The sequence below is a fragment of the Streptomyces sp. NPDC001068 genome (assembly GCF_042897315.1).
In the GTDB taxonomy this organism is placed as follows: domain Bacteria; phylum Actinomycetota; class Actinomycetes; order Streptomycetales; family Streptomycetaceae; genus Streptomyces.
The window spans coordinates 690,613-917,721 of record NZ_JBIAYD010000002.1 but is presented as its reverse complement, the minus strand read 5'-3'; the positions used below and the strand labels follow the sequence as shown (position 1 = coordinate 917,721).

General features: G+C 72.8%; 197 protein-coding genes, 3 pseudogenes and 1 riboswitch (2 of these 201 cut by a window edge). Of the genes and pseudogenes, 97 read left to right on the top strand and 103 right to left on the bottom strand.

Going from position 1 to position 227,109, the window contains the following annotated elements; translation table 11 throughout:
• From ACFY3I_RS09180 to ACFY3I_RS09170, 3 genes are all read left to right on the top strand, one after another.
• Positions 1–483, top strand: partial view of a tetratricopeptide repeat protein gene (locus ACFY3I_RS09180; protein ID WP_390860047.1) — the 3' portion only. The gene continues 651 nt to the left of window position 1, outside the view; 483 of the gene's 1,134 nt are visible here — the last part of the coding sequence; its start codon lies beyond the left edge, outside the window; the stop codon is at positions 481–483.
• Positions 480–1,022, top strand: a complete 543-nt coding sequence (grpE, locus tag ACFY3I_RS09175) for a nucleotide exchange factor GrpE (RefSeq protein ID WP_390860046.1) — start codon at positions 480–482, stop codon at positions 1,020–1,022. The genes ACFY3I_RS09180 and grpE overlap by 4 nt, the downstream gene beginning before the upstream one ends.
• 117 nt (positions 1,023–1,139) lie before the next feature.
• Complete coding sequence (locus tag ACFY3I_RS09170) at positions 1,140–3,770, top strand: CHAT domain-containing protein (RefSeq protein ID WP_390860045.1); 2,631 nt, start codon at positions 1,140–1,142, stop codon at positions 3,768–3,770.
• Between the two features lie 271 nt (positions 3,771–4,041).
• On the opposite strand, the gene ACFY3I_RS09165 is transcribed toward ACFY3I_RS09170, so the two are convergent.
• The 3 genes from ACFY3I_RS09165 to ACFY3I_RS09155 form a co-directional block, all read right to left on the bottom strand.
• Complete coding sequence (locus ACFY3I_RS09165) at positions 4,042–4,695, bottom strand: DUF6338 family protein (RefSeq protein ID WP_390860044.1); 654 nt, start codon at positions 4,693–4,695, stop codon at positions 4,042–4,044.
• A gap of 935 nt (positions 4,696–5,630) precedes the next feature.
• Entirely contained in the window at positions 5,631–6,026 is a 396-nt protein-coding gene (locus ACFY3I_RS09160; RefSeq protein WP_390860043.1) for a contact-dependent growth inhibition system immunity protein, read from the bottom strand.
• A 131-nt stretch (positions 6,027–6,157) separates the two neighbouring features.
• Positions 6,158–7,123: a pirin family protein gene (locus ACFY3I_RS09155; protein ID WP_390860042.1), complete on the bottom strand. Its 966-nt coding sequence runs from the start codon at positions 7,121–7,123 to the stop codon at positions 6,158–6,160.
• A gap of 199 nt (positions 7,124–7,322) precedes the next feature.
• Between ACFY3I_RS09155 and ACFY3I_RS09150 the strand changes: the two genes are divergently transcribed.
• Positions 7,323–9,635 (top strand): MFS transporter, encoded by a 2,313-nt coding sequence (locus ACFY3I_RS09150; protein ID WP_390860041.1) that lies wholly within the window; start codon positions 7,323–7,325, stop codon positions 9,633–9,635.
• 39 nt (positions 9,636–9,674) lie between these two features.
• Here the strand turns inward: ACFY3I_RS09150 and ACFY3I_RS09145 are convergent, their stop codons facing one another.
• Positions 9,675–10,967, bottom strand: a complete 1,293-nt coding sequence (locus ACFY3I_RS09145) for a VWA domain-containing protein (protein ID WP_390860120.1) — start codon at positions 10,965–10,967, stop codon at positions 9,675–9,677.
• A gap of 74 nt (positions 10,968–11,041) precedes the next feature.
• Positions 11,042–11,899, bottom strand: a complete 858-nt coding sequence (locus ACFY3I_RS09140) for an AAA family ATPase (protein ID WP_390860040.1) — start codon at positions 11,897–11,899, stop codon at positions 11,042–11,044.
• Between the two features lie 224 nt (positions 11,900–12,123).
• Between ACFY3I_RS09140 and ACFY3I_RS09135 the strand changes: the two genes are divergently transcribed.
• The 5 genes from ACFY3I_RS09135 (at position 12,124) to ACFY3I_RS09115 (ending at position 15,817) form a co-directional block, all read left to right on the top strand.
• Positions 12,124–12,702 (top strand): TetR/AcrR family transcriptional regulator, encoded by a 579-nt coding sequence (locus ACFY3I_RS09135; RefSeq protein WP_365286009.1) that lies wholly within the window; start codon positions 12,124–12,126, stop codon positions 12,700–12,702.
• A 189-nt stretch (positions 12,703–12,891) separates the two neighbouring features.
• Positions 12,892–13,572, top strand: a complete 681-nt coding sequence (locus ACFY3I_RS09130) for an ABC transporter permease (protein WP_390860039.1) — start codon at positions 12,892–12,894, stop codon at positions 13,570–13,572.
• Positions 13,569–14,240, top strand: coding sequence for an ABC transporter permease (locus tag ACFY3I_RS09125; protein WP_390860038.1), 672 nt, complete (start codon positions 13,569–13,571; stop codon positions 14,238–14,240). Before ACFY3I_RS09130 ends, ACFY3I_RS09125 begins: the two co-directional genes overlap by 4 nt.
• On the top strand, positions 14,237–15,178 hold the full coding sequence (locus ACFY3I_RS09120) for an ABC transporter substrate-binding protein (RefSeq protein WP_390860037.1): 942 nt from the start codon (positions 14,237–14,239) through the stop codon (positions 15,176–15,178). Before ACFY3I_RS09125 ends, ACFY3I_RS09120 begins: the two co-directional genes overlap by 4 nt.
• Before the next feature lie 42 nt (positions 15,179–15,220).
• The gene (locus ACFY3I_RS09115) at positions 15,221–15,817 is read left to right on the top strand and encodes a hypothetical protein (protein WP_390860036.1); all 597 of its coding nucleotides are present in this window, start codon (positions 15,221–15,223) and stop codon (positions 15,815–15,817) included.
• Positions 15,818–15,849: 32 nt separating this feature from the next.
• Here ACFY3I_RS09115 and ACFY3I_RS09110 read toward each other — a convergent pair whose 3' ends face one another.
• The 7 genes from ACFY3I_RS09110 to rhaI form a co-directional block, all read right to left on the bottom strand.
• Complete coding sequence (locus ACFY3I_RS09110; RefSeq protein ID WP_390860035.1) at positions 15,850–17,004, bottom strand: ABC transporter ATP-binding protein; 1,155 nt, start codon at positions 17,002–17,004, stop codon at positions 15,850–15,852.
• 56 nt (positions 17,005–17,060) lie between these two features.
• Positions 17,061–17,720 (bottom strand): lactate utilization protein C, encoded by a 660-nt coding sequence (locus ACFY3I_RS09105; RefSeq protein ID WP_390860034.1) that lies wholly within the window; start codon positions 17,718–17,720, stop codon positions 17,061–17,063.
• Positions 17,717–19,195: a LutB/LldF family L-lactate oxidation iron-sulfur protein gene (locus ACFY3I_RS09100; protein WP_390860033.1), complete on the bottom strand. Its 1,479-nt coding sequence runs from the start codon at positions 19,193–19,195 to the stop codon at positions 17,717–17,719. Before ACFY3I_RS09100 ends, ACFY3I_RS09105 begins: the two co-directional genes overlap by 4 nt.
• On the bottom strand, positions 19,192–19,944 hold the full coding sequence (locus ACFY3I_RS09095; RefSeq protein WP_390860032.1) for a (Fe-S)-binding protein: 753 nt from the start codon (positions 19,942–19,944) through the stop codon (positions 19,192–19,194). The genes ACFY3I_RS09100 and ACFY3I_RS09095 overlap by 4 nt, the downstream gene beginning before the upstream one ends.
• Before the next feature lie 71 nt (positions 19,945–20,015).
• A complete protein-coding gene (locus tag ACFY3I_RS09090; RefSeq protein ID WP_390860031.1) occupies positions 20,016–21,461 on the bottom strand; it encodes a rhamnulokinase family protein in 1,446 nt (481 codons plus the stop codon).
• Positions 21,458–23,497 carry a bifunctional aldolase/short-chain dehydrogenase gene (locus ACFY3I_RS09085; RefSeq protein WP_390860030.1) on the bottom strand — a complete coding sequence of 680 codons (2,040 nt, stop codon included), beginning with the start codon at positions 23,495–23,497 and terminating at the stop codon, positions 21,458–21,460. Before ACFY3I_RS09085 ends, ACFY3I_RS09090 begins: the two co-directional genes overlap by 4 nt.
• Positions 23,498–23,640: 143 nt before the next feature.
• On the bottom strand, positions 23,641–24,801 hold the full coding sequence (gene rhaI, locus ACFY3I_RS09080) for an L-rhamnose isomerase (RefSeq protein WP_390860029.1): 1,161 nt from the start codon (positions 24,799–24,801) through the stop codon (positions 23,641–23,643).
• 256 nt (positions 24,802–25,057) lie between these two features.
• On the opposite strand from rhaI, the gene ACFY3I_RS09075 reads away from it, so the two are divergent.
• From ACFY3I_RS09075 to sigJ (ACFY3I_RS09030), 10 genes are all read left to right on the top strand, one after another.
• Positions 25,058–26,575: a sugar ABC transporter ATP-binding protein gene (locus tag ACFY3I_RS09075; RefSeq protein ID WP_390860028.1), complete on the top strand. Its 1,518-nt coding sequence runs from the start codon at positions 25,058–25,060 to the stop codon at positions 26,573–26,575.
• Positions 26,576–26,603: 28 nt separating this feature from the next.
• A complete protein-coding gene (locus ACFY3I_RS09070; protein WP_390860027.1) occupies positions 26,604–27,680 on the top strand; it encodes an ABC transporter permease in 1,077 nt (358 codons plus the stop codon).
• The gene (locus ACFY3I_RS09065) at positions 27,673–28,650 is read left to right on the top strand and encodes an ABC transporter permease (protein WP_365289472.1); all 978 of its coding nucleotides are present in this window, start codon (positions 27,673–27,675) and stop codon (positions 28,648–28,650) included. The genes ACFY3I_RS09070 and ACFY3I_RS09065 overlap by 8 nt, the downstream gene beginning before the upstream one ends.
• A 115-nt stretch (positions 28,651–28,765) precedes the next feature.
• Entirely contained in the window at positions 28,766–29,845 is a 1,080-nt protein-coding gene (gene rhaS / locus ACFY3I_RS09060) for a rhamnose ABC transporter substrate-binding protein (protein ID WP_365289473.1), read from the top strand.
• Between the two features lie 56 nt (positions 29,846–29,901).
• On the top strand, positions 29,902–30,222 hold the full coding sequence (locus tag ACFY3I_RS09055; protein ID WP_390860026.1) for an L-rhamnose mutarotase: 321 nt from the start codon (positions 29,902–29,904) through the stop codon (positions 30,220–30,222).
• Between the two features lie 101 nt (positions 30,223–30,323).
• On the top strand, positions 30,324–31,349 hold the full coding sequence (locus ACFY3I_RS09050; RefSeq protein WP_365289475.1) for a LacI family DNA-binding transcriptional regulator: 1,026 nt from the start codon (positions 30,324–30,326) through the stop codon (positions 31,347–31,349).
• Positions 31,350–31,446: 97 nt separating this feature from the next.
• The gene (locus ACFY3I_RS09045) at positions 31,447–32,748 is read left to right on the top strand and encodes an alpha/beta fold hydrolase (RefSeq protein WP_365289476.1); all 1,302 of its coding nucleotides are present in this window, start codon (positions 31,447–31,449) and stop codon (positions 32,746–32,748) included.
• Between the two features lie 98 nt (positions 32,749–32,846).
• Positions 32,847–33,740, top strand: coding sequence for an RNA polymerase sigma factor SigJ (sigJ, locus tag ACFY3I_RS09040; protein WP_390860025.1), 894 nt, complete (start codon positions 32,847–32,849; stop codon positions 33,738–33,740).
• Positions 33,741–33,829: 89 nt separating this feature from the next.
• Complete coding sequence (locus tag ACFY3I_RS09035; protein ID WP_390860024.1) at positions 33,830–34,528, top strand: NAD(P)-dependent oxidoreductase; 699 nt, start codon at positions 33,830–33,832, stop codon at positions 34,526–34,528.
• Positions 34,529–34,596: 68 nt separating this feature from the next.
• Positions 34,597–35,565 carry an RNA polymerase sigma factor SigJ gene (gene sigJ / locus ACFY3I_RS09030; RefSeq protein ID WP_390860119.1) on the top strand — a complete coding sequence of 323 codons (969 nt, stop codon included), beginning with the start codon at positions 34,597–34,599 and terminating at the stop codon, positions 35,563–35,565.
• On the opposite strand, the gene ACFY3I_RS09025 is transcribed toward sigJ (ACFY3I_RS09030), so the two are convergent.
• The gene (locus ACFY3I_RS09025; RefSeq protein WP_390860023.1) at positions 35,559–36,641 is read right to left on the bottom strand and encodes an aldo/keto reductase; all 1,083 of its coding nucleotides are present in this window, start codon (positions 36,639–36,641) and stop codon (positions 35,559–35,561) included. The two genes, sigJ (ACFY3I_RS09030) and ACFY3I_RS09025, sit on opposite strands and share 7 nt — an antisense overlap.
• Positions 36,642–36,802: 161 nt before the next feature.
• On the opposite strand from ACFY3I_RS09025, the gene ACFY3I_RS09020 reads away from it, so the two are divergent.
• Positions 36,803–37,645 (top strand): pentapeptide repeat-containing protein, encoded by an 843-nt coding sequence (locus tag ACFY3I_RS09020; RefSeq protein WP_390860022.1) that lies wholly within the window; start codon positions 36,803–36,805, stop codon positions 37,643–37,645.
• On the opposite strand, the gene ACFY3I_RS09015 is transcribed toward ACFY3I_RS09020, so the two are convergent.
• Positions 37,604–39,145, bottom strand: coding sequence for a cytochrome P450 (locus ACFY3I_RS09015; protein WP_390860021.1), 1,542 nt, complete (start codon positions 39,143–39,145; stop codon positions 37,604–37,606). The genes ACFY3I_RS09020 and ACFY3I_RS09015 overlap by 42 nt on opposite strands.
• 131 nt (positions 39,146–39,276) lie before the next feature.
• Here ACFY3I_RS09015 and ACFY3I_RS09010 point away from each other — a divergent pair, with 131 nt between their 5' ends.
• Entirely contained in the window at positions 39,277–39,882 is a 606-nt protein-coding gene (locus ACFY3I_RS09010) for a TetR/AcrR family transcriptional regulator (RefSeq protein ID WP_390860020.1), read from the top strand.
• A gap of 90 nt (positions 39,883–39,972) precedes the next feature.
• Entirely contained in the window at positions 39,973–40,704 is a 732-nt protein-coding gene (locus ACFY3I_RS09005) for a DUF2470 domain-containing protein (protein ID WP_390860019.1), read from the top strand.
• On the opposite strand, the gene ACFY3I_RS09000 is transcribed toward ACFY3I_RS09005, so the two are convergent.
• The 3 genes from ACFY3I_RS09000 to ACFY3I_RS08990 all read right to left on the bottom strand — a co-directional run bounded on the left by ACFY3I_RS09000 (position 40,672) and on the right by ACFY3I_RS08990 (position 44,302).
• Positions 40,672–41,868, bottom strand: coding sequence for a lactonase family protein (locus ACFY3I_RS09000; RefSeq protein ID WP_390860018.1), 1,197 nt, complete (start codon positions 41,866–41,868; stop codon positions 40,672–40,674). The two genes, ACFY3I_RS09005 and ACFY3I_RS09000, sit on opposite strands and share 33 nt — an antisense overlap.
• A gap of 107 nt (positions 41,869–41,975) precedes the next feature.
• Positions 41,976–43,013, bottom strand: a complete 1,038-nt coding sequence (locus ACFY3I_RS08995; protein WP_390860017.1) for a hypothetical protein — start codon at positions 43,011–43,013, stop codon at positions 41,976–41,978.
• The gene (locus ACFY3I_RS08990) at positions 43,010–44,302 is read right to left on the bottom strand and encodes an aromatic acid exporter family protein (RefSeq protein ID WP_390860016.1); all 1,293 of its coding nucleotides are present in this window, start codon (positions 44,300–44,302) and stop codon (positions 43,010–43,012) included. Before ACFY3I_RS08990 ends, ACFY3I_RS08995 begins: the two co-directional genes overlap by 4 nt.
• Positions 44,303–44,697: 395 nt before the next feature.
• On the opposite strand from ACFY3I_RS08990, the gene ACFY3I_RS08985 reads away from it, so the two are divergent.
• Complete coding sequence (locus ACFY3I_RS08985; RefSeq protein ID WP_390860015.1) at positions 44,698–45,606, top strand: DUF3626 domain-containing protein; 909 nt, start codon at positions 44,698–44,700, stop codon at positions 45,604–45,606.
• On the opposite strand, the gene ACFY3I_RS08980 is transcribed toward ACFY3I_RS08985, so the two are convergent.
• Entirely contained in the window at positions 45,552–46,208 is a 657-nt protein-coding gene (locus ACFY3I_RS08980) for a PAS domain-containing protein (RefSeq protein ID WP_390860014.1), read from the bottom strand. The two genes, ACFY3I_RS08985 and ACFY3I_RS08980, sit on opposite strands and share 55 nt — an antisense overlap.
• 163 nt (positions 46,209–46,371) lie before the next feature.
• Between ACFY3I_RS08980 and ACFY3I_RS08975 the strand changes: the two are divergent.
• The 3 genes and pseudogenes from ACFY3I_RS08975 (at position 46,372) to ACFY3I_RS08965 (ending at position 51,364) form a co-directional block, all read left to right on the top strand.
• A pseudogene (locus ACFY3I_RS08975) lies at positions 46,372–49,552 on the top strand (cytochrome P450).
• 216 nt (positions 49,553–49,768) lie between these two features.
• Positions 49,769–51,058, top strand: coding sequence for an ROK family protein (locus tag ACFY3I_RS08970; protein ID WP_390860013.1), 1,290 nt, complete (start codon positions 49,769–49,771; stop codon positions 51,056–51,058).
• A 78-nt stretch (positions 51,059–51,136) separates the two neighbouring features.
• Positions 51,137–51,364: a hypothetical protein gene (locus ACFY3I_RS08965; protein ID WP_390860012.1), complete on the top strand. Its 228-nt coding sequence runs from the start codon at positions 51,137–51,139 to the stop codon at positions 51,362–51,364.
• Between the two features lie 119 nt (positions 51,365–51,483).
• Here ACFY3I_RS08965 and ACFY3I_RS08960 read toward each other — a convergent pair whose 3' ends face one another.
• Positions 51,484–52,446: an SDR family NAD(P)-dependent oxidoreductase gene (locus tag ACFY3I_RS08960; RefSeq protein WP_390860011.1), complete on the bottom strand. Its 963-nt coding sequence runs from the start codon at positions 52,444–52,446 to the stop codon at positions 51,484–51,486.
• A 670-nt stretch (positions 52,447–53,116) separates the two neighbouring features.
• Between ACFY3I_RS08960 and ACFY3I_RS08955 the strand changes: the two genes are divergently transcribed.
• Positions 53,117–53,365, top strand: coding sequence for a hypothetical protein (locus ACFY3I_RS08955; RefSeq protein ID WP_365289491.1), 249 nt, complete (start codon positions 53,117–53,119; stop codon positions 53,363–53,365).
• A gap of 22 nt (positions 53,366–53,387) precedes the next feature.
• Here the strand turns inward: ACFY3I_RS08955 and ACFY3I_RS08950 are convergent, their stop codons facing one another.
• Both ACFY3I_RS08950 and ACFY3I_RS08945 read right to left on the bottom strand, forming a co-directional pair.
• The gene (locus tag ACFY3I_RS08950) at positions 53,388–54,629 is read right to left on the bottom strand and encodes an RICIN domain-containing protein (protein ID WP_390860010.1); all 1,242 of its coding nucleotides are present in this window, start codon (positions 54,627–54,629) and stop codon (positions 53,388–53,390) included.
• 127 nt (positions 54,630–54,756) lie between these two features.
• Positions 54,757–55,212 carry a VanZ family protein gene (locus ACFY3I_RS08945; protein WP_390860118.1) on the bottom strand — a complete coding sequence of 152 codons (456 nt, stop codon included), beginning with the start codon at positions 55,210–55,212 and terminating at the stop codon, positions 54,757–54,759.
• Positions 55,213–55,699: 487 nt separating this feature from the next.
• Here ACFY3I_RS08945 and ACFY3I_RS08940 point away from each other — a divergent pair.
• A pseudogene (locus ACFY3I_RS08940) lies at positions 55,700–56,867 on the top strand (complex I subunit 5 family protein); the annotation flags it as partial.
• Positions 56,868–56,909: 42 nt separating this feature from the next.
• On the opposite strand, the gene ACFY3I_RS08935 reads toward ACFY3I_RS08940, so the two are convergent.
• The 4 genes from ACFY3I_RS08935 to ACFY3I_RS08920 form a co-directional block, all read right to left on the bottom strand.
• Complete coding sequence (locus tag ACFY3I_RS08935) at positions 56,910–57,542, bottom strand: DUF4230 domain-containing protein (RefSeq protein ID WP_390860117.1); 633 nt, start codon at positions 57,540–57,542, stop codon at positions 56,910–56,912.
• A 388-nt stretch (positions 57,543–57,930) separates the two neighbouring features.
• Positions 57,931–58,818: a GNAT family N-acetyltransferase gene (locus ACFY3I_RS08930; RefSeq protein WP_390860009.1), complete on the bottom strand. Its 888-nt coding sequence runs from the start codon at positions 58,816–58,818 to the stop codon at positions 57,931–57,933.
• Between the two features lie 306 nt (positions 58,819–59,124).
• Positions 59,125–59,271: a hypothetical protein gene (locus ACFY3I_RS08925; protein WP_390860008.1), complete on the bottom strand. Its 147-nt coding sequence runs from the start codon at positions 59,269–59,271 to the stop codon at positions 59,125–59,127.
• Between the two features lie 161 nt (positions 59,272–59,432).
• Complete coding sequence (locus ACFY3I_RS08920; RefSeq protein ID WP_390860007.1) at positions 59,433–60,143, bottom strand: hypothetical protein; 711 nt, start codon at positions 60,141–60,143, stop codon at positions 59,433–59,435.
• A gap of 53 nt (positions 60,144–60,196) precedes the next feature.
• On the opposite strand from ACFY3I_RS08920, the gene ACFY3I_RS08915 reads away from it, so the two are divergent.
• Positions 60,197–60,574 carry a hypothetical protein gene (locus tag ACFY3I_RS08915; protein WP_390860006.1) on the top strand — a complete coding sequence of 126 codons (378 nt, stop codon included), beginning with the start codon at positions 60,197–60,199 and terminating at the stop codon, positions 60,572–60,574.
• Between the two features lie 94 nt (positions 60,575–60,668).
• Here ACFY3I_RS08915 and ACFY3I_RS08910 read toward each other — a convergent pair.
• Both ACFY3I_RS08910 and ACFY3I_RS08905 read right to left on the bottom strand, forming a co-directional pair.
• Positions 60,669–60,836, bottom strand: a pseudogene (locus tag ACFY3I_RS08910) (transposase); the annotation flags it as partial.
• A 37-nt stretch (positions 60,837–60,873) separates the two neighbouring features.
• Positions 60,874–61,704, bottom strand: coding sequence for a helix-turn-helix transcriptional regulator (locus ACFY3I_RS08905; protein WP_390860005.1), 831 nt, complete (start codon positions 61,702–61,704; stop codon positions 60,874–60,876).
• A gap of 73 nt (positions 61,705–61,777) precedes the next feature.
• Between ACFY3I_RS08905 and ACFY3I_RS08900 the strand changes: the two genes are divergently transcribed.
• A complete protein-coding gene (locus ACFY3I_RS08900; protein WP_390860004.1) occupies positions 61,778–62,494 on the top strand; it encodes an SDR family oxidoreductase in 717 nt (238 codons plus the stop codon).
• A gap of 59 nt (positions 62,495–62,553) precedes the next feature.
• The gene (locus ACFY3I_RS08895; RefSeq protein WP_390860003.1) at positions 62,554–63,510 is read left to right on the top strand and encodes a ribose-phosphate diphosphokinase; all 957 of its coding nucleotides are present in this window, start codon (positions 62,554–62,556) and stop codon (positions 63,508–63,510) included.
• A 196-nt stretch (positions 63,511–63,706) separates the two neighbouring features.
• Here the strand turns inward: ACFY3I_RS08895 and ACFY3I_RS08890 are convergent, their stop codons facing one another.
• The 4 genes from ACFY3I_RS08890 to ACFY3I_RS08875 all read right to left on the bottom strand — a co-directional run bounded on the left by ACFY3I_RS08890 (position 63,707) and on the right by ACFY3I_RS08875 (position 66,417).
• Positions 63,707–64,099, bottom strand: coding sequence for an anti-sigma factor antagonist (locus tag ACFY3I_RS08890; RefSeq protein ID WP_365289499.1), 393 nt, complete (start codon positions 64,097–64,099; stop codon positions 63,707–63,709).
• Between the two features lie 329 nt (positions 64,100–64,428).
• Positions 64,429–65,379: an NADP-dependent oxidoreductase gene (locus ACFY3I_RS08885; protein ID WP_390860002.1), complete on the bottom strand. Its 951-nt coding sequence runs from the start codon at positions 65,377–65,379 to the stop codon at positions 64,429–64,431.
• A gap of 103 nt (positions 65,380–65,482) precedes the next feature.
• Positions 65,483–66,058, bottom strand: a complete 576-nt coding sequence (locus ACFY3I_RS08880) for a TetR/AcrR family transcriptional regulator (RefSeq protein ID WP_390860001.1) — start codon at positions 66,056–66,058, stop codon at positions 65,483–65,485.
• Entirely contained in the window at positions 66,055–66,417 is a 363-nt protein-coding gene (locus ACFY3I_RS08875; RefSeq protein ID WP_365289623.1) for a DUF1304 domain-containing protein, read from the bottom strand. The genes ACFY3I_RS08880 and ACFY3I_RS08875 overlap by 4 nt, the downstream gene beginning before the upstream one ends.
• 348 nt (positions 66,418–66,765) lie before the next feature.
• On the opposite strand from ACFY3I_RS08875, the gene ACFY3I_RS08870 reads away from it, so the two are divergent.
• The 5 genes from ACFY3I_RS08870 to ACFY3I_RS08850 are packed head-to-tail and all read left to right on the top strand — an operon-like array spanning position 66,766 to position 71,209.
• On the top strand, positions 66,766–68,514 hold the full coding sequence (locus ACFY3I_RS08870; RefSeq protein WP_390860000.1) for an ATP-binding protein: 1,749 nt from the start codon (positions 66,766–66,768) through the stop codon (positions 68,512–68,514).
• A complete protein-coding gene (locus tag ACFY3I_RS08865; protein WP_365289503.1) occupies positions 68,511–68,921 on the top strand; it encodes a roadblock/LC7 domain-containing protein in 411 nt (136 codons plus the stop codon). Before ACFY3I_RS08870 ends, ACFY3I_RS08865 begins: the two co-directional genes overlap by 4 nt.
• Positions 68,918–69,328, top strand: coding sequence for a DUF742 domain-containing protein (locus ACFY3I_RS08860; protein WP_390859999.1), 411 nt, complete (start codon positions 68,918–68,920; stop codon positions 69,326–69,328). Before ACFY3I_RS08865 ends, ACFY3I_RS08860 begins: the two co-directional genes overlap by 4 nt.
• Positions 69,309–69,914: an ATP/GTP-binding protein gene (locus tag ACFY3I_RS08855; RefSeq protein ID WP_390859998.1), complete on the top strand. Its 606-nt coding sequence runs from the start codon at positions 69,309–69,311 to the stop codon at positions 69,912–69,914. Before ACFY3I_RS08860 ends, ACFY3I_RS08855 begins: the two co-directional genes overlap by 20 nt.
• Positions 69,911–71,209 carry a cytochrome P450 gene (locus ACFY3I_RS08850; RefSeq protein WP_390859997.1) on the top strand — a complete coding sequence of 433 codons (1,299 nt, stop codon included), beginning with the start codon at positions 69,911–69,913 and terminating at the stop codon, positions 71,207–71,209. Before ACFY3I_RS08855 ends, ACFY3I_RS08850 begins: the two co-directional genes overlap by 4 nt.
• Here the strand turns inward: ACFY3I_RS08850 and ACFY3I_RS08845 are convergent.
• Positions 71,167–72,801, bottom strand: a complete 1,635-nt coding sequence (locus ACFY3I_RS08845) for an amidohydrolase (protein WP_390859996.1) — start codon at positions 72,799–72,801, stop codon at positions 71,167–71,169. The genes ACFY3I_RS08850 and ACFY3I_RS08845 overlap by 43 nt on opposite strands.
• 12 nt (positions 72,802–72,813) lie before the next feature.
• Complete coding sequence (locus ACFY3I_RS08840) at positions 72,814–74,307, bottom strand: APC family permease (RefSeq protein ID WP_390859995.1); 1,494 nt, start codon at positions 74,305–74,307, stop codon at positions 72,814–72,816.
• 128 nt (positions 74,308–74,435) lie between these two features.
• Between ACFY3I_RS08840 and ACFY3I_RS08835 the strand changes: the two genes are divergently transcribed.
• Positions 74,436–75,149: a TetR/AcrR family transcriptional regulator gene (locus tag ACFY3I_RS08835; RefSeq protein WP_390859994.1), complete on the top strand. Its 714-nt coding sequence runs from the start codon at positions 74,436–74,438 to the stop codon at positions 75,147–75,149.
• Positions 75,150–75,200: 51 nt separating this feature from the next.
• Positions 75,201–75,593, top strand: coding sequence for a VOC family protein (locus tag ACFY3I_RS08830; protein ID WP_365289510.1), 393 nt, complete (start codon positions 75,201–75,203; stop codon positions 75,591–75,593).
• Between the two features lie 6 nt (positions 75,594–75,599).
• On the opposite strand, the gene ACFY3I_RS08825 is transcribed toward ACFY3I_RS08830, so the two are convergent.
• The gene (locus tag ACFY3I_RS08825; RefSeq protein WP_365289511.1) at positions 75,600–75,905 is read right to left on the bottom strand and encodes a DUF4235 domain-containing protein; all 306 of its coding nucleotides are present in this window, start codon (positions 75,903–75,905) and stop codon (positions 75,600–75,602) included.
• A gap of 16 nt (positions 75,906–75,921) precedes the next feature.
• Complete coding sequence (locus ACFY3I_RS08820) at positions 75,922–76,938, bottom strand: glutathione S-transferase family protein (RefSeq protein ID WP_390859993.1); 1,017 nt, start codon at positions 76,936–76,938, stop codon at positions 75,922–75,924.
• Positions 76,939–77,182: 244 nt separating this feature from the next.
• Between ACFY3I_RS08820 and ACFY3I_RS08815 the strand changes: the two genes are divergently transcribed.
• Complete coding sequence (locus ACFY3I_RS08815; protein WP_390860116.1) at positions 77,183–78,100, top strand: cation diffusion facilitator family transporter; 918 nt, start codon at positions 77,183–77,185, stop codon at positions 78,098–78,100.
• 95 nt (positions 78,101–78,195) lie between these two features.
• On the opposite strand, the gene ACFY3I_RS08810 is transcribed toward ACFY3I_RS08815, so the two are convergent.
• Positions 78,196–78,645 (bottom strand): nitroreductase family deazaflavin-dependent oxidoreductase, encoded by a 450-nt coding sequence (locus ACFY3I_RS08810; RefSeq protein WP_365289513.1) that lies wholly within the window; start codon positions 78,643–78,645, stop codon positions 78,196–78,198.
• 333 nt (positions 78,646–78,978) lie between these two features.
• Positions 78,979–79,611: a LysE family transporter gene (locus ACFY3I_RS08805; RefSeq protein WP_365289514.1), complete on the bottom strand. Its 633-nt coding sequence runs from the start codon at positions 79,609–79,611 to the stop codon at positions 78,979–78,981.
• Between the two features lie 293 nt (positions 79,612–79,904).
• On the opposite strand from ACFY3I_RS08805, the gene ACFY3I_RS08800 reads away from it, so the two are divergent.
• Together ACFY3I_RS08800 and ACFY3I_RS08795 are read left to right on the top strand one after the other, a co-directional pair.
• Positions 79,905–81,146: a cytochrome P450 gene (locus ACFY3I_RS08800; protein ID WP_390859992.1), complete on the top strand. Its 1,242-nt coding sequence runs from the start codon at positions 79,905–79,907 to the stop codon at positions 81,144–81,146.
• 12 nt (positions 81,147–81,158) lie between these two features.
• Entirely contained in the window at positions 81,159–81,359 is a 201-nt protein-coding gene (locus ACFY3I_RS08795) for a ferredoxin (RefSeq protein ID WP_365289516.1), read from the top strand.
• A 77-nt stretch (positions 81,360–81,436) separates the two neighbouring features.
• On the opposite strand, the gene ACFY3I_RS08790 is transcribed toward ACFY3I_RS08795, so the two are convergent.
• Positions 81,437–81,988 carry a TetR/AcrR family transcriptional regulator gene (locus ACFY3I_RS08790; protein ID WP_390859991.1) on the bottom strand — a complete coding sequence of 184 codons (552 nt, stop codon included), beginning with the start codon at positions 81,986–81,988 and terminating at the stop codon, positions 81,437–81,439.
• Between the two features lie 95 nt (positions 81,989–82,083).
• Between ACFY3I_RS08790 and ACFY3I_RS08785 the strand changes: the two genes are divergently transcribed.
• From ACFY3I_RS08785 to ACFY3I_RS08770, 4 genes are all read left to right on the top strand, one after another.
• The gene (locus ACFY3I_RS08785; protein WP_390859990.1) at positions 82,084–82,542 is read left to right on the top strand and encodes a nuclear transport factor 2 family protein; all 459 of its coding nucleotides are present in this window, start codon (positions 82,084–82,086) and stop codon (positions 82,540–82,542) included.
• 20 nt (positions 82,543–82,562) lie between these two features.
• Positions 82,563–83,096 (top strand): flavoprotein, encoded by a 534-nt coding sequence (locus tag ACFY3I_RS08780; RefSeq protein WP_390859989.1) that lies wholly within the window; start codon positions 82,563–82,565, stop codon positions 83,094–83,096.
• A gap of 94 nt (positions 83,097–83,190) precedes the next feature.
• Positions 83,191–84,159 (top strand): aldo/keto reductase, encoded by a 969-nt coding sequence (locus ACFY3I_RS08775; protein WP_390859988.1) that lies wholly within the window; start codon positions 83,191–83,193, stop codon positions 84,157–84,159.
• A 581-nt stretch (positions 84,160–84,740) separates the two neighbouring features.
• Positions 84,741–86,621, top strand: a complete 1,881-nt coding sequence (locus ACFY3I_RS08770; RefSeq protein WP_390859987.1) for a ricin-type beta-trefoil lectin domain protein — start codon at positions 84,741–84,743, stop codon at positions 86,619–86,621.
• Between the two features lie 12 nt (positions 86,622–86,633).
• Here ACFY3I_RS08770 and ACFY3I_RS08765 read toward each other — a convergent pair whose 3' ends face one another.
• From ACFY3I_RS08765 to ACFY3I_RS08745, 5 genes are all read right to left on the bottom strand, one after another.
• Complete coding sequence (locus tag ACFY3I_RS08765; RefSeq protein ID WP_390859986.1) at positions 86,634–87,125, bottom strand: universal stress protein; 492 nt, start codon at positions 87,123–87,125, stop codon at positions 86,634–86,636.
• A gap of 16 nt (positions 87,126–87,141) precedes the next feature.
• Entirely contained in the window at positions 87,142–88,401 is a 1,260-nt protein-coding gene (locus ACFY3I_RS08760) for an arsenic transporter (protein WP_390860115.1), read from the bottom strand.
• Positions 88,402–88,460: 59 nt separating this feature from the next.
• Positions 88,461–89,717 carry a hypothetical protein gene (locus tag ACFY3I_RS08755; protein WP_390860114.1) on the bottom strand — a complete coding sequence of 419 codons (1,257 nt, stop codon included), beginning with the start codon at positions 89,715–89,717 and terminating at the stop codon, positions 88,461–88,463.
• Positions 89,718–89,939: 222 nt separating this feature from the next.
• On the bottom strand, positions 89,940–90,653 hold the full coding sequence (locus ACFY3I_RS08750) for a DUF4232 domain-containing protein (protein ID WP_390859985.1): 714 nt from the start codon (positions 90,651–90,653) through the stop codon (positions 89,940–89,942).
• Positions 90,654–90,779: 126 nt separating this feature from the next.
• Positions 90,780–92,177, bottom strand: a complete 1,398-nt coding sequence (locus ACFY3I_RS08745) for a serine/threonine-protein kinase (RefSeq protein ID WP_390859984.1) — start codon at positions 92,175–92,177, stop codon at positions 90,780–90,782.
• 46 nt (positions 92,178–92,223) lie between these two features.
• Here ACFY3I_RS08745 and ACFY3I_RS08740 point away from each other — a divergent pair, with 46 nt between their 5' ends.
• The 3 genes from ACFY3I_RS08740 to helR all read left to right on the top strand — a co-directional run bounded on the left by ACFY3I_RS08740 (position 92,224) and on the right by helR (position 96,691).
• Positions 92,224–92,772, top strand: a complete 549-nt coding sequence (locus ACFY3I_RS08740; protein WP_365289526.1) for a sigma-70 family RNA polymerase sigma factor — start codon at positions 92,224–92,226, stop codon at positions 92,770–92,772.
• A 189-nt stretch (positions 92,773–92,961) separates the two neighbouring features.
• Complete coding sequence (locus ACFY3I_RS08735) at positions 92,962–94,191, top strand: glycosyltransferase (protein WP_390859983.1); 1,230 nt, start codon at positions 92,962–92,964, stop codon at positions 94,189–94,191.
• Positions 94,192–94,489: 298 nt separating this feature from the next.
• Positions 94,490–96,691: an RNA polymerase recycling motor ATPase HelR gene (gene helR, locus ACFY3I_RS08730; RefSeq protein WP_390859982.1), complete on the top strand. Its 2,202-nt coding sequence runs from the start codon at positions 94,490–94,492 to the stop codon at positions 96,689–96,691.
• Here the strand turns inward: helR and ACFY3I_RS08725 are convergent.
• Positions 96,688–99,066 carry a SpoIIE family protein phosphatase gene (locus tag ACFY3I_RS08725; protein ID WP_390859981.1) on the bottom strand — a complete coding sequence of 793 codons (2,379 nt, stop codon included), beginning with the start codon at positions 99,064–99,066 and terminating at the stop codon, positions 96,688–96,690. The two genes, helR and ACFY3I_RS08725, sit on opposite strands and share 4 nt — an antisense overlap.
• A gap of 272 nt (positions 99,067–99,338) precedes the next feature.
• Here ACFY3I_RS08725 and ACFY3I_RS08720 point away from each other — a divergent pair, with 272 nt between their 5' ends.
• The 4 genes from ACFY3I_RS08720 (at position 99,339) to ACFY3I_RS08705 (ending at position 105,244) form a co-directional block, all read left to right on the top strand.
• Positions 99,339–102,452 (top strand): glycoside hydrolase family 2 TIM barrel-domain containing protein, encoded by a 3,114-nt coding sequence (locus tag ACFY3I_RS08720; RefSeq protein ID WP_390859980.1) that lies wholly within the window; start codon positions 99,339–99,341, stop codon positions 102,450–102,452.
• Positions 102,453–102,529: 77 nt separating this feature from the next.
• Positions 102,530–102,769 (top strand): hypothetical protein, encoded by a 240-nt coding sequence (locus ACFY3I_RS08715; protein WP_365289531.1) that lies wholly within the window; start codon positions 102,530–102,532, stop codon positions 102,767–102,769.
• Positions 102,770–102,772: 3 nt separating this feature from the next.
• Complete coding sequence (locus ACFY3I_RS08710) at positions 102,773–103,150, top strand: toxin Doc (RefSeq protein WP_351327488.1); 378 nt, start codon at positions 102,773–102,775, stop codon at positions 103,148–103,150.
• A gap of 462 nt (positions 103,151–103,612) precedes the next feature.
• Entirely contained in the window at positions 103,613–105,244 is a 1,632-nt protein-coding gene (locus ACFY3I_RS08705) for an RICIN domain-containing protein (protein ID WP_390859979.1), read from the top strand.
• Between the two features lie 24 nt (positions 105,245–105,268).
• On the opposite strand, the gene ACFY3I_RS08700 is transcribed toward ACFY3I_RS08705, so the two are convergent.
• The gene (locus ACFY3I_RS08700; RefSeq protein WP_390859978.1) at positions 105,269–105,799 is read right to left on the bottom strand and encodes a hypothetical protein; all 531 of its coding nucleotides are present in this window, start codon (positions 105,797–105,799) and stop codon (positions 105,269–105,271) included.
• A 323-nt stretch (positions 105,800–106,122) separates the two neighbouring features.
• Between ACFY3I_RS08700 and ACFY3I_RS08695 the strand changes: the two genes are divergently transcribed.
• Positions 106,123–106,545: a subtilase-type protease inhibitor gene (locus ACFY3I_RS08695; RefSeq protein WP_390859977.1), complete on the top strand. Its 423-nt coding sequence runs from the start codon at positions 106,123–106,125 to the stop codon at positions 106,543–106,545.
• A gap of 134 nt (positions 106,546–106,679) precedes the next feature.
• On the opposite strand, the gene ACFY3I_RS08690 is transcribed toward ACFY3I_RS08695, so the two are convergent.
• The 5 genes from ACFY3I_RS08690 to ACFY3I_RS08670 form a co-directional block, all read right to left on the bottom strand.
• A complete protein-coding gene (locus ACFY3I_RS08690; RefSeq protein WP_390859976.1) occupies positions 106,680–107,063 on the bottom strand; it encodes an STAS domain-containing protein in 384 nt (127 codons plus the stop codon).
• Between the two features lie 214 nt (positions 107,064–107,277).
• Positions 107,278–108,783, bottom strand: coding sequence for an MFS transporter (locus ACFY3I_RS08685; RefSeq protein WP_390859975.1), 1,506 nt, complete (start codon positions 108,781–108,783; stop codon positions 107,278–107,280).
• A 241-nt stretch (positions 108,784–109,024) separates the two neighbouring features.
• A complete protein-coding gene (locus ACFY3I_RS08680) occupies positions 109,025–109,633 on the bottom strand; it encodes a flavin reductase family protein (protein WP_390859974.1) in 609 nt (202 codons plus the stop codon).
• Between the two features lie 112 nt (positions 109,634–109,745).
• Positions 109,746–111,275 (bottom strand): glycerol kinase GlpK, encoded by a 1,530-nt coding sequence (glpK, locus tag ACFY3I_RS08675; RefSeq protein WP_390859973.1) that lies wholly within the window; start codon positions 111,273–111,275, stop codon positions 109,746–109,748.
• A 45-nt stretch (positions 111,276–111,320) separates the two neighbouring features.
• Entirely contained in the window at positions 111,321–112,088 is a 768-nt protein-coding gene (locus ACFY3I_RS08670) for an IclR family transcriptional regulator (protein WP_390859972.1), read from the bottom strand.
• Positions 112,089–112,283: 195 nt separating this feature from the next.
• On the opposite strand from ACFY3I_RS08670, the gene ACFY3I_RS08665 reads away from it, so the two are divergent.
• The gene (locus ACFY3I_RS08665) at positions 112,284–112,748 is read left to right on the top strand and encodes an ATP-binding protein (RefSeq protein WP_365289540.1); all 465 of its coding nucleotides are present in this window, start codon (positions 112,284–112,286) and stop codon (positions 112,746–112,748) included.
• Here the strand turns inward: ACFY3I_RS08665 and ACFY3I_RS08660 are convergent.
• Together ACFY3I_RS08660 and ACFY3I_RS08655 are read right to left on the bottom strand one after the other, a co-directional pair.
• Positions 112,745–113,872: a PP2C family protein-serine/threonine phosphatase gene (locus ACFY3I_RS08660; RefSeq protein ID WP_390859971.1), complete on the bottom strand. Its 1,128-nt coding sequence runs from the start codon at positions 113,870–113,872 to the stop codon at positions 112,745–112,747. The two genes, ACFY3I_RS08665 and ACFY3I_RS08660, sit on opposite strands and share 4 nt — an antisense overlap.
• Before the next feature lie 100 nt (positions 113,873–113,972).
• The gene (locus ACFY3I_RS08655) at positions 113,973–114,731 is read right to left on the bottom strand and encodes an IclR family transcriptional regulator (protein ID WP_390859970.1); all 759 of its coding nucleotides are present in this window, start codon (positions 114,729–114,731) and stop codon (positions 113,973–113,975) included.
• Between the two features lie 132 nt (positions 114,732–114,863).
• On the opposite strand from ACFY3I_RS08655, the gene ACFY3I_RS08650 reads away from it, so the two are divergent.
• Positions 114,864–115,391 carry an SRPBCC family protein gene (locus ACFY3I_RS08650; protein ID WP_390859969.1) on the top strand — a complete coding sequence of 176 codons (528 nt, stop codon included), beginning with the start codon at positions 114,864–114,866 and terminating at the stop codon, positions 115,389–115,391.
• Between the two features lie 4 nt (positions 115,392–115,395).
• Here ACFY3I_RS08650 and ACFY3I_RS08645 read toward each other — a convergent pair whose 3' ends face one another.
• From ACFY3I_RS08645 to ACFY3I_RS08625, 5 genes are all read right to left on the bottom strand, one after another.
• Positions 115,396–118,212, bottom strand: a complete 2,817-nt coding sequence (locus tag ACFY3I_RS08645) for an NHLP bacteriocin export ABC transporter permease/ATPase subunit (RefSeq protein ID WP_390859968.1) — start codon at positions 118,210–118,212, stop codon at positions 115,396–115,398.
• A 1-nt stretch (position 118,213) separates the two neighbouring features.
• Positions 118,214–120,379 carry an NHLP family bacteriocin export ABC transporter peptidase/permease/ATPase subunit gene (locus ACFY3I_RS08640; protein ID WP_390860113.1) on the bottom strand — a complete coding sequence of 722 codons (2,166 nt, stop codon included), beginning with the start codon at positions 120,377–120,379 and terminating at the stop codon, positions 118,214–118,216.
• A gap of 62 nt (positions 120,380–120,441) precedes the next feature.
• On the bottom strand, positions 120,442–121,248 hold the full coding sequence (locus ACFY3I_RS08635) for an HlyD family efflux transporter periplasmic adaptor subunit (protein WP_390859967.1): 807 nt from the start codon (positions 121,246–121,248) through the stop codon (positions 120,442–120,444).
• Positions 121,249–121,382: 134 nt separating this feature from the next.
• Positions 121,383–121,598, bottom strand: coding sequence for a type A2 lantipeptide (locus ACFY3I_RS08630; RefSeq protein WP_365289546.1), 216 nt, complete (start codon positions 121,596–121,598; stop codon positions 121,383–121,385).
• A gap of 482 nt (positions 121,599–122,080) precedes the next feature.
• Positions 122,081–122,494 carry a PaaI family thioesterase gene (locus ACFY3I_RS08625; RefSeq protein WP_390859966.1) on the bottom strand — a complete coding sequence of 138 codons (414 nt, stop codon included), beginning with the start codon at positions 122,492–122,494 and terminating at the stop codon, positions 122,081–122,083.
• A gap of 207 nt (positions 122,495–122,701) precedes the next feature.
• On the opposite strand from ACFY3I_RS08625, the gene ACFY3I_RS08620 reads away from it, so the two are divergent.
• Positions 122,702–124,090: a S1 family peptidase gene (locus ACFY3I_RS08620; protein WP_390859965.1), complete on the top strand. Its 1,389-nt coding sequence runs from the start codon at positions 122,702–122,704 to the stop codon at positions 124,088–124,090.
• 123 nt (positions 124,091–124,213) lie between these two features.
• Here ACFY3I_RS08620 and ACFY3I_RS08615 read toward each other — a convergent pair whose 3' ends face one another.
• The gene (locus ACFY3I_RS08615; RefSeq protein ID WP_390860112.1) at positions 124,214–126,373 is read right to left on the bottom strand and encodes a SpoIIE family protein phosphatase; all 2,160 of its coding nucleotides are present in this window, start codon (positions 126,371–126,373) and stop codon (positions 124,214–124,216) included.
• A 480-nt stretch (positions 126,374–126,853) separates the two neighbouring features.
• On the opposite strand from ACFY3I_RS08615, the gene ACFY3I_RS08610 reads away from it, so the two are divergent.
• From ACFY3I_RS08610 to ACFY3I_RS08585, 6 genes are all read left to right on the top strand, one after another.
• Entirely contained in the window at positions 126,854–129,310 is a 2,457-nt protein-coding gene (locus ACFY3I_RS08610) for a SpoIIE family protein phosphatase (RefSeq protein WP_390859964.1), read from the top strand.
• 116 nt (positions 129,311–129,426) lie between these two features.
• Positions 129,427–129,702, top strand: a complete 276-nt coding sequence (locus ACFY3I_RS08605) for a hypothetical protein (RefSeq protein WP_365289549.1) — start codon at positions 129,427–129,429, stop codon at positions 129,700–129,702.
• Positions 129,703–129,816: 114 nt separating this feature from the next.
• Entirely contained in the window at positions 129,817–130,884 is a 1,068-nt protein-coding gene (locus ACFY3I_RS08600; RefSeq protein WP_390859963.1) for a glucose-1-phosphate thymidylyltransferase, read from the top strand.
• Positions 130,881–131,879, top strand: coding sequence for a dTDP-glucose 4,6-dehydratase (gene rfbB / locus ACFY3I_RS08595; RefSeq protein WP_390859962.1), 999 nt, complete (start codon positions 130,881–130,883; stop codon positions 131,877–131,879). Before ACFY3I_RS08600 ends, rfbB begins: the two co-directional genes overlap by 4 nt.
• The gene (gene rfbD / locus ACFY3I_RS08590) at positions 131,879–132,778 is read left to right on the top strand and encodes a dTDP-4-dehydrorhamnose reductase (RefSeq protein ID WP_390859961.1); all 900 of its coding nucleotides are present in this window, start codon (positions 131,879–131,881) and stop codon (positions 132,776–132,778) included. The genes rfbB and rfbD overlap by 1 nt, the downstream gene beginning before the upstream one ends.
• Before the next feature lie 124 nt (positions 132,779–132,902).
• Entirely contained in the window at positions 132,903–133,715 is an 813-nt protein-coding gene (locus ACFY3I_RS08585; protein WP_390859960.1) for a hypothetical protein, read from the top strand.
• Between the two features lie 61 nt (positions 133,716–133,776).
• On the opposite strand, the gene rfbC is transcribed toward ACFY3I_RS08585, so the two are convergent.
• From rfbC to ACFY3I_RS08560, 5 genes are all read right to left on the bottom strand, one after another.
• The gene (gene rfbC, locus ACFY3I_RS08580; RefSeq protein WP_365289554.1) at positions 133,777–134,370 is read right to left on the bottom strand and encodes a dTDP-4-dehydrorhamnose 3,5-epimerase; all 594 of its coding nucleotides are present in this window, start codon (positions 134,368–134,370) and stop codon (positions 133,777–133,779) included.
• Positions 134,371–134,375: 5 nt separating this feature from the next.
• The gene (locus ACFY3I_RS08575; protein WP_390859959.1) at positions 134,376–136,349 is read right to left on the bottom strand and encodes a glycosyltransferase family 2 protein; all 1,974 of its coding nucleotides are present in this window, start codon (positions 136,347–136,349) and stop codon (positions 134,376–134,378) included.
• 149 nt (positions 136,350–136,498) lie between these two features.
• A complete protein-coding gene (locus ACFY3I_RS08570; protein WP_365289556.1) occupies positions 136,499–137,083 on the bottom strand; it encodes an isochorismatase family protein in 585 nt (194 codons plus the stop codon).
• An 8-nt stretch (positions 137,084–137,091) separates the two neighbouring features.
• On the bottom strand, positions 137,092–138,504 hold the full coding sequence (locus tag ACFY3I_RS08565; RefSeq protein ID WP_390859958.1) for an MFS transporter: 1,413 nt from the start codon (positions 138,502–138,504) through the stop codon (positions 137,092–137,094).
• The gene (locus ACFY3I_RS08560) at positions 138,501–138,938 is read right to left on the bottom strand and encodes a MarR family transcriptional regulator (RefSeq protein ID WP_365289558.1); all 438 of its coding nucleotides are present in this window, start codon (positions 138,936–138,938) and stop codon (positions 138,501–138,503) included. The genes ACFY3I_RS08565 and ACFY3I_RS08560 overlap by 4 nt, the downstream gene beginning before the upstream one ends.
• A gap of 91 nt (positions 138,939–139,029) precedes the next feature.
• On the opposite strand from ACFY3I_RS08560, the gene ACFY3I_RS08555 reads away from it, so the two are divergent.
• Positions 139,030–139,530 (top strand): metallophosphoesterase family protein, encoded by a 501-nt coding sequence (locus ACFY3I_RS08555; protein ID WP_390859957.1) that lies wholly within the window; start codon positions 139,030–139,032, stop codon positions 139,528–139,530.
• Between the two features lie 9 nt (positions 139,531–139,539).
• Here the strand turns inward: ACFY3I_RS08555 and ACFY3I_RS08550 are convergent, their stop codons facing one another.
• Complete coding sequence (locus tag ACFY3I_RS08550) at positions 139,540–140,991, bottom strand: hypothetical protein (RefSeq protein ID WP_390859956.1); 1,452 nt, start codon at positions 140,989–140,991, stop codon at positions 139,540–139,542.
• Between the two features lie 199 nt (positions 140,992–141,190).
• Complete coding sequence (locus ACFY3I_RS08545; RefSeq protein WP_390859955.1) at positions 141,191–142,297, bottom strand: XdhC family protein; 1,107 nt, start codon at positions 142,295–142,297, stop codon at positions 141,191–141,193.
• A gap of 349 nt (positions 142,298–142,646) precedes the next feature.
• Between ACFY3I_RS08545 and ACFY3I_RS08540 the strand changes: the two genes are divergently transcribed.
• Positions 142,647–144,503 carry a cellulase family glycosylhydrolase gene (locus tag ACFY3I_RS08540; RefSeq protein ID WP_390859954.1) on the top strand — a complete coding sequence of 619 codons (1,857 nt, stop codon included), beginning with the start codon at positions 142,647–142,649 and terminating at the stop codon, positions 144,501–144,503.
• A 172-nt stretch (positions 144,504–144,675) separates the two neighbouring features.
• Positions 144,676–145,341 carry a TetR/AcrR family transcriptional regulator gene (locus ACFY3I_RS08535; RefSeq protein ID WP_390859953.1) on the top strand — a complete coding sequence of 222 codons (666 nt, stop codon included), beginning with the start codon at positions 144,676–144,678 and terminating at the stop codon, positions 145,339–145,341.
• 80 nt (positions 145,342–145,421) lie between these two features.
• Here ACFY3I_RS08535 and ACFY3I_RS08530 read toward each other — a convergent pair whose 3' ends face one another.
• Together ACFY3I_RS08530 and ctaD are read right to left on the bottom strand one after the other, a co-directional pair.
• On the bottom strand, positions 145,422–145,757 hold the full coding sequence (locus tag ACFY3I_RS08530) for a hypothetical protein (protein ID WP_390859952.1): 336 nt from the start codon (positions 145,755–145,757) through the stop codon (positions 145,422–145,424).
• The gene (gene ctaD, locus ACFY3I_RS08525; protein ID WP_390859951.1) at positions 145,754–147,349 is read right to left on the bottom strand and encodes a cytochrome c oxidase subunit I; all 1,596 of its coding nucleotides are present in this window, start codon (positions 147,347–147,349) and stop codon (positions 145,754–145,756) included. Before ctaD ends, ACFY3I_RS08530 begins: the two co-directional genes overlap by 4 nt.
• Before the next feature lie 105 nt (positions 147,350–147,454).
• On the opposite strand from ctaD, the gene ACFY3I_RS08520 reads away from it, so the two are divergent.
• Together ACFY3I_RS08520 and ACFY3I_RS08515 are read left to right on the top strand one after the other, a co-directional pair.
• A complete protein-coding gene (locus tag ACFY3I_RS08520; protein WP_390859950.1) occupies positions 147,455–147,997 on the top strand; it encodes an RNA polymerase sigma factor in 543 nt (180 codons plus the stop codon).
• Positions 147,990–148,973 carry a CU044_5270 family protein gene (locus tag ACFY3I_RS08515; protein ID WP_390859949.1) on the top strand — a complete coding sequence of 328 codons (984 nt, stop codon included), beginning with the start codon at positions 147,990–147,992 and terminating at the stop codon, positions 148,971–148,973. The genes ACFY3I_RS08520 and ACFY3I_RS08515 overlap by 8 nt, the downstream gene beginning before the upstream one ends.
• 39 nt (positions 148,974–149,012) lie before the next feature.
• On the opposite strand, the gene ACFY3I_RS08510 is transcribed toward ACFY3I_RS08515, so the two are convergent.
• Both ACFY3I_RS08510 and ACFY3I_RS08505 read right to left on the bottom strand, forming a co-directional pair.
• Positions 149,013–149,180 (bottom strand): hypothetical protein, encoded by a 168-nt coding sequence (locus ACFY3I_RS08510; RefSeq protein WP_390859948.1) that lies wholly within the window; start codon positions 149,178–149,180, stop codon positions 149,013–149,015.
• Entirely contained in the window at positions 149,168–149,533 is a 366-nt protein-coding gene (locus ACFY3I_RS08505) for a nuclear transport factor 2 family protein (protein ID WP_365289568.1), read from the bottom strand. Before ACFY3I_RS08505 ends, ACFY3I_RS08510 begins: the two co-directional genes overlap by 13 nt.
• Positions 149,534–149,705: 172 nt before the next feature.
• On the opposite strand from ACFY3I_RS08505, the gene ACFY3I_RS08500 reads away from it, so the two are divergent.
• Complete coding sequence (locus tag ACFY3I_RS08500) at positions 149,706–150,002, top strand: hypothetical protein (RefSeq protein WP_390859947.1); 297 nt, start codon at positions 149,706–149,708, stop codon at positions 150,000–150,002.
• 89 nt (positions 150,003–150,091) lie between these two features.
• On the opposite strand, the gene ACFY3I_RS08495 is transcribed toward ACFY3I_RS08500, so the two are convergent.
• The gene (locus ACFY3I_RS08495; RefSeq protein WP_390859946.1) at positions 150,092–151,870 is read right to left on the bottom strand and encodes an ABC transporter ATP-binding protein; all 1,779 of its coding nucleotides are present in this window, start codon (positions 151,868–151,870) and stop codon (positions 150,092–150,094) included.
• A 203-nt stretch (positions 151,871–152,073) separates the two neighbouring features.
• On the opposite strand from ACFY3I_RS08495, the gene ACFY3I_RS08490 reads away from it, so the two are divergent.
• Positions 152,074–153,162, top strand: coding sequence for an S-(hydroxymethyl)mycothiol dehydrogenase (locus ACFY3I_RS08490; RefSeq protein ID WP_390859945.1), 1,089 nt, complete (start codon positions 152,074–152,076; stop codon positions 153,160–153,162).
• On the top strand, positions 153,162–153,791 hold the full coding sequence (locus ACFY3I_RS08485; RefSeq protein ID WP_390859944.1) for an MBL fold metallo-hydrolase: 630 nt from the start codon (positions 153,162–153,164) through the stop codon (positions 153,789–153,791). Before ACFY3I_RS08490 ends, ACFY3I_RS08485 begins: the two co-directional genes overlap by 1 nt.
• A 27-nt stretch (positions 153,792–153,818) precedes the next feature.
• On the opposite strand, the gene ACFY3I_RS08480 is transcribed toward ACFY3I_RS08485, so the two are convergent.
• A complete protein-coding gene (locus ACFY3I_RS08480; protein WP_365289573.1) occupies positions 153,819–154,346 on the bottom strand; it encodes a hypothetical protein in 528 nt (175 codons plus the stop codon).
• Positions 154,347–154,396: 50 nt separating this feature from the next.
• On the opposite strand from ACFY3I_RS08480, the gene ACFY3I_RS08475 reads away from it, so the two are divergent.
• Positions 154,397–155,215 (top strand): SDR family NAD(P)-dependent oxidoreductase, encoded by an 819-nt coding sequence (locus ACFY3I_RS08475; RefSeq protein ID WP_390859943.1) that lies wholly within the window; start codon positions 154,397–154,399, stop codon positions 155,213–155,215.
• Here ACFY3I_RS08475 and ACFY3I_RS08470 read toward each other — a convergent pair.
• Entirely contained in the window at positions 155,201–156,595 is a 1,395-nt protein-coding gene (locus ACFY3I_RS08470) for a pyridoxal phosphate-dependent decarboxylase family protein (protein ID WP_390859942.1), read from the bottom strand. The two genes, ACFY3I_RS08475 and ACFY3I_RS08470, sit on opposite strands and share 15 nt — an antisense overlap.
• 141 nt (positions 156,596–156,736) lie before the next feature.
• On the opposite strand from ACFY3I_RS08470, the gene ACFY3I_RS08465 reads away from it, so the two are divergent.
• Positions 156,737–157,432 (top strand): L,D-transpeptidase family protein, encoded by a 696-nt coding sequence (locus tag ACFY3I_RS08465; RefSeq protein ID WP_390859941.1) that lies wholly within the window; start codon positions 156,737–156,739, stop codon positions 157,430–157,432.
• A 28-nt stretch (positions 157,433–157,460) separates the two neighbouring features.
• Here the strand turns inward: ACFY3I_RS08465 and ACFY3I_RS08460 are convergent, their stop codons facing one another.
• Positions 157,461–158,663, bottom strand: a complete 1,203-nt coding sequence (locus ACFY3I_RS08460) for a Gfo/Idh/MocA family protein (protein ID WP_390859940.1) — start codon at positions 158,661–158,663, stop codon at positions 157,461–157,463.
• Positions 158,664–158,804: 141 nt separating this feature from the next.
• On the opposite strand from ACFY3I_RS08460, the gene ACFY3I_RS08455 reads away from it, so the two are divergent.
• Together ACFY3I_RS08455 and ACFY3I_RS08450 are read left to right on the top strand one after the other, a co-directional pair.
• The gene (locus tag ACFY3I_RS08455) at positions 158,805–159,953 is read left to right on the top strand and encodes an ROK family protein (RefSeq protein WP_390859939.1); all 1,149 of its coding nucleotides are present in this window, start codon (positions 158,805–158,807) and stop codon (positions 159,951–159,953) included.
• Positions 159,954–160,095: 142 nt separating this feature from the next.
• Complete coding sequence (locus tag ACFY3I_RS08450; RefSeq protein ID WP_365289579.1) at positions 160,096–160,284, top strand: hypothetical protein; 189 nt, start codon at positions 160,096–160,098, stop codon at positions 160,282–160,284.
• 77 nt (positions 160,285–160,361) lie between these two features.
• On the opposite strand, the gene ACFY3I_RS08445 is transcribed toward ACFY3I_RS08450, so the two are convergent.
• Complete coding sequence (locus ACFY3I_RS08445; RefSeq protein ID WP_390859938.1) at positions 160,362–161,735, bottom strand: S1 family peptidase; 1,374 nt, start codon at positions 161,733–161,735, stop codon at positions 160,362–160,364.
• Between the two features lie 191 nt (positions 161,736–161,926).
• Here ACFY3I_RS08445 and ACFY3I_RS08440 point away from each other — a divergent pair, with 191 nt between their 5' ends.
• Both ACFY3I_RS08440 and ACFY3I_RS08435 read left to right on the top strand, forming a co-directional pair.
• Positions 161,927–163,099 carry a MalY/PatB family protein gene (locus tag ACFY3I_RS08440; RefSeq protein ID WP_390859937.1) on the top strand — a complete coding sequence of 391 codons (1,173 nt, stop codon included), beginning with the start codon at positions 161,927–161,929 and terminating at the stop codon, positions 163,097–163,099.
• Positions 163,100–163,134: 35 nt separating this feature from the next.
• Complete coding sequence (locus tag ACFY3I_RS08435) at positions 163,135–163,527, top strand: PPOX class F420-dependent oxidoreductase (RefSeq protein WP_365289582.1); 393 nt, start codon at positions 163,135–163,137, stop codon at positions 163,525–163,527.
• 35 nt (positions 163,528–163,562) lie between these two features.
• Here ACFY3I_RS08435 and ACFY3I_RS08430 read toward each other — a convergent pair whose 3' ends face one another.
• The 4 genes from ACFY3I_RS08430 to ACFY3I_RS08415 all read right to left on the bottom strand — a co-directional run bounded on the left by ACFY3I_RS08430 (position 163,563) and on the right by ACFY3I_RS08415 (position 168,305).
• Positions 163,563–166,328 (bottom strand): hypothetical protein, encoded by a 2,766-nt coding sequence (locus ACFY3I_RS08430; RefSeq protein ID WP_390859936.1) that lies wholly within the window; start codon positions 166,326–166,328, stop codon positions 163,563–163,565.
• Positions 166,329–166,481: 153 nt separating this feature from the next.
• Positions 166,482–166,868 (bottom strand): nuclear transport factor 2 family protein, encoded by a 387-nt coding sequence (locus ACFY3I_RS08425; RefSeq protein ID WP_365289584.1) that lies wholly within the window; start codon positions 166,866–166,868, stop codon positions 166,482–166,484.
• Positions 166,869–166,919: 51 nt separating this feature from the next.
• Positions 166,920–167,354 carry a zinc ribbon domain-containing protein gene (locus tag ACFY3I_RS08420; RefSeq protein ID WP_365289585.1) on the bottom strand — a complete coding sequence of 145 codons (435 nt, stop codon included), beginning with the start codon at positions 167,352–167,354 and terminating at the stop codon, positions 166,920–166,922.
• A 198-nt stretch (positions 167,355–167,552) separates the two neighbouring features.
• Entirely contained in the window at positions 167,553–168,305 is a 753-nt protein-coding gene (locus ACFY3I_RS08415) for a TetR family transcriptional regulator (protein WP_390859935.1), read from the bottom strand.
• Between the two features lie 174 nt (positions 168,306–168,479).
• On the opposite strand from ACFY3I_RS08415, the gene ACFY3I_RS08410 reads away from it, so the two are divergent.
• Positions 168,480–169,391: a peptidoglycan-binding protein gene (locus ACFY3I_RS08410; protein ID WP_390859934.1), complete on the top strand. Its 912-nt coding sequence runs from the start codon at positions 168,480–168,482 to the stop codon at positions 169,389–169,391.
• Here ACFY3I_RS08410 and ACFY3I_RS08405 read toward each other — a convergent pair.
• The 5 genes from ACFY3I_RS08405 to ACFY3I_RS08385 form a co-directional block, all read right to left on the bottom strand.
• Entirely contained in the window at positions 169,376–171,712 is a 2,337-nt protein-coding gene (locus tag ACFY3I_RS08405; protein WP_390860111.1) for a SpoIIE family protein phosphatase, read from the bottom strand. The genes ACFY3I_RS08410 and ACFY3I_RS08405 overlap by 16 nt on opposite strands.
• A gap of 158 nt (positions 171,713–171,870) precedes the next feature.
• Complete coding sequence (locus ACFY3I_RS08400; RefSeq protein WP_390859933.1) at positions 171,871–172,254, bottom strand: hypothetical protein; 384 nt, start codon at positions 172,252–172,254, stop codon at positions 171,871–171,873.
• 463 nt (positions 172,255–172,717) lie between these two features.
• Positions 172,718–173,641 carry a MurR/RpiR family transcriptional regulator gene (locus tag ACFY3I_RS08395; RefSeq protein WP_365289588.1) on the bottom strand — a complete coding sequence of 308 codons (924 nt, stop codon included), beginning with the start codon at positions 173,639–173,641 and terminating at the stop codon, positions 172,718–172,720.
• A 192-nt stretch (positions 173,642–173,833) separates the two neighbouring features.
• Positions 173,834–175,513 (bottom strand): glycosyltransferase family 39 protein, encoded by a 1,680-nt coding sequence (locus ACFY3I_RS08390; RefSeq protein WP_390859932.1) that lies wholly within the window; start codon positions 175,511–175,513, stop codon positions 173,834–173,836.
• A gap of 255 nt (positions 175,514–175,768) precedes the next feature.
• A complete protein-coding gene (locus tag ACFY3I_RS08385; protein ID WP_390859931.1) occupies positions 175,769–176,674 on the bottom strand; it encodes an N-acetylglucosamine kinase in 906 nt (301 codons plus the stop codon).
• 321 nt (positions 176,675–176,995) lie between these two features.
• Between ACFY3I_RS08385 and ACFY3I_RS08380 the strand changes: the two genes are divergently transcribed.
• From ACFY3I_RS08380 to ACFY3I_RS08355, 6 genes are all read left to right on the top strand, one after another.
• The gene (locus ACFY3I_RS08380; RefSeq protein WP_390859930.1) at positions 176,996–178,129 is read left to right on the top strand and encodes an ROK family transcriptional regulator; all 1,134 of its coding nucleotides are present in this window, start codon (positions 176,996–176,998) and stop codon (positions 178,127–178,129) included.
• A 275-nt stretch (positions 178,130–178,404) separates the two neighbouring features.
• The gene (locus ACFY3I_RS08375; RefSeq protein WP_390859929.1) at positions 178,405–179,733 is read left to right on the top strand and encodes an ABC transporter substrate-binding protein; all 1,329 of its coding nucleotides are present in this window, start codon (positions 178,405–178,407) and stop codon (positions 179,731–179,733) included.
• Positions 179,734–179,854: 121 nt separating this feature from the next.
• A complete protein-coding gene (locus ACFY3I_RS08370) occupies positions 179,855–180,766 on the top strand; it encodes a carbohydrate ABC transporter permease (protein WP_390859928.1) in 912 nt (303 codons plus the stop codon).
• The gene (locus ACFY3I_RS08365; RefSeq protein WP_365289594.1) at positions 180,763–181,665 is read left to right on the top strand and encodes a carbohydrate ABC transporter permease; all 903 of its coding nucleotides are present in this window, start codon (positions 180,763–180,765) and stop codon (positions 181,663–181,665) included. The genes ACFY3I_RS08370 and ACFY3I_RS08365 overlap by 4 nt, the downstream gene beginning before the upstream one ends.
• Positions 181,666–181,667: 2 nt before the next feature.
• Positions 181,668–183,431, top strand: coding sequence for a hypothetical protein (locus ACFY3I_RS08360; protein WP_390859927.1), 1,764 nt, complete (start codon positions 181,668–181,670; stop codon positions 183,429–183,431).
• A gap of 9 nt (positions 183,432–183,440) precedes the next feature.
• A complete protein-coding gene (locus ACFY3I_RS08355) occupies positions 183,441–185,258 on the top strand; it encodes a hypothetical protein (protein ID WP_390859926.1) in 1,818 nt (605 codons plus the stop codon).
• A 172-nt stretch (positions 185,259–185,430) separates the two neighbouring features.
• Here ACFY3I_RS08355 and ACFY3I_RS08350 read toward each other — a convergent pair whose 3' ends face one another.
• Positions 185,431–186,072, bottom strand: a complete 642-nt coding sequence (locus tag ACFY3I_RS08350; RefSeq protein WP_390859925.1) for a nucleoside/nucleotide kinase family protein — start codon at positions 186,070–186,072, stop codon at positions 185,431–185,433.
• 76 nt (positions 186,073–186,148) lie between these two features.
• Between ACFY3I_RS08350 and ACFY3I_RS08345 the strand changes: the two genes are divergently transcribed.
• Together ACFY3I_RS08345 and ACFY3I_RS08340 are read left to right on the top strand one after the other, a co-directional pair.
• The gene (locus tag ACFY3I_RS08345; RefSeq protein WP_390859924.1) at positions 186,149–186,883 is read left to right on the top strand and encodes a beta-phosphoglucomutase family hydrolase; all 735 of its coding nucleotides are present in this window, start codon (positions 186,149–186,151) and stop codon (positions 186,881–186,883) included.
• Complete coding sequence (locus tag ACFY3I_RS08340; protein WP_390859923.1) at positions 186,880–189,225, top strand: glycoside hydrolase family 65 protein; 2,346 nt, start codon at positions 186,880–186,882, stop codon at positions 189,223–189,225. The genes ACFY3I_RS08345 and ACFY3I_RS08340 overlap by 4 nt, the downstream gene beginning before the upstream one ends.
• A gap of 119 nt (positions 189,226–189,344) precedes the next feature.
• Here the strand turns inward: ACFY3I_RS08340 and ACFY3I_RS08335 are convergent, their stop codons facing one another.
• Both ACFY3I_RS08335 and ACFY3I_RS08330 read right to left on the bottom strand, forming a co-directional pair.
• Complete coding sequence (locus ACFY3I_RS08335) at positions 189,345–190,238, bottom strand: M56 family metallopeptidase (protein ID WP_390859922.1); 894 nt, start codon at positions 190,236–190,238, stop codon at positions 189,345–189,347.
• Positions 190,235–190,618 carry a BlaI/MecI/CopY family transcriptional regulator gene (locus ACFY3I_RS08330; RefSeq protein ID WP_390859921.1) on the bottom strand — a complete coding sequence of 128 codons (384 nt, stop codon included), beginning with the start codon at positions 190,616–190,618 and terminating at the stop codon, positions 190,235–190,237. The genes ACFY3I_RS08335 and ACFY3I_RS08330 overlap by 4 nt, the downstream gene beginning before the upstream one ends.
• Before the next feature lie 147 nt (positions 190,619–190,765).
• Between ACFY3I_RS08330 and ACFY3I_RS08325 the strand changes: the two genes are divergently transcribed.
• Positions 190,766–191,728: a lysylphosphatidylglycerol synthase domain-containing protein gene (locus ACFY3I_RS08325; protein ID WP_390859920.1), complete on the top strand. Its 963-nt coding sequence runs from the start codon at positions 190,766–190,768 to the stop codon at positions 191,726–191,728.
• A gap of 16 nt (positions 191,729–191,744) precedes the next feature.
• On the opposite strand, the gene ACFY3I_RS08320 is transcribed toward ACFY3I_RS08325, so the two are convergent.
• Positions 191,745–192,458 carry a phosphatase PAP2 family protein gene (locus tag ACFY3I_RS08320; RefSeq protein WP_390859919.1) on the bottom strand — a complete coding sequence of 238 codons (714 nt, stop codon included), beginning with the start codon at positions 192,456–192,458 and terminating at the stop codon, positions 191,745–191,747.
• A gap of 192 nt (positions 192,459–192,650) precedes the next feature.
• On the opposite strand from ACFY3I_RS08320, the gene ACFY3I_RS08315 reads away from it, so the two are divergent.
• On the top strand, positions 192,651–193,811 hold the full coding sequence (locus ACFY3I_RS08315; protein WP_365289604.1) for a HoxN/HupN/NixA family nickel/cobalt transporter: 1,161 nt from the start codon (positions 192,651–192,653) through the stop codon (positions 193,809–193,811).
• 12 nt (positions 193,812–193,823) lie between these two features.
• Here ACFY3I_RS08315 and ACFY3I_RS08310 read toward each other — a convergent pair whose 3' ends face one another.
• The 5 genes from ACFY3I_RS08310 to ACFY3I_RS08290 form a co-directional block, all read right to left on the bottom strand.
• A complete protein-coding gene (locus ACFY3I_RS08310; protein WP_390859918.1) occupies positions 193,824–194,783 on the bottom strand; it encodes a hypothetical protein in 960 nt (319 codons plus the stop codon).
• 12 nt (positions 194,784–194,795) lie between these two features.
• On the bottom strand, positions 194,796–196,268 hold the full coding sequence (locus tag ACFY3I_RS08305) for an APC family permease (protein WP_390859917.1): 1,473 nt from the start codon (positions 196,266–196,268) through the stop codon (positions 194,796–194,798).
• Between the two features lie 294 nt (positions 196,269–196,562).
• On the bottom strand, positions 196,563–197,966 hold the full coding sequence (gene sthA / locus ACFY3I_RS08300) for a Si-specific NAD(P)(+) transhydrogenase (RefSeq protein WP_365289607.1): 1,404 nt from the start codon (positions 197,964–197,966) through the stop codon (positions 196,563–196,565).
• Between the two features lie 188 nt (positions 197,967–198,154).
• On the bottom strand, positions 198,155–198,754 hold the full coding sequence (locus tag ACFY3I_RS08295; RefSeq protein WP_390859916.1) for a nucleoside deaminase: 600 nt from the start codon (positions 198,752–198,754) through the stop codon (positions 198,155–198,157).
• 2 nt (positions 198,755–198,756) lie between these two features.
• Positions 198,757–198,963, bottom strand: a complete 207-nt coding sequence (locus ACFY3I_RS08290; RefSeq protein WP_390859915.1) for a hypothetical protein — start codon at positions 198,961–198,963, stop codon at positions 198,757–198,759.
• 181 nt (positions 198,964–199,144) lie between these two features.
• On the opposite strand from ACFY3I_RS08290, the gene ACFY3I_RS08285 reads away from it, so the two are divergent.
• Positions 199,145–200,980, top strand: a complete 1,836-nt coding sequence (locus ACFY3I_RS08285) for a glycoside hydrolase family 15 protein (protein WP_390860110.1) — start codon at positions 199,145–199,147, stop codon at positions 200,978–200,980.
• 3 nt (positions 200,981–200,983) lie between these two features.
• Here the strand turns inward: ACFY3I_RS08285 and ACFY3I_RS08280 are convergent, their stop codons facing one another.
• The 5 genes from ACFY3I_RS08280 to ACFY3I_RS08260 form a co-directional block, all read right to left on the bottom strand.
• Entirely contained in the window at positions 200,984–203,560 is a 2,577-nt protein-coding gene (locus ACFY3I_RS08280) for a SpoIIE family protein phosphatase (RefSeq protein WP_390860109.1), read from the bottom strand.
• A 242-nt stretch (positions 203,561–203,802) separates the two neighbouring features.
• Entirely contained in the window at positions 203,803–206,307 is a 2,505-nt protein-coding gene (locus ACFY3I_RS08275) for a SpoIIE family protein phosphatase (RefSeq protein WP_390859914.1), read from the bottom strand.
• A 93-nt stretch (positions 206,308–206,400) separates the two neighbouring features.
• Positions 206,401–206,688 (bottom strand): YkvA family protein, encoded by a 288-nt coding sequence (locus ACFY3I_RS08270; protein ID WP_365289611.1) that lies wholly within the window; start codon positions 206,686–206,688, stop codon positions 206,401–206,403.
• 40 nt (positions 206,689–206,728) lie between these two features.
• The gene (locus tag ACFY3I_RS08265) at positions 206,729–207,913 is read right to left on the bottom strand and encodes a hypothetical protein (protein WP_390859913.1); all 1,185 of its coding nucleotides are present in this window, start codon (positions 207,911–207,913) and stop codon (positions 206,729–206,731) included.
• 300 nt (positions 207,914–208,213) lie between these two features.
• Positions 208,214–209,578, bottom strand: coding sequence for an FAD-dependent oxidoreductase (locus tag ACFY3I_RS08260; protein ID WP_390859912.1), 1,365 nt, complete (start codon positions 209,576–209,578; stop codon positions 208,214–208,216).
• Between the two features lie 259 nt (positions 209,579–209,837).
• Between ACFY3I_RS08260 and ACFY3I_RS08255 the strand changes: the two genes are divergently transcribed.
• The gene (locus ACFY3I_RS08255) at positions 209,838–210,896 is read left to right on the top strand and encodes an NAD-dependent epimerase/dehydratase family protein (RefSeq protein ID WP_390859911.1); all 1,059 of its coding nucleotides are present in this window, start codon (positions 209,838–209,840) and stop codon (positions 210,894–210,896) included.
• 67 nt (positions 210,897–210,963) lie between these two features.
• Here ACFY3I_RS08255 and ACFY3I_RS08250 read toward each other — a convergent pair whose 3' ends face one another.
• On the bottom strand, positions 210,964–213,294 hold the full coding sequence (locus ACFY3I_RS08250; protein WP_390859910.1) for an NlpC/P60 family protein: 2,331 nt from the start codon (positions 213,292–213,294) through the stop codon (positions 210,964–210,966).
• An 8-nt stretch (positions 213,295–213,302) separates the two neighbouring features.
• Positions 213,303–213,477, bottom strand: a riboswitch (cyclic di-AMP (ydaO/yuaA leader).
• 345 nt (positions 213,478–213,822) lie between these two features.
• On the opposite strand from ACFY3I_RS08250, the gene ACFY3I_RS08245 reads away from it, so the two are divergent.
• Complete coding sequence (locus tag ACFY3I_RS08245) at positions 213,823–215,754, top strand: DUF1996 domain-containing protein (protein ID WP_390860108.1); 1,932 nt, start codon at positions 213,823–213,825, stop codon at positions 215,752–215,754.
• Between the two features lie 70 nt (positions 215,755–215,824).
• On the opposite strand, the gene ACFY3I_RS08240 is transcribed toward ACFY3I_RS08245, so the two are convergent.
• Positions 215,825–216,466, bottom strand: coding sequence for a lipoprotein (locus ACFY3I_RS08240; protein WP_390859909.1), 642 nt, complete (start codon positions 216,464–216,466; stop codon positions 215,825–215,827).
• Between the two features lie 380 nt (positions 216,467–216,846).
• Here ACFY3I_RS08240 and ACFY3I_RS08235 point away from each other — a divergent pair, with 380 nt between their 5' ends.
• The 3 genes from ACFY3I_RS08235 to ACFY3I_RS08225 all read left to right on the top strand — a co-directional run bounded on the left by ACFY3I_RS08235 (position 216,847) and on the right by ACFY3I_RS08225 (position 219,837).
• Positions 216,847–217,305: a flavodoxin family protein gene (locus ACFY3I_RS08235; protein ID WP_390859908.1), complete on the top strand. Its 459-nt coding sequence runs from the start codon at positions 216,847–216,849 to the stop codon at positions 217,303–217,305.
• Positions 217,306–217,412: 107 nt separating this feature from the next.
• A complete protein-coding gene (locus tag ACFY3I_RS08230) occupies positions 217,413–219,563 on the top strand; it encodes an acetoacetate decarboxylase family protein (protein ID WP_390859907.1) in 2,151 nt (716 codons plus the stop codon).
• Positions 219,564–219,585: 22 nt separating this feature from the next.
• A complete protein-coding gene (locus tag ACFY3I_RS08225; protein ID WP_365286858.1) occupies positions 219,586–219,837 on the top strand; it encodes a hypothetical protein in 252 nt (83 codons plus the stop codon).
• Positions 219,838–220,010: 173 nt separating this feature from the next.
• On the opposite strand, the gene ACFY3I_RS08220 is transcribed toward ACFY3I_RS08225, so the two are convergent.
• Positions 220,011–220,619, bottom strand: coding sequence for an ATP-binding protein (locus ACFY3I_RS08220; protein WP_390859906.1), 609 nt, complete (start codon positions 220,617–220,619; stop codon positions 220,011–220,013).
• A 330-nt stretch (positions 220,620–220,949) separates the two neighbouring features.
• On the opposite strand from ACFY3I_RS08220, the gene ACFY3I_RS08215 reads away from it, so the two are divergent.
• The 3 genes from ACFY3I_RS08215 (at position 220,950) to ACFY3I_RS08205 (ending at position 222,988) form a co-directional block, all read left to right on the top strand.
• Positions 220,950–221,825, top strand: coding sequence for a helix-turn-helix domain-containing protein (locus ACFY3I_RS08215; protein WP_390859905.1), 876 nt, complete (start codon positions 220,950–220,952; stop codon positions 221,823–221,825).
• Position 221,826: 1 nt separating this feature from the next.
• The gene (locus ACFY3I_RS08210) at positions 221,827–222,063 is read left to right on the top strand and encodes a DUF397 domain-containing protein (RefSeq protein ID WP_365286864.1); all 237 of its coding nucleotides are present in this window, start codon (positions 221,827–221,829) and stop codon (positions 222,061–222,063) included.
• Between the two features lie 109 nt (positions 222,064–222,172).
• Positions 222,173–222,988, top strand: coding sequence for an SAM-dependent methyltransferase (locus ACFY3I_RS08205; RefSeq protein WP_390859904.1), 816 nt, complete (start codon positions 222,173–222,175; stop codon positions 222,986–222,988).
• Between the two features lie 56 nt (positions 222,989–223,044).
• Here the strand turns inward: ACFY3I_RS08205 and ACFY3I_RS08200 are convergent, their stop codons facing one another.
• The 3 genes from ACFY3I_RS08200 to ACFY3I_RS08190 form a co-directional block, all read right to left on the bottom strand.
• Positions 223,045–223,830 carry an NPP1 family protein gene (locus ACFY3I_RS08200; RefSeq protein ID WP_365286868.1) on the bottom strand — a complete coding sequence of 262 codons (786 nt, stop codon included), beginning with the start codon at positions 223,828–223,830 and terminating at the stop codon, positions 223,045–223,047.
• Positions 223,831–224,093: 263 nt separating this feature from the next.
• Positions 224,094–225,275 carry a PP2C family protein-serine/threonine phosphatase gene (locus ACFY3I_RS08195; RefSeq protein ID WP_390859903.1) on the bottom strand — a complete coding sequence of 394 codons (1,182 nt, stop codon included), beginning with the start codon at positions 225,273–225,275 and terminating at the stop codon, positions 224,094–224,096.
• Positions 225,276–225,335: 60 nt separating this feature from the next.
• Entirely contained in the window at positions 225,336–226,325 is a 990-nt protein-coding gene (locus tag ACFY3I_RS08190) for an aldo/keto reductase (protein WP_390859902.1), read from the bottom strand.
• Positions 226,326–226,540: 215 nt separating this feature from the next.
• Here ACFY3I_RS08190 and ACFY3I_RS08185 point away from each other — a divergent pair, with 215 nt between their 5' ends.
• A protein-coding gene (locus ACFY3I_RS08185) for a LysR family transcriptional regulator (protein WP_390859901.1) crosses the window boundary here: on the top strand, positions 226,541–227,109 show its 5' portion. It continues 364 nt past the right edge of the window; 569 of the gene's 933 nt are visible here — the first part of the coding sequence; its start codon is at positions 226,541–226,543; its stop codon lies beyond the right edge, outside the window.

Below are 227,109 nucleotides of genomic sequence, written 5' to 3'. Positions count from 1 at the left end.
GGACGTTTCGACGAGGCGTTGAGCTGTTACGAGGAGGTGCTGATACAAAAGCCTGATACTCCGGTGGTCCGGGACCAGATAGGTCGGATCTGGTCGCTGCGCGCCGAGGGCGCCATGGTCTGGCACCCGACAAGGCAGCGCTACGTCATCCCTTCACCGGCCAGCGCCGCGATGGTCACGCACTGCGTGGAGCAGGCGCTGGCCGTGGGCATCTCGGACGCCGGCCTCGTCGACTGCCTGAACCGCTACCGGACCGACGCCGGCAGGGCACTGGCCAGGACCTGGCGCTGGTACAGGAGCATGGCCGCGGTCATGGCCGTCAGCCTCGTGCTCATGGTCACCGGGGGGCCGGTGGAGCTGAGACTGCTGGCTGTAGCCGGTTTCTACTTCGTGCCGGTCGCGATAGGAGTCAAGCCGCGCTGGCGGCACGCCTACAACGACCTGCCTCCCTACCTGAGGTCACAGACCAGGAGACTTTCATGACCACTTCACCGCCCCTGCCGCAACCGGAGGAGCCGGCCGTCCCTCGGCTCACGGAACCGGCCGGGCAGCCGAGCGACCCGTTCGCCGTCGTCGCGGATGCCGTCGACGGCATGCGCCACGAACTGGCCGCGCTCGGCGACCAGTTCCGCCGACGGCTGCTCAACGACCGGGAGGTCCGCCGTAGTGTCGACGGGCTTCTGACCGAGCTCGACCATGCGCGCAGGGCCGCTGAGGGGCGCATCGTGCAGCCCCTGCTCTACGACGTCGTGCTGATCGTCGACCGGCTAGAGCGGCAGGCCGCGCAGGACGACGCACTCACCGGCTCCGTCGTCACGGAGCTGTCGGCCCTCCTGGAGAAGTACGGCATGAGGCGGATTCCCGTCACCCGCGGCCCCTTCAATCCGGAAGCCCAGGAAGCCGTCGGGGCGGCCACCGCACTTTCCCCCGACCAGAGCGGCGAGGTCGCGGAAGTGGTGCGGCACGGATACCGCATGGACGAGCGCATCGTGCGGCCGCAGCAGGTGCGCGTCTACACCTAGCCGTGCGACCCGGACGTCACGGCGCCCCTGGACGGCGCGAGGTCAGGAGGTTGCAGGCCGACGGGCTCGTACGGACATCCATGGTGAACGGTCGTCGAGGGGGCGGGAGTTTGCGCGGTGACGGCTGAGGAATTCGCGGTTCTCAAGGCGAGGGCGCTGCTTCGCGTTCCCACATGGTCTCAACAAGACTACGCGGACGCGCTCGCGGCGCACGACGAGTTGGAGGAGCCTGGCGAGGAGGCGTCCACACGCGAGGCGTGCGACCTGCGCAAGCGATTCCGTTCCCTGCCCGAGTCGATGGCCGGTGCCGACGTCGTCGGCGGCGCGAGGAGGGCGATGTTCACAGCCGGACACCTGGACCGGCCGTCGGGGCCTGCGCGTCGGATGTACAGCTTGACGTACCTTGCCCTGGTCCGCCTCGGCCAGGCTCTGGCAGGCAACCGGCAGTGCCTCGACGCGGCGATCTCCTTGTGGCGTACATGTCGCGAGGTGTGGGAAGCGGCAGGGGAGGCCGAGCGCGCGGCGTTCGGCAGTGAGATCTGCCTGGTCGACTGTTCCCTGGCGGGGGCACTGGGATCTCGCTACAACCTGAACCGTGAGTTTCTGGTGCACCCTGATCCTCCGATGCGCCCGGACGAGGTCAGGGCCGACCTGGAGGAGGCTTTCAGGGTCCTTGACCGGTGTGCCGCGCGCTCGCCGTTCCGCCAGGGCGGCTCGGAGCCGCAACTCCAGCAGCTTCGGGCCGTCAGGGCCTATCTGGTGTCCTTGCAGAACGCCGACGTCCCGGTGGACCGTCCGGGTCCCGAAATTCGGGGCGCTGCGGCCGACTTGGAGTCGATCCCCTACGCCCCACCGGGCGGCGCGACGGGAGCCCGCTCGACCTGGCTCGGCACCCGCATCTTCCTCGCCCAGGCCCTCAGCGGACCTGGAGCATCGATCAGTGATCTGCGCCGTGCCGAGGAGGTGCTACTGGAGCTTCTCGGTGCTCCGGATCTCACCGAGGAGTCGGTGATCGCGGCCGCGTTCTTGAGCCTGGCCACGACACGGATGCTCCTCGCCGACCGCATCAAGGATGAACGGTACAGACCACTCGCACGGCACGCATTCGAGCAGTCCTATCTGACAGGCGCGCGCAGCAATCTGCGCACTGCCTGGGACGCGGCGACCCAGCAGGGCGGATGGGCGCTTCGCGACGGCCACCGTCTGGAGGCCGCCCGGGCCTACGCCGCCGCGTTCCGTGTGCTCCCTGCGCTGACCCATACGCAGATAAGCCGTGCGGACAAGGAGTCGGCTCTCGCGATGGCTGCCGACGCGCTTCCGCTGTGCGCGAGGGAGTTGGCGAACTCGTCCGCCGTCGAGGACAGGATCGAGGCCGTACTCGCCCTGGAGGGAGCACGCGGTGTCCTGCTGGCCGAGGGACTCGGTCGGCGCACGGGTGCCGCCGCAGACCGGGTGACACCGCTGTCCACCACGGCCGGCGGCGACAGCCGGACAGCACAGGCCGTCGAGAACCTCACTCGTGAACTGGACAATCTGCAGCGGCAGGAACTCGCCCATCCAGCTGGTACACCGTGGAAGGGGGCGGCCCGCATGGCCTCGTGCCGACGGCAACTGGCGCTGGTGCACGCCCGGAGCCGGAGCGGCTCCGACTGGGTGGTCGCTCCCGACTGGCAGGAGATCGTCACGCTCGCCGGGGACGCGCCCCTGGTCTATTTCACCGTGGCCAGGGATGGGGGTGCGGCCCTCGTCGTGACCGGGGAAGAATGCCGAGAAGCCGGTCCGACATCGGTGAACCTGCCGACGCTCACAGTGAGCGTCGTACGTGAACTCCTCAGCAGACTACGGGAAGCGGAAGTCCTCCGGGACCGGCAGCGATCCCCGAAGTACGGTATGACGCGTGGTCAGTTGGCCAGGAACGTGGTCAACGCCCTGTGGGATCGGGCGATGCGGTCCGTGGCCGACGTGCTTGGGAACCGCGAACGGGCGGTCCTTCTGCCAGGTGGGCTGTTGGGCATGCTGCCCCTCCACGCGGCTGGTGAGTGTGCCTCACAACAGGTCGGCACATGGCGGTTCCTCCTGGAACGGACCGCTCTCTCGTATGCCCCGCACGCTGCGGCCCTGCGCAGCGCCGCGCGCAGCCGACAGACGGTCACCCGGCTGGCCCTCATCCACCCCGCGCCAGCTCTGGCAGGTGAGACTACCGGCTCCGACCTCGACGCATCGGTGGAGCTGGACGGCGTGAAATCCGTTCGTCACGCTGGTGTCACCGTGACGGAGGTCGAACCCGGGCAGGTCTCCAAAGCAAGCCTGCTCAAGGCGTTGAGGACCACCGACGTCCTGCACTTCACCGGCCACGGTGTCATGGACAGCGGCAGCCCCCTCGGCAGCGGTCTGCACCTGGGCGGGAACTCCCGGCTGGAGGTACGCGACGTTCTGGCGGCACGTGGGGTTCGTGCCGCGTTCGCGGTACTTTCGGCCTGCGGCACCGCCGTGACCGGCGACGCTCTGCCCGACGAGGTGGTAGGCCTGCCCGCCGCACTCGTCCAAGCGGGGCTGAGGGGGATTGTCGCCACACAGTGGATGTGCTTCGACGACTTCACCGCGCCGCTCATGAAGGAGTTCTACCGAAGTTGGCTCAGCGGCTCCCATCCCGCGGTGGCGCTCGCACGGGCACAGGCGGCCGTGCTGCGCCAGGGGCTGCTGGTCAATCCGTTTGCCTGGGCAACCTTCGCTTACACCGGTGCCTGACCTGTGCCGGTGGTACCGTCCAGATCCTCACCAAGATCCGGATCCGTCGTGACGTCGTCCTCCGCGGACGGTACCGGTGCCGGAGGTGTCGCCGTCGCGTCTGGCGGAGGTGGACGCATCTGGTCGGGTGTGAGCATGGCGTGTCCGTGCGAGCGGCCGGAGCCGCCCCCCAGCGTCTCGGTCGGATCGAACTCTTCGTCGGGTGAGTGCACCTGTTCCGGGCCGGCGGACGTGTTGCCGGGCTGTTCGGGTAGCTCGGACTCGTTCATGATCATCCCCACATCACCTCGATGTAAGTGATCTCCTCCCAGGAGATCAGAAGGCCGATGTTGCGCAGTACCGGTCGTCCGTCGGCACCGCTGCGGAAGGTCCCGTCCGGTAGGGCCAAGGCTGTGTCGCAGAGGTACAGGTCGTGCGGTTGCGGGTACGCCGAGGCTCGGGAGTCGAGTCGCCCGTGCGCGTCGCGGGCGAAGACTCCGAGAATCCAGCCGTTGGTCCCGCCACCGGTGTCCCGCAACCGGATCCGGAGCCACAGCGCGGATTCATGGCCGAACAGGGCATCCCAGGCCAGCGGTTCGGGGGTGTGCCCGTTGACGACGCGCGCCCAGCGGCGTCCTCTGCGAAATGCCCTGCCTACGGCGAACCCCGCCAGCAACGGCACGACGGCGTACGGGAGGGGCAACCACCACCAGGCCCACGGCACCGGCGGTCTGGTCAGACGCCCCGACTGCCACACATGGAGATACGCCCACGCCGTCAGTGGGGCGAAGGCCAGGTGGAACAGAGCGGCGGTCGCCGCCACCCGCAGGGCACGATCGGCCAGCCCTGCTCGGACGACGGCCGTCTCGCGTTCCACCGCGAAGAGATAGAGCGCTCCCGGAAGAACCGCGATCGCCGTCACGGCGGCAGCCTCGAACGTGTCCACTAGCACCTCCGGAGGACGAAGGCGTCGCTCCGCCCGCTCGCCGACGATAGTGCCCTGTCCGTAAACCCCTAAGCTTCCTTCGAAGGCGTTCCGTCCGGCTGCGTAGGGAACTTACGCATATCCGCTTTCTTGTGCCGGTAATATCCAAGGATCTCGGGCTACGTGAGACCAGCGATTACGGTCTGCTATGGATGGCTCAGATGCACGCTGTCGCGAAAATCGAGCCCGCCACCTCGCCGATCCGCTGGAATTGGTGCGCTTAGTCGGCGGACCACATCGGCGTATTCGGATCTGGGCCTCGAATGTACGTTCCTAGCTCGTTCACATGTGTGCCCCTGGGCTGCGAGTCGAGACGCCGCGACACCGGATCTTACGGAAGCCCGGCCGGTGACGCGGGCAATGGGCAGTGTCGGATTGTTAGCGTGGACGCCGACGATGGCCGCCCGTTTGACTACGATCACACTTTGCCGGAATCTGAAGGCCGTCGTTGTTCCGGGGAGCCGTTGAAATCGACGCCCGTGCACCGCGAGAGCGCGCCGATGCTCTCCGGATCGAGCCCGGGCGCGTTCGAGCTTCCAGGTGGTAACCGACGGTCCGCCGTGTTGATTACCGGCGCCGCAATGTGTTCTAGAGACATTCCCAGCAGTACAGCGACTGATCATTCGGTCCAGGCGTAGCACCAGGAACAGAACCAGCGTTCCTTCACCGTCCTCTCCCACGGCATCTGCCGTTGAGTAACCGGCATGCTTCGCATCTCATGGCCGCAGACATCACACGTCACACCGCATTGTCCCTGACCAATGGCAGCCTCCCGCGTCTGCGGTCGTCCGCGGTGCCGACGGCGCACCCGTCCGACAAGATCCGGAAGAGGCGCTTAGCCCAGACGCCCCAAGACGACCCGCCGGCCCCTCGCCGCGGTAGCTGCTGTCGGCGGGCTACAGAACAAGAAACCTCTCGACCTCACGTTCCAGAGCGGGTGGCACGTCGGTCAACTCCGAGACGATCAGGCGGACATCCCGCTGGAGCCCGGGGAACCGGCTCCACACCTCCGGACTTCTGGTGAGCACGGCGGCCAGCAGGTCGCCCTCGTACATGTCGCCTTCCGCCAGCGGGTCGGTCCGCAGGGTCTCCACCGCCTGGGGCAGCAGATGGGCGAGGCCGACGTCCTGCCGGATCAACAGCCGCAGGTCCTCGACCGTCAGGCCGCCGATCGGCTTGCGTCGGAGCCGGCGCACGGTCGCCGTCAGCCGGGTCTCACCGCCCGACGGGACCGGCCGGCCGTCGCGATCGAGTTCATCGAGGCAGAGGTCACGGTTGACGAGTCGAGTCACCGGCCGATCGTCCCATGTCAGATATCGAACGTGGCCCGAGTGAAGCTGACCGCGGCAGCAGGTGCCGAGCGGACCGGGCGGGGTGCCTTCCACCGCGCCCGGTGACGTACGTGCCGCGTCGGAATCCGGGCTCAGCGCACCCGTCCCCGCGGCTTCAGCGGAGTCGGCGGCAGTTCGGGGGCGGGGATGGGCGCCCCGTCGTAACCCTTCACTTCCCCGAATCGCGAGCCGCTCATCCAGTCCTCACGGGCCTGCTGGATGTCGTCCTGGGTGCGCCCGACGAAGTTCCACCACATGATGAGCTCCTCCTCGAACGGCTCGCCGCCCAGGAGCATGACCGCCGCGTCCGACTCGGCACGCAGAGGCAGTTCGGTGCGGCCGCAGCCCAGGTAGAGCATCGAGCCCGGGAGCACGGGCACGCCGTCGACGCTCACCTCGCCGGACATCCCGAGCACGCCGTACTCGAAGTCGGGCTCCAGCGGCAGGCGCAGGTCGGCGCCGGCGGTGAGGGCCAGGTCCGCGCCGGCGATGGGGGTGAACGTCGTGCCGGGGGACGTCGTGCCGTCGAGGGAGCCGAGGACGACCGTGGCGGTCAGACCGGGCGCGGTGACCGTCGGCAGGTCGGGATGGTGTTCGAACTTCGGGTCCGTGTGCCGGTGGGAGTCCGGCAGGGCCACCCACAACTGGGCGCCGTGCAGGTACCGCGCGTGGGACCTCGGGCTCTCCTCCGAGTGGCTGATCGCCCGGCCCGACGTCATCAGTCCGAGCTCGCGCGGGCGGATCGTCTGCAGGCTGCCGGTCGAGTCGCGGTGCAGCACCTCGCCCTGGTGCAGCCAGCTGACCGTCTGCAGCCCGATGTGCGGGTGCGGCGGTACCTGCATCCCGGGCTCGTCGGCGATGTCGTCGGGGCCGTAGTGGTCGACGAACGCCCAGGCGCCGATCATGCGGCGGCCGAGGTTCGGCAGCAGTCGGCGCACCTCGGTCGACTCGCCGAGTTGCACGTGGCGTGGGCTCAGCAGCTCGCGGACGGGTTCGGCGACGACGAACCCACGGCCACCGCACACGCTCGGGACGGGCGCACGGTCAAGGTTGCTCATACCGCCCAACCTAGCGGCCGGAGGTCCCGGTTGCCGAGCGGGTACGCGGTCCAGCGGAACCAGTCCCTCATGTTGTCGAGTCCGCGACCGCCGGCGCGGAACCGCGGGTACCGAACCGGACCCTGCTTGCTTGCGTAAATCAAGTGACTTACATTCGGGAGGGTCGTGCAGAGTCGGACGGCCCTACGGAGGCTCGACCATGTCCCACGTACAGCCCCGGCCGGCAGCGGCGGGGGAGTCCGCGGCGCCGCGGAACAACGCGGTCGTCGCGGTGCTGGCCTTCGGCGGGATCGTGGTCTCGCTGATGCAGACCCTCGTGATCCCCATCGTGCCCGAACTGCCGAGACTGCTCGACGCCTCCGCGTCCGACGCGACCTGGGCCGTCACGGCGACCCTGCTCGCCGCCGCCGTCGCCACCCCCGTCATGGGGCGGCTCGGCGACATGTACGGCAAGCGGCTGATCCTGCTGACCAGCCTCGTCATGCTGATCGCCGGCTCGGTCACCGCCGGGCTCAGCGACACCCTCGTGCCGATGATCGTCGGCCGCGCGCTGCAGGGCCTGGCCTCGGGGGTGATCCCGCTCGGCATCAGCATCATGCGCGACGAACTCCCCGCCGAACGGCTCGGCTCCGCCACCGCCCTGATGAGCGCCTCACTCGGTGTCGGCGGCGCCCTCGGCCTGCCCGCCGCCGCCCTGATCGCGGACCACTTCGACTGGCACGTGCTGTTCTGGACCTCGGCCGCGCTCGGCGTCGTCGCCGCCGTGCTGGTGCTGCTGGTGGTGCCCGAGTCGAAGGTGCGTGCCGGCGGCCGGTTCGACCTGCCCGGCGCCCTCGGGATGGCCGCCGGGCTGGTCTGTCTCCTGCTCGGCGTCTCCAAGGGCGCCGACTGGGGATGGGCCAGCGGAACCACGCTCGGTCTGTTCGGTGCCGCCGTGGTGGTCCTGCTCGCCTGGGGACTGTACGAACTGCGCACCCGGCAGCCGCTGGTGGACCTGCGCACCACCGCCCGCCGGCAGGTCCTGGTCACGAACCTCGCCTCGATCGCCTTCGGGTTCTCCATGTTCGCGATGTCCCTGGTGCTTCCACAGCTCCTGCAGTTGCCCCAGGCGACCGGCTACGGGCTGGGCAGGTCGCTCCTCGACGCGGGCCTGGTGATGGCCCCGACCGGCCTGGTGATGATGGCGACGGCGCCCGTGTCGGCGCTCGTCTCACGGAAGTTCGGCCCGAAGACCACCCTGATGTGCGGCGCGGTGATCGTGGCCGCCGGGTACGGACTCAACATCGTGCTGATGGACGCCGTCTGGCAGCTGGTCCTGGTCTCCTGCGTCGTCGGCGCCGGTATCGGCTTCGCCTACGGCGCGATGCCCGCGCTCATCATGGGTGCCGTCGACCCGCACGAGACCGCGGCGGCGAACAGCCTCAACACCCTGATGCGGTCCATCGGCACGTCGACCGCGAGCGCGGTCGCCGGAGTGATCCTGGCCCATCTGACGAACGTCTTCGGCGGGGTCGCCGTGCCCTCCGAGAACGGCTTCAAGGTGGTCATGGCCACCGGCTGCGGCGCCGCGGTCCTCGCACTGCTGGTGGCCGCGTTCATCCCGGGCCGGAAGCCCGCCGCGGCGGGTGGTGCGGCCCCCGCCGTGCCGGGGACCGCGGCGAAGGGGATGGCGAAGGGGGCCGTGCCGGGGACGGCGACCGGCTCGCCGGCGGACGCCGGCCCGGCCCCGGTGACGGTCGACCTGACCGACGACGGTGTCCCGGTGCGCGGGCGGATCCGCGGTGCCGACGGGACCGGAGTGGGCCACGCGGCCGTCACCCTGATCTCGCTCGGCGGCCGTCAGCTCGGCCGCGCGGTCGCGGACGCCGAGGGCCGCTACGCCCTGGCGGCGCCCGGCGAGGGGACGTTCGTCCTCATAGCCTCCGCCGACGGCTGCCGGCCGCAGGCCACCACCCTGGTGGTGGGCACGGCACCGGTCGCCTACGACGTGCTGCTCGGCGGCACCAGCGGCCTGGCCGGAGCGGTACGGGCCGCGGACGGCGGGGCACCGGTCGCCGGGGCGGTGGTGGTCCTCACCGACGTGCGCGGCGACGTGCTCGCCACCCGGCGGAGCGACGGGCTGGGAGAGTTCGCGGTGCCCGACCTGGTGCCGGGCACCGTGACCCTGGCGGTCAGCTCGCCCAAGCACCGGCCGCTCGCCCTGCCCGTCGAGATCGCCGGGACCGGGATCACCCGCGTCGAGGTCGAGCTGCGGGCGGGCGCGCACGTGCGCGGCACGGTACGGGGCGGGGGCGGCCCGCTGGGCGACGCCCGGGTCACCCTGGTGGACGTCGCCGGCAACGTCGTCGCCACGACCACGACCGGGGACGACGGCGCGTACGCGTTCTCCGACCTGGACACCGGCCCCTACACCGTCATCGCGACCGGCTACCCGCCGCACGCGGCCGGGGTGCTGGTCTCGGGCGCCGACGTCCACGACCACGACATCGAACTCGCCCACCCGGGCGCGTAGTCCGGGGTCCGGCCCGCACCGGGAGCCCCGGTGCGGCGTTCAGACCGGCAGCAACCGTCCGACCAGCGAACTCAGTTGGCCTGCCGTGCGGCACTCGTGCATCTCGACCAGTTCGGCGTAGTCGGGTGCCGCCGAGTCCCCGGTGCCCCACAGGGAGCGCGCCTCGGGGTTCAGCCAGTAGACACGGCGGGCCTGTTCGCTGATCCGGCGGACGGCCGCGAGGTTCGGGTCGAGGTTGTTGGTGCGGGCGTCGCCGAGCACGAACACCGTGCTGCGCGGTCCCACGGCGGCGCCGTACCGCTCCGCGAACTCGCCCAGCGACACCCCGTAGTCACTGCTGCCGTGCCAGCCCGTGAGGGTCGCCTCGGCGCGGATCCGGGCACCGAGGCCCTCCGGATCGGCCCGGCCGTGTTCGAGCAGGCCGGTCACCTCGTCGATGCGGTTGACGAAGGCGAACACCCGGACCTTGCTGAACTGGTCGTGGAGCGCCTGCACCAGCAGCATCGTGAAGTCCGAGAACCCCGACACCGACCCCGAGACGTCGCACAGCAGGACCAGCTCGGGGCGGGCCGGACGGCGCCGGCGCAGCACCGGCCGCATCGGCACCCCGCCGGTGGAGAGCGAACCGCGCAGGGTGCGGCGCAGATCGATGGTGCCCCGCGCGGCCCGGCGGCGGCGCGCGGCCAGCCGGGTCGCCAGCTTCCGGGCCAACGGCTGGACGGTCCTGCGCAGTTCGGCGAGCTGGTCGCGGCCGGCGAACAGGAAGTCCACCCGGTCGGAGGTCGGCGGCACCGCGCGCCGGGCGAGCTCGTCCCGCCCGCGCCGCTCGGCCACCCGGCGCCGGGCCTCCGCCGCGACCATGCCCCTGAACGCCTCGATCCGCCGCCGGATCTCGTCGTCCAGCAGCCGGTCCGCGAACCCCGTGTCCCCACCCCGTGCCCGGACGTCGGCCCGCACCTTCGCCAGCAGGGTCTGCGGCCGCAGCCGGTCCAGTGTCTGGTACGACGACCAGCCGTCCGAGCCAGGCGAACTCCCGTATCCGCCCAGGCCGTCCACCGCCTGTGCCGCCAACTGGCGCAGCAGCGCGGTGTCGTCGTCGGCGAGCGCGGCCGCGAGCCGCTCCCGCAGTTCCTCCCGGCCCGCGGACTCGGTCCCCGGCCCGCCCGCACCGCGCGGGAAGTAGAGGTCGAAGACCTGGTCGAACACGGTCCGCTGGCCCGCACCGTGCAGGAGGGTCGCGGCCAGCCCCTCGCGCAGCAGCTCCCGGTCCGCAAGACCCAGCGCCGCCACCGCCCGGCCCGCGTCCACGGTCTCCCCGGTGCCGACCCGCATCCCGTGCGCACGCAGCGCGCCCACCAGCCCGGTGAGCCGGGCGGCGAGGTCGGCCGGCGCGCCGGCCGCCGTGCTCACAGCGCGTCCAGGTCCAGCTTGGCGGCCGCCTTCTGGATGTCGTCCTGGTGCTTGAGGATCACACCCAGGGAATCCTTTACGACCCGCTCGTCCAGCGCGTCGGCGCCCAGCGCCAGCAGGGTGCGCGCCCAGTCGATGGTCTCGGCCACCGACGGCACCTTGCGCAGGTCCATCGCGCGCAGCGCGCCGACCACCCGGACCACGGACTCGGTGAGCGCCTCGGTGAGCCCCGGCACCTTCAGTCGTACGATCCGGCGCTCCAGCTCCTCGTCCGGGAACCCGATGTGCAGGAACAGGCAGCGGCGGCGCAGCGCCTCGGAGAGTTCACGGCTCGCGTTCGAGGTGAGCACGACGAAGGGGCGGCGGGTCGCGGTGACCGTGCCCAGCTCGGGGACGGTCACCTGGAAGTCGCTGAGCACCTCCAGGAGCAGGCCCTCCACCTCGACGTCGGCCTTGTCGGTCTCGTCGATCAGCAGCACCTTCGGGTCGTCGCCCCGGATAGCGGTGAGCAGCGGCCGGGGGAGCAGGAACTCCTCGCTGAAGATGTCGGTGCGGGCCTCGTCCCAGGTCTCGTCCCGGCCGGCGCTGATCCGCAGCAGCTGCTTGGCGTGGTTCCACTCGTACAGCGCGCGGGACTCGTCCACGCCCTCGTAGCACTGCAGGCGTACCAGCCGGGCGCCGGCCACCTCGGCGACGGCCTTGGCCAGCTCGGTCTTGCCGACGCCCGCGGGGCCCTCGACCAGGAGGGGCTTGCCGAGCCGGTCGGCCAGGAAGACGGTGGTGGCGACGGCGGGGGAGGCGAGGTAGCCGGTCTCCGCGAGGCGGGCGGAGACGTCGTCGACGGAAGTGAACAACGGGGCCTCCGGCTGTTCAGAGTCACGGACAGTGACACGTGGACACGGACACGTGGACACATGGACACGTGGATTCGGCGATATGGCGGTATCCCGACATACGGACAGAGGGAGCGTGCGTGGGCAGCGGCCCCCGGTTCCTATCTAAGCGCTTGTTCACCTCTCCTGCCACCCTGTATACCGATCGGTTTCTCGGCGGGCCGTCGCGCGGTAACCTCGGGACCATGGCCACCACCGACAAGGCGTCCCCCCGTGACCGGCTGCTCGAAGCGGCCGCCGAGCTCTTCTACCGCGACGGCGTGTCCGTGGGCGTCGAGGCGCTGTGCAGGTCGGCCGGGGTGTCCAAACGCTCGATGTACCAGCTCTTCGACAGCAAGGACGAGATGCTGGCCGCCAGCCTGGAGCGGCGCAGGCCCTGGTACGAGGCGCAGCTCACGCCCGCCGAGGGCGACGGCGTGCCGGCCACGCCCCGGGAACGGGTCCTGTACGTCTTCGAACGGCTGGAGAAGGGCTCCGCGGCCCCCGGCTATCAGGGCTGCCCCTACCTCGCCGTACTCGTCGAGCTGAAGGACCCCGAGCATCCGGCAAGCCTGGTGGCCCGCTCGGTCAAGGACCGGCTGGAGGGCTTCTTCCGGGAACAGGCCGAGGAGGGCGGGGCGGCGGATCCGGCCGTGCTCGCCCGGCAGCTGATGCTGGTCTTCGACGGTGCCAGTGCCCGGGCCGGCGCCCGGATCGAAAGGCTCGACGACGGGCTGGCCTCGGGAACGGCGGCGGCACTGATGCGAGCGGGCGGAATGGCGTAACACCGACCGCACGAACCCCGGCCCCGCCCGAGCCGAGCCGCTCCCACCACCGGTGGCCACTGGTGCCGCCCGGCCCCGTGGTGACGTCGCGGCGGCCACCGGCGGCGACCCGACGGGCAGTACCGGTCGGCGACCCGGACGGGTCAGTACAAGGTGACTTGGGTGCGGCGCGGTCGGTGGAATGGACGGGTGATCGCGCCGCCGAACGACTGCCTCGCGCGTAACGAGTGGATCTGCGGGGCCTATCTGAGCAGCCGCCGTCAGATCCTCCTCGACGCGGTCGGGCAGCATCTGCGGCTCACCGCGGTCTCCGTGCTCGTCGGCCTCGTCATCGCCGTCCCCCTGGCCGTGCTGGCCCGCCGCTGGCGCTGGTCGGCCGGTCCCGTCCTCGCCGTCACGACGATCCTGTACACCATCCCCTCCCTGGCGATGTTCTCCCTGCTCCTGCCGGTCTACGGCCTCTCGGCCACCCTCGTCGTCGCCGGACTGGTGCTCTACTCGCTCACCCTGCTCGTCCGGAACATCCTCGCGGGCCTGCGCGCCGTCCCGGAGGAGACCCGGCAGGCCGCCCGCGGCATGGGCTACGGCCCGATCCGCGCCCTGCTGACGGTCGAACTCCCGCTCGCCCTGCCCGCGGCCATGGCCGGACTGCGCATCGCCACCGTCTCCGCGGTCTCCCTGGTCACCGTCGGCGCGATCGTCGGTTTCGGGGGCCTCGGCAACCTGATCTACGCCGGCATGAACACCTACTTCAAGGCCCAGGTGCTCACCGCCTCCGTCCTGTGCGTGCTGATCGCCGTCGCCGCCGACCTGCTGCTGCTCGGCCTGCAGCGGCTGCTCACCCCGTGGACGCGGGCGGCCCGCGCATGACCACCCTCGCCGACGCCTGGGACTGGCTCACCGACGCCGCGCACTGGGCGGGCGACGACGGGATCGGGCACCGCCTGCTCCAGCACCTCGCCCTCACCGCCGTCTGCCTCGTCGTCAGCTGCGTCATCGCCCTGCCCGTCGCCCTGGTCCTCGGCCATCTCGGCAAGGGCGGCGCACTCGCCGTGAACATCTCCAACGTCGGCCGCGCCGTCCCCACCTTCGCCGTCCTGGTCCTGCTGCTCCTCACCCCCGTCGGACGCTGGGGCGAGGGCCCCACGGTGGTGGCTCTGGTGCTGTTCGCGGTACCGCCACTGCTCACCAACGCCTACGTGGGCATGCGCGAGGTCGACCGCGGCATCGTGCAGGCGGCCCGGGGCATGGGGATGACCGGGCGGCAGCTGCTGCTCCGCGTCGAACTGCCCCTCGCCCTCCCCCTGGTCCTCAACGGGGTGCGGATCGCGGCCGTCCAGCTCGTGGCCACGGCGACCATCGCCGCCCTGGCCGGCGGGGGAGGCCTCGGGCGGATCATCACCGCCGGATTCAACCTGGCCAGCACGCCCCAGGTGGTGGCCGGCGCGATCCTGGTCGCCGTCTTCGCGCTCGTCGTGGAGGGCGTCTTCGAACTCGTCGAGCGGCTCGCCCCGGCACGGGCACGGGGCGCGCGGTGAGATCCCGTACGGCGGCGGCGGCCGCGCTGCTGCTCGCGCTCACCGCCTGCACCACCGGCCCCTCCCTGGAGAACCGCGGCGCGGTCACCGCGGCACCGGGCGACAGCCGGCACCTGACCATCGGCTCGGCCGGATTCACCGAGAGCGACCTGCTCGCCCAGATGTACGCACAGCTGCTGGACCAGGCGGGCTACCGGACCTCCCTCATCACCGTGGGCAACCGGGAGATCTACGAACCCGCCCTGGAGTCCGGCCAGATCGACGTCGTCCCCGAGTACGCGGCCACCTTCGCCGACTGGCTGAACGCGAAGGCCCACGGCCCCGACGCGCCGCCCGTCGGCTCGCCCGACCTCGCCACCACCATGAAGGCACTGCGCGGCCTCGCCGCACCCCGCGGCCTCACCGTCCTGGACCCGGGTCGCGCGGTGGACCAGAACGCCTTCGCGGTCACCGCCGCCTACGCCCGCGGACATCACCTCGCGACACTGAGCGACCTCGGCGCGTCGGGGCTGAAGGTGCGGCTCGCGGCGGGCGACGAGTGCGTGCAACGGCCGTACTGCGAGCCGGGCCTGAAGAAGGTCTACGGGATCGACATCACCGGCGTCGACCCGAAGGGCGTCGGCACCACCCAGGCCAAGCGGGCCGTGCAGAGCGGACAGGACCAGATGGTGCTGACCACCACCACCGACGCCACCCTCGACCAGTTCGGCCTGGTCCTGCTCGCCGACGACAGGCACCTGCAGAACGCCGACTACGTCGTCCCGGTCGTCAACCGCGCGCGGGCGGGCGCCGAGGGCGTCACGAAGACCCTCGGCAAACTCAACGACGTCCTGACGACGGCGGATCTGGCCGCCATGAACCGGCAGGTCGACAGCTGGCGACGGCTGGCCCAGGACGTGGCCCGGACCTATCTGCGGGACAAGGGACTGGTCAGGTGAGGCTCGGCCCCGTTGTCAGTGGCGGGCGGTACGTTCCGGGGCATGGGGATCTATCTGGTGAGTGTCGCCGCGCGGGAGTGGTTCGACGCGGACGAGGAGGAGGGCGGCATGGGAGCCCTCGCCGCGGCGCTGAACGAGGAGCTGCGGCGGCGCGGGCGCGCGCCCTACACGACGGTGCCCGAGGACGTCCCCCTGGTGCGCGGCTCGGGGCAGTCGTTCGAGGAGAAACTGGTGCCGTCGATGGACGGGTTCGGCGCGCTGTGCCGGGAACACCTGTCGGCGCGGGAGTCGGGGCTGCTGCTGACCTGGTCGGTGCTGGTGCCGCTGTCCCTCGACGAGGAACTCCTGCTGCCCGTCGAGTCCGCCTACGACGACACCACGACGGTCGCCGGAGCGCCCCAGGTGCTCGCGCTCGCCGAACGGCTGGCGACGGCGGTCCGGCTGCCCGTCGACGTGATACCGCGGGCCTGCGACAACCTCGATCTGACGGCGTGGTTCCTGGACGGCCCGGCCGGGAAGACGGCCGCCGCCCGCCCCGGCCCGTGGGGCGAGGACCTGGACGCCGCCTTCTACGTCGCGCTGTACCTGCGGGCCGCCCAGCACTCGATGCGCCGCGGCTGCCCGATGACGTACTGCTGACGGTACCGCCGGCACCGGGTCGGCCGCGGCCGTCAGGCGTCGGAGACCGAGTCGAACGGCACCTCGCCGCGCGGGACGCCACGCGCGTCCGCGTCCACCGAGCGGCGCAGCGCCTCGTGCAGCTTGGCGGGGGTCAGGACGCCCAGGAAGCGCGAGCCGTCCAGGACCGCGACCCATCCGGCGTCGTACTGGAGCATCACCCCGAACGCCTGCTTCAGCGGGGCGCCGACCTGAACCCACGCGGTCATCCGGTGCGCGCGGTCGCCGACGGTGCCGCCCGCCGCCAACTCCTCCCGGCCCACCCAGCCGTGCAGTTCGCCGTCGGTGTCCAGGACCACCGCCCAGCGGGCTCCCTCCGCCCGCAGCCGGCTCGCGGCGCTCGCGGCGGACTCCGCCGGGCGGGCGACCGGCGGCTGCTCCAGGTCGTCCGGTTCGATCGCGGTCACCGACAGCCGCTTCAGCCCGCGGTCCGCGCCCACGAACCCGGCGACGTACGGTGTGGCCGGCGTGCCCAGCACCGCGCCCGGCGTGTCGTACTGCTCGATGCGCCCCTGCCCGTACACCGCGATCCGGTCCCCGAGCCGCACCGCCTCCTCGATGTCGTGGGTGACCAGCAGCACCGTCTTGCGCACGGCGGCCTGCATCCTGAGGAACTCGTCCTGCAACTGCTCCCGCACCACCGGATCGACGGCGCCGAACGGCTCGTCCATCAGCAGCACCGGGGGATCCGCGGCGAGGGCGCGGGCCACGCCCACCCGCTGCCGCTGGCCGCCGGAGAGCTGGTCCGGGTAGCGGCCGCCGAACGTACCGGGGTCCAGGCCCACCAGGTCGAGCAGTTCGGCGGCCCGTTCACGGGCCCTGGCCCGCTTCCAGCCGAGCAGGGCCGGTACGGTCGCGGTGTTGTCGAGGACGGTGCGGTGCGGGAAGAGGCCCACCTGCTGGATGACGTAGCCGATCCGGCGGCGCAGCCGGACGGGGTCGACCCCCGCGACGTCCTCGCCGTCGACCAGGATCCGGCCGGAGGTCGGTTCGACGAGCCGGTTGACCATCATCATCGTGGTGGTCTTGCCGCAGCCGGACGGGCCCACCAGGGTGACGAGTTCACCCTCCGCCACCTCGAAGGAGAGGCCGTCCACGGCGGTCGTGCCGTCCGGATACCGCTTGGTGACCTGCTCGAACCGGATCATCCCCTCACGCTAGCCGCGCCCCCTCGGGGCCGCTCGCCGAAGGGGCGGCGGCCCGCCTACGGGGTGACTTCGACGGCCGGCCCGCCCGTGCTGACGAGCACCACCTCCAGGGTGCGCGGACCGTGCACCCCCTCCACCCGGTCCAGTTCGATGTCGCTGGTGGCGGAGGGGCCGGAGATCCAGGTCAACGGGCGTGTGCGGTCGAGTCGTTCGAGTGCCTGCGGGACGGAGGAGACGACCTGGTCCGGAACCCGGACGACGCAGATGTGGTGGTCGGGGACGAGGGTGATGCGGCGGCGGCCCTGGTCGGGGCCGCCGTCCAGGACGATCGTGCCGGTCTCGGCGATCGCCACCGCGCATCCGGTGACCACGCTGTCCACCGCGTCCAGCTCGCGCGCCGTGCTCGCGGCCCGGTCGTCGACCCGTTCGGGGCCGGCGGTCGGCATCCAGGCCGCCGGCAGCCCGGCGGGCACCAGCACCCGCCGTGACCCGCGTTCGGCGAGCAACCGCGTGATGACGGCGGGGAGTTCGTCCTCGGTGGCACGATGCACGAGGGCCCGGTAGTCGGCCAGGTTCTCCGCCAGCAGGTCGACGGTCTGTGCGGTGGTGCGGTGTCCGTGTTCGCGGAGGTACGCCCGCTCGACCGGGGCCTCCGCGCTGCCCGTGTCGGCAAGTGCGCGGCGTACCCGGCCCAGGATCCGCTCCCTGCTGCTCACTTGTCTCCGTCCGTCGTGCCGCCTGTGCGTTGCCACCAGTCGCGGAACGGCTCGGCCGGGAGGGCCGGCAGGTCCCGCGTGGCGGTCCAGGCCCGGCCGGGGCCGGGGAGGGTGCGGGGGTGCAGGCGGCGGGTGCGGGAGGCGAGGCGCTGGCCGGTGCGCAGGGCGGCCGGGTGGGACAGCGCCCAGCGGGCCGCCCGCATCGCGGCCCTTTCGGCCGCGTGTCCCCTGGCCGGCTTGAGCAGCACCTTGTTTCCCGCCTGGACGGCTTCGCCGCCCTCCACGATGCGTTCGCGTAGGTGGACGAGGACTTCGGGGATGTCGATGGCGACCGGGCACACCTCGTAGCAGGCGCCGCACAGTGACGACGCGTAGGGCAGGGAGGCGTCGATCGCGCTGGCCGTCCCCCGTAGCTGGGGGCTGAGGATCGCGCCGATCGGGCCCGGGTAGACCGAGCCGTAGGCGTGCCCGCCCGCCCGTTCGTAGACCGGGCAGACGTTGAGGCAGGCCGAGCAGCGGATGCAGCGCAGGGCCTGCCGGCCGACCTCGTCGGCGAGGGTGTCGGTGCGGCCGTTGTCCAGGAGGACCAGGTGGAAGGCGCCCGGTCCGTCCCCGTCGGTGGTGCCGGTCCACATCGAGGTGTACGGGTTCATCCGTTCGGCGGTCGAGGAACGGGGCAGGGTCTGCAGGAAGACCTCCAGGTCCCGCCAGGTCGGCACGGTCTTCTCGATGCCGACGACCGAGATCAGCGTCTCGGGCAGGGTCAGGCACATCCGCCCGTTGCCCTCGGACTCGACCACGACCAGGGTGCCGGTCTCGGCGACCATGAAGTTGGCGCCGGAGATTCCGACCTTCGCGCGCAGGAACTTCTCCCGCAGGTGCAGCCGCGCCGCCTCGGCCAGCTCCCCTGGTGTGTCGGTGAGGCCGTCCGGGGCGGGACGCCCCCACTCGCCCATCTCACGCCGGAAGATGTCCCGGATCTCGCCCCGGTTGCGGTGGATCGCCGGTACCAGGATGTGCGAGGGCCGGTCCTTTCCCAACTGGACGATCAGCTCGGCGAGATCGGTCTCGTAGGCCCGGATGCCCTCGGCCTCAAGCGCCTCGTTCAGCCCGATCTCCTGCGTGGCCATCGACTTGACCTTCACGACCTCCGACTCACCGGTCTCCTTGACCAGCGCGGTGACGATCCGGTTCGCCTCCTCGGCATCCGCCGCCCAGTGGACCGTACCGCCCGCCGCCGTCACCGCCTCCTCCAACTCGACCAGGTACCGGTCGAGATGACGCAGCGTGTGGTCCTTGATCCGCGCTCCGGCCTCGCGCAGCTCCGCCCAGTCGGACACCTCCGCCACCGCCCTGGCCCGCTTGGCCCGGATGGTGTGCGTGGCATGACGCAGATTCTGGCGCAGGACGGGATTGTTGACGGCTTCCCGCACGGCCTGCGGAAACGCCGGCATCCCCAGATACGTCCCGCTCACAGCGCCGCCTCCTCCGTGCTCGCCAGGATCTCCGCGATGTGCACCGGCCGCAGACCGCTGCCGAGCCGGGCCATGGTGCCCCCGATGTGCATCAGACAGGAGTTGTCGGCCGCGCACAGCACCCCAGCCCCCGTCGACTCGGCGTTGCGGACCTTGTCGGCGCCCATCGCCGCCGACACGTCCGGGTTCTTCACCGCGAACGTGCCACCGAACCCGCAGCACTCCTCCGCACCCGGCAACTCCACCAACTCCAGACCTCGCACGGCCTGCAGCAGCCGGCGCGGCCGGTCCCCCAGCCCCAGACTCCGCAGCCCATGACAGGTCGGGTGATAGGCCACCCGGTGCGGGTAGCAGGCCCCCACATCGGTCACCCCGAGCACGTCCACCAGGAACTCCGTCAGCTCGTACGTCTTCGGCACCACGGGCGCCAGCACGGCCGCGAGATCCCCGCCCCGCCCCTCCGCCCGCGCCCGCTCACCCATCCTCGGATACAGCTCCCGCACCATCGCCCCGCACGACCCGGACGGCGTCACGACCGCCTCGTACCCGCCGAAGACATCGGAGAAATGCCGGGCCAACGGCTCCGCCTCATGCCGGTACCCGGTGTTGTAGTGGGCCTGCCCGCAACACGTCTGCCCCATCGGGAAGTCGACCTCGACACCCAGCCTGGTCAGGAGTTTCACCACCGCACGACCGGTGTCCGGATACAGCGTGTCGTTGACGCAGGTCAGGAACAGGGCGACACGCATCGCGGCTCCTAGGGATCGATCATCCGATGAGTGCAGGGTAATGGGCCGACGCGATCCGTGGGAGCCCCGCATCACCGGGTGGCGAGTCGTGATGCGGCCGCCGCCCAGCGGGCGGTGTCGCCGCGCGGCGCGTACCGGGCGAGCGGCTGGGTGCGCGCGAGCAGCCGCCGCATGTCGGCGAGGTCGCCCACCCGCCCGTGGGCACGGGCCTGGACCAGCACGTTCCCGAGGGCCGCCGCCTCCGCCGGGCCCGCCACCACCGGCAGCCCGCAGGCGTCGGCGGTGAGCTGGCACAGCAGCGCGTTGCGGGCGCCACCGCCCACCACGTACACCGTGTCCACCGGGTGGCCGGCGAGCCGCTGGGCGTCCGCGACCGCCCGGCGGTGGGCGAGTGCCAGCGAGTCGAGGATGCACCGGGTGGTCTCCGCGGGCGTCCGAGGCACCGGCTGCCCCGACCCCCGGCACGCCTCGGCGATCCGTTCCGGCATCCGGCCGGGCGCCAGGAACGCCGTGTCCTGCGCGTCCACCACCGAGCGCAGCGCCGGCCCGGTGGCCGCGTCCCGCAGCAGCCCGCCCAGATCGGGGTCGCCCCAGGTCCGCAGGCACTCCTGCAGGAGCCACAGCCCCATGATGTTGCGCAGGTACCGGACCGTGCCGTCCAGCCCCAGCTCGTTGGTGAAGTTGGCGGCCCTGCTCTCCTCGGTCAGCACGGGCGCGCTCAGTTCGAGCCCGGCCAGCGACCAGGTGCCGGTGCAGATGTAGGCGAAGCGCTCACCGTCCGCGGGGACGGCGGCCACCGCCGACGCCGTGTCGTGCGAGCCGACGGCGGTCACCGGCACCGGCCCGGCGAGTCCCGTCTCCTCGAGCACCTCGGGACGCAGCAGCCCGGCCGGATCCCCGGGCCGGCGCAGTGGCGCGAACAGCCCGAGGTCGATGCCCGCCCGGTCCGCCACCTCGTACGACCAGTCGCGGGTGCGAGGGTCGATCAGCTGGGTGGTGGAGGCGTTGGTCAGCTCCGTGCCCTGCTCGCCGGTCAGCCAGTACGACAGCAGGTCGGGGATGAGCAACAGCCGCCCGGCGCGGGCGAACTGGGCGTCCGACCGGGCCGCCGCCAGCTGGTAGAGGGTGTTGAAGGGGGCGTACTGGAGCCCCGTGCGGGCGTACAGCTCCGTCGCTGGCAGGGTCGCCCACAGCTTCTCCGCGACCCCCTCCGTGCGGGTGTCCCGGTAGTGCACCGGGTTGCCGAGCAGGGCCCCGTCGGCGTCCAGCAGCCCGTAGTCCACGGCCCAGCTGTCGATGCCCACGGAGTCCACCGGTCCGGCCGCGCCGAGTCCCGTCAACACCCCGGAGTACAGGGCGAGTACGTCCCAGCGCAGGCCCTCGGGCACCCGCACCGGCCGGTTCGCGAACCGGTGCGCCTCGGCCAGCTCCAGCGAGTCCGGCCCCACCCGGCCGACCATGACGCGGCCGCTGGACGCGCCGAGGTCGACCGCGGCGTAGGACCCGGGGCCGGTCATCGCAGGAACGCGGCCGCCACACCCGCGTCGACGGGGACGTGCAGCCCGGTGGTGTGGGTCAGTTCGCCGCCGGTCAGCGCGAACACGGCGTTCGCCACGTGCTCGGGGAGCACCTCGCGCTTGAGGATGGTCCGCTGGGCGTAGAACTCGCCGAGCTTCGCCTCCTCCACCCCGTACACGGCCGCCCGTTGGGCCCCCCAACCACCGGCGAAGATGCCGGACCCGCGCACCACCCCGTCCGGGTTGACCCCGTTGACGCGGATCCCGTGCTCGCCCAACTCCGCGGCCAGCAGCCGCACCTGGTGGGCCTGGTCGGCCTTGGTGGCCGAGTAGGCGATGTTGTTCGGCCCGGCGAACACGGCGTTCTTGGAGGCGATGTAGACGATGTCGCCGCCGAGCCCCTGGGCGGTCATCACCCGCGCCGCCTCCCGTGACACCAGGAAGGAGCCGCGGGCCATGATGGCGTGCTGGAGGTCCCAGTCCCGCGCCGAGGTCTCCAGCAGGGGCTTGGAGATGGAGATCCCGGCGTTGTTCACGACCAGGTCCACCCCGCCGAAGGCCAGCACGGCGGCCCGGAACGCGGCGGCGATCTGCTCCTCGTCCGTCACGTCGACGGTGACGGCGACGGCCCGGTCGGACCCGCCGAGCTCCTCCGCGACTGTGGCGGCACCCTCAGCGTTCAGATCGGCCACGACGACGCAGGCGCCTTCGGCGACGAGCCGGTGCGCGATCGCCCTGCCGATCCCGCTGCCGGCCCCCGTCACCAGGGCCACCCTGGTCGCCAGGGCCTTGGGCGCGGGCATCCGCCGGAGCTTGGCCTCCTCCAGCTCCCAGTACTCGATCCGGAACTTCTCCGACTCCTCGATCGGCGCGTAGGCCGAGACGGCCTCGGCCCCGCGCATCACGTTGATCGCGTTGACGTAGAACTCGCCCGCGACCCGGGCCGTCTGCTTGTCCTTGCCGAAGCTGAACATGCCGACTCCGGGCACCAGCACGATCGCCGGGTCGGCGCCGCGCATGGCGGGGGAGTCGGGCCGGGCGTGCCGCCGGTAGTAGGCGGCGTACTCCTCGCGGTACTCGGCGTGCAGCTCCCTGAGCCGGTCGACGACCTCGTCGAGGGGCGTGGTGGGCGGCAGGTCGAGCACGAGCGGTCGTACCTTGGTCCGCAGGAAGTGGTCCGGACAGGACGTGCCGAGCGCCGCGAGGCGCGGGTGCCCGGCCCGGGAGAGGAAGTCGAGGACCACGTCGGAGTCGGTGAAGTGCCCGACCTGCGCCCGGTCTTCGGACGCGACGGCACGGACGTGGGGTGCGAGGGCGGCGGCCCGCGCCCGCCGCTCGGTCTCCGGCAGGGCGCCGTACCCGTCGACGACGGGCCCGAAGGGTGCCGCCCTGCCGCGCTCGGCGAGGAAGGCCTCGGCGGTGCGGATGATGTGCAGCGAGTTGGCCTCGCACTCCTCGGAGGTGTCACCCCAGGCGGTGATGCCGTGTCCGCCCAGGACACAGCCGACGGCCCGCGGGTTGGCGGCCTTCACCGCCGCGATGTCCAGCCCCAGTTGGAACCCCGGGCGGCGCCACGGCACCCACACCACCGAGTCGCCGAAGCACTCGGCGGTCAGCTTCTCCCCGTCGGCGGCGCAGGCCAGCGCGATCCCGGAGTCCGGGTGCAGGTGATCGACGTGCGGGGCGTCCACCAGTCCGTGCATCGCGGTGTCGATGGAGGGCGCGGCCCCGCCCCTGCCGTGCAGGCAGTAGTCGAAGGCGGCGACCATCTCGTCCTCGCGCCCGACGCCCGGATAGGTCCCGGCGAGCGCCCGCAACCGGTCGAGCCGCAGCACGGCGAGCCCGGAACCGGTGAGGGTGCCGAGGTCGCCGCCGGACCCCTTCACCCACATCAGTTCGACGTCACCACCGGTGACGGGATCGGTGGCGGTGCCCTTGGCGGACGTGTTGCCGCCGGCGTAGTTGGTGTTGCGGGGATCGGCGCCGAGCCGATGGGAGCGGGCGAGGAGAGCGGCGGCTTCGGGGTGAGTGGTCATGAGGGTCCCTGGTTTCTCGCTGTACGGAGGGATCGGTGCCCCTTCGGGGGCTGGGGGTACTCCCGGCCGGGGGCCGGGGGAGGAACTGCGCCGGCGGCCGCACCCGGTCCGCGTCCGGCCACGGAACGGATCCCGGTGGACGCTCAGGCGCCCCACCCCGCCTGCTCGCCTCCGACCCGTTCGGCGACGATCCTGTCGGCCCACCCGGACCGGCGGTACGCCGCGAGCGGCTCCGGGTCCAGGCCCATCTCCGCCCGCACCTCCCGCAGCAGCGGCCGCACGTCCGTGTCGTAGGCGTCCATCAGCACCGCGTTCGCACCGAGCACGTCGCCCGCCGCCTGCGCCGCGGCCAGCGCCTCCCGGTCCACCAGCAGCGCCTTCGCCGTGGCCTCCTGCACGTTCATCACCGAGCGGATGATCGCCGGGATCTTCGCCTCGATGTTGTGGCACTGGTCGAGCATGAAGGCCACCTCGGAGGTGAACCCGCCACCGCGTACGACCTCGCACATGATCCGGAACAGCTGGAACGGATCCGCCGCCCCGACCATGAGGTCGTCGTCCGCGTAGAAGCGCGAGTTGAAGTCGAAGCCCCCGAGCTTCCCCTCCCGCAGCAGTGTGGCCACGATGAACTCGATGTTGGTGCCCGGCGCGTGGTGCCCGGTGTCGACCACGACCTCGGCCCGCGGCCCCAGCTTCAGGCAGTGGGCGTAGGCCGTGCCCCAGTCCGGCACGTCGGTCGTGTAGAAGGACGGTTCGAACAGCTTGTACTCCAGCAGCATCCGCTGCCCCTCGCCGAGCCGCGCGTACACCTGCGCCAGCCCCTCCGCGAGCCGGTCCTGGCGCGCCCGGATGTCGTCCTGCCCGGGGTAGTTGGTGCCGTCCGCGAACCACAGCTTCAGGTCGCGGGACCCGGTCGCGTCCATGATGTCGACGCACTCCAGGAGGTGCCGGAGGGCCTTGCGGCGTACCGCCGCGTCCGGGTGGCAGATGCTGCCCAGCCGGTAGTCGTCGTCCTGGAAGGTGTTGGAGTTGACCGTTCCCAGCCGCAGCCCGCGCTTCTCGGCGTGCGCGGCCAGGTCCGCGTAGTCCCCGACCTCGTCCCAGGGGATGTGCAGCGCGACCGTCGGCGCGATCCCGGTGACCGCGTGGACCTGGGCCGCGTCGTCGAGCTTCTCCTTCGCCGTGCGCGGGACACCCTGCTGGGCGAACACCTTGAAGCGGGTCCCCGAGTTTCCGTACGCCCACGACGGCGTCTCGACGGCCTGGGTCTTCAGCGCGGCCTTCACCGCGGCGAGGTCGGTCACTTGGGAGCTCCTGGAGTATGAGCGATGAAACGATTCAGAACGGCAAGGTAGGAGTCTCTCGAGGGGGTGTCAAGCACTCCGGTCAACCAGGTTTTCCGTGACTCGGCCGTGACCTTAGGGTATCGAAATCTTTTCGATACGGACCCATTGACGCGACATGCCCGTGGTGCCTACGGTCCCGGCAATCCAGTTGAAACCTTTCACGACGCCCGGGGCCGGTGCCGACCGCCCCGCGGGTGTCGTCGAGGAGCCCTCCATGACCCACCCGTCCGACACGGGACCGGCCCCGGTGCTGGCACTGAAGGACGTCTCCAAGTCCTTCGGCGCCGTCCGCGCCCTGCGGGACGTCTCCCTGGAGCTGTTCCCCGGCGAGGTGCACGCCCTCGCCGGGGAGAACGGCGCGGGCAAGTCGACGCTGATCAAGACCCTCGCCGGGGTGCACCGACCGGATGCCGGCCAGGTGCTGCTCGACGGCGGACCCGTCGTCTTCCACGGCCCCGGCGACGCCCGCGACGCCGGAATCGCCGTGATCTACCAGGAGCCCACGCTCTTCCCCGACCTGTCGATCGCCGAGAACATCTTCATGGGCCGTCAGCCCCGGCGGACGCTGGGGCGGATCGACCACAAGGCCACCCGCGCGGCCACCGCCGCCCTGATGAAGCGGCTGGGTGTCGCCCTCGACCCCGACCGCCCCGCCCGCGGCCTGTCGATCGCGGACCAGCAGATCGTGGAGATCGCCAAGGCGCTCTCCTTCGACGCCCGCGTCCTGATCATGGACGAGCCGACGGCGGCCCTCACCGGCAGCGAGGTCGCCCGTCTCTTCGGGGTCGTGCGCACCCTGCGCGACCAGGGCGCGGCCGTGCTGTTCATCTCGCACCGGCTGGAGGAGATCTTCCGGATCTGCGGCCGGGTCACCACCCTGCGGGACGGCGCCCTGATCGCGAGCGAACCCGTCGAGGGCATGACCGAGGACGACCTGGTCCGCCGGATGGTCGGCCGCGACCTGGACGAGCTCTATCCCAAACAGGCGGTGCCCGCCGGTGAAGTCGCCCTCTCCGTAAGGCGACTGACCCGGGAGGGCGTCTTCACCGACATCTCCTTCGAGGTGCGCTCCGGCGAGATCGTCGGCCTCGCCGGACTCGTCGGCGCCGGCCGGACCGAGGTCGCCCGGGCCGTGTTCGGCGTCGACCGCCGGGACGCGGGCGAGGTCGAGGTGCGGGGCCGCAGACTCACCAACGGCGCACCCTCCACGGCGATGGCGGCCGGACTCGCCCTGGTCCCCGAGGACCGGCGCGCCCAGGGCTTGGTGATGGACATGTCCATCCAGCGCAACATCGGCCTGACCGGACTGCGCGACACCGTCAGGGCCGGCCTGATGGACCGGCGCGCCGAACGCAGCCGCTCCCTCGACTGGGCGGTCAGACTCCAGGTCAAGTACGCCCGCATCGCCGACGCGGTCTCGACCCTGTCCGGCGGCAACCAGCAGAAGGTGGTCCTCGCCAAGTGGCTGGCCACCGGACCGAAGGTGCTGATCGTCGACGAGCCCACCCGGGGCATCGACGTCGGAACGAAAGCCGAAGTGCACCGGCTCCTGGGCGAGTTGGCCGCCGACGGGGTCGCCGTCCTGATGATCTCCTCCGACCTGCCCGAGATCCTCGGCATGGCCGACCGCGTGCTGGTGATGCACGAGGGCCGGATCACCGCCGAGATCCCGCGCTCCGACGCCACCGAGGAAACCGTGATGGCCGCAGCGACCGGGAGGGCCGCCGCATGACGACCACCGCCGTGAGGAGGGCCGCCGCATGACGGTGACCACCTCCGAACCGACCTCGCTCACCGAGGCGCCCGGGTCCAGCGGGACCCGGCTCGTCGACCGCGTCTTCAAGATGCGCGAACTCGCCATCCTGGTCGTCTTCCTGGTGATGATCGCCGTCACCCAGGCCGGCAACAGCCAGTTCCTCTCCCAGCAGGGGATCAAGGACCTGCTGCTCAACGCCACCATCCTGGTACTGGTCGCCACCGGCCAGTCCCTGGTGGTGATCACCAGGAACGTCGACCTGTCCGTCGGGTCCACGCTCGGCATCACCGCCTTCGCCGCCGGCGACTACCTGCACGGCGGTGGCGGCACGGTCGTCGCGATCGCGCTGGCCGTGCTGCTCGGCATCGGGTGCGGACTGCTCAACGGCCTTCTGGTCAGCCTCGGCCAGGTACCCGCGCTCGTCGTCACCCTCGGCACGCTGTACATCATCCGCGGCGTCGACTCCATATGGGTCGGCTCCCGGCAGATCACGGCCGCCGATCTCCCCGGCGCCTTCAACGACTTCGGCTCCGGCGGGCTCGCGGCGGTCCCCTGGCTGGCGCTGATCGCCCTCGCCGTCCTGGTCGCCACCGCCTACTACCTCAAGCACTTCGGCAGCGGGCGGGAGCTGTACGCCCTCGGCTCCAACCCGGAGGCCGCACGGCTGGCCGGAATCCCGGTGCGCAGGCGGATCCTGACCGCGTACACCGTCTGCGGCGCCCTCGCCGGACTGGCCGGCGCCATGTACCTGGCCCGTTTCGGCAACGTCGACTCCGGCACCGGCACCGGCTACGAACTCACCGTCGTGAGCGCCGTGGTGGTCGGCGGCGTGGTCTTCACCGGCGGCTCCGGGAGCGTGTACGGCGCCGCCCTGGGCGCGCTGCTGCTGACCTCCGTGAACAGCGTGCTCCCCGCCCTGGGGGTCAGCTCCGTGTGGGTCCTGGCCATCAACGGCCTCCTGCTGCTGCTCGCCATCGCCGTCGACCGGGTCGTGGCCCTGCGGGTGGCGGCCGCGCTGAAGAAGAGGTCGGCCCTCCAGAGGACCACCACGACCAGCAAGGAGAGTGCCGGCCATGCCTGAGTCCTTGATCCGCGCGATTCGCTGGGACACCGTCGTGGGCGCCCTGCTGGTCGTCCTGCTGCTGTTCTCCTTCGGCTTCGTGGACGGCTTCGGCAACTCGCTCAACCTGTCGTTCCTCATCGGCAACACGCTTCCGATCGCCCTGGTCGCGCTGCCGATGACGCTGCTGGTCGTGGCCGGTGAGATCGACCTGTCGGTCGCCTCCACCGCCGGGCTCTCGGGCGCGGTGATGGGCCGGCTGTGGAACGAGGGCATGGCGATCGAGACGATCATCCCGCTGTGCCTGCTCCTCGGCGCGGCCTGCGGGCTGGTCAACGGGTTGCTGGTGACCCGGCTGGGCCTGCCGTCGCTGGCCGTGACCATCGGCACGCTCGCGGCCTACCGGGGGATCGCGCAGATCGTCCTCGGCTCGGACGCCGTCACCGACTTCCCCGCCCAGTACCTCGACTTCGCGGCCGGGCGGCTCGGCGACACGTTCCTGCCGCGGGCCTTCCTGCCCTTCCTGGTCCTCCTCGTGATCGCCGTGGTGGTGCTGCACGCCACGCCGTTCGGGCGGTCGCTGTTCGCGGTCGGGGCCAACGAGGAGGCGGCGAGGTTCGCCGGGATCCGGGTGAAGCGCAACAAGCTGATCCTGTTCGTGGCCACCGGCTTCATGGCGTCGTCGACCGGGATCTTCTGGTCGCTGCACTACGCCAGTGCCCGGTACGACAACGCGACCGGGCTCGAACTGAGCGTGGTGGCCGCGGTGTTGCTCGGCGGCATCGACTTCGACGGGGGCCGCGGGACGCTCGGCGGGGCGATCGCGGGGGTGTTCCTGCTCGGGGCGCTCCAGAACGTGATGAGCCTGCTGAACGTCTCCGCGCAGTCCCAGATCGTCGTGACCGGCGTGCTGCTCGTCGTCTCGGTGCTGGGCCCGAGGGTGGCCAGGCAGATCGCCCTCGCCAGGCACAAGGCCACCGGGGCCGCCTGAACTCCGCGGGTCGTGATTCGTCGATCGCGCAGTCCCACCCCGGCTCGCGGCCGGGGCCCCAGCGCCCCCAGGACAAGGGCGCGTCTCCGTCCCCCTCACCTCCGAAGGAACCGTCATGCGTAAGTCATCCCTCCGGCGCGCCTGCGTCGCCCTCGCCGCCGTCTCCGCGCTCTCCCTCGCCGCCACCGCCTGCGGCGGTACCACCAAGAACAACTCCAAGGGCGACGACAAGGCGGCCACCTCCACCGCCGAGGCCGACCCGAACGCGGCCCTCAAGAAGGGCCTGACCGTCGGCTTCCTGCCCAAGCAGGTCAACAACCCCTACTTCACCTCCGCCGACAAGGGCGGCGAGAAGGCGCTCACCGAACTGGGCGGCAAGTACAAGGAGGTCGGCCCCTCCAGCGCCACCGACACCTCCGGGCAGGTCTCCTACGTCAACACCCTCACCCAGCAGCAGGTCGACGCCATGGCCGTGTCCGCCCAGGACCCCGGAGCCCTGTGCACCGCGCTCAAGCAGGCCATGAGCAACGGGATCAAGGTCGTCACCTACGACTCCGACACCGACGCCGGCTGCCGCAACGCCTTCGTCTCGCAGGCCAGCGCCGAGGACCTCGGCCGTACCGAGGTGCAACTGCTCGCCGAACAGATCGGCTACAAGGGCGACATCGCGATCCTGTCCGCCGCGCAGACGGCGACCAACCAGAACACCTGGATCGGGTACATGAAGGAGGAGCTGAAGGACCCGAAGTACAAGAACGTCAAGCTGGTCAAGGTCGCCTACGGCAACGACGACGCCCAGCAGTCCTTCCAGCAGACCCAGGGCCTGCTGCAGCAGTACCCGGACCTCAAGGGGATCATCTCCCCGACCACCGTCGGCATCAAGGCGGCCGCGCAGTACCTGGCCGGCTCCAAGTACAAGGGCAAGGTCAGGCTGACCGGCCTCGGCACCCCCAACGACATGCGCCAGTACGTCAAGAACGGCACCGTCGACGCCTTCGAGCTGTGGGACCCGTCCAAGCTCGGCGACCTCGCCGCCCGTACCGCCGTCGCCCTGGCCTCGGGACAGATCACCGGCAAGGAGGGCGAGACCTTCAAGGCCGGCTCCACCACGTACACCATCGGCAAGGACGGCGTGATCAACCTCGGCAAGCCGACCGTGTTCGACGCGAAGAACATCGACCGGTTCGACTTCTGAGAGAGCGGTCCGTCTTCCGACGGACCGGTCCACCTTCCGAGAGCGCAGGGGCGTCGATGCAGCGGGTCTGTTTCCTCCTCAAGGTCCGCCAGGACCGGATCGCCGAGTACCGCGAACGCCATGCCGCGGTGTGGCCGCGGATGCTGGAGGCGCTGACCGCCACCGGCTGGCGCAACTACTCGCTGTTCCTGCGCGAGGACGGCCTGCTGGTCGGCTATCTGGAGACGGAGGACTTCGAGGCGGCCCGCGCCGCGATGGAGGCCACCGAGGTCAACGCCCGCTGGCAGGCGGAGATGGGGCCGTTCTTCGAGTCGCCGGACGGCGCGTTGCCCGATCGGGCGATGCGGCCGCTCACCGAGGTGTTCCACCTCGCCTGACCCGGGCCGGTCTGCGTGTCATGTCGTAATGTGAAGCCCTTCCGGACGTGCCCTTCCCCGCTGCGAAGGCGCCGTCCACCGTTCCCTGGAGGTCTCGCCCGATGGCCCAGTCGGTGGGTATCAAGGACGTCGCCCGCGCCGCCGGAGTCTCGGTGGGCACGGTCTCCAACGTCATCAACCGTCCGGACTCCGTCGCCGGCGAGACCCGGGCGCGGGTGCAGTCGGCGATCGACCGGCTCGGCTACGTCCGCAGCGAGTCCGCGCGCCAGCTGCGCGCGGGCCGCAGCCGGATCATGGGCCTGCTCGTCCTCGACATGGGCAACCCCTTCTTCGTGGACGTGGCCCGCGGCGCCGAACGCGCGGCGCGGCAGGCCGGGCTCGGCGTGATGGTCTGCAACAGCGCCCAGAACGCCGGGGAGGAGGCCGACTACCTGGCGCTCTTCGCCGAGCAGCGGGTGCGGGGCGTCCTGCTCACCCCGGCGGACGCCACGGGCCGCAACATCGAGACGTTCCGTCGGCACGGCATCCCGTTCGTGCTGGTCGACCGGGTCGCGGAGGGCACCACCGAGTGTTCGGTCAGCGTCGACGACGTGGCGGGCGGCGCCCTCGCGGTGCGTCATCTCGTCGACGCCGGGCACCGTTCCCTCGCCTACGTCAGCGGGCCTCCCGGCCTCAACCAGGTCCGCGACCGGCGCACCGGCGCCCTGAACGCCCTCGCCGAGGCGGGCCTGGGACCCGACGCGCTGCGCGAGCTGCCGACGGAGCGCCTGGACGTCGCGGCGGGCCGGGACGCGGGGGCCCGGCTGCTGGGCCTCGCCGACCGGCCCACCGCCGTGTTCTGCGCCAACGACCTGCTCGCCCTCGGTGTCCTGCAGGCTCTGTACGCGGCAGGCGTGGTCGTCCCGGACGACCTGGCGATCGTCGGCTACGACGACATCGAGTTCGCCGCCGCGGCCGCAGTACCGCTGACCTCGGTCCGCCAGCCGGCCGTGACCATGGGGGCCATGGCGGCCGAGCTGCTCCTGGAGGAGACCGAGGAGGGGGAGGGACGCCCGGCGCACGAGCACCGCAGGGTGGTGCTCCAGCCGGAACTGGTGGTGCGGCGCTCCAGCCTCGCCGCCCGCTGATCGGTTATTCAGTAACGATTTCATGATCCCGGGGGCGGCCGGGGCCGGGACGTGTGCTGAACTGGGTCGCGACCGTCCGTCCGTCACGGGAGAAACGTTGAGCCTCAGCTATCGCCAGCCCGGCGTCGTCCTCACCGACCGCCACTTCACCGTCCCTGTCGACCACGCCGATCCGGACGGCGAGACCATCGAGCTGTACGCCCGGGAGGCGGTCGCGAGCGACAGGGCGGACGCCGAGCTGCCCTGGCTGCTCTATCTGCAGGGCGGCCCGGGCTTCGGGGCGAATCGTTTCGTCGGACGGCAGGCCTGGCTCGACCGGGCCCTCCAGGACTACCGCGTACTCCTCCTGGACCAGCGCGGCACCGGGCGCTCCACCCCGGTCAACCGGCAGACCCTGCCGCTGCGCGGCGGCCCCGCCGCCCAGGCCGACCACCTGGCCCGCTTCCGCGCCGACTCGATCGTCCGGGACTGCGAGGCGATCCGCCCGCAGGTCACCGGCGGCGCCCCCTGGACCACCCTCGGCCAGAGCTTCGGCGGTTTCTGCACCGTGACCTACCTGTCGTTCTTCCCGGAAGGACTCCGCACCTCCCTGATCACCGGCGGGCTGCCGTCCCTGGACGCGCACGCCGACGACGTCTACCGGGCCGCCTACCCGCGCATCGAACGCAAGGTCGCCGCGCACTACGACCGCTACCCGATGGACGTCGAACGGGCCCGGCGGATCGCCGAACACCTCCTGGACCACCCGGTCGTCCTGCCGGGCGGCTACCGGCTCACCGTCGAGGCCTTCCAGTCCCTCGGCCTGATGCTGGGCATGAGCGACGGCAGCCACCGCCTCCACTTCCTGCTGGAGGACGCGTTCGTCCGCACCGCCGGCGGCCCCGAGCTCTCCGACGCCTTCCAGGAACAGGTCCAGTCCCTGCTGTCGTACGCGGGCAACCCGCTCTACGCCCTCGTCCACGAGCCGGTCTACGGCCAGGACAGCCGTCCCACCGCCTGGGCGGCCGAGCGGGTGCGCGCCGAGTTCCCGCAGTTCGACGCGGCCAAGGCGCTCGCCGACGACGCCCCGGTGCTGTTCACCGGAGAGACCGTCCACCCCTGGATGTTCGAGACCGACCCGTCCCTGCGCCCGCTGCGCGAGACCGCCGAACTGCTCGCCGCCCGCACCGACTGGCAGCCGCTGTACGACCCGGCCCGGCTCGCCGCCAACGAGGTCCCGGTCGCCGCCGCCGTCTACCACGACGACATGTACGTCGACGCCGGGCACTCGCTGCGGACCGCGCGGGCCGTCCGGGGCCTGCGCACCTGGGTCACCGACGAGTTCGAGCACGACGGGGTGCGCACCGGCGCCCCGCGGGTCCTGGACCGGCTCCTCGCGCTCGCCCGCGACGAGGCCTGACCCCCTGTCACCCGCGGTCCGCACCGCCTGGTAAGACGGTGTGCCGGAAGGGCGCCCGGCCACCGCCGGGCGCCCCGGCCGACGAACGGGGAGACAGGATGAACGACACCGAACTGCTGGCCCGCCGCTTCCAGGAGCACCGCGACCGGCTGCGCGCGGTGGCCTACCGGATGCTCGGCTCGGTCGTCGAGGCCGAGGACGCCGTCCAGGAGGCCTGGCTCAGACTCGGCCGTACCGACGCGGAGGAGATCCGCAACCTCGGCGGCTGGCTGACCACGGTGGTCGGCCGGGTCTGCCTCGACATGCTGCGCTCCCGCACGGCCCGCCGGGAGCAGCCGATCGACGAGACGTTCGTCCCGGACCCGGTGGTCAGGCCGCTGTCCGCGACGGACCCCGAACAGGAGGCGGTGGAGGCGGACTCCGTCGGGATAGCCCTGCTGATCGTCCTGGAGACCCTGGAGCCGGACGAACGGCTGGCGTTCGTGCTGCACGACATGTTCGCCGTGCCCTTCGACGACATCGCGCCGATCGTGGAACGCGGCGCGGCGGCGACCCGGCAGCTGGCCAGCCGGGCCCGACGCCGGGTACAGGGGGCCACCCCGTCGGCCGACCCCGACCTCGGGCGGCAGCGCAAGGCCCTGGAGGCCTTTCTCGCCGCCTCCCGGAGCGGCGACTTCGAGGCGCTGGTCGCGGTGCTCCACCCCGATGTGGTGGTGCGCGTGGACTCGGGCGCGCTGGTGCGGGGCGCGGCCGCCTCCAAGGTGCTGCGCGGGGCCCGGGCGGTGGCCGAGGGCTCCTTCGCCTTCCGGCGGTTCTCGGCCTGGTCGCGGCTCGTCCTCGTCAACGGCACGGTCGGCGTGGTCACCGCGCCCGAGGGACGCCCGCTGTCGGTCTCGGCGGTCACCGTCGTGGACGGCCGCATCACCGGGATGTACATCCTCGCCGACCCGGACCGCCTCGAACACCTCGACCTGCCCGTCCAGGAGGCGTGAGGCGCGTCCCGTCCGGCGGCGGCATGTCACACTCGCCGCCGCCGGCCCCTCTCAGGTGCAGGACAGGTCGAACGGAGAGGGACGGACACATGAGGATCGTCGTATTCGGGGCCAACGGGCCGACCGGGCGGCAGGTCACCGCACAGGCGCTCGCCGAAGGGCACACGGTCACCGCGGTCACCCGCCGCCCCGGGGACTTCCCGCTCGCCGACGGGCGCCTGCGGGTGCACGGCGCGGACGTGTTCGACCCGGTCGCGGTGGACCACGCCGTCGCCGGGCAGGACGCGGTGATCTCGACGCTCGGGGTGCCCTACGGCCGGCGGCCCGTCACCGTCTACTCCGAAGGCGTCACCCACATCACGCGGGCCATGACGGAACACGGTGTCCGGCGCCTGGTCTGCGTGAGTTCGACCGTGCTCTTCGGTGTGCCCGCCCCCGGGGAGACGTTCTTCTTCCGCAAGGTGCTCGAACCCTCCATCGCCCGCACGGTCGGGCGCACCGTGTACGAGGACATGCGGCGGATGGAGGGGATCGTGCGCGAGGGGGACCACCGGTGGACGGTGGTGCGTCCGGCCGGCCTCTTCGACGGGGACACGGTGAGCGACTACCGGGTGGCCACCTCGCGGCTGCCCGGCCGGTTCACCTCACGGGCGGATCTCGGCGACGCGCTGCTGCGCGAGGCGGTCGACGACCGTCATGTGCGCGCCTTCGTCGACGTCCGCACCTCCACGGGCGTCCCGGGCATCCTCGACGTCATCCGCAAAGAGGCCTTCGGGGGGCGCGCGTGAGTCCGGACACGACCGGGCCGCCGACGTCCGCCGGCGAGGCGGCGCACACCGCGCAACCGGCCCGGGACCTGCCGCCGGGCAGCGGGGAGCGCTGGGACGGCGGGTCACCGGACACCGCCACCCGGCTCTTCGTCGCCCACCGCGAGCTGCTGTTCTCCGTCGTCTACAACCTGCTCGGGAGCGTCGCCGACACCGAGGACGTGCTCCAGGAGACCTGGCTGTCGTGGTCCGGCCGGAACCGCCGGGCGCCGTCGGACGAGGTCGGCAACCCACGGGCCTACCTGGTACGGATCGCCGTGAACCACGCGCTCGCCCGGCGGGCGACGGTCGCCTCCCGACGGGAGACGTACGTCGGTCCCTGGCTGCCCGAGCCCCTGGTCGCCGGCGCCGGCGACGCCGACGCCGGCCACGCGCCGGACGCCGCCGACCACCTGGTCCGTTCCGACACGGTCTCCATGGCGATGCTGGTGGTCCTGGAGACGCTCACCCCGCTGGAGCGGGCGGTGTTCGTCCTCCACGAGGTGTTCGGCTACCCGCACACCGAGATCGCCGGCATGCTCGACCGCAGCCCCGCCTCGGTCCGCCAGCTCGCCCACCGGGCCCGCGCCCACGTCCGGGCCCGCCGCCCCCGTTACCGCGCCCACCCCCGGGTCCGGCGGGAGGCGACCGAGCGGTTCGTCTCGGCCGCCCTCGGCGGGGACCTCCGGGCGCTCATGGAGATCCTCGCCCCGGACGTCACGGTGTGGATCGACGGCGGCGGCGTACGGCAGGCCGCCGGGCTGCGCCCGGTGCACGGCCGGGAGAAGGCCGCCCGCATGCTGGCCGGCTACGCCACCCGGCGTGCCGGGCACCTGGACGTCCACCACCGTCGCGTCAACGGCGACGAGTCCGCGGTGCTGTTCACGGGCGAGTCCCCGTACGCCGTGATGGTCCTGGACCTCACACCGGACGGCGACCGGGTCCAGGGCGTGTACGTGGTCACCAACCCCGACAAGCTCACCCACGTACGACCGGACGAGGAGGCGGCCGGTCAGTAGCGCGCGGTGCTCCCCAGCAGCGGCGGGTAGACCGCGCTCGGCACTCCGTCGACCGTGGCGCCGGCGTACTTGAGCATCGCGCCGACCTGGCGGTTGAGGTCGTGGGGGAAGCCGAGGACGGGGGCGGACACCTGGTCCAGGCGTGCCGTCTGCTCCGGCGTCAGCCGTACGTCCAGGGCGGCGAGGTTCGCCTCCAGGTGGCCGAGCGTCCGCGGACCGATCAGCGTGGAGGTGACGCCGGGGCGGTTCTGCACCCAGGACAGCGCCACGGCCGCGGGGCTCGCGCCGGCCTCCTCGGCGACGGCGGCGAGCGCCTCGATCACGGTGAACTGGGCCTCGCTGGGCTGCCCGACGGCCGCGGCCCGCCTGGCGTCCGGTGGCGCGTCCTGTCCGCGGCGGTACTTGCCGGACAGATAGCCGCTCTTGAGCGGGCTCCAGGGCAGCATCCCCATCCCCGCGTCCTCGGCGAGCGGCAGCAACTCGCCCTCGATGGTGCGCTCCAGCAGCGAGTACTCCATCTGCAGCGCGGTCACCGGCGTCCAGCCGCGCAGCAGCGCCGTGGTGTGGGCCCTGGCGGTGAACCAGGCCGGGGTGTCGGAGAACCCGACGTACCGGATCTTGCCGGCCGTCACCAGGTCGTCGAGCGTGCGCAGGGTCTCCTCGACGGGGGTGGACCGGTCGTGGTTGTGCAGCCAGTACAGGTCGACGTAGTCGGTGCGCAGCCGGCGCAGCGAGTCCTCCAGCTGTCCGACGATCGCCTTGCGGCCCGCGCCGCCGCCGTTGGGGTCGCCGAGGTGGAGGTTGCCGTAGAACTTGGTGGCCAGCACGAGGCGGTCGCGTCGGCCGGGACGGGCGGCCAGGAAGTCGCCGAGGATCGCCTCCGAATGGCCGTTGGTGTAGAAGTTGGCGGTGTCGACGAAGTTGCCGCCGAGGTCGAGATAGGTCTGGAGGATCTGCTCCGACTCCGCGACCGAGCAGCCGAAGCCGCCGTCCTCGCCGAAGTTCATCGCCCCGAGGCAGAAGGGGCTCACCTTGAGTCCGGACCGGCCGAGGCCGACGTACGAGTCGAGTGTCATGACATGCTCCGTGGAAGCTGGCAGGGGAATCCGACTCCTTGAGCCAACCAGCCTGAGCTGCGTGAACGTTAGAGCGATCGCACCGAAGACTTGCACGATCCTACCTAGTTCCCGGGAAAACCCGGATGCGTCGCGGGTGCCCGGCTCGGTACGGTGGGCGGATGTCAGAACGCGCGTCCGAACCGTCCCTCCCGCAGGCGCTGCGCGGGGACTGCGCCCGCTGCTTCGGTCTGTGCTGCGTCGCGCTGCCGTTCACCGCCTCCGCCGACTTCGCGCTCACCAAGCCCGCCGGCACACCCTGCCGGAACCTCGGCACCGGCCACCGCTGCGGCATCCACACCGACCTGCGGCGGCGGGGATTCGGCGGCTGCACGGTCTACGACTGCTTCGGCGCGGGACAGCGGGTCTCGCAGGTCACCTTCGGCGGCCGGGACTGGCGTACCGGTACCGCGGAGCACGCCCGCCGGATGTTCGACGTCTTCCCGGTCGTACGGCACCTGCACGAACTGCTCCGGTACCTCACCGAGACGCTCGGCCTGCCCGCCGCCCGCCCGGTCCACGGCGACGCGCGGCTGCTGCTGGAGGCCACCGAGGAACTCGCCCTCGGGACACCGGAGGAACTCGCCGTCCTGGACGTGGCCGCCCACCGGCGGCGGGTCGACGCGGTACTGCTGCGCGCCGGGGAGCTGGTTCGCGCGGGTGTGCGGGGCCGGACGAAGGACCGCCGGGGCGCGGATCTGGTGGGTGCCCGGCTCCGGGGCGCCGGCCTGCGGGGCGCGAACCTGCGCGGGGCCTGTCTGATCGCCGCCGACCTGACCGGCGCGGACCTGCGGGACACCGAGCTGATCGGCGCCGACCTGCGCGACGCCGATCTCACCGGCGCGGACCTCACGGGCGCGTTCTTCCTGACCCAGCCGCAGCTGGACTCGGCCCGGGGGAGTGCCGGCACCCGGCTGCCGGCGTCAGTCACCCGCCCCGTGCACTGGGCAGCCGCCGCCCGCTGAGGCGGCCGTGTCGTCCGGCACGGTCAGGGGCGTCGGAGCGGGCCGGCGGCGTTCCAGCCGCAGCCGCAGTCCGTCCGGCATCAGCGTCAGCCGCTCGGTCACCCGCAGCCGGTAGTCCGGGTCGGCCTCGAGGCGGTAGCGGCGCAGCAGCAGCCCGAGGACCAGGGTCGCCTCGTGCAGGGCGAACTGGCGGCCGATGCAGGCGCGGGCGCCGGTCCCGAACGGCTTGAAGGTGTGCGGCGCCCGGCCGCGTGCCGCCTTCGGTTCGAAGCGGTCCGGGTCGAAGCCCTCCGCGTCGGGGCCCCACACCTCGGGATCCCGGTGCAGCATCGGGGTCAGGACCAGGGCCCAGGCACCGCGGCGCATCGGATGGTCCCCGGCGAGCACGGTGTCCGCGCGGGCCTCGCGCGCGAAGGCGGGGGCGGTCGGCCACAGCCGCAGCGACTCGTCGAGGACCCGGCGGACGTAACGGAGCCTGGCGACCTGGTCGTAGTCCGGCGCGGCGGTGTCGCCCCAGACGCGGTCGACCTCGGCGGCGGCCCTGGCGGCGATCTCCGGGTCCAGGGCGAGGTAGTGCAGGGCGAAGGAGAGCGCGCCCGAGGTGGTCTCGTGGCCGGCCACCAGGAAGGTGATCACCTGCCGGCGCACGTTCTCCGCGGACAGCCGCTCCCCGGTCTCCGGGTGGACCGTCTCCAGCATCCGGTCCAGCAGGTCACCGTCCCCCCGTCCGGCCTCGCGCCGCTCCTCGACCAGGTCGTCGACCGTGCGGTTGAGGAAGTCGATGTCCCCCGCGTTGCGCCGGGAGGCCTGCCGCAGCAGCAGCGGGGCCAGCGGCGAGGGCACGCTGTTCAGCCGCTGGGCGTAGGTGAGGGTGCCGATCATCGCGGTCACGAAGGGGTGCGGCCGGTCCCGCTCGAACGAGCCGAAGTCGTGCCCGAACCCGGTGCGGGCGATCGTCTCCAGCGTCAGCTTGGTCATGTCCGCCGGCACGTCGACCCAGCGGCCGGCCGCGAGCTCCCGGTCCCAGTGGCCGGTCAGGCGGCCGGCCACCGACAGCATCATCGCGTGGTAGCCCTCCATGGCCTCCCGGCTGAAACCCGGGGCCAGGACGTCGTGGGCCAGCTGCCAGTTCGGCTCGTGGTTGTACGCCGTGAACAGGCCGTCCCCGGCGATCGGGCGCAGGTTGGCGACCCCGAGGCCCACGTGCTTGGCGAACCGCGACTCGTCGGCCATGTCGGCGGCCTGCCGGGCGCCCCACACGAACACGAACTCGTTGCCGAAGGCCCTGCGCCGGAAGACCGGGCCAAGCTGCCGGGCGAAGCGCATCGAGTCCTGGAGCGGCTTGCGCCGGTCGACGCCGAGGACGTCGCCGAGGAGGGGGAGCCGGTGCGGCGGGTGCGGAATCCGGTGCAGCTCGGGCCAGCCCTGTTCGGCGCCCCTGAACCCCCTGGGCAGCGGGCCGTCCGCACCCTTCGCCGTCTGCGTGGCCGTCTCCGCCATGACGCGATCTCCCTTGATACTGCGGCAGGTCGAGCTGGTCGCCCATCGATCCGCCCGCCAGTTGTACGTGGGTTCAATAGGCGGCCTCAGTCTCGTCCCGTTGTTGAACCCGCGTCAAGTAAGGTGCGGGCATGGTCGCGAACCAGGGTGAGCGCAGCCGCCGCAGACTCAGTACCGCGGAACGACGTGAGCAGCTCCTCTCGGTCGGTTGCCGGCTCTTCTCCGAGAGTCCGTACGACGAGGTGTGGATCGAGCAGGTCGCCGAGATCGCGGGCGTCTCACGGGGCCTGCTGTACCACTATTTTCCGACCAAACGGGACTTCTTCGCCGCGGTGGTGGAGCGGGAGAGTGAGCGCATGCTGCGGATGACGGCGGCCGAGCCCGGCGTCTCCGCCCGGGAGCAGCTCGCCGCCGGCCTGGACGTCTACCTCGACTACGTCCACACGCACGCGCACGGCTTCCGCGCCTTCCATCGCGCCGAGGCCTCCGGCGACCAGGCCGTGCGCCGGGTCTACCGGCGGGCCCAGGCGGCCCAGGAGCGCCAGATCCTGGCCGCCCTCGCCGCCGACCCCGAGTTCGGTCCCGCCCTGGAGGCGCGCCCCGACACCCGGCTGGCGGTGCGCGGCTGGCTCGCCTTCACCACGCACGTCTGTCTGGAGTGGCTGCGCACCGAGGAGCTGAGCCGGGAGCAGGTGCGCGACCTGTGCGCGCGGGCGCTGCTGGGCGTCCTCTCCTGAACCCCTTCTTCCCGCGCGCGGCGCGCTCCGTGCTTGGCGTCCTCCCCGATCTTCGCTAAGTTAGGTGAGGCTTACCTAAGGAGGTTCGGGATGGGTGACGAACAGACGGCCTGGGCGGCCGGCCCCGGCGCGGCCGAGCAGGCCAGGTCGCTGCTGGCCACGGCATGGTCGTGCCGGGTGACCGCGGACGGCGGACGCGAGGAGTTCGTCGGCGCGCACGCCGTCGCCGACGACGGCCGGGTGCTGCTGCACGTGCCCGAGGACAGCGCCCTGCTCGCGGCCGCGATCTGCGCCCCGCGCGGCGAGCCGTCCGCGGTGCTGGAGTTCGCCGACGTCGCGCCCGTCGCGATGCGCAACCGGATCAGGGCCCGGCTGTGGACGGCCGGCTGGTTCACGGCCTGCGGCGAGCACCTCGTCTTCCGGCCCACCCGGGTGGTGCTGCGCCGGCCCTCCGGCGCCGTCGTGGTCGACCTCGACGAGTTCGCCGCCGCGCGCCCCGACCCGCTGGCCGGAGCCGAGGCCCACCTGCTCACCCACCTCGCCGACGCCCACCCGGACGCCGTCGAGCGGCTCACCAGGCTCGTGGAGCCCGAGAGCCTGCACGCCGCGACCCGTGTCCGGCCGCTCGCCGTGGACCGGCACGGCATCACCCTGCGCATCGAACGCACCCGCGCCCACGGCGACGTACGGCTGACCTTCCACGCGCCCGCCGACGACGTCACCCAGCTCACCGAGCGCATGCACGTCCTGCTCACCCAGGCCGGCGCCGCCGCCTCCTGCCCGCGGACGCTACAGCGGCAGCGCGCAGACGGCGACGGGTGACGCGAACGGCTCGCCCGTCAGCCGCAGTCCGCCGCGCGGATCGACGGCGAAGACACTCACGGTGCCGGACCGCTGATTGGCCGCGAACAGCAGCCGCCCGTCCGGCGACAAGGCGATCTGCCGGGGGAAGTCACCGGCCACCGGCACCGTGTCCAGCAGCCGCAGCCGGGCTCCGGCGGCCTCGACCGCGTACCGCGCGATCGTGTTGTCGCCCCGGTTGGCCAGATAGGCGAACGCCCCGTCGGCGGTGACCTGGATCTGGGCCGGGTAGTTGGTGGTGCCCGCCCTGCTGCCGGTGGACTGGGGAGCGCCGATCGTGAGACGGCCGGTGTCCCCGTCGTAACCGCACACCGCGATCGTGTCGTCCACCTCGTTGGCCAGGTACGCGTACCGTCCGCCGGGGTGGAACGTCAGATGGCGCGGACCGGCCCCCGGCCTGGTGTGCGCCTGGGCGACCTCGGAGAGCGTGCCCTTGCCGAGGTCCAGCCGGTAGCTGTAGACCGTGTCGGTACCCAGGTCGACGGCGAGGACATGGCCGCCGTCCGGGCCGGTGACGAACTGGTGGGCGTGCGGGCCCTGTTGACCGGGGCCGGGCGCGGGGTCCGAGTGGGTCACCAGGTCCGTGCGCTCACCGAGGGCACCCGTGGCGTCGATCGGGTGGACGGCCACACTGCCCGAGGCGTAGTTGGCGCTGAGCAGCCAGCGGCCGCCCGGGTGCACCGAGAGATGACAGGGCCCCGCCCCGCCGGTGCTCCGGGTGCCGAGGATCCGGCGGTCCGCCGGACGGACGGCGGTCACCCCGCCGTCCGTGCGCTCGTCCACCGCGTACAGCGTGCGTCCGTCCGGGTGAACGGCCAGGTACGACGGGTCGGCGACGCCGGTGAGCGTGCCGGAGCCGGTGATCCGGCCGGTCTCCGGGTCGTAGACGGCCAGGCCGATGCCCTTGCCGCCGCCGTCCACGGAGGTGTACGTGCCGAGATACAGCGGTCGCGGTGCGGCGGGCGCGGCCACCGGTGACTTGGCCGCCGGACGCGGTGCGGGGTCGCTCCGCCCGGGCGCGGCCGCCGGGGCGGGGAGCGCCGCCACCGCCGCCGTGCCCGCCACCGCACCGACGAACCGACGCCTGCTCCAGCCGCCGCGCGTCGCTTCCGTACCCCTGCCCATGCCCGCACCTCAGGTCGTCGGTCACCTCGTTCGTCACGGCAACCTTGACGCGGACCCACGGTCGAAGGCAAGAAGGGCAACGACGGTTGCGCCACCTGCAACGAGCGCTACCAGTCGCCGTCCGTCACCGGCTTGCCGGGCGGGTCCTTCAGAGGGATCACCTGCCCGTCGGACGGCTGCTGCCAGGGCTCCAGGTCGTCCCCGAGCCAGTCGCCGACCGGCTTGACCCCCTCCAGTGCGTCCGTGGGGTCGAGATCCCGGGCGTCCTGGTCGTAGTAGTCGTACCAGGGCAGGCCGGCGCGCGTGTACGCGGCCCGGTCCACCGGCGACGGCGGGGGCTCCTCGCCCGTGATGCGGCGCCACTCGGGGGGCGTGACCAGGTGCACGAAGACCCGCCCGGCGGGACGGTCGCACCAGTCCCGCGCCGGCCGGTCGTCCTCGTAGACCTCCTGGCGCATCGAGCCGCCCACCCCGAGGCCCATCCCGGCCGAGCGGGAGCGCGGGGCGCCGCCCGGCGCGGGCGCGGCGGGCGCCGCCATCATCGGCAGTGCCGCGCCGTAGCCACCGGGCCCTCCCGGCGCCGGGGGCCGCTCCCGGCGCAGCCGCTCCTCGCGCCGCCACCGGGCGAGCGGCTCCTCCGCGAGCGTGAAGGACTGGAGCTGCACCCCGCCCCACACCTCCTCGCCGGTGACCTGCCCCTCCACGGTGGCGCCCAGACCGAGCGGCACCGCGACGAACTGGCGGACCGTGCCCTTGCCCGAATTGATCCCGTCCAGCCAGGGCTGCCGGGGCAGTACCAGATAGTTCTGCGGATCCTGGGACAGCCGGTCGCTCCACGGCTTTCCGGAGACCGCGCACACCTTGCCGACGCCGACCTGGAGGGCGGCCGGCTCCGCCGTGCCCGCGAAGCTCAGCCACATCGCCTCACGCAGGTACACCGGGAGCATCACCCCGCCCCGCGCCCGCCACTCGGCCGGGACCGTGTCGGGGAAGTCGTCCACCCGCCGGACCGGGAACTCGCCGAGCCCAGGCGGCAGCGGATGCGTGCCCGTCTCCGGCAGGCGCAGGGTGCGCACGAAGCGCACCGCCACCCCGCCGGGCAGCCGCAGCGTGCTCCCGTCGATCCGCACCGTCGTGTCCGTCACCGGCGTGCCCCCTCCTGCGCCCTGTTCTCCGTCCTCGACCGAGAACGCCCGGCACCACCCTCCCGGTTCCGCCGCAGCCGCTCCGGTACGCCGATCCGCTCCCGCAGCCAGGTCAGCCGCGGCCGTGCGGCGCGCTGCTCGCCGGAGACCCGGTCCAGCTCCTCCAGCAGCCGGCGCGTGCGGTGCTCGGTGTCCATCTCGTCGATGAGCCGGTTGACCTCGGTCAGCACGGCACCCAGCAGCTGCCAGTCCCGGTCGTCGCCGCGGATCTCGTCGCGCAGCAGCCCGGCGAGCTTGTCGCGGGTGCCGGCCGCGGTGTGCAGCTCGGCGGAGAGCCGCGCCTCGGCCGACTCGGCGCTCTCGCTGATGCTGGTGGTCACCAGCACCGCGAAGCTCACCACGGCGTCGGCGATCTGGGACAGCAGCTGCTCCACGGCCGCCCCCGTGTCCGGGGCGAACATCCGTTCGGGCTCGCGGGCCTTGGCCAGGTCGGTGAAGGTGCGGGCCAGCACCCGCAGCACGACCGTGCAGATCTCCAGCGTGTCCAGACCCGTGCGCAGCACCACCCGGTGCAGCAGGCCCTCCCGGACCCGCGGATTGAGCCGCAGACTGTCCTCGGCCTGCCGCAGCGCCGCGTCCACGTCGATGATGGCGTGGTCGAGCCGCCGGGCCTCGTGCAGCCGCTCGGCCGCCTGCCGCCAGGGGGTCGGCCCCGACGCCTCCTCGCCCATGCGCAGCATCAGCTGCCGCAGCCGGCGGGCCAGGCCCTCGATCGACTCGCCGGCCTCGTCCACCCACACCGGGGGAGGGAGCAGGAGGTTGCACCCCATCCCGACGGCCGCGCCGATCAGGGTCTCCACGATCCGTGCCCACGCCGTACTGCTGATGGTGGTCACCCCGAGCACCAGCATGGCGCTGATCGCCACCTCGGGGATGTACTCGTCGACACGGACCAGATGCCCCACCCCCAGCGAGGCCACGATCAGCAGGGCCAGGCTCCACCAGGTCAGCCCCACCAACTGGCTGAAGGCGATGGCGACCAGCACACCGGCCACCACCGCGTTGACCCGGCGGAACCCGTTGGTGAGGGTCGCGTACAGGGTCACCTGGACGACCAGGAGCGCGGTCAGCGGAGCGGTGAGCGGAGCGGGTTCCGGACTCAGCCGGAGCGCGACGACGTAGGCGATGGTGGCGGCGGCGGCCGACCGCAGCGTCTGGACGACCACCGGGTCCCGATGGCGCCGCACCAGTTCCGGCAGACCCCTGGCCCACTCTCGTACGTCTTGCATCCCTTGCCCTGTTCCCGCTCACGCGGCACGCCGAACGTGTTTGCTGCGGATCACCCGCGCGCCGGTGGCCGCATGACCAGGGTGGACTACGGAGCGTGCCCGCCGACCGCACCACACGCCCGGCCGGACACCACGCCGTCGGCTCGGCCGGAAACCAAGCGGTCGGCTCGGCCGGAAGCCAGGTGGTCGGCTCGGCCGGCACCACCTCGTCGGCGCGCCCGGACACCACACCACACCGCACACGCACCCGGAAACCGCGCCGCGCCTCCCGCCCCCGGCACGAGGAAACCACCGCGACCGGACCCGCCCTGACCGGATACGCTCGGCCGAAATCGGACGGGTGGAAGGCCGGGGACAGGCCGGGGACAGGCCGAGGGCAGGCCGTGGGGGAGCGGATGGGAAGCGCGGACATCGGGACGCCGCGAGCCGTGGCGGCGCTGCGTCACGTGGCCGCGCTGTCCTCGGGGCCGGCCGTCGATCCCGCTCTGCCCGTCACCCTGAACTTCCACCCCGACCGGCACTCGGCCGGGCTCCCGATCCTGGAGGCGCTGGCCCGGGACGGTGTCTACCACTCCCAGTTCGTCACCGGCACCAGCAACGGCGGACTCACCGCGCACCCCGGCGGCGACCGCTGGCGCTGGGAGAGCCGGATCTTCGGCGGGACCTACGACGACGCCGACCCGGCCGAACGGCCGGTGTACGGAGCGCTGAACTTCCGCCGCCAAGCGGTCGGCGCGGCCCCGCGGTTCGGCTCCTCGCACCTGCGGCTGACCGGAGCCGCACTTCACCGCGCGACCTTCTGCTACCCCGACAGCGCGGCCGAACCGACGGACTTCGGCGTCGCCGCCGGCACGCACCTGCTCGCCCTCGCCGAGGCCGACGAGCGGGACGCCCTCAACGACTACATCGAGACGCAGGTGCACGGCGGCGTACGGCTCGACCGGGACGTGGCCGCGCTGGTGCTGGACGACTGCTACCGCGGGACCCCCGTCGAGACGGCGGCCCTGCGGCTGCCCTTCCCGCTCGAATGGCACCCCGGCTACCGGCTCACCGTCGCCGACCTGCGCCGCCGGGCGGATTACCGGGGCCCAAGGTACGCGGAACTCGGTGCCCTGATCGCCGAGAAGGGCGTCGTAGACCCCCGGATCATCGGTGACGCCGCCCGCGCCGGCCGGTACCCCGTTCAGGATCTCAAGATGGTCTGGCACATTCTCGCGCGGTTCGGTGCCCCGGAGGGGGCCGGTACGGCCTACGGCGTCGGTTCGGGCGGCCAGACGCCCGGGGTCAGTACGCCCAAGGCGTAGGCGCGGGCGACCAGTTCGGTGCGGTTGGCCGCGGACCAGCGGGCCGACAGGCGGCGCAGGTGGTAGGTGACACCGTCCCTGGTGAGGCCCAGGTCGCGGGCGGCCTGGGCCGTGCCGGCACCCCTGGCCAGCAGGGCCAGCACCCGCGCCTCCACGGGGGTGACCCTCGCCGGTTCCGCCGGCGGCACCTCGCGCTCGCCGTCCGGGCGCAGCATCACCAGCAGCGACGGCGTCTCGCCCACGGCCTCGCTGACCGGGTCCGCCGTCAGCTCCCCGTACCGCTCGGCCCCGCCGGGCGCCCGCCACCGCACCGACACCTGGTAGCGCGAGCGGTGCCGCAGCCGCAGCGCCTCGGCGATGCGCTCCACCTGCGCCTCCTCCTGCGGGCGGAACAGATCCAGCACCTCCCGGCCACGCAGCCGTCCCGGCGCCGTACCGCACTCGGCGGCCATCGCAGGGTTGGCCAGCAGCACCAGCCCGTGCACGTCGCACACCGCGACCGGCACCGCCACCCGGTCGAAGAGGGTCAGGGCACGGTTGCGCCACACCACACCGTCGAGCCCGTCCGCCGCCATGCCCGCCTCCGCTCCCTCGCCCTCCATCCAAGGCGACCACGCAGGTCAGAAGCAACCCGACCGGGATCGCGCAAGAGCCGGGCCGCACTTGTCACTGCACGATCGTGTAGTGCGGCGGCACCGCGCCGCGGCCCCGGGGGACCACGCTTGATCGCAGGACTTCCTTATTGCGAAAGGCAGTTGTCGCGCCATGCCCCCCACCGCGCCGCACCCCCACCCCGCGGTCACGCCGTCCGGCGTACCCGTCGTCGACATCACCGCCACCGGCCCCGGCCGCACCCCGATCCAGCAGGTCATGAATCTGATGCGGGAGCACGGGCCGGTCCTCGTGCGGCGGCTGCACGGGCGGGACACCCTGTTCGTCGCCGACGCCGATCTGGTCGCCGACCTCGCCGACGAGCGGCGGTTCGCCAAGCACGTCGGGCCCGCCCTGGAGAACGTCCGGGCCTTCGCCGCCGACGGGCTGTTCACCGCGTACAACCACGAGCCCAACTGGGCGAGGGCACACGACATCCTCATGCCCGCCTTCGCCCTGGGGTCGATGCGCACCTACCACCCGGTGATGCTGCGGGTCGCCCGCCGGCTCATCGGATGCTGGGACCGTGCCGCACGGGACGGCCGGCCCGTCGACGTCCCGGACGACATGACCCGGATGACGCGCGACACCATCGGCCTGGCGGGCTTCGGCCACGACTTCGGCTCCTTCGAGCGCACCGGCCCCCACCCCTTCGTCGAGTCGATGGTCCGCTGCCTGGAGTGGAGCATGACCCGTCCGGCCCGTCGCCCCGGCACCGACCACTCGGCGGCCGACGCGGCCTTCCGGCACGACGCGGACCACCTCGCCCGGGTCGTCGACGACGTCATCGCCTCCCGCGCCGGCACCGACCAGAGCGGGGCCGGGGACCTGCTCGGCCTGATGCTCTCCGCCCGGCACCCTCACGACGGCACCACCCTGGACCCGGCCAACATCCGCAACCAGGTCATCACCTTCCTCATCGCCGGCCACGAGACGACCTCCGGTGCCATGTCCTTCGCCCTGTACCACCTGGTCAAGAACCCGGCCGTGCTCCACCTGGTGCAGCGCGAGGCGGACGCCCTGTGGGGCGACACGCCGGACCCGGAGCCGACCTACGACGAGGTCGGACGCCTCGCCTACACCCGGCAGGTGCTCAACGAGGCACTGCGGCTGTGGCCCACCGCCGCCGCCTTCGGCCGGTACGCCCTCGACGACACCCTGCTCGGCGGCCGGATCCCGCTCAAGGCCGGACAGGCCGTCACCGTGCTCGCCCCGATGCTGCACCGGCAGCCGGTCTGGGGCGACAACCCGGAGCTGTTCGACCCCTCCCGGTTCACCCCGCAGGCCGAGGCGGCGCGCCCGGTGCACGCCTTCAAGCCCTTCGGAACCGGCGAACGCGCCTGCATCGGACGGCAGTTCGCCCTGCACGAGGCGACCATGCTGCTGGCCATGCTGGTCCACCGCTACCGGCCGCACGACCACGCCGACTACCGGCTCACCGTCAAGGAGACCCTCACCCTCAAGCCCGAGGGCTTCACCCTGACCCTCACCCCGCGGACCCCCGCCGACCGGGTCCACCCGCCGCTGCCCGGAGCCGCGCCGGCCGTCGCCCTCGACCCGATCGAGGCCGCGGCTTCGCCGGCCCGGGTCCGCACCGGCACCCGCGCCCTCCTCCTGCACGGCAGCAACTACGGCACCTGCCGTGGTTTCGCCGCCCAACTCGCCGACGAGGCGGCCGACATCGGCTGTGTCACCGAGGTGGCGGCGCTGGACGCCTACGCGGGCGGGCTGCCCACCGGCCGGCCCGTCGTGATCACCGCCGCCTCCTACAACGGCCGCCCCACCGACGACGCCACCGCCTTCGCCGCCTGGCTCGACGGCGCCCCCGACCTCACCGGAGTGACCTACGCCGTCCTCGGCGTCGGCGACCGCAACTGGGCCGCCACCTACCAGCACTTCCCGACCCGGCTCGACGACCGCCTCGCCGAACTCGGCGCCATCCGCCTCACCGGCCGGGCGGCCGCCGACGCCTCCGGCGACCTGGCCGGCACCGTCAGCGAGTTCACCGCCCGAGTGCGTGCCGCCCTGCTCGATCGGTACGGCGACCCGGACGCGACCCCGGCCGGACCCGGGGCCACCGCCGCCTACGAGGTCCGCGCCCTGACCGGCGGCTCCCTCGACGCCCTCGCGGAGCACCATGGACTGGTCCCCATGACGGTGACCGAGACCCGTGACCTGACCGCCCCCGGCCACCCCCGCACCAAGCGGTTCCTGCGGGTCGCCCTGCCCGACGGCGTCACCTACCGCACCGCCGATCACCTGACCGTGCTCCCCGCCAACGCCCCGGCGCTCGTCGCCCGCGCGGCCGCCGCCCTCGGCGTCGGCCTCGACACCGCCCTCGACATCCGCGCCCACCGCCCGCGCCGCGACGGCCTCGCCGTCGACCGACCCGTGACGGTCAGTCAACTCCTGACTCATCATGTCGAGTTGCAGGAGCGCCCGAACGCCCGCCAGTTTGCCCTGCTGGCCGACGCCGACCCGTGCCCGCCGGAGAAGGCCGCCCTCACCGACCTCGCCGCCGGTGCCGCCCGTGCCGTCCCGGGCGACGACCCGCGCACCCTGGTCGAGATCATCGAGGACCACCCGGCGCTGCGCGGGGCCCTGGACTGGCCGCGCCTCCTGGAACTCCTCACCCCGATCCGGCCGCGCCACTACTCGATCTCCTCGTCACCGGCCGCCGGCCCCCGCCACGCCGACCTGATGGTCTCCCTGCTGGAGGCCCCCGCGCGCTCCGGCAGGGGAACCTTCCGCGGCACCGGCTCCGGCCACCTCGCGACCCTGCGGGCGGGCGACACGCTGTACGCCCGGGTCCAGCCCTGCCGGGAGGCCTTCCGTGTCGACGCCGGCGCACCGGCCGTCATGATCGCCGCGGGCACCGGACTCGCCCCCTTCCGGGGCGCCGTCGCCGATCGCAGGGCCGCGCTCGCGGCGGGTGCCGAACTGCCGCCCGCGCTCTGCTACTTCGGCTGCGACGCCGCCGACGCGGACTTCCTGCACGCCGAGGAGCTCCGCGCCGCCGAGACCGCCGGAGCGGTGTCGCTGCGCCCCGGGCTTCAGCACGGAGGGCACCTTCGTCCAGCATCGCGTCGCGGCCGAGTCGGACGAGGTCTGGGCCCTGCTGGCCGCGGGCGCCCGGGTGTACGTCTGCGGGGACGGCGGCAGGATGGCGCCGGGGGTCCGGGAGGCGTTCCAAGAGATGTTCCGCGACCGCGTCCCCGGGGGGAATCCCGACGAATGGCTGAACTCCCTGGTGGCGGAAGGCCGTTTTGTGGAGGATGTGTACGTGTCGAGTTGAGCGGCGCCGCCGCCCGCGGTACCCGGTCGGAGGTGCGGGGAACCGCGCGGGTGACCGGAACGGACCCGCGGCCCGCGTGCGACCCGCACCCCCTCGGTGGCATCCGGCACCGCGCCCTCCTTAGCTCACAGCGTGAACTAAGGGTTGGGAAAATATCGCTTCCGCCCCCTCGAAGGAGTATGTTGCAGGTCGGGAAGGGTTCGTGAAGGGAGCCACATGGCGGGGCGGAACGGGCGCACGGTACGCGACCTCAGGAGGGCCAACCGTACGGCCGTGCTCCAGCGGCTCTATTTCGACGGCCCCCTCAGCCGCTTCGAACTGGGCCCGGCCACCGGCCTGAGCTCCGGCTCGGTGAGCAACGTGGTCGCCGACCTGGTCGCCGACGGCCTGGTCGAGGAGGCCGGCAGCGTCGACTCCGACGGCGGCCGACCCCGCACCCTGCTGCGCGTCGCCCCGAACAGCGGCCACATGATCGGCGTCGACGTCGGCGAGACCCGGGTCCGGGTCGAGCTCTTCGACCTCACGCTCACCGAACTGGCCCGGGTCGAGCGTCCGCTGGAGCAGCAGGGCTACGACGTCGAGGTGATCGTCGGCCACATCAGGGACGGCATCGCGGAGGTCCTCGCGACCGGCGGGGCCTCGCCCGACATGCTGCTCGGTGTCGGCGTCGGCGTCCCCGGCATCGTCGAGCACACCGCGGACCGGGGTGCCGTGGTGCACGGCCAGACCATCGGCTGGGACGCCGTCCCGCTGGAGGAACTGCTCCGCACCGGCTGCCGGCTCCCCGACTCCGTCCGCTACTTCATCGACAACGGAGCCAAGACCCTCGGCCAGGCCGAGATGTGGTTCGGCGCCGGGCGCGGCGCGGACAACGCGGTCGTGGTGCTGTTCGGCTCCGGCGTCGGCGCCTGCCTGGTCACCGCCGAGGTGGAGCACGGCCGTGCCGTCGAGTGGGGCCACCTCACGGTGCGGGTGCGGGGCCGCCGCTGCCGGTGCGGCGCGCTGGGCTGCCTGGAGGCCTACGCGGGCGCCGAGTCGCTGCTGGCCCGGTGGCGCGAGGAGGGCGGCCGTCCGGCCGAGGGCACCGACGAGGAGACCGCGCTGACCGCGATGCTCGCCGCCGCCTACCCGCCCGAGGGCACCGAGCCCGATCCGGTCGCGCTCGCCGTGCTGGAGGAGACCGCCGAGTACCTGGGCGCGGGCCTCTCGGATCTGATCAACCTCTTCCAGCCGGAGCGGATCCTGATCGGCGGCTGGGCCGGGCTCCAGCTCGGCGCCCGCTTCCTGCCCGCCGTACGCCGGTACGCCACCACGTACGCGCTGCGGCACCCCGCCGAGCAGGTCACCATCGACCTCGGCCGGCTCGGGCCGGACGCTGTCACCGTCGGGGCCGCGATCCTGCCCCTGGCCGACTTCTTCAGCCGCGGCGGCCGCCGTGCGGAACCGGCGACCGAGGACCGCCTGCCGGCCTGGCGCACGGCCCTTCAGGAGCGGACCCCGCGCTGAGCCGCCTCCGGTTTCACGGTCCCCGGCCGAGGTACCCGCGTACCGCCCGGACCGATGACAGGCGTGAGGGGAGCAGCCGTGGGTGAACGACAGCAGCAGGGTGGGCCCGTGCCCCGGGACCTGCCGGACCAGCAGGCCACGCCCGACGACCGCGACCCGTGGGACGCGGCGGAGGGCGTTCACCCGGACGCCCGGGACGACGCCGCCCTCCCCGGCACGGACGAGGCCGGGACGGGACTGCGCGGTACGCCGCGGCCGGGGGTGGTGGAACCGGAGGAGCCCCTGCCGGAGGAGCCGTCGGCCTGAACGCGGACCGCGACTCGCCCGGGCTTGAACGGGGACCGCGACTCGCCCCGGCTTGCACGCGGACGACGACCCGCCCGGGCCTGAACGCGGACCGCGACTCGCGGTCGTCCCGCCGTGTGTCAGGCGAAGGCGTTCACGCCCGTCAGCTCCGCCGACAGGTCCCAGAGCCGGGCGGCCTGGTCCGGGTCGACCGCCCAGTCCCTGACGCCGGCCGTCGAGCCCTCCACGGCGGGCTCGGCGATGTCGCAGTCCTCCAGGTACACCCCGCCCATGCCCGCCAGCTGCGGGGAGGTGGCCGCCCAGGTCTGGGTGGCCGCGCCCTGCGGGGGCGTCTTGAAGCCCTGCGGGTTCAGTACCGTGCCCTGCTCGTCGATCCAGCCCCGCTCGACCATCTCCTCGTGGGGGATGTGCCGCTGCAGCGGGGTCATGATGCCGCCCGGATGCAGGGCGAAGGCGCGCACGCCGGAGTCCCGGCCGAGCCGGTCCAGGTGGACGGCGAACAGCACGTTCGCGGTCTTGGCCTGGCCGTAGGCCTGCCACTTGTCGTATCCGTGCCGCCACTGGACGTCGTCCCAGCGCATGCCGGCGAAGTGGTGGGCGCGCGAGGAGACCGAGACGACCCGGGCGCCGCCCGCCGAAAGCGCCGGCCAGAGCCGGTTGACCAGGGCGAAGTGCCCGAGGTGGTTGGTGGCGAACTGGGCCTCCCAGCCGGGACCCACCCGGGTCTCCGGGCAGGCCATGATGCCCGCGTTGTCGATCATGAAGTCCACGGTCCGGCCGGAGGCGAGGAACCGCTCGGCGAAGCCGCGCACGCTGTCCAGGTCGCCGAGGTCCAGTTCGTCCACCTCGACGCCGTCCAGGTCCGCCAGCGCCTCGCGGGCGGCCTCGGCCCGCCTGGCCGGGACGACGACGCGGGCCCCCGCCCCGGTCAGCGCTCTGGTGGTCTCCAGGCCGAGCCCGGAGTAGCCGCCGGTGACGACCGCGAGCCGGCCGTCGAGGTCGAGGCCGGCCAGGACGTCCTCGGCGGTGCTGTCCGCGCCGAATCCGGAACCGATCTTGTGCTGCGGAGTCGTAGTGCTCATGACCTGAACGCTACGAATTGGAGTGCTCTCGAAGTCAAGTCGAGATCGTCCCGGCTTCCCGGACCCCCGAACAGCGCAAAGCCCCGGCCGCGACGGGGGATTCGCGACCGGGGCGGTCAGGTGGTGGGCGCGGACGGCGGTCGCCTCTCGGCGGACGGCTCCACAGGGCTTCAGCCGAACGATCGTCCCTGTGGGCGAAAGATGAGGCCCGGGGACACTGTCCCGTCCACACCCACGTGTCGTTCAACGGGCAACGACCCCGTGCTGTTCCCGGCCCTCCGGGTGACCCACGTCACCCGACCCTGTCCGTGAGGGGGCAGCCGTCGCACTCGCGGACTACCCCGCGGTGCCTCGTGAGAACCTCGTTCATTTGCTCAAGTACGCGCAAATATCGGGGCAAATCTCCGAGGTGATGTTCCCGGACCGTCGGGCGGTTCCGGGGCCCGCGTCCGGACGGCGGTACGAGGTTGCCGTCCCGGCCTCGCACGGCGAGCGCCCCCGCCGGAACCCGTGCGCGGTGCGGAAAACGTGCCCCGGCAGGCCGGTGTCAGGACCGGCCTGCCGGGAGGGGAGGGAGCCCCGGCGTGTCGCCCGGGACTCCACGGAGGCCTCCGCTGTCAGGGTGGCTCGGGCAGGTCACTTCCCGCCGGGGAGATCTACCCTCGATTTCATGACCGAGATAGCGAGCCCGTTCATCTCCCAGCCGCGGATCCTGGTGCTCGGCGTCATGACCGGCAGGCCGGGCACCCCGCCCTTCCGCATCGTGGAGATCGACGGTGAGGTGGTCGGCGAGGCGAGGGACATCACCGAGGTGCTGTCGGTCGCCGCGTTCCACGGGATCACGGTCCACGACCTGGACGACCCGGCCGTGGTCTGCTGGGTGGGCGGGGACAAGTACACCTGGACGCCCCGCCACTGAACAGCTGGACGGCGAGCCTGCCTCAGTCGACGGTCCACTTCTGGTTGGCGCCGCCGGTGCAGGTCCAGATCTGCAGCCGGGTGCCGTTGGCCGAGTTGTTGCCGGTGACGTCCAGGCACTTGTTCGCCTGGGGGTTCACGATGTCGTGCGCCGCGGAGACGGCCCACTTCTGGGCGGCGCTGCCGTTGCAGTCGTAGAGCTGCACCGGAGTGCCGTCAGCGGTGCCGCCGCTGGTGACGTCCAGGCACTTGCCCAGCGCGCGCACGGTGCCGTCGCTGCCCACCGTCCACTTCTGGGCGGCGCTGCCGTTGCAGTCGTAGAGCTGCACGGGCGTGCCGTTGGCGGAGTTCGCCCCGGCCACGTCCACGCACTTGCCGGCCAGCCCCTTGATCGCGGCGCCGGTCGCCGTGTCGCTCGTCGTCACCGACACGGAGTCCACCACCAGCTGCGCCGGGAAGGCCGTGGAGCTGTTGGGGTCGCCCGGCCAGTAGCCGCCGACGGCCAGGTTCAGGATCAGGAAGAACGGCTTGTTGAACGCCCAGGTGTTGCCGCCCACGTCGGCGGGGGTGCGGGTCTCGTAGGGGATCCCGTCGACCGACCAGGTGACCGAGTTGGGCGCCCAGTCGACCGCGAAGGTGTGGAAGCCGTCCGCGAAGGCCTGCCCGTTCGGCAGCGTGTAGCCGGCGCCTATGCCGGCCGAGCCGGAGTAGCCGGGACCGTGGATGGTGCCGTGCACGGTGGAGGGCTCGAAGCCGACGTTCTCCATCACGTCGATCTCACCGGAGTTCGGCCAGCCGACCTGCCCGATGTCGGTGCCCAGCATCCAGAACGCGGGCCACATGCCCTGCCCGCGCGGGATCTTCATCCGGGCCTCGACGTGCCCGTACTGGGCGCTGAACTTGCCCGAGGTGTTCAGCCGCGCCGAGGTGTACTGGCAGGTGCCGTACCAGCACTGGTAGTTGGCGGGGTTCTCCTTCTTGGCCGTGATGACCAGGTGGCCCTGGCCGTCGAGGGCCGCGTTGTTGGTGCCGGAGGTGTAGTACTCCCGCTCGTGGTTGTTGACGTTGTCGCCGGTCTCCAGGGTCCACTTCGAGGAATTGACCGCCGAACCGGCGGCACCGTCGAAGGTGTCGGAGAAGGTCGCGGCGGCCGCGCCGGCGCCGGCGGCCTCGGCCCGGTGCGCGGGTCCGACCGCGACGGAGCCGAGGAGCACGGCGGACAGGGCGGCGAGCAGGCATCTGCGGAGCGTTCGTGGGGAGGCCACGGCTCTTCCTTCCGTACGGCGGCCGGACGCGGGGAGACGTCCGGCCGGGGTGGGGGGGGTGAAGGCGTCGCCTCTTGATTTAAGAGATGAGATAAGTGGTGCGTCAATACTCTGGTACGGACCAGTGTCACGCCCGCTGCTTCTTGGGCTTGCGCGCGTGCACCGCCCGGCCGAGCCGCCGGCCCACCAGCAGCCAGCCGATCAGCGCCCCCGAGGTGTTGAGGATGACGTCGTCCACGTCGAAGGCGCGGCCCTCGACCAGCAGACCCTGCGCCGTCTCGACCATCAGCATCACGAACGCGGTGAGCAGCAGCACCCCGAAGAAGCCCCGGGCGCGCGGCACGAGAACCGGCACGAGGATCCCGAACGGCACGCCGAGCAGGATGTTCCCGCCGATCTGCTTGACCGCGTCCCGCAGGGCGGGCTGGTCGAGGTAGATCTTGAGGGACTCGCCGGGATGCAGGTTGGTGTGCGCGATCGACACCGACGCCGGGGACGGGTCCAGCGTCAGCCGGGCCAGTACGACCGCGAACCCCACCATCGCCGCGAACGCGAACAGCATGGCCAGGATCCGCAACGGCAGCGGGAGCGGCCGGCGTTCGGCGCCGGTGGTCCTGGCCGCGCGGCCCGTCCCGCCGGTGCGCCCCGCCTTTCCGGTGCGCGCCTTCTTCCCGACGGCGGCCTTCGCGGCGCCGGCCTTCGTGGTGCCGGTCCTGGTGGTGTCCGGTCCGGTGCGGCGGACGCCGACGGCACGGCCTACCTTCGCCAGCACCCCGGGCCGCTTGCCGACCTCCTTGTCCACTTTCGTCCCCTCGTTCTTCTCGGCCCTGGTCGTGCGCAGGCGCGAGACGGCACTGGCCATTGAATCCTCCACTGGTGAACAGTCCGGCGTGGTAGCCCAGTTACCCCGGAACCGCCCGGAGATGCGCGCACCCGCGATGGCGGCCGACGCACACTCCGGGTTTCCGACCGCGCTCCCCGGGCACTCCGGACCCGTTCCCGCGTGCCGCCGCTCCCCCCGGCGGGGGCGGTGCTTGGATGCCGGCAGCGGCGAAACTGGCACAGCACCCGGCGAACCGGGCATCGCGCAGATCGGCCACGGCCTGGACGCGCACGGACGCCCCGACGCGCTCGTCCTGGCGGCCTTCGTGCTGGTGCTCACCGCGCTGCTGGTCAAGGCGGCAGCCGTGCCCTTGCACTTCTGGCTCCCGGACGCCCACGCCGTCGTCCCCCCCGGTCTACGTGCTCCTGTCCGGGGTCATGGTCGAGCTCGGCGCCTACGGCGTCTGGCGGGTGTACGGCACGGTCTTCGCCGGACCCGGCGGCATCCCGGCCGCCGGCCTGGAACGGGCACTGGTCATCCTCGGCACGCTCACGGCCGTGCTGGGCGCCTTCATGTGCTGGCACCAGCGGCACATCAAGCGGCTGCCGGCCGACTCCACGATCGCCCACACCGGACTGTTCCTCATCGGCCTGGGTGTCCTGACCCCGGCGGGGGGCTCCGGGACCGCCCTGTACCTGCTCGGCCACGCCGGGGTGAAGGCCGCCCTGTTCGCCTGCGCGGGGATCCTCCTGGACCGCTACGGCAACGTCGGCGAACGCGCCCTGCACGGCCGGGCCCGGGAACTGCGCACGGTGGGCGTCCTGTTCACCGTCGGGGGACTGGCCCTGGCCGGGCTGCCGCCGTTCGGCACCGGGCTCGGCAAGTCGGTCGCCGAGGAGGCGGTGGGGGTGCCGCTGACCGTGCTGTACGTCGGCGGTGACGCGGGGGCGGTGCTGCGGGTCGCCGCCCGGGTCTTCCTCGGCGCCGGGGACCGGCCGCCCAGCGGCGACGCGTACGAGACCACCGGCTCCGGCGAGGAGCCCGAGACCGAGGGCCGGCTCGACCGGGTCCCGGGCACCATGACCGCCGTACCCGCCGTGCTGCTGGCCGGCGCCCTCGCCGCGGGCCTCGCGCCCGGTCTGCCCGCGGTGCTCGCCCACGCCGTGGACAGGGGCAGGACCCCGGCGGACGTCCACTGGACGTGCGCCGGGGTCCTGCTGGGCTGCCTCTCCACCCTCCTGGCCGTCGGACTGGCCGCTCTCGCGGTCGTCCGGCCCGGCCCGCTGGTGGCCCGGGGCCGGGCGCTGCCGCTGCGCCGCCCGCAGTCCGGGCACGTCGGGGACCACGTGGCCTGGCTGCTGGTCGGTGCCGCGGCGCTCGGGGCGCCGGCCCTCCCGGGGGTGCTGGGCGGCTGATCGGACGCTCGTGACCGGCCGGTCGCCCGTCACCGCGGCGGGTCAGGCCGTGCCGTAGGACACGTGCACCTCCGTGAAGCCGAGGGAGTGCAGCAGGCCCTCCAGCATGTCGGTGGTGTTGGACTCCGCCCGCTTGGTCAGACCGCTGGTCTTGGCCGCGTCCGAGATGTGCCTCACGGCCAGCTTCTGCACCGCCTGTTCGCTGTTGGGGTTGTCCGAGAACAGGTCGCCGAGCCGGTCCAGCAGACCGCGCTGCTTGGAGACGGCGTAGGAGTGGTCGGCGTCCAGGGCGGCCTTGCCCAGCTGGGCGTGCGGCAGCCGCAGAGTGGCCTCGGTACGGTCGTCGTTGACCGTGACGTCCTTGGAGTCGATCTTCCCGAGGTCGACGAACGAGTCGACGGTGCCCGCCCCGACGTACAGGGTGCGGGTGCCGCGGATCGCACTCGGCAGGTACTTGGCGTCCTTCTCCAGGTCCACGACGACCTGGAAGTTGCCGGACGCCGCGTCGTAACGGCTCATGTCCTGGATCGACTTCAGCAGCGTGGGACCCGTGTTGTCCCGGGTCTCCGTGCCGAACAGGTCCTTGATACCCGGTAGCACCGCCAGCTTGATCCCGGCGAACAGCACCACGAGCACCACTACGAACGCGGTGAGAAGTTTCGCCCACCCGGGCATGCGCCGGGGCCGGGCCTTGACAGGAGCCTCCTTCGCGGAGGTCTCCTTGCTCTCCTTGGTGGAACTCGCCATGTGACGGTCCTCCTTTCCAAGGACACGAATGCCCGCCGAACGCCTTGCCAGACCGCGTTGTCGGCTGATTGAGACAGCTGAGGCCGGACTGAGACACGCTTTAGCGCGGCGTGACCTTGAGCGGGCGCGCCGGGCGTCCCGGATGACCGCAGACAGCACCTCACGGGCCCTTTGTCCGGCGCGCCGGGCGATGTTCCCAGCCCAGCCCGGCCCGGCCCAGCGCAGCCCGGCCCGGCCCCGGCCCTGCCGTCGCGCGGCGCCGACCCCGGACCCCGCGTCGACGTGCCGCCCCGGACGCCACGTCCCGCCCCGCGTACTAACCGGCCTCCGGGGCACCGGAGGAGAACCGGTGTCCGACGAAGTCGGCGAGACGGGCGTAACCGATGCGCTGGTAGAGGGCGTTGCTGGTGCGGTTGGCCGGGTCGGTGAACAGCACGACGTCCGTCGCGCCCGCGGCCAGCGCCGCACGGCTCGCCTCGGCCGTCACGGCGCCCGCGTAGCCGTGGCCACGGAGGCGGGCCGGTGTGTAGACGGGGTCCACCCGGATCATGCCGCCGACGAGCGAGGTCGCGGCAGCCATGGAGACGGGAGTCCCGTCCGGGGCCTCCCAGAACGTGAAGTGCCTGTCGCCGAAGCGGGACTCGGCCCAGCGCCCCGCGTCGATCAGGTCGATGGAGGGCTGTTCCCCGACGTCGACGCAGAACTCACGGCACCAGCGCACGAGTCGCTCGTGATCCCGTCCGCCCGCGAGGCGCCCGCGCCCCTCCGGACACGGCCGTGGAGGGGTGAGCGTGCCGAGACGGTAGAGATGAGTTCGCCAGAAGGGCGTGTACGTCGCGCCCGTGTGCCGCTGCCACGCCCCGGCGAACGCGGTGGCGGTGTCGTGGTCGCCGAAGACGCCGGAGGGGGAGTGGCCCAGGCCGGCCAGGCGGCCGGCGAGGCCGCCGGCCTGCTCGGCGGTGAGAGGCGTGATCCACAGGTGTCCGTGCGGCCTGCGGTAGAAGACGGCGCGGACCTCGCCCGCGGACTCCAGGACACCGAAGAGGAGGGCCGCGGCGCCGTGTGCGACGGCCCCGTGTCCCCGCAGCTTCTCGATGTCGGTAAGCGGCGTGTTGTGCAGGGCCGGTCGCGAACGCATGAAGCCGCCCGCGCGGGAGAGGAAGTCGTCCAGATCGTCGGTTAGTTGCCAGTCGTCCGAAAGCACGTTTCATGATCTCGGATGCACTCGGCGCCGGGAAGTACCCATCGCGACCCGGGCCGGGGGCAACGCCGCGAACGAGCCGACAGGGGGAACGGCTGAGGCTGCCGAAGTACCAGGGGCCTCGCGCTCAGGTATTCGACCGCGGCGACCCGATTTGAACGACTCGGCGCCGACGGTGAAGTTCCATGGGCCCCGGCGGCGCTCTGGATCCGCGAGTGCCCACGTCTTCCACGGTACGGCTCCCGCGGCCGCGATCCGGTTGTGGCTCCACCCCTGAGCGAAGCCAGGGCCCTCCGGATTCGCCGTGACTCACCGCAGGACTGGGCGGTTGGCGGATGTGTACTCGTCCGCGCTGTCGAAGACGCTGCCACAGCCCGGGCATTCAGCTCTACCGAAGAGGTAGGCGATCCCGTTGGCGAGCACCTCCTGCCCGTCGCGGACAGTGATCCGATGCATCCACCGGCCGGTGCCGGTCAGTTCCTCCGTACACGCAGGCCGCAGCTCCCGCCGGATCTCCACACCCCCCTCCCACACCTGCGAGTAGCACCCGAAGTCGCAGTCCGCCGGCAGACCATCTCAGCCGTGCCGCCCGGCCGCGCGCTACTGAGGTCGACGCTTCAGGGTGACCAGGTCGCCACGAAGCAGCTGACGCTGTCCACGGTCTCGGCGTACAGGAGATGGTGAGTGGTCAGGTCCCAATCGGCCCCGTCCAGCGTCTGCCAGGGCGAGCGACCCGACACCCCCAGCTCACGAGCGAGGCCCACGTCCATGGTCGGGAAGAATCCGTCCACGTCACCGCTGGCCAGCGCGGCAGCGATGCCCGCGTCGATCTCCTCGGCCCGCGGGTCGGGGCGCCGGGCTCCGTCCGCGCCGGCGCGGGTCGGACCGTTCCCCATCACCAGCAGCCCTACACGGTCCGCCCGTCCCGCCAGGTGGACGCCGTCCTCGCCGTTCATGGGCCAACTCCGGGCGTCGTCGAGCTCGTAGGCGCACACCGGACCGGTCCAGCCCGCCTGTTGGAGCAGCCGCACACCGACGCCGAGCGCCATCGGAAGCCTGCTCGCCGGTGCCTGCGCTGCCCGGCGGTGCCCAAGCCGTATGCCCGCGGGGGGCCCGTGCTCCCGAGAGGCCCGCAGGGCTCCCTCCTCGTGGAGAAAGGATCGCGAACCGGGGCCGACCACGGCCACGATCTCGGGATCCTCGGCCAGTACAACTGCCACCGCCTCCGCGCACGCCGCGCGCAGCCGCTCCGGCGCGGCAGGTGCGTCCAGTTCCGTCGCGAACGTGAGCGATGGCAGGCAGGGACAGATGGCGGCGGCTACGAGCATGCTCGACAGCCTAGGAACTGTCTCTCGGATCCGTCCGTGAGATCGTCGTGCTCGTGATCGAGTCTTGGGTGATCAATGACGACAGGCCTGTCCCTGCGTCGTCGGCGGTGGTGCTGGAGGCTCTTCAGTCGAGGATCGACAGCGGGCAGCTTGAGACGTGGCTGACCAGTTCGTCCGGACGGTCGCTGGCCTTCGTGACGAACGCCGAGCGAGCGATGGTGATGCTGCTCGATGACGAGGGTGATCCCGGCGAGCATGCGGTGGACCCCGGAGCTGAGGGGCTGAGCTTCGGATTCGTCCTCTCCGACGGGCAGGGCGACGAGTATCCGGATGAGGACACCGTCCCCATCCGTGAGGCACTGAGGCTCGTGGAGCACATCGTGAGCACGGGCTCTTGGCCTGCGGACGCGCGTTGGGTGGTCGATCGCTGAGCGGGCTGTCGCCGTGTCCGGATGAGGATCGCGGCGAGGTGGAGTGCGGCCCGGTAGGCGATGGCGGGCTTGTCGGACCGCTGGGCCAGACCACGGTCTGGAACGAGCCGAGCTCGTCCGGCAGGTCCGGCCAGGGCGAACAGGTGCGGTATTTCCACACGATCGCCTCCAGGGTCCGGCGGTGACCGGCCCACCGCCGGCCGCGGACCGGATCGGCCGGCATCAGCGGTTCGATCCGGTCCCACGTCGCATAAGTGATCACTGACCGGACGAATACATTCGATCAACCGACCAGCCGATTAAAGAGGCGCGCTCTGGACCCGCCCCGCGAGTTCCGTGATCCGGCGGCCTGACGGTGAGCCGGGATCGGCCGTCACCAGGACGACCTCCTGGTCGTCCTCCGGCACCAGCAGGACGTCGCAGTTCAGCCGTAGCCGTCCCAGCTCCGGATGGTCGAGGTCCTTGGTGCGATGTCCCGGGGCATGCACCGGGCGGGTCGCCCAGATCCGCCGGAACTCCTCGCTTCCGGCGTGCAACTCGTCCAGGAGAACGGCCAGTTGCGCGTCGTGCGGATAGCGTTCGGCGGCCCGGCGCAGCCGGGCCACCACGACGTGGCCGAACTCCGCGGCACCGGAGCTCGTGTGCATCCGGCCCTGGCCGAGGAACCGCCGCCGCGCCAGGTTGGTCGTGTCGCGCCCCAGGTCCGCGCCGAGCAGCAGCCGGGCCAGGGGGTTCCAGGCCACCAGGCCGTAGGAGGCGTCCGTGACGATCGCCGCCGTGTCGGGCAGCCGCTCCAGCAGCGCGGCCACGTGCGGACGCACCCGCCGCGGCGCGCTGGGTGCGGGCGGCGCCGCGGGCGAGCCGGCCAGCCCGAACAGATGGCTGCGCTCGGCGGACGTCAGCCGCAGCGCCCCGGCCAGGGCGTCCAGGACACGCGGGGAGGGCCGCGGGCCGCGGGCCTGTTCCAGGCGTGTGTAGTAGTCGACGGACATGTGGGCCAGCTCCGCGACCTCCTCGCGGCGCAGGCCGGGCGTACGGCGCGGGGTGGTGCCCGCCGCGAGCCCCACCGCCTGCGGACGCAGACCCGCCCGGCGCTCCCGCAGGAAGCGGGCCAGTTCCTGCCTCGGCATGGCGCAGCCTTCCGGTCCGCCTGGTACAGACGGTCCCTGGCAGGACGGACGCGGCCGGGGAACCGTTGCTGTCATGAACGATCGCACAGCACTCGTCACCGGTGCCAACAAGGGCATCGGCTTCCACACCGCCCGGCTCCTCGCGGAGGCCGGCTTCAGCGTCCTCGTGGGCTCCCGGGACATCGAGAACGGCGAGCGGGCCGTCGCGGAGATCGGCGGCGACGCGCGCCTGCTGGTCCTCGACGTCACCGAGCCGGGCAGCATCGAGCGGGCCGCCGACCGCGTCGGCCGCCTGGACGTACTGGTCAACAACGCGGGCGTCCAGCCGGTCACCGGCCCGCCCACCGAGACCGGTGTCGAGGACCTGCGGCGGACCTACGAGACGAACGTCTTCGGCGTCGTCGCGGTCACCAACGCCTTCCTGCCCGCCCTGCGCGGCGCGCCCCACCCGCGCGTCGTGAACGTCTCCAGCGGTACCGCGTCCCTCACCTGGAGCACCCACCCCAATCCGCAGTTCGCGCACGGCAGCCCCCGGTCCGCCGCCTACCGCTCCTCGAAGGCCGCGCTCAACGCGCTGACCGTGTTCTACGCCCAGGAGCTGGCCGGGGACGGCATCAAGGTGAACGCCCTCGCCCCCGGGCGGCGGGCCACCGACCTGGTCCCGGGTGCGGTCGTCGGGGGCGGCGATCCGGCCGAGGCCGCCCGTGCGGTCGTACGGCTGGCGCTGCTGCCCGACGACGGGCCGACCGGCGGGTTCTTCTCCTGGGACGGCACGGCCGTGCCGTGGTGAGAGCGCCACGGTCCGTAGCATGAACATACAGCCCGTGTGGATCATGCGAGGAGCGGATCGTGCGAGACATCGCCGTATTCAGCGGCAGTGCCCATCCCGAGCTGGCCGGGGAGGTCTGCGCGCACCTGGGGGTGGAGCTCAGCCCGACACGGGTCAGCCGGTTCGCCAACGACTGTCTGGAGGTGCAGCTCCAGGCGAACTGCCGGGAGCGGGACGTCTTCCTGATCCAGCCACTGGTCCGGCCGGTGCAGGAGCACCTGGTGGAGCTGTTGCTGATGTGCGACGCGGCCCGGGGTGCCTCGGCCGGCCGGATCACCGTCGTCATGCCGCACTACTCCTACGCGCGTTCGGACAAGAAGGACGCCCCGCGCATCTCCCTCGGCGGCCGTCTCGTCGCCGACCTGCTGGTGGCCGCCGGGGCCAGCCGGGTCCTCGCGATGACCCTGCACGCCCCGCAGGTGCACGGCTTCTTCTCGGTGCCGGTGGACCACCTGCACGCCCTGCGGGAGCTGGCCGCGCACTTCCGGCGGTACGACCTGTCGCGCACCACGGTCGTCTCGCCCGACCTCGGCAACGCCAAGGAGGCCGCCGCCTTCGCCCGCCTGATCGGCGCGCAGGTGGCGGCGGGCGCGAAGCAGCGGTTCGCCGACGACCGGGTGACCATCAGCTCGGTCATCGGCGACGTGGCCGACCGGGACGTCATCGTGCTCGACGACGAGATCGCCAAGGGCAGCACGGTGATCGAACTTCTGGAGCGGCTACGGGAGTTGGGTCCCCCTCGGTCGATCCGGATCGCGTGTACGCACGGACTGTTCGCGGCCGGGGCGCTGAAACGGCTGAGCGAGCAGCCCGACGTGCTGGAGATCGTCTGCACCAACACCGTGCCGGTACCCGCCGAGGAGTACACGGACAAGCTGCGGATCCTGTCCATCGCCCCGGCGCTGGCTGAGGCCGTACGCCGCATTCACAACGGTGAGTCCGTGAGCGCCCTGTTCGACGAGCCGCGCAACGTCTAGGCGGAAAGGGGGAGTTGGGGCGCCCGCCGACCCGTACTCGGCCTCGCCGAGGCGGACGGGAGGCCCTCCCATGGCGAGGGCCAGGTCCGCACGGCCGGCGCCGGTCAGGTGACCGGCGTCCTCAGGTGACGGCGGCCGGCGGGCGATTCGGTGCGATCGGCGGTCGCCGGTCCCGCGGCCCGGACCGTCCGGAACGTCACAGCGTCCCGGACGTGGCCTCCGGCCGGCCGAGGGCCGCGTCCAGCGTCGCGAGCGGCGGCAGCAGTTGCGACAGTCCCGTCACCCGCAGCACCCGCAGGGTCAGCGGGTGCGCGCACACCAGCTGGAGCTGGCCGCCGCGCTCCAGGACCCGGCCGCGCGCCCGGTACAGCAGCCGCAGTCCGGAGCAGTCGAAGAAGTCGACGGGCAGCAGGTCGATCACGACCCGGGTGCTCTCCCGCGCGGTCACCCGGTCCAGGTAGGGCGCCATCTCGGCCGCCGCCGCGATGTCGATCTCGCCCCGGAACTCCAGAACCGTGCATCCGCGGTCCTGGCGGACGCGCAGGTGCCGGGTGAGCGCCCCGTTGTCCCGTCGGGGTTCCTGGCGCACGACGGCATCACCTCCCACCCCGGCCGGTCCAATTCCGTTCCCCGCCTTGCAAGTTACCCTCGATGGAGGGAATTTGAGCATGTTCGATTGACATATGTCTGCTGGTTCGCTGCGCCATTTTCTGTGGCGTTCGCGACAGTCGGCGAACGGGCACGTGGGAGCGCTGCCACGGCGCCGGATCCGGCTCCGCCACCGCAGCGGAACGGGACACGGGGACGGGTCCTGGGGGACGGAGACGGGGGCGGCACACGGGTACGGCACATGGGCACGGGGCACGGGTACGGGCCGCCGAGCCCGTACCCGTGCCCCGTGGCGCCGGTACTCCGGGGTCAGTCGACCACCAGGACCAGCTTCCCGGTGGTCCGGCCGGTGCCGCCCACCTCGTGCGCCTTGGCCGCCTCGGCCAGCGGGAAGGTGCCCGCGACCGTGGCGCGCAGCTTCCCCTCCTCGACCAGATCCGCGACCGCCCGCATCCCGGCCCGGTCGGCGTCCACCAGCATCCGCACCGCCCGCACCCCGAGCCGATCGGCCTCCTCGTACAGTTCCGCGGAGCCCACCGGCAGGATGGAGACCAGGATCCCGCCCGGCCGCAGCGTGGCCAGTGACGTCACCGAGGTGTCGCCGCCGACCGTGTCGAGCACGACGTCGACGTCCCGCACCGTCGCGGTGACGTCGGCCGACCGGTAGTCCACCGGCTCGTCCACGCCGATCCCGCGCAGGAAGTCGTGCTTGGCGGCGCTGGCCGTGCCGATCACGTACGCGCCGCGCGCCTTGGCGATCTGCACCGCCACGTGCCCGACCCCGCCGGCCGCCGCGTGGATCAGCACCCGCTGACCGGGCCGCAGATCGGCGTTCTCCACCAGGGCCTGCCACGCGGTGAGCGACACCAGCGGCAGCGCGCCCGCCTGGACGTGGTCGATCCCGGCCGGCTTGGGCACCAGGGCGCGGGCGGGGACGACCGCGTACTCGGCGTGCGTGCCGTGGCCGAACGGGTAGGACACCATGCCGAAGACCTCGTCGCCGGGTGCGAAGGCGGCGACCCCGATCCCGGTCTCCTCGACCGTTCCGGAGACGTCCCAGCCGAGGACGAACGGCGGCTCGCCAAGGAAGCCGCCGTTCTCCCGGTGCTTCCAGTCGGTCGGGTTGAGCCCGGCGGCCCGCACCCTGACCAGTACCTCGTTGGGCCGCGGCCGCGGCCGCGGCAGCTCGATCACCTTCAGGACCTCGGGGCCGCCCAGCACGTCCTGTCCGACCGCACGCATCGTGTTCACATTGCTCATGGTCACCCAGCCTGCCGGGACGCGCTCGCGCAGGAAATGGCACGAAGGCCAACCTTCGATGGAATCGTGCCAGTCCTGGCGGGGTCCGGTCGCGGCCCGAACCTCAGCGGCTCATGTGCAGGGCGACCAGCAGTTGCCAGACCTGGTCGGCCACGTCCTCGGGGCCGGCGTCCAGCAGGCCGTGCAGCCAGTCCGCCAGTACCCCGGCGAAGGTGGCGGCCACCGCCGAGGCCACCAGCGGGGCGTCGGCCGCGCCGGCCAGTTCGCGCTCGGCCAGGCTGCGGGCCCGCAGGTCCCGGTGCAGCACCCTGCCCAGCGGGCCGCCGCCGCCCGGCGCGAGCAGCTCCCGGTACAGGGTCGCGTGCGGTGCCAGTCCCGCGAAGAAGTCGCGCAGCGCCGGTGGCGCGTGCACCGGATCGGGCCGGCCCCGCCACGCGTGCAGCGCGTCCACGGCGTCCCGTACGACGTCCGCGCAGGCGTCGACCGCCAGTGCCTGAAGGTCGTCGTAGTGGACGTAGAAGGTGGCCCGGCCCACTCCGGCCCGGCGCGCCAGCGCGGCCACCCCCAGCTCCGTCAGCGGCCGTTCGGCGCACTCCGCCAGCAGGGCGGTCCGCAGCCGCGCCCGGGTGCGCGCCGCCCGCGGGTCCTCGGTCGCCGGGCGGGGGGCCGGGCCGGTCACCGGGCGGCGAGTACGGCGGCCAGGGCGAGGGCGCCGGGCAGCGCCTGCGCGAACAGGATCCGCCGGTTGGCGGTGACCGCGCCGTACACCCCGGCGACCACCACGCACGACAGGAAGAACACCCGGGCCGCGAAGCCCGTCGGGTCGCCCGCCGCCAGCCCCCACACCAGACCCGCCGCCAGGAAGCCGTTGTACAGGCCCTGGTTGGCGGCCAGCGGCGCGGTCCGCCGGGCCAGTTCGGCGTCGAAGCCGTGGAAGCGCATCCCGGGCCCCTTCTGCCACAGGAACATCTCCATCACCAGGATGTACACGTGCAGCGCGGCTATCAGGCCGACCAGCACGTCGGCCGCTGTCTCCATGATCGTGGACCCTCCCCATGTCGTGGACAGGTGTCCACTATAGCTGGACGAGTGTCCATGAAACCTCACGGTCCGCGGATCCGGGTCGCGCGGCAGCCATCGCCAATTCCCCACCCGCCATGGGAATTTGTCGGCTCGCGGTCCACTGGCGGAGCGTGACGGAATCCTCACTTCCTCTGCCCGCCGAGGTTGATCCTTTCGAGTCGAAACCCGATAAGCTCCGTTCGTCACAGCGAGTTGACGCACTCCGGGCGGGCTCCGTCCCGACGCGCGCCCTCGTGAACGCGGCCGTCGACGCACCGCCCCCCTGTTCGCTGCTGTTCGTTCGTGTTGTCCAGAAGGATGCAGATGGAACTCGCCACTCCGCGGCCGGCGGTACGGGTCCCCGTCGCCTGGTACGGCTGGTGGCTGATGCCGCTCGCTCTGGGCGGAGGGACGGTCGCCGCCACGTACCTGGGTTCCGGACGCGTCACCGCGGCCGTCGCGGGCGCCGCGGCCACCACGGCGAGTTCCGTGTGCGTGGGACTCCTGGTCCGCTCGCAGCGCCGGCTGCGCGGCGCCGAGGTGTCGTACGGCGAGTCGCAGGCCGCCCGGACACAGCAGTGGCAGCACCATGTCGCGGGCCTGGAACGGAAGTTCTCCGCCGAGCGGGCCACCCTGACCGAACAGGCCGCCCACCACGACGCCCGACTCACCGAACAGGCACGGGCGTACGAGGAGCGGCTGGCCGCACAGGCCGGCTCCGCCGAGGCACAGCTCGCCGACCAGGCCGAGGTCTGGCGGGAGCAACTCGCCCACGAGCGGGCCGCGATCGCCCGGCTGGCCGACGAGCAGTTGCCCGAGGCGCTGAAGCGGCTGCGGGACGGCGACGCCGTCGACGACCTGCTGCCGGTGACCGAGCAGTGCGCGAAGGTGGACAAGGAGCTCCAGGCCGGCCTGCGCCGCATCCTGCGCACCTCCCTGATCGCGGTGGAGGACGAGTTCAACCGCTCCACCTCCGCCGAGCAGGCCGTGATCAGTATCGGCAACCGCATCCACGTCCTGACCGGCAAGCTGCGCGGCCGGTTGCACGACATGCAAGGTGAGCACGGCCGGCTGCCCGCCGTGGCCCGCGGCCTCATGGAACTCGACCAGGAGCTCGGGCCCGCCGACTCGCTCGCAGCGAGCATCGGCGTCCTGGGCGGCTCGGACCGGCCGGGCCGCCAGTGGCAGGAGCCCCAGCGGCTGCTCAGCGTGGTGCGCGGCGGCATCGGCCGGATCAAGGACTTCCACCGGGTGGAGGTCCGGCACCTTCCCGAACTCGGCGTGGACGGCGGGCTGGTGGACCACCTCACGCTGATCCTCGCCCACCTCCTGGACAACGCGGCCCGCTACTCGCCGCTCACCGAGCTGGTCGTCGTCTCCGGCAAGGCGGTGACGAACGGTGTCGGCATCGAGATCCAGGACTCCGGCAAGGGCCTGAGCGAGGAGAAGAAGCGGGAGGCCGAGCACGCCCTGGCGGGTACCGAGGCCGGACCCGGCATCGGCGGCCTCTCCGAGGACGCCTCCATCGGCCTGCGGGTCGTCGGCATCCTCGCCCGTCGCTACGGCATCCGGGTCACCTTCGCCGACTCGCCCTGGCTCGGTACCTCGGTGGTCGTCGTGGTTCCGCACAAGTACTTCGGCCCGCCTCCCGCCGTCCAGGCCCCGGCGGCGGCCCCCGGCGCCGAGCCACAGGGACCGGCGCAGGGACCGCCGGACGAACCCGCCGCCGACGGCCGGCCGGAGTCCGGCGAGGAGGTCTCCCGCACCACCCCGGGCGGGCTGCCCCGGCGGCGCCCGCGGCCCCGTCCGGAGGAGGAGCGGTCCGGGGCACGGGCCACCGGCACGGAGGGCATCGCGCTCACCGTGGTCCCGCCGGAGGAGTCCTTCACGGGGCTGGCCGCGTTCGCCGCCGCGAACCGCCCGCCGGCCCCTGCCGGGAAGAGGGACGGCGAGGCCGGGCCGGCCGCGGACCACGACACCGTGGTGGAGTCCGCGACCCCGGCCGGTGCCGACGACACCGGCGGACGCGGGTCCGCCGAGCACCGCACGGAAGAGAGCGACTGGTCCGCATGACGCAACAGGGAACCGACGTGAGCTGGGCGCTCCGCGATCTGGTGGAGAGCATCCCGGAGATCCGCTTCGCCCTCGTGGCCTCCAGCGACGGCAAGGCCATCACCTCCTTCGGCGCCGACGACCCCGACGACGTGGACCGCTTCGCGGCCCTGGTGGCCGGACTGCAGGCGCTGGCCCAGCCGGTGGCCGAGCAGTTCCCGCGGTACGCCGGGGGACTGCGGCTGGCGATGATCGAGGTCGACGGCGGTCATCTCTTCGTCGTACGGGCCGGCGTCGAGACGTATCTCGGGGTCCTCGCCCGCGAAGGCCTCGACCAGGGGCTGCTCGGGCACCAGATGAGGGACGTCTCCCGGCGGATGGGTGAACTGCTCGGCACCTCTCGGCGCCTGGATGAGCACTCTGGATGAGTGTTCCCGGCCGGCCGGCGGATCCTCCGCCGAGCCCTCGGCTCCGCTCCGGCAGGGGGAACCCCGCCGGACTCGAACGCTATTACGTCCTCACGGGCGGACGCAGCGGACCGAGCGGGCCGGCGTCGAGTCTGGACGTGGCGACCCTCGTCGTCTCGCGCACCGCGCCCGCCCCCGGCATGCAGTACGAGCACGAGGAGATACTCCGGCGCTGCCGTCGGCCGCTGTCGGTCGCCGAGCTCGGTGCCCATCTCGGCCTGCCCTTCAACATCGTCGCGGTGTTGCTGTCCGACCTGCTGGAGGCGGACCTGATCGAAGCCCGTGACCCCGTCCCGGCGCACCAGGCCGGACGCGGCCCCGACCTCATGCTCCTCCAGGAGGTACTCAGTGGACTGGAAGGGATTTGAGCGGCCCGGCGGTCCCGGGACCGAGGGGATCCGCTCGGTCAAGGTGATGATCGCCGGCGGGTTCGGCACCGGGAAGACCACCATGGTCGGCTCCGTCAGTGACATCCGGCCGCTCACCACCGAGGAGACCCTCACCCGGGCGAGCGCCGACGTCGACCCCCTGGTCGGCGTCGCGGACAAGGCGGAGACCACCGTCAGCCTCGACTTCGGCAAGATCGGCCTGAGCGAGAGCCTGGTGCTGTACCTGTTCGGCACGCCCGGCCAGGAACGGTTCTGGTTCCTGTGGAACGGCCTGTTCAAGGGCGCGCTCGGCGCGATCGTTCTGGTGGACACGCGCCGGCTGTCCGTGAGCTTCCGGGCGATCGAGGAGATGGAGCGGCGGAACGTGCCCTTCGTCGTCGCACTGAACATGTTCCCGGACGCTGTCGACCACCCCGTCGAGGAGATCCGGGACGCCCTGGACATCGCGTCCGACATCCCGGTCGTGGCCTTCGACGCCCGCGACCGGGCCACCGGCCGTGATGTGCTCGTCGCGCTCGTCGAGTACCTCCGGGACCGGCCGGCCGTCGCCCCGGAGCCCCGATGATCCCGCCGGCCCGCGACCCCGGGGCGACCCGCGGCTGCCCGGTCGGCCACGGCACCGGCGCCGCCGGACTCCACGGACCCGAGGCGGCCGAGGATCCGCACGCCTTCCACGAGCGGCTGCGTGAACGGTACGGCGCAGTCGCCCCGGTCCTGGTGGAGGGCGACGTCCCCGCCTGGCTGGTGCTCGGCTACCGGGAGAACCGGCGGGTCCTGGAGAACCCGCTCCAGTTCGGACGGGACTCCCGCATCTGGCGGGAGTGGCGGGAGGGCAGGGTTCCCGACACCTCCCCACTGATGCAGATGGTGGGCCGCCACCCCGACCGCGTCTCCCAGGACGGGGAAGCGCACCGCAGAGTGCGCGCCGCCGTCACCGACAGCCTGCTGGCGGTGGCCGGGCGGGGGATCCGCCGCCATGTCGCGCACTTCGCCGGCAGGCAGATCGACGCCTTCGCGGACACCGGCCGGGCCGACCTGGTCGCGGACTTCGCCGACCAGCTGCCGATGCTGGTGCTCACCCGGGTCTTCGGACTCGCCGAGTGCGAGGGACGCGCCCTCGCCGAGTCCAGCGCCCGGGTCGTGGGAGGCGGCGCGGACGCCCTCGCCCACAACGAGAGGATCGTGGGCGTCCTCGCCGAACTCGTCGCCCGCAAGCGGGTGGAGCCCGGTGCCGACTTCACCACCGGGCTGATCGCCCACCACGCGCGACTCGAGGAGCAGGAGACCGTCCAGCTTCTGCGGTCGGTCCTGGTCACCGCCCACACCACGACCAGCAACCTGCTGGCCCGGGTGCTGGAGTCGGTCCTCACCGACCCGGATCAGTACTCCGGGCTGGTCGGCGCGGAGCTCGACATCGCCTCGGTGGTGGAAGAGGTCATGTGGAACTCCCCGCCGCTCGCCGTGCTGCCCGGCCGGTTCGCCACCCGCGACCTGGAACTCGGCGAGTGCCTGGTCCGGGAGGGCGACCTGTTGCTGCTCGGCCTCGCGGCCGGCAACCGGGACCCGCTCGTACGGCCGGACACCGGGATCTCCGTGGGCGGCAACCACGCGCATCTGGCGTTCAGCGCCGGACCGCACGAATGCCCGGGACAGAACATCGGCCACGGCATCGTCGAGACGGCCGTGCACGTCCTCCAGCACCGGCTGCCCGGACTGCGCCTGGCCGTCCCGGCCGGGGAACTCACCTCGACGGCCTCCATGTGGGAGTCCCGACTGGACGCCCTGCCGGTCGAGTTCGACGTTCCGGCCGGTGCCGCTCACCCCTCCTGGGACCGGTACACCGGCACACCCCCCACGTAGGTGTGCGTCACGCGCGCCTCCGCGACGGCCGCCGGGTCCCCGGCGAACGGATCGCGGTCCAGGACCACCAGGTCCGCGAGCGCCCCGACGGCCACCCGGCCGGTGTCGTCCAGGTGGTTCACGTATGCCGATCCGGCCGTGTACGCGGTGATCGCGTCCCGCAGCCCGAGCCGCTCGCCGGGCAGGAACACCGGCGCGCCGCCGCCCGGTCCGACCCGGTTCACCGCGACATGGATGCCCTGGACCGGGTCGGGACTGCTCACCGGCCAGTCGCTGCCCGCCGCCAGCCGGGCCCCGGAGCGCAGCAGCGAACCGAACGGGTACTGCCACCCGGACCGTTCCGGGCCCAGGAAGGGGATCGTCAGTTCGTCCATCTGCGGCTCGTGCGCGGCCCACAGCGGCTGGATGTTCGCGGTCGCGCCGAGCCGGGCGAAGCGCGGCACGTCGTCCGGGTGCACGACCTGGAGGTGCGCCAGGTGGGGCCGGGTGTCGCTGGGGCCGTTGGCGGCCCGCGCCGCCGCCACCGCGTCCAGCGCGTCCCGTACGGCCCGGTCGCCCAGCGCGTGGAAGTGGCACTGGAAACCGAGCGCGTCCAGCTCGGTCACGTACCCGGGCAGCCGGTCCGGGTCGATGAAGCTCTTGCCCCGGTTGGCCGTGGCGCAGCCGCACCTGTCCAGGTACGGGTCGAGGAGGGCCGCCGTACCGTTCTCGGCGACCCCGTCCAGCATCAGTTTCACCGTGCCCGCCCGGAACCTGCCGTGACTCAACGCCTCCCGTTTCGCGACGAGTTCAGGTATCTGCTCGGCGCCGCGCTCCCGGTCCCACCACAGCGCGCCCACCACCCGCGCGGTCAGCGATCCGTCCCGGACGGCCGCCAGGTACGCCTGCGCCGGGTCGTCCATGCCGAGGAAGTCCCCGACCAGCGCGTCCTGCCAGGCCGTGATGCCCAGCGCGTGCAGGTGCCGCTGGGCGTGCAGCAGGGCGGCGAGCCGGTCCGCCGCGGTGGCGGGCGGTGCGAGCCGGCCGACCAGTCGCATCGCCCCCTCCTGGAGCGTGCCGCTCGGCACGCCGGACGCGTCCCGTTCGATCCGCCCGTCGGCCGGATCCGGCGTGTCGCGGTCGATCCCGGCCAGCTCCAGGGCCCGGCTGTTGACCCAGGCCCCGTGATGGTCCCGGTTCGGCAGGTACACCGGCCGGTCCGGCACGACGGCGTCCAGCAGTTCCCGGGTCGGCGTACCGCCCTCGAACGCCTCCATGGACCAGCCGCCGCCGAGGATCCACGCCCGCTCCGGGTGCGCCTGGGCATAGGCGCGTACGGCCGCCACCGACTCCGCGGCGGTCCGCGCCCCGGTGAGGTCGCACTGGCTCAGCTCGAGTCCGGCGGGCACCGGATGGACGTGCGCGTCCTGGAAACCCGGCAGCAGCAGCCGTCCGGCGAGATCGACCACCTCGGTGCGCGGGCCGGCCAGCTCCCGCAGCTTCCCGGCGGGGCCGACGGCGGTGACGTGCTCACCGGTGACGGCGACGGCGGAGTCCGCCGGGCCCTCGGGGGTGAGGACGGAACCGCCGGTGAAGAGCAGATCTGCGTACATCGTTCCTGTTCCTTAACGAGGGGTCGTGAGCAGTCGGGGTGCGTCGGCGTCCGTGCCGTCGCCGGTGCGGAAGTAGGCCGAGCGGCGTACGTACTTCGCCCATCCGGCCGCCACGAATCCGGACGCGATCATCACCAGCGGGGTGGCCAGCAGGAACCAGCCGTTGTCCGCGCTCACCTCGAAGTGGTCGGCCGAGGTGTAGAAGGACCAGCCGAGGTATCCACCGAGGCCGAGGAGCGCGCAGGCGCTCAGCGCCGGGAGCACCACGGCCCGGACACCCTGCCAGGGGTCGCGGCGCAGCAGCCCCCGGAAGCGCACGGCCGCGGCCAGCGCGGTGAGCGCGTACGACAGCGCGACGACGATGCCGACCGCGTTCACCGTCGCCATGATCATGTCGGCCAGTCTCGGGATCACCAGGGCGAGCCCGGCGACCGCCGTGGCCAGCGCCCCGATCAGGAGTGTCCCGGCCGCCGGCGTGCCGAACCGGGGGCTGACCCTGGCCCACACCGGCCCGAGGGTGCGGTCCCGGCTCATCGCGAACATGCCCCGCGCCGTCGGGATCACCCCGGCCTGCAGTGAGGCCATGGCCGAGAACATCAACGCCACCAGCGGCAGCGCCGCCCACGGCTGGTCGGCGAGCCGGTCCCCGAAGAACGCCAGTCCCTCGGCGCCGTGTCCCGCCAACTCGCCTTCTGAGAGCACGCGTTGGAACGCCACCGAGCCCAGCAGGAACAGCCCGAGCATGGTCACCAGGGTGATCAGTCCGGCCCGCGAGGCATCCCGTGGTTCGCGGACCTCCTCGTTGACGCTGAACGCGGCCTCGAAACCCCAGTAGCAGAACACCGAAAGGAGCAGGCCCTGGGCGAGAGCGGTGGCGGAGGGGATCGCGAACGGGTCGAACCAGCTCAGGCTGAAGGGGTGCGGGCCGGTGACGATGCCGTAGCCGCAGAACCCGAGCAGCACCACGTACTCGAAGACCAGCAGTCCGCTCTGCAGCCGGGCGGCGGTGCGGATACCGGTCACCGCGGTGAGGGTGACCGCCACCAGGACGACGATGCCGACGGCCGTGGTCTGCGCGGTCGAACCCGGATCCAGGACGAGCCCGCCGACGCGGTGCAGCCCGGCCTCGCCCGCCAGTTGCAGCATCGCCGACCCGGTGACCGCCGTGGTGTACGCGAGGAACGCCACCGTCGCCACGATGTTCACCCACCCGACCATGAAGCCGAGCCACGGATTGAGCGAACGGCCCACCCACACGTAGCCGTTGCCCGCGTTGGGCTCCACGCGGTTCAGCCGCGAGTAGGCGCCCGCGATGCCGAGCACCGGCAGGAACGCCAGCAGCATGATGGCCGGCAGATGCAGCCCCACCACCCCGGCCGTCACGCCCAGGCCGATGCCGATGCTGGTGGTGGCGGCCGTGCTGGACGCGGCCACCGCGACGCCGTCCAGCACGGAGAGGGATCTGCGCAACTCCGGGGGGTCCGCTGTGTAGGGCTGGTCGGTCATGGCCGGCACACTCCGCTCGCACCTGGGGGCCGGCCCGACCGGCCCCGGTGACCGGTCATGAAACTGCCGGTGCGCTTCACAGGTCAACGGTGTTGTCGTAAGGTCGCCCGGCAGGAAGGGAGACCCTCATGAGTGAACGCGTCGTCCCGGCCGCCGACCGGCGGCGCAGGCGCCCCACCAAGCAGGGCGTGGTCCTCTCCGAGGAGCTGATCGTCGAGACCGCGCTGCGGCTGATCGAGGAGCACGGCGCCGAGGCCCTGTCGGTGCGCCGCCTCGGCCGGGCCCTGGGTGCCGACCCCAGCTCCCTCTACCGCTACTTCCGGCACACCGACGACCTGCTGCTCGCGGTCGCCGACGAGCTGATCGGCCGTACCCTGCGGGACTGGCGGCCCACCGGCGACTGGCGCTCGGATCTGCGCGACCTGGGGCTGCGGATGCACGCCGGCGCCCTCGCGCACCCCCGGGCCGCGGTGCTCAGCGCCCACCGGGTGACCGGGCGGACGTACGAGATCCAGGCCGTGGAGACCATCCTCGGGGTGCTGCGCGGTGCCGGTTTCCCGGACGCGGAGGCGGTCCGCGTCTATCACGCCTTCGTCGACCAGGCCCTCGCCCACAGCGCCCTCGACTCCGCCAACACCGCTCTGCCGAAGGCCTCCCGGGAGGCCGAGGCGGACGTGTGGCGGGCGACCTACGCGCGGCTGCCCGCCGCCACCCATCCGCACATCGCGGCCACCGCCCGCCATCTGGTGGCCTCGATGCGGGGCAGCTCCTACCCGGCCGCCCTGGACCTGCTGTTGACCGCGGCCGGGGACCTGCTCGCCCGGACGCGTGACGAGGACTGAATCCGGCGGCCCGGGACATCCGCACACCAAGGACCTGTCCAGGGAGGAAGCATGGCACTGGTGAACGCGGCCGTCGTGGTGCTCGACTGCGCCGAACCCGAGAAACTCGCGATGTTCTACCGGGAGTTGCTGGACGCCGAGGACGGAGAGGCATCGGCCAACCTGGTCGGCATCCAGACCCCCGACGGCTTTCGGATCGCCTTCCGGCGCGACGTCAACGCGACCCCGCCGAGCTGGCCGCGGCCCGAGAACTCGCTCCAGGCCCATCTCGACTTCCTCGTCGAGGACCTCGACGAGGCCGAGCTGCGGGTGGTCGGCCTCGGCGGACGGCCGATCGAGACGAAGGACGCGGCCGGGCCGTACGAGGAGCGGGGGTACGCCGACCCGGCCGGACACTCCTTCACCCTGCGGCTGGTACCGCCCAGGGCACCCAAGCAGGGCTGACCGCGCTCAGTCCCGGCCGCCCTTGCGGGTCACCGGCCAGGCCCCGGTGGAGCGTTCGATGGCGGTGGCGCCGGTGCGGTCCACGGCGCTGCGCACCACCGCGAAGACGGCGCCCTGGAGGGCCGCGGCCAGCAGGACCTCGCCCCAGCCGCGGTCCCGGTCCAGGGCGTCGGGCGCGTCCTCCTCGCCGCGCAGGGCCATCCAGGCCCGGCGGAAGACCAGCGCGCCCAGCGCCCCGCCCGCCCAGCTCATGACGAAGCCGACCGGCGCGTAGACCAGGGGGAGCTTCTGTTTCTTCCTGCGCTTGGCCATGCCTGCCTCCGCGTTGTCAGGGCCGTCCCGGGTCCGGGACCTCCTCGGCCGCCGGCACCGGTCCCGGCGGTGTCCCGTCCCCGAAGGGGCGGCCGCCCAGCTGCTCCCGGTGATGGGGCGTCAGCCACCCGGAGAGATCCGGGCCGAGGGGAACGATACGGGTGGGGTTGATGCCGGTGTGCACCTGGTAGTAGTGCCGCTTGATGTGGTCGAAGTCGACGGTGTCACCGAAGCCCGGCGTCTGGTAGAGGTCCCTCGCGTACGCCCACAGCACCGGGTTCTCCATCACCTTCCAGCGGTTGCACTTGAAGTGGCCGTGGTAGACCGCGTCGAACCGCACCAGTGTGGTGAACAGCCGGATGTCGGCCTCCGTGATCGTGTCGCCGACCAGGTAGCGCTGCCCGGCCAGCCGCTCGGCGAGCAGGCCGAGCCGTCGGAACACGGCCTCGCACGCCTCCTCGTACGCCCGCTGCTCGTGCGCGAACCCGGCCCGGTAGACCCCGTTGTTGACGTCCGCGTACACCTCGGCCATCACCGTGTCGATCTCGTCCCGGCGACCGGCCGGGTACAGGTCGGGCGCGCCGTCCCGGTGCAGCGCCGTCCACTCGGTGGCCAGGTCCAGGGTCAGCCGCTGGTAGTCGTTGGTGACCAGCCGTCCGCTCGGCACGTCCACGAGCGCCGGCACGCTCACCCCGCCCGGGTACCCGGTCTCCCGCCGGTCGTAGGCCTCGCTGAGGTACCGGATGCCGAGCACCGGGTCACGGCCGTCCGGGTCGAGGGTGAAGCGCCAGCTGCGGTCGTCCTGGATCGGATCGGTGACGGCCAGGGACAGGGCGTCCTCCAGGCCGAGCAGCCGTCGGGACACCAGCGCCCTGCTCGCCCACGGACAGGCACGGCTGACCACCAGCCGGTAACGCCCGGGTGTCACCGGCCAGCCGTCCCGGCCGTCCGCCGTGATCCGGTCCGCGAAATGACTGGGGGACCGTGAGAACGCCTTGTGCCCGAGCGAGGTGTTGCCGCCCGCACCGCTCATGGAGCCTCCTTCGCGCGTCTGATGGGCTGTGCCTCCCGATGTTGCCCGATTCGCGGCTCCCGTACGGTGTGATCGGGCCGGGCCGGGGCAGTCGGCCGTGGTGAGTGGGACATCTTCGCGGAACCAGTCGCCCGGACGGCCGGCCGAACGACCGGCGCGACAGCAGCCGGGCAAGCGGCCCGAACAGCAGGCAGGACCGCCCGGGACGCCTTCGGAGCGGTCGAGCGCCGACCGCCGGACCCGGCTGACCGTGTTCGTGGCGCTCGCCGCCAATCTGGTGATCGCCGCGGCCAAGGCCGTCGGCGGGATCCTCGCCGGGTCGCCGGCACTGCTCTCCGAGGCCGCGCACTCCGTCGCCGACAGCCTCAACGAGGTGTTCCTGCTGGCCGCCCTGCGCCGCAGCCGCCGTCCGCCCGACGAACGGCACCCCTTCGGCTACGGCAAGGAGCGCTTCTTCTGGTCGCTGCTCGCGGCCGTGGGGATCTTCGTCATGGGCGGCTGCTTCTCCGTCTTCCAGGGCGTGGAGGCGCTGCGCAACGGCGCGGAGGAGAAGCTCAGCGGCTATGTGGCGGGCCTGATCGTGCTGGGCGTGGCCCTGCTCGCCGAGAGCGCCTCACTGGTCCGGGCGCTGCACCAGGCCCGGGGCGAGGACCGGGGACTGAAGGATCCGGCGCTGCGCACGGTGGTCGCCGAGGACGGCACCGCGGTGCTCGGGGTGCTGCTCGCGATGGCCGGCATGGCGCTGCACATGGTCACCGGACAGGTGGCGTGGGAGGCCTCCGCCTCCCTGGCGATCGGTGTCCTGCTGGTGTTCGTGGCCTACCGGCTGGGCGCCGACGCGCGGGCCCAGCTGATCGGGGAGGCCGCGGACCCGGAGCTGAGCGGCAGGATCCGCGAGCGGCTGGCCGAGGAGCCCGAGATCGACAGCGTGGAGGCGCTGTTCACGATGAAGGTGGGCCTCGACGCGACCCTGGTGGCGGCCCGCGTCGACCTGGTGCCCGGTCTGGACAGCGAGGAGGTCGAGGAGGTCCTGGTGCGGATCAAGCGCTCCCTGGACCGGGAGTTCGGCGAGACGGACCAGATCTTCCTGGACGTGACCGACCGCTCGGCGGAGGAGGCACGGGAAAGCCCCGCCGCGACGGGGGAACGCGGCGGGGCCTGACTTCCGGCTGCCCGGCCGGATGCCGGATCATGCCCCCGGGAAACAGATTTTTCTAAATTCCGACGTTCCCCGGCCGGAAAGGATTCCCGGAACCGTCAGTTCCCCTGGTTCGGCTCCAGCACGAAGACCGGGATCTCGCGGTCGGTCTTCTTCTGGTACTCGGCGTACGGCGGGAACGCGGCGACCGCCCGGTCCCACCACGCGGCCTTCTCCGCTCCGGTGATCTCACGGGCGGTCATGTCCTGCTTGACCGTCCCGTCCTGGAGTTCGACCAGCGGCTGCGACTTCACGTTGTAGTACCAGACCGGGTTCTTCGGCGCGCCGCCCTGCGAGGCGACCACCAGGTACTTCCCGTCGTGCTCCACCCGCATCAGCGGCGTCTTGCGGATCTTGCCGCTCTTCGCCCCCAGGGTGGTCAGCAGGATGACCGGCAGACCGGTGTCCAGCAGGGTCGTGCCCTTCGTCCCGCCCGAGCTCTCGTACAGCTCGACCTGGTCACGCACCCAGGCTTCCGGGCTGGGCTCGTACTCGCCCTCAAGAGGCATGAGGTCCGTCCCCTCGTCGCTTCCGTTCCATGACTGACGCCATGATTCAACACCGGGAGTGCCCCGGATCATCCGTACGACACCGGACCCTCGTCACCTCCCGTGTCCTCGCACCCACCGCACGACGCGGGGCACGGTCGCGGCCCCCCGTCCCACCTGGCAGGCCGCGCGCCGGGCGGGATCCGGCGGACCGCGCGGCCCACGGGCCGCACGAATCACGCCAGGTCCGTCCCGCACCTCGCCGTCCCCTCAGGCCCGGGCCGCAGGGCACCGCGTCCACGGGGACGGCCGGCCCGGCGCCCGCGCCCGCGTGCCCCGGCGGGGCCGGGGGCCTCAGCCGGGCGACAGCATCATCCGGGCCGCCAGCCCGAGCATCACGCAGCTCGACAGCAGTGCCGTGACCAGGCGTCCCCGGTGCCCGGTGAGGCCACGGCCGAGCAGCGCGCCGCCGCCCGCCAGCAACAGCTGCCAGCTCGCGGAGGCGGCGAAGGCCGCGAGGACGAAGACGCCCTGCTCCAGTGGCCGTACCGGATCGGAGGAACGGGAACCGACCACCAGCGCCGCGAAGTAGATCACCGTGGTGGGATTGAGCATGGTGATGCCGAGCAGTCCGAGATACGCCCGTCCGGGACCGGGTACCGGCCGCTCCGCCCGGACCGACAGCCGCCGCTCCCGGTACTGGCGCAGCGCCACCGCCGCACCGCGCACCGCGAGCCCGACCAGGACCAGGGCCGAGACCAGCCGCAGCGGCCCGAGCACCGGCAGCAGCGCGGCCGCCAGCGCGGCACCGCCGACCGCGGCGAGCAGGGCGTAGAGGCCGTCGGCGCTCGCGACGCCGAGCGCGGCGCAGGCGCCGGTCCGCAGCGAAGTGCGGGCCGTGAGGGACACTAGATAGGTGCCGACCGCACCGACCGGGACGGCGATCCCGTACCCGGCGAGCAGGCCGGCGACGAGCGCGGCCGTCACGGGCGTGCGGGCTCGGGCCTCCGGGGACGCCCCGGCTGCTGCTGGACCCGCCGCCGACCGGCGGTCGTGAGGGTCAGCGGCATCATGGCGTCAGGAGTCTTCATGAGCAGATCCTGTGGGCCGCCTCGTCCTGCCGGCAAGCGATTTTCGGCGCGGAATCGTCCCCCGACCAGGTGCGGTTCGGCCAGATCACCCGATTCACCGATCTGGCCGAACTTGCGGTCGCCCCATAGATGCCCCGGGCATCTAATGAAGATCGGCACGACGTACGACATTCGTCTGCGAGGTCTTCCATGAACGAACTGACGGACCTGACGGAACCCACCCCCGACGCCCACCCGGCCGACCCTGTGGCCTGGCCGCAGGACCGCACGTGCCCCTACCACCCGCCCACCGGCTACGACCCGCTGCGGGACGGGACCCCGCTGTCCCGGGTCACCCTCTACGACGGGCGCACCGCGTGGGCGGTCACCGGACACGGCACGGCCCGTTCGCTGCTGTCCGACCCACGGCTCTCCAGCGACCGCCGCCGGGACGACTTCCCGATGCCGAACGCCCGGTTCGCGGCGGCCCGGGACCGCCGCAAGATCGCCCTGCTCGGCCTGGACGACCCCGAGCACCAGACCCAGCGCAGGATGCTGATCCGGGACTTCACCCTCAAACGGGCGACCGGGATGCGGCCCGCCATCCAGCGGATCGTGGACGAACTGCTCGACCGGATGATCGCCCAGGGGCCGCCGGCCGACCTGGTGAGCGCCTTCGCCCTGCCCGTGCCGTCCATGGTCATCTGCGACCTGCTCGGTGTGCCGTACGCCGACCACGAGTTCTTCGAGGCGCAGTCCCGGCGGCTGCTGCGCGGCCCGGCGGCCGCGGACTCGCTGGACGCGCGTGACCGGCTCGAGGCCTATCTGGGTGACCTGGCCGACCGCAAGGGCCGGGACGGGGAGCCCGGTGACGGAGTCCTCGACGACCTCGTGCACGAGCGGCTGCGCGAAGGGGACCTGAGCCGCGACGAGGTCGTGTCACTGGCCCTCATCCTGCTGGTCGCCGGGCACGAGACCACGGCCAACATGATCTCGCTCGGCACCTTCACCCTGCTCCAGCAGCCCGAGCGGCTCGCCGAGCTGCGGGCCGACCCGGCGCTGGTGCCCGCCGCCGTCGAGGAACTGATGCGGATGCTGTCCATCGCCGACGGGCTGCTGCGTGTCGCGCGGGAGGACATCGAGGTGGCCGGCACCACCATCCGCAAGGGCGACGGCGTGCTCTTCGCGACCTCCGTCATCAACCGTGACGGGTCCGTGTACGACGAGCCGGACACCATCGACTGGCACCGTCCGGCCCGCCACCACGTGGCCTTCGGCTTCGGCATCCACCAGTGTCTGGGCCAGAACCTGGCGCGCACCGAGCTGGAGATCGCCCTCGGCACCCTGTGGAAGCGTCTGCCGGACCTGCGCCTCGCCGCGCCGGCCGAGGAGATTCCGTTCAAACCCGGCGACACGATCCAGGGGATGCTGGAACTCCCCGTGACCTGGTAAGAGGCTCCTGCCATGCACATCGACATCGACACGGACGTCTGTATCGGGGCCGGCCAGTGCGCCCTGACGGCGCCGGGCGTCTTCACCCAGGACGACGACGGCTTCAGCACCCTGCTCCCCGGGAAGGAGGACGGCGGCGGCGACCCACTGGTCAAGGAGGCGGCCCGGGCGTGCCCGGTGCACGCCATCACCGTGAAGGAACCGACCGGCTAGCCGGGAGGCGGTTGCGCGGTTGCGGTCGCCCCGCCCACCAGGGCCCGCGACCGCGCTCCCGGAACCGCCGGCCGGTCTCACCGGTCGCGCAGCAGCTCCCGGGCCGCCTCGCGTGCCTCGGCCGCGGGCTCCGCGCTCCCGGTGATGCCGGCGGTCACCATCGCCCCCTCGGCCAGCAGGAACAGCGGCCCGGTGAGCGCGGTGTCCAGCCCGGCGCCCGCCACCAGGCCCGCCAGGTAGTCGCGGAAGGCCTGCTTGTGGCTCCGCACCTGGGCCGCGACCCGCTCGGACACCGCCCCGAGTTCGCCGTAGGCGTTGATCCACGCGCACCCCCGGAAGTCCGCCTCACCGAACCACCCCGCCAGCCAGTCGAAGACGGCGAGCGGCCGCTGCCGGGGGTCCGCCTGCCGCTCGACCTGCGCGGCGAGCCGCTGCCGCCAGCGCACGTCCCGGCGCTCCAGGTAGGCCACCACGAGCTCCTCCTTGGCCGGAAAGAGCTGGTAGAGCCGTTTGAGGGAGACGCCGGAGGCGCCGCGTATGTCGTCCATGCCGACGGACTGCACCCCGCGCCCGTAGAACAGCCGCTCGGCGGCGTCCAGGGCCTGCTCCCGCGCGACCCCGCTGTCCATGACCACTCCCGATGGCTCCTTGACCTGAGAACGTGCGTTCTCCTACGTTAGCAGCTACCCGGAGAACGCACGTTCTCCGCCTGAGGAGGAGAGCCATGACCGATCGTCCGCCCCTGCCGCCGTTCACCCGGGAGACCGCTCTGCAGAAGGTCCAGGCCGCCGAGGACGCCTGGAACACCCGCGACCCCGAGCGGGTGGCGCTCGCGTACTCCGAGGACTCGGTCTGGCGCAACCGGGACACCTTCGTCACCGGCCGCGCCGAGATCGTCGGATTCCTCACCGGCAAGTGGGAACGGGAGCTCGACTACGCCCTCCGCAAGGACCTGTGGGCCTTCGACGGCGACCGCATCGCCGTCCGCTTCCAGTACGAGTGCCACGACGCGGCCGGCCAGTGGTGGCGGAGCTACGGCAACGAGCTCTGGGAGTTCGACGGGCACGGGCTCATGACCCGGCGCGAGGCCAGCATCAACGACGTACGGATCGAGGAGCGCGAACGCCGGATCCACGGCCCGCGCCCGGAGTCCGAGCGGGGCCGGTCGTTCCCGCTGCGCTGACGCCCGCATAGGGTTTCCGGATGACCGACGCGCCCTCGAAGCCCTTCCTGTATCTCGTCGTCTGCGGGGCCGGCATCGCCGCGGGCGTCGGCACGCTGATCACCGCGGCCCGGGAACGCGGCTGGGAGGTCGGCGTCATCGCCACCCCGGTCGCGATGAACGGCTTCTTCGACACCGCCGAGGCCGAGGCACGCACCGGACGCCCCGTCCGGTCGGCGTGGCGCCGGCCCTCCGACCCGCGGCCCTTTCCGGCGCCGGACGCGGTGGCCGTCGCCCCGGCCACCTTCAACACCGTCAACAAGTGGGCGGCCGGGCTCGCCGACACCCTCGCCGTCGGCACCCTGTGCGAGGCCCTGGGTCTCGGCGTCCCGATAGCCGTCCTGCCGTGTGTCGCCGACGCGCTGGCCGCCCACCCCGCCTACCGGGAGAGCGTGACCCGGCTGCGCGGGCTGGGCGTCCGCTTCGCCGACCCGCACACCGGCGGGGCCGAACCCGACGGCCGGCGCCCCGAGTTCGCCTGGGAACGGGCGCTGGACCTGCTGGAGCGGGACTGACGCGTCCGATTACCGCCGCCGTCGCCCCGGACCGGCCGGCCGGCCGACGTACGCTCGGCTCCGTACGACGTGATCTCGACGGTGGGAGACAACGATGGAGTACGTGAAGCTCGGCCGGACCGGTCTGGACGTGTCCCGGATCTGCCTCGGCTGCATGACCTACGGCCTGCCCGACCGCGGTACCCACGAGTGGACCCTCGACGAGGAGGCGTCCCGCCCGCTGATCCGGCAGGCGCTGGAGGCGGGCATCAACTTCTTCGACACCGCCAACGTCTACTCGGACGGCACCAGCGAGGAGATCGTCGGCAAGGCGCTGCGCGACTTCGCCCGGCGCGACGAGATCGTCCTCGCCACCAAGGTGCACGGCCGGATGCGTCCCGGCCCCAACGGCGGAGGCCTGTCCCGCAAGGCGATCCTCGCGGAGATCGACCACAGCCTCGGCCGCCTGGGCACCGACTACGTCGACCTCTACCAGATCCACCGCTTCGACCACGAAACGCCCGTCGAGGAGACGATGGAGGCGCTGCACGACGTCGTCAAGGCGGGCAAGGCCCGCTACATCGGGGCGAGTTCGATGTACGCCTGGGAGTTCTCCAAGGCCCAGTACACGGCGGAGCGGGGCGGCTGGACCAAGTTCGTCTCCATGCAGAACCACTACAACCTCCTCTACCGCGAGGAGGAGCGCGAGATGCTGCCGCTCTGCGCCGACCAGGGTGTGGGCGTACTGCCGTGGAGCCCGCTGGCCCGCGGCCGCCTCACCCGCGACTGGGGCACGGTCACCGAGCGCAGCGCCACCGACAACTTCGGCAACCGCCTGTACCAGGAGGGCGACCGCGCGATCGTCGAGGCGGTCACCCGGATCGCCGGCGACCGGGACGTCCCCCGCGCCCAGGTGGCCCTGTCCTGGCTGCTCCACCAGAGCACGGTGACGGCCCCCATCATCGGCGCGTCGAAGCCGAACCACATCGACGACGCGGTGGCGGCGGTCGGACTCGGCCTGAGCGAGAAGGAGTTGGACGAGCTGGCGGGGCCCTACGGCCCCCACCCGATCTCCGGTCACTGAGGCGCGCCCCTCGGGCCACCCGCCCTGCCGGCCGGCACCGCCGCGGTCCCCGCGGCGGTGCCGCGTGCTCCCGGGCCGTGCGGTAAAGGCGCGGGCCCCGTGTGGCGCCGGCGTTCCGGTGAACGCCCCCAATACCCTCTGCCATTGGTTTCCGGGCGCCGGCGGCCGGGCGGCTCGCGCAGGTCGGGCCGTGGTTCAATGGTTGGTGAGGATTCCGCGGCTGCCGAGCCCGAATCCGTGAGCCAATTGCGATGTCGATACGACGACAAAGCGCGAACCCGCTCATTGACCGTACGTCAATTCAATGCGGCCCGCAGGCAATGCGCAAAAACCCGGGGTCCCTTGTTCTGTCCTGCTGGCCTGTGCAAAAGTGTGCCGTGTCGGCGTGCGGGCATTTGAATTCCCGCATGCGCGAGGCCGCTTCCGTACGCCCCCCACGCTTCAAAAGAGCCGCCGACGGCGGACGTACGAGCGCCGAACCCCCAACAGCCCATCCGGCCACGGTGTCGGCCGGGTCGCATATCGGTCACATACCAATTGGTATGTACCGCATCGCTGGTGCGTCTGGAAGGAATGCCGCCGTGAATGACGCAGGCCTGGGGAATTCCCCTGCCCCCGCCCGGCCGTTCGACGTCACCGACGAGCAGCTCAGCGCCGAGCTCAAACAGTGGACGGGCGCGACACCCGCCCTGCACCCCGTCGGTGAACTCCTCGACCGGCACTGGGAAGCGGCCTTCGCCTACGCCCGGCTGTGCACCGACGGGACCCGGGGTGCGGGAATGCTCACCACCGCCGCATTCACCCGGCTGTTCGGTGAATCCCTGCGCCAGACCGGCCCCTCAGCCGCCTGGCGACCCCAACTCCTCGTCACCGTCCGCCGAATCGCGGCCGAATGGGACAACGACGGCCGGGGCGAACTCCTGCACCCCGAACTGCGTGCGCGCGGGGGGGAGCGGGCCGCTTCCCGGCTGCTCCCGCCCGCCGACCGCCGGCTGCTCTCCCGCGCCTTCCAGCGCCTGACCCAGTCCTCGCGCGCCGTGCTGTGGCACACCGAGGTCGAGTCGGAGCCGCCGGCGACCCCCGGCGCCCTGCTGGGCCTCGACGAGCAGGACACCCAGGTCGAACTGCGCCGGGCCCGCGAGCGGCTGCGCGAGGAGTGCCTCCAGGCACACCGCGAACTCGCCCACGAGGACGAGTGCCAGCGGTACGTCCGGATGATCGACGTGACCTTCCGGCGCGGCGGTGTCGAGATCGACCCGGACCTCCAGCAGCACCTCGCCCGCTGCACCCACTGCCGGAACACCGCCGACCAGCTCCACCAGTTCAACGGCGGCCGCGGTCTCGGCCTCGCCCTGGCCGAGGCCGTGCTGGGCTGGGGCGCCGCCGAGTACCTGCAGTCGCGGGCCGGTCTCGCCGAGCGGTCCGCGCAGGAGACGGCCGTGGGCGAGACCGCCGCCGGCCGGCCGGCGGGCGGCGAGTCCTTCGGGCCGGTGGCCGCCGCCCGGGGCAAGGACGTGGTGGTGCACCCCGCCCTGTCCCGCCGCGCCAAGCAGCGGGCCGCCCGCAGGCTGCGCCGCCGCAACCTCGCCGTGGCCGTGAGCACGGTCAGCGGGCTGGTCGTGCTGCCACTGGTGCTGTGGTCGGTGCTCGGCTCCGGCGGCGGCTCCGGAGCGGCCGCCGGCAAGCCCTCCGCCACGCCCGGCGCGGGCACCGCCGGCTCGGGCCCGTCCTGGGTCGGCACCAGCAAGACCAGCCAGGGCACCCTGCGCGGACGCCTGCACAACATGGCCTCCGGCCTGTGCATCGGCGTGGCCGGCGAGAAGCCCGCGAAGGGCGCGGAGACCGAACTCGCCGAGTGCTCCACGGCGGCCGGCCAGCAGTGGACCTACGAGAACGACGGGCTGCTGCGCAACGGTGCCGACCCCGGCCTGTGCCTCGACTCGCACCTCGGCTACTCCGTCCGCCTCGCTCCCTGCTCGGCCGCCCCGGGAACCGGCGGCCGCAGCATCCGCTACGACTTCACCCTCCAGGGCGCCCTGGTGCCCCGCTGGGACCAGGACCTGGCACTCGCCCCGGCGGCCACCGACGGCGGCGGCGCCCTGGTGCTCAAGACCCGGGCCAACGTCGCCGCCCAGCGCTGGGTGATGGACACCTCGCAGCCCGACCTGCAGATGCAGGTCGTCAACTGGGACGCCGAGGCCACCACGACACCGGCACCTGCCCCCTCCGCACCGGCCACCGCCACGGCCGGGTCGGCGCCGCGCGTCACGCCGACACCCACTCCGACGGCACCGAGGACGACCCCGCTGCCCACACCGTCGAGCAGCCCCTCCGGCTACGACCCGTGCGAGGAGTACCCGGGCTACTGCTACGGAGACGGCCGGTACGGCGGCGGCCGGGGCTATGGCGACGGCTACGGCGACGGTGGCGGCTACGGCGGCGGCGGTCACCACCACCGCTGAGCCGGTCCGCGCTCAGTCGGGCCGGTGCGGGGGCGGCGGCATCGTCGTCAGGTCCGGCGCCCCCTCCGGCCAGACCAGCAGCACCGGGCAGGGCGCGTGGTCGACGGCGAACCGCACCGCCTTGCCCAGGCTGTGCGGCCCCAGCCGGGACCGGTCCCCGTCCCGGGCCGCGATCAGCAGGTCGGCCCCCTCGGCGGCGGCCACCACCTCCCGCTCGACGCGCCCGGTCCGCTCCACCCGGAGGCAGGGCCGCCCCAGGCGTGCCTCGGCCGCGTCCAGCAGTTCCGCCGCCGACGTGTCGCCGAACTCCACCAGCCGCGTTTCCGGGTCCGGTTCCGAACCCGCCCGCCCCAGCAGGCCCGCGAACGCACCGTGCGCCAGCCCGGCCACCCCGGGTTCGGTCACGTGCAGCAGCACCACCTCGGACGCTTCCCGCGCACAGCCGCGCGCCGCGTCCACACAGGCCGGCCAGGTCCCCTCGACCAGCCAGACGATCACCCGCATGTCCAAGGCCTCCCGTCTAGACACCGACCACCTGGAGCGCCCCCCACAGTGCCACCACCGCACCGGCCAGCGCGGTCGGCACGGCGAGCAGCCCCAGCCGGGTGAACTCCCCGAGGTCCACCCCGTGATCGTGCTGGTGCACGATCCTGCGCCACAAGAGGGTCGCCAGGGAACCGGCGTAGGTGAGGTTCGGGCCGATGTTCACCCCGAGCAGCACCGCCAGCACCGCGCCCGGCCCGGTCTGCGCGGCCAGCGGCAGCAGCACCAGTACGGCGGGCAGGTTGTTGACGACGTTCGCCAGCACGGCGGCCAGCGCGGCGACGCCGAGCAGCGCGGGCAGCCCCGTGCCGCCCGGCAGCACCCGTCCGAGCGCGCCGGACAGCCCGTTGTCGACGACCGCGCGCACCACGATCCCGAGAGCGAGCACGAACGCCAGGAAGGCCGGGGCCGCCGCCTTCACCACGGACACCGCGGTCGCCTGCCGCCGGACCAGCGCCCGCCCGGCGAGCACCAGCGCGCCGGCGAACGCGGCCCACGCCGGGTCGACGCCGAACGCGGAGGTGACCACGAAACCGGCGAGGGTGCAGGCCACCGTCACCACCGCGAACAGCGGCAGCCGGGGCGGCTCTCCGGTGTCCCGCGCACCCGGGGCCGCCGAGGACAGGTCCCGGGCGAAGAACCGCCGGAACACCAGGTACTCGGCGCCGATCGCCACCAGCCAGGGCAGCACCATCAGCGCGGCGAACCGGGTGAAGCTCAGCCCGCTCGCCGCGAACGCCAGCAGGTTCGTCAGATTCGACACCGGCAGCAGCAGCGAGGCGGTGTTCGACAGGTGCGTGCACGCGTAGACGTGCGGCTTGGCCCGCACCCCGGACCGCGCCGCGGTCGCGAACACCACGGGCGTCAGCAGCACCACCGTCGCGTCCAGGCTCAGCACGGCGGTGATCACCGAGGCCAGCGCGAACACCGCGGTCAGCAGCCGCACCGGGCGGCCGCCCGACCAGCGGGCCATCCACGCCCCGCAGGCCTGGAACAGCCCCTCCACGTCGCAGAAGTGCGCGAGCACGAGGACGGCGGCCAGGAAGCCGACGACCGGCCCCAGCCGCTCGGCCTCCTCCCGCGCGTGGTCCAGCGAGATCGCCCCGGTGGCGATCACCACCCCCGCCGCGGGCACGGCGAGCACCGCCTCGGGCAGCCCGCGGGGCCGGATCACGGCCCAGGCCAGGACGGCGGCGAGCAGCAGGACGGACAGGGTCTCGGCGAACGGGGTGTTCAGGGCGGGTCCTCGGGGCGTGTGATCAGGTCCGGCCCGCCCATGAAAGCAGACGGACCCGACTACGCGGACGGAGTACCCGCCGGACCGAGGAACTCCGCCCATCCGCCGGTCGGCTCCTGCCCGGGGTTCAGCGTCCGCAGGGTGCGCAGCACCGCCGGGTCCTGCGCCTCCAGCCAGGCCACCAGCTGCTTGAAGGAGACGAAGCGCACGTCGTCGTACTCGGCCATCTTCCCGATCGCCTCCTCGACGGCGTCCATGTAGATGCCGCCGTTCCAGCGCTCGAAGTGGTTGCCGATGAAGAACGGCGCCCGGTTGGTGGAGTACGCCCGCTGGAAGCCCGCCAGGTAGGTGTCGCGGGCCTGGGTGCGCCAGGCGTCGTACTGGGACTTGTCGCCCAGCGGGTTGCCGGCCGACTGGTTGAACATCATGTTGTAGTCCATCGACAGGACCTGGAAGGAGTGCCCGGAGAAGGGTATGGACTGCAGCGGGAAGTCCCAGATGCGGTCGCCCTGCACCTTGCCGGGCCAGATCTGCAGGCCGCCGGGCGAACTGGCGTCGTACTTCCAGCCCAGCGCCGCCGCGGTGGGCAGCAGGTTGGTCTGGCCCTCCAGGCACGGGGTGCGGCCGCCGATCAGCTCCTTGCGGTAGTCGAAGGGCAGCGGCTCCAGGTCGGTGAAGCAGGTGTTCGTCTTCCACCTGGTGACGAAGCCGATCGCCTGGTCGATCTCGCTGCGCCACTCGGCGGGGGACCAGTTGCGCACCCCGTCGCTGCCGCAGAAGTGCCCGTTGAAGTGGGTGCCGATCTCGTGGCCCTCCAGCCAGGCGGCACGCACCTGCTGGAGCGTGTTGTGGATGTGCCGGTCGGAGAGGTAGCCGATGGCGGAGGCGCCCACCTCGTGCTGCGGCGGCCGGTAGAGGTCCTTCTTGGCCTCGGGCAGGGTGTAGATGCCGGACAGGAAGAAGGTCATCTTCGCGCCGTGGTCGGCGGCCACCTTGCGGAACCGGGAGAACAGCTTGTTGCTGAGCTCGCCGGCGCCGTCCCAGGAGAACACCACGAACTGCGGCGGCTTGGCGCCGGCGGCCAGCCGCGTCGCCTTCGGCTGGTGCGGCTGGGCGCCGGTGTCGGCGGTGGAACCGTCCCCGATGAGCTTGAGCGGCTTCGCCGGTACGGCGCTGCTCTTGCCGCCGTCCGCGGTGGCACCGCCGGCGCCCACCGACCACTCGCCGTTCGAGCACCCCGACACCGCTCCCAGCGCACCGAGGGCGCCCGCCGTCGCGCCCGCCGTCAGGATCCGCCTGCGGGAGATGCCGCTCATGTCCGTCCCCGATTCCGTCGTCACGGCCCCTTCCGGGGTCCGCCTCCTGTGTGGTCCGACGGGTTCGATGGGCGGTCCGGCGAAAAAGATCGGAGCCGGCTTCGCGTGTTGCACGCCTGTGACAGTCGTGGCCTGCACATGACGAACCCCGCTGCCCGGGGGAGTGGGCAGCGGGGTTCGGGTCCTGGGAGTCAGACCCAGGGCGAGCGGCGTTCCGGCAGGTCAGGCACCGGTCCCGGCGCTGAGCACGGTCAGTCGTACCGAGGAGGAGTTCCCGGACACCGGGACCGTGCCGCCCTTCCAGGTGACCTTCAGCGCGTCACGCTCGTCCGGGGGCGTGACCTTCAGCGCGGCCGGGGTCGCCGTCTTGGCGCCACTGATCTCCGGGTTGGAGAACGTCAGACCCGCCCAGGCGCTCTGGCCGGGCTTGAGGGTGACCGTCGCGGGGCTGCCGCCGGACTCCCGCTGCGGGTCGGGGCCGAGCTGGGTGCCGGCGGCGTCCACGAAGGCGGCGCCCGGGAAACCGCGGACGGTGCAGGTGCGGCCCGACTTGTTGGTGAACACGATCGGGAAGTTCTCCTGACCGGCCCCCGGGTCGTTCCCGCCCACCGAGGCGGCCAGCTCGGAGGTGTGGCACCGGCTGCCGGACGCGGCACTGGCGGTCTTCGTGCCGCCGCCACCGGTCGCCGAGGTGCCGCCCGTCGACGAGCCGCCGCCCTGGGACTCCGACGAGGACGCCGTCCCGGACGGCGCGGAACCGGAGTCCGACGCGCTCGAACCCGCCGAGTCGCCGGTCGCGGGCGCGGCCGTGCCCGACACCGACTCCGGCGAACTGCCGGGGCTCTCGTTGCCGCAGGCGGTCAGGAGGCCCAGGGCGGCGACCGTGCTCGCGAGCAGGGCCGCCCCACCCCGCAAGGACCGGGACGTGTACGCCATGTCTCTCCACACTCCTGGATGTCCGGGACACGCTGTACGGCGTGCCCGAGGCGCTCCGTGCGCCGTCACTCCCATCCGATGCGATGAACGCCGGAAAAGTTCGGGGGCACGCCGTCATTCGTCGGGTCAGGTGACCCGGATCGACCGAAGTATGCCGTCCGTGGCGGAGTCGTCCGCCGCTCCCTTCTGCCGGACCTGCACGTACACCTGTGGCTGCTCGTCCCCGCCGGCCGGGGCCAGAGCCGCCTCCTGGATCGAGCCGCCCGCGCCGGAACAGCCGCTCCAGGTGCGCACCCGCCCCTTCCAGGTGCCGCTCGTGAAGGCGCGGCCGCCGTCGTAGTGGCACTGGGAGTGGGACAGCGCCTTCACCCTGGCCTCCACGTCGCCGTGCTCGCTCACCCCGACGAAGACGCCGTTCACCGCCGTCGACAGGTCCTGCCACGCGGACACGTCGTCGGCCACCTCCAGGCCGGGTTCGTGCCCGGAGGCAAGCCCGAGGGTGTCGGGGTTCCAGCCCGAGTCGCGCAGTTCGCCGGCCCAGCCGGACGGCACCCGCACAGCGACCCGGCCGGTGGAGTCGGCGACCTGTGTCGCGCCGTCCGCCGAGCCGTTCCCGTCGACCAGCGTGACGGCCAGGGCCGTACCCCCGGCCGCGAGGACCGCGGCGACCGTCAGCGTGACGGCGTTGAGCCGTCGGCGGACACCGTCCAGGCGCCGTGGCCGGCGGGCGGCCGCGGCCGCCGCCAGCCGGTCCAGCTCGTCCGCGAAGGCCGTCGCGGACGGCCAGCGCCGCTGCCGGTCCGGCTCCAGGGCCCGCATCAGCGCCCGCTGGACGTCGTCGCCGAGGTCCGGCCGCAGCCGCTCCGGCCGCACCACCTTGCCGGGCGCCCCCGGCACCGTCCCGGTGACCAGCTCGTATCCGACCGCGCCCAGCGCGTACACGTCGGCCCGCGCGTCGATGCCGTCGCCCGGCTCGGCCTGCTCCGGCGGCTGGTATCCCGCGGAACCGGCGGCCAGCGTCAGCCCCGACGCCTGTGCCAGGCTCTTCGCCAGCCCCAGGTCGGCCAGCAGCACCCGCCGGGTGCCGTCCTGCGCCGTGCGCAGCAGCACGTTCGTCGGCTTGATGTCCCGGTGCACGATCCCGGCGCCGTGCAGGTCCGCCGCGCCGCGTGCCGCCAGCGCGGTCAGCAGCAGCGCGTCGGGGACCGGCAGCGGGCCGTCCGCGAGCAGATCGGCGAGGGTGCCGGCGTCGGCGTACTCCATCACGAAGTACGGCCGCCCGTCCGGGAGTTCGCCGATGTCGTAGACCTGCACGACCCGCTTCGAGTCGGCCCGGCGCAGCAGTCGTGCCTCGGACAGGAAGCGGTCGTGGATGTCGAGACGGTGGGACCAGTTGTCGGCGAGCACCTTGACCGCCACCGAGGCGTCCAGCTGATCGTCGTGGGCGAGCCAGACCGTCCCGAAGGCACCGGTGCCCAGGCGCCGTTCGAGGCGATAGCGGCCGATCCGCTCCAGGGGTTGCATACGACTATCATGCCTGGCCTGAGATCGACTTCGAGGGGGACCTCCCGTGCCGGACGCCGCGCTGACCGAAGACCTCGCCCGTCGGGCCGCCGCGGGCGACCAGCTGGCCCTGAACCAGCTGCTGGGCGAGGTCTGGCCGGACGTCGTACGACGCTGCGGAAGGTTCCTGCCGTGCCGGGAGGACGCCGAGGAGGCGGCCCAGGACGTGCTGCTGCAGATCTCCCGGAAGATCTCCACCTTCGAGGGCCGCAGCCGCTTCAGCACCTGGCTGTACACGGTCGTCGCCAACTGCTCCCGGCAGAAGTACCGCGACCTGAAGCGGCGCTCGGCGGAGCAGCCGGCGACCATCGAACCGGCCGAGCACGTCGACCCCCGCACCACCAGCGTGATCGCCGGCTCCCGGATCGACCTGCTGGAGGCGCTGGACAGGCTGGAGCGGGAGCACCCGCTGCTGGTCGCTCCACTCGTCTACCGGGACATCTGCCAGCTGGACTACGCCGAGGTCGCCGAACGGGTGGGGATCCCGCTCGGAACGCTGAAGTCGCGGCTGCACGAGGCGCGCAAGCAGGTCCGGCCCTGGCTGAGCGCGCCGTGACGGGCGGGAGCCCGCGGTGACCGCCGCGGGCCCGCGATGACGGGCGCGGCAAAAAAATAGGGCAAGGAACTCACGCTCTCCTCGCCACTCTCAACTTATAGCGCACGGGGGGGCTTGCGGCAAGGCCCCCCTCGTCCCGCAAAATCGCAGGCCGAAGCCAGAACCTGCGGTATTTGGGGGATTCACCACGTGCGTGTGTTGTTGATGGGATACGGGTCGCGCGGAGACGTCGAACCGCTGGCGGGACTCGGGCGGGCGCTGCGCGGGCTCGGTGCCGAGGTACGGGTGTGTGCCCCGCCGGACCAGGAGTTCGCGGAGCTGCTCGGCCGGGCGGGCGTCCCGCACGTGCCGTTCGGACCGTCGGTGCGCTCGGTGGTGACCAGGCCCGACCCGCGGCCGTCGGACGCGTTCCGGCTCGCCGCCGACCTGGTCGCCGCACACTTCGACGCGGTCGCCGCGGCCGCCGAGGGGTGCGACACGGTGGTGGCGACCGGCCTGATGCCGGCCGGCGTGCGGTCGGTGGCCGAGAAACTGGGCATCGGGTACGTCTTCGCGTGCCCCCACCCGTTCGGCATGCCGTCCCCGCACTTCGCCCCGGCGGGCCGGCCCGGGCGTCCGGCCCCGCCCGACGCCGACCTGCGGACGCTGTGGAAGGTGGACGCCGAGCGGGTGGACGCGCTGTACGGCGAGGCCCTGAACACCCATCGGGCGGCGATCGGGCTGCCGCCGGTGGACGATGTCCGCGCGCACGTCCTCACCGGCCGGCCGTGGCTGGCCGCGGACCCGGTCCTCGGGCCGTGGCGGGACCTGACGGACCTCGACCCGGTGCAGACGGGGGCGTGGCTGCTGCCGGACCCGCGCCCGCTCCCCGGCGAACTGACGGCCTTCCTGGCGGCCGGCGAGCCGCCGGTCTACGTCGGCTTCGGCAGCATGGCGATGCGCGGCGCGCCGGACGCCGCCCGGGCGGCGGTCGAGGCGGTGCGCGCCCGGGGCCGCCGGGTGCTGGTCGGGCGCGGCTGGGCCGGTCTCGCGCCGATCGACGGCCGGGCCGACTGCCTCGCGGTCGGCGAGGTCAGCCACCAGGCGCTGTTCCGCCGGGTTGCCGCCGTCGTCCACCACGGCGGCGCGGGCACCACGACGACCGCCGCCCTGGCCGGTGTGCCCCAGGTGGTCGTCCCGCAGATCGTCGACCAGCCGCACTGGGCGGCCCAGGTGGCCGAACTGGGCGTCGGCGTGGCCCACGACGGCCCGACCCCGACCGCGGAATCCCTGGCGGCCGCACTCGCTGCCGCCCTCGACCCGGGGACCCGGGACCGTGCGTCCGCCGTGGCCGGCGACATCCGCACGGACGGCGCGCAGGTGGCCGCGAAGCTCCTCCTCGACGGTCCCGGCCCGGAGACGCCGCCCGTCCCGGCATGAAACCCGCCCGGTCCGTCCCGCCCGGCGACAGCAGCCGCCCGCGCACCTCCCGGCGCCGGGCGCCGCGAGGCGGCGGCGGAGCCCACCGGCCCCCTGTGCCTCAGGACCGGGCGCCGTGAGGCTCGGCGGAGCCGACCGGCTCCGGTGCCTCGGGACCGGGCGCCGTGAGGCACGGCGGAGCCCACCGGCCCCGTGCCTCAGGACCGGGCGGGCGCACGCCCCACGACCACGTACGAACCGCGCGGAAGCGGCCCACCCGGCCGCCGCCGCGCCCGGCACCTCCCACGGAGCTGACGCAGTGAACCCCCTGACCACCCGTGCCTTCGACCTTCCCGAACACCTCTCCGCCAAGGCCGGCCCGGCCCTGATCGGCGACGACGAGCAGCACTTCACGGCCGTCGCGCGCTGTCTGGAGGAGACCCTCGCCGACCTCTCCGACAGCCTCGGGACCGCGCTCAAGGCCCCGGGCGGCACCGGCCGGGCCGCGATGGACCGGGACAACGAGGTCCACCGGCTGAGCGCGCGGCTGCGCACCCTGCGCCGCTTCGGCCTGGACCTGTGCCTGGGCCGCATGGTGGCCGCCGACGACCCCGCGCCGGTGTACGTCGGCCGGCTCGGCCTGACCGACGGCGAGGGCCGCCGGCTGCTGGTCGACTGGCGGTCGCCCGCGGCCGAACCGTTCTTCGCGGCGACCCACGCCGATCCGATGGGACTGCGCAGCCGCCGCAGGTACCGCTGGACCGACGGCCGGATCAGCGACTACTGGGACGAGGTGTTCACCGCCGACGGACTCGAGGGACACGCGGCGCTCGACGACCAGTCGGCCTTCATCGCGAGCCTCGGCGCCGACCGGTCGGAGCGGATGCGGGACGTTCTGGCCACCATCCAGGCAGACCAGGACGCCATCATCCGCGCGGGTTCCCGGGGCGCCCTCGTCGTCGACGGCGGCCCCGGCACCGGCAAGACCGTCGTCGCCCTGCACCGCACCGCCCACCTGCTGTACTCCGACCCGCGCCTCGGGCACCGACGGGGCGGTGTGCTGTTCGTCGGACCGCACCGGCCCTACCTGAACTACGTCTCCGACGTGCTCCCCAGCCTCGGTGAGGAGGGCGTGCAGACCTGTGTCCTGGCCGACCTGGTCGACGAGGGCGCCACGGCACCGCCCGAGGCCGACCCGGAGGTCGCCCGTCTGAAGTCGTCCGCGGACCTGGTGCGGGCGATCGAGACGGCCGTCCGCTTCTACGAGGAGCCGCCCGCCACCGGCACGACCGTCGCCACCGACTGGGGCGATCTGTGGCTGAGCGCCGACGACTGGGCCGACGCGTTCCGCGCGCCGGGTCCGGGCACCCCGCACAACGAGGGACGCGAGCACATCTGGGACGAGCTCGCCACCATCCTGCTGGACCGGCACACCGGTGACGACGTCCCCGTCGAGCGGTTTCGCAGGTCGCTCCAGCAGGACCGGGAGCTGACGGAGACCCTGCACGGCGCCTGGCCGCTGCTGGAGGCCACCGACCTGGTCGGCGACCTGTGGTCGGTGCCCGCGTACCTGCGGATGTGCGCCCCCTGGCTCGACCGCGACGCGGTACGGCTGCTCCAGCGCGCCGACGCCCAGGCCTGGACCGTGTCCGACCTGCCCCTGCTGGACGCGGCCCGGCACCGGCTCGGCGACCCGGCCGCGGCCCGGCAGCGGCAGCGGCAGGAGGCCGCGCTCGCCGCCCAGCGCGAGCGCATGGCGCAGGTCGTCGACAACCTGATCGGGGCGGCCGTCGACTCCGGCGCCGACGGGGACGACGGCGAGGGCCTGGTGCGGATGCTGCGTGGCGAGGACGCGAAGACCAGTCTGGTCGACGAGTCCGAGCTGCCGGCCCTGCCCCCTGACCTGCTGGCGGGCCCGTTCGCGCACGTCGTCGTCGACGAGGCCCAGGAACTGACCGACGCCGAGTGGCAGATGCTGCTGCTGCGCTGCCCGTCCCGGAGCTTCACCATCGTCGGGGACCGTGCCCAGGCCAGGCACGGGTTCGCGGAGTCGTGGGAGGAGCGCCTGGAGCGGGTCGGATTCGACCGGGTCGCCCTGGCCTCGCTCGGCGTCAACTACCGCACGCCCGAGGAGATCATGGCGGAGGCGGAGCCGGTGATCCGGGCCGCGCTGCCGGACGCCAACGTGCCGACCTCGATCCGCGGCAGCGGCCTGCCCGTCGTGCACGGAACCGTGGACCGGCTGACCCCGCTCCTGGACGACTGGCTCGCCGCGCACGCGGAGGGCGTCGCCTGCGTGATCGGCGCCCCCGGCTTCACCGCGACCCCCCGGGTCCGCTCGCTCACCCCGGAGCTGTCGAAGGGCCTCGAATTCGACCTGGTGGTCCTCGTGGACCCGGAGAACTTCGGCACGGGCGTGGCGGGCGCCGTCGACCGCTACGTCGCCATGACCCGGGCGACCCGGCAACTGGTCGTGCTGACCGGTACCGGGGGGCCGGAGAGGCCGGAGGGTGCCGCCTAGACGGCGTCCTCCGGGAACAGCGACAGCTCGGCCCAGATCGTCTTGCCCTCGCCGGTGTGGCGGGTGCCCCAGCGTTCGGTCAGCTGCGCCACCAGGAGCAGCCCCCGGCCGCCCTCGTCCCAGGTCTTGGCCCGGCGCAGGTGCGGGGCGGTGTGACTGGTGTCGGAGACCTCGCAGATCAGCCTGGTCGTGTCGTGGATCAGGCGGAGCCGGATCGGGCGGGCGCCGTAGCGGATGGCGTTGGTGACCAGTTCGCTGACCACCAGTTCGGCCGTGAAGGCGGCCATGGTCAGGTCCCACACCTCCAGCCGGTCCACCACCTGCTTGCGGATCGGCGCGACCAGGGCGGGGTCGGCGGGGATGTCCCAGGTCGCCACCCGGGACGGCGGCAGGCCCTGGGTGCGGGCCAGCAGCAGGGCCACGTCGTCGGCCGCGCCGCCCGAGGGCAGCAGGGCGTGCAGGATCCGGTCGCAGGTCTCGTCGAGCGAGTCGCTGTAGGCGGCCAGCGCCTCGTGGAGGAGCCGGCGTCCCGCGTCCGGGTCACCGTTCTGGGAGGTGATCAGCCCGTCCGTGAACATGGCCAGCACGGTGCCCTCGGGCAGCTCGATCTCGGTGGACTCGAACGGCAGCCCGCCCAGGCCCAGGGGCGGACCGGCGGGCAGGTCCACCTCGTGCAGACGGTGACCGGGGCGCAGCACGACGGGAGGCGGATGACCGGCGCGGGCCATCGTGCAGTGCCGGGACACCGGATCGTAGACGGCGTACAGACAGGTCGCGCCGAGCTCGCCGGGACTGCCCTCGCCGCCCAGTTCCTCCGACAGCCGGACCACCAGGTCGTCGAGGTGGGTGAGGAGCTCGTCCGGGGCCAGGTCGATGTCGGCCAGGGTGCGCACCGCGGTGCGCAGCCGGCCCATGGTCGCCGAGGCCTGCACCCCGTGGCCGACGACGTCGCCGACGACCATGGCGACCCGCAGCCCGGACAGCGGGATCACGTCGAACCAGTCGCCGCCGACCCCGGCCCGGGCGGCCGGCAGGTAACGGGAGGCGGCCTGCAGGGCGGCGGTGTGCGGCAGCGTCCGGGGCAGCAGGCTGCGCTGCAGGGCCAGGGCGGTCTCGCGTTCGCGGGAGTAGCGGCGGGCGTTGTCGATGCAGACGGCGGCCCGGGCGGTGATCTCCTCGGCGAGCAGCATGTCGTCCGGGCCGAACGGGTCGGGGCGCCGGTGCCGGGTCAGCACGGCGACCCCGAGGGTGGTCCCGCGGGCCTGGATCGGCACGGCCATCGAGGAGTGCACGCCGAACTCGCGCACCCGCTCGCCGCGCAGCGCGTGCCAGTTCAGCCACGGCGCCATCTCGCCGGCCGCCACCCGGGCGACGATGGTGTGCCCCGCGGTCAGCGAGTCGGCCTGCGGTGACGAGGGCGGGTAGGACTCGCTGTGACCGGGCTTGAGCACCGCCTCGGGAACACCCGGCAGCACGGACTGGTGCGCGATACGGCGCAGTGTGACCGGTGCGGTCAGCCGGGTCGGGAGGTCGGCGCCGTTCTCCGGCGGGTCCAGCAGGTCGACGGTGACGAAGTCGGCGAGGGCCGGCACGCAGACGTCCGCCAGCTCCTGGGCCGTACGGGTCACGTCCAGGGTGGTGCCGATCCGCACGCTCGCCTCGTTGACCAGCTGGAGCCGCTCCCTGGCCAGGTAGTTCTCGGTGATGTCGTGCGCGGCCAGGCTGACCCCCAGCACGCGCCCCGAGGCGTCGGTGACCGGTGCCATCCGGGCCAGCCAGGCGTGCGCCAGCTCCTCGCCGCCGGTGCGCATGTAGGTCTGCACGTCCAGCGGCCGGCCGGTGGCCAGCACCTGGAGCATGTTCCGCTCCAGCTCCTCGCTCTGCGGCTTGCCGCCGATCTCGGTGATCCTGAGCCCGCGGACCCGTTCCTCGGGCAGTCCGATGACCTCGGCCATCGCCTCGTTCACCCGGCGCAGCCGCAGCTCCTCGTCGTAGACGGCGATCGCGCACGGCGACTGGGTCAGCGCGGCCGCTGCCAGCGGGTCGTCCGGGGCGGCCGGGGCGCCGGGTACGGGGGAGAAGACCAGCCAGCGCCCGGCGCGTTCGTCCTCGGCCGCGCGGTGGTGGGCGACCAGCCAGACCGGGAGCGTACGGCCGTCCCGGTGCCGGAGCTCGAGCGTGCCGTCCCAGCGGCTGCCCGCGGGTGCGGACGGCGGGTCCCCGGCCAGCAGGCGCGCCGCGGGCCTGCCCACGACCTCTTCGGCCGGGTGGCCGAGGAGGCGCCGTGCGCCTTCGTTCCACTCGGCCAGTGTGCCGTCCTCGTCGATGACGGCCCGGGCCGTCGCCGCATCGTCGAACGGATAGACCCGGCTCATCTCGCCACTCCCAAGCGCACACTCACAGCCAACAGGTGCACCACAGGTGTTCAGCCTAGTGCGTCCGACCCACCCGTGACCGGCAACCGCCGACGGCCGGTCGGCGGGCCGTCGGCGTTGTGCGGGGGGCCGAACGGGGACCGGGCGGCGGGACGAAATCCTGGACCGACCGCCTCCGGACCCTTGACTGCGGTAAGTGGCACACCGTCAGAATCTGTTTGTCCGCGATCAGTTGTGAGTAGTTCTGGGCCCTGATGAGGGAGAGCCGCACCATGACGGTCACACGCAGATCGGTTCTGGCAGCCGCCACGGCAGCCCCGGCGAGCGCGGCTCTCGCGGCCGCCCCGTCCGCCTGGGCGGTACCGGAGGCGGATACGGCCACGCAGGTCACCGGCCGCCGCACGATCGCCCTGCGGGACGGCTGGCGGTTCGCGCTGGTGGACCCGGGCGGGATCACCGACCCGACCGGCGCCTACGCGGACGCCGCCGACCCCGGATACGACGACTCGCACTGGCGCCGGGTCGCGGTACCGCACGACTGGAGCATCGAGCAGACCCCCACCACCGACCACGGCACCACCAGTGGCACCGGCTTCTTCCCGGGCGGCCTCGGCTGGTACCGGCTCGCCTTCACCCTGCCGCCCGGCTGTGCGGGCAAGCGGATCTCGGTGGAGTTCGACGGCGTCTACATGGACTCGTACGTCTACTGCAACGGCACGCAGGTCGGCCGCCACCCGTACGGCTACACCGGCTTCGCCCTCGACCTCACCGGGCTGGTGCACACCGACGGCGGCACCGAGAACGTCCTCGCCGTCAAGGTGCAGAACCGCCTGCCCAGCAGCCGCTGGTACTCGGGCAGCGGCATCTACCGCGAGGCCCGCCTCGTGGTGACCGACCCCGTGCACGTGGCCCGCTGGGGGACGTACGTCACCACGCCCGACATCACGGCCGAGCGGGCCGTGGTGCGGGTGCGGACCACGGTCGCCGACGAGTCGGGGGAGGCCGCGGACGTCACGGTGGTCTCCCGGATCGTCGACCCCGACGGCCGAACGGTCGCCCGTACGTCCTCCACGGTCGCCGTCACCGGCACCGGATCCGGCGCGGGCGCGGCCGAAGCGACCCATGAACTGACACTCGCGCACCCGAGGTTGTGGTCCATCGAGGCACCGCACCGCTACGCGCTGCACACCGAACTGCGGGTCGGCCGCACCGTCACCGACACCTGTCGCACGGTCTTCGGCGTCCGCCACCACCGCTTCGACCCGGACGAGGGCTTCTCCCTCAACGGCGTGCCCACCAAGATCAGGGGTGTCGACCTCCATCACGACCTGGGTGCCCTCGGCGCGGCGGTCGGCGTCGACGCGGTGCGCCGGCAGATGACCATCATGAAGTCGATGGGCGTCAACGCCTTCCGCACCTCGCACAACCCGCCCTCGCCGCAGATGATCGAGGTCTGCGAGGAACTCGGTATCGTGATGATGGTGGAGGCCTTCGACTGCTGGCGGACCGGCAAGACCACCTACGACTACGGCCGGTTCTTCGACGAGTGGTGCGAGAGCGACGTCACCGAGATGGTCCTCGCCGCCCGCAACTCGCCCGCCGTCGTGCTGTGGTCCATCGGCAACGAGATCCCCGACTCCACCTCCACCGCCGGCCTCGCCATGGCCGACCGGATCATCGCCGCCGTCCGGGCGGCCGACGACACCCGCCCGCTGGTCATCGGCTCCGACAAGTACCGGAGCGTGCCGAGACCGGGCTCCGCCGCCGACCTGATGCTCGCCAAGCTCGACGGGCTGGGCCTCAACTACAACACCGCCAGGTCCGTCGACGCGCTGCACGCGGCCTACCCGCACCTCTTCCTCTTCGAGTCCGAGTCCTCCTCGCAGACCTCGACCCGCGGCACCTACCAGGAGCCGGAGCACCTCAACACCGGTGAGAACCACACCCCCGGCCGGCGCGCGACCTCGTCGTACGACAACAACCTGGCCTCCTGGACGATGAGCGGCGAGTACGGCCTCAAGAAGGACCGGGACCGGAAGTGGTTCGCCGGCCAGTTCCTCTGGTCGGGCATCGACTACCTCGGCGAACCCACGCCGTACGACGTGTTCCCGGTCAAGGCGTCCTTCTTCGGCGCGGTGGACACGGCCGGCTTCCCGAAGGACATGTACCACCTCTTCCGCAGCCAGTGGGTGAGCGAGCCCATGGTGCACCTGCTGCCGATGAGCTGGAACCACGAGGACGGGGACACGGTCGAGGTGTGGGCGTACGCCAACGTGCCCACCGTCGAGCTGTTCCTGAACGGGAAGTCGCTGGGGGTGCGGGAGTTCGACACCAAGACGACGACGGACGGCCGGACCTACCTGGAGACCACCGAGGCCACCGGCGACGACAAGACCTTCACCACCGGCCCCTACCCGGGCAGTTACACCAGCCCGAACGGCAGCGCGGGCAAACTGCACCTGGCCTGGCGGGTGCCGTACCGGCCGGGGGAGCTGAGAGCCGTGGCCCGGCGGGACGGCAGGGTGGTCGCGACCGACGTCCTGCGCACCGCCGGCGCCCCACACGCCGTGCGCCTCACCGCCGACCGCGGCTCCCTCGCCGCGGACGGGCGTGCGCTGGTCTTCGTGACCGCCGAGATCGTCGACGCGCACGGCGTACGGGTGCCCGACGCCGAGCACCTCCTCTCCTTCACCGTCGCCGGGGGCTCGCTCGCCGGGCTCGACAACGGACGGGAGGAGAGCGCGGAGCGCTACCAGGCCAGCACCCGGACCGCCTTCCACGGCAAGGCGCTCGCCATCGTCCGGGCCGGTGCGGAGCCGGGCGTCCTCGCGGTGACCGCGCGGGCGGACGGGCTGCGCGGGGGCACCGTCACCGTCCGCACCACACCCGCCCGCGCGGCCGCCCGCACCCCGGCCCCCCGCTTCGGCCCCGACCTTCCGGTCCCGCCGGCGTATCCGCACCCGGACGCCGGTTACTCGGGCCGTCCGGACACCCTCCCGGCCGCCATGCTCGACGGCGACCCGGCCACCGGCTGGTCCAACGCCTTCACCAAGCCGGCCACCGCCCTGCTGCCGGCGTTCGCGGGCGCCCGCACCGGGGACTGGGTCTCGGTCGACTTCGGCCGCACCCGGGTCTTCGACCGGGTGGAGGTGTCCTTCACCGTGGACGCCCTGCACGCGCTGCCCGCCTCGGTCGGGGTGGCGGTCTGGGACGGCCGGGCCTACCGCGCGGTGGAGGGGACGACGGTGGACTGGGCCACCGCCTCGGACACCCCGACCGTCATCACCTTCCCGCGGACCGCCGGCTCCCGGCTGCGGCTGGACCTGACGAGCGCCCGTCCGGGGGAGACCACCGGGGCGCTGCGGATCAGCAGGCTCGACGTCTGATGCCCTGCGGTACCGCCGGATCCCGCTCTGACCTGCGGGTATTTACGAGCGAGTACCCGAGCGGTACCGTGAAGGGCATGCCAGCTCTCAACGTGGAGTTCAGCGACCGCGAACTAGAGGACCTGCGGCAGATCGCCAAGGAGCGCGGTACGTCCATGAAAGCCCTCGTCCGTGAGGCGGCCGCCGCCGACATCGCGCGGCACCGGGCCCTCCAGGAGGGGGCGGAGGAGTTCCGCCGGTTCTTCACCGCGCACGCCGACGAGTTCGCGGCCGCCTTCCCCGACGACGAGCCGTCCGCCAGGGGCGAGGCCGCCTGAGCCATGCCGCCGGTCATCCACATCGACGTGCCCTGGCTCCTGCAGCGCCATGAGGAGGTGCTGCCGGACCAGCCCACCGTCGACGACTTCTCCGCACTGGTCGCCGCCGTCGCCCGGCACCGCGTGGACCCGCCCCGGCTCGGTGTGGACTCCGACCCGGCCTGGCGGGCCGCCGCCCTGCTGCACACCCTCGCGCTGCTCAAGCCGCTGCCCTCCGCCAACGCCCGGTTCGCCTGCGCGACCGCGGTGGCCTACATGTTCGTGAGCGGCGTGGGTATCGACCCGCCCTACGGCGCCCTCGTCGATCTCGCCCGCGACCTGATCGACGGCAAGGCCGACGTCTACGCCGCGGCGGACCGGCTCCGTTCCTGGCAGCTCTGAACCGCCCGGACCCGCGGGTCAGGCCGCCTCCGGCGCCTCGGGGGTCGCCGGCCGCGGGCGGAAGGAACGGGGCCGGCGACCTGTTCCGCGCAGCCGCCTTCCTGCGCGGGGCCGTACGGGGAGGGCCGGTCACCAGTGGACTACCCGTTCGCGTGGGGCGGGAGCGTGTGCGCGGGACCGGAGGGAGCGCACCGTTCACACGGGGTGTGCGTAAAAGTGAATACGGCCGTGACAGGACAATGGCCAGGGCCGCCTTTTTGACGTTCTGTCAATGCCGTCGATGTTGTACGGGTGCCTTGTTGCTTGTGTGAGACTTGTGCGAGGGTGAAACAGCCCCGCGGGGGGTAATGGCCAGGACTATTTCCGCAGTTGGGGAACGCGACCGACGCCATGCCGGTCAATTCCCGCTCCTCGTAAGCGCACCGAAGAGGTACGCACCACCGCACCAAAGGAACCCGCTCAGTGCCCACCCCCCACCCGCCTCGCCCTCCCTATCCGCCGCCGGGAGGTGGTGTCGGGGAGTCCGACGAGTCCCTCGCCGCGCCGCTGCGCGCCGGATCCGACGTCGAGGCATCCCGCTCCGCCGCGCTGCTCATGGCCCGGCACTGGCGTCCGGTGCAGGAGTACGCGGTCATCTGCCTGGCCGCCTCCGGGCCCGTCGCCCACATGGTCGCGGCCGCCGCCTTCCACCAGGTCCTCGACCGGGTCGCGCTCGGGGAGACCGCCGACGTGCTCCGGCCCCGGCTGCTGGTCTCCGTCCGTGACACGGTCGCCAACTGGTCGGCCGAGGACCGAATATCGGAGGTTCTCCCGGACCTCGGGAAACCGGCCGGTGGCCGCGGTCTGCGCACCGCGAAGTCCATGACGCCGGAAAACCGTACGCTCGCGGAGCGTTCATTCCTCGGCCTTCCGGCGCTCTTCCAGAGTCTGCTGTGGCACATCGAGGTCGAGGCGGAACCGATAACCGTACCGGCTGGTCTGTTGGGCATGGACACGGCAACCGCAGGGGCCGCTCTCGAGGACGCCCGGGAGAAATTCCGGGAGGGCTGTGTCCGCGCCCACCGGGAACTCGCGCCGTCCCAGGAGTGCCGCTACTACAACCGGCTGCTGGACGTGCCGCTGCGGCGCGGCGGCGCACTGCTGCCGGACGTCCAGGAACATCTCGCGGAGTGCCCGTACTGCCATGCCGCCGCCGAACAGCTCGGCCAGGTCGACGGTGGGCTCGGGGCGCTGCTCGTCGAAGCCGTGCTCGGCTGGGGCGCCCGCCGGTACCTCGACTCGCGTCCGGGCCGCATGGGCGGCATCCCGGAGTCCCGGGGCGGGTCCGCCTCCCGGCGCTCCGGTGGCGGGCGCCGTCGTGCGACGGCCCGGACCGGGATCCTGGCCCGGATCACCGTGCCGGTGCGCCGCCCGCCGGGATCCTGGTCGTCGAAGACCCTGCTGACCAGCGTCGGAGTCGCCGGAGCGGGCCTGCTGGCCTCGGTCCTCGCGGTCAGCGCGCTGTCGGGCGGCGGTGACGGCAAGGACGCCGTGGCCTCCGCCGGTCTGGTGCCCGGCGACACCGACCCCGAGACGACGCCCGGCCCCGGTACGGCCGCCGGGCTGCCCGCCGCCGACCACGCCACCCGCCTGCGCAACGTCGCCGCCCAGCTGTGCCTGGACATCAACGGCGCGCCGCAGGCCGGGGCCGGCGTGGTCCTGGCGGTGTGCTCCTCGTCCTCGACCCAGGAATGGGCGTACGAGAGCGACGGCGAGCTGCGCAGCGTGGCCGCCCGCGGGCTGTGCCTGGACTCGCACGCGGACGGCGGAGTGGTCATCCTGGGCGCCTGCGCGGACGTCACGGACGAGCGCGGCGCGGACGTGCGCTACGACCTCACCGCCCAGGGCGAGTTGCTGCCCCGCTGGGACCGGACCCTCGCCCTCGGCACGGCCGGTGTGGACGCGGGCGCCGACGTCGTCGTGAAGGTCCGCGACCGCACCAGCGCCCAGCACTGGCTGACCGATCCGCCGGTCGCGACCCAGAGCTCCGGCTCCTTCTCCGTCGCGGGAACCGGGGGCCCGTCGGCCCGCCCGGCGGAACTGTCCGGCAGCTGATCCCTTCGGGGCTGCCGGGCGGCGTCAGTCCTGATCGGTGTCCGGGCCCTGGGCCCGGACCCGTTCGACGTGCTCCAGCGAGTCGCGGAGTTCGGTCAGCCAGTCGTCGGTGTTCCTGTGGACCAGTCGTACGCACCAGGCCAGTGCCTCGCTGCGGCTGCGTGCCACACCCCCGGCGATCAGGGTGTCCAGCACCTGGCGTTCGGGCTGGCGCAGCCGGGTCATGACCGGCGCGGCCACATGCGTGAACAGGGCCCGCCTCCCGGAGCACTCCACCCCCCAGGACACCTTGTGGCGGAACTGGTGCTCCGCCTCCCGGGCCACCTCGATACGGGTCTCCCGGGTGCGCTCCCGGAACTCCTGGATCCGCCCCTCCACGGCCGCCTCCCGCTCGGCGTCCGAGGCGCCCTCGGCGAGCTCGGGCCCGGGAATGCGCCCGACGACCGTGACCTCCTCGCGGTCCACGGTCACCTCGACCAGTTCCTCGAACAGACCCTCCGGCAGCCGGCCGGAGAACCAGCCGCGCAGCCTGTCTCGTTGGTCTTGAGTAATCATGTAATGACAGTTACTCCGTCGCGGGGCCAAGGCAAGGGCTTGCGGAGAAGTCCGCCGACAGCGGAAGCGGAATGTTTCAGGACGATTAACGAGGCGATGAGAACCGGCCATCCGGCTGTTTCGAGCGATCAAGACCCGCTCCGTTGGGCGGTCGACGCGCGTGTACTCCGTGACTTCACGCCACTGATTCAATACGCAATGTTACTGAAACCTGTGGGTTCGATGTGTGTTTCGACCGCGGACTCGGCAGAGTGGCGCCCGCCGCCCCGGCACCCACCGGGCCGTGGACGGCACCCGTCGAATCAAGCGGAAGGATGCACACAATGCGAACCACCGCGCGCTGGGCAGCGACCCTCGGCCTCACGGCCGCCGCCGTCTGCGGACCCCTGACCGGAGCCGCCGTCGCCGCCCCGAGCTCGCTCTACGCGCCCTCGGCCCTGGTACTCACCACCGGCCACGGCACCGACGCGGCCACCGCCACGCCCGAGCGCGCCGTCACCCTGAACTGCGCCCCCGCCGCCTCCGGCACCCACCCGGCGGCCGCCCAGGCGTGCGCCGAACTGCGCGGTGCCGGCGGCGACCTCGACGCTCTGGCGCCGAGAAACGACGTGTGGTGCACCAAGCTCTACGACCCCGTCGTGGTCACGGTCGCGGGCGTCTGGCAGGGCAAGCGCGTCTCCTACGAGCACACCTTCGGCAACCAGTGCATGAGGGACGCCTACGGGGTCAGCGTCTTCTCCTTCTGAGCCCGGGATCGCACGGTCCTCGTGACTGCCGGAACAGGTCCGCAACTGGGGAGTGCGGCCTCTGGGACGGGGAACCTGCGATCTCGCACCCGGGGGTCGACGGACAGTGTGGGGCTGCCCGCCGACCCCCGGCCTCACCGCCGCTCCCCGGCGCACCCGTCCCGGGGAAGCCCGGGGAGCGGCGGGAACCGCCCCAGCAGGCCCGCGGCCCTCAGCAGCCGCGGGACGCGGGGTCCTTCGCACACCAGTCGCAGCCGGCCGCCCCGCTCCCGGGCGCGGGCCTCGGCCCGGCACAGCACCCGCAGCCCCGAGCAGTCGAGGAAGTCCAGCCGCCGCAGATCTACGAGCACGTCCGGCTCCGGTCCGGCGGTGGCCGCGAGCAGATGCTCGGCGAGCAGCTCCGCGGTGGCGATGTCCACCTCGCCGAAGACCTCGACGACGAGTCGGCCACCGCACCGGCGGCTCCGCGCGCAGGAGTTGGCGGCGGGCATCCCGGGTTCGTCCGCTTCCGGTGTCATCTCTGCTCCCCCTGGCACAGGGCGCGTTCGGGATCGGTTGGTACCCGCCAGGGGCGCCTGCCATCCCTGATGCCGGTGACGCAAGATCAGGTTCACTCGACTCGGTGAATTTCCCGCGAGTGGCTTGACTGAAAGCGCCTGATGAAATGCGAAGGGCCGCCGTCTCCCTGCGGACGGCGACCCCTCGGTCCTCGGCGGCTCTGCGCGGTTCAGGTCACATGTGGACGACAGGTGCCGCGTCGGCGTCCTGCTGCGGCACGCCCTTGCGGAACAGCAGGAAGGCGATCACCGCACCCGCCGCGAACATGCCGGCCGACCACCAGAACGCGGTCGTGTAACTCTCGATCGTCGCCTGGGCCTGCACCAGCTTGCTGCGCGCGTCCCGCCCGGCCAGGTAGTCCGTCGCCGCGCTCGCCGCGAGCGTGTTCAGCAGCGCGGTACCGATCGAACCGCCCACCTGCTGCATGGCGTTGACCGTCGCGGAGGCGACGCCCGCCTCGTCGGCCGTCACTCCGCCGGTGGCCAGCTGCATGGCCGCGGGCATGACCAGGCCGAGGCCGAGGCCGGTGATGATCAGCTGCGGCAGCACCGCGCTCACGTAGCTGGAGCCGACGCCGATGCCGGACAGCCAGGCCATGCCGGCCGCGGAGACCGCGAAGCCCAGCGGGACGACCGCCTTCGGGCCGATCCGCGGCACCAGGACCTGGGTGCCGACCTGCGCGGTCACCATCAGGGCGCCGATCATCGGCAGGAACGCCACGCCGGTCTTCGTCGGGCTGAAGCCGAGGTTCAGCTGCAGGTAGTAGGTGAGGAAGAGGAACACGCCGAACATGCCGCCCGCCGAGATCAGCACGGCGAGGAAGGAGGCGGCCCGGTTGCGTTCCAGCAGGATGCCCAGCGGCAGCAGGGGATACCTGGCCTTGGTCTGCCACCAGGCGAAGGCCGTGAGGAGCACGACACCGGCGAGCAGGAAGCCCCAGGTCAGCGGGGAGTCCCAGTCGTGCGTCTCGGCGTTGGAGAAGCCGTAGACCAGCGAGAACAGACCGGCGGCGACCAGGATCGTGCCGGGCACGTCCAGCTTGGAGTTGCCGGCGTCGCGGTGGTTGTGCAGCAGCGCCATGCCGCCCGCGAAGGCGACGACCGCGATGGCGACGTTCACGTACAGCGTGGAGCGCCAGTCGAAGGTGTCGGTCAGGACACCGCCGAGCAGCAGCCCCACCGCGCCGCCGGCGCCCGCGATGGCACCGTAGACGCTGAACGCCCTGGCCCGCTCGCGGGCGTCGGTGAACGTGGTGTTGAGCAGCGAGAGAGCGGTCGGGGCGAGCAGCGCGCCGAAGGCGCCCTGCAGGGCGCGCGCGGTGACCAGCATGCCGAAGCCGTTGGCGGCACCGCCCAGCGCCGACACGGCGGCGAACCCGACGACGCCCACGAGGAAGGCGGTCTTGCGGCCGAACAGGTCGGCGATGCGGCCGCCGAGCAGCAGCAGGGAGGCGAAGCTCAGGGCGTACGCGGTGACGATCCACTGCCGGTTGCCGTCGGAGAACCCGAGGTCGGCCTGGGCGGAGGGCAGGGCTATGTTCACGATGGTGGCGTCGAGCACCACCATCAACTGGGCGACGGCGATGACCGCGAGGATCCACCACCGCTTCGCGGAGGCGTCGGCCGGCGGCGCCTCGGTGGAACCGACGCGGACGTCGTCGGTCAGGGTCTTCTCAGACATGCGGGAACCACTCCAGGGAAGCCGTTCGGGATTTTCCGGGAAACCGCCGCGACGGGGCGCGGTCTTTCCGACCGCGAACGAAACGGTTTCGTACACATCAGAGCGTAGACGACTTTCAGCGAAACGGCAACGTTTCGTTGGGGGTGGTGCCGGTCACGCTACGGCCCGCGGGACCGCCGCCGGGCCGGCGTGGTCAACCGGTGGCGGGCCGGCGTGGTCAACCGGTGGCGGGCCGGCGTGGTCAACCGGTGGCGGGTTCCTCGTACGGGATGCGGTTCAGGTGCAGGACCGGGCCCAGGGTGCCCCACTCGTCGCCGCCGAGTTTGGTGAGCGGCCGCAGCAGCTCGCTGCCGGGACGTCCGCCGGCCAGGTACGCCTCGTCCACCACGGCATGGACCACCCGGCCGAAGACCAGGGTGCAGTTGCCCATGCGCAGGGTGGTGTGCGACCGGCACTCCAGGGCGACGGGCGCGGCCGCCACCCTGGGCGGGCGCACGTACCTGCTGGCCTCGCGCTCGATGCCCGCGATGTCGAATTCGCTGACGGAGCGGGGGAAGTCGGTGGCGGTGGCGTTGATCAGGGGCAGCAGCGGTTCGGAGGAGAAGTTGACGACGAACTCGCCGGTGTCCTCGACGTTGCGCAGCGAGTCCTTCCGGCCGATCGAGGTGAACTGGACGATCGGGGGATCGGTGCTCGCGATGCTGAAGAAGGAGTGCGGGGCCAGGTTCTCGGTGCCGCCGTCGGGCGTGACGGTGGAGACCCAGGCGATGGGCCGCGGAATGACGACCGAGGTCAGGAACCGGTAGAAGTCGGCGCGGCTCATCGCCTCCGGACTGCATTCCACACGCATGGACCGAGTATCGGACCGACGGGCGCGCGCGGGCCGCAGCGGACCACGCGTGTCGTGGCCGGGCAGACCCGGCGGCGGCCCCCGTCGAGATCTCCCGCGGCGGCCGCGGCGGTCACGGCGGGTCCGAGCCGGCCGGACGCGGCGGGCGGGCCCACCCGAGGGACCGCTCCACGGCCCGCAGCCAGTCGGCGTACTCCGCCTCCCGCCGGGCGGGATCCATGTCGGGCAGCCACTGCGCGGCCCGGTGCCAGTTGCGGCGCAGCACCTCCAGGTCCGGCCAGTAGCCGGCGGCGAGCCCGGCGGCGTAGGCCGCGCCCAGGGAGACCGTCTCGGCGACCATGGGCCTGACCACGGGCACGTCGAGCACGTCGGCCACGAACTGCATGAGCAGGTTGTCCGCGGTCATGCCGCCGTCCACCTTGAGCTGCGGGAGGGCGACGGGGAAGTCGGCGTTCATGGCGTCCACGACCTCCCGTGTCTGCCAGCCCGTGGCCTCCAGGACGGCCCGTGCCAGATGTCCCTTGGTGATGTACGAGGTCAGCCCGACGATGACCCCGCGCGCGTCGCTGCGCCAGCGCGGTGCGAACAGCCCCGAGAAGGCGGGGACGATGTAGCAGCCGCCGTTGTCCTCGACCGTCCGCGCCAGGGTCTCGATCTCCGGCGCGCTGCTGATCAGGCCGAGGCGGTCACGGAACCACTGGACGAGCGCCCCGGTGACGGCGATCGACCCTTCCAGGGCGTAGGCCGGCGGCTGGTCGTCGATCTTGTAGGCGACGGTGGTGAGCAGCCCGTGCCGGGAGCGCACGATGTCGCCGCCCGTGTTGAGCAGCAGGAAGCTGCCCGTACCGTACGTGCACTTCGCCTCACCGGGGGAGAAGCAGGTCTGGCCGAAGAGCGCGGCCTGCTGGTCGCCGAGCATGGCCGTGACGGCGACGCCCGGGAAGAGCGCGCGGGCCTCGCCGTAGGTCTCGGCGGAGGACCTGATCTCCGGCAGCATCGCGCGGGGCACCCCGAAGAAGTCCAGCAGCTCGTCGTCCCAGGCGAGCGTGCGGATGTTCATCAGCATCGTGCGGCTGGCGTTGGTGACGTCGGTGATGTGCAGGCCGCCGTCGGCCCCGCCGGTGAGGTTCCACACCAGCCAGCTCTCCATCGTCCCGAACAGCACCTCGCCGTCCGCGGCGCGCTGCCGGAGCCGCTTGACGTGGTCGAACAGCCAGCGGATGCGCAGCGCGGAGAAGTAGGTCGACGGCGGCAGACCGCACCGTTCCAGGAAGAACTCCTCGCCCGGTCGCCGGCCCAGCTCCTCCACCAGGGACGCGGTACGGGTGTCCTGCCAGACGATCGCCCGGCCGAGCGGGGTGCCGGTCCGCCGGTCCCAGAGCACGGTCGTCTCGCGCTGGTTGGCCACCCCGACGGCGGCGATCTGTCCCGTGTCCACCCCCGCGCCCGACAGCGCCTCCGGCCCGATACGGCGCAGGTTCTGCCAGATCTCGACGGCGTCGTGCTCCACCCAGCCGGGCCGCGGGAAGTGCTGCCGGTGCTCCTTCTGCGCGACCGAGACCAGCCGGCCCCGGTGGTCGAACAGGATGCACCGGGTCGAGTTGGTGCCCTGATCGATGGACATTACGTACCGTTCAGCCATGATCGGGTCTGCCTTCCGACGGGTCCGTGCGGCGGCCGGGCGTGCCTACCAGCGGGCGGCTCCCAGGTCCTTCGAGATCGCCCGGGCGGCCTCGCGGGTCAGGGTCACCAGACTCTGCCGGGGCCGTCCCTGGCTGTCGCAGATCCGCTCCACCGGCCCGGACAGCCCGATGGCCCCCACGACGAGGCCGCCGTGCCCCCGGATCGGCGCGGCCAGGGCCGCCTCACCCATGGTCATCTCCTGGATCTCCGCGGCCCAGCCGAGCTCCCGGACCTCGGCCAGGGCGCGGGTGAGCCGCTCGCGGTCGGCCAGGGTGTGCCGGGTGTAGGTCTCCAGCCCGGGCTGCCCGCCGGGCTCGATCGTCGCGGTCCCGTAGGCCAGCAGCACCTTGCCGAGCGCGGAGGCGTGCAGGGGCAGCAGCGACCCCACGTCCAGGGTCTGGAAGGTGTCGTCCGGCCGGAAAACGTGGTGGACGACGAGCACGCTGCCTTCCAGGGGGGTGCCCAGGCGAACCGTCTCCCCGCTGCGGGCGGCGAGAGCGTCGGCCCAGTTCAGGGAGCGGGAGCGCAGCTCGTTGACGTCCAGGTAGCTGGTGCCGAGGTGCAGCAGCGCCGCTCCCAGCTGGTACTTCCCGGTCGACGCGTCCTGCTCGACGAAGTCCACGTGCTGGAGCGTGCGCAGGATGCCGTGCGCGGTGCCCTTGGCCAGGCCGAGGGAGGCCGCCACCTCGCCGAGCCCCAGCCGACGGGGTCCGCCGGCGAGCAGACGCAGGATCGCCGCCGCCCGCTCGATCGACTGGACCGGTCCGGCCATGATCCGAGCCTATTACCGTCCCGGACCCTTCGCTTGGCGTGCGGGGGACGGCCGGCGGCGCGCCGGGAAGATCAGCGTTCGGTAATGGCGACCGCCGTTCATTGACCGCCCCGGTTTGAGTCCATAACTTGCAATGAGGCCGGAATGCGTGGACATGAGACGCCGTACCGGTAGCACAGACCACCGGGAGAGACCATGGCGGTTCAGCTCAAGACGCCCCTGCGGCCGGTATACGAACACGTGTGTCCGGTACCGCCCGTCGCCGGGGCCGTCTCGACCGTTCGCCGACGTGCGGCGGCCGTACTCGCCGACTGGAACGTGTCCACGGAGATCGTCGAGGACGCGTTGCTAGTGGTGTCGGAGCTGGTGACGAACGCGATCATCCACGCCCGGCCCCCGGCCGTGCTCCGGCTGTCCTGGGTGCCCGGTGACGGCGCCCGGACCCTGCGCGTGGAGGTCTGCGACATGGGGCCCGCGTCCGCCAAGGGCTGGCGCGAGGCCGGGGTCGACCCGGACGAGCACTGCCGGGGCGAGACGATCGTCCACGCCCTGGCGACGCGGTACGGGATGCACGTGCACGCGGGCGGGGTGACCCGCTGGGCCGACATCGCCCCGGGCGGACAACTTCCCGGGCAGCACGTTCCGGGACGGAACCTCTAGAGCACGACCTCCGCCGGACACGGATGGGCCGCCCGCCCGTCCGTGTCCGTCGCGCTTCTGCGGAGCAGGAGCAGGGCGGCGTCGTCGTGCAGCCGGCCGCCGACGTGCGTCAGCAGCTCGTCGTGGAGCTCGGTGAGCGTGCGGGCCGGATCCTCCGACACGTGGCGGGCCACGCCTTCGGCCAGCGGATAGAACTCGCGGGCGTGGTCGCGGGCCTCGGTGACCCCGTCGGTGTACAGCAGCAGCTGCTCTCCCTCCGTGAAGGGCAGGTGCTGCAGGTGGGGCAGCTGGCCCGAAAGGGCGCGCAGCCCGAGCGGCGGCGCGGGGCGGGCGGTCTCCACCGCGGTCACCTCCCCGTCGGCGGATATCAGCAGCGGGGGAGCGTGCCCGCAGTTGACGACCTCCAGGCGCCCGGGCCCCGGACAGCCGGCGACCACGGCGGTGACGAAGTCGTCCGGACCGAGATTGCGGGCCAGACTGCGTTCGATCCTGCTCACCACGGCCAGCAGGTCGGGTTCGTCGTAGGCGGCCTCCCGGAACACCCCGAGCACGAGTGCGGCGGTCTCCACCGCGGGCAGCCCCTTGCCGCGCACGTCGCCGACGATCAGCCTGACGCCGTGCGGGGTGGGCACCAGGGCGTAGAGGTCACCGCCGATGCGGGCCTCCGCCGCGGCGGCGCTGTAGCGCACGGCCACCTGGAACGGGCCGACGGTCTCCGGGACGGGCTGGAGCAGCGCGTGCTGGGCCGCTTCCGCGACCGACCGTACGGCGGCCAGCACCCGCTCCCTGCGCCGGCGCAGCCCTCCGGCCAGCGTGCTCGCCGCGGTCACGGCCAGCAGGGCGGACAGGACGGCCACCAGTTCGCAGGTCGGCACCTGCTGGTCGGTGCCGAGCGCCGCGCCCAGCACCGTGGCGAGGAGTCCGACGCAGAGCACCCCGCGCGGTCCGTTGGTGGTGGCGGCCAGCGCGGGTCCGGCGGCCAGCAGGGGCAGCCAGATGGTCCCCGCCCCTTTGGTGTTGTCGACGAACGCGACGACAGCGACGACCAGCACCGGCAGTACCGCCAGTCCCGCGGGCGGCCCGGTCGACGCGTGGTCGCCGTCGTGATGGGGAGCCTGGCTCATGTCTGTGTCCGCAGTCCTCGCCTGTACGCAGATGTGCACCCGGAATGTCCGTTTCATCAAGCAAACGGGCTGAGTGGGGGACGCCACAAGGAGCGGAATTTCAGATAGTGAGCGAGAGGCTTCGGGTCACCCGGCTGGCGACCGGGAACAGGCGCGCAGGGATCTCCTGCAGTTGGGCCTGCCGTTCGACCGGCAGCGACACCCCGAGCGAGCCCAGCGTCTCCCCGCAGTAGACCGGTACGGCGATGCAGACCGTGCCGAGCGCGTACTCCTCCAGGTCCGTGACGGCGGGTGCCGAGGGGGACGATTCGATCCTGCGCAGGAGCTCCGGAACCCTGGTGATCGTGCGCGGTGTCAGATCGGGGAGATGGTGCCGGGAGAGGTAGTCCCGGCGGGCGTCCGCGTCCAGCTCGCGGAGGACGGACTTGCCCAGGGCGGTGGCGTGCCCGGCGTCCTCGAACCCCACCCACAGATCCACCCGCGGGGTGCGCGGCCCGTCCACGATCTCGGCGACGCGGATCTCGCCGTCCTCGTAGAACGTGAGGTACGCGGCCGCGCCCAGGTCGTCGCGGAGGGCGGCGAGCACCGGACGGACGCGGCTGAGCAGTGTCTGCGTGTGGCCCGCCGAGTACAGGGACTCCACCTTGTCGCCCAGGACGAAGCCGCCGTCGGCCAGTTTCCGCACGTAACCGTCGTGCACCAGCGTGCGCAGCAGGTGGTAGGCGGTGGCCAGGGGCAGCTCGGTCTCGCGTGCCAGCTGCTTGGCCGGCGCGCCGTTCTCGTGCGCGCTCACCGCCTCCAGAAGCCGCAGGGCCCGCTGCACGGACGCGATGAGCGTGGGTCCGTCCTGAGCACCCATGGCACCAGACTGCGCCGGGCGCGTCGCCCGGGCAAGGCAGGGACAGCGGTACCGCCGGGGACGCCGGATGTTACCAGCGGGTCGGAGCGGGAATACGCAACCGACGGCACACTCCTCGAAGGACTGATCCGCATGCCCGCCGAACTCACCGGCAGTTATCTCACCCTCGAAGACGGCCGGGGCGCCGTCCGCTTCACCCGTACCTACGGCCATCCCGCCGAACACGTCTGGCGGTTCGTGACCGACCCGGACACCTCCGCCCACTGGTTCCCGTCGCGCCTCGACATCGAGCCGCGTGACGGCGGCACCGTCCGGTTCAGCGGCGACCCCCGCATGGCCGACGCCACCGGCACCGTGCTCGCCGTCACCGAACCGCGCCACCTCGCCTTCACCTGGGGCGGTGACGAACTGAGCTTCGATCTCGACGCGTCCGGTCCCGGGCACACCCGCTTCACCCTGACCCAGGTGCTGGCCGAGCGGAACACGGCCGCCCGCAACGCGGCCGGCTGGGAGGTGTGCCTGCTCGCCCTCGACGCCCTGGCCCGTGGCGAGGGCTTCGGCGGCCCCCACGGCGGTCACGCGGACTGGCGGGAGTACTACGACGCCTACCTGGCGGCCGGGATCCCCTCCGGCGCCCCCATTCCCGGCCCCGACGCCTGACCGGTCAGGCCAGCTGCCGCCGCACCAGCTCGTGCAGCCGGCCGCCGGTGTCGGCGAGCAGCTCGGCAGGCGGCCCCTGCTGGGCGACCTTGCCGTCCTCCATCACCACCACCCGGTCCGCGTCCATGACCGTCGACAGCCGGTGCGCGATCACGATCCGGGTGGCGTTGAGCTTCCGGGTGGACTCGATGACCGTGCGCTGGGTGTCGTTGTCCAGGGCACTGGTGGCCTCGTCGAAGAAGAGGATGCGGGGCCGCCGGATCAGCGCCTGGGCGATCATCAGCCGCTGCCGCTGGCCACCGGAGACCGCGCCGCTCCCGGCGACGATCGTGTGCAGCCCCATCGGCATCCGCTTGATGTCCTCGGCGAGGCCCGCCAGCTCGGCCGCCGCCATCGCCTCCTCCGCGGTGTACGGCTCGGTGCCGCAGATGACGTCCAGGATCGAACCGGTGAACGGCTGCGCGTGCTGGAGCACCACCCCGCACTGCCGGCGCACGGCCGACTGGTCGAGCGCGCCCAGGTCCTGGCCGTCGTACAGCACGCTCCCCGAGACCGGCTTGTCGAAGCCGATCAGCAGCCGCAGCAGCGTCGACTTGCCGCAGCCGCTCGGGCCGACGACCGCCACGAACTCGCCCGGCCGCACCTCGAAGGAGACGTCGTCCAGGACGAGCGGACCGTCGTCGGAGTAGCGGAAGGAGAGCCGGCGGGCCTCGATGCCGCCCGACAGCGGGCCGGGCCGGGTGCTCGCGGTGCGCACCTCCGGCGCCGCGTCCAGGACCGGCCTGATCTCCTCGAACAGCGGCAGCGCGGCCACCGCCGACACGAAGGAGCCGGTCAGCTGGGTGACCGAGGTGAGCAGCATCGTCACCGAGGTGTTGAAGGTGAGGAAGGCGGCCGCGTCCATGGCGCCCCTGGCCGGGCCGGCGAGCAGCATGAACATCAGCAGGGTGCACACCGGCAGGTAGACCGAGCCCAGCACGGTGGTGAGGTTCTTGATCCGGCCCACCTTCTGCTGGAGCTCCCGGCTGCGCGCGAACTCGCCCGCCCAGGCCGCGTACGCGTAGTTCTCGGCCGCCGCGACCCGCAGCTTGGGCAGGCCCCGCAGGGTCTGGAAGGCCTGGTTGTTCAGCTTGTTGCCGAGCACCACCAGCCGCCGCTGCCAGCGCACCTGCCACAGACCCAGTCCCAGGAACAGGGCGCCGATGACGACGAGCATGCCGACCGCCGCCAGGGCCATCGGCACGCTGAACCAGAACAGCAGGCCCAGGTTCATCGCCCCGACGGTCACCGACTGGGCGACCACCGGGCCGACCCCCGCCAGCAGCCGGCGGATCGCGCTGATGCCCATGGCGGCGCTGGCCAGCTCACCGGTCGAGCGCTGGGTGAAGAACCGCGTGGGCAGCCGCAGCAGCCGGTCCCAGACGGCCGGCTGCAGGGTCGCCTCGATCCGGCCCTCCAGGCGGAGGATGGTGAGGTTCTCCAGGAGCGTGAACGACGCCGACACCACCGCGCTGATCATCACCGCCAGACAGACCTGCACGATCAGGCCGGTCTGGGCCTTCGGCACGTACTCGCCCAGCACCCTGCCGGTCGCGATCGGCACCAGGGAGCCGATCGCCACCGTCACCAGCCCGGCGAGGAGCAGGGCGCCGAGGTCGCCGCGGGTGCCGCGCAGACTGAAACGGAGCAGGCCGAGCGGGGTGAGGGCCCTGTCGGGCAGCGGACGGTAGAACATCACCGCGCGCGGCTCGAACTCCGCCGCGTTCGCCTTCTCGATCGGTGTCTCCCGGCCGGTCGCCGGGTGCACCGCGACGTAGCCGCCGCGCCGCCACAGCAGGGCCACCGGAGCACCGGACAGCGCACGGTGACCGACCAGCGGTCCCACGTTCTCCCGCCACCAGCGGCCGTCCAGGCGGACCGCCCGGATCCGCACCCGGGACGCCAGGGCCACCCGTTCGACCGGGTCGATGCGGTCGCTCTCGGTACCGCTCCGGGCGGGCTCGGCCAGCGTGATCCCGGCCGCCTGGGCGACGAGCCGGCAGGCCGCGTAGGACGCGTCGGCGTCGGCGGCGGTCGTCCGCTTGGCGCCCTTGCCGATGGAGGCCAGAAGCGTCCGGTCGGCCTGCGCCCGGACCGCCTCACCGGCCTTGATACCGGCCGCGGTACGGGTCTCGTGGGTGCGCTCCAGCTGCTCGATCCACCGGTCCAGCGTGGTGAGCAGCCGGTACTGCTGGTCGACCATGCTCTGCCACAGCGCCGGGTCCATCAGCAGGTCGGCGGCGGCCTCCGCGCCGTACAGCGAGCCGTACTGCACGCTGCCCGGCGGCACCTGCATCCAGAAGACGTCGTCGTCGGCGGGGGCCGCCGCCCGCTCGCCGGCGGCCATCGGGGCCTGGAAGAGGATCGACAGACCGCGGCCGACACCGAGTGCCAGCGCGTACTCCAGGGGGCTGGTGGTGGGCGGCACGTACTGGGGGTTGCCGTACTCGTCGTAGGACCACGTCTGGGTGGCGGCGGGCTGGTACAGCTCGCGCAGTCCGACGCGGTGCACCACGCAGTCGCGCAACGGGCGGGCCACCAGGGTGTGCTGCGGACCGGCGACCGGACCCAGCAGCAGGGCGCCCGCCTCCAGGCGGCCCAGATGGTGCCACTGGCCCTGCTCCGCGGCGTCCACCGCGAACAGGTCCAGGGCGCCGGACACCACCAGCCACAGCACCTGTGGGCCTTCGAGGTCAAGCCGGTTGAAACCGGTGCAGTCGATCCGGCCGCCCAGCGCGCCGAGCGCGCCGAGTACGAGGTCGCCGTCGTCCGCGGTCGTCATCTCATCGCTCCCTGACCAGCGCGGCGTACGCCCCGCCGTGTGCCACCAGGGCGTCGTGCCGCCCGCGTTCCACGATCGTGCCGTGCTGGAGCACGACGATCTCGTCGCTGTCGCGGACCGTGCTCAGCCGGTGCGCGATCACCACGCAGGCGCAGCCGCGCCGGCGCAGGTTCTCCATGACGGTCAGCTCGGTCTCGGCGTCCAGCGCGCTGGTCACCTCGTCCAGCACGAGAATGCTCGGCCCGCGCACCAGCGCCCGCGCGATCTCCAGGCGCTGACGCTGGCCGCCGGAGAAGTTGCGGCCGTCCTGCTCGACCCTGCTGTGGATGCCGCCGGGCCGGCGCGCCACCACGTCGTACAGGGCCGCGTCCCGCAGCGCCTCCACCACCGCCTCGTCCGGGATCGAGGGGTCCCACAGCGCCACGTTGTCGCGCACCGAGCCCTCGAAGAGGAAGACGTCCTGGTCGACGAAGGAGACGGAGGCGGCCAGCGCGCCGCGCGGGATGTCCTCCAGCCGCTGCCCGTCGATGCGGATGACGCCCTCCCAGGGGGCGTACAGGCCCGAGATCAGCCGGGACACCGTCGACTTGCCGCTGCCCGAGCCGCCCACCAGGGCGACCTGCCGGCCGGGACCGACGGTCAGGTCGAACCCGGTGAGCAGCGGCTTGTCGAGCGGGCTGTAGCCGAAGGTGATGTTCTCCAGCTCGACGTGGCCGTGCAGCCGCCGGGTGGAGTCGCCGGCGCCGGGGCGCGCGTAGACCGGGTCGGCCTGGAAGTTCTCCACGTCCTTCAGCCGGGCCACGTCGGCCGCGAAGTCCTGGATCCGGCCCGCCACTCCGTTCAGCCGGGTCAGCGGGGCGGTGAAGCGGGTGACCAGGGACTGGAAGGCGACCAGCAGGCCGACCGAGATGCCGCCCTCGACGGCCCGCATCCCGCCGATCCACAGGATCAGCGCGCTGTTGAGCGTCGCGAGGGTGGGGGCCACCATCCCGAGCCAGGCGCTCGGCACCCCGAGCCGCTGCTGTTCCTCCAGCGTGCTCGCGTGCTGTCCGGCCCACTTGCGGAAGTAGCCGTCCTCACCGCCGGTCGCCTTCATCGTCTCGATCAACTGGAGGCCGGTGTAGGAGGTGTTGGTGAGCCGCGCGGTGTCCGCGCGCAGCTTGGCCGTCCGGGTCGCACGCAGCCGTACGACGAACCGCATGGCCACGATGTTCAGCAGGGCCACGCCGATGCCGAGGAAGGTGAGCTGCGCGTCGTAGGTGTAGAGGAGCACCGCGTACAGCACCACGACCACGGCGTCCACGCCCGCCGCCGCCAGGTCGCGGGCCAGGGTCTCGGCGACCTGGTCGTTGGACTGCAGGCGCTGGACCAGGTCGGCCGGGCTGCGCTGGGAGAAGAAGGTCACCGGCAGCCGCAGCAGATGGCGCAGGAAGCGGGCGCTGGACAGGGTGGAGGAGACGATCCGGCCGTGCAGCAGGTTCGCCTGTTGCAGCCAGGTCAGCGCGAGGGTGAGCAGCACGCAGGTGGCCATCGCGGCGAACAGCACGGTGAGCAGCGAGGTCTGGCCGCCGATGAGGAACATGTCGATGTACTGCCGGCTCAGCGCGGGCACCGCCGCGCCGACGACCACCAGCAGCAGACTGGCCAGCACCGCCGCCGGCATGGTGCCCGCGGTGCCGCGCAGCCGGGCCGGCATCGCGCCGAGGACACCGGGCCTGCGGCCGCCCCGCTCGAAGCCGTCGCCCGGCTCCAGGATCAGCACGACACCGGTGAAGCCGCCGTCGAACTCCTCCATCGGCACGAACCGGCGGCCCTTGGCGGGGTCGTTGATGTACACGCCGCGGCGGCCCAGGCGGCGGCCCATGCCGTCGAAGACGACGTAGTGGTTGAACTCCCAGAACAGGATGGCCGGTCCCTGTACGTCGGCGAGGGCGGCCAGGTCCATCTGCATGCCCTTGGCCGTCAGACCGTAACCGCGCGCCGCCTTCAGCAGGTTGCTGGCGCGCGAGCCGTCGCGGGAGACACCGCAGGCGATCCGCAGCTCCTCCAGCGGGACATGGCGGCCGAAGTGGCCCAACACCATGGCCAGGGAGGCGGCGCCGCACTCGACGGCCTCCATCTGGAGCACGCTGGGGGTGCGGACGGTGCGGCCACGGCCCTTGGGCACCGGCCGCTTGGGCGGCGCGGCGCGTCTGCGGCCGCGGGTCTCCTGGGTGTCCTGGGCGGTGGTCACGGGAGCAGCCAATCGACGGGGTGCTGGTCGGCCAGCCGGATGGAACCCGAGGCCGGGGTCATGGAGTCGAGCGCGAACGGCGGTCCGTCCGCCGAGGACCACTTGTAGCCGCTCTTCGTGCTGTGCGACGGATCCAGCCTCACCAGGACCGCGACCGGGCGGCCCTTCCTGGTGAACTGCTCGCCGAGCTGGTCGTCCCCGAGGAACGCGGAGATCGACTGGGCCGACTGGGCGGCGCGGTCCACCGCCTTCACATGGCCGCGCAGCACTCCGTACTCCTGGGTCGACACCGAGGACACGGTGAGGTCGACCGGGGCGTCCGCGGGGATGGCCGAGGCGTTCTCGGCGGGGACGTAGACCGTCGCGTACAGCGGGTCCGAGGCGTGCGCGATCTTCTCCACGGCGGCGACGTTCGCACCGGTCCGGATGATCTGCCCGATGGTGGCGGCGAGCGCGCTGATCCGGCCCGCGGCGACGGTGCGCACGATCGAGTCGCCCTGGCTCGTGTGCACCTTCAGGACGGGGGCGCCGGCCGGCAGCCGGTCGCCCTGCCCGGCGAGGACGGCCGTGACCTGTCCGGCGACCGGGCTCTGCAGGATGTAGCTGCCCTGGCCGTGGGTGAGGATGGCCTCGGCGCTCACCGTGGAGGCGACCGAACCGGTCACCGCCCACACCGACGCCGCCGCCATCACGACGACGGAGACGGAGAGCGCGAGCCAGCCCTGCGGACGGGCGAAGCGCACCGGGAGGTCGAGCTCCTCCGGTGACTGGAGCTTGGCGAGGGCCTGTTGGCGGAACTGCACGGAACTTCCCTCACCTGTGGGAGAGACGCTGGTGAAAGGGGGTGGCTTCAGGGGGCGTTTCAGGGGTGCCTCAAAACGCCCGAGAGCCCCGGGGCCGCGGTACGGCTCCGGGACTCAGCGGCAACGTGGTGCGCTCAGATACCGGCGACCAGGTTGGTGACCGGCTGGGTGTTCAGGCCGGTGACACCCTCGACGGTGCCGACAGCGGTGTTGAGCAGGCCGGAAACCGGGGCAACGCCGTCCACCAGGCCGGTGACGGTGCCGAGGGCGTTCACGGCCAGGCCGCCGGAGACGTTGTCGAGCTCGGCGTCGGAGATCTCGACGGTCTCAACCTGGGGGGTGGAGTTCATGATGGAACTTCCCTTCATATGGATATTCACAAGGGGGAGAGCGGCCCCCCAACGGCCCTGAGGGGACGGTACGGATGGCCGCGACCGCAGGCGCCGGACGCCCGTCACCGGGAGATCCTGGCGGCCTTGCGGTGCGATGGATCAAAGCACGCCCCCGGTCCGGGCATCCAATCAATCAACCGTCCCACCTGGGCACTTGCGTCGCAGAGGTGCTGATCCGTGCACGCGCGGGCACGTCTTGTCGGCGACTCCTTCACACACCGCGCGACTTCGTCGCAGTCGCACGGCTTGCCCTGCCGGCACCGAATCCGGCACTCCGCGCCAAAGGCGCGGCACGGGGCGCGCGGTTGTGCAGATCCGCCGCACTCCGTGACCCGCTTGGGTATTGGATGTGCAGATTCCCTGAAGCAAGGATTCCGGTAGGCGATCGCCACCGACCGTGACCGGTCGGCGCCCGACCGTGTCGGTCCGGGCCGCGGCTCTCACCCGAGGAGTGCGTAGACCGTGCTCGCCCGGGCCGCCACCGACCCCGACCGCTCGTCGCGCATCGTGATGTCGGCGAACGCCATGCGGCGGCCGAGCCTGCCGAGCACCGCTTCGATCAGGACATCCGAACCGGTCACCGCGCGCTGGAACGACGTCGACTGCTGGACCGTCGTCATCGGCACGAAACCGCCCCGGGCCACCGACACCGCGATCACCGTCGCCGTGTCGGCCGCCGCCATCAGCGCCTGCCCCGACAGCCCGCCGCCCTCCCGCGACAAGCGGTCCGACCAGGGCAGACGCAGAACGGCCCGGTCCTCGCCGACCGTTTCGACGGACAGCCCGAGATCGAGCACCCAGGGGGCGAAGTTGGCGGAGAGGATCTTGTCGGCCTCGGCACTGCTCATCGTCATATGGGGGATTGTTCCCGGGCCCGCGGCACGGCACGCGCAACCGCACCGGGAGCCGCGCGGCATGGCCGATTCACCGGCGGCCGCAGGAAGTTGGGAACCGGAATTGAACGCACCACGTGACCCGGCCGTACCTAAGGCCATCCAGGCGCCGCTCACGAACGACCGCCCGAACACGGCGGTCACTCCGTCCCTTGGAGGTCGAGAAGTTTGAGTCACAAGCGAATTCCGAAGCGCAAGGCCGCAATCGCCGTGGGCGGAGTCGCGGCGCTCGGAGCTGCGGCCTTTCTGCTGCCCATGGCCAACGCGTCCCAGGACGACGCCTCCGGCGCCGGCGCCGCTCCCAGGACGCTCAAGTCGGCGAGCGACGCCTCGGGCCTCGCCGCACAGCTCCAGGGCCTGCTCGGCCAGGCCTTCGCCGGCTCCTACTACGACAGCGGCAAGCACCAGCTCGTCGTCAACGTCGTCAACGGCGACGACAACACGGTCGTCCAGGCGGAGCAGGCAGGCGCGGTCGTCCGCCAGGTGCGGAACAGCAACTCCGCGCTGGCGGCGGTCGCCGGCACACTGAAGGCGAAGGCGACCATCCCGGGCACGGCGTGGGCCGTCGACCCGAGGACCAACAAGGTGGTCGTCTCCGCCGACTCCACCGTCACCGGCTCCCAGTGGGACACGCTGCAGTCGACGGTGCGGGGCCTCGGCTCGGACATGGCGACCCTCAAGAAATCGTCGGGCACCTTCAAGCCCCTCGTCTCCGGCGGCGACGCGATCTTCTCCCAGGTCGCCGACGGCACCGTCCGCTGCTCCCTCGGCTTCAACGTGACCGCCTCGGACGGCAGCCCCGCCTTCCTGACGGCAGGTCACTGCGGGGTCGCGGCCAAGGACTGGTCCGACTCCGAGACCGGCCAGCCGATCGCCACCGTGGACCAGGCGCAGTTCCCCGGCGAGGGTGACTTCTCGCTCGTCAAGTACAACGACGCCACCACCCAGGCGCCGAGCGAGGTCAACATAGGCAACGGCCAGACCGTCGCCATCAACCAGGCCGTCGACGCCACGGTCGGCGAGACCGTGTTCCGGATGGGCTCCACCACCGGTCTGCACGACGGCCAGGTCACCGGCCTCGACGCCACCGTGAACTTCCAGAGCGAGACCGACCCGAACGGCGTCGACACCGTCACGGGCCTCATCCAGACCGACGTCTGCGCCGAGGCCGGCGACAGCGGCGGCTCGCTGTTCACCCAGGACGGCGGCGCGGTCGGCATGACCTCAGGCGGCAGCGGTGACTGCACCTCCGGCGGCGAGACCTTCTTTCAGCCGGTGACCACCGCGCTCCAGGCGACCGGCGCGACCCTCGGTGACGCGGGCGCCGGTGACGCCGGTGCCACGGCCGACCCGTCCGCCACGGCCGGGGACCAGAACGGCGCCGGCGACCAGGCCGGAGGCGACCAGATCGGCGGCGCCGACCCGTCCGCGACGGCCGGGGACCAGAACGGCGCGGGCGACGGGACGGGCACGGGTGACGGGACGGGCGTCGGCGACCAGTCCGGGACCGGCGACCAGTCCGGGACCGGCGTGAACGACGGTTCGTCGTCCCGCTGACCCACCACCCACCACCCGCCGCCCGGCCGGCCGTTCAAGCCGGCGACGGGCGACCCGGCCGGTGGTGGTGGACGGTCCGGCCCTCCGGCGGGAGGGCCGGACCACGGACCCCTCCCGGGTCCGTCAGCTGTCGGGGCATGCTCTGAGCAGGAGCACCGCGACATCGTCGACACGCTCCTGCGCCGCCGCACTGTGTCGCACGAGCGTGTCGGCGAGCTTGTCCAGCGGCTTGTCGCCGTTCTCCGCGAGCAACTCGCCCAGATCGACCAGCGCGTCCTCGATGTCCACCCCCGGGGACTCGACCAGCCCGTCCGTGTAGAGGGCCAGCACCGAGCCCGGCGCCAGCGACACCTCGGTGGTCGGGTACGTCGCCTCCGCGTCGATGCCGAGCAGCGGGCCGCCGGCCAGGTCCAGCACCCGCACCCGCCCGTCGGGACGCCTCAGCAACGGCGGCGGATGCCCCGCCCTGGCCATCACCGCCCGCCCCCGCGCCGGATCCAGCCGCAGATACAGGCAGCTCGCGAACAGATCGGCGCCGAAGTCGATGAGGAGCCGGTTGGTGCTCCGCATCACCTCCTCCGGAGCCTGCCCGACGGTGGTGAAGGCCCGGACCCCGGTACGGATCTGGCCCATCAGCCCGGCCGCCGTCACGTTGTGCCCCTGCACGTCCCCGATCACCGCGGCCGTCAGCGGGCGGGTCGGCACCAGGTCGTAGAAGTCGCCGCCGATCTCCATGCCGTGCATGGCGGGCAGGTAACGCGCGGCCGCCTCGATACCGGGCGGCGGCGCCAGTGAGTGCGGCAGCAGGGCCGCCTGGAGACCGTGCGCCAGCTGGTTCTTCGCGTCGTAGAGCAGGGCCCGCTCCAGGGCCTGTGCGATGAGTCCGCCGATGCTGGTCAGCACGGCGCGCTCGTCGGCGGGGAAGACGTGCGGTTCGGCGTAGGTGAGGACACAGGTGCCCACCGGCCGGCCCGAGGCGATCAGCGGCAGATACGCCCAGGCGGCGAACCCGTCCGCGGAGCCGTCGAGATCCGGGTACAGCCGCTCCAGCTGCTGCCTCGACTCGAAGAACGCGGGCACACCGGTGTTCAGGACATGGGTGCCCGGCGTCCGTTCGGCCAGCGGCAGGCCGTCGAACCGCTCCACGGTCCGCGGGTCGTCGTACCCGCGCTGCCCGAGGACGTGCAGCCGTCCGGCCCGGGACCCGAGGACCACCAGTGCCTGGCTGCCGACGGCCGGAGCCACCTCGTCGGCCACCAGCTGCACCACGTCCTGCACCCCCACGGCCTCCGTCAGCGCCCCGGCCAGGCTCAGCACCTGGGAGATGGTGACCAGTCGGCAACCGGGAGCCGCGTCGGCGCGCGGCAGCGCCCCCACCATCTCGGCGACCGCACGCGCCCGGCTGATCCGGGTGGTCAGCCCGGTGGTGCTCGGATACATCCGGAACGACAGCCAGTCGCCCGGCGGTTTCAGCGCCACGAACGACGTCACGTGCTGACTGAGCAGCGCCGCCCGGTAACGGTCCTCGTACATCGGGTCGTTCAGCCAGGGCACCGACACCCACGGTGGAACGCCGAGGAGGTCGTCGGTCCGCACGCCGAGCAGCTCGGCCGCCGCCGGGTTGGCGAAGACGACCCGGCCGTGCAGGTCGAGCGAGACCAGCCCGTACGGCAGCCGTCCCACCATCCGGGCCGCCTCCACCGTACCGAGCGTGCCCGCCGTCCCCGACGCCGGTGCCGCCAGCAGATCCGGCTCGGCCCGCGGCGAACGGCGCCGGTGGGCGTCGTGGGCCAGCCGCCTCGCCAGCCGCTCGGCCGCCGCGGTCAGCTCCGCCCGCTCCCGGTCGGAGAGCACGGTGGGATGAGAGCCGGGCCAGGTCACGTACAGCGCCCCGTACACCGCGTCCGCCGTCGCCACGGGCAGCGCGGCCAGGGCGAACGGATAGGGCAGCACCATCGAGATCCGCGGGAACCGGCGGGCCATGTCCTCCTCGCCGCCCACCCACACCAGGCGCCGCTCACGGACCGCCTCCGCCACCGGGATGGGCGTGCTCAGCCCGACCCGCTCCCAGGGCGCCACGAAGGCCCGGGGCAGCCCGGCGGTCACCGCCATCTCCAGGACCGGTTCGTCGGCGGCGAGGAGGTAGACCGCGCCGGAGTGCGCCTGGACCTCGTCCATCAACGAGGCCAGCGCGAGCGACAGCAGCGGCGGCCGACCGGACCGGGGCGCGTCGGCCGCCGACTCCCTCGGGTCCGACGCCGTCGGCGCGGGAGGGGCCCCCATTCCGTCGGACACGCCCGACCACCTCCTCGTCCGGCCGCGCCTCGCGTCCTCGGGGTCAAGACTCCCTCCTGGCGGCGACGGGCGCACGGCGAGAGCGGCAGCGGCACCGGCACCGGCCCGTACGCCGGTCCGGGCCTTGCGCCCGGGTGAGACCAGGTGCCCGGGCACCGTCGTGCAGCCGGGCACGGCCGTGTGCCGGTGCGCCGCCGTGCACCAGGGCGCGCCCGCGTACCCGGCCGCGCCCGCGTACCCGGCCGCGCCCGCGTGCCCGGGCGCGGCCGAGGGGTCGTCGCCGACCGGAGGACCGGTGTTCCGGGCCGGGCCGGAACACCGCGCGGGCCGTGGAGCCGCCCGCCGGGGCCGTCGTCGGAAGACGCGGGGCACGTCATGTTCGGTACCTTTCGAGCACAACGGACCGACGGCCTCCACGGAACGGTCACAGGGGCTGCGCGGACGGCTCATTAGCGCTGTAATGGCGGCGTGGTCAGTGAGGGCGCTGCGGTACGCGGAATCAGAACGGAGCGCGCCGAAATCGCCCTCGAAACGCTCACGGGCGATCCCGGCGCACCCGACTGGCTCCGCCGCGTCCTCGAACAGGCCCTGGTGTTCGCGGGTGCCTCGTTCGCCGGGGTCTACACGCCGTGCGACGACGGCTCCGTACTGCGGCTGGCGGAGTCGGCGGGACTGCCCCGCACCTGCTTCGGGCTGCGCGACGCCTATCCCGCCGTGGGCCAGTCCCCGGCCGCCGAGGCCCACCTCACCGGCCGGACCCGCTGGCTGGGCCCCGAGGAAGTGGCCGACTGCCCGGACGCCCGACGGACCCCGTCCTCGGAGTTCTCGCTCGGGGTCCTGCCGGTCTCGGGCCGCGCCGGACTCCTGGCCGTGATCAGCGAACGGGAGGGCGGGTTCGACCCCGAGGACCGCGCCTGCCTGGAACTGATCGCCGGCGCGATCGCGCTGCCCGCCCCGCTGCCGACCGTCTCCGACACCGGTGAGCTGCCCGCCGACGCGTTCAGCCTTGCCATGGACACCGGCCGGATCGAGATCGGCGACGGCATCCTCGGCCTCTTCGGCATGAGCCGGGACGAGTTCGACGGCAAGGTCGAGACGCTGCTGGGCCGCACGGTGCCCGAGGACGTGCCCGCCCTGATGTCCGTCGTCGAGGCCGACCACATGTCCATCGGCGACCGCGAGCTGGAGTTCCGGATCCTCCAGCCCTCGGGCGCACCGCGTTGGCTCCGGTTGCGCGGCCGCATGGTGCCGGCCGCCGACGGGCGCCCGGCCCGGCTGGCCGGCACCGTCGCCGACGCCTCCACCCTGCGCTCCGACGTCACCGACGTGGCCCGGGTGCAGCGTCTCGCCGCCGCGCTCGCCACCGCCGGCACCGTCAAGGACGTCGGCCAGGCCGTCGTCACCGCCCTGCGCGGACCGCTCAAGGCCGACCGCATCGCCCTGGCCGAACTGGAGAACGAACGCCTCGTCGTCACCGTCCTGGACCCGCCCGACGCGGAGTCCTGGCCGGAGCTGTGGCGCAGTGAATGGCGCACCGAGTGGCCCGACGCGCCGGTGCGCTCGATGCCCACCCTGGCCGCCGTCCTGCGCGAGGGCCGCCCCCGCATCTGGCCCGCGCCGACCACCCTGGAACCCGCCCTCGCCGAGGTCGGCCCCGGCGGGCTGGCCGTCCTCCCGCTGCCCGCCGGCGGCCGGATGGCCGGCGCCTGCCTGATCGGCTGGGACAGCCCGCACGACTTCGGTCCCGACGAACGCGCCCTGCTCACCGCCTCCGCCGGCCTCGCCGGCGAGGCCCTGATGCGCGCGCACGCCTTCGACGCCGAACACGAACTCGTCGGCATGCTCCAGCGTGCCCTGCTGCCCCGCAGGCTTCCCCGGCTGCCCGGCGGCCTCGCGGTCGCCCGCTACCTGCCCACCACCGCGGGCCTGGAGGTCGGCGGCGACTGGTACGACGTGATCCCGCTCATCGACAACCACGTGGCCCTGGTCATCGGGGACGTCCAGGGCCACAGCGCCGCGGCCGCCACCCTGATGGGCCAGATGCGCACCGCGCTGCGTGCCTACGCGACCGAGGGGCACACCCCCGACGTGGTCGTCTCGCTGGCCAACCGCCTCCTCATGGACATGGAGAGCGATCTCTTCGCCACCTGCTGCTATGTCGACGTCGACATGGAGGCCGGCACCGCGTGGTGCGTACGGGCCGGACACCTGCCGCCGGTCCTGCGGCACCCGGACGGCAGCACCGAGGTCTGCCGGACCGACGGCGGACTCCCGCTGGGGGTGCTGGCCCAGGCCGACTTCCCCATGACCGAGCTCAGCCTGCGCCCCGGTGCCCTGCTGGCGCTGACCACCGACGGCCTGGTCGAGTCCCCCGACGCGGACATCGACGAAGGCATGCGGCACTTCGCCCGGAACCTCGGCGCGGCCGACCCCTCCCACCTCGGCCTGGTCGCGGACGCGCTGCTCGCCGACGCCCGCCGCGCCGACGACGTCGCCCTGCTGCTGATGCGGTACGACGGCATGGCCGTGCGCCCGCTGCGGGAGACCTGGACGGTGTGGCGGGTCCCGGAGGCGGCCCGGCACGCGCGTCGCTTCAGCAAGCGCACCCTGCGCTCCTGGGGCATCACCGACGACGCCATGGACGCGGGCCTGCTGGTCGTCTCCGAGCTCGTCACCAACGCCCTGATCCACACCGACGGCCCGGTCCGGCTGGATCTGACCCTGGTCGACCACCGGCTGCGGGTCGCCGTCGCCGACGCCTCGCCGCGCAGCCCGGTGAAGCCCGCGAGCATCGGCTGGGAGGCCACCGGCGGACGCGGGATCGTGCTGGTGGAGGCCATGTCGGACGCCTGGGGGACCGTGCCGGTCAGCGGCGGCAAGCAGGTGTGGGCGGACCTCGTCCTGCAGGACCGGCCACCGGACTGACGGTCGCGGGAGGCGGGCCGCCGGAGGCCGGGCGGGCGGGGCGGCGGGGGCCGGGGGAGCGGGGCGCCGGCGGTCTCGGGAGGCGGTGAGCGGCGACCGTCCCTAATGTCCTTGATGTGGCACACACCTTCGACGAACTCGTGGCGAAGCACCGCGCGGCCGACGCGGCCCACGAGCAGGTCCTGGAACTGCGGGACGCCTACGGACCGCCGGCCCTCCAGCAGCCGGGCGGCGCCCAGTCCGAGACCTACGAGACCGCCCTGCGCGCCTGGCGCGACCTGGCCCGCGACGAACTGACCGCGGTGAACGAGTACGCCCGCGACGAGGGCCGGCCGCGGTCCGAGGTCGAGGCGGAGGTGGAACGGGCGGCGAAGGGGCCGCAGGACTCCTGAACCGCTCGAGGCACCCCGCGGCCGCATGCCGTCCGCGCCGAGGCCATACTGTCGTAACCCATCCGGAAATCAGAAGAACCGCTCAACCGGATGTTCACCTATAGGGTGTAGCGAATGAAGGCTCTGGTGCTATCAGGCGGTGCCGGCACGCGACTTCGGCCGATCACCCACACTTCGGCGAAGCAGCTCGTGCCGGTGGCCAACAAGCCCGTGCTGTTCTACGGGCTCGAATCCCTCGCCGCTGCGGGCGTCACCGAGATCGGGATGATCGTCGGCGACACCGCCGCCGAGATCCAGGAAGCGGTCGGCGACGGCTCGAAGTTCGGCCTCGACGTCACCTACATCCCCCAGGAACGACCGCTCGGCCTGGCCCACGCGGTACTGATCGCGCGGGACTTCCTGGGCGACGACGACTTCGTCATGTACCTCGGCGACAACTTCATCGTCGGCGGGATCAGCGGACTGGTCGACGAGTTCCGCGAGACCCGGCCCGACGCGCAGATCCTGCTCACCCACGTGCCGAACCCGAGAGCCTTCGGTGTCGCCGAACTCGACGCCGAAGGGCAGGTGGTGGGCCTGGAGGAGAAGCCCCAGGAGCCCAAGAGCGATCTCGCGCTGGTCGGCGTCTACCTGTTCACGCCCGCCATCCACGACGCCGTGCGCGCCGTCGAGCCGTCCTGGCGCGGCGAACTGGAGATCACCCACGCCATCCAGCACCTCATCGACCGGCGGGCCGACGTGCGCTCCACGGTGATCGAGGGCTACTGGAAGGACACCGGCAACGTCGTCGACATGCTGGAGGTCAACCGGGCCGTCCTGGAGAGCCTGGAGCCGCGCATCGACGGCGAGGTGGACGAGGCCAGCGAGATCGTCGGCAGGGTGGTCGTCGAGGCGGGCGCCCGCGTCACCAACTCGCGGATCGTCGGCCCGGCCGTGATCGGCGCCGGGACCGTCGTCGGCGACTCCTACGTGGGCCCCTTCACCTCGATCGCCGAGGACTGCCGGATCACCGAGAGTGAGCTGGAGTTCTCCATCGTGCTGCGGGACTCCTCCATCGACGGGGTGGGCAGGATCGAGTCCTCGCTGATCGGCCGGCACGTCGAGGTGACCCCGGCGACCGGTACCCCCAGCGCCCACCGCCTCGTCCTCGGCGACCACAGCAAGGTGCAGATCCGTTCATGAACCTCCTCGTCACCGGCGCGGCCGGCTTCATCGGCTCCACGTACGTCCACGGCCTGCTCGCCGCCGACGGCCCCGACGCGCCGCACATCACCGTGCTGGACAAGCTCACCTACGCGGGCACCCTGACCAACCTGCCCGCGTCGCACCCGCGTCTGACCTTCGTGCGGGGCGACATCTGCGACGCCGAGCTGGTCGACAAGCTCATGTCCGAGGCCGACCAGGTGGTGCACTTCGCCGCCGAGTCGCACGTGGACCGCTCCATCGACGGGGCCGGCGCGTTCGTCCGCACCAACGTGGTCGGCACCCAGACCCTGCTGGACGCGGCCCTGCGGCACGGCGTCGGCCCGTTCGTGCACGTCTCCACCGACGAGGTCTACGGCTCCATCGAGACCGGCTCCTGGCCCGAGAGCCACCCGCTCCGGCCGAACTCGCCGTACTCCGCCTCCAAGGCCTCCTCCGACCTGCTCGCGCTGGCCTTCCACCGCACCCACGGCCTGGACGTGCGCGTCACCCGCTGCTCCAACAACTACGGGCCGCACCAGTTCCCCGAGAAGGTCGTCCCGCTCTTCGTGAGCAACCTCCTCGACGGCGCGAACGTGCCCCTGTACGGCGACGGCAGCAACGTCCGCGACTGGCTGCACGTCGAGGACCACTGCCAGGGCGTCGACCTGGTCCGCACCGGCGGCCGGGCCGGCGAGGTCTACAACATCGGCGGCGGCACCGAACTCAGCAACAAGGAGCTCACCGGCCTGCTCCTGGAGGCCTGCGGCGCGGGCTGGGAGCGGGTGGACCACGTCACCGACCGCAAGGGCCACGACCAGCGCTACTCCGTCGACTGGAGCAAGATCCACGACGAGCTCGGCTACACGCCGAAGCACGACTTCCCCTCCGGCCTCGCCGCCACCGTCGCCTGGTACCGGGACAACCGCGACTGGTGGGAGCCGCTCAAGGAGCGTGCCGCTCGGAAGTCCCGCGAGGAGCAGGAGAAGCACTGATGAAGTGGCTGGTCGCCGGCGCGGACGGCATGCTCGGGCACGACATGGCCGCCGAACTCACCCGCCGGGGCGCGGAGGTGGTGGCCCTCGGGCACGCGGGCCTCGACGTCACCGGTGCCGACTCGGTGGAGTCGGCGTTCGCCGCGCACCGGCCCGACCTGGTGGTCAACTGCGCCGCCTACACGGCCGTCGACGACGCCGAGACCGACGAGGAGCGGGCCCTGCTGATCAACGGCGAGGGCCCGCGCCTGCTGGCCCGCGCCGCCGCCCGGCACGGTGCCCGTCTGGTGCACGTCTCCACGGACTACGTCTTCGACGGCGACGCCCGCACCACGCCGTACCCCGAGGACCACCCCACCGGTCCGCGCACGGCCTACGGCCGGACCAAGCTCGCCGGCGAGCGGGCCGTGCTCACCGAGCTGCCGGGCGCGAGCGCGGTGGTCCGCACGGCCTGGCTGTACGGCACGCACGGCAGGAGCTTCGTGCGCACGATGACCGAGCTGGAGGCCGACAGGGACACCCTCGACGTCGTCGACGACCAGCGTGGCCAGCCGACCTGGAGCGCCGACCTGGCCGCCCGGATCGCCGACCTCGGCCCCCGGATCGGCCGGGACGGCCGCGCGCACGGCGTCTTCCACGGGACCAGTTCGGGCGCGGCCACCTGGTGCGAGCTGGCCCGCGAGGTGTTCCGGCTGCTCGGCGCCGACCCGGGGCGGGTGCGCCCCACCACGAGTGCGGCGTTCGTCCGGCCGGCGCCCCGTCCCGCCTACAGCGTCCTGGGCCACGGCCGGTGGGCCGAGGTCGGTCTGCGGCCGCCGCGGGACTGGCGGGAGGCTCTCGCGGAGGGACTGCCCCACATCCGTGCGGAGATGTCCACGAAAGACGCCCCGGTGTATTGAAATGGCGCCGGCCCGCCGAGCCTTTTCATGAGCCTTCGCGTTCGGCCCTTGTGGATGGCGCCGCTTCACTACGATGATGCTTTGAATGTCTTGTGGGTCGGGTAGGGAAAGGATTTGTCCCGCGATGTCGATGCGAGCGACCGTGAAGTCCGTGCTGGGTGAGAAGAATGTGCGGGTCCTGCGACGACTGAAGCGGCGCCTGTCCGCCCGGCCGGCCGCGCCGGCCAAGCCGACGGGGCTCGACGCGATCTCCGGTGATCTCAACAAACTCGCCCAGCACTTCAAGACGGACAAGTGGGGGGCGCACCGCTACACGCAGCACTACCAGCGCCATCTGGGACACCTGAGGAACGAGTCGTTCAACCTGCTCGAAATCGGCATCGGCGGTTACAACAGGCCAGGTCAGGGCGGTGCGTCCCTGCGCATGTGGAAGCAGTTCTTCCCGAAGGCGCAGATTTTCGGAATGGACATCCAGGACAAGTCATTCGTCGACGAGGACCGCATCACGACGTTCATCGGGGACCAGTCCGACCCGTCGTCCCTGAACTCGATCGCCGACAAGATCGGTGAACTCGACGTCATCATCGACGACGGCAGTCATCGGAGTCCGCATGTGCTCACGACGTTCGCCACGCTCTTCCCGCGGCTCAAGGACGGTGGCATCTATGTCGTGGAGGACACGCAGTCGTCGTACTGGCCCGAATGGCAGGGCAGTGAGGATCTCGACGCGGCCCACACCAGTATGGGAATGCTGAAGCGGCTGACGGACGGACTGAATTACGAGGAATTCGTGACCGAGAACTACCAGCCGACGTACACCGACCTCAATGTGGTCGGCGTGCACTTCTACCACAACCTGGTGATCATCGAAAAGGGCCGGAATGCCGAGGGCAGCAACAAGCGCAGCGCGCTGAAGCAGCGCTACGCCAAGTCCTGACACCGCTCACCCTCGGGGGGCCGGGCCACCGCCCGGCCCCCCGAGGCTTCGGCGGGCGTCGTCAGGCCCGCAGACGTTCGTAGTGGGCCAGGCAGTCCGCGTACGACGGCAGCAGTCCCGACGCCTCCGCCTCGGCCAGGGACGGTGCCTCGGCGTCCTTGTCCGACAGCACCGGCTCGAGACCCTCGGGCCACTCGATGCCCAGCTCCGGATCGAGCGGGTCGATGCCGTGCTCACGGCCCGGCGCGTACCCGGCCGAGCAGAGGTACACCACCGTGGCGTCGTCGGTCAGTGCCATGAACGCGTGCCCGAGACCCTCCGCGAGGAACACGGCGTGCCGGTTCTCCTCGTCCAGCCGGACCGCCTCCCAGCGGCCGAACGTGGGGGAGCCGACGCGGATGTCCACGACGACGTCCAGCACCGCCCCGCGCACGCACTTGACGTACTTCGCCTGGCTCGGCGGCAGGTCGGCGAAGTGCACGCCGCGCAGCACGCCCCGCCGCGAGACCGAGCAGTTGGCCTGCGCGAGGTCGAGGTCGTAGCCGAGGGCCGCACGGAACTCCCCGGCCCTGAACCACTCGTGGAAGCTGCCCCGGTCGTCGGGGAAGACCTTGGGCTCCAGGACCCAGGCGCCTTCGATGTCCAGCGGTCGCACGGTTCCTACTCGCCTTCCAGTAGTGCGGGCCTGCCCTTGCCGAACGCCCTGACCAGGGCGCGGCGCACCGGCAGCGGCAGCCTGCGGACGAAGCGGCGCGCCGCGCCCGGCCTGTCCTCGGCCACCTTCGGTCCCGCGGGGGAGTCGTGGACGACGAGCGGCAGCGCGAAGAAGCGCGGCTCGGGCGCGTCCGCGACCGGGCACAGGGCGAGCCGCCAGCGGCCCTTGCCGAGCGAACGCACCGGCAGCGGGGCGTCCAGCACCGCGCCGCCGCCCTCGGCGGGCGACAGCGTGGCCGGTACCTCCAGCACCTCCGCCGCGGGTGCCGGGCCGGTCAGCCGGACCAACGCCTTGACGTCGTCCACGACGTGGATGGGCAGCACCGCGTGCAGCCGGTCGCCCGGCACGGTGAAGTCCCCGGCCCGCAGCGTGCCGAGGCCCAGCCGCTTGCCCGCCCTGTCGACGTCGAGCGCGAAGCTGTCCTTCACCGTCCAGTACGGCAGCACCCGGTGCCCGCCGATCACACCCGGTGACGGCAGCGCGGGGCGCGGCTCCCCGGACACCGGGAACAGCCGGTGCTCCCGGTTCCACCCGCCGATGCCCAACCGGACGTACGCGTCCCACAGCCCGGCCCCCAGCGGGGTGCCGCCGGCGGCGGTGGCCGGGTCGACGGTGGCCGTGACCCTGACCACGAGCCGGACCCGGCCGGGCGCGTCCTGGACGGGCACCTTCTCGCGGGTGACCGAGACCGGCTGGAAGAACTGCGCGCCGGTCTCGCGCTCGCGCACCATCAGGTCGGCCTTGGCCTTTCCGAAGCGCTCGACGGTACCGGCGTCCAGCCACGCGACGGCGTCGGCGACGGTCGCGGGCGGGCCGTCCGGCGGCACCACGCCGGCGTCGGCCGGATAGGTCCTGGGCGCGCCGTCCGCGCTGTACTCGGCGGAGAAGCCGATCCTCAGGGCGCCGCCGTCCCAGGTGACGCCCTCCACGGCCGTCGAGGGGACGATGGACGCCTCCCACCGAGCGAGGGCGAGCACGTCCTCGTAGCGGCCGGCGCCGGCCAGTTCGGTGACCACCCGGTGGGCCGGGTCCAGCAGGGCGAACACGGCGGGCCCCATGCGTTCGGCGATCACCTTGTGGATCTCGTCGAAGAGCTCCCTGCGGTAGTCGTCGGGCAGCGCGAGGAACCGGTTGCCGCGCAGCCGCTCGCCCATCTCGTTGCGGAGCCAGCGCCGGAACATCCTGTCCCGTCTGGCGCCGGGCTCGGTGTAGCGCTCGACGACGTCGAGGGCCTCGCGCAGGTTGGCGAAGTAGCCGACCGGGTCGAAACGCTGGAAGCCCGCGTTGGAGGCGTCCTCGCGCTTGAGGTGGTAGTAGCAGACGTAGTCGCTGAGCACGGAGATGTTCGACGCGCGCAGGTACGCCTCGGCGACGAAGACGTGGTCCTCCAGCCGCCTCCTGCCCTCGGGGAAGCGCAGTCCGGTGCGGTCCAGGAAGGACCGTCGCAGCATCTTGTGCGGGGTGAGGCTGTCCATCAGCGGGGCGTTCTCGACGGTGGCCCGCGGGTGGTTGCGGCGGAACAGTTCCACCGGCACCGGGCGGCCCTTGCCCGCCATCTTGCCGACGACCAGGTCGGCCTCGTTCGCGACGCCGTAGTCGTACATCCGCTCCAGGGCTTCGTCGCCGAGGAAGTCGTCGTTGTCGACGAACATCACGAACTCGCCGCGGGAGGCCTCGATACCGACGTTGCGCGGTTTGCCGGACCAGCCGGAGGGCTCCTGGTGGATGACGTGGACGTGCGGGTACTCGGCGGCGAGCGCGTCGAGCCGGGCCGGGGTCCCGTCGCTGGAGCCGTCGTCCACGAAGATCACTTCGTATTCGTCGCGCGGCAGTGACTGCCGCAGCACCGAGGCGACGCAGTCCTCGATGTAGGGCCCAGGATTGTATACAGGGACGACAACGCTGACCTTGACCGGCATCCGGCTTCCTAGCCCCCTGGATAAGCCGTCCGTTCCCCTGGACGGCATGTCTACGTGGCCGAATGCTAACCCGGTCCTGCCCTCGGGTGTCTGCCACACCTTGGTCAAGACCGGGTCGCGAAGGGTCAGTTAACCGTCAAGAGGCCTGCTCAGCCGTGCGTCTTGGCGAGCAGCTCCAGGACCTCGGCCGTGCTGCCCGACTCGCCCAGCCGCGGGAAGATCCGCTCCACACTGCCGCGGTGCGCCTCGGGGTCGGCGTCGGCCATGGCGTCGGTCGCGAGGGTCACGTGGTAGCCGTGCGCGTAGGCGTCACGGGCGGTGGACTCCACACCGATGCTGGTGGCGATGCCGGTGAGGACGATCTGGGTGACCCCCCGGCGGCGCAGCTGGTCGTCCAGGGCGGTGCCGTGGAAGGCGCTCCAGTTGTGCTTGGTGACGAGGATGTCGCCGTCGTGGCCGGAGAGTTCGTCGACGACGACGTCCCAGCCCTCCGGGAAGGCGAGACCGCGCGGCTGGCGCTCGGTACGGCCGGGGACGGCGTCGGCGCCGTCGCCGGCGAAGGACACCCGGACCAGGACCACGGGCAGGTTCTGGGCGCGGAAGGCGTCGGCGAGCTCGACGCTGCGGGCCACGACCTCGGCACCGGTGTACGGCTGGGTGGGCATGCCCACGATGCCCTGCTGGAGGTCGATGACGACGAGGGCGGTACGCGGGTCGAGCGTGCTCAAAGACATGGGGTGGATCAGGCCTTTCGGGGGGCTTGACGGGGTTGGGGGGTGAGCCGGGCCAGGGAGCGGTCCGGCAGGGTGATCGCCAGCAGCAGTGCGGAGCCGGCGAGCATGAACAGGGCGAGGCCGTGCAGGCCGCCCGTGTCGGCGCGGTGCGGGTAGAACGCCGCGGTGGCGGCGGAGGCGCCCAGCGCGCCGAGGTACATGAAGGTGCGCAGCAGCCCGGCGGCCGAGCCGATGCGCTCCGGGTCGGCCTGCCGGTACAGCGCGGTCTGCGCGGCGAGCCCGAGCAGCCCCTGAGGGACGCCGAGCAGCGCGCCGACCGCCAGCAGGAGCCACACCGGACTGCCGGCGCCGACCAGCAGCAGGGCCGCGCAGCCCGCGATCTGCAGTACGGAACCGAGGAGCAGTTTGGCGCGGACGGCCTCCCGGCGGCCGGTGAGCGTGGCGGTGACGAGCGCGGCGGCCGACAGCGGCAGCAGCGCGAGCCCGGCGGTGGAGGCGCTGAGGCCGCGGCCCTGCTCCAGCCACTGCGTGTAGCCGTACAGGAAGGCGTAGGAGGTGGTGTAGGCGAGGAACTGGCGCACGTAGGTGACGATGAGCGGCACGTTGCCGCCGAGGACCCGCAGGTCGACGAACGGGTCCGTGACCCGCAGCTCCCGGGCCGCGAAGGCGGCGGCCGCCAGGAGGGTCAGGACGGGCAGGTACCAGCGGTCGGCCCTCGGGCCCATCAGGAACAGCATCAGCGAGATCAGCAGGACCGCGAAGAGGGCCATGCCGGGCAGGTCCGTGCTCCGGCGGCCGGCCGTGGTCCGCGGACGCGGCAGCCACTTGACCCCGAGGACCAGACACGCGGCGGAGAGCGGGACGTTCACGGTGAACACCAGGTGCCAGCCGCCGGCTCCGATCAGCAGACCGCCGAGCGTCGGGCCGATCACCGCCACGGTCTGCGCGGACACCGCGAGCGCGGTCAGCACCCCGGCCGGACTGTCCTTCCCGGTCCGCTCGGCCTCGCTGCGAGTCAGCCGCATCGCCGCCGGGTACGCGGCCGACGTACCGAACCCGAGCAGCACACGCGCCGCGATCAGCACGCCCAGCGAGGGCGCCAGCGCGCCCATCAGCCCGGCGACCCCGACCAGACCCGTCCCGGCGAGATACAGCCGCCGCGGTCCGTACATGTCCACCAGCCGCCCGATCACCGGCTGTCCCACGGCGGTCGCGAGGTAGAGCGCGGTGACGAGCCACACCGTCTCGGCGGGCGGCGCGCCGAAGGCGATGCCGATCGGCACCAGCGCCACGGCGATCATCGACGAGTTGATCGGGTTCAGCACGGAACCGAGGACCATCGGCGCGATCAGTCGCCGGTCGAAGCCGTCGGGGGCGGGGCGGGTGTCCTGCGGGGTGCGTCCCGCGAGCCTCGGTATCACGGTCGCGAGAGCCGTTCCAGCAGGTCGAACGCGGTGCGCAGGGTCTGGCGTTCCTCCTCGGTGTAGCGCTCCTCGAAGGCACGGGCCAGCCACTCGTCGCGCACCTGCCGGTTGCCCTCGACGCGGGCCTGCCCGGCCTCGGTGAGGGTGACCAGCTGGCGGCGGCCGTCGGTGGGGTCGGGGCTGCGGCGGATCAGACCCTGCTGGTCGAGGGCGGTCAGCGTGGTCGCCATCGACTGCGGCCGCACCCCCTCGGCGGAGGCCAGCGCGCTGGCCGTGGCGGCGCCGTGCTTGGCGACCAGGGTCAGGGCCGACTCCTGGGACGGGGTGAGGTCCGCGTCCTGCGCGACCTCCCGGATACGGCGGCGCAGTCTGCTGAACGCCACGCGCAGGTCGCGCGCCGTACGGGTCGCGGAGTCCGAGATCTGAACCATGCGGCCACCCTAGGACCGACAGCGGCGACTGTCCAGTCGCAACTGTTAAGTTGAAACTGAAGATCTGGACCAGGCCCGCTACGCTTCTCCCGTGCGCCTGCTCCTCACCTCCGACACACACCTCCCGGTGCGCGCCAAGCGGCTCCCGGACCGTCTGCTGGCCGAACTGCCGCGCGCCGACGTCGTCATCCACGCCGGCGACTGGGTCGACGAGGCCACCCTCGACCTGCTGACGAGCCGCAGCCGCCGGTTGATCGCGGTGTACGGCAACAACGACGGTCCGGGTCTGCGCGCCCGGCTCCCCGAGGTCGCCCACGCCGACCTCGGCGGCCTGCGCTTCGGCGTGATCCACGAGACCGGCGCCGCCCAGGGCCGCGAGACCCGCTGCGCCGCCCGTTTCCCGGACCTGGACGTCCTGGTCTTCGGGCACAGCCACATCCCGTGGGACACCACCGCGCCGGGCGGTCTGCGGCTGCTCAACCCCGGCTCGCCCACCGACCGCCGCCGGCAGCCGCACTGCACCTACCTCACCGCGACCGTGGCCGACGGCGCGCTCACCGAGGTGACCCTGCACCGGCTGCCGCCGCGCTGAGGCGAACCGTCAGGGCGCGATCCCGACCCCGCCGATCCGGCTCCACCGCTTCTCCTGCGCCGCGGACATGGCGGGCCAGCGCAGTCCGCCCGGCCGGGGGCGGACCCGGGAGGCGTACGAGGCGGGACGGAAGGCCGGGTCGTAGAAGCAGCCGGTGGCGTAGACCCGGTCGAACGCGGCGCACGCGGCCGCGATCGACCCGGGCGTCGGCTTCCTGCCCGTGCGCACCCAGCCGTCCAGCGCGGCGATCGAGTCGGCGTACTCCGCGTCGCTCAGCGCGCTGTGCTCGGACTCGTGACTGAACGTCTGCACCAGATGCCGGTCCCGGTGCGCGCCGCGCAGGGTGTCGCGGTAGGCCGCCTCGTGCTCCACGAACGCCGTCGGATCGTCGATCGCGTGCAGCGTGAGCACCGGGATCGACACCTGGCCGGTGAGGTCGCCGTCGTAGGACAGGTCGCGAGCGGCCGTCGGATCGGCGGCGAACCGCTCGACCCCGGCGTTGAGTGCCTTGTCGTCGTGCGAACCCGAGTACCGCACGCCCCGGTCCGAGAACGGATTGCGGCCGCCCAGCCGGTCGCGCACGATGTCCCGGAACGTGAACACCGCGAACCGCAGATGCGACTCCAGGGTCCGCTCGGGCACCCCGGTGACGGCGAGGATGTCGTCCAGGTTGCGCTGCTGGAGGGCGGTGCGCTCCTGCGGGGCCGACGCGTAGCCGGTGCACTCCTGGAGCCGGGCACGCAGTCCGGCCGTCGTCAGCGTGGAGTCCGCGCGCAGCCCCTGCCACAGGGGGTACTGCGGCTCGGTCCGCCGCGGCATGTTGCGGCAGTAGTACTGGTAGACCACGCGCAGGTCGACGCGGTACTCGTAGCCCCGGGACCCGCCGCCGAGGACCCCGCTGGTGAGCAGCGCCCCGTCGTACGGTCCGCCCCGACCGCCGTACACCTCGACGACCTTGGCGGCGACGTCACCGCCCCAGGACTGGCCGTGCACGTACGTCCGCCGCGGCTTCGCGAAGTTCTCGACGAACAGCCGGCGCACGGTCTCGGTGTCCTCCGCGGCCATCCGGGTGCCGTAGCCGCCCCTGCGGTAGGACGAACCCGCCCAGGCGTAGCCCTCCTTCACCATCACCGACCAGCGGGCCAGGTCGTCGACGCTGCGTGCCGGGTCCGAGCCGGTGCCGAGGTCCGGGCCGCCGTGGGCGTGCACGACCAGGGAACCGTTCCAGTGCTCGGGGACGGCGAGGGCGTAGTAGGCGCCGTGCGCGTCCTGGCCGGTGTAACAGGCCGCCCTGCCCGCGAGCTCCGCCGGGCACGGGACGGCGGCCGGCGCAGCGGTCCGCGCCTGTGCGGCGGGGGCCCCGGTGAAGGCGGCGGCGAGGGTCGCCGCCAGCGCGGCGAGCAGTCCGGTACGACGGCGGCCCGTACGGCGGATCCGCGCGGGGGTTCTCGACCTGTCCAAGGCTCGGCTCCCTGTCCTTGTCGGCGCTTGTCGGCGCTTGTCGGCGCGGCGTCGCGCCGTCCGCGGCGATGCTAGGGAGCGGGCCGGGACCGGAGCCATGGCCCGGGCGTTGTGTTCATAGTGTTCGACGGGCGGAACGCGTCGGCGGCGTCCGGCGAAGCGCCCGACGGGCGGCCGGGGCGGGGACGGTGAAGCGCGGTCAGCGCGCGGTGGCCGCGTGGATGGCCCCGGCGGTCGACGTCAGGGGCGCGCCGCTGCCGCCCCAGCGCAGGGCGACGATCTCGGCGGCGACGGACACCGCGACCTCCTCGGGCGTACGGGCGCCGAGGTCGAGGCCGAGCGGCGAGCGCAGCCGGGACAGTTCGGCCTCGGTGAGCCCGGCCTCCGACAGGCGGGCGCGCCGCTCCTCGTGGGTCCTGCGGCTGCCCATGGCCCCGATGTAGGCGGCAGGCCGGCGCAACGCCTCCTCCAGCAGCGGTACGTCGAACTTCGGGTCGTGGGTGAGGACGCAGATCACCGTGCGGTCGTCGGTCGCGGTGGCGCGCAGGTACCGGTGCGGCCAGTCCACGATCACCTCGACGGCCGCCGGGAACCGTTCGGCGGTGGCGAAGACCGGCCGGGCGTCGCAGACGGTCACCCGGTATCCGAGGAAGCCGCCGATGCGGGCCACCGCCGCCGCGTAGTCGATCGCGCCGAAGACCAGCATGCGCGGGGGCGGCGCGAACGACTGGAGGAACACGGTCACCGAGTCCTCGCGGCGTTCCCCGCGCGGGCCGTAGTGCCGCGGGAGCGAGGCGCCGAGGGCGAGTTCGCCCCGTGCGTCCGCCGTGACGGCGACGTCCAGGCCGCGCGCGCCGAGGGTGCCGGCCGCCCGGTCCGGCCAGACGGCGAGGGTGGCGCCGCGCGGGGCCGGACCGTCCACCACCGTGGCCATGGTCACCGGCTCGCCCGCGGCGACCGACACGGCGACCGCGCCGAACGCCGGATCGGAGACCGCGGTGACCGGCCGGACCAGCAGGGTGATCTCGCCTCCGCAGGTCAGCCCGACCGCGAACGCGTCCTCGTCGCTGAATCCGAACGCCCGCAGCCGCGGCTCGCCGCTCGCCACGACCTCCCGCGCCAGTTCGTACACGGCGCCCTCCACGCACCCCCCGGAGACACTGCCCACGACCTCTCCGTCCGGGCCCACGGCCATCGCCGCCCCGGGCCCGCGCGGCGCGCTGCGGCTGACCTCGACCACCGTGGCCAGCCCGAACGGGATCCCGGCCGTGTACCAGGCGGCCAGCGTCGGGAGGATCTCACGCACGGTCCGCTCCCTTCCCGGGGCCGGCACCGGCCCGCGCCCCGCGCACCACGGCCGCCGGCGGAGCCTGACCGGGCAGCCCCTCACGGAGACGGCAAAGCCGTGCGAACGCGTCGAAACCGGTGTGAACGCACCAGGAGGACACGCTGCGGACACTCTACGGCCGGGTCCGGGCGGTGGCGAACGCCGCGGCGGCGAGCGCTGTGGCGAGGCGCTCGGCTCGACCGGCGGGAGTGGCCGTTGCGCCGCCGGGACGGACGGGCGCCTGATTCCCAAGTGTCTTACAGGTATTCAACTTACTCGTGGGTCAGAAGTATTGACGGTGTCCGGAAACCGCCAGACTGTAGTGGACATGACTACTATCCGGGCGCGTTCGATCGTTGTCCTGGTTGTCCTCTTCGGACTCCTCGCGGTGGCGGGAGCCCCCTCCGCCACCGCGGCCACCCCGTCCGGCTCCCTCTGGTTCGACGGCACCCCGCTCACTGTGCAGAACGGCCGATTCGTCGACGGCCAGGGGCGCGAGGTGGTGCTGCGCGGCTACAACGTCTCCGGCGAGACCAAACTGGAGGAGAACGCCGGCCTGCCGTTCGCGTCCGTCGCCGACGCCAGGAAGTCGGCCACCGCACTGCGCGCCCTCGGCGGCGGCAACGCCGTACGCCTCCTGCTCTCCTGGGCGCGCGCGGAGCCCGTGCGGGGCCAGGTGGACACCGGCTACCTGGCCGCCGTCACCGCACAGGCGCAGGCCTTCCTGGACGCCGGCATCCGCGTCCTGCCCGACTTCCACCAGGACCTGTACTCCCGCCACCTGTTCAACCAGGGCAGCTGGTACACCGGCGACGGCGCTCCCGGGTGGGCCGTGGCGCTCGGCGGTTACCCGGCCGAGTCGTGCGGCATCTGCCTGTTCTGGGGCCAGAACATCACCCAGAACGCGGCCGTGCAGAAGGGCCAGTACGACTTCTGGCACGACAACCACGGCCTCCAGGACGCCTTCCTGGCCACCGCCCAGACCACCATGGCCTACCTGGCCCAGCACCTGACCTCCGACGAGTTCGACGGCGTCGTCGGCTTCGACCCCTACAACGAGCCGTACGCGGGCTCCTACGACTCCGGCCAGACCTCCCGCACCTGGGAGCAGAACCTGCTGTGGCCCTTCTACCAGAGGTTCCGGGCGCGGATGGACGCGGCCGGCTGGAGCGCCAAGCCCGCCCTGGTCGAGCCCAACCTCTTCTGGAACGCCAACATCTCCACCCAGAAGCAGGAGGGCGGCCTGCTGGACACCGGCGGGCTCGGCTCCCGCTACGTCTTCAACACCCACTTCTACGACCAGAAGGCCATCTCCGGCATCCTGATGTGGGGCAACGCCTCCGACGGCCAGTACAGCACCGACTTCGGGACGGTCCGCGACCGCGCCTCGGCCGCCGGCACCGCCGCGGTCGTCAGCGAGTTCGGGCATCCGCTGTCCGGCACCACCGCGGGCAAGGCGCCGACCGTGGACAAGGCCATGTACCAGGCCCTCGACTCCCGTCTGCCCGGATCCGCCTGGTGGTCGGCGCCGGCGTCCTCCGGTCCGGTGCTCTCCGGCACCCAGTGGCAGTGGGACGTCTACAGCGGCCGCCATCACGAGCTGATGAACGGCAACCCGGCCAAGGTGCTCACCTCGGGCGACGCCTGGAACGACGAGGACCTCTCGGCGGTCCGGACGGACGACTCCGGCACGGTGGCCCTCCGCCAGAACGCCAGGCTCCTGGACCGCGTCTATCCGAGTGCCACGTCCGGCTCCACCCTCGCCTTCACCTACGAGGACCGCTCCCGGGACGGCTCGACGACCCTGACCTGGAACCCGGTGCCCGGCTCGCTGCCGAACGTGGCCGCACTGGTGGGATCCGGCCAGTACGCGGTCCAGGTCTGGCGCTCCGGAAGTGCCGGCGCGCCCACCGAACTCCACCTCCCGGCGTCCTTCCCGACCGCGTCCACCACGGTGGTCTCGGACCTGGGAACCGTCCACGCGCCACCGTCGTACACCTCCTCGACCCCCGTCGGCGTGGCGGACGAACCGGGCGGCACGGGCAGCCGCCGGCTGCTGCTCGGCGACCCCGACTCCGGCGTGCTGCACTTCGCGCTGGTGACCAACGGCGCCGCCTCGCCCGGCTCCGCCCTGCTGACCGCGGCCAGGTCGGAACTGGCCGCCTGGGTGGCGGCGAAGTTCTGAGTCCTGTCATCGGCCGCCCTCCGCCGTCCGCCTGCCGCGCCGCCGGCGGCCCATGCCACAACAACCGGGAGATCAAAGAGGACTTACCGGAAAGTAAGGTAGGGGGTGAGGCACTGGAGAAGACGCGCGGGCGACAAAATCGGTCATCGGGCGGATGACGGAGGGGGCAATCTTGCCGGGCAGGCTCAAGGCACCGACGGGACGCTACGGCGGCCGGTCCGCCGAGGAACGCAAGGCCGAACGGCGTCGGCGCTTCCTCGACGCGGCGCTCCGGCTCTTCGGCGACACGCCGGGATTCCGCGCCACGACCGTCGCGGCGCTCAGCCAGGCGGCCGGCCTGTCGACCCGGCAGTTCTACGAGGAGTTCCACACCCTGGAGGACGTCCTGGCCGCACTGCACCTGGAGGTCAACGGGTGGGCCGAGGAGGCGGTGCGGGACGCCTTCCCGGAAGCGGAACCGCTGTCGCTCGTGGAGCGGGTGACCGTGCTCTTCCGGGCGTACGCACGCGACGTGACCTCGGACCCGCGCCGCATCCGGGTCGCCTTCGTCGAGATCATCGGCGTCAGTCCGCGCCTGGAGGAGCAGCGGCTGGAGCGGCGGGCGCGCTGGGTGGAGCTGATCTGCGGCGAGGCGGACGCGGCGGTGGCACGCGGTGACGCGGCACCGCGGGACTACCGGCTGGCGGCCACGGCCTTCATCGGCAGCGTGAACGGACTGCTGCACGACTGGAGCGCCGGATGGGTGGACGCGACGCTCGACGACGTCGTGGACGAACTGGTGCGGTTGCTGGTGGGCATGTTGCGACCCGAGGACTGGACGTCCGGGGGCGCCCGGTAGCCCGGTGGGCACCGGCGCCTCCCCCCTCTGGAACCGACGGCACGCTCCCGGCCGGCGGACGGTCCGGACCCTTCCCCCGCTCAGGCCCAGCGCGAGACCAGGGTCACCGCGGCCCACAGCGCGCAGGCCAGCACGGAGCCTGCCACCAGCCGGCGGCGCAGGATCCGGTACCGATGCTCGTACTCCTGACGCAGCTCCTGGCCGCGTGCCGCCGTGCGGCGCCAGGAGATGTGGGCCAGGCCGAGGTACTCGGATTCCAGCTGCCGCTCCAGAACCTCGCGCTGGGTGTCCGTCAACCACCCCATCCGGTCCGCAGCGCGCGCCGCCGCCCGCCGGCCCTCCTCCCTGGTCGCGGCCAGCAGCAGATGCCCCTCGATCTGGCCGACCAGCGCCCGCTCCTCCTCCCGTGCGGTCATCGCGTGCTCAGCTCCCGCTCCACGGTGTGGTGCAGGTCGAACGCCGGTGACTCGCTGCGGATCTGGGGGAGCGAGACGAAGTTGTGGCGCGGGGGCGGGCAGGAGGTCGCCCACTCCAGGGAGCGGCCGTAGCCCCACGGGTCGTCGACCTCGACCCGCTCGCCGTACTTGGCCGTCCTCCACACGTTGTAGAGGAATGGGAGCAGCGACGATCCGAGCAGGAAGGAGAAGATCGTCGAGACCGTGTTGAGCGTGGTCAGGCCCTCCACGGCCAGGTAGTCGGGGATCCGGCGCTGCATGCCCTCCGCGCCCAGCCAGTGCTGGACCAGGAACGTGCCGTGGAAGCCGACGAACAGCGTCCAGAAGGTGATCTTGCCGAGCCGCTCGTCGAGCATCTTGCCGGTGAACTTGGGCCACCAGAAGTGGAAGCCGGCGAACATCGCGAAGACGACCGTACCGAAGACCACGTAGTGGAAGTGGGCCACCACGAAGTACGAGTCGGAGACGTGGAAGTCGATCGGGGGCGACGCGAGCATGACGCCGGTCAGACCGCCGAAGACGAACGTGACCAGGAAGCCGAGGGCCCAGAGCATGGGCGTCTCGAACGACAGCGAGCCCTTCCACATGGTGCCGATCCAGTTGAAGAACTTCACGCCCGTCGGTACGGCGATGAGGAACGTCATGAAGGAGAAGAACGGCAGCAGCACTCCGCCGGTGACGTACATGTGGTGCGCCCACACCGTCACGGACAGACCGGCGATCGCGATGGTCGCCGCGATCAGACCCATGTAGCCGAACATCGGCTTGCGGGAGAAGACCGGGATGACCTCGGAGATGATGCCGAAGAACGGCAGCGCGATGATGTACACCTCTGGATGGCCGAAGAACCAGAAGAGGTGTTGCCAGAGCAAGGCTCCGCCGTTGGCCGCGTCGAAGACGTGTGCCCCGAATTTCCGATCCGCCTCCAGCGCGAACAGCGCGGCGGCGAGGACGGGGAAGGCCAGCAGGACCAGGACGGCGGTCAGCAGCACGTTCCACACGAAGATCGGCATGCGGAACATCGTCATGCCCGGGGCCCGCATACAGATGATCGTGGTGATGAAGTTGACCGCGCCGAGGATCGTGCCGAAGCCGGAGAGGGCCAGACCCATGATCCACATGTCGGCTCCCACGCCCGGCGTGCGCACCGCGTCCGACAGCGGGGCGTAGGCGAACCAGCCGAAGTCGGCCGCGCCCTGCGGGGTGAGGAAGCCACCCACCGCGATCGTCGAGCCGAACAGGTAGAGCCAGTAGGCGAACATGTTCAGCCGCGGGAACGCGACGTCCGGCGCGCCGATCTGGAGCGGCATGATCCAGTTCGCGAACCCCGCGAACAGCGGCGTCGCGAACATCAGCAGCATGATCGTGCCGTGCATCGTGAACGCCTGGTTGAACTGCTCGTTCGACATGATCTGCAGACCCGGCCGGGCCAGCTCGGCGCGCATGAACAGGGCCATCACGCCACCGAGGCAGAAGAACGAGAACGCCGTGACCAGGTACAGCGTCCCGATCGTCTTGTGATCCGTGGTGGTGAGCCACTTGAGGTTCCTCATACCCCGCCTGTGTCCGGGCGGTACTCGCAGGTCACACTCGACGGATGCGACGAGCGTCACCGGGAGGGGTGTGACGACCGGGAAGGTGCCGGACAGAAACCGAACATGAGCAACGACGAGACCTTCGCCGCTGCCTATCGCGAGCACTACTGGGCGGTCAGCCGTTATGTCGCGCGGCGACTGGACGGCCGGACCGGCGAGGTGGAGGAAGTGGTGGCAGAGGTGTTCACCGTGGCCTGGCGCCGCCGCGCCGACCTCCCGGCGACCCCGCTGCCCTGGCTGTACGGCGTGGCACGCAACTGCCTCGCCAACGCGGTACGCGGACACGGGCGCCGGCGCCGGCTGGTGGACCGGCTGGGCAACGACGAGACCGCCCACGGACGCCAGACCGTGGCCGGCCCGGACAGCGAAGAGCCCGGCTCCTGGGTGCACGAGGCACTGGCCCGGCTCTCCCCGGCCGACCAGGAGGTGCTGCGGCTGACCGCGTGGGAGGAACTCGCCGTCGACGAGGTCGCCGTCGCCCTGGGCTGCGGCAGCCGGGCGGCCGCGATGCGGCTGCACCGCGCCCGCCGACGGCTCAGAGCCGAGATCGACCGACTGCGACCCCCTGCCGTCGAGGCTCTTACCGAGGAACACCGCCATGGCTGACGAACTCGACCTGCTGCGCGCCGCCGACCCGGTACCCGCGGACGGTCCCCACTTCGGCGACGGCCCCCTCGGCCACGATGCCGAACAGCACCTCGCCCGGTTGCTGCGCGACACCCCGCACCCCCGGCGCCGGACCGGGCCGCGACTGGTGTGGTCGCTCGCGGCCGCGCTCGCCGCCGTCGCCACGACTCTGACCGTGCTGCTGGGCGGTCCCGGCGGCACCCCCGCGGTCGCCGCGCCCCGGCCGCTGGCCGTCCGCGCCCACTCCACGCCCGTGCCGCTCACCGAGGTCGCGGAACTGGCGGCCGTGGCGGCCCGGGACGGGTCACCTGCCCTGCGCCGGGGCACCCACGTGCAGTCCTGGAGCCTCGGCATGAGCGACGACCGGCCGCCGGTCACCCTGCCCGAGGAGCGGGTGGAGCGCTGGGCGGCGGACGGCACCCACACCGAGGTGGTCGTGGCCACCGACCCGTCCCACCCCGGCCGCCCCGTTCTCACCGACGACGGCGACCGGCCGCGGCGGGTCGAGGACGGCCACGTGCTCAGCCGCCGCACCTTCCCGCCGATGTGGGGCGACGGCCCGCCGTACGCCACACCCCCGCACACACCGGCGAAACTGCGCTCCTACCTGGCCGAGCTGATCTACAGCCACACCGGCACCCTCACCACGTCGCAGCTCCTGGACGCCACCCGCGACCTGCTCGACAACTGGACACCCGGCGCGCGGGAGTCCGCCGCCCTCGCCGGACTTCTCGCCGACGCGAAGGACCTGCGCCCGGCCGGCCAGGTCACCGACCGGCTCGGGCGCACCGGGCAGGCCTACGTCCACGACGACGCCTCGGGCGCCCGGCGGATGCTGATCCTGGACCCGTCCACCGGTGCCGTACTCGGCCTGGAGATGACGTCCACCCGGGACGATCCCGAGTACGGCCTGCGGGCCGGTGCCGTCATGGAGTACAGCGCCTGGATGCGCTGATCACGCCCGCTTCCCGGCCGGGTCGACGAGCCGAGGTGCTCAGCGCCTCCCGCGGCCCTGCCGGGCGCCGAGGAGCGAGCGCAGCTGGAGGACGGACGCGCGGGGCAGGCTGCGGCGGCTGTGCCCCAGCCCGGCCCGCGCCGAGAAGGTCCAGGTCAGCCGCGCGCTGACCTGGACCCTCGCGCTCCTCGCGGTTACTCGTCCCATGCCTGGATCATGATCTGTTCGGCGATCTTGCCGTCGCGCAGCGTCAGCATCGACTCGGCGAGCACCCGGGCGCCGTCCGCGTACTCGCAGGACTCGCTGTACGCGGCCCGGTCGCCCTGCACGATGCACTGGTCCAGCCGGTGGGTCATGTCCCGGCTGTAGACGTCGTCCAGCAGGGCGGCGATGTCGATGCGGCCGTGCAGCACCCTGGGACGGCTGGGCTGGTCGGTGCGGTCGACGATGCGGATCTCCGCGTCGTCGGTGTAGAGCGCCAGCAGGCTGTTGCCGGTGTTGCCCTCCACGGCCCGGCGCAGGGTCTCGATGTCGAACGTGGAGCCGGTCGCGGTGCCCATGATGACCTCCTGCGGGAGCCCACGGCCCGATGCGGAGCGGGCCGCGACAGCCCCACCTCCGAGCCTCCTCCGCCCCGCCGGGCCCGGCAAGCGCGGGCCGCACGCTCCGCCTGACGGGTGAGGGGGACCGGCCGCCCGTGTCCGGCCCGCCGGCCGGTCCGTTCCTCAGGACATGATCTCAACACGACGTATCGTCGCCGCCGTCGGTCTTGCCGTCGGGGTCACGGGTCTCGCCGCCCCGCTGGCGAACGCGGCCGACACGGGCGCGCCGCACCCCGAGAAGCTCACCGCGCTCGGTGTGCTCGACTCGGTCTCCCGCATCGGTATCCCGGCGGAGCACAGGGACGAGATCCCCAAGGTCTCGGAGCAGCTGCAGGGACTGGACGGACTGCAGAAGCTGAACGAACTGCACCAGCTCACCGACCTGGCCGCGCCGGCCATGGGACTGGTGCCGGGCATCGAGGCCTGACCCCCGGCCGTACCCCGAGGGCCGTCCCGGACCAGGGGCGGCCCTTCGCCGTACCCCGTGCCCGGCGGCCGGGCACGGGCGGCCCGGGCTCAGTGCCCGGAGGCCAGGAACTGCGTCGCCGCCAGCTCCGCGTACAGCGGGTCCGCCGCCACCAGCTCCCGGTGCGTGCCCACCGCGCGGACCCGGCCCGCGTCCATCACCACGATCCGGTCGGCCGTCGTCACCGTCGACAACCGGTGCGCGACCACCAGCACGGTCGTCGACCGGGCCACGTCCGCGACGGTGTCCCGCAGGGCCGCCTCGTTCACCGCGTCCAGCTGCGAGGTCGCCTCGTCCAGGAGCAGCAGCCGGGGCCGGCGCAGCAACGCCCGCGCGATCGCGACCCGTTGCCGCTCCCCGCCGGACAGCTTGGTGCCGCGGTGCCCGACCAGCGTCTCCAGCCCCTGCGGCAGGCGCGCCACCAGACCGTCCAGCCGGGTCGTCTTCAGCACCCGCGTCACGGTGTCCTCGTCCGCCGCCGGATTGCCGAGGAGCAGGTTGTCCTTCAACGACCCCGACAGCACGGGCGCGTCCTGCTCGACGTATCCGATGGACGACCGCAGCAGGGACAGGTCCCAGTCGGCGAGCGGGCGGCCGTCGAGGGCGATGGTGCCCGACTCGGGGTCGTAGAACCGCTCGATCAGCGAGAAGACGGTGGTCTTGCCCGCGCCGGACGGGCCGACGAAGGCCGTCATGCCGCGGGCGGGTACCGAGAAGCCGACCCCGTGGTGCACGTACGGCAGGTCGTCGGCGTACCGGAACCGCACGTCGGTGAAGGTGACGGAGGCCGGTTCGGCTCCGGGCGACGGCAACTCGGCGGGCTCGGAGGGCGGTTCGGCGGGCAGCCGGAGCGCCTCCTGGATCCGGGCGAGCGCGCCGGCCCCGGTCTGGTACTGCGTGACCGCGCCGACGACCTGCTGGATCGGCGACATCAGGTAGAAGACGTACAGCAGGAACGCCACCAGAGTGCCGACGCCGATCGCGCCGGTCGCCACCCGCGCCCCGCCCACCGCCAGCACCGTGATGAACGCGAGCTGCATCGCGAGACCTGCCGTGTTGCCCGCGGCGGCCGACCACTTGGCGGCCCGCACGCTCTGCCGCCAGGACTCCTCCGCGGCCTCGTGCAGCGCCCGCTCCTCGCGGGGCTCGGCGCCCGACGCCTTCACGGTCCGCAGCGCGCCCAGCACCCGTTCCAGCGAGGCACCCATCACCCCGACCGCGTCCTGTGCCCGCCGGCTGGCCCGGTTGATCCGCGGCACGATGGTGCCCAGCACGGTGCCCGCACCCGCGATCACCGCGAGCGTGACGCCCAGCAGGACCGGGTCCACCACCCCCATCATCACCACGGTGGCGACCAGGGTGAGCCCGCCGGTGCCGAGCGCGACCAGCGAGTCCGTGGTGACCTCGCGCAGCAGCGTGGTGTCGGAGGTGATCCGCGCCATCAGATCACCGGGTTCGGTGCGGTCCACGGCGGTGATCCGCAGCCGCAGCAGGTACGAGGAAAGAGTGCGCCGGGCGCCGAGCACCACCGACTCCGCGGTGCGCCGCAGCACGTACGAACCCAGTGCGCCCACCACGGTGTTGGTGACCACCAGGGCCGCCATCGCGAGCAACTTCCCCGAGACGGAGCGGTGGTGGGAGAGGTCCTCGATCAGGCCGCGGGCCACCAGCGGCAGCAGCAGACCGGTCGCCCCCGTCAGCAGCGAGAGCACCGCACCCGCCAGCAGCGCCCACCGGTGCGGCCGTACGTAGGACAGGAGCAGCCGGAACGCGGACGGACCGGTCCGGTCTCCCGGCCGGCGCGGCACAACTGCGTCTGCGGTGGTCACGGTGCTCCTCGTCCGGGCGGTGGGCGGCGCACCAAGGCTACGTCGGCGTGCCGGGGACGTCCCCCGGACCCCGGAGGCCCCGGTGGCGCGCGGCGACCGGGGGGAAAGATCCGCGACGATCGACGTGCTCCGTGCCGCTACCGATCGGTCACGCGTAGGGTCGGAGACAGCCAGGTCAGGAGAGCGACGAAAGGGTCAGGTCCATGGCGCAGGAAGTACGCGGCGTGATCGCACCGGGCAAGGACGAGCCGGTACGGGTCGAGACGATCGTGGTGCCGGACCCCGGGCCGGGCGAGGCCGTCGTGCAGGTGCAGGCCTGCGGGGTCTGCCACACCGACCTGCACTACAAGCAGGGCGGGATCAACGACGAGTTCCCGTTCCTGCTCGGCCACGAGGCCGCCGGAGTGGTGGAGTCGGTCGGCGAGGGCGTCACGGACGTGGCGCCCGGTGACTTCGTGATCCTCAACTGGCGTGCGGTGTGCGGGAACTGCCGGGCCTGTCTGCGCGGTCGCCCCTGGTACTGCTTCAACACCCACAACGCCGAGCAGAAGATGACCCTCGCCTCGACCGGGCAGGAACTCTCCCCGGCGCTCGGTATCGGCGCCTTCGCCGAGAAGACGCTGGTGGCCGCCGGACAGTGCACCAAGGTCGACCCGGCCGTCTCCCCGGCGGTCGCCGGACTGCTCGGCTGCGGGGTGATGGCCGGCATCGGCGCCGCGATCAACACGGGCAACGTGGGCCGCGGCGACTCGGTCGCCGTGATCGGCTGCGGCGGGGTGGGCGACGCCGCGATCGCCGGGTCGAGGCTGGCCGGCGCCGCGAAGATCATCGCCGTCGACATCGACGACCGGAAGCTGGCGACGGCCCGTACCCTGGGCGCCACCCACACGGTCAACTCGCGCGAGAGCGACCCCGTCGAGGTGATCCGCGAACTGACCGGCGGCTTCGGCGCCGACGTCGTCATCGAGGCGGTCGGCCGCCCGGAGACCTACCAGCAGGCCTTCTACGCCCGCGACCTGGCCGGCACGGTCGTCCTGGTCGGCGTGCCCACACCGGAGATGAAGCTGGAACTGCCGCTCCTGGACGTCTTCGGCCGCGGCGGCGCCCTCAAGTCCAGCTGGTACGGCGACTGCCTGCCCACCCGCGACTTCCCCATGCTGATCGACCTGCACCTGCAGGGCCGGCTGCCGCTGGACGCCTTCGTCACGGAGACCATCCGGCTCGACGAGGTGGAGAAGGCGTTCGACCGGATGCACGGCGGCGACGTGCTGCGTTCCGTGGTGGTGCTCTGATGACCGTACGTATCGAACGCCTCGTCACCTCCGGCCAGTTCACCCTCGACGGCGGCATCTGGGACGTCGAGAACAACGTCTGGATCATCGGCGACGAACGCGAGGTGATCGTCATCGACGCCGCCCACGACGCCGAGGCCATCGCCGAGGCCGTCGAGGACCGGGTCCTGAAGGCGATCGTGTGCACCCACGCCCACAACGACCACATCGACGCCGCGCCCGCCCTCGCGGACCTGACCGGTGCCAAGATCTGGCTGCACCCCGACGACCTGCCGCTGTGGAAGCTCACCCACCCCGACCGCGACCCCGACAACCACCTCTCCGACGGCATGGTCATCGAGACGGCCGGCGCCGACCTGACCGTGCTGCACACGCCCGGCCACGCACCGGGCGCGGTCTGCCTGTACGAGCCGGGCCTCGCCACCGTCTTCACCGGTGACACCCTGTTCCAGGGCGGCCCCGGCGCGACCGGACGGTCCTACTCCCACTTCCCGACGATCATCGACTCCATCCGGGACAAGCTGCTCACCCTCCCGCCGGAGACGAAGGTCCTGACCGGGCACGGCGACCCGACCACCATCGGCGCCGAGGCGCCCCAGCTGGCCGAGTGGATCTCCCGGGGCCACTGAACCGGCGGACGGCGACGGCGGAGGTCCTCAGGCCTCCGCCAACGGCAGCCGTCCCGGGTGACCGGGCGGCAGCGCCAGGTCCTCGCGGACGGCCGCGTAGAAACCGTCCCGGCCGTCGCGCTGCCGCTCCAGCAGGACGCGCCAGGCGTCGGGATCCCGCCGCTCCTCCCGCAGGAACCGCTCCATCGCCATGACCGCGAGCACCCACTCCTGGCCCTTGGCGACCACCGCCGGGCTGCCCAGCATGATGAGCTTCTCGCCGTGCGGGTCCCGGGCCAACTGGGCCGCCGCCAGGAGAGGTTCGGCCTCCTGGGGGGAGAGCGGGTGGGGATGCGGGTCATTGCCCAGATGGGCGGCCACCCGGTAGTCGACGGAGACGGTCTTCTTGAGAGCCTGCGCCCACTCCGCGTAGACGGTCAGCCGGCGCTCGTCCCAGCGCGCCTCCTGCTCGCGCCGGAACCGTACGCGGTCACCGCGTACCACGGCGAGATACGAACCGAGCGCGCCGATCACGACGCCTATCAGGGCCGGGAGTTGCTGCAGAAACGCGGACATGACCCGCACGCTATCTGTCCTGTTGATCCTCCGGCCCGTACCGTCGTGCCATGACCGGACTCGATCGCTTCGCGGGACACGGGGTTCTCGTCACGGGCGCGGCCCGCGGCATCGGCGCGGCCGTCGCCCGGCGGCTGGCCCAGGAGGGCGCCCGGGTGCTGGCGACCGACCGGGACCTGTCCGAGGCGGAGCGGACGGCCGCCGCATTGCGCGAACAGGGTCTGAGCGTCGAGGCGTTCGGGTGCGACGTGGCCGACGGCGACTCGGTGACGGCGGCCGTCGAGCGCGCCGTCGGCGTCTTCGGCGGACTCGACGTGCTGGTGAACTGCGCCGCGCACTGCACCCCGGACGTCCCGCTCTTCGAGGACCAGCCCGACGACGGCTGGGACCTGGACCTCGACATCACCCTCACCGGCGTCTACCGCTGCTGCCGGGCCGCCCTGCCGCACCTGGCCGCCTCCGGCCGGGGCGCGGTCGTCAGCATCGGTTCCGTCAACGCCGAGGCCGACTTCGGCAACCACGCCTACAGCGCCGCCAAGGCCGGCCTCGGCTCGCTGACCCGGACCCTGGCAGGACACGCGGCCGCGCGCGGGGTCCGGGTGAACCTGGTGGAGCCGGGCACGGTCCGCACGTCGGCGTGGGCGGGTCGGGAGGACGAACTCGACGCCCTCCGCCCGCTCTACCCCCTCGGCCGGATCGGCGAGCCCGAGGACGTCGCCGCGGCCGTCGCCTTCCTCGCCTCCGGGGACGCGGCCTGGATCACCGGCACCACGCTCCGGGTCGACGGCGGTCTCACCGCCGTCCACGGCGGCTTCCACGCGGCGCTGCGGCCGCACCGGGACGTGCGGCACGCCTCACAGGGCGGCTGACGCCGCCGTGAGCGCCGCCAGCACCCGCCGGGTGTCGTCCTCGGTGGTCCGCCAGTTGCTGAACGCGGCCCGCAGCGCGGGCACCCCGCCGTACACGGTCGGGGTGAGGAACGTCTCCCCGGACGCGGCGAGGGCCCCGGCCAGTGCGTCCACCCGCTCCTGGGTGGGGTTCTCGGCGAGCGTGAAGCAGGCCACGTTGAGCCGGACCGGGGCCAGCAGGCGCAGGCCCGGGAGGGCGGCGACGCCCGAGCCGAGGCGCCGGGCCTCGGCGATGTTGCGTTCGACGATCTCGCGGTACCCGGCCCGGCCGTACGCCGTCAGGGAGAACCAGGCCGGCAGTGCCCGCAGCCGCCGGGAGGTCTCCGGGGTGAGGTGCAGGAAGTCCGGTTCGCCGGTGGGCAGGCCGAGATAGGAGGACTCGTTGTGGAAGACGGCCACCTGGAGGTCGCGGCGCCGGGTGAACTGCACGGCCGCGTCGTAGGGGACGTTGAGCCACTTGTGCAGGTCCACGCAGACCGAGTCGGCCGCGTCCAGACCGGCGACGAGCGGGGCGTGGGCGGGGGAGAGGGCGGCGAACGCGCCGAACGCGCCGTCGACGTGCAGCCAGAAGTCGTGCCGCTCCTTGAGCGCGGCGATCGCCCGCAGGTCGTCGAAGTCGACGGTGTTCACGGTGCCGGCGTTGGCGACCACGATCACCGGCCGGCCGTCCCGCGCGGCCAGCGCCGCCTCGAGCGCGGTCACGTCCACCGCCTCCCGGTTGCCGGGCAGCAACGGAACCGGCCGCAGCCGGTCCCGCCCGATGCCGAGCACCGACAGCGCCTTGCCGATGCTGGAGTGCGGGCTGCCGGAGAGCACGTCGACCGGGCCCAGCGCGGCGGCGCCCGCCCGGGAGACGTCCACCCCGAGCCGTTCCCCGAGCCACTCCCGGGCGATCGCCAGTCCCACCGTGTTGGACATCGTGGCCCCGGTCACGAAGGCCCCGCCGTGTGCCTGGCCGAGCCCGAACAGTTCGGCCAGCCAGCCGACCGTCTCGCGCTCCAGGGCGGTACCCCAGGAGCCGGCGGCCCCGGCCGCGTTCTGGTCGTACGCCGAGGTCAGCCAGTCGCCGGTGAGGGAGGCGGGGGTCACACCGCCGGTGACGAAACCGAGGTAGCGTGGGCCGGCCGAGGCGGACATACCCGGCGCCCAGCGCTCGGTGAACCGGGCCAGCGCGCCCGCTCCGCCCTCCCCCCGCTCGGGCAGTGCCGCCCGTGCGGGCGCGGGGCCGGGCGCGGCCACGGGTCGTTCGTCCAGCCCGGCCAGCGCGCGGGCGGCCACGTCACGGGCCGACCGCAGAAGTTCGGGGAACCGGGCGAGATCGTCGGCAAGCAGGTGGTCCATGGACGGCAGCCTAGGTCGCCCACGTCCACGACGCCGAAGTTAACCGTTTCGTCACAGCGTGGCCGGAGCTACAACCAATGCCCTCGATCGGCCGGTCTAGGACCACGAGATCGCAGGACACAGGAAGGGGATATACGTCACATGGGGGACATACGCAGACGAGGCGCCGTCGTGCTCGGCGTCACCGGGCTCGTGGCGCCGCTCACGCTCGCCCTCACCTCCGCCCCGGCCCAGGCCGCGAGCTGCACCACGCAGGCGGGGCCGTACCAGAAGCAGGTGGAGAAGTTCCTCGGCCGGCCGGTGGACGGCAAGCAGTCCGCCGCCGACTGCAAGGCGACCAAGGCCTTCCAGGACAAGCACGGAATCACGCCCGACATCGGCTACGCCGGCCCTGTCACCTGGGGCGTGATGGACCTCATGAACAAGCAGAAGGCCGTCGGCAGCAAGCCGAACGAGGACGGCAAGTGCCCCACCAACAAGGGGCGCATCGCCTGCGTGAACCTCACGCTCCAGCTCAGCTGGATCCAGGACGGCAACAAGCTCGTGTACGGCCCGGTGCCGGTCCGTACCGGCCGCAAGGGGTACGTCACCCGCACCGGCCTGAAGAAGATCTACTGGCGTGACATCGACCACGTCTCCTCGATCTACAACGTGTCGATGCCCTACAGCCAGTTCTTCGACGGCGGACAGGCCTTCCACTCGGTGGGTCTGAGCATGTGGAACCCGCCGGGTTCGCACGGCTGCGTCAACATGACCACCACGACGGCCAAGAAGTACTGGTCGCTCCTGAAGAACGGCGACGACGTCTACGTGTACGGCCGCAAGCCGGGCACCTGACGGCACCCGGCCCCGGCCGCCGCCCCGGTCAGCTCTCCGGGGCGTCCCCGAAGTCCGGGATGTCCAGCCTGGCCCCGCCCTGCCGCGCGGACTCGTGCGCGATGATGCCCGGCAGGGTGTAGCGGGCGGCGACCCACGCGTTGACCGACGGCAGGGAGCGTGTGTTGACGGCGGTCACGAAGTCGTCCACCAGGAAGTGGTGGCTGCCCTCGTGGCCGTTGTGCAGCGTGTCGAACTCCCGCGGCAGCCGCGTCCGGTCGTGCACCGGCGCCGACCCGGAGGTGAAGGCCGCCCGCAGCTCCGGCGCGATGTGCTGGAGCGAGGGGTCGTCCGGGGACATGGTGGGCTTGGGCTCGAGGAGCTCGCTGATGTCGTGCACGCCCTTCTTGTCCTGCCACAGCGCCACCGTCGCCAGCTGCTCCATGCTGGCCTCGGTCCCGAAGAACCGGAAGCGCGACTCGCGGATGTGCGACGGGTAGCCGACCCGGCGGAACTCGTTGGTACGGAACGAACCGCCGCCCGCGACCTCGAACAGCGCGGTGGCGTTGGACACGTCGTTGCCGAACTGGCTGACGTCCTTGTCGAAGACGCCGTCGCCGCGGTCGTCCACCACGCCGATCGCCGACACGCTCACCGCGTGGGTCTGCCAGGCGCCGAGCACCCCGCCCACCGCGTGGGTCGGGTAGAGCAGCGGGGGATAGCTGGCGGTGGCCTTCCAGTTCTCGCCGCCGCTGTAGCGGTAGGCGTCGTAGAAGCCGAGGTCCATGTCGTGGACGTAGTCGCCCTCGGCGTAGAAGAGCCGCCCGAAGGCGCCCTCGGCGATCTGGTTGCGGGCGTGCACGGTCGCCGGGTTGTACTGGCTGGTCTCGCCCATCATGTACGTCAGGCCGGTCGACCTGACCGCGTCGATGATCGCCGCGATCTCCTCGGCCGTGATCGCCATGGGGACCGCCGAGTACACGTGCTTGCCGGCGTTCAGACCCTGCAGGACGAGCGGGCCGTGCGTCCAGCGCTGGGTGAAGATCGCGACCGCGTCGACGTCCGCCGACTCCAGCATCGCCTCGTACGACGGGAAGGTCCCCGCCAGACTCTGGGCGGCGGCGAGCTGCTCCGCCCGCTCGGGCAGCAGGTCGGTGACGTACACGTCACCGACGCCGGGGTGGGCCTGGAACAGGGTGGCGAACTGGCCGGAGAACTGACCGGCGCCGACGATGCCGATGGAGAAAGTCATGGAGGTTACTTTTGCTTCGGAAGAATCTCGGCGTCAAGGGGTGGAGAGAAGCAGGGGAGACGTCAGGAGGGCGCTTCTGCGGCGCACCCGGCGCACAGTAGGGTGAGCGGGTTACTTCAGTTACGGAAGAAAAGGGATGCCGTGTCCGACTGGCTGCCACTGAGCCCCGCGGAGCGCTCCGTGGCGATCGAGGTGCTGGTGAACGGCCCGCTGTCGCGCACCGGGCTGGCCCGCAGGCTGAACCTCTCCCAGGGCAGCCTCACCCGCCTCACCAAGCCCCTCATCGAGTCCGGGCTGCTCGTCGAGGCACCCTGGGCGGGTTCCTCCGCGGAGACGCGCCAGGGCCGCCCCTCGCAGCCCCTGGACGTGGTCGCCGAGTCCCGCTGCTTCCTCGGCTTCAAGGTCACGGACGAGATGGTGTACGGGGTCGTGACCACCCTGCGCAGCGACATCGTCGCCCGCCTGGACCGCCCCCTGGTCAGCCACGACCCCGAGCAGGTCGCCGACCTGCTGGCGGGGATGGCCGCGGAGCTGGCCGCCCGGCACCCGGCCGTCGCGGGCATCGGCATCGGCGTCGGCGGGTTCGTGCGCGAGCACGCGGTGGTCGGCGAGTCGCCGTACCTGCGCTGGCGTGACGTCCCGCTGGCCGATCTGGTGCGGCGGCGCACCGGGCTGCCGGTCGTGGTCGAGAACGACGTGGCGGCCCTGGTCGAGGCCGAGACCTGGTTCGGCGCCGGCCGGGGGCTGGACCGCTTCGTCGTCCTGACCATCGGCGCCGGCATCGGCTACGGGCTGGTGCTCGGCGGCCGGCGGGTGCCGTACGCCGAGGAGGACCGGGGCTTCGGACGGCACTGGATCATCGACCCGCAGGGCCCGCTGACCCCGCAGGGCGAGCGCGGCAGTGCCGTGTCCCTGCTCACCATCCCCAGCATGCGCTACCAGATCCGGGCCGCGACCGGCCGCGACGCGTCATACGAGGAGATCCTCGCGGACGCCGCCGCGGGCGAGCCGATGGCCGCGCGGGTGATCGGCGAGGCCGGCCGGGCGCTGGGCGTCCTGCTCGCACACATCGCCAACTTCGTCATGCCGCAGAAGGTCCTGCTGGCCGGGGAGGGGGTCGGCCTGATGGAGGTGGCCGGTGACACGGTGCGGGACACCCTCCGCGGCCACCGGCACCCGCTCGCGGCGCCGATCGACCTGGAGACCAAGGTCTCCGACTTCCACGACTGGGCCCGGGGCGCGGCCGTGCTGGCGATCGAGGTGCTGGTGCTCGGCGGCAACGGCGGCTGAACCGGCGTTCCCGGCCGGACGCCCGGGAGCGTGCGGAATATAACTCCCTTTCCCCCTCGGCTCATTGACGTGATGATGAACACGGTCCGTTATGTCCGTATTCGATCGTACTTACTCACGGCGCCTTCACGCCGACCGGCATATGCTTCACACCATGTCCACCACTGTTGAAGCCGTCACCGAGCGATCGGCCGACGAGGTCAACGAGGAGATCCGGGCCCTGTGGCTCCGGTCGGGCGGGACACTGAGCACCGAGCAGCGCGAGGAGTACCAGCGGCTCGTCCTCGAATGGGCGGCCGCCTCCCCGCAGCAGCCGGACCAGGCGGCCTGACCGCCCGTCCCCCGGGCCACCCGTCGCACGGGTGCCTTCTCGTGGCCCCGTGGCCCTCCGCGCCCCCGGCCCCGCCGTCAGCCCCAAGTGGCCGAGTAGTAACGCTGGTACGCCTTGCGGTCCTGCTCCGCGCGGAAGTAGCGGGCCGCGACCAGGGCGACCAGGCTGCCCCCGATCACCAGCAGACCCGGGCCGACGTTGCGGGTGTCCGTGAGCTTGGCCACCAGGCCGGTGTCCTGCGACGACCCGACCGGCGCCGCCGAACCCGGCGAGGCCGCGCTCGGCGCGATCGCGCTGTGGGTGGCACCCGCCGACGGCGCCGGAGCGGCGCCCTGGCCCCCGGCCCCGTTCCGCGCCGACCCGACCAACTGCACGTTCAGCGCAGCCATCGCCCGCGTCACCGGCTGGAAGAACGTCACCCCGCCCGCCGTGCAGTCCCCGCTGCCGCCCGAGGTCACGCCCAGCGCGATGCCCTCGGAGAACAACGGACCGCCGCTGTCGCCCGGTTCGGCGCACACGTTCGTCTGGATGAGCCCGGTGACCGTGCCCTCCGGGTAGTTGACCGTCGCGTTGAGCGCGGTCACCGTGCCGTCGTGCAGTCCACTGGTGGAACCGCTGCGGAACACCTTCTGCCCGACGGTCGGATCGGCCGCCCCGGTGATCCGCACGCCCTGGCCGTTGCCGATGGCGACCACGTCCGCGTTGGCACCGGCCTTTCCGCCCGCGTACTGGATCAGCGAGAAGTCGCTGCCCGGGAACTGCGTGTTGATCGTGGTGCCCAGCTGCCGGTTGCCCTGGTTGTCGTCGAACCAGACGGTGTTGGCCGGACCGCAGTGACCGGCGGTGAGGATGAACTCGGTCTGCCCGTTGGTGACGTTGAACCCCGCCGAACAACGGCCGCCCGTCGACAGGATCGGCTGCGCGCCGTTGAGCCGGGGCGTGAACGTCCCCTGCGAGCGGTGCATCCGCACGAACGTGCCGATGCCCGCGGCGACCCGGCTCATGTCCGACCAGTCGGCGGCGGACACCGTGCTGTCGGCCTCCACCAGCACCCGGTTGGTCCGGTAGTCCACCGCCCATGCCGTGCCGGCCACCCGCGGCGCCGAACGCAGCGCGGCGGTGGCCGCCTTCAGCTCGTTCATGCTGTGCGAGACCATCCGGGGTTCGGCCCCCGCCTTCTCGACCGCCGCCGCGGCCTGCCTGTCGGTCACCGCGACCACCGGCTTGCCGTCGGCGCCGATCCAACTGCCCGCCGTACGGGCCGTACCGAGCTCGGCCACCAGCGCGGCGCCGGTGTCGCCGGCCTCGGTGGCCGAACTGAAGGGGACGGCGGCGGTGCCGGGAGTCTCGCTCGCCATCGCGGTGGTGACCATCGCGCCTCCCAGAAGGAGTCCGCCGACCGCCGCCAGCTGTGTCCCCCGCCGGACGACCCGTCGTCGTGCGTGCCTCATCCATGGCTCCCGAAACCCCGAACGCGCGGTGCCGACACCGCGGGGCCCTCCGGTCGTCGAGCGCCCTGCTCTCCATACGGGGCCGGGCACGGGGGCGTTCACCACCAGGGTGATCTTTGCGATCCCATGGCGCTACGACATGGCCGCACGGGCACGTTCCCGGACACCCCCGGCCCGCCTATCTTGACCCCATGACCAGCATCCACCAGGAGAACCCGGACGAACCGAACCCGCTGCGCGCGCTCACCCTCGACCGGCTGCGACGCCGTACCAGCATGAAATGGCGCACCTACCCGCAGGACGTGCTCCCGGTCTGGGTGGCGGAGATGGACGTGCCGCTCGCCGCGCCGGTCGTCCGCGCGGTCACCGAGGCGATGGAACTCGGGGACACCGGCTACCCGGCGGGCACCGGCTACGCCGAGGCGCTCGCCGCGTTCGCCGCCAAGCGCTGGGGCTGGCACGGGCTGGAGCCCGCCCGCACCGCGATCGTCCCGGACGTGATGCTCGGGGTGGTCGAGATGCTGCGGCTGGTCACCGGCCCGGGCGACCCGGTGGTCGTCAACTCGCCGGTGTATCCGCCGTTCTACCACTTCGTCGAGCACATGGACCGGCGGGTGGTGGAAGCCCCGCTCGGCCCCGACGGGCGACTGGATCTCGACGTGCTGGCCCGGGTGTTCCGCGGGCTCGGCGGCGCACGGGCCGCCCATCTGCTGTGCAGCCCGCACAACCCGACCGGTGCCGTCCACACCGCGGAGGAACTCACCGCCGTGACGGAAATCGCCGAACGGTACGGCGTCCGGGTCGTCGCCGACGAGATCCACGCCCCGCTCACCGCCCCCGGCGTCGCCTTCGTGCCGTACCTGAGCGTGCCGGGCGCCGAGCGCGGCCTCTCCCTCATGTCGGCCTCGAAGGCCTGGAACCTGGCGGGCCTCAAGGCCGCGGTCGCGGTCGCCGGACCCGGGGCGGCCGACGACCTCGCCCGGCTGCCGGAGGAGGTGAGCCACGGCCCCAGCCATGTCGGCGTCCTCGCGCACACGGCCGCCCTCGCCGACGGCACCGCCTGGCTGGACGCCCTGCTGGCCGGCCTCGAGGAGAACCGGCGCCTGCTCGCCGGTCTGCTCGACCGTCACCTGCCCGCCGTACGTCACCGGCCCGCAGAGGCCACCTACCTCGCCTGGCTCGACTGCCGTGCCCTCGGTCTCGGCGACGACCCGGCCGAGGTCTTCCTCGAGCGCGGCCGGGTCGCCGTCAACTCCGGTGTCCCGTTCGGCACGGGCGGCGCCGGGCACGTGCGGCTCAACCTGGCCGCCTCACCCGAGGTGATCACGGAAGCGGTACGACGGATGGCGACGGCCCTGGTCTGAGACGTGGCAGGGCACCGGCGCCCTACACTTCCGGCATGGACACCTCCGGGACCGACATCGACCGGCTCGGCGCCGGCAAGTACCTGCTCGTCACGAGCTTCCGCAAGGACGGCACGCCCGTCCCCACACCGGTCTGGGTGGTGCGTGACGGGGAGACGCTCGGCGTGTGGACGTCCGCCGACTCCTGGAAGGTCAAGCGGATCCGCCGCCGCGCCGACGTCCGGGTCGGCCCCTGCGACCTGCGGGGCCGCCCGACCGGCGACCCGGTGGCGGCCACCGCCGAGATCGCCGACGAGGCCACCACCGCCCGCTACCGCGACCTCGTCGCCCGCAAGTACGGGATCACCGGCCGCCTCACCCTGCTCGGCAGCAGGCTGCGGCGCGGCCGCGAGGGCACGGTGGGCATCCGGGTGACCCTCGCGCCCTGAGTGCGGACGCGTCCGGCCGGTCGAGCGGCGCGGTGCTACGGGGCGTCCAGCACCGTCCCGTTCAGCACCAGGCCGTCCGGCAGCGGTGCGCCGTCGTCCCCGGTCTGCCGGAAGGCGACCGACTCGGCGGGCTCGGCGACCCGGTCCGCGACGGTGGGCACGGTCACCTCGACGCCGGTCCGGCCGGCCGGGACGTCCAGCCACAGATAGAGGCCGTCCACCTTCGACAGCGGCCGTTCCGGGTCGGGCGCGGCACCTGAGTTGTCGGCCAGCCACCGCGGGTCGACGTCCCTGGTGGACAGTTCGGGACCACCGTCACCGGGCGGCACCGGGACGAACAGCGAACCGATGTCCGTGTCCGCCGCCTCGGACAACGAGATCCGCCACCTGAGCGCCGCGCCCTCCGCCACCCGGTCCGCGAGCGGGGTCACGGTGACCTCCGGCGCCGGATCGTCGTCGTGCGCGGTCACCCCGCCCCGGTAGGAGCCGACGACCGCGCCGCGCACGGCCTTGACCAGCACGACGTACGAGACATCCGTGCCGTAGCGGGTGTTGCCGCGCACCTTGACCGGTACGTCGACGGCGTGGCCGCCGGGCCGCACGGTGACCAGCCGGTCCTTCGCGGTACCGGTCGCCGGGTCCACGACGTACATCCGGACCTGCCCGCTGCCCCGCCCGGACACCCGCACCGGCACGTGGTAGGTCCGTACCCCCGAGTCGCCCTCGTCGACCGTGAGACGGCCGATGTCGATGCGCGGCAGCGCCGCCGCCCGTACCGCCGGGGTGCCCGGCCGCCAGCCCCAGGCGTCCATCAGCCAGGCCCGCCCCGAGGCCGAACGCGCGGTCAGTTCAAGGGACTTGACGGAGCGCAGCTCGACCCCGGCCCGCCGGGCGGGAGCCAGCGGGACGCGCAGCTCACGGGCCCAGTAGGAGGCGGTGCGTTCACTGCCGGGCAGTCCGTCGACCCGGATCCGGCCCAGCACCGCCCGACGGCCGTGCGTGTCGGTGACGGCCACGTCGAAGCGGGTGCCCCGGGTGTTCGGGGGCACGAGGACCCGGAGCGCGAGCGCGTCGGCGCCCCGCAGGGAGACCGGCCGCGCGGCCGTGACCCGGGTCGTGGCGGCCGCGGACGTCCAGCGCAGCGCGATCGCGTTCCGCCCGGTCTCCCGTTCCGTCTCCCAGCGCGCGAAGTGCGGCGAGCCGCCCATGGCACCCTCGCCCAGGCAGACCGCCGCCGGGTCCGGATCGGCCACCGCGCACAGCCGGCCGCCGGACACGGTCACCCGGCCGTCCGGCAGGAACCCGGCGCCGCGGTTGGCGCCGACCGCGTGGCTCAGCACGCGCGCCGGATCCGCCGACGGCGCCCGCCGTCCCGAACCGTCCAGCAGCGGGCGCACCTTGTCGTCACCCGCGACGAACAGCCGCGCCGCCGCCGCGATGTACGTCGAGCCCGCCCGGTGCTGCCGGTCGGCGGTCAGCCGGGTCGCGGTCCCCTTGGAGCAGACGGGATCCCGCCGGTCGGGGTCGTCGTAGAAGTCGTCCTCCGCGGGAGCCTGCGACTGACCCGGAGTCCATTCGGTGTTGAAGAAGTTGTGGTTGGCGCCGATCACGTAGACCGCGCTGTGCAGGGCCCTGCCGGTGCTGACCGCACGGGTTCCGTCGACGTACATCTCGCCCTGGAGATCGGAGACGTCGCCGTCGCAGCCCGGCAGGACGGTGAGCGAGGGCACGTCCGGCACCGGGTTCTGACCGAAGACGGTCGGGCCGATCAGCACGGTGCCCCTGATGTGCCAGCGCACCTTGCCGTGGTAGGCGTCCTGGTCGGCCGGCGGGGGGTAGAGGCTGTCCAGCGCGGCCCGGTCGACGCCCTCGCCGCCCCGCGAGTGGCCGATCAGCAGCACCCGGGACAGGTCGGCGCGAGGCGCCTCGCGGACGACCGGAGGCGCCTGCCGGGGGTCGCGGGCCCAGTCGGCCCAGTGGGCCAGGTGCAGCCGGACCAGCGACGAACGGGCCTGGGCGCCGCCGTCCTCGGCGCGCCAGTCCTGGCCGTTGATCCCGTTCGCCGAGATCGACACGGTCACATAGCCCTGGGACGCCAGCAGTCGCTGGTCGCGGAGATATCCCCGGTGGCTGGGTATCGGGAGGGTGCCGGCCGGGCAGGGCCAGGCGCCGGAGGCCTCCCCGTCGTCGCCGTGCGGGTCGTAGCAGGTGGCGTGGCGGCCGTGCAGGAACAGTGCGAGCGGGCGCGGGCCCGCGATCCCGGTGGGTGCGACCACCACGGCGCTCATCTCGACCGGGACGGAGAACCCGGGCAGACGCACCGGCTCGAGCCGGTACTCGCCGGTGGCCGTGCGATAGCGGCCGGGCCGGCCCGGGTCCACCGGACCGGCGGGCAGTGGGGCCGGCGGCCGGACGGCGGCAGCGGGCGCCTCGGTGGCCGGGGATCGGACGTCCAACCGCCTTCCGCCCGACCAGACCTGAAGATCCGTCAGTTCGCCGGTGCGGGTCCGTTCGAGGCCGAGCCGGAAGGTGTGCCCGTCCCGTTCCGGCTTCGGCACCCCCAACAGCCTCTCGCCCGAGCGGAATTCCACCCGCGCGTCACCCATCGGCACCTGTCTGCCGGACCGCCACACGAGGTCCGGCGCCGAGCGCTCCCCGTCGATGCGCCAGCCCGGTGGCAGTTTCCCGCCGGACTCGGCGGCCGCCGGGGCCTGTCCGGCGTGCGCGGTTGTGCCGGACACTCCGCCCACGAGCGCGAGCACCGCGGCCGCGGTGACCCATATGCGTCGGGTTCGGACCAATTTCCCTCCTCGGACGGCGAGGACGGGCTCTCCGGCGGTCCCGGGGAGCCCCTCGCGCCCCGGAGGACGGAGAGTGGAGTCTGTGGGTTGCCTGTGCGACGGGAGGGATCCGCCGCACCCGGACGGCTCGGCGGATCCCGGAGGCGCGGCCCGCTACTCGACCCCGGGAGGCACGACCGTGGCCTGGTGGTAGTACATCCGCCAGGTGTCCTCCCCGTCCCGCCTGCGCCACAGGGAGCTGTGCCGCGACCGGCGGTCGCCGAGGCGGGCCTCGAAGGTCACGTGCACGAGCCCGGGAGCGAGCACGACCCCGGTCGGTTCCGAGGGTTCGTAGCGCGGGCCGTCCTGCGCCGCGCCGCTCCGGTCCGGGAGCCCGCCGAGGGCCTGCTGGTACGAGTACCGGCGGCCGGACGCGCCGACCTCCACGAACTCCGGGTCGAGCAGTTCGGCGGCGAGTTCCCGGGAAGCGCGCACCGCGGGGTCCATGAGCCGCAGTTCGCCCGCGATCGCGGCTGCCACCTGGGCCGGTTCATCGTTCATGGCCGTATCCTCGCGCGGTCGGCGGGGCACCGCGCAACACGTTTACGGCCGTCAGCTCCAGGCGCGGTAGGGCTCGTCGAGCAGTTGGAAGACCGGCTCGCCCCGCACCGGGTCCTTGGCGGTGGAGAGCTTGACCCGGTCACCGCTGTGGATGCCGATCGGCGGACCCATCACCCGGCCCCGTACGACGAACCCCTCGGCCATCTCGATCAGGGAGACATTGCGCGCGGCGGGCGTGTTGCGGTGCACCACGGTGGAGTGGCGGACCGTGCCGGTGCCCTCGCTGCGCTCCGTGCGCAGCTCGCTGCCCTGGCAGACCGGACACAGCAGCCGGTGGAACATGGCCGTACCGCACCAGGTGCAGCGCTGGAAGACGATGGCGTCCTTGTGGTGCTCCGCGGGCCGGAGGTCCGCGGGCGCGGGGTCGAGGACGCTCGTCGCGAATCCGACCGCCGACTGCGCGGCGCTCGCTGAGTGGTGGTACACGCTGGTCAACTCCCTGCGTTCGCCCGGAAACCCGAATCCCGCGTGCCCGGAACCGGCCGGGGCACGCATGCGCCCGGCTCGCCGTGCCACCGTGCACGCCGTCAGCGTATGGCACTCAGTGTCAGCCGTAAAGGCACTGCGTACCCCAAAAAGTGCGGGGATTCCGCGAAGAAGGCGCCGGCCGCCGGGGCGGACGTGTCAGGCGCGGCCGAACGCGGTCTCGATCTCCTGGACCACCCGCCACAGCGGGGCGTCCCGCCGGGAGACCAGGACGACCACGTCGTCGGGGTGTTCCACGGGCAGGCCGAAGAGCGTGGCCGCCGGGTCCGGCGATCCGTCCGGGGCGGGTCCGGCGGCCGTGGTGCCGAACGTGGACTGCACGTACCCGAGCGCGTGGTCGACGGTCGCCGCCGCGTCGTCGGCACCGTCCGAACGCAGCCAGGACCGCAGCGCGTTGTTGTGTGCCGCCACCACCGCCGCCGCGATCACGTCCGCCCGCAGGGTGCCGTCCGGGCGGCCGCCGTACCTGCCCCTCAGGTACTCGGCCAGTGCGCGCTCGTAGCGCCACACCACCGACAGTTCGTACGCGCGCAGCCCGGGGACCTGCTTGGTCAGCCGGTAGCGCTGCACCGAGAACGTGGGGTTCTCCGCGTACATCCGCAGCACCAGCCGCGCCGCGTCGCACACCCGCCGCACCGGTTCGCACTCCGGGGGACTCGCCGCGAGGAAGCCGGTCATGTCTGCCAGGCAGCCCTCGTGGTCGGGGAAGACCACGTCCTCCTTGGAGGGGAAGTAGCGGAAGAACGAGCGCCGTCCGACCCCGGCCAGGGCAACGATGTCGTCGACGGTCGTCTGCTCGTAACCGCGCTCCAGGAAGAGCCGGAAGGCCGCCGCCACCAGGGCGTCCCGCATGGTCGGCCGCGCGGGCGGTGGCACGCTGCTGGAGCTCATGGACGCGAACGTAGCACCTCGGCCAGCTCGATGGCACTGAGTGCACGATCATCGGGAACTGAGTGCACTCCAGCCTCTCGTCCGGCTCCGGCTGAACCGGCGGACCGGTCCCGCCGTATGTGTTCCCGGGGATCGCGGACGTCCCGCGCGTACGGGACGTGGAAGGAGAGCAGTGTGTCGACACCGCCCGACCCCGAACGACCGCACCGCGGGCCGATCCTGGAACCGGTCCGGGTCCTGCGCCCCCGCCGACTCGACGCTCTCGCGGAGCTGATGCGCGAGATCCGGGAGGAGGCGGAGGCCGACGAGAAGGCGAGAGAGGCCGGTTCCCGGACCGGCGGACAGACCGGACAGACCGGTGGACAGACCGGTGGAAGGACCGGTGGACAGACCGGCGGACAGACCGCCGGACGGCCCGGGCACGGGACCGGCGGACAGGGTGGCGGACGGACCGCCGCACGGCCCGGGGAGCAGGCCGGCGGACAGGCCGGGAACCGGACCGGCGGGCTGGCGGGCGGACCGTCGGCTCCGGCCGGCTTCGAGGCCGTCGGCGGTGAGCGGTGGCCCGACGCCGGCACCGAGGACGACACCCAGGAGCTGCCACCGGTCCCGGGCGGCCCGCGTACCGCCCACGGCCCCCGCTCCGCACGCTCCTTCGGCTTCGGCCCAGGACTGCGCAGGGCCGCCACCGTGGTGGCCGTCGGCGCGGCCGCCCTGGTCGGTTTCGGCTGCGCACTCCTGCTGCCCGGCCGCGGGGACTCCGCCGCGGCCGCTCAGCCCGCGCCGTCCGCCACCGAGGCGCCGCCGGGCACCGCGCCCGCCACGGACACCGCCACCGACCCCGACGGCGCGGGCACCCTCCGCGAGGGCGACACCGGTCCCGAGGTCGTCGACCTGGAACGGCGTCTGCTGCGCGTCCCCGACGTCTACCGTGACGGCTCCACCGCCGGCACGTACGACACCGCCCTCACCGCGGCCGTGGAACGCTTCCAGATCTGGTACGGCATCAGCGGCGACGAACGCGGCGTCTACGGCGACGACACCCGCCGCGCACTGGAGTCGCGCACCGGTCAGGCGGACGGCTGACCGTCCCGCCGCGCGTCGTCCGCGGCCGGCACCCGGATGTCCAGCACGCAGACGTCGTCGCGCAGTTCGCCCTCCAGCATCGCGTCGAGCAGTTCGTCCAGGGATCCGGGCTCGGGGGTGCGGACGGCGTCGGCCAGCCGGGTGAGGCCCAGGTCGACGTCCTCGCCGAGCCGCTCCACCAGGCCGTCGGTGAACAGCAGCAGCCGGTCGCCGGGCTCCAGGCGGAACTCGGCCGACTCGTACACCGGGTCGGCCGTGGCCCCGAGCAGAATGCCCTCGGGACGGTCCAGCCGCCGGACCTCGCCCCCGCGCACCAGCAGCGGCGGCAGGTGACCCGCCTGGGCCCAGGTGAGTCGGCGCTCGGCGGGCTGGTACCGGGCGAGGATCAGGGTCGCGGTGGACTGGCTGTCACGCGTGTGCAGGAGGAGGGAGTTCAGCCGGGCGAGCGCACCGGTCAGCGAGGAGCCGGTGGTCACCATGCCCTTGGCGGTGAACCGGAGCTGGGCCATCGTCGCGACCGCGTCCACGCCGTGGCCCGCCACGTCACCGATGACGAACAGGGCCGAGTCGTCGGGAAGTTCGATGGCGCTGAACCAGTCGCCGCCGACGTGCACCCCCGCCTGCGCGGGCAGGTAGGCCACCTCGACGCGCAGCCCGCACAGCCGTACCGGCCCGCTGGGCAGTGGGAGCAGCGCGTGCTGGAGCCGGATGCCCAGCGCGCGCTCGGCCTCCAGGACCCCGCGCTGCACCAGGATCGCCCGCTCGCTGTCCACCAGGGCGAGTTCGGCGCTGCGCTGCGCGGTCAGGTCCTGGACGAAGCCGTGCACCTCGACGACCATGCCGTCCGGGGCGGTCACGCCCTCCGCGACTGCCCGCAGATGCCGGACCGTGTCACCGGTCCTGATCCGGAACGGGACGTCGAACGATCCTCCGTGCCTGGCCAGTTCGGCCACCGCGCGGGCCAACGCGTGGGCGTCCTCGGGCAGTACGAGGTTCGGCAGCAGATCGAGTGCGACGGCGCCGCGTCCCGGGTCGCGGCCCAGGATCGTGTACACCTGGGACGACCAGGTGACCTGACGGGTGAGCAGGTTCCAGTTCGCCCAGCCGAGGTTGCCCAGCCGCTGCATGTCCGCCAGGCGCTGTTCCTCGCGCCCCTCCAGGTCGTGCCGGAGCCAGGTCACCAGCAGCCCGTCGCCGAGCCGCGCGGCCCGCACCGAGTAGGCGGCCCGTACCGTCGTCCCCGCGAGGGTCTCCTCGTGGACGTAGGGTTCACCCTCGTACGGTTCCCCGTCGAGCGCTTTGAGGTACCCCTGCCACAGCGCCTCCCCGGCGACTGAGGGATAGCTCTCCAGGATGTGCGCGCCGACCAGTTCGCGGCCGGTGCGGCCGAGTATGTCGACGGCGTCCGGGGTGGCCGCCTCGATGCGGTAGTCCTCGACCTCCCCGGTGGCGGTGCGCAGCGGGGTGAGCAGGACGGTGGCCCCGGCCAGCGCGTCCAGCACCGTCTGCACCTCCTGGGAGAACCGCGCCGCGGGTGGCTCCGCCGGGGCGCCGAGGGTGGTGAGCCGGCCCGCGCACAGCCGGGCGACGGCCCGCAGCAGCTCGCGGTCCCCGGGGTCGAAGGGCGCGCCGTGCCGGCGCAGCACGCCGAGGCTGACACCCGAGGCGTCCCCGGTGGTGACCGGCAGCCAGGCCCGAGACCTCCAGCGCCCGGGCGGCTCGTCGATCAGCTGGTACTTCCGCAGGTCCCGGGCGAAGTGCTCCAGCCAGAGCGGCTCACCGGACCTGAGACTCTCCAGCGGGGCGAACCCGCTCAGCGGCGGGACATGGTGCCACTGGGCGGCGAGCCCGTCATCGACCCCCGCGTGGCCGATGAGTTCGAGTCCCTGGCCGGGCGGCCGCCGGTACAGCAGCACCGCGTCGGCCCCGACCGCGTCCGCCAGGTGCTCCAGCAGCGCGGCGGCCAGCTCCCGAGGGGAACGCACGTGCACGAGGGAGGCGCCGAGACGGCCGAGCGTCCCGGGGCCACCGGACGGGGCGGGTGGCGTGCGCGGGGCCGCCGGGGCGGGGGGTTCGAGAGGTTCGGGGACGGGACCGGCGGCCTGGGATACGGCGGGCATCAGGGCGCCGAGGGTGAGCCAGCACTCCTCGATCAGGGTGCGCCGTCCGGCCCGGGCCCGCTGGACCAGCGCCTCGCGCGCGGCGTCGGGGGAGCAGCCCGAGGTGGCCATCAGCGCGCCCGTGGCCCGCTCCACCACGGCGGCGGTGGCCGTCTGCTCCCGCAGCCGGTCCAGCTCGGCGCGCTGCCGGGCCACGACCATGGCCAGGGCCACAGGCTCGCCGGCTCCGACAGGCGGGGCGTGCTCGCTCGTCACGGATCGAGCATGGCACAGGACGGGGTGCCCGATCACTCCCGTGCCGGATCCGTTCGGGAGCGGGTACCCCGCGCGCACCCGGGAACGACGCCGGAGTCCGTCGGTCAGCGGCCGGTGCTGTGGCCGACGAGCGCCTCGGTGACCACGCGGACGCTGCGTGCGATGTGCTGGAGCTGCAGCACCTCAGCCGCGTACAGCTTGATGGTGTGCTCGATGACCGACTCCGGCAGCCCCAGCAGGGGCAGTTCGGTCCGTGCGGTCTGCAGTGCGGTGCGGGCCACCCGGATCTCGTGCTGGACCTGGATCTGCGCGTGGCGCGCGAGCAGCACGGGGTGCCGGATCAGGGCCGGGTAGCTGCCGTAGCGGGCCGGCACCAGCTCACGCAGCCATTTGGTGGCGGAGCGCTCCCAGTCGTAACTGCCCGGCGTCTTGACCTGGCAGGGCCAGTCGGAGGTGATGCGGGTGGTCGTCGTCAGGGTCATGGTCATCGCTCTTCCGTGGTGCGGCGTCGGGAAGGGTGGTCGACGGGTGTCTGGGCGGCTCCGGCCTAGGGGATGGCCGGAGCCGCCGCGGGCGAATCGCGCAGGCGATGCCCGTTCGGACTTTCCCGGCGCCGACGCGGGTAGGAGACGGCGGCAGGGGCTGTCCGTGCAGGGACCCCGGCCGCGGGCCGCCGGCACTGCGGTGGGAGCTGCGTGCGCATGGGCGGTCCGTCGGCTTTCTCGGGGCGGGTGCGAGCGGTGCGTCCTCGGTTGCGGAACATGTCCCGGAGGGTGCCGGGGCGGTCCGTGAGCAGTATTTATATATGCCGAGTGGTTTGCAAGACGTATGAAAACATTCATGCGCGAATTGCGGTGAATGATCCCCTACGGATTTCCGCGGCACCTGGGGGAGCGGAGGGGAGCGAAGGGAAGGACGGAGGCGGGGAACGGGGCGGCGAGCGCGCCGGGGTCAGTCCCTCAGGAAGAACTGGTGCTGCTCGGCGACGTGTTCGTACTCCTCCAGGCGCGCCTGGGTGCGCTCGGGGTCGGCGTCGGTCATCGCCTGGAGCAGGGCGGCCGCCATCAGACCGGGCGCCGCGTAGGTGTCGAAGACCAGGCGGGAGCCGATGCCGGTGCTGAAGGTGACGTCGGCCTCGTCGGCCAGCGCGCCGAGCGCCAGGTCGGTCACCAGGGCGACCCGCAGACCCGCGGTGCGGGCCACCTGGATCGCGGTCAGCGTCTCCTGCGCGTGCCGGGGCATCCCGAAGGCCAGCACCCAGGTGCCGCCCGCCTCCCGCGACTGCAAGAGCGCGTCGTAGGCCACGCTGCCGCCCCGGGTCACCAGCCGTACGTCGGGGTGGATACGCCGGGCGGCGTAGGCGAAGTACTCCGCCAGCGAGACGGAGATGCGCAGACCGAGCACGGTCAGCGGGGAGGACCGGGAGAGCTCGCGGCCGATCCAGATCACCCGGTCCGGGTCGGCGAAGTCCCGGCGGAGGTTCTCCAGGTTCTCGATCTCGGCGTCCACGGCCGCCTGGAGTTCGTTGCTGCGGTGCTCGGTGGCGGCGCCGGTGCCGCCCGCCAGGGTGCGCAGCGCGATCGACTGGAGCCGCTCGCGCAGCGCGGGGTAGCCGCTGAAGCCGACCGCGCCCGCGAACCGGGTCACCGAGGGCTGACTCACCCCGACCCGCTCGGCGAGGTCGGTGATCGACAGGAAGGCGGCCTCCGTGATGTGGTCGATCAGGTACTGCGCGATGCGCCGCTGCCCGGGGGAGAGCCGGGGGCCGTCGAAGAGTTCGCGGAGCTGGGAGGTGGGTGCGGCCTCCGCCTCCGGCACCGTCTTGCCCGAGGTGATCGCGGACGCCTGGGCGCGAGCCTGCTGCGGCGATGGCACCGAAGCGCCTCCTTTGTCTCCCACGAGAACTCAACATAGCTCACGGACCGTGGTGACCAGGGATTGTGCCGACCGCCCGCCGCGACGGCCGCCCGGCAGCCCGCCCGACCGGCCCCGCGACCTCCCGGCCGCCCGCCGGCGTCGGCGGCCGGAAGGCCACAACGGGGCGGGCGGACGCCCGGGTTCCGGCGGTCAGCGCCGGTAGACGGTGATGGAATGCCCGACGTCGTCCACGGCCCGGCTGCTGTCGATCAGCGCGGCCAGCGGGCCCCTTGCCTTGGCCACCGACGAGTCCGAGACGACCAGCAGCCCGTGCACCTCACCGGGCGGGACCGTACGGGGATCGGTGGCGTGGATGCCGTAGTACGCGGGGATGCCACTGCCCTTGTAGACCAGCCAGACCCGCTCGCCCGGGTAGCGCTCGCGCAGCCGGTCGGCGAGCCGGCCGAGGTCCTGGCCCCAGTCCACGTTGGAGTCGTGCAGCCGCAGACGCGTCTCCGCGGGACCGCCGAACGCCTCGTTGGAGTACGGCAGATAGAAGGGGAAGGTGCGCAGCGAACTGACCGCGACGAACAGCAGCAGCGCCCCGCCCACCGGCCGCGACCACCGCCACCGCACCGCCAGTACCGCGGCCCCGCCCACCGCCAGGAACATCGGCATGAACAGCGCGTACCGCGTCCCGAAGTCCCGTGACCCGGTCATCGCCGAGGCCAGCAGCACGGCGGGCGGCACCAGCACGAACGGCGCGGCCGGCCGCAGCCGCCGTACGGCCACCACCGCGACCGCGCCGGCCGCCCACAGCACCAGCATGCCCAGCGGGGTCTTCACCAGCAGCGCGGCGGGCAGGTAGTACCAGCGGGAACCGCTGTAGAGGTGCCCGAACAGATAGCCCTGCCAGGGATAGTCCTCCAGGCCGAACTGCAGCCGCATGCCGTCCCGGTAGGCGTGCGGGAACGGCATCAGATCCACCAGCAGGCCCCGCGGACCGTGGATCGCCGGGACCGGCACCGCGGACGCCTGGCGCAACCGGGGGTCGACGGCCAGATACGACAGCCACACCACGGCGACCGCGGTCACCGTGACCACCGCGGCGGCCGTCAGCGCGCGCCGCACCCGGCGCCGGCCCCACACCGAGAGCACCGCCAGCGCGGGCAGCAGCGCCAGGGCCGGCAGCACGCTCATCTTGGTCGCCACCGCCGCGCCCAACGCGGCCCCGGCGAGGGGCAGATACAGCCGGGGGCGGTGCCGGGCCCGCCACAGCAGCCACACGGAGGTCAGCACGAACCCGGCCGACGGCACGTCCAGGGTGGCCAGCGAGCCGTGCGCGATCAGATCGGGGGAGAAGCAGTACAGGGCCAGTGCGAGCAGCCCGGCGGCTATACCGAGCACCTCGCGGGCGAAGGCGAAGGCGACCAGGGCGAACAGCAGCGTCAGCACGATCACCGGCAGCCGGGCCCAGAGCATCAGCCGCCAGGGGTCGTTGCCCGACGCGTACAGCAGATGCCGGCCCACCTGGCCCTGATCGCCCGGGTACGACGGGTCGTAGTGCGGGTCGGCGGCCGCGATCCCGCCCATGACGATCAGCTTGCCGAGCGGCGGGTGCTCGGGGTTGTACCGCAGCCGGTGCTCGTGCAGGTAGTCGGTGGCCGCGGCCACGTACACCGGCTCGTCGATGGTGGGCGTCTGCTGGACGGCGGCGGTGACCATGGCGGCCGCCATCTGGGCGAGCAGCAGCACCACCAGGACCGGCACCAGCCATCGGCGCCGGGCGCGTAGGGCGGCGGTGAGCCGGACCGCGGGGGCCGGGCGCGGGGCGGGCGCGGGATCGGCCAGGTCGCCGGGATCGAGCACGTGCTGTTCGCTTGCCATCATCCGCCCCGCGGGGACACCGGGCCCGCGGTGTCGGGAACGATCGGGAGCAGGATCATGGGCCCCACTGTCGTATCGCTCCCGCCGCCGGGTGCGTCACCGCTGCACGAGTCGTACCGGCAGACCGTCTGCCGTGTACACGGGTACGGCCCGCGGCCTGCCGGAGTTCAGCCCGACGCGGTCGAACCGTCCGCGGGGTCTTGTGCGGGGTGGCCGGCGGCCCGGGGCGGGTGAGCGCACGGGTCACGGCCGGGTCGCTCACAGGAGCGAACGCGCCAGCGCCACCGCCCCGTCGACCGGTGGGTCGCGCAACGGGCGTGGCCGGGCATCCGGCAGGGCCGCCGCGAGGGCGGTGGCGAAGGCGTCGTACAGGCGCGGCTGGGAGAGGATCGTGCCGCCCGCCACCACCACGTCGTCCACGGCGAGACCACGGGCGGCGAGCCGGGCCACGAGACCGGCCAGCGCGCGGCCGCCGTCGGCCACCACCTCCGCGGCCAGGACGGAGCCCGCGTCGGCCGCGGCGAAGACCACCGGCGCGTGCCGGCCCCAGTCGGCCGAGACGTCGGAGACTCCCTCCAGCGCGGCGCCGAGCGCGGGTACCTCGGCCACCTCGAAGGCGGCGGTCAGCGCGGTCGCCAGCGCGTCGGGTGGCTCGCCGCGGTCGTGTGCGGCCCACAGGGCGCGGGCGGCCTCGCGGACGAGGCCGGCGGCCCCGCCCTCGTCGCCGAGGACCGCGCCCCAGCCGCCGACCTGGACGGGACGGCCGTCGGCGAGCCGTCCGACCGCCACCGAGCCGGTGCCGGCGACCAGGCCGACGCCCTCGGTGAGGCCGGCGGCCGGGACGAGGAGTTCGGCGTCGCCCACGACCCGCACGGGCGCGCGGAGTCGGGCGTGCAGCGCGGCGGCGATCCCGGCGCACTGGCGGGGGGTCTCGCAGGCGTGCCCGCCGACGGCGAGCGCGGCGGGCCGGGCGCCGGCCGGCAGGGTCTCGTGGACCAGCGCGGTCAGCCAGCGGGCGGCGGCTTCCGGATCGTGCGGCCGCCAGCCGCTGCTCGAACGGACGTGATCGGCGACCGTGCTCGCGCCAATGAGCGCGCGCAGACGGGTCTTGGTGCCTCCCACGTCGATGCCGATCACGAGGGGGGAAGGAGGGGCGTCCTGCACGGATCCTCTTTCGTCGTCCGGGCGAAGAGCGCCGCAGAGCCCGGCACTGTGCCGCGACGGCGGGCGAACCGTGCCTGGCCGAACGGGAGTCGGGAGATTCGGGAAGCCCCGGGACGGGCTTCTTGCGGAGCACGGCAGGCGAGTACCGTGTACTTCGTTAGGAAGTTAACTAACGAAGTACAGTGCGTCAAGAGTCGTCACGCGGTCGATCGACGGAGCACCGCCGCAGAGCGGGACCGTGTGACGCGAGGGCATCGCATCGCCGCGTCCCGCCACCCGGGGAGCGCGGCCCCGACCCCCGGGGGAACCGTGGAACACGCCGTGACTGAAACCCCCCGCCTCACCGAGAGCGCCGCCGCGGTGTTCGCCGTGCTGGCCCAGGCCGGCAGCGCCACCCGGCCACAGCTCGCGAGCCTCGCGGGCCTGTCCAAACCGACGGTGTCCGCCGCCGTAGCGGAACTGGAGGGCGCGCGGCTGGCGGCCTGCTCCGGCACCGCGTCCAGCGGCACCGGCCGCTCCGCCGCCGTCTACGGGCTCGGACCCGCCTCCGGAACCGTCCTCGCCGTCGACCTCGGCCCGGCCCGCACCCGGGTGCGGGGCTGTGCCCTGGACGGCACCCTGCTCGCCGAGGCGGCCACCCCGCGGGAGCGGGCCGCCGACGCGGTCCGCGAGGCGCTGGCCGCACTGCCGGCCGGCGCCCCGCTGCGGGCGATCGTGGTCGCCGTCGGCGACGTCACCGCGCCGGACCTGGCGGGCACCGGGATGCGCCCGGCCACCGCCAAGGCCGGCCCGGTCTTCGACGCGGTGTCCGTCGCGCTGCCGCCGGGCGTCCCCGTGCACCTGGAGAACAACGTCAACTGCGCCGCCCTCGCCGAACTCCACGAGGGCGCGGCCCGGGGACGCCACACCTTCGGCTACCTGCGGATCGGAGTGGGCATCGGTCTCGGCATCGTCATCGGCGGCCGGGTGGTGCGCGGGGCGAACGGGGCGGCCGGCGAGCTGGCCCGGCTGCCGTACCCCTGGGACGACGACCGGGCGCCCCGCCAGGAGGCCCTGGAGGCCTACGTCGGGTCGCAGGCCCTGATGCGCCGCGCCGCCGGGGCCTGGCAGGCCGGAGACGGACCGCGCCCGCGTACCGTCGAAGGGCTCTTCGCCCTGGCCGCCGAGGGCCGGGAACCCGCCCGCGGGCTGGTCGCCCGGCACGCCGCCGACGTGGGCCGGCTGGCCGCCGCGGTGACCGCCGTACTGGATCCGGGGCTCCTCGTCCTGGGCGGCAGCACGGGCGCGGACCCGCAGCTCCTGCCCGGGGTGCGGGCCGAGCTGGGCCGCCTGAGCTGGCCCACCGAGGTGGTCAGCAGCCAGATCGGGGATCTCGGCACCGTGGCGGGCGCGGCCCGGCTCGCGGTGGCCAAGGGAGTCCAAAACGTGACCGAAGGCGCGCAGACGAAGGATTGACGGCTTCCGAGTCGGTCTGCCAATGTCCGGACAAGCGCTTTCTAAGCCGGCCGGGACGCCGGCTTGGGGCGAGCCTCCCAGCCCGTACGCGACGTACGGCGACCGCACGAGGGCGTGCCCGTGCGGTGACGGCCAGGACGGCCGGGGATCTCGCCCCGCGCGGACTGTGCGGCCGGGCGAGGCCGCGCCCCCCGGAAAGCGACTTCCCCTGCAAAGAGCACCCGTGCCGCCTCGGTCGGCGCCGTGCCCCGTCCCTCGACGAAATGGGATCGAAGATGACCACTGTGGGTGTGCGGCGCTCTCGCCGACTCGGCCGCGGCGGTATGCGCCGCCTGGTTCCCCTCGCTGCCGCCGCCACGGCGGGCGCCCTGCTGCTCTCCGCCTGCGGCTCGGGCTCCGGCTCGGGCGGGAACGCCAAGTCGCTGACGTTCTGGATCTCCACCGTGCCGGGCCAGGACGCGGGCTGGAAGAAGCTGGTGGCGCAGTACAAGAAGGAGACTGGCGTCGACGTCAAGCTCGTCAACATCCCCTACGACGGCTACCCCACGAAGCTGCACAACGCCGCGCAGGCCAACTCCCTGCCGGACGTCGCCGACGTGCCCGCCCTCGACCCGATCTGGTCGAACAAGCTGATCGACCTCAGCTCCGTCGCCGGCGACAAGAGCTACCGCATCAACCCGAACTTCCTCGCCAAGGACTCGTCCGGGAAGGTGCTGTCCATCCCCTCGGACGTCACCGCGTCCGGCCTGTTCATCAACAAGTCCCTGTTCGAGAAGGCCGGGGTCTCCTTCCCCGCCTCGCCCTCCGGGACCTGGACCTGGACCGAGTTCGTCGCCGCGGCGGACAAGGTCCGCGAGAAGACCGGCGCCAAGTACTCCCTGACCTTCGACCAGTCGCCGTCCCGGCTGCGCGCCATGGTGTACGAGATGGGCGGGCAGTACGTCCACGCCGACGACTCGGGCACCTTCTCGGTGGACGACGCGACCAGGAAGGCCGTGAAGTACTTCGTCGGGCTCAACGACGACAAGGTCATGCCGAAGTCGGTGTGGACCAGCGGCGCCGACCCGTCGGCCATGTTCCAGAGCGGTGACGTGGTCGCCTACTGGTCCGGCGTGTGGCAGGTCGCCGCCTTCGCCGACAGCATCAAGAAGTTCGAGTGGGCGAGCGTGCCGACCCCGGCCCAGCCGGTGCAGGCCAGCGACGTCAACAGCGGCGGCATGATGGTGGGCTTCGACAACAACGGCGCCGCGGCGACCGCCGCGAAGAAGTTCGTGTCCTGGGTGTACGACCCGAAGCAGTACACCGAGCTGGTCGAGACCTCCGGGTTCCTGCCCGTCGAGAGCGGTCTGAGCCCGAAGTACCCCTTCACCTCCGACGCGGCCCAGGCGGCGTTCAAGCTGTACAACGAGGAGATCCCGCTCTACGCCCCGATCTCCGGCTACTTCAACACCGCGCAGACCAACTGGGTGCTGAAGGGCAAGAGCCTCACCGAGGACCCGACCAAGACGGAGCTCGGCAAGGCGATCAACGGCCAGCAGTCGGCCGACAAGGCCCTGGAGAACATCGTGGCCGGCTACAACCAGCAGGTCGGCGGCGCGTCGTAGGCCCCGGTGCCCGGCGGTGGCGGGCCCGACCCGCCGCCGCCCGGCCCCCGGACACCCTCGTGACGCCCGGCTCACGGCGTCGGCCCACAGCAACCCCTTCCCACAGCACGGAGTCAGGAAGATGACAAAAAGCGCCTCGGACGCGTCCGGGAGCCCGCCCGGGCGACGCGGCACCCACACCCTCGCGCCCCTCGTCCTCGTCGCGGCCAACGTGGTGCTCTTCGCGCTGTTCTTCGTCTGGCCGGCGGTGATCGGGCTCGTCTACTCCTTCACGGACTACACGGGTGTGGGGGCGTTCCGGTTCGTCGGACTGGACAACTACACGAACCTGTTCGGGGACTCCACCTTCTACGACGCGCTGTTGCGGACGCTGCTGTACACCGTGCTCGTCGTCCCGCTGAACTTCGTGCTCTCGCTCCTCGTCGCCAACCTCGTGGTGAGCAGGCGGGCCAAGGGCGCCTCGATCGCCCGCGTCGTCTTCTTCGTCCCGTGGCTCATCTCGCCCATCGTCGTCGGCGTCCTGTGGCGCTGGCTGTTCGGCGAGAACTTCGGACTGGTCAACTACGTCGTCGAGAAGCTCGGCGGGCACGCGATCGCCTGGCAGTCGAACGCGGACCTGTCGCTGGGCGTGGTGGTGATGGCGGGCGCCTGGTGGGGGACCGCCTTCTCGATGCTGCTGTTCATCGCGGCGATCAAGAACGTGCCCACCTCGTACTACGAGGCGGCCTCGCTCGACGGCGCCGGTCCCTGGCGGCAGTTCGTCAGCATCACCCTGCCGAGCATCGCGCCGACCTCGTTCATCGTCGTCCTTCTCAACACCATCAACGCGATGAAGGAATACCCGCTGTTCGTCTCCCTCAACAACGGCGGACCGGGCACCTCGAACAACCTGCTCGTCCAGTACATCTACCAGACCGGATTCAACCGGGGCCAGATCGGCTACGCGAGCGCCGCGTCGTTCGTGCTCATGCTCATCCTGATGGCCGTCGCGATCGTCCAGCTGGTCGCCAACCGGCGGATGGAGAACCGATGACCACCACAGACACCCCGCGTCCGGCCGACGCCGGTTCCGTGCGCGCACCCTCCGGGAAGCGGCCCCGCGGCGGGGGACGCGCCGGGCTGCGGGGCGCGGTGTCCGCGACGACCCTGCTGTGGGTGCTGGCGGCCCTCTACGGGCTGCCGGTGCTGTGGTTCGTCCTCAGCTCCTTCAAACCGGCCGGAGACCTGTTCTCCCTTCCGCTCACGGTGCTTCCGCACCACCCCACCCTGTCGGGATACCAGGCGGCCTGGGACAGCGCCAACTTCTCCCGGTACTTCGTCAACACGGCCCTCGTGTGCGTGATCACGACGATCCTCACGGTGGGCGTCAGCTGCTGCACCGGGTACGCGCTGGCCAAGTACGACAACAGGTGGCTGAAGTTCTTCTTCCTGTGCATCCTGGCCACCACGATGCTGCCGTCCGAGGTCATGCTCGCCCCGGAGTTCCTGGTCGTCCGCGACCTCGGCCTCTACAACACCTTCGGCGGCATCATCCTGCCGGCCGTGCTCACCGCGACCGGATGCTTCATGTTCCGCCAGTTCTTCCTCACCGTCCCCGACGAACTCGTCGAGGCCGCCCGCATCGACGGCGCGCGGGAGCTGTCGATCTTCCTGCGGATCATGGTGCCGATCTCCCGGCCCATCATGCTGACGCTCGCGATCCTCTCGTTCCAGTGGCGGTGGAACGACTACATCTGGCCGCTGCTGATGCTCAACGACCCCGACAAGTTCACCGTGCAGATCGGCATCCAGAGCCTCGTCGGGGCGCAGAACATCAACTGGTCGGTGCTGCTCGGCGGATCGGTGATCTCCATGATCCCGCTGATCCTCGTCTTCCTGGTGTTCCAGCGGTACGTCATGAACGCCGACATCAACGCCGGACTGAAGGACTGACCGTGCCCACCCCGCTGGACCACGAGTTCGTCGGCGCGGTGGCGGCCGCCGCCGACCGGCTCGCCGCCCCGCTGACGGCCGACCCCGAGGAGCGACCCGTCGGCGTGCCCCACCGCACCCTGGCACGCCGGGTGAAGACGCTGGTCGCGGCGTACCGTTCCCCCGAGTCGGCCCTGCACGGCAGCGGCCGGGCCGTCGCGGCCGCGACGGCCCACGTCGGCGCCCTGTGGGCCGCGCAGACCGCCACCGGCCTCTTCGACGGCGGCGACAACGTCCAGTCACCGCCGGACTCCGCGTTCACCGTCAACGACGTGTGCGACGCGTACGTCCTGGCCGCGGCCGCCGGACCGGAGCTGCGCGGGGTCGCCGCCGCCCTCGCCGAGATCGCCGGCGCGGCCGCCGCGAGCCTGCGGACCGGCGGGGTGCACACACCGAACCACCGCTGGGAGCTGTGTGCGGCGCTGGCCCGGCTGCACCGGTCTTTCCCGGACGACCGATTGGCCGACCGCATCGGGCAGTGGCTCGCCGAGGGCGTCGACATCGACGCGGACGGGCTGTACTCGGAGCGCAGCGCCGTCTACGCGTCCCACGTCTCCAACCCGTCGCTGCTGCTGCTGGCCGACGTCCTCGACCGCGCCGACCTGCGGGACGCCGTCGAACGCAACCTCACCGCCACCCTCGACCTCATCAGACCGGACGGCACGGTGGAGACCGTCCACTCGCGCCGCCAGGACCAGGACCACCCGTTCCCGCTCGCGCCCTACCTGCCGCACTACCGGCTGTTCGCGATCCGCACCGGACGGGGCGACTTCGGCCGGGCGGCCCGGTGGGCGGCGGCCGGCGGCGTCGACGACCCCACCCTGCTCGCCGAGACACTCCTCACCCCCGACCTGCGCCGTCCGCTGCCCGCACCGGCGCCGGAACCCCTGCCCCGCGACCGGTACCTCACCTCGTCCCGCCTGGCCTCACGCGCCTCAGCCACCGCGCACAGCGTCCTGTACGGCGGCTCGGACGTGCCCGGGCACCGGCGGATCCGCTCGGGGCTCGCCCGCAACCCCACCTTCCTGCGGCTGTTCGCCGGCGACGCCGTCCTCGACTCGGTCCGGCTCTCCCGCGGTTTCTTCGACCTGGGCCCGTTCCGCGCCGCCGACATGCGACGACTGTCCGGCAACCGCTACCGGCTCACCGAGACCGTCACGGCCGCCTACTACCAGCCGCTGCCTCCGGACAGGCGCCGGGACGACGGCGCCTACCGCATCGAGGACGAGGGACGTTTCTCGGCCGCGATGGCCTTCCCGGACCGGCCCCGCGACGAGGTCTCCCACACGACCGGCGTCGAAGCGGACCTGCGGGAGGACGGCGTCGACCTGCGGATCGACATCGGCGGACCACGGGTGCCCTGGGCCCTCGAACTGGCCTTCCGGCCGGGAGGACTGCTCACGGGCGCCGTCCCCCTCGGCGCCGGACGCTGGTGTCTGACGGCCGGACCCATGACCTACCGGGCAGGTGACGACGAGATCCGGGTCGAGGCCGCCGTCGAGGCCGGCGAGCCGCTCGCCGGGCCGGACCGCGGTGACGTACTGCGGTACGACCCCGGGCAGGACCACACCCTGGCGGGCGGCACCGACGCGACGACCGGGAACCGCGTCCTCCTCGGCGGACACGGCCCGCACACACTGACCCTCTCCGTCCGGGCCCGTCGCGGCCCGCACCCGCCCCCCGCCCCCGACGACCCACCCATGACCACCTCCGGCACGAAGGGCTGACCTCCTCCGATGCATCTCCCGCGCCAGCTCGGCCCGTTGCACGACCTGCCGGCCACCCCCGAGGCGTACGACGCCGTCCTCGCCGGCGTCGTAGAACAGGCCCTGGCCCGCCTCACCCCCGAGGGCGGTCTCGAACACCCCGACGCCGACGACGACATCGGCGACACCTCTCTCGGCGTCACGTCCCTGCTGGCCCTGGCCTGGCAGCGCGGCAAGGACGCCCGGCTGCCCGAGGCGGTGCGCCGCAGCCTCGCCTTCCACCTCCGCGAGCGGGTGTACACCGAGGACAACCCCGGCTACCCGAACCTCACCGTCCGCGACTCCGGCCTCCCGTACGCCCGTTACGTCCTGGCGCCGGGCGCGCACCCCGTCGGGGACTGGCCCAGCACGGTGTGGGCCCTGCTCCAGGCGGTCGACGTCCTCGACCTCGCCGAGGGTCTCGTCGCCGACGAACAGCGCGCGGAACTCCTCGCGTTGAGCCGCGGCTACTGGCGCTGGCTCACCGAGGCCACCTTCTTCAACCCGCAGGAGGCCGGCAACCAGGCCATCGGGTGCGTGGTCGGCGGCCTCATGCTGGCACGGCACCTGCCACCCGGGGAGGACGAGCCGGTCCGTGAGCGGGCACTGGCCCTGTACCGGGACCGGATCCGCGCCCACCGCGTCCTGGACCGCGGCGCCCTGCTGCCCCCCGAGCACGGCGGCGCCTACGACAACAACTACGGCCCGATCTCCCTGTCCTTCCTCGCCCAGGCGCACCGGATCAGCGGCGAGGCGATGTTCGCCGAGGACGGCGACGCGCTCGCCCGCTACCTCGACGCCCGCCTGCCGAACGGCGGCTTCGACAACGGCGGCCCCCGCTACAGCGAACAGCACTCCGGCTTCGAGGCCGTCCTCGGTCTGCGCTACTTCGGTGACCGGATCGGCTCCGACCTCGGCCGCTACCGGGGCGACACCCACTGGGGCCGGCACGCGGTCAGGGCGGACGGCGGCGTCGACGGGCACTTCGCCTGGATGCTGGTCTGGCAGATCCAGGACACCACCCCCTGGCACCGCACCCCCTCGACCGCCCCGGCCCGCCACCAACTGCGCGCGGGATCCGTGTCGGTGGCCTTCGACCACCGCATGACCCCGTCCCTCGTCGAGGCGGGCGGCACCTACCACCTGCCGGCCGCGGTCGACCGGCAGCACGGCTTCGGCCCGGTCCTGGACGGGTTCCTGTACTGCCGGCCGATGGGCGAGGTCCGGGTCCGGGACCTGCACGCGGACGGCCTGACCGCCAAGCTCGTGGGCAAGCCGGTGGTGGGCCGTGACCACGTCCTGCGCCACGTGCGCTCCCTGTACGTCACGGACGGCACCCGGCTGTGGGTGACGGTGGCCGTGGAGCGGTTCGACGGGACGCCGTACCTGCTGGCCGGGCTGCCGTACGCGGCGGACGACGGCGACCGGGTGCGGCGGGTCGCCGAGGGCCAGGTCGCCGCGGCGGGCGCGCTGCGCCTCACCCACCCCGCACGGCAGGGCCCCGACCACTTCGACGCGCGCGACGAACTCACCCAGGAGCAGGCGGCGTTCGCGCTCGCCGCCGACCCTCGCGGCTATGGCGACCCGGACGAGGGCTGGCGCCACCTGGTCAGCTCCACGGCCTACGAGGCGGAACCGGCGCCGGGCGCGCCGGAGCACCTGCACGTGTTCGCCGTACGGTACGGGCCCGGCGGGGCGTTCACGCCGTCGTTCGACGGTGATCTGACCGTGCGGACCGAGGCGTTCACGGCCGTCGTCGGGCCGCAGGACGCGCACGGTGTTCCTGGTCTGGCGCTCACCGGCCGCTGAGCGGACCGTTGCGTGTGCGGTGCGGTTCTGTGCGTCCCGCTATGGGCCGTTGTCCGGGTGCCGCGCCGTTGTGGCTTGTCGCCCAGTTCCTCCCCCAGCCTTCGGCCGGGGGTACCCCCAGCGCCCCTTCGGGGGCGCCTCTTCAGGGCGCTTCTCTGGGTGCCGGTGACGTTCAGGTCAGGACGGTCCGGGGGACCAGCAGGTCCGCTCGGTCGCGGGTCGCCGCGACCAGGTCGGCGTTGCGTTGGTCGGTGCCCGCCACCCAGGCCACCGCCTCCTCGTGTCCCTTGCCGAACTCCTCGTGCCGGGCGACCAGTCGCCGGATCCGCTCGGTCTCCTCGATCTCGCAGAACCACACCTCGTCCAGGGCCGGTCGCACGCGCGCCCAGGGTCCGTCCGGCAGCAGCAGGTAGTTGCCCTCCGTCACCACCAGGCGGGCCGTCGGCTGCACCGGGACCGCGCCCGCCAACGGCTGTTCGAGGACTCGTTCGAAGCCGGGCGCGTACACCACCTCACCGGTGTCCTCGCGCAGCCGCCGGAGCAGGGCCGCGTACCCGCCCGCGTCGAAGGTGGCGGGCGCGCCCTTGCGGTCGCGCAGGCCCAGCCGGTCCAGTTCGGCGTCGGCCAGGTGGAAGCCGTCCATGGGCACCTGCGCCGCCCACGGCTCACCGGCGCCGTTGAGTTCGCGCACCAGCCGTTCGGCGAGCGTGGACTTGCCGGCGCCGGGGCCGCCCGCGATGCCCAGGATCGCGCGCGGACCGCGTCCGGTGAGTGAACGGGCCCGGTCCAGGAGGTCGTCGAAAGTCAGCGGCACGCAAAAAGTGTGACATCGGGCCGGGATGTGGTGTGTACCACCCCCTGGAAGCCGTCCGGTGGGGAAGATGCCGGACATGACAGCACTCGGACTGCCCGACACCATCCAGGCCTGTCTCTTCGACCTCGACGGGGTCGTCACCAAGACGGCCGTCGTGCACGCGGCGGCCTGGAAGGAGACCTTCGACGACTTCCTGCGCGGCCAGGAGGGCCAGCGGCCCTTCGACAAGGTCGCCGACTACGACGAGTACGTCGACGGACGTCCGCGCGCCGACGGGGTCCGCGCCTTCCTGGAGTCCCGGAACATCCACCTGCCCGAGGGCACCCCGGACGACCCGCCGGACGCGGCCACCGTGCACGGCCTCGGCAACCGCAAGAACGAACTGCTCCTGGAGAAGATCCGCACCGACGGCGTCGAGGCCTACGACGGCACCCTGCGCTACCTGGAGGCGGTCCGCGCCCAGGGCCTGCGCACCGCGATCGTCTCCTCCAGCGCCAACTGCCGTGACGTGCTCCGCTCGATCGGCGCCGAGCACTTCTTCGACGTCCGCATCGACGGGGTGGTGGCCGCCGAACGGCACCTGCCCGGCAAGCCGCACCCCGACACCTTCCTGGCCGCCGCCCACGACCTCGGCGTCGAGCCCGCCCACGCCGCTGTCTTCGAGGACGCCCTCGCCGGCATGGACGCGGGTCGCGCCGGCAGCTTCGGGTACGTCGTGGGTGTGGACCGCGTCGGGCAGACGGACGCCCTGTACGCACACGGCGCGGACACCGTCGTCAAGGACCTCGCCGAACTGGGAGGCAAGGAGTGATCACCCAACGGGCCTACGCCGTGGAGCCCTGGACGGTCCGCGAGACCGCCCTCAACCTGGACGTGCTCGCGCAGAGCGAGTCGGTGTTCGCGCTGTCCAACGGGCACGTCGGCTGGCGCGGCAACCTCGACGAGGGCGAGCCGCACGGGCTGCCCGGCAGCTACCTCAACGGCGTGCACGAGGTGCACCCGCTGCCGTACGCCGAGGCCGGCTACGGCTACCCGGAGTCCGGACAGACCGTCATCAACGTCACCAACGGCAAGATTCTGCGGCTGCTCGTCGACGACGAGCCCTTCGACCTGCGCTACGGCCGCCTCGTCGCCCACGAACGGGTCCTGGACCTGCGCCGGGGCGTCCTGGAGCGGACCTGCGAGTGGACCTCCCCGGCCGGGTCCACCGTACGGGTGCGCTCGACCCGCCTGGTGTCGCTGACCCAGCGGGCGGTCGCCGCCGTCGCCTACGAGGTGGAGGCGGTCGACCGGCGCTGCCGGATCGTGGTCCAGTCCGAGCTGGTCGCCAACGAGCAGCTGCCCGGGGCGAACGGCGACCCGCGCGCCGCGGTGGCGCTCCAGTCGCCGCTGGCGCAGGAGGACGGCTTCGCCGCCGGACGCCGGCTGCGGCTGGTGCACCGGACCAAACGCAGCGGCCTGCGGGTCGCGGTCGCCGCCGATCACACGGTCGCCGGTCCCGGGGGGACCACCACGGACGCCGAGAGCGGCACCGACGTGGCCCGGCTGACCGTCACCTCCGTGCTGGAGCCGGGGGAGCGGCTGCGGGTGGAGAAGTTCGTCGCCCACGGCTGGTCCGGGGTGCGCTCGCTGCCCGCCATGGCCGACCAGGTGGACGCGGCCCTGGCCGCCGCCGCGCACGAGGGCTGGCAGGGGCTCGCCGACGAACAGCGCGGCTACCTGGACGACTACTGGTCCCGTGCCGACGTGGAGGTCGACGGCGACGAGGAGGTCCAGCAGGCCGTCCGCTTCGCCCTCTTCCACGTCCTCCAGGCCGGGGCCCGCGCCGAACAGCGCGCGATACCCGCCAAGGGCCTGACCGGCTCCGGATACGACGGTCACGCCTTCTGGGACACCGAGATGTTCGTGCTGCCCGTCCTCACCCACACCGCGCCCCAGGCCGTCGCGGAGGCGCTGCGCTGGCGCCACAACACCCTGCCGGCCGCGCGCGAACGCGCCACCCAGCTCGGTCTGGACGGGGCCGCGTTCCCCTGGCGGACCATCGCCGGTTCGGAGGGCTCGGCGTACTGGCCGGCCGGCACCGCAGCCTTCCACGTCAACGCGGACGTCGCCGACGCGGTGGTCCGCTACGTCGCGGCCACCGGCGACAGCGACTTCGAACGGGACACCGGCGTCGAACTCCTCGTGGAGACCGCCCGGTTGTGGCGCTCGCTCGGCCACCACGACAGCCGCGGCGCCTTCCACATCGACGGCGTCACCGGCCCCGACGAGTACAGCGCGGTCGCCGACGACAACACCTACACGAACCTGATGGCCCGGGCGAACCTGCTGGCGGCCGCCGACGCCGTCGAGCGCCACCCCCGGCAGGCCGCGCGGCTCGGCGTCGACGCGGAGGAGAGCGCGGCCTGGCGGGACGCCGCCGACTCCGTGCACGTCCCCTACAACCACGAACTCGGCGTCCACGAGCAGCACGCCGGATTCACCCGCTACCAGCGGTGGGACTTCGCGAACACCACCCCCGAGCAGTACCCCCTGCTGCTGAACTTCCCCTACTTCGACCTCTACCGCAAACAGGTCGTCAAACAGGCCGACCTGGTGCTGGCGATGTACACCTGCGGGGCGTACTTCGACGAGGAGCACATCGCCCGCAACTTCGCCTACTACGAACCGCTGACGGTGCGCGACTCCTCCCTGTCCGCCTGCTGCCAGGCCGTCGTCGCCGCCCAGGCGGGCCATCTGACGCTGGCCCACGCCTACACGGCCGAGGCCGCGCTGATGGACCTGGACGACCTGGAGCACAACACCCGCGACGGACTGCACATCGCCTCCCTGGCCGGTACCTGGATGGCGCTGGTGGCCGGCTTCGGCGGCATGCGCCACTACGACGACGGGGCCCGGTTCGCGCCCCGGCTGCCGGAGCGGCTGCGCCGTCTCTCCTTCAACCTGCAGCTGCGGGGGAGCCGGCTGCGGGTGGAGATCGGGGCGGACAAGGCGACCTACACCCTCCTGGACGGCCCGCCGCTCACCGTCCACCACCACGGCGAGCCGGTGACGGTGGACGCGGACAGCCCGGCGGTACGGGCGGTGCCGCCACTCCGTCCGGGACCGGCCCCGCAGCAACCCCCGCACCGGGCACCGACGCGACCGGCGTGAGTCATTTGGGGGCGCGGGGAACGGCGCGACAAGCCACGATGGTGGCGCGGACGAACGCTGTCGTGTGCCGGCCGGTGGGGGCTCGTCGCGCAGTTCCCCGCGCCCCCAGGAGGGGGCGTTCAGCCGAGCGTGTTGGAAAGGAGCCCTACCAGGTCGCTCGTCGCGTCCGCCGCGAACAGGGCCGCCACCCCGCCCAGCGCGAGCACCCCCGCCGCGGCCGGCCACCGGGACGGCAGCGGGGCGCTCTGGAGCGCGGCGACCCGGCGGGTCACCGCGCGGTCCGTGAAGCCGAGGGCGTGGGACCGGCGGGCCCGGCCCGTGCTGAGGGCGGCGCGGGCGAGCGCCCTGGCCGTGGTCACCCGGTCCCCGACCTCGGTCGCCGCCTGCTCGTCCGCCCACCTCTCCACCAGGAAGGTCACGGCCGACCTGACCGGGCCGAGCAGGGGGTTGGCGGCCGCGGCAAGGGTCGCGGCGGTCACCAGACGGCCGTGCCGGTACCTCAGATGGGCCCTCTCGTGGGCCAGCAGCACCCGCCGCTCCGCCGGTGCCAGCGCGCCCAGCATCGCCGAGGTGACCAGGATCCGGCCCGGCCGGCCCGGGATCGCGAACGCCTTCGGCACCTCGCAGGCGGCCACCACCAGTTCGGTGTCGCCCGGATGCCCCGCGCACAGCCGCCGCAGGGCCCGCCGGGTCCGGCGCTCGGCACGGACCGCCCGTCGCACCCGCCGCACCACCACGGCCAGGGCGAGGCAGGCGCCGAGGCCGATCACCCCGGGTACCGGGGCGGTCAGCGGGTGGCCGTCCTCGCGGGCCTCCCGGATCACCGGCGGGGCGAAGCCCAGCAGGGCGGTGGCCAGCAGTACCAGGGACCAGGTGGTCGCGACGGCGGTCAGCACCGCCGCGCAGGTCAGTACGCGGGCCGCCGGGGCCGGCGCGACCCGGCGGCCGATCACCGCGCTGACCTGCGGCAGCAACAGGGCCACCAGCAGCGGGGTGTAGACGTCGAACCTCATGCGCCGCCTCCGGCGAACAGACTGCGCAGCGCGCGCTCCTCCTCCGCGCTCAGTCCGGACACGAACTGCTGGAGGGCGGCGATCGGGTCGGGGCCCCGGTCCAGGGCCTCGTGCATGGCCTCGGCGGTCAGCTCGGCGGCGTTCTTCGCGGGCCGGTAGGCGCCGCGCCGTCCGTCGGCGTCCCGCAGGACCAGCCCTTTGTCGTACAGCCGTTTGAGGATGGTGTGGACCGTGTTGTAGGCGAGGCCGCCGCCGATCTCGGACTGGATCTCGGCCGGGGTCAGCGGGCGTTCGGTGGCCCACAGCGCCGCCAGTACTTCGCTCTCCAGCTCTCCGGCGCTGCGCCGCTCCGTCCTGCCGCGGGACCCTGTGCCAGCCATGTCGCAACCTTACAGCGCGTAGTGCCCACGATCGGATGGGCGTACCCGCGCTGCCTCCGCCCCTATCTCTCGTTAGTTTGTCAGTGTTTGTCCCTGAAGCCCAAGAACGGTCCTGCGAGCTCGAGGGGAACAGGGGTGGGTGCCTCGATGGTCCCGAACGTGAACACCACGCCCGTCACGGGCCGCCGAGGCGTCTACTGGCGGACCGGCCTCTGCCTCGCCCTGCTGGCGGGCGCGGGCTGGCTGCTGCGCCGGCAGTGGCCGACGGTGGAGCACGGGGCGCTCCGGCTGGCCGTCGCCGACCAGGGCTGGCTGCTGGTGGCCGCCGTGGCGGCGGTCGGGACCTGGGCGTCCTCGGCCCTCGCCCAGCAGGGCGCGGTCGCCCGCCGGCTGCCCGGCGGGCGTCTGGTCGCCGCGCAGTTCGCCGCCTCGGCCGCCAACCACCTGCTGCCCGCCGGGGTCGGCGCGGGTGCGGTGAACCTGCGCTTCCTGATGCGCTGCGGACTTCCGGCCGGCCGCGGCGCGTCGGCCCTGGCGGTCAAGGGCGCCGCCGGGGCGGTGGTCCGTCTGGTGCTGATCGCGCTGCTCGCCCCGGCCTGTCCGGGGCTGCTGCGGATCCCGCCCGTGCCCGTGTCCGTCCCCGCGCTCCTCGCCGTGATCGCCGTGGCCGCCGCGGTCCTCCTGCTCGTCCTCCTGATGCGGGCCCGGTTGTGGGCCCGCTGCCGGAGCGCGGTGGCCGCCGTGGCCGCCGACATCCGGGCCCTGCACGCCCGCCCCGTCCGCGCGGCCGCGCTGTGGGGAGGTTCCCTCGCCTTCGCCGCGCTGCACGCCCTGGTCCTGATCGCCGTGACAAGGGCGGTCGAACTCTCGCTGTCCCCCGCCCGGGTGGCCCTGCTCTACCTCGCCGCCAGCGGTGCGGCCGCGCTGCTGCCCACTCCGGGCGGCCTCGGCTCGCTCGACGCGGCCCTCGCCCTGGCCCTGACCGCCTCCGGGATCCCGGCCGCCGCGGCCGCCTCCGCCGTGCTCGGCTACCGGCTGCTGACCGTGTGGCTGCCCCTGCTGCCGGGGTTGCTGGTGCTCGGACTGCTGGTCCGGCGCCGGGCCCTGTGACCGGCCCGCCGCGGTCTCAACCGCCGTTCCTCCCGCCGCTCCTCCGGCGAGACTCCGTGGCCGGGTCCTGCGGCACGCCGTCCCGGGTGCCCGGATCCGGCAGCCGTCGGGCGGCCACGCACCGGCACACCCCGAGCCAGCCGAGCGCCAGCAGCCAGCCGCCGACCACGTCCGTGCACCAGTGCACGCCGAGGAACACCCGGGTGGCCCCGACGGCGACCGCCCAGCAGGCGACGGCCACCGACCACGGCGTGGCGCCGCTCGGGGCCCGGATCCGCAGTGCCAGCACCACCAGACCGGCGGCCAGCGCGGACGTCGTGGTGTGGCCCGAGGGGAACGACCAGCCGGAGGCCTGCGTCTGCCAGTAGACCGTCGGCGGCCGCGGCCGGGCGATCAGCTCCAGCACGGCGTACCGGGCCGCCTGGCCGAGGGCGAGGCAGGCCACGCAGACGAGCACGGCGACCGCCCGCCGCGGCCCGGTGCGGCCCACGAGCAGTCCGGCCACCACCGCGAGGGAGTACGGCGCGACCCCGGTGCCGGTCGCGGTGAGCCCCCGGGCCACGGCCACGGCCACGGCCGGGCGGTGGCCGACGGACCAGGCCAGCGCGGCGCGGTCCGGTGCGAGCGGGACGCCGTGGTGGCCGGCCACGACCAGGGCGAGCACGGTGAACCCCGCCCAGGCCCCGAGCCCGACGCTCCCCGCGAACTCCGCGGTCCTCTTGCGGTCCATGGTCAGGATGGCGGCCCTCCTGCGCGCTGACTGTCTACTGAAATGTAGACGATCGGCGTCCCGCCTGCACTTTGCCCTCTCATGGGAAAGACCTGTCGCCGCCTTTAATGCAAGTAATGTGCAACTACGGAAGAATGGCACCAGGCTGCCGACCGCAGCTGCCCGAGTACGACCGAAGGATGTCACCCCCCGATGACGGCCGCCCCTGGTTCCGCTCCGCCCCTTCCCGCCCAGGCCGAGACCGGACGCTCGGCCTGGCACCGTGTCCGGGCCTCCATGACACGGCAGGAGTGGACCAGGGTCGGCGGGATGGCCGCCTTCGTGCTCGCCCTCCACGTCATCGGCTGGGGCACCCTCGTCGGGATCATCGCGCCGCGCCACTTCAGCGTCGGCACCGAGTCGTTCGGCGTCGGCATCGGCGTGACCGCGTACACGCTGGGCATGCGGCACGCCTTCGACGCCGACCACATCGCCGCGATCGACAACACCACCCGCAAGCTCATGGGCGAGGGGCAGCGCCCGCTCTCCGTCGGCTTCTGGTTCTCCCTCGGCCACTCCAGCATCGTCTTCGGCCTCGCCCTGCTGCTCTCGCTCGGCATGAAGACCCTGGCCGGCCCGGTCCAGGACGACGGCTCGCACCTCCACGAGGTGACCGGCCTGATCGGCACGACCGTCTCCGGCACCTTCCTCTACCTCATCGCCGGCATCAACCTGGTCATCCTGGCCGGCATCTGGAAGGTGTTCCGGCAGATGCGCTCCGGGGCCTACGACGAGGCCGCCCTGGAGACGCAGCTCAACAACCGCGGCTTCATGAACCGCTTCCTCGGCCGGGTCACCGGATCGATCACCAAGCCCTGGCAGATGTACCCGCTGGGCCTGCTGTTCGGCCTCGGCTTCGACACCGCGACCGAGATCGCCCTGCTGGTCCTGGCCGGCTCCGGCGCCGCCTCCGGACTGCCCTGGTACGCCATCCTGACCCTGCCGGTGCTGTTCGCGGCCGGCATGTCGCTGCTCGACACCATCGACGGCTCGTTCATGAACTTCGCCTACGAGTGGGCGTTCTCCAAGCCGGTCCGCAAGGTCTACTACAACCTCACCATCACCGGCCTGTCCGTCGCCGTGGCCCTCCTCATCGGGACCGTGGAACTCCTCGGCCTGCTCGCCGACAAGATGGACCTGCACGGCGTCTTCTGGGACTGGGTCGCAGGGCTCGACCTCAACACCGTCGGATTCGTCATCGTCGGCCTCTTCTTCGCCACCTGGGCGGTCGCCCTGCTGATCTGGAAGGCCGGCCGCATCGAGGAGAAGTGGACGACGGGCCTGGCCCGCCCCGCCGAACGGACCGAGGCGTAGGGCCGGCAACCGTCAGCCGCGCAGCTTCAGGTCGGCCCGCCACTTGAGGATCTGCTTCTCCGCGTCGCCGGTGTACGACCACGGCGTGCGGGTCATCCGCCGTCCCTGGAGCCGCAGCAGGTCCGTGGCGACGTCCGTGATCCCCGCCTGGCAGGCCGCGTGCGTCAGGTAGTTGAGGTCACGCAGTTCGCCGGGGGCGACCGGGTCCTCGGAGCGCTGGGCGATCCAGCGCTCCCAGGTGCGCCGTACGTCGCTGACCGCGCCGTCGTGCTTCCAGTGCTGACCGTGCCCCACCGAGGCCTGCCGGCCGCTCGCCTCGTCCAGGGTGAAGCGGAACTCCTCGACACGGGCGTACTGGACGAGGACCGGCAGGGCGCAGCCCGGCGGGGCGACCCCGGCCGCGTCCCGGGCGAAGTCGTACATCAGGCCGTGCGAGCCGTGCCAGCGCGCGGAGTAGTAGTGGAGCACCTGCAGGTGGCCCTCCACGTTGTACGGGTCGCGCCGGTGCAACTCGTCCCACCAGCGGGCCAGTTCCTGCCGGCGCACCCCGGCCGGATACAGCCGTGCCACCGAGATCAGGGAGACCCAGGGGGTCGGGTCCTGCGGGTACGCCTCCGCGGCCGCCAGGCAGGACAGCACGGCGGCGTCGATCCTGGACCGGTCGATCGGGGCGCCCCGGCCCGCCGAGATGGCCAGGGTGAAGGCCCGGGCCGTCTCGGTCGCCGCCCGCAGCGCCAGCGCGTCGGCGCCGTGCGGTTCCGCGGCCAGCCAGGACTCCGCCGTCGAACTGCCCGCGCAGGCCTGCGCGAGGAGGCGCACCCGGTGTCCCCGGGACGGCCAGTCGGGGCCGGTGGCCCGCAGCAGGTCCCGCAGTCCCTGCCAGCGGCCGATCACGATGTCCTGACGGGCCGAGGTGAGGTCGGTGTCCCCGCAGTCCGGGTCGAAGTCGGCAACGAAGCGGTCTCTCGCCATCGGGCTCGTACCTCAGAAATCCGTGGGGAGGCCTTCGTAAGCCTGGGCCTGTGCGGTGACGTGCTCTTCGGGTACGTAGTCGGTCTCGACGGTGCGGGTGGCGTCCAGCTTGGCAGGTCGGTAGTACTCGCTGCCCTGTCTCCAGTACCAGAGCATCGGGATCAGGCCGACGGCCAGACCGCCGACGCCGATCGCGATCGCCGCGCCGCTCAGTTCGCCCAGCGACTCGACGAAGATCCAGAACATGAACGCCGCGCCGAGCAGCGGCCACACCCCGCCGAGCAGGAAGTCACCCGCGGACCTGAAGAGCATCTTGCGGTAGGCGACCACCACCGCGAGGCCCGCCAGCCCGTAGTACACGGCGATCTGGAGGCCGATCGCGGAGATCGCGTCGGAGAGGATCTCGCCCACCGAGCCCAGCGCGTTGGAGGCGATGAACATCACCAGCGCCACGGCGCCGACCACGGCGATCGCCACGTACGGGGTGTTCCAGGTGCGGTGCACCCGGCCCAGCGCGGTGGGCATCGTGCGGTCCCGGCCCATCGCGAACAGCGAGCGGGTGACCTGGATGAGGGTCGTCTCCAGGGTCGCGATGGTGGACAGCATCACGGCGACGACCAGCAGCTTCCCGCCCCAGCCCGGCGCGATCTCGTCGCCCAGCACGGCCAGCACGTCGGCGTCGTTCGCCGCGATCTGGTCCGAGGACAGGATGACGTTCACGGCGATGGTGAACACCTCGAACAACGCGAAGACGATGCCCACCCCGATCAGGCCCGCGAGTCCGGTCGTACGACGGGAGTTGCGGGTCTCCTCGCTGAGGTTGCTGGTGACGTCCCAGCCCCAGTAGTAGAAAGCGGCGATCAACGCGCCCGAGGCGAAGCCGGAGACCCCGTCGAAATGGCCGAAGCCGAGCCATGACCAGTCGAAGGCGCGGGCGTTGCCGGTGTGGAAGAGCGCGAGCACCGCGAACAGCAGCAGGATCGCCAGTTCGATGCCGGACATCAGCAGCTGGGCGCGGACGGTGAGGCGGGCGCCGCCGAGCACCACCGCCAGCATGACGAGAAACCAGCCGGCCCCGACCACCGTCGACAGCGCCACGTCGTCGGCGAGGCCCTCGTCGAACAGGGACAGCGTCATCGAGCCGGCGGGCAGTGAGCCGGCCACCATGAAGATGGTCGCCGACACCACCAGCGCCCAGCCGCTGACGAAGCCGAGGAAGGGGTGCAGGGTGCGGCCCACCCAGGAGTAGCTCGCGCCCGCGTTCACGTCGATCCGGCCCAGATAGCTGAAGGCCAGCGCGATGCCCAGCATGGGTATCGCGCACCACAGCAGCGCGGCCGGGCTGCCCAGGCCCACCGCCCCGACCAGGACCGCGGTGGTCGCGGCCAGCGAGTACGCCGGTGCGCTGCCCGCCACGGCCATCACCACCGTGTCGAACGTGCCGAGAGCGTTGGCCTGCAGCCCTCTGCCCCTGCTGTTGCTCATGGTCGTGCTGCTTTCCGGTCGTGCAGGGCGCACGGGAGTGCAGGCCCGCGATGGTACGGGTGGGGACGTGCGTCCCGCCTCGCACCCGTCGAGGGGTGGCCTCGGGCAAGGGGCGGTCAGCTGCGGGAAAGGGGTGGTGAGGGCCGCATGCCGAGAGTCGGCGGACGGTCACACCGCGTGGGTGGGTGTGATGATAGCGGCCCCCTTTGGCCTTTCAAGATGACCGACCGGTAATCACATATGCCACTCGAAGAGGCCAACCAGCGCACCGGAAGCAGCCGTTCCCGAACCCCCTCAGTTCTCCAGCCGGTCGAGCTGCCGCAGTTTGTTGGTGGCGTCCAGGGCCGCCACCTTGTAGGACTCCGCGAGCGTCGGGTAGTTGAACACGGCGTCCACGAGGTAGTCGACCGTGCCGCCGCAGCCCATCACCGCCTGACCGATATGGATCAGTTCCGTCGCACCGCTGCCGAAACAGTGCACGCCGAGCAGCCGCCGGTCGTCCGGGGAGACCAGGAGTTTGAGCATCCCGTGCGAGTCGCCGATGATCTGCCCCCGGGCCAGCTCCCGGTAACGGGCCACCCCGACCTCGAACGGCACGCAGTCCTCGGTGAGCTGGTCCTCGGTCCGGCCGACGAAGCTGATCTCCGGGATCGTGTAGATCCCGATGGGCTGGAGGTTGTCCATCTGCCCGACGGGCTCGCCGCAGGCGTGGTAGGCGGCGACCCGGCCCTGTTCCATCGAGGTCGCGGCGAGCGCCGGGAAACCGATGACGTCGCCGACCGCGTAGATGTGCTCCACCTCGGTACGGAAGTGCTCGTCCACCGTGATCCGGCCCCGCCGGTCCGCGGACAGGCCCGCCTTGTCCAGGTCGAGTCCGTCGGTCAGGCCCTGCCGGCCCGCCGAGTACATCACCGTGTCCGCCGGTATCTTCTTGCCGCTCTCCAGCACGGTCAGCGTGCCCCGGGGATGCCGCTCGACGGCGGCGACCGTCTCGCCGAACCGGAAGGTGACGGCCAGGTCCCGCAGGTGGTACTTGAGCGACTCCACGACCTCGACGTCGCACATGTCGAGCATGGCCGCGCGCTTCTCCACCACGGTGACCTTGCTGCCGAGGGCGGCGAACATCGACGCGTACTCCATGCCGATCACGCCGGCGCCCACGATGACCATGGAGCGCGGAACCCGCTCCAGCGACAGGACGTTGTCCGAGTCCATGATGGTGCGCCCGTCGAACTCGACGCTGTCCGGGCGGGCCGGCCGGGTGCCGGTCGCGATGACGATGTGCTCCGCGGTCAACAGCCGCTCGTCGCCGTTCGGTTCGCGCAGGGCGACGGTGTGCGGGTCGACGAAGCGGCCGGTGCCGGAGCACAGGGTGACGTGGTTGCGGGAGAGCTGGTTGCGGATGACGTCCACCTCGCGGCTGACCACGTGCTGGGTGCGCGCGGTCAGGTCGGCGACGGTGATGTCCTCCTTCAACCGGTAGCTCTGGCCGTAGAGATCGCGCTGGGTGAGGCCGGTCAGGTAGAGGACCGCCTCGCGCAGGGTCTTGGAGGGGATGGTGCCGGTGTGGATGGACACACCGCCGACCATCTCGGGGCTGTCGACCACGGCGACGCGGCGGCCCAGCTTGGCCGCGGCGATGGCGGCCCGCTGGCCGCCGGGACCGGATCCGATGACGAGCATGTCGAAGTCAGGCACCTTGCGGAGTCTGTCAGCAGGCGCCCCCGCTCCGAAAGGGAGAACGGCGGACCATCACGTGAAATCCGCTACGGACCTGCGCCGTCGCGCGTCCCGCGCCGTCCGCGCGCGAGCCGCCCGCCGTCGCCCCGGCGGGGCGTTCGGCCGACCGGGCCCGGAGACGCACCGTCACGTCGGGCCGCGGCCGCTCACCGTGCACCGGCCGGTTTGGTCCCGCGGAGTGTCTCGGCCCGGCGGAACAGTTCGTCCGTGGTCCCGGCCAGGACGCCGCCGAGCAGCCGGGGGGAGTAGAAGCCGGCGGACGCCTCGGCCACCGTCCGCGCGGACAGGGTGATCTGGTGCAGGCCGGTACGGCCCAGCACGTCCACCGAGGTGCCCCAGACGACCTGGCCCACGCCCGCCCAGGCGCAGGCGCTCATGCACATGGGGCAGGGCTCCCCGGTGGAGTACAGGGTGGTCGCGGCCCAGCCGCGGTTGCCGACCCGGCGGACGTAGTCGGCCATGGCTACCATCTCCCCGTGGTAGGTCGGGTTCTCGGCCGCGGTGTTCACCCCGCGTCCCAGGACCCGGCCCGACGCGACGAGGACCGCGCCGAAGGGGAAGCGCGGGTTGCGGTGCGCCTCGTCGATCGCGGCCGTCATGAACCGGACGTGCTCCTCGCCGCTCCCGTCGCCGTCGTGGGTGTCCGCCGCGGACGGGGCGACGGCGGGCCGCGGTGTGTGCGGGGCGGACCCGCACGGCACCGCGCCCGCCGCTCCGAGCAGGCCGAGGAGGCGGCGCCGGTCCACCGTCAGGGCAGGAGCCTCTCGACGCAGTTCGGCCCCTCGCGCTCCATCTTCTTCCTGGCCCATTCGAGCGTCTCCGGAGTGACGTCCCGGCCGGACGCCATCACCAGGTCTTCGGGCGCCACCCCGGAGCCGGGGGCGCTGTGCAGCAGGGAGTCCGGGGTGGCGCGGTCGTCGGGCGACCGGGACGCTTCGGGTTCTGAGGTGGACATGGTGCCTCCTTCACGGAGCGGGGTGCACACTCTCACGATTGCCCGCCCGGCCCCACCCCGCATCCGGAGCGGCCCCGGCCGTCACCGCGACGGAGGTCCGGGGAGCGAAGGAAATTATCCCTTCTAGGATGTAATGTGCCCATACACCCATCCGGGGATCCGTTCCGGGGAGGCCGCCGTGATGATCGAACAGCGGTTCTTTCAGAATGCGCCAGGTGGCCCCGGCTACCTGCCGATCGCCGAACACGGGCTGATCGGCGACCTGCGCAGCGTCGCCCTGGTCGGCAGCGACGGCACCATCGACTGGTACTGCTGCCCTTCCTTCGACGCCCCCAGCGTCTTCGCGTCCGTGCTGGACGCCGAGCGCGGCGGCCACTTCGCGCTGGCCCCCGCCGTCCCGGCGCGGACCAAGCAGTTCTACTTCCCCGACACCAACGTGCTGATCACCCGCTTCTTCACCGACGACGGCGTGGGCGAGGTCCAGGACTTCATGCCCGTCACCGGCGAACCCGGTGACTGCGACCGGCACCGGCTGATCCGCCGGGTGGTCTGCGTGCGCGGCACCGTGCCGTTCCGGGTCCGGGTGGCCCCCCGCTTCAACTACGCCGCCGACCGGCACACCCTGCGGATGCTCGACGGCACCGTCCTGTTCGAGTCCGAGACGCTGTCCCTGGCGCTCACCTCCACGGTGGCCATGGAGCAGGACGGCCCGGACGCCCACGCGGACTTCAAGCTCGGCGAGGGCGAGTCGGCGGTCTTCGCGCTCGACCAGGCCGGCGACCACATCGCGCCGCGCGGCTGCGCCCACGTCGAGGCGGAACGACAGTTCGACGCCACCGTCCGCTACTGGCGGGGCTGGCTGTCCCGGTCCCGCTACCGGGGCCGCTGGCGGGAGATGGTGCACCGCTCGGCCCTGACCCTCAAGCTGCTCACCTACGCGCCCACCGGCGCCATCGTCGCCGCGCCCACCACCAGCCTTCCCGAGCAGTTCGGCGGCGAACGCAACTGGGACTACCGGTACGTCTGGATCCGGGACGCCGCCTTCGCCGTCTACGCCCTGCTGCGGCTCGGCTTCAGCGGCGAGGCCGAGGCCTTCATGAAGTTCCTGGCCACCTACATCAGCCCCGGCGACGGCGCGGCCACCGGACCACTGCAGATCATGTACGGCATCGACGGCCGCTGCGACCTTTCCGAACGCGTGCTGCCGCACCTGGAGGGCCACTGCGGCTCCGCCCCGGTGCGGGTCGGCAACGCCGCGGCCGGCCAGCTCCAGCTGGACATCTACGGCGCGCTCATCGACTCGATCTACCTCTACGACAAGTGGGCCCAGCCCATCTCCAGCGAACAGTGGGACGACGTCACCCGGCTCGTCGCCTGGGTCTGCGACAACTGGGACCAGCCCGACGAGGGCGTCTGGGAGACCCGCGGCGGCCGCAAGAACTTCCTCTACTCGCGCCTGATGTGCTGGGTGGCCATCGAGCGGGCGATCCGGCTGGCCAGACGGCGCGGCCTGCCCGCCGACATGGTCCACTGGATGACCGCCAGGGACGCCATCTACCGGCGGATCATGGACCGCGGCTGGTCCGAACGGCGCCGCGCCTTCGTCCAGTACGAGGGCGGCGACGTCCTGGACGCCTCGCTCCTGATGATGCCCCTGGCCAAGTTCATCGCCCCGACCGACCCCAAGTGGCTCTCCACCCTGGACGCCCTCGGCGAGGACCTGGTCTCGGACTCCCTGGTCTACCGCTACGACCCGCAGGCCAGCCCCGACGGCCTGCGCGGCGACGAGGGCACCTTCTCCATCTGCTCGTTCTGGTACGTCGAGGCGCTGGTGCGGGCCGGACGCATCGACGAGGCCAGGCTGGCCTTCGAGAAGATGCTCACCTACGCCAACCACCTCGGCCTGTACGCCGAGGAGATCGGCCGCACCGGCGAGCAACAGGGCAACTTCCCGCAGGCGTTCACCCACCTCTCGCTGATCAGCGCGGCCTTCAACCTGGACCGGGCACTCGGCTGAGGGTCAGGGCACCGGCTGTTCCGCCCAGATGACCTTGCCCGCCGGGGTGTACCTGGTGCCCCAGCGCTCGGACATCTGGGCGACCAGGAACAGACCCCGGCCGCCCTCGTCGGTGCTCGCGGCGTACCGCAGGTGCGGCGAGGTGGTGCTGGCGTCGGAGACCTCGCAGATCAGGGAACGGTCGCGGAGCAGCCGTACCCCGATGGGCGCGCGGCCGTGCCGGATGGCGTTGGTGACCAGCTCGCTGAGGATCAGCTCGGTGGTGAACGACAGCTCGTCCAGGCCCCACTCGGCGAGCTGACGGGTCACCTTCGCCCGCACGTCGGACACGGCCGCCGGGTCGTCCGGCACCTGCCACTCGGCGACCTGGTCCGCGCCGAGCGCCCGGGTGCGGGCGACGATCAGCGCCACGTCGTCGGAGGGACGGGCCGGCAGGCGCTCCAGGACGGCCGCGCACATCTGCTCGGGGGTGCCGCCCGCCGCCGACTCCAGGGCACCGGCCAGCAGGTCGAGACCCTCGTCGATGTCCCGCTGCCGGTCCTCGACCAGCCCGTCGGTGTACAGGACCAGGCTGCTGCCCTCCGGCAGCTCCAGGTCGGCCGTCTCGAAGGGCAGTCCGCCCACCCCGAGCGGCGGTCCGGCCGGCACGTCCGGGAAGTGCACGGCGCCGTCGGGCCCGAGCAGGGCCGGCGGCGGATGACCGGCCCGGGCCACCGCGCAGCGGCGGGAGACCGGGTCGTAGATCGCGTAGATGCAGGTCGCCCCCGTGACCGGGGCGGTGTTGTCCGCGGGGGTCTCGTCCTGGTCGATACGCCCCACCAGCTCGTCCAGCAGGCTCAGCAGTTCGTCCGGTGTCAGGTCCAGCGCCGCGAAGTTGTGCACGGCCGTCCGCAGCCGCCCCATGGTCGCCGCCGCGTGCAGCCCGTGCCCCACGACGTCCCCGACCACCAGCGCCACCCGAGCCCCGGACAGCGGCACCACGTCGAACCAGTCGCCGCCCACCCCCGACTGCGCCGGCAGATAGCGGTAGGCGATCTCCAGGGCGCCCTGCTCGGGCAGACTGCGCGGCAGCAGACTGCGCTGCAGGGCCACCGCCATGCTGTGCTCGCGCGTGTAGCGGCGGGCGTTGTCGATGGAGACCGCGGCACGGGCCACCAGCTCCTCCGCGAGGGCCAGCTCCTCCGTGTCGAACGGCGCGAGCTTCTCCGAACGGCAGAAGTTGGCCACTCCCAGCACCAGGTTCCCGGCCCGCAGCGGGACCGTGATCAGCGAGTGGATGCCGAACTCCAGGATCCGGCCGGTGCGCTCCACGTCCTGGGCCCGCCAGCCGGCCGACTCCCGCAGCCGCGGCTCGACCACGGACTCGCCGGTGACCAGACAGCGGCCCTGCGGCGAGGAGGGCACGAAACGGATCCGTTCACCCACCTGGTAGAGCGGGGCCCCCTTGTCGACGCCGGAGAACGCCACCCGGCGCAGCGCGTCCCCCGGCTTGGGCTCCTCGCCCTTGAGGACCGCGTCGTACAGGTCGATGGCCGCGTAGTCCGCGAACCTGGGCACGGCCAGCTCCGTCAGCTCCTCGGCCGTACGGGTGACGTCCAGGCTGGTGCCGATGCCCACCCCCGCGTCGTACAGCATGTTCAGGCGCTCACGGGCCACCTCGGCGCGCCCCGACAGGGCGCGCAGCTCGGTGGAGTCGCGCAGGGTGATCACACTGCCGGGCGGACCGCCGCGCACCTCGATGGGGCGCTGGTTGACCGCCAGCAGCCGGTCCTTGACCAGGTGCACCTCGTCGGTGGCCATCCGCCCCGAGGCGATCAGCTCCGCGGTGTCGCTGTCCAGGCCGAGATCGCCGACCCGGCGGCGCTCGGCGTCCGGGGGCAGGTCCAGCAGCCGCTGCGCCTCGTCGTTGGCGAGCATCAGCCGGCCGTCGCCCCCGACGATCAGGACCCCTTCGCGCACCGAGTGCAACACCGCGTCGTGGTGCTCGTACATGCGGGTCATCTCGTGCGGTTCCAGGCCGTGCGTCTGGCGCCGCAGACGTCTGCTGACCAGCGCCGTGCCCGCGGTCGCCAGGGCCAGCGCGGCGGCGGCCGAGGCCAGCAGCAACGGCAGCTGCTGGTCGGCGGCGCCGCCCACGTGCGCGGTGGTGATGCCGGCAGACACCAGCCCCACCACCTTGCCGTCGGTGTCCTCGACGGGGACCACGGCCTGCACCAGCTCCCCGATGGTGCCCCGGACCTCCTCGGTGACCGTGCCGCCGGCCACCGCGGGCCCGATGTTCCCGACGAACTTCTTCCCGATCCGGTCCGGCTTCGGGTGCGTGTAGCGGATCCCGTCGGTGTTCATGACGACGATGAAGTCCACGCCGGTCGCCTTGCGGGCCGCCTCAGCCCTGGGCTGGAGCACCGCGGTCGGATCCGGCAGCCGCAGCGCGGCGGCGGTGCCGGGCGCGTTGGCGAAGGACTGGGCCACGGCCAGGGACCGGTTGCGGGCCTCCATGGTGCTGTCGTGCCGCACCTGGAGGACCTGCTCCACCACCGCCGTCACGACCAGCAGCAGGACGATCACCACCTGCAGCATGAAGACCTGTCCGGCCACGCTGCGCCGGCCCCGTGCCGACCACCAGCGGCGCGGTCGCCCGCGTTCCGGTCCGACCGCCGTGCCCTCCTCCTCCGCGACCGGCGCGCGCGAAGGCTGGGAAGGGAGCGGCCGGGTCTCGGACCGGCCGGGCAGACGGACCATGAGGCCATGTCTACACTGCCCGGCCCGGTGAGGCGAGAGGGTCTCCGGAGACAACCGGCGCGACGCCCCGGTGCGGCGTGTCACGGCCGGCTCCCCGGCGCCCGGCGGCGGGCGGCGAGCAGCAGCGCCACGTCGTCGGGCCGGTCGGTCGCGTGCCGGGCCGCGGCGGTGAGCCGGTCGGCCACCCCGGCCAGCGATCCGCGGCCGTGCCCGTCCGGCGCGGCCCCGGCCGCGGACAGGGCCAGTCGCAGCGCGGTGATCCCGTCGTCGATGTCCGCGCCGGGCCGCTCCACCAGACCGTCGGTGTACAGCGCGAGGATCGCATCCGGCTCCAGTTCCAGGTCGGTCACGGGATACCGGGCCCGCGGGTCCACGCCGAGCACGACCCCGCCGGCGATCTCCAGGACCCGGGTGCGCCCGTTCGGGGCGCGCAGCAGGGGCTGCGGGTGACCCGCGCGGGCCATCCTGGCGTGCCCCGTGGCCGGGTCCAGACGGAGATAGCAGCAACTGGCGAACTGACCGGGGTCGAGGTCGATGAGCAGATGGTTGGTGCCGCACAGCACCTCGTCGGGCGCCCGGTCGCCGAGCGCGAACGCCCGGACCGCGCTGCGCAGCTGGCCCATGGTCGCGGCCGCCTGCACCCCGTGCCCCTGGACGTCCCCGATGACCAGGGCCAGTCCGTCGCCTGCCTCGACGACGTCGTACCAGTCACCGCCCACGTCCATCCCCTGGGTACCCGGCAGGTACCGGCCCGCGGTCTCCACCCGGGGGTGCGCCGACAGCCTGCGGGGCAGCAGGGCCTGCTGGAGTCCGCGGGCGAGGGCGGCCTCGGTGTCGTAGCGCTGGGCCTTCCCCATCGCGTGCGCGATCAGCCCCCCGAGCGCGGTGAGGACCGTGCGCTCCTCGGTGCTGAAGCCCCGCTCGTCGTCGAAGCCGAGGACGCAGGAGCCGACCGGGCGGCCGGTGGCGATCAACGGCAGGTAGGCGCGCGCGCCCCTGTCGGTGTCGAGCGGAAGGCCCGGGTAGGTGTCCGCCACTTGCCGCATCGACTCGAAGAACAGCGGTCTGCCGGTGGTCAGGGTCTCGACAGCGGGGAGCCGGGCGTCGAGACCGACCCCGTCGAAGGGGGCGAGGAAACCCGGCGGGAAGCCGTACTCCCAGGCCAGGTAGAGATGGCGGTCCTGGAGGAGGTAGATGGCCAGCCGACGGCCGCCGAAGGCCGGGAGCAGCTCCTTCATCACCACCGCCGACACCTGACGCGCGGTCACCGCGTCGGTCAGCGCGATGGCCAGGGCGATCGGCCGGTACAGCGGGGCCGTCGGGGCGCCGCCCGCGCGGACCGGGCCGACCGCTGCCCCCGGCTCCGGCGGGCCGGACGGACCGGCGGCCGGTTCGATCCGTTCGGCGGGGACGAACGTGCCGGTGACGATGCCGGGGCCGGGGTGCAGGGACAGGGCCAGCCACTCGCCCTCGCCGGAGTCACCGTGGCGGACCTGGAAGTGCACCGGGTCGGGGGCGAGCAGCGCGCCCCGCCACTGGTCGTCGTACGGCGCCCCGCTCAGCCACGGCATGGCCTCCCACACGGGACGGCCGAGCAGCTCGGCGGGCGGTCGGCCGATCAGCCGGGCGGCGGCCGGGTTCAGGTAGCGGAGCACCCCCGAACGGTCCAGGCAGAACACCCCCTGGGGGAGCAGATCGGCCACGTCGTCGGCGACCGCGGCCGGTCCGGGATCGACCACGGCCCCGCAGACCAGTGGCGGATCCGCGCCGCCGGCCTGCAGGGACAGGTCCACCAGGCGCGGCGAGCCGTCCGCGGCCCGCACCCGCAGCGGCGACCACGGCGGGCGGCCGGCCGCGGTCTCCCGCAGGGCGGTCAGCACCTGGTGGGCGTCGGTGGGCGTCACGGCGGCCGCCAGCTCGGCGACATCGGCGGGGAGGTCCTTCGGCGTCACGCCGAGCAGGGCGTGCAGCCGGTCGTCCGCGCGCACCGCCGAGGTGACCGGGTCCCAGGTGAAGTGCCCGGCGCGGGCCGTCCCCGGGAGTGTCACCGGCGGGCGCACGCACACCGGCTCGCTCTCCCAGGCGACCGCCGCGTCGCCCTCCTCGGCGACCAGTCCGCGCAGTCCGGCCCCCAGCTCTTCGGCCAGCCGGCCCAGATGGTCCAGACCGGGCAGCTCGTCCTCCGCGTCCGGTACCGCGGGGCGCAGCACCGTGAGCACCCCGAAGGACGGTGCCGCCCCGGGCACCGGTGTGTACACCGACCCGAACTGGAACGGCAGCCCGGCCGCGAACTGGGGATAGCGGCGGACCGTCTCGGTGGCGTTGGGCAGCACCACCCGCACCCCGAGCCGGTAGGCGTCCGCGACCGGGAACGGCCGGTCCATGTGCAGCCGCCACCAGGGCCGGAACAGCGGGCCGGGCAGCCCCACCAGGGTCGCGAGCCGCAGCAGGCCGGGGGTGCCGGCGCGCAGGTACACTCCGGCGACGTGGCCGCCGGCCGCGCCCAGGGCGCCGGTCGAGGCGTCGACCAGCAGCGCGGTCAGCCGTTCACGCGCCCGGCCCTGGTGCTCGTCGCTCCCAGTCATCCGGTCCTACCTCGTCCGTGCACCGCCGGGTGGGGACACAGCAAGAATGCGCCACCAGGCCCACGGAACGCACCTGGGCGGGTCCCCGGCGGCTCAGAGTTCGGGGTCCTCGGTCGGCAGCACCCGGGCCGCGCGCATCGAGCGCAGGGCCAGCAGCAGGACGCCTATGTCGTCCAGGTAGATCGGGTCGGGCAACAGGTCGGTGGGGAGGACCAGGTACAGCACGGCGCCCCAGAACACCCACCGGGGACCGGTGGGCAGCCCCGCCCGGCGCAGCGAGCTCCGGGTGCGCACCAGGCGTACGAGCACGGTGACCGCCCCGGCGAGCAGGGCCGCCGCGACGATCGCGCAGATCACGAGCACGGTCGTGGTGGTGTCCATGGCTGTCCTGTCGTCCCGCCCCGGTCCTGCCCGGGGTTCGTCACTGGTCCGTCTTCCCTGATTCGTCCTCGGGCATGGCGGTCGGCCCGGCATTCGGCCCGGCATTCTCCTTCGGCGGCCGCAGGCCCTTGAAGACCCGGGTCAACTGCTGGAGCGGGGAAGCGGGTTGGGAGACCGGCACGGCGGCGGCCGGCGAGTCGCGGAGCGCGGTGAGCGCCTCGTCGGCCCGCTGCGCGGCCTCCCGGTACAGGTCGCGCGACCTGGTCATGGCCTCCAGCGCCTCGGCGTACTGCGCGACCCGCTCGCGTTCGCGGGCGAGTTCCTCCTCCAGCGTCATGAGGGTCCAGTTGTCGCGCAGGTCGGCCAGGGCCTCGGCGGCGCCCTGCGGCGCGGGCCTGGGCAGGGCGGCGAACCGGCGCAGGGCGCCGATCAGCTCGGTGGACTCCGAGCCGTCCAGGAAGACGCTGCGCACCGCGTACTCCCGTGCGTCGTAGCCGGACGGCGCCGGGTCCGGGGGCAACAGGACGGCTCCGCCGCGCGGCACCTCGACGCCGAGGTCGCGCACCGCCCAGTTGACGGCACGGAACTGCTGGGGCGCGGCCCGGTGTTCGACCACCCGGTGGGCGAGGCCGGGCGGCAACTGCCGGACCAGCGGCTGCCGGCCGAGCGTGTCGGGCGTCATCGCCTCGTGCACCACGAGGTTGACGCACCAGGCGTCCTTCGCGGCCTCCCGGAGCACCCGCCGCATGTCCTTGTCGTCGGCGGGCAGCGGGTTCACGGTGCGCAGCCGCAGGCCCGCGACGGCCGGGTGGTAGTCCCAGCCGGCCTCGCCACCGTCCCCGGCCTCGTCGCCGTCGGGCCAGAACACCGTCGCCGGGGAGGGCCACGCGTCGTCCCAGGGCCGCTCGGCCTCGGCGACGAGCTGCCACTCCCGGCCGGCCTGCCGGGCCGTGAGGGTCAGCCGGGCGCGCACCGTCACCGCACCGTCGGCCACGCGCCAGCGGGCCTCGAAGACCCGCGGGCCGGCCACCGGAACACCGGGGTCGGCTGGCTCGGCGGGCGCGGGGGAGTCCGCGGGTTCGGCGAAGTCGTCGACGGCGCCGGTCTCCCTGCGGCGGCGCAGGATCCGGCGGATCACCTGCTCGGAGTCCGGGCCCGTGTGGCGGCCTCGGGCGGCCCAGACGGTCGGCGGAAGGACGGCGCGGTCGGTGGCGGAGTTCGACATGGGCCAATCTGCTGACGGGGGCGGGACGTGCGTTCCAGTATCACTGCTCGGGCGCGCGTTCCACAGGGTGGGGGCCGACCGCGCACGGGGCACGCGTCCCGCACCCGGGGTGTGCGCCGGGTGCGTCGTGCGACGCCGGTTCATCCGTGTCGCGGGCCGGGCGGATTCCGGACAATGGTGCGCGAACGGGGCCCGCTCGTCCATCCGCAACGGGGCGGGTCCCGTTCACCGGCCGTATGTGCGAGAGGGCCGCCGGTGATCCGGCGGCCCCCGTCGAGCCGGGTACGGCTCAGCGCCCGGTCACGCGCCGCTCTCCCGGAGCATGTCCTCGCGCTCGACCAGCTTCACGCGCTCGCGGCCCTGCGGCTCGCCCAGCGCCTTCTCGGCGGCGTCCAGCCGGTACCAGCCCTCCCAGGTGGTGAAGCGGACGTTCCGCTCGGTGAGGAAGGCGTCCACGGCCTCCGGAGCGGGTGACTCGGGGGTGTGCAGCCGGTCGTTCGCGAAGTCGTCCAGGAGGTTGGAGACGGTCTCGTTCGCGTCGCCCTTGGTGTGGCCGATCAGGCCGACCGGGCCGCGCCGGATCCAGCCGGTCACGTACGTCGACGTGAGGTGGCCGCCGCTCTCCTCGATGACCCGGCCGCCCTCGTCCGGGACGGTGCCCGAGTCGATGTCCCAGGGCAGCTTGGGCAGCTTGTCGGAGAGGTAGCCGACCGCGCGGTAGACCGCGCCGAGATCCCAGTCCTTGAACTCGCCGGTGCCCTTGACGTTGCCGGTGCCGTCCAGGGCGGTGCGCTCGGTGCGCAGCCCGGTGACCTTGCCGTCCTCGCCGAGGATCTCCGTGGGGGACTCGAAGAAGTGCAGGAAGAGCTTGTGCGGGCGGTCGCCGACGTCGCGGATCGCCCAGTTCTCCAGGGTCTTGGCGACCATGTCGGCCTGCTTGTTGCCGCGCCGGGTCTCGATCGAGCCCGCGTCGTAGTCGATGTCCTCGGGGTCGACGATGACCTCGATGTTGGGTGAGTGGTCGAGCTCCCGCAGTTCCATCGGGGAGAACTTGGCCTGCGCCGGTCCGCGGCGGCCGAAGACGTGCACCTCGAGCGCCTTGTTGGCCTTCAGACCCTCGTGCACGTTCGGGGGGATCTCGGTGGGGAGCAGCTCGTCGGCGGTCTTGGCGAGGACGCGGGCCACGTCCAGGGCCACGTTGCCGACACCGAGGACGGCGACCTTCTCCGCCTCCAGGGGCCAGGTGCGCGGGACGTCCGGGTGGCCGTCGTACCAGGAGACGAAGTCGGCGGCGCCGTAGGAGCCGTCCAGCTCGATGCCGGGTATCCGCAGCTCGCGGTCGGCCGTCGCGCCGGTCGAGAAGATCACCGCGTCGTAGAAGGAGCGCAGGTCGTCGAGGCTGATGTCGGACGGGTAGTCCACATTGCCGAAGAGCCGGATCTGCGGCTTGTCGAGCACCTGGTGCAGGGCCGTGATGATGCCCTTGATGCGCGGGTGGTCGGGGGCGACGCCGTAACGGATCAGGCCGAACGGGGCGGGCATCCGCTCGAAGAGGTCGATGGACACGCCGGGCTCGGCGGCCACCTCGGACTTGAGCAGGGCGTCGGCGGCGTAGATCCCGGCCGGGCCGGCTCCGACGATGGCTACCCGCAGGGGGCGCGGCATGATCAGGTTCCCTTCGAGCGGTGACAATCGATCGAGTGAAGACAATCGATCTCGAACGGGAAGCCTAAACTAAGGCAGTCCTAAGTTAGTACGCGGGTCCCGTCTATGACCCCATAAGTCGACCTTATGACCCCTCCCGGGCCCGGCTTATGCCCGGCAGACGGTACAACCCCGGTCCCGGTCTTGGCGGCCACCCCGGGCATGCACCAGCCTGTCCCCTGCGGCGCACCGAGGCGCGGCCAGGGCGAGGGGTGGGTTCGTGGACGCACGCGGGGAGACGGCCGTCGCGGTGACCGGCGGCACCGGATTCGTCGGCAGCCACCTGGTGCGCAGGCTGCTGGAGCGGGACCGACGGGTCCACGCGACCGTCCGCGACGCCTCCGACGCCGCCAGGGTACGGCCCCTGTGGGAGCTCCAGGAGGCCTTCCCCGGCCGGCTCGCCCTGTTCGAGGCCGACCTGCTGAAGGACGGGTCCTTCGACGAGGCGTTCCGCGGCTGCGCGACCGTCTTCCACGTCGCCTCGCCGTTCCTGATGCCCGAGCGGATCAAGGACGGCCGGCGGGACGTGGTGGACCCGGCGGTGCTCGGCACCCGCAACGTGCTCGCGAGTGTCGACCGCGTCCCGGACGTGGCGACGGTGGTCCTCACCTCCACCGTGGGCACGATCTTCGGCGACTACCGCGACGTCCGCGAGATGGCCGGAGGGATCCTCACGGAGGAGTACTTCAACACCACCAGCACGGCGGCCGGCAACCCCTACCACTACGCCAAGACGGCCGCGGAGCGCGCCGCCCGGGACGCCGCGGCGGCCCAGGACCGCTGGCGTCTGGTCACCGTCAACCCCGGCCTGGTGCTGGGCCCCTCGATCACCCCAGCGTCCCGGTCCGGCAGCCTGTTCCTGCTGGACGAGCTGTTCAGGGGGTACTTCTGCTACGGCGCCCCGGACTTCAGCTTCACCACCGCGGACGTCCGCGACGTGGCCGACGCGCACATCGCGGCGGCGGAGCACCCGGCGGCGGGCGGCCGGTACATCGTGGCCAACGAGACGATGACGTCCTTCCTCGAGATGTCCCGGATCATCCGTACCCGCCACCCCTGGGACCCGCGGCTGCCGCGCACCGCGCTCCCGCACTGGCCGGTACGGATCCTCGGGCCGTCCTTCGGCCTCACCCAGGACTACATACGCAAGCACCTCGGCATCCGCTTCCGCGTCGACAACAGCCGGGGCGTCCGCGAACTGGGCCTCACCTACCGGCCCGTCGAGCAGACCCTCCTGGACCACCACGAGAGCTGGCGCTCGCGGCGACGGAGGGCCTGACCCCGGCGGCCGACCCGGGCGGCCGACCCCGGGACCCGGACCCGGGATTTGGCCCCGGCGACCGGAGTCAGGCCGGGCGGACCACCCGGTGGATGGCCGACTCACCGGCGTTGTAGATCGACTCCTCGCGTATGGACGCCCCCGGGCTGGGCGCGTGAACCATCATGCCGTTGCCCGCGTAGACGCCGACGTGACTGTCGTTGTCGAAGAAGAGGACCAGGTCACCCGGTTCGATGGCGGCCAGCGTCATCGGGGTGCCGGCGAAGGCCTGGTCGGCCGCGCCGCGCGGCAGCGACACCCCCGCGGCGCGCCAGGCCGCCTGGGCGAGGCTGGAGCAGTCGTACGACTCCGGACCGGTCGCACCCCAGACGCAGGGCCGCCCGATCTGCGCCCGGGCGAACTCCAGCGCCTTCATGGCCTTGCCGGGCTCGGCCGCCGCACCGGGCACGAGGAGCGAACCCGTGTCGGTGACGGCGCCGGGCGCGAAGGCGGTCGCGGGGGCCGCCTCGGGCATGGCCGGGACCGGCGCGGCGGCCACGAGCGGCACCGTCGGGACGGGCGCGGTGAACACCGGGGGAGCGGTGGGGACGGCCGCCGTGGGGAACGGGGCGGCCACCGGGGGAGCGGTCGCGACCGACGCGGTGGGGAAGGGAGCGGCCACGGCCGGGGGCACGGTGGGCACGGCCGCGGTGGGGAACGGGGCCTGTGCCATCGCGGCGGCCGTGGCCATCGCAACGGGGGGCTCGGGCACCGCGGCGGGAGTCGCCAGCATCGCCCACGGCGGGTCCGTCACCGCCGCGGGCATGGGCGCGGCGGCGGCGTAACCGGCGGCTGTGGGCTGCGTTCCGGCCGCGTAGGCGCCCAGGTCGACCGCGGGAGCCGCGGGGAAGGCCTCGGTGCCGAAACCGGCCGACGGCATGGCGGCCGACGGCATGGCGCCCGACGGCATGGCGGGAGCCGCCATGTACGCGGCCGGCCCGGCGGGGACCTGAGCGGCCGGGGCCGCCATGGTCCCGGCCGCCATGCCGTAGCCGCCGGCGGTGTACGGCGCCTCCGCGGTGAACGCCGGCGCCCCGAGATGGGCGGCCGCCGCGTCCGGCGCCATGACCGGGAACGCGCCGTTGTCCATCAGGCCCGGGAGGGGCGCGGAGACCTGGAAGGCGCCCATGTCGGTGGGGGCCATGGTCTGGAAGGCGCCCATGTCGGTGGGGGCCATGGTCTGGAAGGCGCCCATGTCGGTGGGGGCCATGGTCTGGAAGGCACCCATGTCGGCCGGGGCCATGGTCTGGAAGGGGCCCATGTCCGCGGAGGCCGTGGCTTGGAATGCAGCCGTGTCCGCGGGGACCCCGGCCGGGAAGGCCTCCGTGTTCGCCGGGGTCGCGGCCGGGAAGGCACCCGTGTCGTCCGGCATCGGGAACGTGCCGGTGGCGCCCGGCGTCATGACCCGGAAGGAACCGGTGTCGCCGAGGGTCGCGGTGGGGGGCGGAGCGGTGTCCATGGCGGGCGCGGCCGGCACGTCGCCGGTGCCGCCCGGCGTCATGACCCGGAAACCGGGCGGGGCCGCCGGAAGCCGGGACGGTGCGCTGCCCGGGGTGATGATCCGGAAGGTGCCGGTGTCCGTCGGGGACACGATCGGGATGCCCCCGGTGTCCGTCACGGCCGTCTCCGGCGACGCTCCGGTGTCGCCGTATCGTCCCGGCGCCCCGGCGGGAGCCGGCCGCCGCGCCGGGACCCGGGCCTCGGGCGTGGTCCAGAGGGCCTGGGCGACCGGTGCCGCCTGCGGGGCCTGGGCGGGCGCGGCCGGTTCGAGCGCCGCGACCGCCCGCTGTCCGGTGCGCTGCGACAGCAGCTCCCGCGCCTTGGCGATCTTCAGCTGGCTCCTGGTCTTGGACGTGCCGGGCGTGGCGCGCCGCGGCGCGGCGGCGGGCAGTGCCCTGGGCGCGTCGGACGAGCCGGGCGGCAGGGCCGCGGGGGACCCGGCCGTCAGTTCCCGCCCGGGGCGCGCCGCCGGCTCGCGGACGACCTCGATGTCACTGTTCGCGGAGGGTCCCGCGGTCAGCTCAGGCCGGGACGGGCCGGAGCCCTCCACCTGGCCGAGCAGGTCGGCCGCCATCGGGCTGACGGGCCGGCGTGGTCCGGGGCGGGCGGGCTGCCGGTCGGCCGGCAGCGCAGCGGGGACGCTCGGCCCGAGCCGTGAGCGTGCCGTGTCGAACCACTCCCGCGCGATGCTCTCGAGGCCCGGGTCGTCACGCCGGGGCCGCTTGAACAGCGGGACACCGCGGGACCGCGAGCCCCCGTTCATCGCGCGCGTGGCGTTGTAGTTCCCGGTGGCGTTCTCGGCCTGGTCGTAGAGGTTGTCGATCCGCTGTCGAACCTCGTCACGGCTCTCGGGCGCCATGGGGGTCGTGCTCCTTCCGTACTCCGCCGACCGGGTTAGCTGTCGGGTTCGGGCGGGTCGATCCGGAAGGCATGCCCTACGGCCCCTGCCTGAGAAGGCGGTCGGCCGATTCACCCCAGTGGTTCCGTTGGGTCCCCGGCTCCGGGAGGCCCCGTTGGGCACCGGATTGGGCGGAGGCCGCGCGGCCCGGCGGGATTCGCCGGGGGGAGCCGAACGGCCTGCCCGTCAACTTAGCCAACTTGTGTCACTCGTGTGAAGGTTGGAGTGGCTAATGTCCGATACGTAATTGTGATGTTCGTCGTAGTGCTCGACGGCGGGGGGCGCTGCCGCGGGCGGTCCCACGGGCTGCTTCCTATGAGAACACCGTGAATTCGTGGGGTGGTTGAACACGGAGGCGCCGCGCCGCGTATCAGGCGGGGGGATTTCCATGCCCGGCCGACCACGACACGCAGGGGAACGACCTTGAGACCCAACAGGCGCAGACGCCCGACCGGCGCACAACGCGCGACCTTCGCAGCGGTCGCCCTGATGCTCGGTGGCGGAACACTGGTCGCGGTGAACGTCTACGCCTCGGCCACCGAAGGGGGTTCGGACCAGTCCGGAGCGACCGCCAACGCTCAGGTGCTGTCCGCGCCCACCGTCTACTGCCCCGACGTCGGAAGCCGTCTGACCGACGTGCCCGACGCGGCCCGTGCCGACGTCGACGGTGAACTCGCGCAACTGGACCAGCAGATCGTGGCCGCCTACCAGCAGCTCAAGGACTCGGCGGCGGCGATCCAGCAGGACCCCGGTGCCGCCGACCGGACGATCCTGGAGCCGCTGAAGGAGAAGCGCTCCGAGTCCCTCCAGCGCATCGCCGACGCCATCGACCGCGAGGGGGACCGGCCCCAGGGCCTCGACGACCTCGCGGCGTGCACGCTGCACTCCTCGGACCAGGGCGGCGGCCAGTCCGCCTCGCCGCAGGGCGGTGAGACACCGGGCCAGGGCGCGAGTGCGAGCGCGAGCGCGAGTGCCGGCACGGGCGTCGGAGGGCAGGGCGGCAACGGCCCGGTCGCCGCCGACTACGCCGACATCACCGGTGTGCAGCCCAACGTCGCGAACCCGGCCGAGCGGTCCGGCGGCTCCACCGGCACCTTCTCCTCCAGCTGCGGGGTCAACGCCAACGGCCTGTTCAACTCGGACAACGTGATCGTGGCGCCCGGCGTCTCCAACGGCGCCCACCACTTCCACGACTACATCGGCAACCAGTCCAACAACGCGTTCGCCAGCGACGACGACCTCGCGAAGGCCGACACCAGCTGTGCGGACCGGGGCGACAGGTCGACGTACTACTGGCCGGTGCTGCGGCTGCAGAACGGCAAGCAGGAGCGGGACGCCGACAAGCCGGGCGGCGGTACCGAGGGCAACGCCGGGCAGATCGTGACGGCGAAGGAGGTCACCCTCACTTTCGAGGGGAACCCGACCTCGAAGGTCACCGAGATGCCGCGGCTGCTGCGCATCATCACCGGTGACGCCAAGTCCTTCGTCAACGGCCCGGCCAACGCCAACGCCTCCTGGAGCTGCACCGGTTTCGAGGACCGGCAGCTCAAGGACAAGTACCCGCTGTGCCCCAAGGGCAGTGACGTGGTGCGCACGTTCAGGTTCCAGAGCTGCTGGGACGGCCGGAACATCGACAGCGCCAACCACCGCACCCACGTGGCGTTCGAGGCCGCCGACGGCAGCTGCCCGAACGGCTTCCAGGCCATCCCGCAGCTGGTGCAGCGCATCGTCTACGCCGTGGACGCGCCGAGCCTTCAGGACGGCGGCCGTACGGTCCCGCTGTTCGCGGTGGACTCGTTCCCCGAGCAGCTCCACAAGCCGGTGACCGACCACGGCGACTTCATCAACGTCTTCGACGAGGACCTGATGCGGAAGATGGTCGACTGCATCAACTCCGGCCGCACCTGCGGGGCCGGGGCCGGCGAGCAGCCGCCGTCGCAGAGCGCCGAGCCCGACCCGTCCGAGTCGGCGAGCCCGCAGGACCCGCCGTCGGACACCGCGAGCCCGGTCACCGAACCGAGCGACACGGCGGCCCCGGCCGAACCGCCAGCCGAGACCGGGGGCGCCGAGCCCTCCGAGCCCCCGGCGGAGCCGTCCGCCACGAAGACCGACTCCGGCGGCACCGGTCTGCCGCACGTCTACGCGAGCGCTTCGCCCAAGAAGTCCTCGGGCACCGGAGGCGGCGTCATCAGCCGGCCGACCGACCGGCCCGAGACCGTGGCCCCGGCCGACACGGCGACGGCGGCCGGCGCCGCTCCGGCGGGCCAGGAGTCCCCGTCCACCGTGCCCCAGACGGAGCCGCAGGCCGTCCAGGGCGATCTCGCCGAGACGGGCGCCCACCTGTGGCCGGCCGTCTTCGGCGGACTGCTGCTGGCCGCCGGGTTCGTGCTGCTGTGGCGCACCAGGTGGCGGTCGTCCTGACGCACGCGTCGCGTCTCCGCCGGGCCCGGCCCGGCGGAGACGCGAGCCCGCCCGACCCGCCGTTCCCGGGTCAGGCGGTGCGCAGCGTCCGCCGGGCGAGTTCGAACGCGGGGAGCATCTCGTCGTGCTCCTCGCTGTCGAGGCCGCCCAGGTGCAGGACGACGGGCCCGTCCGGCGTGACCACGGCCAGCGCGGACTCCCGCTTGCTCTCCGCCGACAGCCCGCTCGTGGAGACGTAGTCGACCCGCACCCCGGCGAGGCCCCCGGACGTGAAGGTCCGGTACCGCGCGCCGCCGGTGTGGGCCTGAGCGGCCACGAAGGCCCTGAGCACCGCGCCGGCGTCCGCGCGGCCCGGCTTTCCGGTCGACACCCGCAGGAACCCGATGGCCCCGGCGGGCTTGGCGTCTATCTCGCAGACCAGGGTCACCGGGCCCTGGCGCAGCAGGCTCTCCGCCAGGTCGCCGCCCGGGGCGTCGGAGGCGGCCCCGGCCGGGCCCTCGACGGCCTCCGCCCGCCAGCCGCGGGCGGTGTCGAAGGTGACCGGCAGCGTGCAGCCGGAACCGGCGGCGCCGACCGTCCCCCCGCTCCGCGCCGCGCCCGAGGACGCCCGCCCCGACTCCGTCACGTCACTCGCGCGTACCGACGCTCCACACCCCGCCAGCAGCCCCGCCGCCAGTGCGAGCGGTACGGCCGTTCTCCCCAGGGTCCCCACCCGATGCCTCCCCTTCGGCGTCCGGCGGATCACTGTAATCGAGGGCCACGACAGGGCTGAGCGCCCTTTCCCCGGGCGAGCCGCTCATCGGCACCGCCTCCCCTGACGACCGGACCCCGCCCGTGCGGTGGTGACCCGCCCGTACGGCCGGGCTCCGCCCGCGCGGCCGTGACCGGACGGCCGGAGCACGCCCGTGGGGTTGTGACCCGCTCATGCGGCCGTGACCGGACGGCCGGAGCACGCCCGTGCGGCTGTGAACCGCTCGTGCGGCCGAGCTCCGCCCGCGCGGCCGTGACCGGAGGGCCGGGCCCCGCCCGTCCGGCCGTGACCGGCACCCCCGCCGCTTGCCCTCGGCGGGCCGGGCACGGCAGGGTGCCCGTGTGCCCACCCTGCTGATCGTCCATCACACCCCCTCGCCGCACTGCCAGGCCATGTTCGAGGCCGTGGTCTCCGGGGCGACCGCCCCGGAGATCGAGGGCGTCCGGGTGGTGCGGCGGGCGGCGCTGTCCGCCACGGTCTCCGACGTCCTCGCCGCCGACGGCTACCTCCTCGGCACCCCGGCCAACCTCGGTTACGTCTCCGGTGCCCTCAAGCACTTCTTCGACCAGATCTACTACCCCTGCCTGGACGAGACACGGGGCCGGCCCTTCGGCGCCTACGTGCACGGCGGCAACGACGTGACCGGCGCCCTGCGGGCCCTCGACTCCTTCACCACCGGCCTCGGCTGGCGGCGGGCCGCCCCGACGGTCACGGTGACGGGCGAGCCCGGCAAGGCGGACGTCGAGGCGTGCTGGGAACTGGGCGCGAGCCTCGCGGCCGGCCTCGCTGACGACGCCTGACCCGCTCCGCGCGACCCCCTCAGTCACCCGCCTGGACGAAGGTGCGCGCACCGGGTCCAGGGCAGACGATGGGACCAGGCCATGTCGCCGATCCCAGGGAGCGTCGGATGGCAGCGCAGAGCCGTGCCTCCGGGCCGCCCACGGAGGAACTGCTGAGGGAGTGCGCGCGGGACGTCGTGGACGTCGCCGAAGGCATCCGCGAGGTCTGCGCACGGACCAGCTCGGTCCTGTTCGCCCCGGCTCTGACGGTCTCCGCGCACCACCGCCCGCGCACCGGCTACGCCGCCCGCTGGGCGCTGCTGCGGGCGCTCACCGACCGGCAGGGGCTCGGCGGTGCGGCGATCGTGGCCCCCGGCGGCCTGGGCCGTCTGCTCGGCACGGCGGGGGAGGCGCTCGGCCGGGAGAGCCTGGCCGCGCTGGTGGCGGTCGCCTCGCTGCGGCTGAGGGTCGCCGCGGTCCTGCTCGGCCATCCGGAGTTCGGCCAGGACCCGGGCATGCGCAGACTGACGGCCGCGCTCGGCGCCGACCAGGACTCCGAGGCGGTCCGCGCGCTGCGGGCGCTCTTCAAGGACCGGGACGCCCGCCGGACGCTGTCCGCACTGGCCCCGGTCCTCGCCGAACTCCTCGCCGTGCGCGGACTGCTGGGCGAGGACCCGGTCAGCGACGAGACCGCCTGGGCGCTGGCCGCGGGCCGGGAGCTGACGGCCTACCCGGTGCGCGGCCTCGGCACCGCCCGTCCCCGTGCCCCGGACCGGCGGGAGTGCGCCGTGGAGGCCGTCGAACCCTCCGTCCGGGAGGCGGAGGGCATCGCCGCCGAGGGCTCCCTGCTCGGCTTCCTGCGCAACGTGGACGTCGTCGGTGTCGAGGGCCGCGTCCTGGTCCAGGAGGTACGCGGCCCCGACGGGGTGCTCAGGTACGTCGTCCAGGCCCCCGGCACGGCCCCCGGCCGCCCCGGTCACGACTCCCCGCGGGACTTCGCCGACGCCTGGCGCGACCTGTTCACGGCCGACTCGCCCTACACCCGTTCGATCCTGCTGGCGATCCGGGACCACGGTGTCCCGCGCGGCTCCGACCTGGCCCTGGTCGGACACGGCGAGGGCGCGACGGCCCTGCTGAACCTGGCCCGGGACGAGGAGTTCTGCCGGGCCTACCGGGTCACGCACGTGGTGGCCGTCGGCGCGGCGACCGACCACCGGGAGCCCGCCGACCCGCGCACCTGGGTGGCCGGCATCACCAACCGGCACGACATCGTGCCCCTCCTCGACGGCCGGGCCGCCGGCGGAGCCCCCGGCGGGCGGCCCAACCGGTACCGGGCCGACTACACCGGCCCCGACCCCGAGTTCCCGCGCTGCCACCTGCTCCGCGCCTACATCGAACACCTGGAGACGGTGATCCCGCAGGTCACCCGGGACGTCGACCAGGCCCTCACCCCTTACCGGGGTCCGGTGGAACGCACCCGCGTCTACCGGTTCGAGGACCGTGGCCACCCGCCCCAGGGGCATCCCCTGCTGACCGTCCCCACGACCGCCGTCCCCACCTCGGCGGGTCCGGTCGACGCGCCCGTCCGCTACTACGACTCCTCCGCCGCGCACCTGTGCTACCCGGTGGACGCGGACGTCGCCCGCAGCCTGCTGCCGGACGTCCCCTGGATGGTCCCCGCCCGGCTCGGCGGCCGCCGGGCCCTGGCCGTGCTATCCCTCTACGAGCACCGCTGCACCACCATCGGGCCGTACACCGAACTCGGCCTGTCCGTCCTGGTCGACGACCTGTGGCGGCCGCGTCCCTACGACCTCGCCAGGGATCTGCTGCGCCGCGTCGACCTGCGCCGCACCGGACGGTTCGTCGTCGCGCTCACCGTCGGCACCGAGGAGGCGCGGGCGGTGGCGAGGGAACTGTGGGCGCAGCCGGCCGTGGCCGGAGCAGCCGAGGTCGCCGTGCAGGGCGGTGAACTCCGGGCCGAGGCGCCCGGGCTGGGCCTGAGCGTGGCGGGCGGCACGGGTCACGGCGTGCGCTGCCCGGAGGCGGACTGGGTGTTCTACGGGCGCCGGGGCGACAGCACCGTACGCACCCTGGTCCGCGTGGACGGCCGACCGCGTGTGCACACCCGTCCCCGGGTACGGCTGCGGCTGGCCGGTGGGCACGGTCCGCTCGCCCGCCACCTCCAGATCCTCGAACTGGACGCCGTACGGCCCGGGTTCGTCCTGACGAACGTACGGTTCACGGCCCACCGGAGCGCCGGCGTGCTCGTGCCGCGCTGAGTCCGAGAGGCAGGTGTGCCCCATGGTGACCGAACCCCGGCCGAGCACCGCGGCCCCCGAACTCCTCGCCTACGCCGACGACCTGAGAGCCGACGCGGACCGGATGGACGGCTACGCGCGGCGCCTGCGCGGCGTCGCCCGCACCCTGTCCGGCCGTGCCGGGGCACCGGAGTGGAGCGGGACCACCCTGGAGCGCCAGGCGGCGGCCTGCGCGGCCGCGGCCGCCCAGCTCCGCTCGGCGGCGGCGGCGCTGCTCACCCACGCGACGAACTGACCGGCCCGGCCCGCGGCTGTGTCAGCGGCCGTCAGCCCGCCGGGACGGTGTGGGGGTGTCCGGGGCCTGGCTTGGGACCGGTACGGGTCCAGGACGGGTCGGCGGCGTGCGTGAGCGCGGGGGGACGGTTCATGGGGCGGCGTGCTTTCGGGACGTGGGGGGTGGGGGGGCGGTCAGTGCGGTGCCGTCGACAGTTCGGCCCAGACGACCCGTGCGGTGGATCCCTCCGGGGCGACCGTGACACCCCAGTCGAGGCTGAGCGCGTCGACGAGGAACAGCCCGCGCCCGTTCTGCTCGTCCGGCCTGGCCTGGCGGGGCGCCGGGAGCGTGAAGCTGCCGCTCTGGTCCTCGACCTCGATGCGGATCCGGTCGGCGGCGGCGTGCACCCGGCAGATGATGCGTCGGCCGGCCGAGTGGACGATGGAGTTGGTGACCAGTTCGGAGGTGACCAGGACCGCGTTGTCGCGGGCCTCCTCGCTCACACCCCACGAGGTCAGCAGCTCGCCCACGCTGCGGCGGGCGTTGCCCACCGCGCGGGGTGTGGGCGCCAGGTCGAAGGCCAGGCTGTGCGGGGTGGGCCGGTCCCCGGAGGCGAACCGGTCGAGGCCTTGCGGCCCAGGGAGTCGACCGAGGCGCTCGCCTCCGGGTGGTCGGGGGACGCCCGTCGGCTCCGACGGGCGGTGCGGGCCCTCGGCGCCGGCCGCGAGGGTCGGTCGGGGCAGGCCGGGCAGCCGGTCGTCGGGCAGTCGGTCGAGCGGCTGGGGGAGAGCGGGCGGGGCCATCGCCGTACGCCTTTCGTCCGGCTTCGCAGCGTGGGGGGCTGTGCGGTCGCGTTCGCCCCGGGACGCTCGGGGGGCAGACGACGACCGGTGCCTGGACGACATCGGGTCGCAGTTCAGTCTCCCCCAACTGGACTGCTTCGCCTGCTCCTTGGTCGGCCGGAGCAGTGAGTCCACTCTCGCATCCGCCAACATCGTCTCGCAACCGGCAAGTTGAAAATTGCAAGAAGTGAAGTGCATGCTGCTCCCGGCAAGAAGTGATCGAATGAGTCCGCGAGCCGAGCGTCGGCGTGTGAGACGGTGACCCTGGAACCTGGTACGAGGGGGTAGGGCGTGACCTCGGAGACCGACTGGGGCGGTGCCCCTTCCGTCCTGCGCATGATCCTCGGCCGGCAGCTGGAGGAGATGCGGACCCGGGCCGGCCTGAGCTACGAGCAGGCCGGCGCCGCGATCGGGGTCAGCCACTCCACGATCCGCCGGATGGAGGCCGCCAAGGTGGCCCGGCTCCGGCTGGCCGACGCCGAGAAGCTGCTCCAGGTCTACGGTGTGACGGACCCCCAGGAGGTCGACACCTTCCTGCAGTCGGTGCGCGAGGCCAACAAGCGCGGCTGGTGGCACACCTACCGGGACGTGATGCCGGACTGGTTCGCCGCCTACCTGAGTCTGGAACAGGCCGCGTCGCAGATCCGCGCCTACGAGAACGAGTTCGTGCACGGTCTGCTGCAGACCCGGGAGTACGCCGCCGCACTGCTCGGCGCGGGCAACCCGCACGCCCCGGCCGAGGCCACCGAGCGCCGGGTGGCGCTGCGCATGCGCCGCCAGGAACTGCTCACCCGTGAGTCACCGCCGAGGCTGTGGGTCGTGATGGACGAGACGGTGCTGCGCTGGCCGGTGGGCGGATCCCGGGTGATGCGTGCCCAGATCGACCATCTCATCGAGGTCAACCGGCTGCCCAACGTCACCCTGCAGATCATGCCGTTCGCCAACGGCCCGCATCCGGCGATGCGCGCGGGTGCGTACCACCTCTTCCGGTTCCGGGCCCCCGAACTGCCCGACATCGTCTATCTCAACGGCCTGGTGGGCGCCGTCTACCTGGACAAGAGCGAGGACGTCGTGGTCTACCGCGAGGCCCTGGACCGGTTGGGCGCCCAGGCGGCGCCCGCCAGGAAGACCGAGGTCGTCCTCGGTGCGATTCGCGAGGAGCTCTGACGTGCACCACCCCGTACACAACGGCATACCGTCCCGGCAGCTCGGCGCGCGCGGCTGGTCCAAGCCGTGGAGCGACGACGCGGGCGGCGCCTGCGTGGAAGTGAAGAAGCTCTCCGACGGGCGGGTGGCGGTACGCCAGTCGACCGACCCGGACGGCCCGGCGCTGGTCTTCACGCCCCGCGAGATGACCAGTTTCCTGTCCGGCGTGAAGGCGGGTGACGCCGACTTCCTGATGTGAGCCGCGTCTTCGGAACTTCCTTGCTATAGCTGATCGTTGACCCAACCCCCGCACCTGTCGCAACCACCCCCCGCACCCCCCTCACCTCACCCGAATGGGAGACACGGCGTTGCCCGACAACGGATGGCCGGCCGACCGCATCGACACCGAGAACGCGCACTCCGCCCGGATCTACGACTACATCCTGGGCGGCAAGGACTTCTACCCCGCCGACCAGGAGGCGGGTGACGCCATGGCCCGCGAGTGGCCCGCGCTCCCGGTCCACATGCGCGCCAACCGCGACTGGATGAACCGTGCCGTGCGCTGGCTCGCCGAGGAGGCGGGGATGCGCCAGTTCCTGGACGTGGGCACCGGCATACCCACCTCCCCGAACCTGCACGAGATCGCCCAGGCGATCTCGCCCGACACCCGGGTCGTCTACGTCGACAACGACCCGATCGTCCTCACCCTGTCCCAGGGCCTGCTCTCCAGCACCCCCGAGGGCAGGACCGCGTACATCGAGGCGGACTTCCGGGACCTGACCGACCTCTTCGACGCCCCCGAACTGCGCGAGACCCTCGACCTCGACCGGCCGGTGGCGCTCACGGTGATCGCCATCGTGCATTTCATGCTGGACGCGGACGACGCGGTGGGTGTCGTACGCAGGCTGATGGAGCCGCTGCCCTCCGGCAGCTATCTGGCGATGTCCATCGGCACCGCCGAGTTCGCCCCCGAGGAGGTGGGCCGGGTCGCCCGCGAGTACGCGGCCCGCGACATGCCGATGCGGCTGCGCACCATCGACGAGGCCAACGCGTTCTTCGAGGGCCTGGAGCTGGTCGAGCCGGGCATCGTCCAGGTGCACAAGTGGCACCCGGACGGCACCGGTGAGGAAGGCATCCGCGACGAGGACATCGCGATGTACGGAGCGGTCGCCCGCAAGCCGTGACCCCGGGCTCCGTGCCGGGGCCCGGCTCACCTTCCGGGCCCCGGCACGGTCTTGACTCAGGCGTTCGGGTCGAAGGAGATCCCGGACGGCTTCGAGTACCCCAGGTTGGACTCGAAGGAGCCGTCCTTGATCTTGATGGTGGCGTCGCCGAAGTCGGCGTTCATCAGCTTGTCGCGGTAGCCCGCCGGGTAGCCGTTCCAGCCCACCAGGCGCGGGAAGAACCAGCCGCCGGTCACGTTCTCCGGCGGGTCGTCGTTGGAGTTGGCGAAGCGGAAGTCGTGGGTGGACAGCCCGTCCTTGTGGTACACGATCTTCGGGTGGGTGCCGTCGAACCGGATCGCCGACGCGGCCGCCACCTGGTAGCTGCTGTGCTGGGACACCGAGACGTACTGCACCTGGTTGTTCTGGATCCACACGATGACGTGTTCCCAGTCGTGCCGGTGGCCGATGGCCAGCGGCCCGTAGGTCGCCTGGTCCTTCTCGAAGTAGCTGGCGTACATCACCGCGCACCAGCCGTTGTTGCACTTCTCCCGGGAGTAGGTGTTGGCGTTGGCCAGCTGCGCGTAGTCGTGGCAGTGGCCGTTGACGTCACCGCCCAGCCCCAGGCCGGGGTTGAGGGTGCCGTCGGCGCCGATCGCGGCCGTGGTGTAGCAGCCGTCGCCGTCGTAGTCGTAGGCCGGGGAGAAGCTCTGCTCCAGCCCGTCGGCGTTCTGGGGCAGCAGGGTCAGGACACTGGCGTGCGCGGTGGCGGGCACGGCGACGACCAGCGCGAGGGCGCCGAGGGTGGCGGCGAGGGCCTTGCGGAGCGGCCGCCTGCGGGTGGGGGGTTGCACGTCGGGCATGTCGACTCCCTGTCTCGGAAAGGCGATGCGGAGTCTGACATTCGGGCAATGGTCGAGACCACCCTCACGACTTAACTTTGACCCAAAGACAATTGAACAGCGGACACAACTGCGTTGGAGTGCAACGCTGTTGGTCAGCCGCGAGACACCCGGCCGGGCTTCGCCACCGGCACCCCGCGCACCCTGGAACCGGTGCGGACGCGGGTACGGACGCGGACGCGGCCGGCGACGTGCGGCTCAGCCCCCCGAGGACCCGCCCGGAGTCACGGACCCGGGAGTTGCGAGACGTCCCCGGCCCGGACGCCGACGTGACCGCGGAGCCCGTGGCCGCGCCCGGGCACGCTCGGCGTGCGGTGCAGCGCGATCAGGGCCGCGTCGTCGCCGAGGTGGCCGCCCGCATGGGTCATCAGGTCGCGCCGGACGTGGTGGATCAGCGACTCGGGAGAGGCGTCGGTCCACTGCGCCGCCCGGTCCGCCAGCGGGTAGAAGCGGTGCCGGGCGTCCCGCGCCTCGATGACCCCGTCGGTGTACAGGAGCAGGGTGTCGCCCGGCTCGAAGGAGAACACGTCCAGCGTGTGCTCGCCGGCCCGCGTCCCGTGCACGCCCAGCGGCGGGGACGGATGCAGGCTCGGCACCGTGACCGCGTGCCCGGGGCTCAGCAGCAGCGGCGGCGGATGGCCGCAGCTGGTCATCCGGGTGATCGGGTCCAGGTCCGGGATCTCGATCAGCAGAGCGGTCGCGAACCGCTCGCCCGCCTCCTCCGGCGACTCCATGTCCTCCGCGTAGCGGGTCACCCGCTGCTCCAGGACGGCCGCCAGCTCCGGCAGGGTGATGTCCCGGTGGGCGGCCTCCCGGAAGGCGCTCAGCAGCAGCGCCGCCTCGCCGATCGCGGCCAGTCCCTTGCCCCGGACGTCACCGATCAGCACCCGGACCTGGCCGCGTGCGTGGGTCACCGCGTACAGGTCGCCGCCGATCTGCGCCTCGTCCTCGGCGGCCAGGTACAGCGAGGCGATCCGCAGCGGGCCGATCTGCTCGGGCAGCGGCCACATCAGTACGTGCTGCGCGGCCTCGGCGACCGAGCGGACCTGGGCCAGCTGGATCCGGCGCCGGTCCCGGAGCGCGCAGTAGACCACCACCATCACCGAGAGCAGCACCAAGGTGACGATCTGCACGATGTGGTTCGCGCTCATCAGCCCGCCGTGGAACACCCCGATCACCACCTGGGCGGCCACCGCCAGCGCGCCCACCAGGGCCGTCGCGCGGGCTCCGGCGAGCGAGGGGGTCAGCGCGGGGGCGATGACCAGGGTGGGCCCCAGGTGGACGTCGGGCGGCGACCCGATGGCCGCCACCGTGATCGCCACGATGAGCAGCACCGGGAGCAGCAGCAGTAGGTGCGAGGACTGCCACGACTGCCGCCGCGCCGCGACGCTCCACCGGCTCCCCATGCCTACCAGCGTGCTTCACCGCCCCGTGCCCGGCCACCCGCGAGCCCCTGCGGCGGCCTCCTAGAGGTTGACGCTCCGCATGCCGGACTCGTCGTAGCGCTCGCCCGCCGCCCGCGGTACCTCGGCGTCGATGCGGGCCAGGTCGTCCTTGGTCAGCTCGACGTCGACGGCGCCCGCGTTCTGCTCCAGGTAGGCGCGGCGCTTGGTGCCGGGGATCGGGACGACGTGCTCGCCCTGGGCCAGCACCCACGCCAGGGCCAGCTGGGCCGGGGTCACGTCCTTCTCCGCGGCGATCTCCTTCACCTTCTCGGCGAGCCGCAGGTTCGCCGCCAGGTTGTCACCGGTGAAGCGGGGGCCGGTGCGGCGCCAGTCGTTCGCGTCGAGGTCGTCGGGGGAGGAGAACCGTCCGGCGAGGAAGCCACGGCCCAGCGGCGAGTACGGGACGAACCCGATACCCAGCTCCCGGCAGGTGGGGAGCACCTCGTCCTCCGGGTCGCGGGTCCACAGCGAGTACTCGGTCTGCACGGCCGCGACCGGGTGCACCGCGTGGGCCCGCCGGATGGTCTCGGCGCTCGCCTCGCTCAGCCCGATGTGCCGCACCTTGCCCTCGGCGACCAGCTCGGCCATGGCGCCGACGGTCTCCTCGATCGGCACGTTCGGGTCGACGCGGTGCTGGTAGTAGAGGTCGATGTGGTCAGTGCCGAGACGCCGCAGCGAACCGTGGACCGAGCTGCGCACGTGCTCGGCGGAGCCGTCCTGGCGGCCGATGCTGCTCATGTCGCCGGGGACCGCGTCGTCCATCCGGTAGTTGAACTTGGTGGCGATCACGTACTCGTCCCGGTGCCCCCGGATCGCCTCGCCGATGAGCGACTCGTTGGTGAGCGGCCCGTAGAGCTGCGCGGTGTCGAGGAAGGTGACGCCGAGTTCCAGCGCGCGCCGGATGGTCTGCGCGCCCTCGTCCTGGTCGGTGGTGCCGTAGAAGGCGGACATTCCCATGCAGCCGAGGCCGATGGCGGAAACCTGCAGATCTCCCAGATGGCGCTGTCGCATGTGACTCCAGCCTTTCCCTGCTCGTTCGTTCCTGGTTCCGGACGCGCACCCCACTCCATGGAGCGGCGGTCTCCGTCCGTCGGCATCCCGGGGGATGCCCGGCGCCGACGACGCTACGACTTCAAGAGCACTCGAAGTCAAACGGCCGGCCCCGCCGATCCGGTACATGTGGACCCCACGACCCTGACCGCCGCCCAGCCTCCCGGGGAGCCCACATGCTGCTGCGCCGGCTCGAGTACCTCGTCGCCCTCGCCAGGGAACGTCACTTCGCCCGCGCGGCCGCCGCCTGCCACGTCTCCCAGCCCTCGCTGTCGGCCGCGATACGCAGGCTCGAGCACGAGCTCGGCGTGCCCGTCGTGCGGCGGGGCCGCCGCTACGAGGGCCTGACCCCCGAGGGCGAGGTGGTGCTCGCGTGGGCCCACCGCATCCTCGCCGAGCGGGACGCGCTGCGCCACGAACTGTCGGCCCTGCGGGACGGCCTGACCGGCACCCTGCGCCTCGGCGTCGTGCCCACCGCGGTCCCGGTGGCCGCGCTGCTCACCGGCCCGTTCTGCGACCGGCACCCGCACGCCCGGGTGGCCGTGGAGTCCCTGTCCTCCCAGGACATCCGGCGCGGTCTCGTGGACTTCGAGCTGGACGCGGCCATGACCTACCTGGACGACGACGAGCTGCGGCAGGTCCGCCGCTTCCCGCTCTACGAGGAGCGCTACGTGCTGCTCACCCCGGTCGGCGGTCCCCTCGGCGAGGCGGCCACCGCCACCTGGTCCCAGGCCGCCGCCCTCCC

Coding starts and splice junctions, on each gene's coding strand:
- grpE (WP_390860046.1), top strand. CDS start 480: ATGACCACTTCACCGCCCCTGCCGCAACCGGAGGAGCCGGCCGTCCCT.
- ACFY3I_RS09155 (WP_390860042.1), bottom strand. CDS start 7,123: ATGAGCAACCTTGACCGTGCGCCCGTCCCGAGCGTGTGCGGTGGCCGT.
- ACFY3I_RS09150 (WP_390860041.1), top strand. CDS start 7,323: ATGTCCCACGTACAGCCCCGGCCGGCAGCGGCGGGGGAGTCCGCGGCG.
- ACFY3I_RS09145 (WP_390860120.1), bottom strand. CDS start 10,967: ATGCGGGTCGGCACCGGGGAGACCGTGGACGCGGGCCGGGCGGTGGCG.
- ACFY3I_RS09135 (WP_365286009.1), top strand. CDS start 12,124: ATGGCCACCACCGACAAGGCGTCCCCCCGTGACCGGCTGCTCGAAGCG.
- ACFY3I_RS09125 (WP_390860038.1), top strand. CDS start 13,569: ATGACCACCCTCGCCGACGCCTGGGACTGGCTCACCGACGCCGCGCAC.
- ACFY3I_RS09115 (WP_390860036.1), top strand. CDS start 15,221: ATGGGGATCTATCTGGTGAGTGTCGCCGCGCGGGAGTGGTTCGACGCG.
- ACFY3I_RS09110 (WP_390860035.1), bottom strand. CDS start 17,004: ATGATCCGGTTCGAGCAGGTCACCAAGCGGTATCCGGACGGCACGACC.
- ACFY3I_RS09095 (WP_390860032.1), bottom strand. CDS start 19,944: ATGCGTGTCGCCCTGTTCCTGACCTGCGTCAACGACACGCTGTATCCG.
- ACFY3I_RS09090 (WP_390860031.1), bottom strand. CDS start 21,461: ATGACCGGCCCCGGGTCCTACGCCGCGGTCGACCTCGGCGCGTCCAGC.
- ACFY3I_RS09085 (WP_390860030.1), bottom strand. CDS start 23,497: ATGACCACTCACCCCGAAGCCGCCGCTCTCCTCGCCCGCTCCCATCGG.
- ACFY3I_RS09075 (WP_390860028.1), top strand. CDS start 25,058: ATGACCCACCCGTCCGACACGGGACCGGCCCCGGTGCTGGCACTGAAG.
- ACFY3I_RS09070 (WP_390860027.1), top strand. CDS start 26,604: ATGACGGTGACCACCTCCGAACCGACCTCGCTCACCGAGGCGCCCGGG.
- ACFY3I_RS09065 (WP_365289472.1), top strand. CDS start 27,673: ATGCCTGAGTCCTTGATCCGCGCGATTCGCTGGGACACCGTCGTGGGC.
- rhaS (WP_365289473.1), top strand. CDS start 28,766: ATGCGTAAGTCATCCCTCCGGCGCGCCTGCGTCGCCCTCGCCGCCGTC.
- ACFY3I_RS09055 (WP_390860026.1), top strand. CDS start 29,902: ATGCAGCGGGTCTGTTTCCTCCTCAAGGTCCGCCAGGACCGGATCGCC.
- ACFY3I_RS09050 (WP_365289475.1), top strand. CDS start 30,324: ATGGCCCAGTCGGTGGGTATCAAGGACGTCGCCCGCGCCGCCGGAGTC.
- sigJ (WP_390860025.1), top strand. CDS start 32,847: ATGAACGACACCGAACTGCTGGCCCGCCGCTTCCAGGAGCACCGCGAC.
- ACFY3I_RS09035 (WP_390860024.1), top strand. CDS start 33,830: ATGAGGATCGTCGTATTCGGGGCCAACGGGCCGACCGGGCGGCAGGTC.
- ACFY3I_RS09025 (WP_390860023.1), bottom strand. CDS start 36,641: ATGACACTCGACTCGTACGTCGGCCTCGGCCGGTCCGGACTCAAGGTG.
- ACFY3I_RS09020 (WP_390860022.1), top strand. CDS start 36,803: ATGTCAGAACGCGCGTCCGAACCGTCCCTCCCGCAGGCGCTGCGCGGG.
- ACFY3I_RS09015 (WP_390860021.1), bottom strand. CDS start 39,145: ATGGCGGAGACGGCCACGCAGACGGCGAAGGGTGCGGACGGCCCGCTG.
- ACFY3I_RS09010 (WP_390860020.1), top strand. CDS start 39,277: ATGGTCGCGAACCAGGGTGAGCGCAGCCGCCGCAGACTCAGTACCGCG.
- ACFY3I_RS09005 (WP_390860019.1), top strand. CDS start 39,973: ATGGGTGACGAACAGACGGCCTGGGCGGCCGGCCCCGGCGCGGCCGAG.
- ACFY3I_RS09000 (WP_390860018.1), bottom strand. CDS start 41,868: ATGGGCAGGGGTACGGAAGCGACGCGCGGCGGCTGGAGCAGGCGTCGG.
- ACFY3I_RS08990 (WP_390860016.1), bottom strand. CDS start 44,302: ATGCAAGACGTACGAGAGTGGGCCAGGGGTCTGCCGGAACTGGTGCGG.
- ACFY3I_RS08985 (WP_390860015.1), top strand. CDS start 44,698: ATGGGAAGCGCGGACATCGGGACGCCGCGAGCCGTGGCGGCGCTGCGT.
- ACFY3I_RS08980 (WP_390860014.1), bottom strand. CDS start 46,208: ATGGAGGGCGAGGGAGCGGAGGCGGGCATGGCGGCGGACGGGCTCGAC.
- ACFY3I_RS08970 (WP_390860013.1), top strand. CDS start 49,769: ATGGCGGGGCGGAACGGGCGCACGGTACGCGACCTCAGGAGGGCCAAC.
- ACFY3I_RS08960 (WP_390860011.1), bottom strand. CDS start 52,446: ATGAGCACTACGACTCCGCAGCACAAGATCGGTTCCGGATTCGGCGCG.
- ACFY3I_RS08955 (WP_365289491.1), top strand. CDS start 53,117: ATGACCGAGATAGCGAGCCCGTTCATCTCCCAGCCGCGGATCCTGGTG.
- ACFY3I_RS08935 (WP_390860117.1), bottom strand. CDS start 57,542: ATGCCCGGGTGGGCGAAACTTCTCACCGCGTTCGTAGTGGTGCTCGTG.
- ACFY3I_RS08925 (WP_390860008.1), bottom strand. CDS start 59,271: ATGCATCGGATCACTGTCCGCGACGGGCAGGAGGTGCTCGCCAACGGG.
- ACFY3I_RS08920 (WP_390860007.1), bottom strand. CDS start 60,143: ATGCTCGTAGCCGCCGCCATCTGTCCCTGCCTGCCATCGCTCACGTTC.
- ACFY3I_RS08905 (WP_390860005.1), bottom strand. CDS start 61,704: ATGCCGAGGCAGGAACTGGCCCGCTTCCTGCGGGAGCGCCGGGCGGGT.
- ACFY3I_RS08900 (WP_390860004.1), top strand. CDS start 61,778: ATGAACGATCGCACAGCACTCGTCACCGGTGCCAACAAGGGCATCGGC.
- ACFY3I_RS08885 (WP_390860002.1), bottom strand. CDS start 65,379: ATGAGCAATGTGAACACGATGCGTGCGGTCGGACAGGACGTGCTGGGC.
- ACFY3I_RS08875 (WP_365289623.1), bottom strand. CDS start 66,417: ATGGAGACAGCGGCCGACGTGCTGGTCGGCCTGATAGCCGCGCTGCAC.
- ACFY3I_RS08870 (WP_390860000.1), top strand. CDS start 66,766: ATGGAACTCGCCACTCCGCGGCCGGCGGTACGGGTCCCCGTCGCCTGG.
- ACFY3I_RS08865 (WP_365289503.1), top strand. CDS start 68,511: ATGACGCAACAGGGAACCGACGTGAGCTGGGCGCTCCGCGATCTGGTG.
- ACFY3I_RS08860 (WP_390859999.1), top strand. CDS start 68,918: ATGAGTGTTCCCGGCCGGCCGGCGGATCCTCCGCCGAGCCCTCGGCTC.
- ACFY3I_RS08850 (WP_390859997.1), top strand. CDS start 69,911: ATGATCCCGCCGGCCCGCGACCCCGGGGCGACCCGCGGCTGCCCGGTC.
- ACFY3I_RS08845 (WP_390859996.1), bottom strand. CDS start 72,801: ATGTACGCAGATCTGCTCTTCACCGGCGGTTCCGTCCTCACCCCCGAG.
- ACFY3I_RS08840 (WP_390859995.1), bottom strand. CDS start 74,307: ATGACCGACCAGCCCTACACAGCGGACCCCCCGGAGTTGCGCAGATCC.
- ACFY3I_RS08835 (WP_390859994.1), top strand. CDS start 74,436: ATGAGTGAACGCGTCGTCCCGGCCGCCGACCGGCGGCGCAGGCGCCCC.
- ACFY3I_RS08830 (WP_365289510.1), top strand. CDS start 75,201: ATGGCACTGGTGAACGCGGCCGTCGTGGTGCTCGACTGCGCCGAACCC.
- ACFY3I_RS08825 (WP_365289511.1), bottom strand. CDS start 75,905: ATGGCCAAGCGCAGGAAGAAACAGAAGCTCCCCCTGGTCTACGCGCCG.
- ACFY3I_RS08820 (WP_390859993.1), bottom strand. CDS start 76,938: ATGAGCGGTGCGGGCGGCAACACCTCGCTCGGGCACAAGGCGTTCTCA.
- ACFY3I_RS08810 (WP_365289513.1), bottom strand. CDS start 78,645: ATGCCTCTTGAGGGCGAGTACGAGCCCAGCCCGGAAGCCTGGGTGCGT.
- ACFY3I_RS08800 (WP_390859992.1), top strand. CDS start 79,905: ATGAACGAACTGACGGACCTGACGGAACCCACCCCCGACGCCCACCCG.
- ACFY3I_RS08795 (WP_365289516.1), top strand. CDS start 81,159: ATGCACATCGACATCGACACGGACGTCTGTATCGGGGCCGGCCAGTGC.
- ACFY3I_RS08790 (WP_390859991.1), bottom strand. CDS start 81,988: ATGGACAGCGGGGTCGCGCGGGAGCAGGCCCTGGACGCCGCCGAGCGG.
- ACFY3I_RS08785 (WP_390859990.1), top strand. CDS start 82,084: ATGACCGATCGTCCGCCCCTGCCGCCGTTCACCCGGGAGACCGCTCTG.
- ACFY3I_RS08780 (WP_390859989.1), top strand. CDS start 82,563: ATGACCGACGCGCCCTCGAAGCCCTTCCTGTATCTCGTCGTCTGCGGG.
- ACFY3I_RS08775 (WP_390859988.1), top strand. CDS start 83,191: ATGGAGTACGTGAAGCTCGGCCGGACCGGTCTGGACGTGTCCCGGATC.
- ACFY3I_RS08765 (WP_390859986.1), bottom strand. CDS start 87,125: ATGCGGGTGATCGTCTGGCTGGTCGAGGGGACCTGGCCGGCCTGTGTG.
- ACFY3I_RS08755 (WP_390860114.1), bottom strand. CDS start 89,717: ATGAGCGGCATCTCCCGCAGGCGGATCCTGACGGCGGGCGCGACGGCG.
- ACFY3I_RS08750 (WP_390859985.1), bottom strand. CDS start 90,653: ATGGCGTACACGTCCCGGTCCTTGCGGGGTGGGGCGGCCCTGCTCGCG.
- ACFY3I_RS08745 (WP_390859984.1), bottom strand. CDS start 92,177: ATGCAACCCCTGGAGCGGATCGGCCGCTATCGCCTCGAACGGCGCCTG.
- ACFY3I_RS08725 (WP_390859981.1), bottom strand. CDS start 99,066: ATGAGCCGGGTCTATCCGTTCGACGATGCGGCGACGGCCCGGGCCGTC.
- ACFY3I_RS08720 (WP_390859980.1), top strand. CDS start 99,339: ATGACGGTCACACGCAGATCGGTTCTGGCAGCCGCCACGGCAGCCCCG.
- ACFY3I_RS08715 (WP_365289531.1), top strand. CDS start 102,530: ATGCCAGCTCTCAACGTGGAGTTCAGCGACCGCGAACTAGAGGACCTG.
- ACFY3I_RS08710 (WP_351327488.1), top strand. CDS start 102,773: ATGCCGCCGGTCATCCACATCGACGTGCCCTGGCTCCTGCAGCGCCAT.
- ACFY3I_RS08700 (WP_390859978.1), bottom strand. CDS start 105,799: ATGATTACTCAAGACCAACGAGACAGGCTGCGCGGCTGGTTCTCCGGC.
- ACFY3I_RS08695 (WP_390859977.1), top strand. CDS start 106,123: ATGCGAACCACCGCGCGCTGGGCAGCGACCCTCGGCCTCACGGCCGCC.
- ACFY3I_RS08690 (WP_390859976.1), bottom strand. CDS start 107,063: ATGACACCGGAAGCGGACGAACCCGGGATGCCCGCCGCCAACTCCTGC.
- ACFY3I_RS08685 (WP_390859975.1), bottom strand. CDS start 108,783: ATGTCTGAGAAGACCCTGACCGACGACGTCCGCGTCGGTTCCACCGAG.
- ACFY3I_RS08680 (WP_390859974.1), bottom strand. CDS start 109,633: ATGCGTGTGGAATGCAGTCCGGAGGCGATGAGCCGCGCCGACTTCTAC.
- glpK (WP_390859973.1), bottom strand. CDS start 111,275: ATGGCTGAACGGTACGTAATGTCCATCGATCAGGGCACCAACTCGACC.
- ACFY3I_RS08670 (WP_390859972.1), bottom strand. CDS start 112,088: ATGGCCGGACCGGTCCAGTCGATCGAGCGGGCGGCGGCGATCCTGCGT.
- ACFY3I_RS08665 (WP_365289540.1), top strand. CDS start 112,284: ATGGCGGTTCAGCTCAAGACGCCCCTGCGGCCGGTATACGAACACGTG.
- ACFY3I_RS08660 (WP_390859971.1), bottom strand. CDS start 113,872: ATGAGCCAGGCTCCCCATCACGACGGCGACCACGCGTCGACCGGGCCG.
- ACFY3I_RS08655 (WP_390859970.1), bottom strand. CDS start 114,731: ATGGGTGCTCAGGACGGACCCACGCTCATCGCGTCCGTGCAGCGGGCC.
- ACFY3I_RS08650 (WP_390859969.1), top strand. CDS start 114,864: ATGCCCGCCGAACTCACCGGCAGTTATCTCACCCTCGAAGACGGCCGG.
- ACFY3I_RS08645 (WP_390859968.1), bottom strand. CDS start 118,212: ATGACGACCGCGGACGACGGCGACCTCGTACTCGGCGCGCTCGGCGCG.
- ACFY3I_RS08630 (WP_365289546.1), bottom strand. CDS start 121,598: ATGAACTCCACCCCCCAGGTTGAGACCGTCGAGATCTCCGACGCCGAG.
- ACFY3I_RS08625 (WP_390859966.1), bottom strand. CDS start 122,494: ATGACGATGAGCAGTGCCGAGGCCGACAAGATCCTCTCCGCCAACTTC.
- ACFY3I_RS08615 (WP_390860112.1), bottom strand. CDS start 126,373: ATGGGGGCCCCTCCCGCGCCGACGGCGTCGGACCCGAGGGAGTCGGCG.
- ACFY3I_RS08600 (WP_390859963.1), top strand. CDS start 129,817: ATGAAGGCTCTGGTGCTATCAGGCGGTGCCGGCACGCGACTTCGGCCG.
- rfbB (WP_390859962.1), top strand. CDS start 130,881: ATGAACCTCCTCGTCACCGGCGCGGCCGGCTTCATCGGCTCCACGTAC.
- rfbD (WP_390859961.1), top strand. CDS start 131,879: ATGAAGTGGCTGGTCGCCGGCGCGGACGGCATGCTCGGGCACGACATG.
- ACFY3I_RS08585 (WP_390859960.1), top strand. CDS start 132,903: ATGTCGATGCGAGCGACCGTGAAGTCCGTGCTGGGTGAGAAGAATGTG.
- ACFY3I_RS08575 (WP_390859959.1), bottom strand. CDS start 136,349: ATGCCGGTCAAGGTCAGCGTTGTCGTCCCTGTATACAATCCTGGGCCC.
- ACFY3I_RS08570 (WP_365289556.1), bottom strand. CDS start 137,083: ATGTCTTTGAGCACGCTCGACCCGCGTACCGCCCTCGTCGTCATCGAC.
- ACFY3I_RS08560 (WP_365289558.1), bottom strand. CDS start 138,938: ATGGTTCAGATCTCGGACTCCGCGACCCGTACGGCGCGCGACCTGCGC.
- ACFY3I_RS08540 (WP_390859954.1), top strand. CDS start 142,647: ATGACTACTATCCGGGCGCGTTCGATCGTTGTCCTGGTTGTCCTCTTC.
- ACFY3I_RS08530 (WP_390859952.1), bottom strand. CDS start 145,757: ATGACCGCACGGGAGGAGGAGCGGGCGCTGGTCGGCCAGATCGAGGGG.
- ctaD (WP_390859951.1), bottom strand. CDS start 147,349: ATGAGGAACCTCAAGTGGCTCACCACCACGGATCACAAGACGATCGGG.
- ACFY3I_RS08520 (WP_390859950.1), top strand. CDS start 147,455: ATGAGCAACGACGAGACCTTCGCCGCTGCCTATCGCGAGCACTACTGG.
- ACFY3I_RS08515 (WP_390859949.1), top strand. CDS start 147,990: ATGGCTGACGAACTCGACCTGCTGCGCGCCGCCGACCCGGTACCCGCG.
- ACFY3I_RS08510 (WP_390859948.1), bottom strand. CDS start 149,180: ATGGGACGAGTAACCGCGAGGAGCGCGAGGGTCCAGGTCAGCGCGCGG.
- ACFY3I_RS08505 (WP_365289568.1), bottom strand. CDS start 149,533: ATGGGCACCGCGACCGGCTCCACGTTCGACATCGAGACCCTGCGCCGG.
- ACFY3I_RS08500 (WP_390859947.1), top strand. CDS start 149,706: ATGATCTCAACACGACGTATCGTCGCCGCCGTCGGTCTTGCCGTCGGG.
- ACFY3I_RS08490 (WP_390859945.1), top strand. CDS start 152,074: ATGGCGCAGGAAGTACGCGGCGTGATCGCACCGGGCAAGGACGAGCCG.
- ACFY3I_RS08485 (WP_390859944.1), top strand. CDS start 153,162: ATGACCGTACGTATCGAACGCCTCGTCACCTCCGGCCAGTTCACCCTC.
- ACFY3I_RS08480 (WP_365289573.1), bottom strand. CDS start 154,346: ATGTCCGCGTTTCTGCAGCAACTCCCGGCCCTGATAGGCGTCGTGATC.
- ACFY3I_RS08475 (WP_390859943.1), top strand. CDS start 154,397: ATGACCGGACTCGATCGCTTCGCGGGACACGGGGTTCTCGTCACGGGC.
- ACFY3I_RS08470 (WP_390859942.1), bottom strand. CDS start 156,595: ATGGACCACCTGCTTGCCGACGATCTCGCCCGGTTCCCCGAACTTCTG.
- ACFY3I_RS08465 (WP_390859941.1), top strand. CDS start 156,737: ATGGGGGACATACGCAGACGAGGCGCCGTCGTGCTCGGCGTCACCGGG.
- ACFY3I_RS08460 (WP_390859940.1), bottom strand. CDS start 158,663: ATGACTTTCTCCATCGGCATCGTCGGCGCCGGTCAGTTCTCCGGCCAG.
- ACFY3I_RS08450 (WP_365289579.1), top strand. CDS start 160,096: ATGCTTCACACCATGTCCACCACTGTTGAAGCCGTCACCGAGCGATCG.
- ACFY3I_RS08445 (WP_390859938.1), bottom strand. CDS start 161,735: ATGAGGCACGCACGACGACGGGTCGTCCGGCGGGGGACACAGCTGGCG.
- ACFY3I_RS08440 (WP_390859937.1), top strand. CDS start 161,927: ATGACCAGCATCCACCAGGAGAACCCGGACGAACCGAACCCGCTGCGC.
- ACFY3I_RS08435 (WP_365289582.1), top strand. CDS start 163,135: ATGGACACCTCCGGGACCGACATCGACCGGCTCGGCGCCGGCAAGTAC.
- ACFY3I_RS08425 (WP_365289584.1), bottom strand. CDS start 166,868: ATGAACGATGAACCGGCCCAGGTGGCAGCCGCGATCGCGGGCGAACTG.
- ACFY3I_RS08415 (WP_390859935.1), bottom strand. CDS start 168,305: ATGAGCTCCAGCAGCGTGCCACCGCCCGCGCGGCCGACCATGCGGGAC.
- ACFY3I_RS08405 (WP_390860111.1), bottom strand. CDS start 171,712: ATGGTCGTGGCCCGGCAGCGCGCCGAGCTGGACCGGCTGCGGGAGCAG.
- ACFY3I_RS08400 (WP_390859933.1), bottom strand. CDS start 172,254: ATGACCATGACCCTGACGACGACCACCCGCATCACCTCCGACTGGCCC.
- ACFY3I_RS08390 (WP_390859932.1), bottom strand. CDS start 175,513: ATGATGGCAAGCGAACAGCACGTGCTCGATCCCGGCGACCTGGCCGAT.
- ACFY3I_RS08375 (WP_390859929.1), top strand. CDS start 178,405: ATGACCACTGTGGGTGTGCGGCGCTCTCGCCGACTCGGCCGCGGCGGT.
- ACFY3I_RS08370 (WP_390859928.1), top strand. CDS start 179,855: ATGACAAAAAGCGCCTCGGACGCGTCCGGGAGCCCGCCCGGGCGACGC.
- ACFY3I_RS08365 (WP_365289594.1), top strand. CDS start 180,763: ATGACCACCACAGACACCCCGCGTCCGGCCGACGCCGGTTCCGTGCGC.
- ACFY3I_RS08355 (WP_390859926.1), top strand. CDS start 183,441: ATGCATCTCCCGCGCCAGCTCGGCCCGTTGCACGACCTGCCGGCCACC.
- ACFY3I_RS08345 (WP_390859924.1), top strand. CDS start 186,149: ATGACAGCACTCGGACTGCCCGACACCATCCAGGCCTGTCTCTTCGAC.
- ACFY3I_RS08335 (WP_390859922.1), bottom strand. CDS start 190,238: ATGAGGTTCGACGTCTACACCCCGCTGCTGGTGGCCCTGTTGCTGCCG.
- ACFY3I_RS08330 (WP_390859921.1), bottom strand. CDS start 190,618: ATGGCTGGCACAGGGTCCCGCGGCAGGACGGAGCGGCGCAGCGCCGGA.
- ACFY3I_RS08325 (WP_390859920.1), top strand. CDS start 190,766: ATGGTCCCGAACGTGAACACCACGCCCGTCACGGGCCGCCGAGGCGTC.
- ACFY3I_RS08320 (WP_390859919.1), bottom strand. CDS start 192,458: ATGGACCGCAAGAGGACCGCGGAGTTCGCGGGGAGCGTCGGGCTCGGG.
- ACFY3I_RS08315 (WP_365289604.1), top strand. CDS start 192,651: ATGACGGCCGCCCCTGGTTCCGCTCCGCCCCTTCCCGCCCAGGCCGAG.
- ACFY3I_RS08310 (WP_390859918.1), bottom strand. CDS start 194,783: ATGGCGAGAGACCGCTTCGTTGCCGACTTCGACCCGGACTGCGGGGAC.
- ACFY3I_RS08305 (WP_390859917.1), bottom strand. CDS start 196,268: ATGAGCAACAGCAGGGGCAGAGGGCTGCAGGCCAACGCTCTCGGCACG.
- ACFY3I_RS08290 (WP_390859915.1), bottom strand. CDS start 198,963: ATGTCCACCTCAGAACCCGAAGCGTCCCGGTCGCCCGACGACCGCGCC.
- ACFY3I_RS08285 (WP_390860110.1), top strand. CDS start 199,145: ATGATCGAACAGCGGTTCTTTCAGAATGCGCCAGGTGGCCCCGGCTAC.
- ACFY3I_RS08280 (WP_390860109.1), bottom strand. CDS start 203,560: ATGCTGCAGGTGGTGATCGTCCTGCTGCTGGTCGTGACGGCGGTGGTG.
- ACFY3I_RS08275 (WP_390859914.1), bottom strand. CDS start 206,307: ATGACTGGGAGCGACGAGCACCAGGGCCGGGCGCGTGAACGGCTGACC.
- ACFY3I_RS08270 (WP_365289611.1), bottom strand. CDS start 206,688: ATGGACACCACCACGACCGTGCTCGTGATCTGCGCGATCGTCGCGGCG.
- ACFY3I_RS08265 (WP_390859913.1), bottom strand. CDS start 207,913: ATGTCGAACTCCGCCACCGACCGCGCCGTCCTTCCGCCGACCGTCTGG.
- ACFY3I_RS08260 (WP_390859912.1), bottom strand. CDS start 209,578: ATGCCGCGCCCCCTGCGGGTAGCCATCGTCGGAGCCGGCCCGGCCGGG.
- ACFY3I_RS08250 (WP_390859910.1), bottom strand. CDS start 213,294: ATGGCGCCCGAGAGCCGTGACGAGGTTCGACAGCGGATCGACAACCTC.
- ACFY3I_RS08245 (WP_390860108.1), top strand. CDS start 213,823: ATGCTCGGTGGCGGAACACTGGTCGCGGTGAACGTCTACGCCTCGGCC.
- ACFY3I_RS08230 (WP_390859907.1), top strand. CDS start 217,413: ATGGCAGCGCAGAGCCGTGCCTCCGGGCCGCCCACGGAGGAACTGCTG.
- ACFY3I_RS08225 (WP_365286858.1), top strand. CDS start 219,586: ATGGTGACCGAACCCCGGCCGAGCACCGCGGCCCCCGAACTCCTCGCC.
- ACFY3I_RS08220 (WP_390859906.1), bottom strand. CDS start 220,619: ATGGCCCCGCCCGCTCTCCCCCAGCCGCTCGACCGACTGCCCGACGAC.
- ACFY3I_RS08200 (WP_365286868.1), bottom strand. CDS start 223,830: ATGCCCGACGTGCAACCCCCCACCCGCAGGCGGCCGCTCCGCAAGGCC.
- ACFY3I_RS08195 (WP_390859903.1), bottom strand. CDS start 225,275: ATGGGGAGCCGGTGGAGCGTCGCGGCGCGGCGGCAGTCGTGGCAGTCC.
- ACFY3I_RS08190 (WP_390859902.1), bottom strand. CDS start 226,325: ATGCGACAGCGCCATCTGGGAGATCTGCAGGTTTCCGCCATCGGCCTC.